The 230,686-nt window shown below is 54.4% G+C and carries 191 protein-coding genes, 1 riboswitch and 1 other annotated feature (2 of these 193 only partly in view); of the genes, 81 read left to right on the top strand and 110 right to left on the bottom strand.

Annotated features, from left to right (window positions below; genetic code table 11):
* From rcsF to proS, 3 genes are all read left to right on the top strand, one after another.
* Positions 1 to 364, top strand: the 3' portion of a protein-coding gene (gene rcsF, locus EL29_RS01495) for an envelope stress sensor lipoprotein RcsF (RefSeq protein WP_015700918.1). It extends 35 nt beyond the left edge of the window; only the last 364 of its 399 coding nucleotides appear in the window; its start codon lies beyond the left edge, outside the window; its stop codon occupies positions 362 to 364.
* Entirely contained in the window at positions 361 to 1,065 is a 705-nt protein-coding gene (tsaA, locus tag EL29_RS01490; protein ID WP_013024710.1) for a tRNA (N6-threonylcarbamoyladenosine(37)-N6)-methyltransferase TrmO, read from the top strand. The genes rcsF and tsaA overlap by 4 nt, the downstream gene beginning before the upstream one ends.
* A gap of 88 nt (positions 1,066 to 1,153) precedes the next feature.
* Complete coding sequence (gene proS, locus EL29_RS01485) at positions 1,154 to 2,872, top strand: proline--tRNA ligase (RefSeq protein ID WP_013024709.1); 1,719 nt, start codon at positions 1,154 to 1,156, stop codon at positions 2,870 to 2,872.
* 118 nt (positions 2,873 to 2,990) lie between these two features.
* Here the strand turns inward: proS and arfB are convergent, their stop codons facing one another.
* On the bottom strand, positions 2,991 to 3,401 hold the full coding sequence (arfB, locus tag EL29_RS01480; protein ID WP_013024708.1) for an alternative ribosome rescue aminoacyl-tRNA hydrolase ArfB: 411 nt from the start codon (positions 3,399 to 3,401) through the stop codon (positions 2,991 to 2,993).
* A 217-nt stretch (positions 3,402 to 3,618) separates the two neighbouring features.
* Between arfB and EL29_RS01475 the strand changes: the two genes are divergently transcribed.
* Both EL29_RS01475 and rof read left to right on the top strand, forming a co-directional pair.
* Complete coding sequence (locus EL29_RS01475) at positions 3,619 to 3,819, top strand: YaeP family protein (protein WP_014606545.1); 201 nt, start codon at positions 3,619 to 3,621, stop codon at positions 3,817 to 3,819.
* Complete coding sequence (gene rof, locus EL29_RS01470; RefSeq protein WP_013024706.1) at positions 3,806 to 4,066, top strand: Rho-binding antiterminator; 261 nt, start codon at positions 3,806 to 3,808, stop codon at positions 4,064 to 4,066. Before EL29_RS01475 ends, rof begins: the two co-directional genes overlap by 14 nt.
* 37 nt (positions 4,067 to 4,103) lie before the next feature.
* On the opposite strand, the gene EL29_RS01465 is transcribed toward rof, so the two are convergent.
* From EL29_RS01465 to rpsB, 21 genes are all read right to left on the bottom strand, one after another.
* Complete coding sequence (locus tag EL29_RS01465) at positions 4,104 to 4,412, bottom strand: c-type cytochrome (RefSeq protein WP_013024705.1); 309 nt, start codon at positions 4,410 to 4,412, stop codon at positions 4,104 to 4,106.
* Positions 4,412 to 5,719 (bottom strand): tRNA lysidine(34) synthetase TilS, encoded by a 1,308-nt coding sequence (gene tilS / locus EL29_RS01460; protein WP_028714834.1) that lies wholly within the window; start codon positions 5,717 to 5,719, stop codon positions 4,412 to 4,414. Before tilS ends, EL29_RS01465 begins: the two co-directional genes overlap by 1 nt.
* Before the next feature lie 47 nt (positions 5,720 to 5,766).
* On the bottom strand, positions 5,767 to 6,156 hold the full coding sequence (locus EL29_RS01455; RefSeq protein WP_013024703.1) for a VOC family protein: 390 nt from the start codon (positions 6,154 to 6,156) through the stop codon (positions 5,767 to 5,769).
* Positions 6,157 to 6,185: 29 nt separating this feature from the next.
* The gene (locus tag EL29_RS01450) at positions 6,186 to 8,333 is read right to left on the bottom strand and encodes a lysine decarboxylase LdcC (protein WP_019106450.1); all 2,148 of its coding nucleotides are present in this window, start codon (positions 8,331 to 8,333) and stop codon (positions 6,186 to 6,188) included.
* A 121-nt stretch (positions 8,334 to 8,454) separates the two neighbouring features.
* The gene (accA, locus tag EL29_RS01445) at positions 8,455 to 9,411 is read right to left on the bottom strand and encodes an acetyl-CoA carboxylase carboxyl transferase subunit alpha (RefSeq protein ID WP_013024701.1); all 957 of its coding nucleotides are present in this window, start codon (positions 9,409 to 9,411) and stop codon (positions 8,455 to 8,457) included.
* Positions 9,412 to 9,423: 12 nt separating this feature from the next.
* On the bottom strand, positions 9,424 to 12,906 hold the full coding sequence (gene dnaE / locus EL29_RS01440; protein WP_014592968.1) for a DNA polymerase III subunit alpha: 3,483 nt from the start codon (positions 12,904 to 12,906) through the stop codon (positions 9,424 to 9,426).
* Positions 12,907 to 12,934: 28 nt separating this feature from the next.
* A complete protein-coding gene (gene rnhB, locus EL29_RS01435) occupies positions 12,935 to 13,561 on the bottom strand; it encodes a ribonuclease HII (RefSeq protein WP_014606548.1) in 627 nt (208 codons plus the stop codon).
* Positions 13,554 to 14,702, bottom strand: a complete 1,149-nt coding sequence (lpxB, locus tag EL29_RS01430) for a lipid-A-disaccharide synthase (protein WP_013024698.1) — start codon at positions 14,700 to 14,702, stop codon at positions 13,554 to 13,556. The genes rnhB and lpxB overlap by 8 nt, the downstream gene beginning before the upstream one ends.
* A gap of 3 nt (positions 14,703 to 14,705) precedes the next feature.
* The gene (lpxA, locus tag EL29_RS01425; protein WP_013024697.1) at positions 14,706 to 15,494 is read right to left on the bottom strand and encodes an acyl-ACP--UDP-N-acetylglucosamine O-acyltransferase; all 789 of its coding nucleotides are present in this window, start codon (positions 15,492 to 15,494) and stop codon (positions 14,706 to 14,708) included.
* A 3-nt stretch (positions 15,495 to 15,497) separates the two neighbouring features.
* Entirely contained in the window at positions 15,498 to 15,953 is a 456-nt protein-coding gene (fabZ, locus tag EL29_RS01420) for a 3-hydroxyacyl-ACP dehydratase FabZ (protein WP_006117769.1), read from the bottom strand.
* 152 nt (positions 15,954 to 16,105) lie between these two features.
* Positions 16,106 to 17,131, bottom strand: a complete 1,026-nt coding sequence (lpxD, locus tag EL29_RS01415) for a UDP-3-O-(3-hydroxymyristoyl)glucosamine N-acyltransferase (protein WP_013024695.1) — start codon at positions 17,129 to 17,131, stop codon at positions 16,106 to 16,108.
* A gap of 3 nt (positions 17,132 to 17,134) precedes the next feature.
* Positions 17,135 to 17,635, bottom strand: a complete 501-nt coding sequence (locus tag EL29_RS01410) for an OmpH family outer membrane protein (RefSeq protein ID WP_014606549.1) — start codon at positions 17,633 to 17,635, stop codon at positions 17,135 to 17,137.
* A 96-nt stretch (positions 17,636 to 17,731) separates the two neighbouring features.
* On the bottom strand, positions 17,732 to 20,143 hold the full coding sequence (gene bamA / locus EL29_RS01405) for an outer membrane protein assembly factor BamA (RefSeq protein ID WP_014592965.1): 2,412 nt from the start codon (positions 20,141 to 20,143) through the stop codon (positions 17,732 to 17,734).
* A gap of 51 nt (positions 20,144 to 20,194) precedes the next feature.
* Positions 20,195 to 21,544, bottom strand: coding sequence for a sigma E protease regulator RseP (rseP, locus tag EL29_RS01400; RefSeq protein ID WP_022622239.1), 1,350 nt, complete (start codon positions 21,542 to 21,544; stop codon positions 20,195 to 20,197).
* 12 nt (positions 21,545 to 21,556) lie between these two features.
* Positions 21,557 to 22,414, bottom strand: coding sequence for a phosphatidate cytidylyltransferase (cdsA, locus tag EL29_RS01395; RefSeq protein ID WP_013024691.1), 858 nt, complete (start codon positions 22,412 to 22,414; stop codon positions 21,557 to 21,559).
* Between the two features lie 18 nt (positions 22,415 to 22,432).
* Positions 22,433 to 23,185: a (2E,6E)-farnesyl-diphosphate-specific ditrans,polycis-undecaprenyl-diphosphate synthase gene (ispU, locus tag EL29_RS01390; protein ID WP_013024690.1), complete on the bottom strand. Its 753-nt coding sequence runs from the start codon at positions 23,183 to 23,185 to the stop codon at positions 22,433 to 22,435.
* 177 nt (positions 23,186 to 23,362) lie between these two features.
* Positions 23,363 to 24,559: a 1-deoxy-D-xylulose-5-phosphate reductoisomerase gene (gene ispC, locus EL29_RS01385; RefSeq protein WP_024472048.1), complete on the bottom strand. Its 1,197-nt coding sequence runs from the start codon at positions 24,557 to 24,559 to the stop codon at positions 23,363 to 23,365.
* 110 nt (positions 24,560 to 24,669) lie between these two features.
* Positions 24,670 to 25,227, bottom strand: coding sequence for a ribosome recycling factor (frr, locus tag EL29_RS01380; RefSeq protein ID WP_013024688.1), 558 nt, complete (start codon positions 25,225 to 25,227; stop codon positions 24,670 to 24,672).
* A gap of 143 nt (positions 25,228 to 25,370) precedes the next feature.
* A complete protein-coding gene (gene pyrH, locus EL29_RS01375; protein WP_006117760.1) occupies positions 25,371 to 26,096 on the bottom strand; it encodes a UMP kinase in 726 nt (241 codons plus the stop codon).
* A gap of 154 nt (positions 26,097 to 26,250) precedes the next feature.
* Positions 26,251 to 27,102, bottom strand: a complete 852-nt coding sequence (gene tsf, locus EL29_RS01370; RefSeq protein ID WP_013024686.1) for a translation elongation factor Ts — start codon at positions 27,100 to 27,102, stop codon at positions 26,251 to 26,253.
* 183 nt (positions 27,103 to 27,285) lie between these two features.
* The gene (gene rpsB / locus EL29_RS01365; RefSeq protein WP_014592960.1) at positions 27,286 to 28,011 is read right to left on the bottom strand and encodes a 30S ribosomal protein S2; all 726 of its coding nucleotides are present in this window, start codon (positions 28,009 to 28,011) and stop codon (positions 27,286 to 27,288) included.
* 318 nt (positions 28,012 to 28,329) lie between these two features.
* Here rpsB and map point away from each other — a divergent pair, with 318 nt between their 5' ends.
* From map to EL29_RS01345, 4 genes are all read left to right on the top strand, one after another.
* On the top strand, positions 28,330 to 29,124 hold the full coding sequence (gene map, locus EL29_RS01360) for a type I methionyl aminopeptidase (protein ID WP_013024684.1): 795 nt from the start codon (positions 28,330 to 28,332) through the stop codon (positions 29,122 to 29,124).
* 64 nt (positions 29,125 to 29,188) lie between these two features.
* Positions 29,189 to 31,837 (top strand): bifunctional uridylyltransferase/uridylyl-removing protein GlnD, encoded by a 2,649-nt coding sequence (glnD, locus tag EL29_RS01355; RefSeq protein ID WP_028714833.1) that lies wholly within the window; start codon positions 29,189 to 29,191, stop codon positions 31,835 to 31,837.
* An 80-nt stretch (positions 31,838 to 31,917) separates the two neighbouring features.
* Positions 31,918 to 32,742 (top strand): 2,3,4,5-tetrahydropyridine-2,6-dicarboxylate N-succinyltransferase, encoded by an 825-nt coding sequence (gene dapD, locus EL29_RS01350; RefSeq protein ID WP_014592957.1) that lies wholly within the window; start codon positions 31,918 to 31,920, stop codon positions 32,740 to 32,742.
* A gap of 216 nt (positions 32,743 to 32,958) precedes the next feature.
* Positions 32,959 to 33,351 carry a DUF3461 family protein gene (locus EL29_RS01345; protein WP_006117754.1) on the top strand — a complete coding sequence of 131 codons (393 nt, stop codon included), beginning with the start codon at positions 32,959 to 32,961 and terminating at the stop codon, positions 33,349 to 33,351.
* Between the two features lie 83 nt (positions 33,352 to 33,434).
* Here EL29_RS01345 and EL29_RS01340 read toward each other — a convergent pair whose 3' ends face one another.
* The 4 genes from EL29_RS01340 to dgt form a co-directional block, all read right to left on the bottom strand.
* A complete protein-coding gene (locus tag EL29_RS01340; protein WP_014592956.1) occupies positions 33,435 to 34,646 on the bottom strand; it encodes an alginate lyase family protein in 1,212 nt (403 codons plus the stop codon).
* A gap of 32 nt (positions 34,647 to 34,678) precedes the next feature.
* On the bottom strand, positions 34,679 to 35,836 hold the full coding sequence (locus EL29_RS01335) for a CdaR family transcriptional regulator (protein WP_014606551.1): 1,158 nt from the start codon (positions 35,834 to 35,836) through the stop codon (positions 34,679 to 34,681).
* 176 nt (positions 35,837 to 36,012) lie between these two features.
* A complete protein-coding gene (degP, locus tag EL29_RS01330) occupies positions 36,013 to 37,467 on the bottom strand; it encodes a serine endoprotease DegP (RefSeq protein WP_028714832.1) in 1,455 nt (484 codons plus the stop codon).
* 133 nt (positions 37,468 to 37,600) lie between these two features.
* Complete coding sequence (gene dgt / locus EL29_RS01325) at positions 37,601 to 39,091, bottom strand: dGTPase (protein ID WP_028714831.1); 1,491 nt, start codon at positions 39,089 to 39,091, stop codon at positions 37,601 to 37,603.
* A 92-nt stretch (positions 39,092 to 39,183) separates the two neighbouring features.
* Here dgt and mtnN point away from each other — a divergent pair, with 92 nt between their 5' ends.
* From mtnN to EL29_RS01310, 3 genes are all read left to right on the top strand, one after another.
* Positions 39,184 to 39,882 (top strand): 5'-methylthioadenosine/S-adenosylhomocysteine nucleosidase, encoded by a 699-nt coding sequence (gene mtnN / locus EL29_RS01320; RefSeq protein WP_013024677.1) that lies wholly within the window; start codon positions 39,184 to 39,186, stop codon positions 39,880 to 39,882.
* Positions 39,875 to 40,669: a vitamin B12 ABC transporter substrate-binding protein BtuF gene (gene btuF / locus EL29_RS01315; RefSeq protein ID WP_028714830.1), complete on the top strand. Its 795-nt coding sequence runs from the start codon at positions 39,875 to 39,877 to the stop codon at positions 40,667 to 40,669. Before mtnN ends, btuF begins: the two co-directional genes overlap by 8 nt.
* A 141-nt stretch (positions 40,670 to 40,810) precedes the next feature.
* On the top strand, positions 40,811 to 41,062 hold the full coding sequence (locus tag EL29_RS01310) for a hypothetical protein (RefSeq protein WP_014606555.1): 252 nt from the start codon (positions 40,811 to 40,813) through the stop codon (positions 41,060 to 41,062).
* A gap of 30 nt (positions 41,063 to 41,092) precedes the next feature.
* On the opposite strand, the gene erpA is transcribed toward EL29_RS01310, so the two are convergent.
* Positions 41,093 to 41,440 carry an iron-sulfur cluster insertion protein ErpA gene (erpA, locus tag EL29_RS01305; protein WP_013024674.1) on the bottom strand — a complete coding sequence of 116 codons (348 nt, stop codon included), beginning with the start codon at positions 41,438 to 41,440 and terminating at the stop codon, positions 41,093 to 41,095.
* 189 nt (positions 41,441 to 41,629) lie between these two features.
* Here erpA and hemL point away from each other — a divergent pair, with 189 nt between their 5' ends.
* On the top strand, positions 41,630 to 42,910 hold the full coding sequence (gene hemL, locus EL29_RS01300) for a glutamate-1-semialdehyde 2,1-aminomutase (RefSeq protein WP_014592952.1): 1,281 nt from the start codon (positions 41,630 to 41,632) through the stop codon (positions 42,908 to 42,910).
* Positions 42,911 to 42,942: 32 nt separating this feature from the next.
* Here the strand turns inward: hemL and fhuB are convergent, their stop codons facing one another.
* From fhuB to hrpB, 6 genes are all read right to left on the bottom strand, one after another.
* Entirely contained in the window at positions 42,943 to 44,922 is a 1,980-nt protein-coding gene (gene fhuB / locus EL29_RS01295; protein WP_029571396.1) for a Fe(3+)-hydroxamate ABC transporter permease FhuB, read from the bottom strand.
* Positions 44,922 to 45,800, bottom strand: a complete 879-nt coding sequence (fhuD, locus tag EL29_RS01290; protein WP_028714829.1) for a Fe(3+)-hydroxamate ABC transporter substrate-binding protein FhuD — start codon at positions 45,798 to 45,800, stop codon at positions 44,922 to 44,924. Before fhuD ends, fhuB begins: the two co-directional genes overlap by 1 nt.
* 10 nt (positions 45,801 to 45,810) lie before the next feature.
* The gene (gene fhuC / locus EL29_RS01285; protein ID WP_014606558.1) at positions 45,811 to 46,605 is read right to left on the bottom strand and encodes a Fe3+-hydroxamate ABC transporter ATP-binding protein FhuC; all 795 of its coding nucleotides are present in this window, start codon (positions 46,603 to 46,605) and stop codon (positions 45,811 to 45,813) included.
* A gap of 39 nt (positions 46,606 to 46,644) precedes the next feature.
* Positions 46,645 to 48,846, bottom strand: coding sequence for a ferrichrome porin FhuA (gene fhuA / locus EL29_RS01280; RefSeq protein WP_028714828.1), 2,202 nt, complete (start codon positions 48,844 to 48,846; stop codon positions 46,645 to 46,647).
* 197 nt (positions 48,847 to 49,043) lie between these two features.
* Positions 49,044 to 51,572 (bottom strand): bifunctional glycosyl transferase/transpeptidase, encoded by a 2,529-nt coding sequence (gene mrcB / locus EL29_RS01275; protein WP_013024668.1) that lies wholly within the window; start codon positions 51,570 to 51,572, stop codon positions 49,044 to 49,046.
* Between the two features lie 83 nt (positions 51,573 to 51,655).
* Positions 51,656 to 54,151, bottom strand: coding sequence for an ATP-dependent helicase HrpB (hrpB, locus tag EL29_RS01270; RefSeq protein WP_028714827.1), 2,496 nt, complete (start codon positions 54,149 to 54,151; stop codon positions 51,656 to 51,658).
* A gap of 36 nt (positions 54,152 to 54,187) precedes the next feature.
* Here hrpB and thpR point away from each other — a divergent pair, with 36 nt between their 5' ends.
* The 9 genes from thpR to panD all read left to right on the top strand — a co-directional run bounded on the left by thpR (position 54,188) and on the right by panD (position 61,248).
* Positions 54,188 to 54,715, top strand: a complete 528-nt coding sequence (thpR, locus tag EL29_RS01265) for an RNA 2',3'-cyclic phosphodiesterase (protein ID WP_028714826.1) — start codon at positions 54,188 to 54,190, stop codon at positions 54,713 to 54,715.
* A gap of 11 nt (positions 54,716 to 54,726) precedes the next feature.
* Positions 54,727 to 55,431, top strand: a complete 705-nt coding sequence (gene sfsA, locus EL29_RS01260) for a DNA/RNA nuclease SfsA (RefSeq protein WP_014592945.1) — start codon at positions 54,727 to 54,729, stop codon at positions 55,429 to 55,431.
* A gap of 249 nt (positions 55,432 to 55,680) precedes the next feature.
* On the top strand, positions 55,681 to 56,136 hold the full coding sequence (gene dksA / locus EL29_RS01255; protein ID WP_006117731.1) for an RNA polymerase-binding protein DksA: 456 nt from the start codon (positions 55,681 to 55,683) through the stop codon (positions 56,134 to 56,136).
* 70 nt (positions 56,137 to 56,206) lie between these two features.
* Positions 56,207 to 57,088, top strand: coding sequence for a tRNA glutamyl-Q(34) synthetase GluQRS (gene gluQRS, locus EL29_RS01250; protein WP_022622248.1), 882 nt, complete (start codon positions 56,207 to 56,209; stop codon positions 57,086 to 57,088).
* A gap of 86 nt (positions 57,089 to 57,174) precedes the next feature.
* A complete protein-coding gene (gene pcnB, locus EL29_RS01245) occupies positions 57,175 to 58,593 on the top strand; it encodes a polynucleotide adenylyltransferase PcnB (protein ID WP_206099803.1) in 1,419 nt (472 codons plus the stop codon).
* On the top strand, positions 58,590 to 59,075 hold the full coding sequence (gene folK / locus EL29_RS01240; RefSeq protein ID WP_013024661.1) for a 2-amino-4-hydroxy-6-hydroxymethyldihydropteridine diphosphokinase: 486 nt from the start codon (positions 58,590 to 58,592) through the stop codon (positions 59,073 to 59,075). The genes pcnB and folK overlap by 4 nt, the downstream gene beginning before the upstream one ends.
* Before the next feature lie 83 nt (positions 59,076 to 59,158).
* Positions 59,159 to 59,953, top strand: a complete 795-nt coding sequence (gene panB / locus EL29_RS01235) for a 3-methyl-2-oxobutanoate hydroxymethyltransferase (protein ID WP_019106435.1) — start codon at positions 59,159 to 59,161, stop codon at positions 59,951 to 59,953.
* A gap of 15 nt (positions 59,954 to 59,968) precedes the next feature.
* The gene (panC, locus tag EL29_RS01230; RefSeq protein ID WP_013024659.1) at positions 59,969 to 60,823 is read left to right on the top strand and encodes a pantoate--beta-alanine ligase; all 855 of its coding nucleotides are present in this window, start codon (positions 59,969 to 59,971) and stop codon (positions 60,821 to 60,823) included.
* 44 nt (positions 60,824 to 60,867) lie between these two features.
* The gene (gene panD / locus EL29_RS01225; RefSeq protein WP_013024658.1) at positions 60,868 to 61,248 is read left to right on the top strand and encodes an aspartate 1-decarboxylase; all 381 of its coding nucleotides are present in this window, start codon (positions 60,868 to 60,870) and stop codon (positions 61,246 to 61,248) included.
* Between the two features lie 55 nt (positions 61,249 to 61,303).
* Here panD and EL29_RS01220 read toward each other — a convergent pair whose 3' ends face one another.
* A complete protein-coding gene (locus tag EL29_RS01220) occupies positions 61,304 to 62,074 on the bottom strand; it encodes an ABC transporter permease (RefSeq protein ID WP_013024657.1) in 771 nt (256 codons plus the stop codon).
* Positions 62,071 to 62,997, bottom strand: a complete 927-nt coding sequence (locus EL29_RS01215) for an ABC transporter ATP-binding protein (protein ID WP_028714825.1) — start codon at positions 62,995 to 62,997, stop codon at positions 62,071 to 62,073. The genes EL29_RS01220 and EL29_RS01215 overlap by 4 nt, the downstream gene beginning before the upstream one ends.
* A 106-nt stretch (positions 62,998 to 63,103) precedes the next feature.
* Between EL29_RS01215 and can the strand changes: the two genes are divergently transcribed.
* On the top strand, positions 63,104 to 63,769 hold the full coding sequence (gene can / locus EL29_RS01210; protein ID WP_014606563.1) for a carbonate dehydratase: 666 nt from the start codon (positions 63,104 to 63,106) through the stop codon (positions 63,767 to 63,769).
* Positions 63,770 to 63,838: 69 nt separating this feature from the next.
* On the opposite strand, the gene hpt is transcribed toward can, so the two are convergent.
* A complete protein-coding gene (gene hpt / locus EL29_RS01205; RefSeq protein ID WP_013024654.1) occupies positions 63,839 to 64,375 on the bottom strand; it encodes a hypoxanthine phosphoribosyltransferase in 537 nt (178 codons plus the stop codon).
* 234 nt (positions 64,376 to 64,609) lie between these two features.
* Between hpt and EL29_RS01200 the strand changes: the two genes are divergently transcribed.
* Positions 64,610 to 65,893 carry a cystathionine gamma-synthase family protein gene (locus tag EL29_RS01200; protein WP_028714824.1) on the top strand — a complete coding sequence of 428 codons (1,284 nt, stop codon included), beginning with the start codon at positions 64,610 to 64,612 and terminating at the stop codon, positions 65,891 to 65,893.
* Here the strand turns inward: EL29_RS01200 and cueO are convergent, their stop codons facing one another.
* Complete coding sequence (gene cueO / locus EL29_RS01195) at positions 65,894 to 67,495, bottom strand: multicopper oxidase CueO (RefSeq protein WP_028714823.1); 1,602 nt, start codon at positions 67,493 to 67,495, stop codon at positions 65,894 to 65,896.
* A 158-nt stretch (positions 67,496 to 67,653) separates the two neighbouring features.
* On the opposite strand from cueO, the gene EL29_RS01190 reads away from it, so the two are divergent.
* The 5 genes from EL29_RS01190 (at position 67,654) to EL29_RS01170 (ending at position 72,484) form a co-directional block, all read left to right on the top strand.
* Positions 67,654 to 68,001, top strand: a complete 348-nt coding sequence (locus EL29_RS01190; RefSeq protein ID WP_014606565.1) for a YacC family pilotin-like protein — start codon at positions 67,654 to 67,656, stop codon at positions 67,999 to 68,001.
* Positions 68,002 to 68,109: 108 nt separating this feature from the next.
* Complete coding sequence (gene speE, locus EL29_RS01185; RefSeq protein ID WP_014606566.1) at positions 68,110 to 68,973, top strand: polyamine aminopropyltransferase; 864 nt, start codon at positions 68,110 to 68,112, stop codon at positions 68,971 to 68,973.
* A 28-nt stretch (positions 68,974 to 69,001) separates the two neighbouring features.
* Complete coding sequence (speD, locus tag EL29_RS01180) at positions 69,002 to 69,811, top strand: adenosylmethionine decarboxylase (RefSeq protein ID WP_013024649.1); 810 nt, start codon at positions 69,002 to 69,004, stop codon at positions 69,809 to 69,811.
* A gap of 731 nt (positions 69,812 to 70,542) precedes the next feature.
* On the top strand, positions 70,543 to 71,310 hold the full coding sequence (locus EL29_RS01175; RefSeq protein ID WP_227008665.1) for an alpha/beta fold hydrolase: 768 nt from the start codon (positions 70,543 to 70,545) through the stop codon (positions 71,308 to 71,310).
* Between the two features lies 1 nt (position 71,311).
* Positions 71,312 to 72,484: a nucleotide disphospho-sugar-binding domain-containing protein gene (locus EL29_RS01170; protein ID WP_022622250.1), complete on the top strand. Its 1,173-nt coding sequence runs from the start codon at positions 71,312 to 71,314 to the stop codon at positions 72,482 to 72,484.
* 52 nt (positions 72,485 to 72,536) lie between these two features.
* On the opposite strand, the gene EL29_RS01165 is transcribed toward EL29_RS01170, so the two are convergent.
* The 6 genes from EL29_RS01165 to EL29_RS01140 all read right to left on the bottom strand — a co-directional run bounded on the left by EL29_RS01165 (position 72,537) and on the right by EL29_RS01140 (position 81,432).
* A complete protein-coding gene (locus EL29_RS01165; protein ID WP_014606568.1) occupies positions 72,537 to 74,084 on the bottom strand; it encodes a methyl-accepting chemotaxis protein in 1,548 nt (515 codons plus the stop codon).
* 609 nt (positions 74,085 to 74,693) lie between these two features.
* Entirely contained in the window at positions 74,694 to 75,962 is a 1,269-nt protein-coding gene (gene dtnK, locus EL29_RS01160; RefSeq protein ID WP_028714822.1) for a D-threonate kinase, read from the bottom strand.
* On the bottom strand, positions 75,962 to 76,918 hold the full coding sequence (locus EL29_RS01155) for a 2-keto-3-deoxygluconate permease (RefSeq protein WP_139366895.1): 957 nt from the start codon (positions 76,916 to 76,918) through the stop codon (positions 75,962 to 75,964). Before EL29_RS01155 ends, dtnK begins: the two co-directional genes overlap by 1 nt.
* Positions 76,919 to 77,069: 151 nt before the next feature.
* A complete protein-coding gene (gene yacL / locus EL29_RS01150; RefSeq protein WP_013024643.1) occupies positions 77,070 to 77,432 on the bottom strand; it encodes a protein YacL in 363 nt (120 codons plus the stop codon).
* Positions 77,433 to 77,590: 158 nt separating this feature from the next.
* Entirely contained in the window at positions 77,591 to 80,188 is a 2,598-nt protein-coding gene (gene acnB / locus EL29_RS01145; RefSeq protein ID WP_085980279.1) for a bifunctional aconitate hydratase 2/2-methylisocitrate dehydratase, read from the bottom strand.
* Between the two features lie 245 nt (positions 80,189 to 80,433).
* Complete coding sequence (locus EL29_RS01140; RefSeq protein WP_013024641.1) at positions 80,434 to 81,432, bottom strand: aldo/keto reductase; 999 nt, start codon at positions 81,430 to 81,432, stop codon at positions 80,434 to 80,436.
* 97 nt (positions 81,433 to 81,529) lie between these two features.
* Between EL29_RS01140 and EL29_RS01135 the strand changes: the two genes are divergently transcribed.
* The gene (locus EL29_RS01135) at positions 81,530 to 82,450 is read left to right on the top strand and encodes a LysR family transcriptional regulator (RefSeq protein WP_028714821.1); all 921 of its coding nucleotides are present in this window, start codon (positions 81,530 to 81,532) and stop codon (positions 82,448 to 82,450) included.
* 620 nt (positions 82,451 to 83,070) lie between these two features.
* Here EL29_RS01135 and lpdA read toward each other — a convergent pair.
* The 4 genes from lpdA to pdhR all read right to left on the bottom strand — a co-directional run bounded on the left by lpdA (position 83,071) and on the right by pdhR (position 90,231).
* A complete protein-coding gene (lpdA, locus tag EL29_RS01130) occupies positions 83,071 to 84,495 on the bottom strand; it encodes a dihydrolipoyl dehydrogenase (protein WP_028714820.1) in 1,425 nt (474 codons plus the stop codon).
* A gap of 283 nt (positions 84,496 to 84,778) precedes the next feature.
* Entirely contained in the window at positions 84,779 to 86,683 is a 1,905-nt protein-coding gene (gene aceF / locus EL29_RS01125) for a pyruvate dehydrogenase complex dihydrolipoyllysine-residue acetyltransferase (protein ID WP_014606576.1), read from the bottom strand.
* Positions 86,684 to 86,697: 14 nt separating this feature from the next.
* Complete coding sequence (gene aceE / locus EL29_RS01120; RefSeq protein WP_014592928.1) at positions 86,698 to 89,364, bottom strand: pyruvate dehydrogenase (acetyl-transferring), homodimeric type; 2,667 nt, start codon at positions 89,362 to 89,364, stop codon at positions 86,698 to 86,700.
* A 102-nt stretch (positions 89,365 to 89,466) separates the two neighbouring features.
* The gene (pdhR, locus tag EL29_RS01115) at positions 89,467 to 90,231 is read right to left on the bottom strand and encodes a pyruvate dehydrogenase complex transcriptional repressor PdhR (protein ID WP_013024636.1); all 765 of its coding nucleotides are present in this window, start codon (positions 90,229 to 90,231) and stop codon (positions 89,467 to 89,469) included.
* A 511-nt stretch (positions 90,232 to 90,742) separates the two neighbouring features.
* Between pdhR and aroP the strand changes: the two genes are divergently transcribed.
* The 3 genes from aroP to EL29_RS01100 all read left to right on the top strand — a co-directional run bounded on the left by aroP (position 90,743) and on the right by EL29_RS01100 (position 94,634).
* The gene (gene aroP / locus EL29_RS01110; RefSeq protein ID WP_014592927.1) at positions 90,743 to 92,098 is read left to right on the top strand and encodes an aromatic amino acid transporter AroP; all 1,356 of its coding nucleotides are present in this window, start codon (positions 90,743 to 90,745) and stop codon (positions 92,096 to 92,098) included.
* Between the two features lie 176 nt (positions 92,099 to 92,274).
* The gene (locus EL29_RS01105; protein WP_014592926.1) at positions 92,275 to 93,678 is read left to right on the top strand and encodes a glycoside-pentoside-hexuronide (GPH):cation symporter; all 1,404 of its coding nucleotides are present in this window, start codon (positions 92,275 to 92,277) and stop codon (positions 93,676 to 93,678) included.
* Positions 93,675 to 94,634: a glycoside hydrolase family 43 protein gene (locus EL29_RS01100; protein ID WP_022622252.1), complete on the top strand. Its 960-nt coding sequence runs from the start codon at positions 93,675 to 93,677 to the stop codon at positions 94,632 to 94,634. Before EL29_RS01105 ends, EL29_RS01100 begins: the two co-directional genes overlap by 4 nt.
* Here EL29_RS01100 and ampE read toward each other — a convergent pair.
* Positions 94,616 to 95,470, bottom strand: coding sequence for a beta-lactamase regulator AmpE (ampE, locus tag EL29_RS01095; RefSeq protein WP_013024632.1), 855 nt, complete (start codon positions 95,468 to 95,470; stop codon positions 94,616 to 94,618). The two genes, EL29_RS01100 and ampE, sit on opposite strands and share 19 nt — an antisense overlap.
* Before the next feature lie 16 nt (positions 95,471 to 95,486).
* A complete protein-coding gene (ampD, locus tag EL29_RS01090) occupies positions 95,487 to 96,038 on the bottom strand; it encodes a 1,6-anhydro-N-acetylmuramyl-L-alanine amidase AmpD (protein WP_014592923.1) in 552 nt (183 codons plus the stop codon).
* Between the two features lie 197 nt (positions 96,039 to 96,235).
* Between ampD and nadC the strand changes: the two genes are divergently transcribed.
* The 4 genes from nadC to hofC all read left to right on the top strand — a co-directional run bounded on the left by nadC (position 96,236) and on the right by hofC (position 100,328).
* Complete coding sequence (gene nadC, locus EL29_RS01085) at positions 96,236 to 97,132, top strand: carboxylating nicotinate-nucleotide diphosphorylase (protein ID WP_019106426.1); 897 nt, start codon at positions 96,236 to 96,238, stop codon at positions 97,130 to 97,132.
* A gap of 176 nt (positions 97,133 to 97,308) precedes the next feature.
* A complete protein-coding gene (gene ppdD / locus EL29_RS01080; RefSeq protein ID WP_014606580.1) occupies positions 97,309 to 97,764 on the top strand; it encodes a prepilin peptidase-dependent pilin in 456 nt (151 codons plus the stop codon).
* The gene (gene gspE / locus EL29_RS01075; protein ID WP_026021064.1) at positions 97,751 to 99,136 is read left to right on the top strand and encodes a type II secretion system protein GspE; all 1,386 of its coding nucleotides are present in this window, start codon (positions 97,751 to 97,753) and stop codon (positions 99,134 to 99,136) included. Before ppdD ends, gspE begins: the two co-directional genes overlap by 14 nt.
* Positions 99,129 to 100,328 (top strand): protein transport protein HofC, encoded by a 1,200-nt coding sequence (gene hofC / locus EL29_RS01070; protein WP_019106425.1) that lies wholly within the window; start codon positions 99,129 to 99,131, stop codon positions 100,326 to 100,328. The genes gspE and hofC overlap by 8 nt, the downstream gene beginning before the upstream one ends.
* A 40-nt stretch (positions 100,329 to 100,368) precedes the next feature.
* Here the strand turns inward: hofC and EL29_RS01065 are convergent, their stop codons facing one another.
* A complete protein-coding gene (locus tag EL29_RS01065) occupies positions 100,369 to 101,409 on the bottom strand; it encodes a GMP reductase (protein ID WP_013024626.1) in 1,041 nt (346 codons plus the stop codon).
* A gap of 225 nt (positions 101,410 to 101,634) precedes the next feature.
* Here EL29_RS01065 and coaE point away from each other — a divergent pair, with 225 nt between their 5' ends.
* Genes coaE through yacG form a run of 3 tightly spaced genes read left to right on the top strand, consistent with a single transcriptional unit; the run spans position 101,635 to position 103,205 of the window.
* Complete coding sequence (coaE, locus tag EL29_RS01060) at positions 101,635 to 102,252, top strand: dephospho-CoA kinase (RefSeq protein WP_014606583.1); 618 nt, start codon at positions 101,635 to 101,637, stop codon at positions 102,250 to 102,252.
* 3 nt (positions 102,253 to 102,255) lie between these two features.
* Positions 102,256 to 102,999: a cell division protein ZapD gene (gene zapD, locus EL29_RS01055; protein ID WP_013024624.1), complete on the top strand. Its 744-nt coding sequence runs from the start codon at positions 102,256 to 102,258 to the stop codon at positions 102,997 to 102,999.
* A gap of 8 nt (positions 103,000 to 103,007) precedes the next feature.
* Positions 103,008 to 103,205 carry a DNA gyrase inhibitor YacG gene (gene yacG, locus EL29_RS01050; protein ID WP_014606584.1) on the top strand — a complete coding sequence of 66 codons (198 nt, stop codon included), beginning with the start codon at positions 103,008 to 103,010 and terminating at the stop codon, positions 103,203 to 103,205.
* A 31-nt stretch (positions 103,206 to 103,236) separates the two neighbouring features.
* Here the strand turns inward: yacG and mutT are convergent, their stop codons facing one another.
* From mutT to ilvI, 22 genes are all read right to left on the bottom strand, one after another.
* A complete protein-coding gene (mutT, locus tag EL29_RS01045) occupies positions 103,237 to 103,632 on the bottom strand; it encodes an 8-oxo-dGTP diphosphatase MutT (protein ID WP_013024622.1) in 396 nt (131 codons plus the stop codon).
* 137 nt (positions 103,633 to 103,769) lie between these two features.
* A complete protein-coding gene (secA, locus tag EL29_RS01040; protein WP_028714819.1) occupies positions 103,770 to 106,475 on the bottom strand; it encodes a preprotein translocase subunit SecA in 2,706 nt (901 codons plus the stop codon).
* Positions 106,476 to 106,546: 71 nt separating this feature from the next.
* Positions 106,547 to 107,053 (bottom strand): secA translation cis-regulator SecM, encoded by a 507-nt coding sequence (gene secM / locus EL29_RS01035; protein WP_235193289.1) that lies wholly within the window; start codon positions 107,051 to 107,053, stop codon positions 106,547 to 106,549.
* 290 nt (positions 107,054 to 107,343) lie between these two features.
* Positions 107,344 to 108,261: a UDP-3-O-acyl-N-acetylglucosamine deacetylase gene (gene lpxC / locus EL29_RS01030; RefSeq protein ID WP_013024619.1), complete on the bottom strand. Its 918-nt coding sequence runs from the start codon at positions 108,259 to 108,261 to the stop codon at positions 107,344 to 107,346.
* 101 nt (positions 108,262 to 108,362) lie between these two features.
* Positions 108,363 to 109,517: a cell division protein FtsZ gene (ftsZ, locus tag EL29_RS01025; RefSeq protein WP_013024618.1), complete on the bottom strand. Its 1,155-nt coding sequence runs from the start codon at positions 109,515 to 109,517 to the stop codon at positions 108,363 to 108,365.
* A gap of 71 nt (positions 109,518 to 109,588) precedes the next feature.
* Positions 109,589 to 110,845, bottom strand: coding sequence for a cell division protein FtsA (gene ftsA, locus EL29_RS01020; protein WP_006117681.1), 1,257 nt, complete (start codon positions 110,843 to 110,845; stop codon positions 109,589 to 109,591).
* Entirely contained in the window at positions 110,842 to 111,681 is an 840-nt protein-coding gene (ftsQ, locus tag EL29_RS01015) for a cell division protein FtsQ (RefSeq protein ID WP_013024616.1), read from the bottom strand. Before ftsQ ends, ftsA begins: the two co-directional genes overlap by 4 nt.
* Before the next feature lies 1 nt (position 111,682).
* Positions 111,683 to 112,600 carry a D-alanine--D-alanine ligase gene (locus tag EL29_RS01010; protein ID WP_013024615.1) on the bottom strand — a complete coding sequence of 306 codons (918 nt, stop codon included), beginning with the start codon at positions 112,598 to 112,600 and terminating at the stop codon, positions 111,683 to 111,685.
* A complete protein-coding gene (gene murC / locus EL29_RS01005; RefSeq protein WP_013024614.1) occupies positions 112,593 to 114,068 on the bottom strand; it encodes a UDP-N-acetylmuramate--L-alanine ligase in 1,476 nt (491 codons plus the stop codon). Before murC ends, EL29_RS01010 begins: the two co-directional genes overlap by 8 nt.
* A 74-nt stretch (positions 114,069 to 114,142) precedes the next feature.
* Positions 114,143 to 115,201 (bottom strand): undecaprenyldiphospho-muramoylpentapeptide beta-N-acetylglucosaminyltransferase, encoded by a 1,059-nt coding sequence (gene murG, locus EL29_RS01000; RefSeq protein WP_013024613.1) that lies wholly within the window; start codon positions 115,199 to 115,201, stop codon positions 114,143 to 114,145.
* Positions 115,198 to 116,412 (bottom strand): cell division protein FtsW, encoded by a 1,215-nt coding sequence (gene ftsW, locus EL29_RS00995; RefSeq protein WP_013024612.1) that lies wholly within the window; start codon positions 116,410 to 116,412, stop codon positions 115,198 to 115,200. The genes murG and ftsW overlap by 4 nt, the downstream gene beginning before the upstream one ends.
* Positions 116,412 to 117,728 carry a UDP-N-acetylmuramoyl-L-alanine--D-glutamate ligase gene (murD, locus tag EL29_RS00990; protein WP_014592914.1) on the bottom strand — a complete coding sequence of 439 codons (1,317 nt, stop codon included), beginning with the start codon at positions 117,726 to 117,728 and terminating at the stop codon, positions 116,412 to 116,414. The genes ftsW and murD overlap by 1 nt, the downstream gene beginning before the upstream one ends.
* Before the next feature lie 2 nt (positions 117,729 to 117,730).
* Positions 117,731 to 118,813 carry a phospho-N-acetylmuramoyl-pentapeptide-transferase gene (gene mraY / locus EL29_RS00985; RefSeq protein WP_013024610.1) on the bottom strand — a complete coding sequence of 361 codons (1,083 nt, stop codon included), beginning with the start codon at positions 118,811 to 118,813 and terminating at the stop codon, positions 117,731 to 117,733.
* On the bottom strand, positions 118,807 to 120,165 hold the full coding sequence (murF, locus tag EL29_RS00980) for a UDP-N-acetylmuramoyl-tripeptide--D-alanyl-D-alanine ligase (RefSeq protein ID WP_014592913.1): 1,359 nt from the start codon (positions 120,163 to 120,165) through the stop codon (positions 118,807 to 118,809). Before murF ends, mraY begins: the two co-directional genes overlap by 7 nt.
* Positions 120,162 to 121,649 carry a UDP-N-acetylmuramoyl-L-alanyl-D-glutamate--2,6-diaminopimelate ligase gene (gene murE, locus EL29_RS00975; RefSeq protein WP_019106421.1) on the bottom strand — a complete coding sequence of 496 codons (1,488 nt, stop codon included), beginning with the start codon at positions 121,647 to 121,649 and terminating at the stop codon, positions 120,162 to 120,164. The genes murF and murE overlap by 4 nt, the downstream gene beginning before the upstream one ends.
* Entirely contained in the window at positions 121,636 to 123,402 is a 1,767-nt protein-coding gene (gene ftsI, locus EL29_RS00970; protein ID WP_013024607.1) for a peptidoglycan DD-transpeptidase PBP3, read from the bottom strand. The genes murE and ftsI overlap by 14 nt, the downstream gene beginning before the upstream one ends.
* A 16-nt stretch (positions 123,403 to 123,418) precedes the next feature.
* A complete protein-coding gene (gene ftsL / locus EL29_RS00965) occupies positions 123,419 to 123,739 on the bottom strand; it encodes a cell division protein FtsL (RefSeq protein ID WP_028714817.1) in 321 nt (106 codons plus the stop codon).
* Positions 123,736 to 124,677 carry a 16S rRNA (cytosine(1402)-N(4))-methyltransferase RsmH gene (gene rsmH / locus EL29_RS00960; protein WP_014606590.1) on the bottom strand — a complete coding sequence of 314 codons (942 nt, stop codon included), beginning with the start codon at positions 124,675 to 124,677 and terminating at the stop codon, positions 123,736 to 123,738. Before rsmH ends, ftsL begins: the two co-directional genes overlap by 4 nt.
* Positions 124,678 to 124,679: 2 nt before the next feature.
* Positions 124,680 to 125,138, bottom strand: a complete 459-nt coding sequence (gene mraZ, locus EL29_RS00955) for a division/cell wall cluster transcriptional repressor MraZ (protein WP_014592911.1) — start codon at positions 125,136 to 125,138, stop codon at positions 124,680 to 124,682.
* Positions 125,139 to 125,631: 493 nt separating this feature from the next.
* The gene (gene cra / locus EL29_RS00950; RefSeq protein WP_014606591.1) at positions 125,632 to 126,642 is read right to left on the bottom strand and encodes a catabolite repressor/activator; all 1,011 of its coding nucleotides are present in this window, start codon (positions 126,640 to 126,642) and stop codon (positions 125,632 to 125,634) included.
* Between the two features lie 196 nt (positions 126,643 to 126,838).
* Positions 126,839 to 127,330 (bottom strand): acetolactate synthase small subunit, encoded by a 492-nt coding sequence (ilvN, locus tag EL29_RS00945; RefSeq protein WP_014592909.1) that lies wholly within the window; start codon positions 127,328 to 127,330, stop codon positions 126,839 to 126,841.
* A 2-nt stretch (positions 127,331 to 127,332) separates the two neighbouring features.
* A complete protein-coding gene (gene ilvI, locus EL29_RS00940; protein WP_014606592.1) occupies positions 127,333 to 129,057 on the bottom strand; it encodes an acetolactate synthase 3 large subunit in 1,725 nt (574 codons plus the stop codon).
* Positions 129,058 to 129,791: 734 nt separating this feature from the next.
* Between ilvI and leuL the strand changes: the two genes are divergently transcribed.
* The 9 genes from leuL (at position 129,792) to aroD (ending at position 139,944) form a co-directional block, all read left to right on the top strand.
* Positions 129,792 to 129,875 (top strand): leu operon leader peptide, encoded by an 84-nt coding sequence (leuL, locus tag EL29_RS23395; RefSeq protein WP_109707008.1) that lies wholly within the window; start codon positions 129,792 to 129,794, stop codon positions 129,873 to 129,875.
* 88 nt (positions 129,876 to 129,963) lie between these two features.
* Positions 129,964 to 131,526: a 2-isopropylmalate synthase gene (leuA, locus tag EL29_RS00930; protein WP_014606593.1), complete on the top strand. Its 1,563-nt coding sequence runs from the start codon at positions 129,964 to 129,966 to the stop codon at positions 131,524 to 131,526.
* Positions 131,527 to 131,528: 2 nt separating this feature from the next.
* Positions 131,529 to 132,620 carry a 3-isopropylmalate dehydrogenase gene (leuB, locus tag EL29_RS00925; RefSeq protein WP_022622256.1) on the top strand — a complete coding sequence of 364 codons (1,092 nt, stop codon included), beginning with the start codon at positions 131,529 to 131,531 and terminating at the stop codon, positions 132,618 to 132,620.
* Between the two features lie 4 nt (positions 132,621 to 132,624).
* Positions 132,625 to 134,022 (top strand): 3-isopropylmalate dehydratase large subunit, encoded by a 1,398-nt coding sequence (gene leuC / locus EL29_RS00920; protein WP_014606594.1) that lies wholly within the window; start codon positions 132,625 to 132,627, stop codon positions 134,020 to 134,022.
* Between the two features lie 10 nt (positions 134,023 to 134,032).
* Complete coding sequence (gene leuD / locus EL29_RS00915; protein ID WP_013024597.1) at positions 134,033 to 134,638, top strand: 3-isopropylmalate dehydratase small subunit; 606 nt, start codon at positions 134,033 to 134,035, stop codon at positions 134,636 to 134,638.
* 395 nt (positions 134,639 to 135,033) lie between these two features.
* Positions 135,034 to 137,067, top strand: a complete 2,034-nt coding sequence (locus tag EL29_RS00910; protein ID WP_014606595.1) for an oxidoreductase — start codon at positions 135,034 to 135,036, stop codon at positions 137,065 to 137,067.
* Positions 137,068 to 137,077: 10 nt separating this feature from the next.
* Positions 137,078 to 137,941: a shikimate dehydrogenase gene (locus EL29_RS00905; RefSeq protein WP_014606596.1), complete on the top strand. Its 864-nt coding sequence runs from the start codon at positions 137,078 to 137,080 to the stop codon at positions 137,939 to 137,941.
* Positions 137,942 to 137,952: 11 nt separating this feature from the next.
* Complete coding sequence (locus tag EL29_RS00900; protein ID WP_022622257.1) at positions 137,953 to 139,167, top strand: MFS transporter; 1,215 nt, start codon at positions 137,953 to 137,955, stop codon at positions 139,165 to 139,167.
* A gap of 21 nt (positions 139,168 to 139,188) precedes the next feature.
* Positions 139,189 to 139,944 (top strand): type I 3-dehydroquinate dehydratase, encoded by a 756-nt coding sequence (aroD, locus tag EL29_RS00895; RefSeq protein WP_028714816.1) that lies wholly within the window; start codon positions 139,189 to 139,191, stop codon positions 139,942 to 139,944.
* On the opposite strand, the gene EL29_RS00890 is transcribed toward aroD, so the two are convergent.
* The gene (locus EL29_RS00890) at positions 139,907 to 140,875 is read right to left on the bottom strand and encodes a LysR family transcriptional regulator (protein ID WP_028714815.1); all 969 of its coding nucleotides are present in this window, start codon (positions 140,873 to 140,875) and stop codon (positions 139,907 to 139,909) included. The two genes, aroD and EL29_RS00890, sit on opposite strands and share 38 nt — an antisense overlap.
* 192 nt (positions 140,876 to 141,067) lie before the next feature.
* Between EL29_RS00890 and EL29_RS00885 the strand changes: the two genes are divergently transcribed.
* Positions 141,068 to 142,375 carry an MFS transporter gene (locus EL29_RS00885; RefSeq protein ID WP_033765526.1) on the top strand — a complete coding sequence of 436 codons (1,308 nt, stop codon included), beginning with the start codon at positions 141,068 to 141,070 and terminating at the stop codon, positions 142,373 to 142,375.
* A 43-nt stretch (positions 142,376 to 142,418) separates the two neighbouring features.
* Here EL29_RS00885 and EL29_RS00880 read toward each other — a convergent pair whose 3' ends face one another.
* Positions 142,419 to 143,597 (bottom strand): MFS transporter, encoded by a 1,179-nt coding sequence (locus tag EL29_RS00880; RefSeq protein ID WP_013024590.1) that lies wholly within the window; start codon positions 143,595 to 143,597, stop codon positions 142,419 to 142,421.
* A gap of 255 nt (positions 143,598 to 143,852) precedes the next feature.
* Between EL29_RS00880 and sgrR the strand changes: the two genes are divergently transcribed.
* From sgrR to thiQ, 4 genes are all read left to right on the top strand, one after another.
* Positions 143,853 to 145,514, top strand: coding sequence for an HTH-type transcriptional regulator SgrR (gene sgrR, locus EL29_RS00875; protein ID WP_028714813.1), 1,662 nt, complete (start codon positions 143,853 to 143,855; stop codon positions 145,512 to 145,514).
* A gap of 35 nt (positions 145,515 to 145,549) precedes the next feature.
* Positions 145,550 to 145,654, top strand: a riboswitch (TPP riboswitch).
* Positions 145,655 to 145,697: 43 nt separating this feature from the next.
* Positions 145,698 to 146,684: a thiamine ABC transporter substrate binding subunit gene (thiB, locus tag EL29_RS00870; RefSeq protein ID WP_013024588.1), complete on the top strand. Its 987-nt coding sequence runs from the start codon at positions 145,698 to 145,700 to the stop codon at positions 146,682 to 146,684.
* Positions 146,660 to 148,270, top strand: coding sequence for a thiamine/thiamine pyrophosphate ABC transporter permease ThiP (gene thiP, locus EL29_RS00865; protein WP_029571395.1), 1,611 nt, complete (start codon positions 146,660 to 146,662; stop codon positions 148,268 to 148,270). Before thiB ends, thiP begins: the two co-directional genes overlap by 25 nt.
* Positions 148,254 to 148,955 carry a thiamine ABC transporter ATP-binding protein ThiQ gene (gene thiQ, locus EL29_RS00860; protein WP_013024586.1) on the top strand — a complete coding sequence of 234 codons (702 nt, stop codon included), beginning with the start codon at positions 148,254 to 148,256 and terminating at the stop codon, positions 148,953 to 148,955. The genes thiP and thiQ overlap by 17 nt, the downstream gene beginning before the upstream one ends.
* Here the strand turns inward: thiQ and EL29_RS00855 are convergent.
* Positions 148,952 to 149,716: a DedA family protein gene (locus EL29_RS00855; RefSeq protein ID WP_013024585.1), complete on the bottom strand. Its 765-nt coding sequence runs from the start codon at positions 149,714 to 149,716 to the stop codon at positions 148,952 to 148,954. The two genes, thiQ and EL29_RS00855, sit on opposite strands and share 4 nt — an antisense overlap.
* 167 nt (positions 149,717 to 149,883) lie before the next feature.
* Here EL29_RS00855 and polB point away from each other — a divergent pair, with 167 nt between their 5' ends.
* The 3 genes from polB (at position 149,884) to rluA (ending at position 155,997) form a co-directional block, all read left to right on the top strand.
* The gene (polB, locus tag EL29_RS00850) at positions 149,884 to 152,244 is read left to right on the top strand and encodes a DNA polymerase II (protein ID WP_028714812.1); all 2,361 of its coding nucleotides are present in this window, start codon (positions 149,884 to 149,886) and stop codon (positions 152,242 to 152,244) included.
* A gap of 155 nt (positions 152,245 to 152,399) precedes the next feature.
* Complete coding sequence (gene rapA / locus EL29_RS00845) at positions 152,400 to 155,306, top strand: RNA polymerase-associated protein RapA (protein WP_028714811.1); 2,907 nt, start codon at positions 152,400 to 152,402, stop codon at positions 155,304 to 155,306.
* Positions 155,307 to 155,343: 37 nt separating this feature from the next.
* Positions 155,344 to 155,997 (top strand): bifunctional tRNA pseudouridine(32) synthase/23S rRNA pseudouridine(746) synthase RluA, encoded by a 654-nt coding sequence (gene rluA / locus EL29_RS00840; RefSeq protein ID WP_028714810.1) that lies wholly within the window; start codon positions 155,344 to 155,346, stop codon positions 155,995 to 155,997.
* A 57-nt stretch (positions 155,998 to 156,054) separates the two neighbouring features.
* Here rluA and djlA read toward each other — a convergent pair whose 3' ends face one another.
* Positions 156,055 to 156,870, bottom strand: coding sequence for a co-chaperone DjlA (gene djlA, locus EL29_RS00835; RefSeq protein WP_013024581.1), 816 nt, complete (start codon positions 156,868 to 156,870; stop codon positions 156,055 to 156,057).
* A gap of 182 nt (positions 156,871 to 157,052) precedes the next feature.
* Here djlA and lptD point away from each other — a divergent pair, with 182 nt between their 5' ends.
* The 6 genes from lptD to apaH are packed head-to-tail and all read left to right on the top strand — an operon-like array spanning position 157,053 to position 163,873.
* Entirely contained in the window at positions 157,053 to 159,434 is a 2,382-nt protein-coding gene (lptD, locus tag EL29_RS00830) for an LPS assembly protein LptD (protein ID WP_050442516.1), read from the top strand.
* 54 nt (positions 159,435 to 159,488) lie between these two features.
* Entirely contained in the window at positions 159,489 to 160,784 is a 1,296-nt protein-coding gene (surA, locus tag EL29_RS00825; protein WP_013024579.1) for a peptidylprolyl isomerase SurA, read from the top strand.
* Positions 160,774 to 161,766 (top strand): 4-hydroxythreonine-4-phosphate dehydrogenase PdxA, encoded by a 993-nt coding sequence (pdxA, locus tag EL29_RS00820; protein WP_013024578.1) that lies wholly within the window; start codon positions 160,774 to 160,776, stop codon positions 161,764 to 161,766. The genes surA and pdxA overlap by 11 nt, the downstream gene beginning before the upstream one ends.
* On the top strand, positions 161,759 to 162,580 hold the full coding sequence (gene rsmA / locus EL29_RS00815) for a 16S rRNA (adenine(1518)-N(6)/adenine(1519)-N(6))-dimethyltransferase RsmA (protein WP_013024577.1): 822 nt from the start codon (positions 161,759 to 161,761) through the stop codon (positions 162,578 to 162,580). Before pdxA ends, rsmA begins: the two co-directional genes overlap by 8 nt.
* Positions 162,581 to 162,583: 3 nt before the next feature.
* Positions 162,584 to 162,961 carry a Co2+/Mg2+ efflux facilitator ApaG/CorD gene (apaG, locus tag EL29_RS00810; protein ID WP_013024576.1) on the top strand — a complete coding sequence of 126 codons (378 nt, stop codon included), beginning with the start codon at positions 162,584 to 162,586 and terminating at the stop codon, positions 162,959 to 162,961.
* Positions 162,962 to 163,015: 54 nt separating this feature from the next.
* Positions 163,016 to 163,873 (top strand): bis(5'-nucleosyl)-tetraphosphatase (symmetrical) ApaH, encoded by an 858-nt coding sequence (gene apaH, locus EL29_RS00805; RefSeq protein WP_013024575.1) that lies wholly within the window; start codon positions 163,016 to 163,018, stop codon positions 163,871 to 163,873.
* Between the two features lie 56 nt (positions 163,874 to 163,929).
* Here the strand turns inward: apaH and folA are convergent, their stop codons facing one another.
* The 3 genes from folA to EL29_RS00790 all read right to left on the bottom strand — a co-directional run bounded on the left by folA (position 163,930) and on the right by EL29_RS00790 (position 166,934).
* A complete protein-coding gene (gene folA, locus EL29_RS00800) occupies positions 163,930 to 164,412 on the bottom strand; it encodes a type 3 dihydrofolate reductase (protein WP_024472273.1) in 483 nt (160 codons plus the stop codon).
* A gap of 232 nt (positions 164,413 to 164,644) precedes the next feature.
* Complete coding sequence (locus EL29_RS00795; protein WP_014592892.1) at positions 164,645 to 165,784, bottom strand: porin; 1,140 nt, start codon at positions 165,782 to 165,784, stop codon at positions 164,645 to 164,647.
* 262 nt (positions 165,785 to 166,046) lie between these two features.
* Complete coding sequence (locus tag EL29_RS00790; RefSeq protein WP_014606608.1) at positions 166,047 to 166,934, bottom strand: LysR family transcriptional regulator; 888 nt, start codon at positions 166,932 to 166,934, stop codon at positions 166,047 to 166,049.
* A 95-nt stretch (positions 166,935 to 167,029) separates the two neighbouring features.
* Here EL29_RS00790 and EL29_RS00785 point away from each other — a divergent pair, with 95 nt between their 5' ends.
* Complete coding sequence (locus tag EL29_RS00785; protein WP_028714808.1) at positions 167,030 to 168,088, top strand: SDR family oxidoreductase; 1,059 nt, start codon at positions 167,030 to 167,032, stop codon at positions 168,086 to 168,088.
* Positions 168,089 to 168,269: 181 nt separating this feature from the next.
* Here EL29_RS00785 and EL29_RS00780 read toward each other — a convergent pair whose 3' ends face one another.
* The 9 genes from EL29_RS00780 to ribF all read right to left on the bottom strand — a co-directional run bounded on the left by EL29_RS00780 (position 168,270) and on the right by ribF (position 181,419).
* Positions 168,270 to 169,169 carry a GNAT family protein gene (locus tag EL29_RS00780; protein WP_029570998.1) on the bottom strand — a complete coding sequence of 300 codons (900 nt, stop codon included), beginning with the start codon at positions 169,167 to 169,169 and terminating at the stop codon, positions 168,270 to 168,272.
* Between the two features lie 678 nt (positions 169,170 to 169,847).
* Positions 169,848 to 173,078 (bottom strand): carbamoyl-phosphate synthase large subunit, encoded by a 3,231-nt coding sequence (carB, locus tag EL29_RS00775; RefSeq protein ID WP_014592889.1) that lies wholly within the window; start codon positions 173,076 to 173,078, stop codon positions 169,848 to 169,850.
* A 13-nt stretch (positions 173,079 to 173,091) separates the two neighbouring features.
* Positions 173,092 to 174,240 carry a glutamine-hydrolyzing carbamoyl-phosphate synthase small subunit gene (gene carA, locus EL29_RS00770; RefSeq protein WP_014606611.1) on the bottom strand — a complete coding sequence of 383 codons (1,149 nt, stop codon included), beginning with the start codon at positions 174,238 to 174,240 and terminating at the stop codon, positions 173,092 to 173,094.
* 469 nt (positions 174,241 to 174,709) lie between these two features.
* Entirely contained in the window at positions 174,710 to 175,525 is an 816-nt protein-coding gene (dapB, locus tag EL29_RS00765; protein WP_014592887.1) for a 4-hydroxy-tetrahydrodipicolinate reductase, read from the bottom strand.
* 210 nt (positions 175,526 to 175,735) lie between these two features.
* Positions 175,736 to 176,686, bottom strand: coding sequence for a 4-hydroxy-3-methylbut-2-enyl diphosphate reductase (gene ispH / locus EL29_RS00760; RefSeq protein WP_014592886.1), 951 nt, complete (start codon positions 176,684 to 176,686; stop codon positions 175,736 to 175,738).
* Complete coding sequence (gene fkpB / locus EL29_RS00755; protein WP_014592885.1) at positions 176,667 to 177,137, bottom strand: FKBP-type peptidyl-prolyl cis-trans isomerase; 471 nt, start codon at positions 177,135 to 177,137, stop codon at positions 176,667 to 176,669. The genes ispH and fkpB overlap by 20 nt, the downstream gene beginning before the upstream one ends.
* 3 nt (positions 177,138 to 177,140) lie before the next feature.
* Entirely contained in the window at positions 177,141 to 177,644 is a 504-nt protein-coding gene (gene lspA / locus EL29_RS00750) for a signal peptidase II (RefSeq protein WP_013024564.1), read from the bottom strand.
* Positions 177,644 to 180,463 (bottom strand): isoleucine--tRNA ligase, encoded by a 2,820-nt coding sequence (gene ileS / locus EL29_RS00745; protein ID WP_013024563.1) that lies wholly within the window; start codon positions 180,461 to 180,463, stop codon positions 177,644 to 177,646. The genes lspA and ileS overlap by 1 nt, the downstream gene beginning before the upstream one ends.
* Positions 180,464 to 180,492: 29 nt before the next feature.
* On the bottom strand, positions 180,493 to 181,419 hold the full coding sequence (ribF, locus tag EL29_RS00740) for a bifunctional riboflavin kinase/FAD synthetase (protein WP_028714806.1): 927 nt from the start codon (positions 181,417 to 181,419) through the stop codon (positions 180,493 to 180,495).
* 317 nt (positions 181,420 to 181,736) lie between these two features.
* Here ribF and rpsT point away from each other — a divergent pair, with 317 nt between their 5' ends.
* Positions 181,737 to 182,000 (top strand): 30S ribosomal protein S20, encoded by a 264-nt coding sequence (gene rpsT / locus EL29_RS00735; RefSeq protein WP_006117633.1) that lies wholly within the window; start codon positions 181,737 to 181,739, stop codon positions 181,998 to 182,000.
* Positions 182,001 to 182,420: 420 nt separating this feature from the next.
* Here rpsT and nhaA read toward each other — a convergent pair whose 3' ends face one another.
* The 3 genes from nhaA to dnaK form a co-directional block, all read right to left on the bottom strand.
* A complete protein-coding gene (gene nhaA / locus EL29_RS00730; RefSeq protein WP_028714805.1) occupies positions 182,421 to 183,599 on the bottom strand; it encodes a Na+/H+ antiporter NhaA in 1,179 nt (392 codons plus the stop codon).
* A gap of 262 nt (positions 183,600 to 183,861) precedes the next feature.
* Complete coding sequence (gene dnaJ, locus EL29_RS00725) at positions 183,862 to 185,007, bottom strand: molecular chaperone DnaJ (protein WP_013024559.1); 1,146 nt, start codon at positions 185,005 to 185,007, stop codon at positions 183,862 to 183,864.
* Positions 185,008 to 185,109: 102 nt separating this feature from the next.
* The gene (gene dnaK, locus EL29_RS00720) at positions 185,110 to 187,020 is read right to left on the bottom strand and encodes a molecular chaperone DnaK (RefSeq protein ID WP_013024558.1); all 1,911 of its coding nucleotides are present in this window, start codon (positions 187,018 to 187,020) and stop codon (positions 185,110 to 185,112) included.
* A 297-nt stretch (positions 187,021 to 187,317) separates the two neighbouring features.
* Here dnaK and EL29_RS00715 point away from each other — a divergent pair, with 297 nt between their 5' ends.
* The gene (locus EL29_RS00715) at positions 187,318 to 187,878 is read left to right on the top strand and encodes an acetate uptake transporter (RefSeq protein ID WP_014592880.1); all 561 of its coding nucleotides are present in this window, start codon (positions 187,318 to 187,320) and stop codon (positions 187,876 to 187,878) included.
* A gap of 45 nt (positions 187,879 to 187,923) precedes the next feature.
* Here EL29_RS00715 and EL29_RS00710 read toward each other — a convergent pair whose 3' ends face one another.
* The 3 genes from EL29_RS00710 to tal all read right to left on the bottom strand — a co-directional run bounded on the left by EL29_RS00710 (position 187,924) and on the right by tal (position 190,994).
* On the bottom strand, positions 187,924 to 189,231 hold the full coding sequence (locus tag EL29_RS00710) for an MFS transporter (protein WP_028714804.1): 1,308 nt from the start codon (positions 189,229 to 189,231) through the stop codon (positions 187,924 to 187,926).
* A 104-nt stretch (positions 189,232 to 189,335) separates the two neighbouring features.
* A complete protein-coding gene (gene mog / locus EL29_RS00705) occupies positions 189,336 to 189,923 on the bottom strand; it encodes a molybdopterin adenylyltransferase (RefSeq protein WP_013024555.1) in 588 nt (195 codons plus the stop codon).
* A 117-nt stretch (positions 189,924 to 190,040) separates the two neighbouring features.
* Positions 190,041 to 190,994 (bottom strand): transaldolase, encoded by a 954-nt coding sequence (gene tal, locus EL29_RS00700; RefSeq protein ID WP_013024554.1) that lies wholly within the window; start codon positions 190,992 to 190,994, stop codon positions 190,041 to 190,043.
* A 207-nt stretch (positions 190,995 to 191,201) separates the two neighbouring features.
* On the opposite strand from tal, the gene yaaA reads away from it, so the two are divergent.
* Positions 191,202 to 191,975, top strand: a complete 774-nt coding sequence (gene yaaA, locus EL29_RS00695) for a peroxide stress protein YaaA (protein ID WP_014592877.1) — start codon at positions 191,202 to 191,204, stop codon at positions 191,973 to 191,975.
* A 71-nt stretch (positions 191,976 to 192,046) separates the two neighbouring features.
* On the opposite strand, the gene thrC is transcribed toward yaaA, so the two are convergent.
* From thrC to EL29_RS00670, 5 genes are all read right to left on the bottom strand, one after another.
* Entirely contained in the window at positions 192,047 to 193,330 is a 1,284-nt protein-coding gene (gene thrC / locus EL29_RS00690) for a threonine synthase (protein WP_013024552.1), read from the bottom strand.
* Positions 193,331 to 193,333: 3 nt separating this feature from the next.
* Positions 193,334 to 194,263, bottom strand: a complete 930-nt coding sequence (gene thrB / locus EL29_RS00685) for a homoserine kinase (RefSeq protein WP_024472265.1) — start codon at positions 194,261 to 194,263, stop codon at positions 193,334 to 193,336.
* Positions 194,264 to 194,265: 2 nt separating this feature from the next.
* Entirely contained in the window at positions 194,266 to 196,728 is a 2,463-nt protein-coding gene (thrA, locus tag EL29_RS00680) for a bifunctional aspartate kinase/homoserine dehydrogenase I (RefSeq protein WP_013024550.1), read from the bottom strand.
* A 25-nt stretch (positions 196,729 to 196,753) separates the two neighbouring features.
* Positions 196,754 to 196,878 (bottom strand) — a sequence feature (Thr leader region).
* On the bottom strand, positions 196,811 to 196,885 hold the full coding sequence (thrL, locus tag EL29_RS23390; RefSeq protein ID WP_109707012.1) for a thr operon leader peptide: 75 nt from the start codon (positions 196,883 to 196,885) through the stop codon (positions 196,811 to 196,813). It overlaps the preceding feature by 68 nt.
* Before the next feature lie 194 nt (positions 196,886 to 197,079).
* A complete protein-coding gene (locus EL29_RS00670; RefSeq protein WP_014606619.1) occupies positions 197,080 to 197,778 on the bottom strand; it encodes a tRNA/rRNA methyltransferase in 699 nt (232 codons plus the stop codon).
* A gap of 604 nt (positions 197,779 to 198,382) precedes the next feature.
* Between EL29_RS00670 and arcA the strand changes: the two genes are divergently transcribed.
* On the top strand, positions 198,383 to 199,099 hold the full coding sequence (gene arcA, locus EL29_RS00665) for a two-component system response regulator ArcA (RefSeq protein ID WP_013024548.1): 717 nt from the start codon (positions 198,383 to 198,385) through the stop codon (positions 199,097 to 199,099).
* A 43-nt stretch (positions 199,100 to 199,142) separates the two neighbouring features.
* On the opposite strand, the gene creA is transcribed toward arcA, so the two are convergent.
* A complete protein-coding gene (gene creA, locus EL29_RS00660; RefSeq protein WP_019106396.1) occupies positions 199,143 to 199,616 on the bottom strand; it encodes a protein CreA in 474 nt (157 codons plus the stop codon).
* A gap of 195 nt (positions 199,617 to 199,811) precedes the next feature.
* On the opposite strand from creA, the gene robA reads away from it, so the two are divergent.
* A complete protein-coding gene (gene robA, locus EL29_RS00655; protein WP_013024546.1) occupies positions 199,812 to 200,678 on the top strand; it encodes an MDR efflux pump AcrAB transcriptional activator RobA in 867 nt (288 codons plus the stop codon).
* A gap of 38 nt (positions 200,679 to 200,716) precedes the next feature.
* Here robA and gpmB read toward each other — a convergent pair whose 3' ends face one another.
* A complete protein-coding gene (gene gpmB, locus EL29_RS00650; protein WP_014606621.1) occupies positions 200,717 to 201,364 on the bottom strand; it encodes a 2,3-diphosphoglycerate-dependent phosphoglycerate mutase GpmB in 648 nt (215 codons plus the stop codon).
* A gap of 60 nt (positions 201,365 to 201,424) precedes the next feature.
* On the opposite strand from gpmB, the gene yjjX reads away from it, so the two are divergent.
* Positions 201,425 to 201,943, top strand: a complete 519-nt coding sequence (gene yjjX, locus EL29_RS00645; RefSeq protein WP_013024544.1) for an inosine/xanthosine triphosphatase — start codon at positions 201,425 to 201,427, stop codon at positions 201,941 to 201,943.
* Here the strand turns inward: yjjX and trpR are convergent, their stop codons facing one another.
* Positions 201,944 to 202,264 (bottom strand): trp operon repressor, encoded by a 321-nt coding sequence (gene trpR, locus EL29_RS00640; RefSeq protein ID WP_013024543.1) that lies wholly within the window; start codon positions 202,262 to 202,264, stop codon positions 201,944 to 201,946.
* Positions 202,265 to 202,308: 44 nt separating this feature from the next.
* Positions 202,309 to 204,228: a murein transglycosylase gene (gene sltY, locus EL29_RS00635; protein WP_028714803.1), complete on the bottom strand. Its 1,920-nt coding sequence runs from the start codon at positions 204,226 to 204,228 to the stop codon at positions 202,309 to 202,311.
* A 270-nt stretch (positions 204,229 to 204,498) separates the two neighbouring features.
* Between sltY and atzF the strand changes: the two genes are divergently transcribed.
* From atzF to EL29_RS00590, 9 genes are all read left to right on the top strand, one after another.
* Entirely contained in the window at positions 204,499 to 206,292 is a 1,794-nt protein-coding gene (gene atzF, locus EL29_RS00630; protein WP_028714802.1) for an allophanate hydrolase, read from the top strand.
* Positions 206,293 to 206,298: 6 nt separating this feature from the next.
* Positions 206,299 to 209,916: an urea carboxylase gene (uca, locus tag EL29_RS00625; protein ID WP_028714801.1), complete on the top strand. Its 3,618-nt coding sequence runs from the start codon at positions 206,299 to 206,301 to the stop codon at positions 209,914 to 209,916.
* Between the two features lie 9 nt (positions 209,917 to 209,925).
* Positions 209,926 to 210,627, top strand: coding sequence for a GntR family transcriptional regulator (locus EL29_RS00620; RefSeq protein WP_028714800.1), 702 nt, complete (start codon positions 209,926 to 209,928; stop codon positions 210,625 to 210,627).
* 30 nt (positions 210,628 to 210,657) lie between these two features.
* Positions 210,658 to 211,926, top strand: a complete 1,269-nt coding sequence (gene urtA / locus EL29_RS00615; protein WP_019106391.1) for an urea ABC transporter substrate-binding protein — start codon at positions 210,658 to 210,660, stop codon at positions 211,924 to 211,926.
* A gap of 77 nt (positions 211,927 to 212,003) precedes the next feature.
* Complete coding sequence (gene urtB, locus EL29_RS00610) at positions 212,004 to 213,569, top strand: urea ABC transporter permease subunit UrtB (protein WP_014595298.1); 1,566 nt, start codon at positions 212,004 to 212,006, stop codon at positions 213,567 to 213,569.
* Positions 213,569 to 214,645, top strand: a complete 1,077-nt coding sequence (gene urtC, locus EL29_RS00605; protein WP_013024537.1) for an urea ABC transporter permease subunit UrtC — start codon at positions 213,569 to 213,571, stop codon at positions 214,643 to 214,645. The genes urtB and urtC overlap by 1 nt, the downstream gene beginning before the upstream one ends.
* Complete coding sequence (gene urtD / locus EL29_RS00600) at positions 214,638 to 215,429, top strand: urea ABC transporter ATP-binding protein UrtD (protein ID WP_014595297.1); 792 nt, start codon at positions 214,638 to 214,640, stop codon at positions 215,427 to 215,429. Before urtC ends, urtD begins: the two co-directional genes overlap by 8 nt.
* On the top strand, positions 215,430 to 216,128 hold the full coding sequence (gene urtE / locus EL29_RS00595) for an urea ABC transporter ATP-binding subunit UrtE (RefSeq protein WP_013024535.1): 699 nt from the start codon (positions 215,430 to 215,432) through the stop codon (positions 216,126 to 216,128).
* 307 nt (positions 216,129 to 216,435) lie between these two features.
* Positions 216,436 to 218,553, top strand: coding sequence for a TonB-dependent siderophore receptor (locus EL29_RS00590; RefSeq protein ID WP_014606628.1), 2,118 nt, complete (start codon positions 216,436 to 216,438; stop codon positions 218,551 to 218,553).
* A 37-nt stretch (positions 218,554 to 218,590) separates the two neighbouring features.
* Here the strand turns inward: EL29_RS00590 and EL29_RS00585 are convergent, their stop codons facing one another.
* From EL29_RS00585 to rbsK, 7 genes are all read right to left on the bottom strand, one after another.
* On the bottom strand, positions 218,591 to 219,823 hold the full coding sequence (locus EL29_RS00585; RefSeq protein WP_028714799.1) for an MFS transporter: 1,233 nt from the start codon (positions 219,821 to 219,823) through the stop codon (positions 218,591 to 218,593).
* 80 nt (positions 219,824 to 219,903) lie between these two features.
* A complete protein-coding gene (locus tag EL29_RS00580; RefSeq protein ID WP_028714798.1) occupies positions 219,904 to 222,255 on the bottom strand; it encodes a GNAT family N-acetyltransferase in 2,352 nt (783 codons plus the stop codon).
* A gap of 1 nt (position 222,256) precedes the next feature.
* Positions 222,257 to 223,549: a lysine N(6)-hydroxylase/L-ornithine N(5)-oxygenase family protein gene (locus EL29_RS00575; protein WP_014606631.1), complete on the bottom strand. Its 1,293-nt coding sequence runs from the start codon at positions 223,547 to 223,549 to the stop codon at positions 222,257 to 222,259.
* 10 nt (positions 223,550 to 223,559) lie between these two features.
* Complete coding sequence (locus EL29_RS00570; protein ID WP_028714797.1) at positions 223,560 to 225,113, bottom strand: pyridoxal phosphate-dependent decarboxylase family protein; 1,554 nt, start codon at positions 225,111 to 225,113, stop codon at positions 223,560 to 223,562.
* 658 nt (positions 225,114 to 225,771) lie between these two features.
* Positions 225,772 to 226,785 (bottom strand): aldose 1-epimerase family protein, encoded by a 1,014-nt coding sequence (locus EL29_RS00565; protein WP_028714796.1) that lies wholly within the window; start codon positions 226,783 to 226,785, stop codon positions 225,772 to 225,774.
* A complete protein-coding gene (gene fucP, locus EL29_RS00560; RefSeq protein ID WP_013024528.1) occupies positions 226,782 to 228,107 on the bottom strand; it encodes an L-fucose:H+ symporter permease in 1,326 nt (441 codons plus the stop codon). The genes EL29_RS00565 and fucP overlap by 4 nt, the downstream gene beginning before the upstream one ends.
* A 9-nt stretch (positions 228,108 to 228,116) precedes the next feature.
* Complete coding sequence (gene rbsK / locus EL29_RS00555; RefSeq protein WP_028714795.1) at positions 228,117 to 229,034, bottom strand: ribokinase; 918 nt, start codon at positions 229,032 to 229,034, stop codon at positions 228,117 to 228,119.
* Between the two features lie 385 nt (positions 229,035 to 229,419).
* Here rbsK and deoR point away from each other — a divergent pair, with 385 nt between their 5' ends.
* Both deoR and ettA read left to right on the top strand, forming a co-directional pair.
* The gene (gene deoR, locus EL29_RS00550) at positions 229,420 to 230,184 is read left to right on the top strand and encodes a DNA-binding transcriptional repressor DeoR (protein ID WP_024472311.1); all 765 of its coding nucleotides are present in this window, start codon (positions 229,420 to 229,422) and stop codon (positions 230,182 to 230,184) included.
* A 238-nt stretch (positions 230,185 to 230,422) separates the two neighbouring features.
* Positions 230,423 to 230,686: the beginning of an energy-dependent translational throttle protein EttA gene (gene ettA, locus EL29_RS00545; protein ID WP_013024525.1), read on the top strand. The gene runs 1,404 nt beyond the window's last position; the window shows 264 of its 1,668 coding nt (coding positions 1-264); the start codon lies at positions 230,423 to 230,425; its stop codon lies beyond the right edge, outside the window.

Raw genomic sequence — 230,686 nt, 5'->3', positions numbered from 1 at the left:
GCTGACAGGGTGTGTTCGAGAGTACCACCCAATAAGCAGCGCACCTTCTCATCCGCAGCAATCCAGCGAACCGACACGTAAGCCAACGTATCGTCCCGCGCCTGTTAAGGTTTACACCGATGCGGCCGATCTGGTGAGCAAACCCTTCCGCGATTTAGGCGAAGTGTCCGCTGAAGATTGCCAGGTGAGCAATCAGAACTCCCCCCCAAATATTGCTACCGCACGTAAACGTATGCAGATTAAAGCGTCACAGATGAAAGCCAATGCTGTGCTGCTGCATAAATGTGAAATCGTCAGCAGCACACCGGGCTGTTACCGTCAGGCTGTTTGTCAGGGATCGGCGTTGAAAGTCACCAGTCAATGAGTGAATTCGCCTTTGCGCAAATCGGCGTGATCCGTTCACCCTGGAAAGAGAAGTTCGCCGTGCCGCGTCAGCCTGGGCTGGTACAGGACGGCGGCGGCGAACTGCATCTTTTGCCGCCTTATAACCAGGCGGATGCCGTGCGCGGCCTGGAAGACTTCAGCCACCTCTGGATTCTGTTTGTTTTTCATCAGACCATGGAAGGCGGCTGGCGCCCTACCGTACGGCCTCCACGGCTGGGCGGTAACGCGCGCATGGGCGTTTTTGCCACCCGCTCCACCTTTCGCCCCAATCCCGTCGGCATGTCGCTGGTTGAGCTCAAAGGCATTCGCTGCGAGAAGCAGCAGGTCATTCTGCAACTGGGCAGCCTGGATTTAGTGGACGGTACGCCGGTTGTCGATATTAAACCTTACCTGCCTTTTGCCGAGGCCCTGCCCGAAGCGCGCGCCGGTTTCGCGCAGGCCGCGCCGGAAAGCACTATGCCGGTCCGGTTTTCAGCGCTTGCCCAACAGCAGTTGCAACAGCACGCCCGCTATCCGCATCTGGCACGCTTTATCAGCGACGTTCTCGCTCAGGATCCGCGGCCCGCTTACCGTAAAGGTGAAATCCAGGACAGGGAATATGCCGCCTGGCTAATGGAGTTTAACGTGCGCTGGCGCATTGATGACGCAGGGACGGAAGTGGTGGCTATCGATCCGCGTTAAAACCCGCTTTTTAGCCAGTGATCTCACTGGTACACTAGCCGCCAGCAAATTTTGTCTGTGAATTTCCGATCAACTGGAATCGTAATCAATGCGTACTACTCAATATCTGCTCTCTACTCAGAAAGAGACACCTTCTGACGCGGAAGTGATCAGCCACCAGCTGATGCTGCGTGCCGGGATGATCCGTAAACTGGCTTCAGGCTTATATACCTGGCTGCCAACCGGACTGCGCGTATTAAAAAAGGTCGAAAACATCGTCCGTGAAGAAATGAACAATGCCGGTGCCATTGAGATTTCAATGCCTGTGGTGCAACCCGCCGATCTGTGGCAGGAGAGCGGTCGCTGGGAACAGTACGGTCCAGAGCTATTGCGTGTTGCCGATCGCCATGAGCGCCCGTTTGTGCTCGGTCCGACGCACGAAGAAGTGATCACCGATCTGATTCGTAATGAGCTGAGCTCCTACAAACAGCTGCCGCTGAATCTGTATCAAATCCAGACTAAATTCCGTGATGAAGTGCGCCCGCGCTTTGGCGTAATGCGTTCGCGTGAATTCATCATGAAGGATGCTTACTCCTTCCATACTTCTCAGGAATCGCTGCAGGAAACCTATGACGCGATGTATCGCGCCTACAGCCAGATTTTCAATCGTATGGGGCTGGATTTCCGTGCAGTGCAGGCTGATACCGGCTCAATTGGTGGTAGCGCATCTCACGAATTTCAGGTGCTGGCGCAGAGCGGTGAGGATGACGTGATTTTCTCAACGGCGTCTGACTTCGCCGCCAACATTGAATTTGCTGAAGCCGTCGCGCCCGCGGGCGATCGTCCTGCGCCTGCAGAAGAGATGCGTGAGGTGGATACGCCGAATACCAAAACCATCGCAGAACTGGTGAGCCAGTTCCAGCAGCCGATTGAGAAAACCGTGAAAACCCTGATGGTGAAGGGCGCAGAAGAAAGCGGTCACGCGTTGGTGGCGTTGCTGGTTCGCGGCGATCACGAACTGAACGAAATCAAGGCAGAGAAATCGCCTCTGGTTGCTTCTCCGCTGACCTTTGCCACCGAAGAAGAGATCCGCGCAGCGGTTGGTGCGGGTCCTGGTTCGCTCGGCCCAGTGGGGCTGAATATGCCAGTTATCGCAGACCGTACCGTGGCGAAGATGAGCGATTTTAGTGCCGGTGCCAACATTGAGGGTAAACACTATTTCGGCATCAACTGGGAACGCGATCTGCCAATGGCGCAGGTAGCCGATCTGCGTAACGTCGTGGAAGGTGACCTGAGCCCGGATGGCAAAGGTACGTTGCAGATTAAACGTGGTATCGAAGTCGGCCACATTTTCCAGCTGGGCACCAAATACTCTGAAGCGATGAAAGCCTCCGTACAGGGCGAAGACGGTCGTAACCAGATCATGACCATGGGCTGCTACGGCATCGGCATCACCCGCGTGGTTGCGGCGGCCATCGAGCAGAACCATGACGACCGCGGCATCATCTGGCCTGCTGCGCTGGCGCCGTTCGAAGTGGCGATTCTGCCGATGAACATGCAGAAATCGTTCCGCGTGAAAGAGTTAGCGGAAGAGCTGTACAACACGCTGCGCGCCAAAGGCGTAGAGGTGATTCTGGACGATCGTAAAGAGCGTCCGGGCGTGATGTTTGCGGATATGGAGCTGATTGGCGTACCGCACACCATCGTGATTGGCGATCGCAATCTTGATAATCAGGAGATTGAGTATAAAGCCCGTCGTGCCGGTGAGAAGCAGATGATCAAGCAGGATGAAATTGTCGAATTTCTGCTTAACGCGCTTAACAAGTAACCGCACTATAACGCCCCTTTAAGGGGCGTTTTTTTTTGCTGAATAACGTGCGACTATCAGGCTTGTTCCCGCATTCTGTTCCTGTCTGACTTGTCATAACGCCCCATGCACATGTCCCTTATTGCACCTTGCCGCGCAGCGCTTTGGTATTGCTGCGCCGTGACTTGCCCTCCAGCCTGCGCTCTTTCGAGGCGCGCGTAGGTCGTGTTGAGCGCCGGACTTTCTCTACCGTGGTAAGTTCGCGGATCAGGTTGACCAGCCGCTGCAGTGCCGCCTCCCTGTTCATCTCCTGACTCCGGTACTCCTGCGCCTTGATGATCACGGTTCCGTCACCGGTAATTAAGTGGTGGCTGGCATTTAGCAGTCGCTCTTTATAGAACGGTGGCAAGGACGAGGCGGCAATGTCGAAACGTAGATGAATGGCTGTGCTGGTTTTATTCACATGCTGACCGCCAGAACCCTGCGCCCGAATAGCCGTCAGTTCAATTTCACTGTCCGGCAGCTCAACGTTGCGTGACAGCATAATCATCTGTCACCTGCCTGCGTGCAGTACGCGTTTTTTTGTATCGGGCTATCCATTCACTGAACCTTTCGTGCTTTATCCTGAGTCGTCTTAGACGGCGTAGCCAGCTACTTTAGCAGTGATTTGCGCGCGGTTCCTGTTTTTGCCTGGCTGATTTTCTGGAAATGCCTGTGATATAGTCGCTAATCAACCAGAGTGTTTCTGCTCTGCTGAGGAGGTGCCTGTGCAAAAATATTGTGAGTTAGTTCGCCAAAAATATGCCGAAATCGGCAGCGGAGATCTGGGATATGTACCCGATGCCATTGGCTGCGCCTTAAAAGCGCTGGATGATATTGCCGCGAATGTTGCGCTAAACGCTTCTCTCAGGGAACAGGCGGCCTATGCCGCCGCAAACTTATTGGTGAGCGACTATGTTGATGAATGAAGCTTATAAACCCATCAATTGCGATGACTACGATAATCTGGAACTCGCCTGCCAAAAAAACTGGATGCTGTCGCTGGAGTTAAAAGACGGTGAACAGCTTAAGGCCAAAGCCAAAGATATTCTTTCACGTAAAAACGTTGAATATCTGGCGATTGACCTTTCCGGTGAAACGCGCGAGTTACGCCTCGATCACATTGCCAGCTTCAGCCATCCTGAACTCGGCACCGTTGTTGTCAGCGAAGAGTAATTCACTTCCCGTCGGGCGGGATGCACTCCCGCCCACCTCATTCAGGTTTCAACGAACTGTAATAGGCGGCTAAATTCGCCATATCCTCATCATTTAAGCCTGCCACAAATGCCTTCATGACTTCAGCCTGTCCCCCGCTTCGTTCCCCTTTCTTATAGGCCTGTAATGCCTGGTTAAGATAGGCCGCATTTTGGCCAGCCAGATTGGGATAGAGAGGCGTGGTTGCTTTACCCTGTGCCCCGTGGCAGGCCATACAGGCGGCCGCGCGTTGCTCACCCGCGTTCACATCGCCTGCGGCGTGGACCGGTAAAACAGTTATCAGCAGCAAGGCTGCTATGCGTTGCATTATTCCGGCTCTCCCGTCGTTTTCTGCCAGTTGACTTCCCAGCCAACGGCATCCTCGCTGGCACCTTCGCGGGTAACAAACAGCCCGGGCGCGCAAATCAACGTCTGATTAAAATAAATTAATGGAATGCGCGCGCGTTGCCAGGGCGGGATATTCAGCCTCTGCCAGATTTTTTTTATGTCTCGTCCGCCTGGGCGATTCACGATATGCACATAGCCTGTTGCGTGAAACCGCACGAATACCTGCTCCTGCGGTTGTGGGCAGCGAAGCGTACTCGTGCTTTTTTCGGCCGTCAGTACGCCCAGGTTTTGTGGCAAATGCAGAGGTTGTTCGACGTCATTCCAGGCGATTTCACAGTCAGCTAAAGAGGCGCTGAGCGGCAAGTGGTAAAGCTGCTGCCGGTAGCGACGGATCTCGTGGTTGCCCAGCTTCAGGCGCGGCTGCGCATCTTCACGGCACAACATGATCTCCTGACGGATTCGACGTAATGCTTCGCGCGACGGCATTTTCTCGCCCTGAGCGGCCAGCCAGCGGCGCAGCAGGGCGTTGCCTTTTACCTCACTCATGGTCAGCAAAGGTGTGAAGCACAGGCTACCGTCGGGTTGAATAAGCTCGCTAAGCGGCTCAGCCAGTAACTCATCCAGCAGTTGCTCCTGCTCGCCACACAAGGCGGCACTGCGCGCCGACGCCTCGGCAAAATGCGGCCAGCGGCGCAGAAGCGTCGGCAACAGCTGCTGACGCAGAAAGTTTCGGTCATAGCGCTGATCCTGATTGCTTTCATCTTCAACCCAGACCAGTTGATGCGCCTTGGCGTACTGCTCCAGGCTCAGGCGGGAATGGTTTAACAAGGGTCTGAGTAAGGCATGTCCGGCAAACGTCGTCGCCGCCGGCATGGCCGCCAGGCCCGCCGGGCCGCTGCCGCGCTTCAGCGCCAGGAGCAGCGTTTCACACTGATCGTCCAGATGCTGCGCGGTTAGCAGCTTTTCATCCGCGCACAGCGCCTGCCCCAGAGCCTGATAGCGCACCTGCCGCGCTGCCGCTTCAATGCCTTGTCCCTGATCCGTTACCTGCACACGCAGGACTTCACAAGGAATCTGCCACCGTTCGCACAGGCACAGGCAGTGCGCTGCCCAGCTATCGGCATTCGGGCTGAGGCCATGATGCACATGCAGCGCACGCAGCCGTGACTGCGGGCGCGCTTGCTGCCAGGCCCGCAGTTGATGAAGCAGAACGGTAGAATCCAGACCACCGCTGAACGCCACGACCAGCGCGTCATTTTCCTTTAACAGTGCGTCAAAATCAGACATGTTCTCAATCCATACCGCGGCCAGTGGAGTCGCCCAAAGCCGCCATTTTACGCCTGATAGAGTTCCAGCGGCAAACCATCCGGATCGGCAAAGAACGTGCAGGGCTTTCCGGTTAGCTCATCGATGCGGATCGCTTCACATATCACGCCCTGCGTTGCCAGATAGCGCATCGCCGCTTCAACGTCCGGCACGCTGAAGGCCAGATGACGCAGGCCACAGGCTTCCGGTTGACTGACGCGTGCGGGCGGTTTGGGAAACGAAAACAGCTCAATCGTATACTGACCGTTCAGTGCCAGATCCCCTTTCCACGAATCACGCGCTTCACGATAGTGTTCGCTTTGCAGTTCAAACCCCAGAATGTCGCAGTAAAACGCTTTGCTGCGCGAATAGTCTGATGCAATGATCGCGATATGATGGATGTGCGTTAGCTGTAGCATCGTTGCTTCCTGTTAAACATGACGTCCTGTTAGCCGGCCTGTTTCAGCACACGTACCCGATATTCCCCCTCTTCGGTGAGGATCGCGCCGTGAATATCCGTCTCAAAGCCAGGATAGTGGCGTCCAATGCTACACAGCATTAACAGGAAGTCGAGTACGGCGCGGCTTTGTTCTGTGATCATTTCACCAGGCATCACCAGAGGAACGCCCGGAGGATAAGGCAGGATCATGTTGGCAGAGATGCGGCCCACCAGCTCATTGATGTTCACGGTTTCAATATTGCCCTTCACCTGTTGCTGAAAAGCCTGATGCGGCGTCATTTTCATCTCGGGCAACACGTCAAACGCCTTCAACATGAGCCGCGGTAAATCATGTTGCTGGATAAGACGGTGGATCCCCTGCGCCAGCGCCTGAATACGCATGTTGCGATAAAAATCGGGATCCTCCGCATAGAGATCCGGCAACATATTTTTGACCCGGAGATTGAGATCGTAGGCGCGCTTAAATTCCGTTAACCCTCGCAGCACGCTCATCGCTTTGGTTTTATCAATGCCGATACTAAACAGGAATAACAGATTGTAAGGGCCGGTTTTTTCAACCACGATGCCGCGCTCATCCAGGAACTTCGCCACCAGCGCCGCCGGAATGCCCTCTTCCGCCATCACGCCCAGCTCGCTCATGCCGGGTGTCAGGATCGTTACCTTGATCGGATCAAGATACATGTGGTCGCGATCGGCCTGGGTGAATCCGTGCCAGTCCTCTTCCCCCGGCTGTATCGGCCAGCACTGGGCTTCATCAACGTGTTCAGGCTGCCAGATATCAAAAAACCAGCTGTCGCACTCTTCTCGCAACCGCTGTATCTCACGACGGAAATGCAGGGCGCGTTCCACTGACCGGTTAATGAGCCTTTTGCCCGGATTTCCCCGCAGCATCGCCGCCGCTGTCTCAATGGATGAGACGATGGCATAGTTCGGTGAGGTGGTGGTGTGCATCATGTAGGCTTCATTAAACGTCTGCTCGTCATAGTCGCCTTTAATATGAATCAGCGAAGCCTGGGAAAAAGCCGCCAGCAGTTTATGGGTGGACTGCGTTTCATAGAAGACTTTACCCGGCACCCGCTCACCGCTCATGCCGCTTTTCCCCTCATAGATGGGATGAAAGTTGGTATAGGGAACCCAGGCAGAATCAAAGTGGATCGACGGCACCTCAAGGGTTTGCTTGATGTACTGAGTGTTGTAGAGCAAACCGTCGTAGGTCGAATTGGTGATCACCGCATGTACCGGCCAACTGGCGCGCGGCGTGACCGCCACTTTTTGCTCGATGCTGGCACGGGTGAACTCTTTTTGCGGAATACCGCCCAAAATACCCAATGCGTTGCGTGTTGGCTTGAGCCAGATGGGGATCAAATCGCTCATCATCAACAGATGCGTGAGCGACTTATGGCAGTTGCGGTCCACCAGAATCGTGCTGCCTGCCGGGGCAGCATACATTCCGACGATTTTATTCGAGGTCGAGGTGCCGTTGGTCACCATGTAGCTCTGTTCCGCACCAAAAGTGCGGGCGATATACTCTTCGGCTTCCAGATGCGGCCCTGTGTGGTCCAGCAGCGATCCCAGTTCCGTTACCGAAATCGAGATATCCGACTTCAGCGTATTGGCACCAAAAAAGTCATAGAACAAGCAGCCGACCGGGCTTTTCTGGAAGGCCGTACCGGCCATATGGCCAGGGGTACAGAAGGTGTATTTCCCCTCTTTCACATAGGTAAACAACGCTTTGGTCAACGGCGGCGTGATGTTGTCGAGGTAGTCATCTGTGTACTGTCGGATGTGAAGAGCAATATCGTCGGCGGCATTCAGCGCATATTCAAAGAAATGCAGCGGCATACGCATTTCATTAATACTGATATCCATCTGGGAATGGGTATTGATAAAGGCATACAGCGGCAGGTATTCATTAAGCTGATTGATTTCACCACACAGCTCCGGGCTGTTGTGTTCATCCCAGTCAAAAATGACGCCGCTGATACGGGGATTGTGTTCAATGAGTTTTAGCAGATCGTCATTGTTTTTCGGCCGGATGAGTTGAAAACCTTGCTGACTCAGCGCGACTTCCAGTTCGCGCAAGGGTTCATCTTTGTAAAACACGCCATGCGCGCCCATGATCGCCAGAATATTCAATGCACATCTCCCTGATTGTTGAGGCATTAAGTAAGCATAGCGAATGATGCCACTCAACTGCAGTCAGATTAATGGCATAAAAAAAGCGGACCGAAGTCCGCTTTATCGTCATGAAGCACAATCAGGCGTAGCCGTAGCTCATCAGACGTTGATAACGGCGATCGAGCAGTTCTTCGGTGCTGAGCCCTTCCAGATCGGCCAGATCGGCCAGCAGTTGCTGTTTCAGCGACTGCGCCATTTCGACAGGATGACGATGCGCCCCGCCCAGTGGCTCAGGGATAACCGAGTCAATCAGCTTCAGCTCTTTCAGACGCGGCGCGGTAATACCCATCGCTTCGGCTGCCAGAGGCGCTTTATCGGCGCTTTTCCACAGAATAGAGGCACAGCCTTCCGGAGAGATAACAGAGTAAGTGCTGTACTGCAGCATGTTAACTTTATCACCCACACCAATGGCCAGCGCACCACCGGAACCGCCTTCACCGATGACCGTACAGATCACAGGCACCTTCAGACCGGACATTTCCCGCAGATTACGGGCAATAGCCTCAGACTGACCACGCTCTTCCGCACCAACGCCAGGATAAGCGCCAGGCGTGTCGATAAAGGTCAGGATTGGCATCTTGAAACGCTCAGCCATTTCCATCAGGCGCAGCGCTTTGCGATAGCCTTCTGGTGCTGGCATGCCAAAATTACGGCGAATCTTCTCTTTGGTTTCACGTCCTTTCTGGTGACCAATGATCATGACCGGGCGACCATCAAGGCGCGCAATCCCACCCACAATGGCTTTGTCATCCGCATAAGCACGGTCACCCGCCAGCTCATCGAAATCGTCAAAGGCATTGCGCACGTAATCAAAGGTATAAGGACGTAGCGGATGGCGTGCCAGTTGTGCAATTTGCCATGCGCCCAAATCGGCGAAGATTTTACGGGTCAGCTCAACGCTTTTCTCGCGCAGTCGCTTCACTTCTTCGTCGAGATTGACGTGTTTATCGTCCTGACGACCAATCGAGGTTAGCGAATCAATCTTCGCTTCCAGTTCTGCAATTGGCTGTTCAAAATCCAGGTAATTAAGACTCATAATGTTCCTGTTTTAGTCAAACTCCAGTTCCACCTGCTCCGATCCAATTAACGACCGCAAATCGTTGAGTAAACGATCGCTGGGCGAAATTCGCCACGCTGCACCAAAGCGTAGCTTCGCTCGCGCGTCGGCTCTCTGATAGTAGAGATGCACCGGAATTGTCCCTGAACGATGAGGTTCCAGGGACTGACGGAGTCGGTTTAATAGCTGGTCATCAATTTGCCTGTCCGTCAGCGAGATAGCAAGTCCACGGGCGTATTTTTCGCGCGCTTCGTCGATGTCCATGACTTCCCGGGCGGTCATTTTAAGCCCACCACTGAAGTCATCAAAGCTGACCTGTCCGCTGACGATCAGGATACGGTCTTTCTCCAGCAGTTGCTGGTATTTATCTAACGCATCGGTAAATAACATGACTTCGAGACGGCCGGAACGATCGTCAAGTGTACAAATACCAATTCGGTTGCCGCGTTTGGTCACCATTACACGCGCAGCAATCACCAGACCTGCCGCAACGGTAATCTTACCACGATCGGTAGGATGCATATCTTTCAAACGCATCCCGCCAACGTAACGCTCAATTTCTTTTAAATACTGATTAATAGGATGGCCGGTAAGATACAACCCAAGGGTTTCGCGTTCACCATCCAACTGCACCTGTTCCGGCCAGGGCGTCACGCTGGCATAGGACTGTTCTACCTGTTCAGGCTCGTCGGCCAGTACGCCAAACATGTCCGCCTGGCCGATCGCTTCGGCTTTCGCATGCTGATCCGCCGCCTTCAGCGCATCGTTAAGGGCGCTCATTAAGGCAGCGCGGTGTGGGCCGAGACGATCAAAGGCACCTGACATGATCAGTTTTTCCATGACCCGACGGTTGATCTTTTTGGTATCGGTGCGCGCGCAGAGATCGAACAGCTCCCGGAAATAACCGCCCTCGTTACGCGCATCGATGATCGCTTCGATCGGCCCTTCACCGACGCCTTTAATGGCGCCGATGCCGTAAACGATCTCGCCCTCATCATTGACGTGGAACTGATACAGGCCCGAGTTAATATCCGGCGGCAGGACCTTTAGCCCCATGCGCCAGCACTCATCCACCAGGCCAACCACTTTTTCCGTGTTATCCATATCCGCCGTCATGACCGCAGCCATAAATTCGGCCGGATAATGCGCTTTCAGCCACAGCGTTTGATAGGACACCAGCGCATAAGCCGCAGAGTGCGATTTGTTAAAACCGTATCCGGCAAATTTCTCTACCAGATCGAAGATTTTCATCGACAGTTCGCCGTCGATGCCCATGCTTTCAGCGCCGTCTTTAAAAACGGAGCGCTGCTTGGCCATCTCTTCGGGTTTCTTTTTACCCATGGCGCGACGCAGCATATCCGCCCCGCCGAGCGTATAGCCAGACAGGACCTGGGCGATCTGCATTACCTGTTCCTGATACAGGATAATGCCGTAGGTCGGCTCGAGAACCGGCTTCAGGCTTTCATGCTGCCACTGGATATCAGGATAGGAGATGGCTTCCCGACCGTGCTTACGGTCGATAAAGTTATCCACCATGCCCGACTGCAACGGGCCAGGGCGGAACAGCGCCACAAGGGCGATCATGTCTTCAAAGCAGTCAGGTTTCAGACGCTTGATCAGATCTTTCATGCCGCGCGATTCAAGCTGGAAAACCGCCGTGGTTTCCGCGCGCTGCAGCATATCAAAGCTTTTCTTGTCTTCAAGCGGAATGGTGGCGATATCGATCGGCGGCAACCCCTGCTTTTCACGGCGCGGGTTAATCATCTTCAGTGCCCAGTCGATAATGGTCAGCGTACGCAGCCCCAGGAAGTCAAACTTCACCAGGCCGGCATATTCCACATCATTTTTATCAAACTGCGTCACCGGATACTGGCCGTTTTCGTCACAGTACAGTGGCGCAAAATCGGTAATTTTGGTGGGCGCGATCACTACTCCACCCGCGTGCTTACCAGCGTTTCGCGTAACACCTTCCAGCTTGCGCGCCATATCGATTAGCGCTTTGACTTCCTCATCGGCCTCATAAATTTCCGGCAGTTGCGGTTCTGCAGCAAAGGCTTTTTCCAGCGTCATGCCCGGATCGGGCGGCACCAGCTTTGAAATACGATCGACAAAACCATAGGGATGGCCCAGAACGCGTCCCACGTCACGAATGACCGCCTTAGCCGCCATCGTACCGAAAGTAATAATCTGAGACACCGCTTCGCGGCCGTACATGTCGGCCACGTGTTCAATCACCTGGTCACGTTTCTCCATGCAGAAATCGACGTCGAAGTCGGGCATGGAAACACGTTCTGGGTTCAGGAAACGTTCGAACAGCAGGTCGAACTCGAGCGGATCAAGGTCAGTGATCTTGAGCGCATAGGCGACTAAGGATCCCGCACCAGAACCACGGCCCGGCCCAACCGGCACGCCGTTATCTTTCGACCACTGGATAAACTCCATCACGATCAGGAAGTAGCCAGGGAACCCCATCTGGTTAATAACGTTGAGTTCCACTTCCAGACGTTCATCGTATTCCGGCCGCTTTTCGGCCCGTACGGCTTCGTCCGGAAACAGCATCGCGAGGCGCTCTTCCAGCCCCTCGCGGGATTTCATCACCAAAAAGTCTTCGGTGGTCATATCCCCTGTCGGGAACTGGGGCAGAAAGTACTCACCCAGCCGGACCGTGACGTTACAACGCTTAGCAATCTCTACGCTGTTTTCCAGCGCTTCCGGGATGTCCGCGAACAGCTCGCACATCTCCTCTTCGCTGCGCATGTATTGCTGAGGACTGTAATGGCGAGGACGTTTCGGATCGTCGAGCGTGTAACCATCATGAATGGCAACGCGGATCTCGTGGGCGTCGAAATCTTCTTCATTGATGAAGCAGACTTCATTCGTGGCAACAACGGGGATCCCTTCTGCAATCGCCAGCTCAACCGCCGCATGCAGATAGCTCTCCTCATCAGGACGACCGGTACGGACCAGCTCCAGGAAGTAGCGATCGGCAAAATGCTGTTGATAGAAAGCCAGGCAGTCAGACACCAGCGCGCTGTTACCTCGTAGCAGGCTGCGGCCAACATCCCCTCGACGGCCCCCGGACAGCAGAATCAGTCCTTCCTGCAGTTCGGCCAGCCAGTCGCGATCGATAATCGGGCCAGCAATACCGTAACCCCGTTGGTAAGCACGGGAAATCAGCAGTGTCAGATTCTGATAGCCGGTATTATTTGCCGCCAGCACGGTAATCTGGGTCAGTTCATCGCCCATCAACTCGCTGGCAACGTTAAAATCTGCCCCGATAATCGGTTTAACCCCTGCCCCGTGCGCACCGCCGTAAAATTTCACCAGCCCGCAAAGGTTGGTGAAGTCGGTAATCGCGATGGCTGGCATACCCAGCGCAGCCGCTTTCTTGATCAACGGGCCGGTTTTCGCCAGGCCGTCGACCATGGAATAGTCGCTGTGTACGCGCAGATGTATAAAACGGGGTTCGGCCATATCAGTTTCCGGTTAAAACAGGTTCGGATTAGCGCAGCGTGGTCAGGCTGCTCGCCAGTACATCGGCATCAATCAGCGCATTACGCACCGGCGCAAAGCTGCGGCGGTGATGAGGGGTTGCACCGTACTGCGTCAATTTTTCCATGTGTAACGCCGTAGGATAACCTTTATGCTGCGCAAAACCATACTGCGGAAACAACAAATCCAGCTCTGCCATTTCACGATCGCGCGTGACCTTGGCGATGATGGAGGCGGCACTGATTTCGGCGACCAGGCTGTCGCCCTTCACCACCGCCAGAGAAGGCATCGGCAACGCCGGACAGCGATTGCCGTCAATCAGCACAAAGTCTGGCGTGATGGACAGGCCAGCGACCGCGCGCTGCATCGCCAGCATCGTGGCGTGCAGGATATTAAGATTGTCGATCTCGTCCGGTTCTGCGCGCCCCAGGCTCCAGGCGAGCGCTTTCTCTTTGATTTGATCAAACAGCGCGAGACGGCGTTTTTCTGACAGTTTTTTGGAGTCTGCCAGGCCGGGAACAGGATTCGCGGGATCGAGGATCACGGCGGCGGTCACAACGGCCCCGACTAATGGCCCGCGCCCGACTTCGTCCACCCCGGCAATACAACCGGCGGCAGGATAGATAAAATCAGCCATTGGCAAGCTCCAGCACCGCATCTGCGGCTTGTTCGTCAGCGTTCCAGCGGATCTGCTGGTGCAGTTCATAAAAGGTGTTCAGCAGCGTTTCACGTTCACGACTGGCATGCAGCAACGGATCCAGCGCCGCGGCCAGCGCCTCAGGCTGACATTCATCCTGCAACAGCTCTTTGACCAGTTCGCGCCCGGCCAGCAGATTCGGCAAAGAGACGTAATCCGTTTTGACCAGTCGTTTAGCCAGCCAGAAGGTAAACGGCTTCATGCGGTAGCCAACCACCATCGGGCATTTTGCCAGCATGCACTCCAGCGCCGCCGTTCCCGAAGCCAGTAGCGCAGCATCACTTGCCACCATGGCTTCCCTGCCCTGACCATCCAGCAGGTGCATCGGCAGCTCAGGCGCGACCTCCGCTTTAATTTTTTCAAACTGTTCGCGGCGCTTAGCGTTAACCAAGGGCACGACAATTTCCAGCGCCGGATAGTGCGTACGCAGACGCTGTGCGGTTTTAAGGAAATCCGCACTCAGCATTTCGACTTCGGCACCCCGGCTGCCGGGAAGCAGTGCCAGACAGAGCGCGTGCTCGTCTATGCCAAGATGGCGGCGAGCGGCGGCCTTATCGGGCTGTAACGGCATGGCATCCGCCATGGTATGACCAATAAAGCGACAGGGAACGTTGAAACGGTCGTAGAAGGCTTTTTCAAACGGCAGAAACGCCAATACCAGATCGGTATTGCGGCCGATTTTAAAGACGCGCTTTTGTCGCCAGGCCCAGACAGAGGGGCTGACGTAATGAATGGTGCGAATGCCTGCGCGTTTGAGATGGCCTTCCAGCGTGATGTTGAAATCCGGCGCATCAATACCGACAAAGACGTCAGGCTGAAGCGCGGTAAAGCGCTGCGTAAGATCGCGACGAATACTTAATAAACGCCGTAACCGCCCCAGCACCTCCACAATGCCCATCACCGCCAGCTCTTCCATCTCGTACCAGGCTTCGCAACCTTCGGCCTGCATTAGCGGACCCGCGACGCCAACAAAACGGGCATCAGGATGACGCGCTTTTAATGCCCGAATCAGGCCTGCACCAAGGATATCGCCAGAGGTTTCTCCGGCGACCAGGGCAATCGTAAGGGGACGCGCTGACATGAATTAGCGAATTAATCCACGAGTTGAACGAGCAAAGAAATCAAAGAAAGGCTGCACTTCGCTGTGCTGCTGAGCAATCGCCTCGATTTCCGGTTTGACTTCATCCAGCGTTCTGCCGCTGCGATAAAGTAACTTGTAGGCGTTGCGGATAGCGTGCAGTGCTTCTTTGCTGAAGCCACGGCGCTTCAGGCCTTCAATGTTGATACCGAATGGCGTGGCATGGTTGCCTTGCGCAATGACATAGGGCGGCACATCCTGAGCCACGCCTGAACAACCACCAACCATCACATGTGCGCCAATGGTGCACCACTGGTGCACGGCCGTCATGCCGCCAATAATGGCGAAATCGTCGACAGTGACATGGCCGCCTAGTGTCGCATTGTTGGCCATAATGCAGCGGTTGCCAATGACACAGTCATGCGCGATATGGACGTTAACCATCAACAGATTGTCACTGCCGACAACCGTGACATTTGTGCCCTGAGTCGTGCCACGATGAATGGTCACGCTTTCACGAATACGGTTACGATCGCCAATGTCAACACGGGTGGGTTCACCCGCGTATTTCAGATCCTGATTCACTTCACCGATAGAAGCAAACTGATAGATCTGGTTGTCTTTACCGATACGCGTATGGCCGTTTACCACCACGTGTGACTTAAGGACGGTTCCCTCACCAATCTCGACATTCGCCCCGACAAAACAGAAAGGACCAATATGAACGCCGGGGCCGATAACAGCCCCGTCTTCGATGACTGAACTGGGATGGATGTTGGCGGTTGGATCAATCACGAGTTATGCCTCCCGGCTACGGGCACACATCATGGTCGCTTCACAGACGATTTTACCGTCGACAGTCGCTACGCCATTGAAGCGAGTCAGACCACGGCGGGTTTTCTCGAAGGTCACTTCCATAATCATTTGATCGCCCGGTACGACCGGACGCTTGAAACGGGCATTATCAATGCCAGCAAAATAATAAAGCTCGCCTGGCTCCAGTTTACCCACGCTTTTAAATGCCAGAATGCCGGTGGCCTGTGCCATCGCTTCCAGAATCAGAACGCCGGGAAAAATCGGTTTACCAGGGAAATGCCCCTGGAAAAACGGCTCGTTAAAGGAGACATTCTTTACGGCGCGCAGATATTTGTTTTCTTCAAAATCCAGCACGCGATCTACCAGCAGAAACGGATAACGGTGCGGCAGCAGCTCTAAAATCTCTTCAATTTGCAGAGTATGAGTTTCAGTAGTCAAAATACTCTTCCTGTCCTAAAAATCTGATGACATCAATAACACGGCCTGCACCGATCATCATGATCGTTGGCAGGCCGCAAATAGGTTCCGTGGCGCCTGGCTTCCCTGCTTAACACTGTTATTATGAAAGCCGGTCTGTCATGGGATGGCGTCTAGTCGTCTTTGCCGACTTTCCGCTCGATTGCTTTTAAGCGTTTGCTTAGTTCATCGATATTCATCACCAACGCTGCAGTTTTGCGCCAGGTTTTGTTGGGCTGTAATGGAATGCCTGAGGAGTATACACCAGGTTCTGTTATCGGACGCATAACCATGCCCATGCCGGTTACGGTTACTTTGTCACAGATTTCCATATGGCCATTAATGACGCTGGCACCGCCAATCATACAATAACGACCAATTTTCAAACTACCCGCCATGATCACACCGCCAGCAACCGCAGTATTGTCGCCAATAACCACGTTGTGAGCAATCTGACATTGGTTATCTATGATAACACCATTGCCGATCAGAGTGTTATCCAGCGCACCACGATCGATGGTGGTACAGGCACCGATTTCGACCCGATCGCCAATGATGACCGAACCCAACTGCGGGATTTTCACCCAGTTGCCACGATCGTTAGCATAACCGAACCCATCTGAACCTATCACTGTGCCGGACTGAATCAGACAATCCTGACCAATCTGCACCTCATGGTAAACCGAGACGTTAGCCCATAAACGCGAGCCGTTGCCGATACGGGTTTTTTTGCCCACAAAACAGCCTGGGCCGATGACCACGTTGTCACCGAGTACCACGTCGGACTCAATAACGGCATTGGCGCCGATGGACACATTCTCACCCAGTCTGGCGCTGGAATCGATCACGGCGCTCGGCGCAATGTGCTGCGCAGGCTGCGGCGTCGTATCCAGTAACTGCGCCATTCGCGCATAGGTAAGATAGGGGTTTTTAACAACCAGCGCGGCGGTTTTACACCACTCCAGATCCGCTTCCGTCAGCACCACGGCTGAAGCCTGGATCAGGGCGAGCTGCTCGCGGTAACGGCTGTTGGCAAGAAACGTGATTTGACCAGTGGTGGCGGATTGCATAGAAGCAATGCCGGAGATGACGATATCGCCATCTCCGTGCAATTCTGCATCCAACTGCTGGGCTAAATCAGCCAGTCGAATTGATGACATCGATTATTTAACCTGCTTCGCAACTTCATCGGTGATGTCTTTAACATCAGAACCCGAATACAGCACAGCCTGAGAATTCAGCACCAGGTCATAGCCGCCGCTCTTGGCAACCGACTGAACAGCAGTCTGGATTTTTTCCAGCAGCTTGTTACGCTCCTGAACCTGGCGGGTCTGGTTGTCTTTCTCAAACGCGTCGGCTTTTGCCTGGAAAGCATTACGCTCAGAGTCAATCTGCTTCTCTTTCTTGCTGCGCTCGCTCGCCTTCATGGTTGGCGCATTACGCTGCAGATCCTGCATTTCCTGCTGGATTTTGTCGTGCTGAGAACGGAGTTCTGCCGCGCGTCCCTGGAATTCACTCTCGAGCTGCTTGGTGATAGTCGCGCGCTGAGGTGATTTCTGGAAAACCTGACTCAGATCCACAGTTGCGACTTTATCCGCCGCCTGTGCGCCAGCAGAAGCAGCCAATGCAACACCCAGAGTAACTGCACATAACAACTTTTTCACTATAAACTCCTTACCCTCAACATGTATGTTTGCAGCGTGGAGCATAGCAATGCCCCACGTGTGCAAGCTAATTTTTTAACATCCCTGTACAGAACATTACCAGGTTTTACCAATGTTAAACTGGAACTGCTCTGACTTATCTCCCTCAACTTTCTTAACCGGCTGGGCATAGGAGAAGACTAACGGCCCCAGCGGTGACATCCACTGTAAAGACACACCGGTCGAAACGCGAATGTTGTTCGGATCGCTGTAGTCAGGAATACCGGCCGCGCGCGTCTCCGCCGTGTTCTGCCATTTAGTATCCCAGACCGTACCCGCATCCACAAACAGCGAAGTGCGGACGGAATTCGAATATTTCTCACTCAGGAACGGTGTTGGCGTGATCAGCTCAAGGCTGGCAATCGCCATCGCGTTACCCCCGATTGCATCGCTCGACTTACAGATACCGTTCGGATCGCTCAGGTTACAGTATGACGAACCATTGTTCAGGTAAGCGGCTTTCGGACCGATGGTATTGGACTGGAACCCGCGCACGGTACTCGAACCGCCGGCGTAGAAGTTCTCATAGAACGGCATCTCTTTACCGCTAATGCCGTCACCGTAGCCCACACGACCGCGACCTAACACAACCCAGGTATGATCTTTATTGATCGGAACATACTGCTGGCTGTCCAGGGTCATTTTGTAGAACTGGTTATCTGAACCTGGAATCGTGACTTTGCCGTTCAGGTTAGTACGGTTACCTGAGGTGGCAAAGAAACCACGATCGAGCGTGTTATAGGTCCAGCCATAGTTAAAGGTGAAGTCGTCAGCAGAGAAGTCGCCGTTGCTGTTCAACTGCTGTGGCTTACCGACCGAGTCAAGATAACGCCACATCGCAACCTGTGGACGCATGTCAGACAGGTCGTTATGGACATAGCCCAGACCGACGCGCAGCGAGTTGTTCTCGTTGATTGGGAAGCCCAATGTACCGTCTGTACCGTAACTTCTGTTGGTATAGCCGGAGAGATCGGCGTTGCTGGCCTTAAAGTTGTTGTAGAACACCCGGCCGCCCAGACTCACACCGTCAACGGTAAAGTAGGGATCGGTCAGGGAGAATTCTGCATAGGTCTGGTAATCGTTTTTAGTGCCGCTAATCCCCACGGTATTACCGGTGCCGAGCCAGTTATCCTGGGTAACACCGACCTGGAAACTCACGCCACTTTCTGTACCGTAGCCGACGCCAAAGTTAAAGGTACCGGTATTGCGTTCTTTAACTTTATAGACCACGTCAACCTGGTCAGGTGAGCCGGGAACGCGCTGCGTATCCACGTCAACGGTTTCAAAATAGCCCGTACGATTCAGACGCTCTTTGCCCTGATCGACCAGGTCGCTGCCCAGCCAGGCGCCTTCCATCTGACGCATTTCACGACGCAGTACGGCATCTTTTGATGTATCGTTTCCTTCGAAGCGCACTTTACGCACGTAGTAGCGGTTACCCGCATCGACGTTGATGTGCAGCTTAACGGTTTTATCCGCATCGTTAATTTCAGGCTGTGTCACAACACGTGGATAGGCATAGCCGTAGCGACCCAGCAGTTTCTTAATGTCATCTTCCATCGACGTGACTTTCGTGCCGTTATACAGCTCGCCCGCCGGAATTTTGGTCAGATGTTCGATTTCGGCCGAATGACCCGCCATGCTGCCGTTAACGATTACGCCAGCAATCTTGTACTGATCGCCTTCGGTAATGTTCACGGTGATGTAGATGCCTTTCTTATCCGGCGTCAGGCTGACCTGGGTCGAATCAATGTTGAAACGCGCATAACCCCGATCCAGATAGAAGCTGCGCAGGGTTTCAAGGTCGCCCGCCAGTTTCTGCTTCTGGTATTTACGGTCGCCCACCACGTTCCACCACGGCACTTCGTCACGCAACTGGAAGCGGGAAATGAGCTCGTCGGAGCTAAAAGCTTTGTTACCGACGATATTGATCTGCTGAATTTTGGCAGAAACACCTTCGGTAAACACCAGTTTCAAATCGACGCGGTTACGCGGCAGCGGTGTGACTACGGCTTTAACGCTGGCGGTGTATTTGCCCACGCTGTAGTAGAAGTCTTCCAGGCCCTTCTCAATCGAAGAGATGGTGGTGCGGTCCAGCGCTTCGCCGACGCGCACGCCTGAGGCTTCGAGGTTTTGTTTGAGCTGATCGTCTTTAACCGCTTTGTTACCGCTGAAGGTAATGCTGGCGATGGTGGGACGTTCTTTGACCTGAACAATCAGCGTATTACCATCTCGCAGGACCTGAACATCCTCAAAGTTGCCAGTTGCGAACAGGGAGCGAATGGTATTTCTGACGTCATCGTCATTCACCGTATCGCCAACCCGAACTGGCATGCTCAGCAGAGCCGCGCCGACGGCGACTCGCTGCAGCCCTTCGAAATGAATGTCCTTCACCACGAAATCGTCTGCACCGTAAACGGTGGCGCTGCTAAACAGCAGCGACGCTATGAGCAACTTTTTCATCGCCATCGTTATTATGCGTTTTCCTAACACATCCCACGTAAGCTCGCGTTCCAGCGGTTACAAACGTGAGAAATCATTGAAAAGTGCAAGCCCCATTAACATCACCAGCAGTATTGAACCGATGCGGTAACTAAAGTCTTGAACTCGCTCGGACACCGGTCCCCCTTTGATCTTTTCAATCGCAAGGAAGAGCAAGTGCCCACCATCTAAAACCGGTAGCGGGAACAGGTTGATGATCCCTAAGTTGACGCTAATCAACGCCAGGAACATCAGGTAGTAAATCATTCCATACTCGGCTGACAAACCTGCACCTTGCGCAATCGAAATCGGGCCGCTCAGGTTGTTCAGCTTCACATCGCCGGTTATTAACTTGCCCAACATAGAGACGGTCAGCTTCATTAACTGCCAGGTTTTTACACTGGCTTCACCAATGGCTGAAAACGCACCATATTGTCTTACCGTTTTATACTCGTCTGGCAGCGGTACGACTCGGGGAATCACCCCCGCAAACCCTTGTGCTTTGTTCCCAGGTTTCGCTTCGGGCGTCAGGGTTAACTGCACCGCCTCACCGTTGCGATCGACCTCAAGAGCAATACTTTTTCCTGGGTTATCCCGAACCTGGGTAGCAAAAGGCTGCCACTGCGATAATAACTGACCATCGACTTTAACGATCCTGTCGCCAGCTTGCAAACCGGCTGCACTGGCAGGCGAATTCTTTTGCACTTCAGCCAGGGTCGTTTCAATCTGCGGGCCCCGGGGACGAATTCCCAGCGCGACGACAGGGTCCTGCTTATCAGGTTCGAACTGCCAGTTGCGCAAATCGACCTGTTTTTGCTGCGTCCCCTGTTCGCCAAAACGACCCACTGTTAACGTTGTGCTGGCATCACCGATTTTACCGATCAATGCCATGCGCACAGCTTCCCAGTCAGGCGTTTCGATACCGTCAACGGCCTTAAGTTCCGTCCCGGGTGTAATTTGCGCTTCTGCGGCGACCGAACCGTTCAGAATTTCACCAACTACCGGTTTAATACCCGGCACGCCGTGGATGAACACGACCCAGTAGGCAAAGATAGCAAACAGGAAATTGGCAATCGGGCCGGCAGCAATAATAGACGCGCGCTGCCAAATCGCTTTATTGTTAAACGCCTGGTGCCGAAGCTCGGCGGGAACGCTTTCTACCCGCTCGTCCAGCATTTTGACATAACCGCCAAGGGGAATGAGCGCAATCACAAATTCGGTGCCGTGACGATCGCGGCGTTGCCATAACGCCTTGCCAAAGCCGATAGAAAAGCGCTCTACTCTCACACCGCAACGCCGCGCCACCCAAAAATGGCCAAACTCATGCACGGTGATTAACACGCCCAGTGCAATGATAAATGCGGCAAAACTCCAGATTACGCTTAACATCGTCGCTTGCCCTTAAAGTGTCTGAAACACCAACAGCAATAAACAGGCAAATACCGGCACTGCTGCTGTCAGGCTGTCGATGCGGTCAAGAATACCGCCATGTCCGGGAATCAGGCTCCCGCTGTCTTTGATACCGGCCTCGCGTTTAAACATGCTTTCCGTCAGATCGCCCAGTACCGAAGCAAGGGTGGAAATCACGGCGCAGATCACCAGCGTGCCGGTGGGAACGGAAAGCGGCGCAAAACTGGCGAACAGGACGGCAATCAGCGCAGAAGAGATCAGTCCGCCCAGAAAACCTTCCCATGTTTTACCGGGCGACACTTTTGGCGCCAGCTTATGTTTGCCAAACAGTTTGCCGAACATGTAGGCACCGGAATCGGCACCCCATACCAGAAACATAACAAACAGCAGCCACCAGGCACCGGCAAAGTGATCGGCTTCGTAATGATACTGGCGGAGCGCCATCATGCCCCAGAAGAAAGGAATGACCGTTAACGCACCAAACAGCAGACGCAAGGGTCGGGAAGTCCGCCATAACGCAGCAGAGGCAGGATAGAACAGAACCAGTAACAGCGCAGCAATCCACCAGGCCAGTGAGGCCCACAGCCAGCCCGCCACCTGCGGCAGGTGCGCGTTATGTTCGTAGGGAGGAAGCGTAAACAGCATCAGCGTCAGAGCCAGACCGCATATCAGCGCGAGCCAGATCCGTTGCTGACGCGATGCCATACCAGACAGCTGCCCCCATTCCCAGGCGGCCAGCATGCAGATAATAATCGTAATAATTGCAAAGCCAACAGGCGGTAACCAGAACAATGCAGCGATCACCAGCGGGATGAGAATCAGCGCGGTGATCAGACGAGACTTCAGCAAAGGTTACCCCCAGATTGCTCAGGCGCCGCCTGGTGCAGCGCCGCCAAAGCGTCGCTCCCGCAGAGAGAATGCATTCAGTGCACCTTCAAAAACGTGTTCATCAAAATCCGGCCAGAGCACATCAGTAAAATAGAATTCCGCATAGGCAATTTGCCACAACAGGAAGTTGCTAATCCGATGCTCTCCCCCGGTCCTTATCACTAAATCCACTGGCGCCAACTGGTTCATGCACAGTTGCGACGTCAGGCTCTCTTCGGTTATCTGATCAGGGCGTAACAAGCCTTCCTGAACCTGTTCAGCCAACTTTTTAACGCCTTCGATAATATCCCATCGCCCGCCGTAGTTCGCAGCAATGTTTAGCGTGAGTCGATCGTTATTCTCCGTCAGCGCTTCTGCCCGACGGACACGTTCCTGAATGCGGGGGCTGAAGCGGCTGATATCGCCAATGATGCGTAAGCGAACATTATGCTTGTGCAGGCTTTTCACTTCACTGTCCAGCGCCCAGACAAACAGCTCCATCAAGGCAGTGACTTCCTGCGCAGGACGGCTCCAGTTTTCGCTACTAAAGGCGTAAAGCGTTAACGCTTCAAGATTATTACTGACGGCAAAGCTAACGGCGCGACGTACTGATTTCACGCCCGCTTTGTGACCGGAGATACGCAGTTTTCCCTGGTTCTTAGCCCAACGGCCATTGCCATCCATAATGATAGCAACGTGGCGTGGACCGGTTCCCTGTTGGTCATCGGTGTTGTTGTGATTTTCAGACGACATAACGCGTAATCAATTCCTTTCATCAGAAATGCTGTGGTTTCTGAATACATTGCGCCCGGTACAAATCCCGGCACTGTCTGCCAGGCCACACCGAATTTGGTGACAGACCGTTAAACGCGAGCCAGCGACTATAACATTTTCACCTGAAGCGAACAAATAGCCTCAACGCAATCGTTGTTATGCCGTGAAGCGTGGCAACATTTCGGTCGCAGCGGCGCGTGCCATACGATCGATTTCGATGACAGCGTCCACTGAATCCGGTTCCTGGCCGTGCTGCGATGACAGCACTGCGCTGTTTAACGCTGCGATATCGGTAAAACGAATTCGCTGATTCAGGAACGCCGCCACGGCGATCTCATTGGCAGCATTAAGCGTGGTGGTGGCCGCCTGCCCGGCCTCGCAGGCATCAATTGCCAGTTTAAGACAGGGGTAACGGCCAAAATCAGGTTCTGAGAACGTCAGCGCCGACATGCGGGTAAAGTCCAGCGGTGTGACCCCAGCGTGAATACGCGCTGGCCAGGCCATACTGTGGGCGATAGGGGTTCGCATGTCAGGTGAACCTAACTGTGCCAGCACGCTGCCATCGCAGTAACGCACCATGGAGTGGATCACCGATTGGGGGTGCAAAATCACTTCCATCTGCGCGGCACTGGCGTTGAACAGCCAACGAGCTTCAATGTATTCAAGACCTTTATTCATCATGGTGGCCGAATCAACCGAGATTTTACGCCCCATTGACCAGTTCGGATGTGCACAAGCCTGATCTGGCGACATATTGCGCAGATCCGCTAAATTTGTGTCACGAAAAGGGCCACCCGATCCCGTAAGAATAATCGACTCAATGCCGTTATTCTGCAGGTCAGCGTAACCTAACTGATGCTGGATGGTAGCGGGCAAACTCTGAAAAATCGCATTGTGCTCGCTGTCTACCGGCAACAGCTGCGCCTTATGCTGGCGCACCGCCTCCATAAATAAACGGCCGCACGTCACCAGGGATTCTTTATTCGCCAGCAGGACGGTTTTACCCGCGCGAATCGCTGCCAACGTGGGCAGTAAACCTGAGGCGCCCACAATCGCCGCCATCACCTGGTCAACCTCATCCAGCGCGGCCAGTTCACAGGCTGCCTGAACGCCGGAGAGCACTTCAGTCTTCACCTTCAATGCTCTCAGTCGCTCACGTAGCGCAACAGCGGCTTCTTCGTCTGCCATCGCCGCATAGCGGGGTTGGAACTGTACGCACTGCTCAGCCATCAGGGCCACGTTTTTACCGGCAACCAGCGCGGTGATCTGATAGCGCGTAGGATTGGCACTGACGACTGCCAGCGTGCTGGTGCCTATCGAACCGGTTGAACCGAGCAGAGTTAATCGCTTCATAATGCTGTCCATGTAGAGGTGAAAGCGTGGGGCACAATGTAAAACGCCGCCAGAGGTGACATTCTGTCAGAATGCCTCTCTGTACGGCGTTTTGGTCGGCGATGATGGAATCAGAAGTCCATCAACTCCGCTTCTTTTTCGGCCAGTGCCGCATCAACTTTCTTGATGTGCGCATCGGTCATTTTCTGGATTTCATCCTGCGAACGACGTTCGTCGTCTTCGCTGATTTCTTTATCTTTCAGCAACGCTTTGATTTTATCGTTGGCGTCGCGACGAACGTTACGTACAGACACACGTCCCTGCTCGGCTTCACCGCGTACGATTTTAATCAGATCTTTACGACGCTCTTCCGTCAGCGCAGGGAGCGGAACACGAATGTCCGAACCCGCTGAGTTTGGATTGAGGCCAAGATCGGACGCCATAATCGCTTTTTCAACGGCCGGGCCGAGAGAGCGATCAAACACGTTGATTTTCAGCGTGCGGGAGTCTTCAACGGTAACGGAAGCCAGCTGACGCAGTGGCGTCGGCGTACCGTAATATTCAACGATAATGCCGTCGAGCAGAGAAGGTGAAGCACGGCCTGTGCGTACCTTGCTGATAGTGGTTTTGAATGCCTCGACGCATTTGTCCATGCGCGTATCAGCATCTTTTTTAATGTCGTTAATCACGTTAAAACCCTTGGATTCGGTTTGACCTGGCCAGTTCCGGCATCACCGGAAGCGGGATCGATAATCATCGATAATCCTGACTGGTGCACGGCTAAACATTACCGCACTGACAGAATATACCTTATTTTATCTCGCCTCGGGTATTAATGCGTAATCAGGGTACCTTCTTTTTCACCCATCACTACGCGACGCAATGCGCCAGGTTTGTTCATATTGAAAACGCGGATTGGCAGTTTGTGATCGCGCGCCAGCGTAAACGCGGCGAGATCCATCACTTTAAGCTCTTGATCCAGCACTTCCGCATAAGTCAGTTTTTCATACAGCGTTGCATCAGGGTGCTTCACCGGGTCGGCCGAGTAAACACCGTCAACTTTCGTGGCTTTCAGCACCACATCCGCTTCGATTTCAATACCACGCAGACAGGCGGCTGAATCCGTCGTGAAGAAAGGATTGCCCGTACCCGCAGAAAAGATAACCACACGGTTATTACGTAACAGGCTGATGGCTTCTGCCCAGCTGTAGTTATCGCAAACGCCGTTGAGGGGAATCGCGGACATCAGACGGGCATTGACGTACGCGCGGTGCAGTGCATCACGCATCGCCAGGCCGTTCATTACCGTAGCAAGCATCCCCATGTGGTCACCCACAACGCGGTTCATGCCCGCCTGCGCCAGGCCGGCTCCGCGGAACAGGTTACCGCCGCCAATCACAACGCCCACCTGGATACCCAGCTCGACCAGTTCTTTGACTTCCTGAGCCATGCGGTCAAGCACGCTCGCGTCGATACCAAAACCCTCTGCACCTTGAAGTGCTTCGCCACTGAGTTTTAGCAGGATACGTTGATAAACAGGTTTTGCGTTGGTCGCCATGGTCAATTCGTCCTGGAAGATATGATGAATAAGAAGTAATTCCGATCAATCATCCGCTTAGAGCAAAAGAATTACTATTGGGATGAAACTGAAAACGTATCTTTTGCCTGTGGCAGACAAAAAAGAACCGCCATCTGGCGGTTCTTTCAGATCATTAAGACTGTTTGGACATTGCTGCAACTTCAGCAGCAAAATCAGTCTCAACTTTTTCGATGCCTTCGCCCACTTCAAAGCGGATGAAGTTGATCACGTCAGCGCCCTGCTCTTTCAGCGCCTGGCCAACGGTTTTGCTTGGATCGATAACGAATGCCTGACCGGTCAGAGAGACTTCACCGGTGAATTTCTTCATACGGCCTTCAACCATCTTCTCTGCGATCTCTTTTGGCTTACCAGACTGCATCGCGATGTCCAGCTGAACCTGGTATTCTTTATCAACCACTTCCGCAGAAACGTCTTCTGGCTTAACAAACTCAGGTTTGCTTGCCGCAACGTGCATTGCGATCTGTTTGATCAGATCTTCGTTAGCGCCTTTGGCAGAAACCAGAACGCCGATACGTGCGCCGTGCAGGTAGCTGCCCAGTTCTTCGCCTTCCAGAAGAGCAACGCGACGAATGTTGATGTTCTCGCCGATTTTAGCAACCAGGGCAACACGTTCTTCTTCGAACTGTGCTTTCAGCACTTCAACGTCGGTGATACGGTCAGCCGCAGCAGCGTCAAGAACTTTATCAGCAAACGCCTGGAAACCGCCGTCTTTTGCTACGAAGTCAGTCTGGCAGTTCACTTCCAGAATCACACCGTAGTTACCAACGATTTTGGTTTTGATTACGCCATCAGCAGCAACGTTACCCGCTTTTTTCGCTGCTTTAATTGCGCCAGACTTACGCATGTTTTCAATCGCCAGCTCGATGTCGCCGCTCGCTTCAGTCAGCGCTTTTTTGCAGTCCATCATGCCTGCGCCAGTACGCTCACGCAGTTCTTTTACCAATGCAGCGGTAATTTCAGCCATTCCAGAATCCTCGGTTCGTACCTGAGCACAAGTGCGTCAGAAGGTACTTATTTGCGGAAAATTTACTCTGTCCCGCCGTCCTGAACAGGGGCGTAACAGACTTGGATAAAATAAAGGGGCCATGTTTGGCCCCTTACAGATCACATCTGAATGCTAAGGGCTCTTATGCAGAGCAAACCTTAATTAAGCGTTTTCTAAAGACGCTTCTTCAGCCTGCTCAGCCAGATCCTGAGAGCGGCCTTCGCGAACGGTGGTCGCAACGGCAGTCAGGTACAGGTTGATAGCACGGATCGCATCGTCGTTACCTGGGATAACGTAATCAACGCCATCTGGATCAGAGTTAGTATCAACGATAGCAAATACTGGGATACCCAGGTTGTTTGCTTCTTTGATTGCGATGTGTTCGTGGTCAGCATCGACAACAAACAGTGCATCCGGCAAACCGCCCATGTCTTTGATACCGCCCAGGCTGTTTTCCAGCTTGGCGAGTTCACGAGCGCGCATCAGCGCTTCTTTCTTGGTCAGTTTGTCGAAAGTGCCGTCCTGAGACTGAGTCTCAAGCTCTTTCAGACGTTTGATAGACTGACGAACGGTTTTCCAGTTGGTCAGCATGCCACCCAACCAGCGGTGGTTTACGAAGAACTGGTCGCAGCTCAGTGCAGACTCTTTGATCGCTTCGGCAGCAGCGCGCTTAGTACCAACGAACAGAATCTTACCTTTACGGGAAGAGATTTTGGTCAACTCAGCCAGAGCGTCGTTGAACATTGGTACAGTTTTCTCAAGGTTGATGATGTGAACTTTGTTACGCGCACCGAAAATGAATGGCTTCATTTTTGGGCACCAGTAACGGGTCTGGTGACCGAAGTGAACACCAGCCTTGAGCATATCGCGCATGGAAACAGTTGCCATGATTACTACCTCTAGTTTAATTGGGGTTGGGCCTCCATGTATCCCATACAACCGACCTCTTTCAAGGCACCCCGGCGTATGTGTCGATACATGTGTGTTTTATTACACATAGTGAGATTATTGCGTTTCCCGCTGACCTTAACGGCCATACAGAGAATCGTCGGCGCGCTTTATACCACAATCACGCTTTGGACGCCAATAAATGTTCGCTTACGGCCTGTGGTGCGTTCTCTGTTTGGCAGCCCTTTTGGCTTGCTGTTAACATGAGAGCACAGCATTCATTATCGCTGAAAATTTCAGCAGCAGCGGAATAATTTAATGGCAATTTCAATTAAAACCCCCGAAGAAATCGAAAAAATGCGCGTCGCTGGCCGCCTCGCCGCCGAAGTGTTAGAAATGATCGAACCCCATGTGCAGCCTGGCGTGACCACGGGTGAACTGGATCGTCTCTGCCACGAACACATTACGCAGCATCAGCAGGCGATTTCTGCCTGCCTGGGTTACCACGGTTTTCCGAAATCCGTCTGCATCTCGGTAAATGAAGTGGTCTGTCACGGTATTCCGAGCGACGATCGTCCGTTGAAAGATGGCGACATCGTTAACATCGACGTGACCGTGATTAAAGACGAGTACCACGGCGATACCTCGAAAATGTTTATCGTCGGCAAGCCGACGATCCAAGGTGAGCGCCTGTGCCGCGTGACTCAGGAAAGCCTTTATTTATCACTGCGTCTGGTGAAGCCGGGTATTCGCCTGCGCGAGCTGGGCCGCGCTATCCAGAAATATGTTGAAGCGAATGACTTCTCAGTGGTGCGTGAATACTGCGGTCATGGCATCGGCAAGGGCTTTCATGAAGAGCCACAGGTTCTGCACTACGATGCAGACGACAGCGGTGTCGTCCTGCAGGCCGGCATGACCTTTACCGTGGAACCGATGGTGAACGCCGGTGATTATCGCATTCGTACCATGAAAGACGGCTGGACGGTGAAAACCAAAGATCGCAGCTTGTCGGCGCAGTACGAGCATACTATTGTGGTGACGGATAACGGCTGTGAGATTTTAACCCTGCGTAAAGACGACACCCTTCCCGCGGTGTTAGTTAACCAGGCGTAATTCCTCCCCTGATAAAAGGCCGGCGCTCTGCCGGTTTTTTTATGGTTACTGATGAGAACGCTGCATGAGCCTGTCGCAAGAAGTGAAAAACGGTCTGAATGATTCGCCTGGCGAGTGGCAGGACGATCAGCTATCACGTGAAATACTCAAGCAGCGCCTGGAGTGCTTTCAACAGCACCTGGCGGCGGCCTTTGATAGCGGTGAGGCGGCAGAGAATCTGATTCATGCCCGAACCCTGTTTATCGATCGCCTTCTGCGTCGCCTGTGGCGTTACTTTGGCTTCGACAGGATGAAATCCATCGCTCTGGTTGCTGTCGGGGGTTATGGTCGGGGTGAGCTTCACCCGCTTTCCGATATTGACATATTGATTCTCAGCCGCCAGCCGCTTAACGAAGAGGCCGCTCAAAGCGCCAGCACGCTGCTGACGCTGATGTGGGATCTCAAACTGGAAGTGGGCCACAGCGTGCGTAGCCTGGAAGAGTGCCTGCTGGAAGGCCTATCCGACCTGACGGTGGCGACCAACCTGATTGAAGCGCGGATGCTGGCCGGTGATGTCGCGCTATTCCTCGAACTGCAGAAAAATGTCTTTAGCGATGGCTTCTGGCCGTCGTCCCGCTTTTTTGCCGCCAAAATTGAAGAGCAACAAGAGCGTCATACGCGCTATCACGGTACCAGCTACAACCTGGAACCGGATATTAAAAGCAGCCCGGGCGGTTTACGTGATATTCATACGTTACAGTGGGTTGCGCGACGACACTTTGGCGCGACAACGCTCGACGAGATGGTGGGCTTTGGCTTTCTGACCGACGCCGAACGCGCCGAACTGAATGAATGCCAGGCCTTTCTCTGGCGGATTCGGTTTGCGCTGCATCTGTTGCTGCCGCGTTACGACAACCGGCTACTGTTCGATCGCCAGCTTAGCGTTGCCCAGCGCCTTCAGTATCAGGGCGAAGGCAACGAGCCGGTTGAACGCATGATGAAGGATTTTTATCGCGTCACGCGTCGTATCAGCGAACTGAACCAGATGCTGCTGCAGTTGTTCGATGAAGCCATTCTGGCCCTCTCTACCAATGAAAAACCCTGCGCTATTGATGATGACTTTCAGCTACGGGGTAACCTGATCGATCTGCGCGATGAAACACTGTTTGATCGGGAGCCTCAGGCGATAATGCGCATGTTTTACGTCATGGTGCGCAATGACAACATCAAAGGGATCTATTCGACCACGCTGCGCCGCCTGCGCCACACACGTCGCCATCTTAAGCAGCCGCTCTGTCAGTTGCCTGAAGCACGCCGTCTGTTTATGTCGATCCTGCGTCATCCCGGTGCGGTCAGTCGGGCATTAGTTCCGATGCATCGCCATAGCGTACTCTGGGCCTATACGCCGCTCTGGGGTCAGATCGTTGGGCAGATGCAGTTTGACCTGTTCCACGCCTATACCGTGGATGAGCACACCATTCGGGTTCTTCAGAAGCTGGAAAGTTTTGCCAACGAAGCGACGCGTCCACAACATCCTTTATGCGTTGAACTCTGGCCGCGCCTGCCTCAGCAAGAGTTACTGCTGATGGCGGCGCTGCTGCATGACATTGCGAAAGGACGTAACGGCGATCACTCCGTTCTTGGCGCGCAGGATGCGCTGGAGTTCGCCGAGATGCACGGCCTTAACTCGCGTGAAACGCAGCTTGTCGCATGGCTGGTACGGCATCATCTGTTAATGTCCGTGACCGCGCAGCGTCGTGATATTCAGGACCCCACGGTGATTCAGCAGTTTGCCGAGGTCATGCAGAACGAAAACCGACTGCGTTATCTGGTGTGCCTGACGGTGGCTGATATCTGTGCCACCAATGAGAGCCTGTGGAACAGCTGGAAGCAAAGTCTGCTGCGAGAGTTGTTCTTCGCCACCGAAAAACAGCTGCGTCGCGGCATGGAAAACAGTCCGGATCTGCGGGAACGCGTACGTCATCACCGCCTGCAGGCGCTGGCGCTGCTGCGTATGGACAACATCAATGAAGAGCGGTTACATCACATCTGGAATCGCTGTCGCGCCGACTATTTTCTGCGCCATACGCCCAACCAGATTGCCTGGCATGCCCGCCACTTGCTGGGGCACGATCTTAATCAACCGCTGGTGCTGGTCAGCCCGCAGGCAACGCGCGGCGGGACCGAAATTTTTATCTGGAGTCCCGATCGCCCGCACCTGTTCGCCGCCGTGGCAGGAGAGCTGGATCGTCGCAACCTCAGCGTGCATGATGCGCAAATTTTTACCAGCCGCGATGGCATGGCGATGGATACCTTTATTGTACTGGAGCCGGATGGCAGTCCCCTGTCGCCCGATCGTCATGCGATGATCATTCAGGCGCTGGAGCAGGCGATAACCCAGAGAGAGTGGGTGCCACCGCGCACCCGCCGTCAGGCCGCCAGGCTTAAGCACTTTAGCGTGGATACCGAAGTGAATTTCCTGCCAACTCACACCGATCGCCGCAGTTATCTGGAGCTGGTAGCCCTGGATCAGCCCGGTTTACTGGCGCGCGTGGGGGAAGTGTTTGCCGATCTCGGCGTCTCTCTGCATGGTGCGCGCATCAGCACCATTGGCGAGCGCGTGGAAGATTTGTTTATTTTAGCCAATAGCGAACGCAAGGCACTGGATGAGGAAATGCGTCAGACGTTGCAACAACGGTTGACAGAAGCCCTTAATCCAAACGATAAAGTGTGACCCGCTTCAATTTGTGAACATTAACTTTTTACCCGTGCCGGTCACTGGCTGGCACCACAAATGACAGATCAGGAAAAAATATGCAACAGTTACAGAGTGTTATTGAATCTGCCTTCGAACGTCGCGCCGACATCACCCCGACCAGTGTGGATACTGAAACCCGCGAGGCGATCAATCAGGTTATCGCCAAACTGGACAGTGGTGAACTGCGCGTTTCTGAAAAAATCGACGGCGAATGGGTAACGCATCAGTGGCTGAAAAAAGCCGTTCTGCTCTCTTTCCGCATTAATGACAATCAGGTGATGGAAGGGGCTGAAACCCGTTTTTACGACAAAGTGCCGATGAAGTTTGCCGACTGGGACGATGCGCGCTTCAAAGAAGCCGGCTTCCGCGTGGTGCCGCCCGCAGCCGTTCGCAAAGGGGCTTTTATTGCGCGCAACACGGTTCTGATGCCTTCCTACGTGAACATCGGCGCCTTTGTGGACGAAGGCACAATGGTTGATACCTGGGCAACCGTCGGTTCCTGTGCGCAGATTGGTAAAAACGTACATTTATCCGGTGGTGTAGGAATCGGTGGCGTACTTGAGCCGCTGCAGGCCAACCCCACCATCATTGAAGATAACTGCTTTATTGGCGCACGTTCTGAAATCGTTGAAGGCGTGATCGTTGAAGAAGGCTCCGTGATTTCAATGGGTGTTTATATCGGTCAGAGCACCAAAATTTATGACCGTGAAACCGGCGAAATCCACTACGGTCGCGTGCCTGCCGGCTCGGTCGTGGTATCCGGTAACCTGCCGTCTAAAGATGGCAGCTACAGCCTTTACTGCGCAGTGATTGTGAAAAAAGTTGATGCGAAAACGCTGGCGAAAACCGGCATCAATGAACTGCTGCGTACGATCGACTAATCTGTCGGACGGGCTGTACGGCAGCCCGTCATCTTTTGTTTACAGCTGTTACGGGTAATGTTGTTTTTCTACACGAACCAACAGGTGCGTTTACTTTTCATCCAGGTCATAATTCGCGCCAGTTAAATCCTGTTGCGCACTGATTCATGTTATTTATGTCTATAGTCATTAAGTCATGAACAATTCTGCGCGCCTATCATTTGGTGGAAAATAATTATGTATGACAATATTAAGAGCTTAGGCATTAGTAACCCTGACGATATCGATCGCTACAGCCTGCGTCAGGAAGCGAATAACGATATTTTGAAAATTTATTTCCGCAAAGATAAAGGTGAATTTTTCGCCAAAAGCGTGAAATTTAAATATCCTCGCCAGCGCAAGACCGTCGTTGCTGATAACGCGTCACAAGGCTATCGCGAAGTGCAGGAAATCAGCCCGAACCTGCGTTATGTGATCGATGAACTGGATCAGATCTGCCAGCGCGATCAGGTGGAAGTCGATCTGAAACGTAAAATCCTTGATGATCTGCGTCATCTTGAAGGCGTCGTTTCCCATAAAATCGCCGAAATTGAATCCGATCTGGAAAAACTGACCCGCAGCGGCCGTTAATTATTTCAGATTTACATCAGGCCAGCCGCATTAAGTGTGATTCACTTGACGCGTCTGGCCTTTTTTATTGGCAATCTGCGCGGCTATCGCCTGAGTAACACCACATCACGTAGCACCTCTGCTGAGCCGGTACGCCATTCAGGACGATCAATCCAGGATTGGTAACGTTCTGACTTAAGTGTGACGTCAGCCAACAGCAGTAAGGGGATTAACCGCTCGCTTTGGCGTTCGCGGGTTTTCCACGGCCAGCGGCGTGATGGATCGCTAAAGGGCGCCATATAATCCAGCGCCGCCAGTAGCGAGCCACCCTGCTTGTTTTGATAGTGCCAGAGATCGTCCAGCCCACGCTGAGAAGCTAACGCCGCGATAGCGGTTAGCGCCTGCAAATTAAAGACGCTGTAATGAAAGGAGCGGGTTCGCGCCAGCTCAAGTGGCTGAGTCCCCTCTTTCTGTATTTGCCCATCAATTTTTCGTTTGGCCAGCGCCGACATATCAGCGATCACCGTGTTTTTGCCCAGGTAAGCGGCAATACCGGCAACCTGTACGCTGTACCAGCTGCCATGATTATTTGGGGCATCCCGCTCCTGTTGCGCCAGCTGGCTGGTCTGCAGCCAGCTAAGATAGTCACTGAACCAGCGATGTAACGCCGCCTCGTCGCTGTCGCGCCAGCCGGGTGACTGGCGCAACAGCACCAGCGCATCAACAATGCGGGTCGCAAAATAGCGCCCATCCAGTACGCCATCATGACGGCCAGGCGTCCTGCCTGGAATCCCCTGGGCATAATTCAGGTTTGGATTCATACGGCTGGCAGGATCGATAAACCAGTGGCGGATCATCGATTGTGCTTTGCTGGCATAGCGTGCATCGCCAGAAAAGAACCAGGCCAGCGAGAGTGTCTGTACATCTGCGCTAAAGCGCGCCAGCCGCACGCCGTCGGTTTGGTTATTTTTCGTGTCGGGATTAATCTCACCATCCCGACGAATCCAGGGCAACCCCGTTTTCTGCTTTCCGTCCGGCCACCAGTAGGCGCTCAGGCTCAGATAGTCATGCCGCGATCCGCTGGGCGGCATCAGCCCCTTATCCATCACGCTGGGATCGGGCTGGCTGAGCGCCTTTTCTGCCTGATGTTGCAGCTGACGCCAGGCCTGTTCCGTCAGTGTGCTCGCCTGATGATTCTGCAAAGCCTGCCGGGTATTCATCAGGGCATCAGTAGAGAGAAAAATCAGGCTGTCAGGCCGTGCCTGGCAGGTAAACGTAACGATTAGCAGGCAAAGTATGGCGGGCAATATACGCATCGGGCGTCCTCATGGTTTCATAAGCAGCGTCATCAGCCCTGCTCATCCAGCTGTAACGCAATATACAGCAGTAATCGATCGTCAAAATGACCAAGGTTCAGTCCGGTTAACTCAGCGATCCGATTCAGTCGATACTCCAGCGTATTACGATGAATAAACAGCGCGCGTGATGTTGCGCCGGGCTGGACGTTATTGCTGAACCAGGCGCTTAAGGTCCGGCGCAGTAAACCGTTGCTGTCCATGCTTTTCAGTTTTTCCAGCGGACGTGCCAGCTCGTTCGCCTGCCAGCCACCGCGTAAACTGTCCAGTAATACCGGCAGCATCAGATCCTGATAAAAATAGCTGCGGACGTCTGGCATGCGCTGCTTTCCAACGGCCATGGTGGTGCGCGCAGTGCGGTAAGAGCGGGCGATGCTGCCCGGACCGGTAAAGAAGTTGCCCAGCGCAATACGCATGCGCAGATGACCGCTTTCGTTCATTCGCTGCATCAGTTGCTCAACCCGCTTGCGATGATCGTGACGGTCGTAACGTCCGTGTGTGTTTAATGCCGGTTTCAGTACGACCATTTCGGTTAGCGACACAATGGCTATCAGGTTATCCCGAACGGGGGTGGTGAGTAAGGTTTGCAGCTGCTGTAATTCAGACATGGCGCTGTCCACGCCTAACTGCCCGCTGTCGACTTCGATCACCGCCACCACGCGGGGCTGATTAAGATCGATCCCCAGGCGCTGTGCCCACTCTGTCAGCTGTGGCGTCAGCGCATCACTTCTTATCAGGTTGAGCACCAGCTCTTCACGCAGTCGGCTGTCCTGAGCCAGCATATGTAATAGTCGGGCCTGCTCCAGCATCATCTCTGCCGCCATACAGACTAATTCGCCATAGTGACGCAGTGCGCCCGGCTCGCCTGTCAGGCCAATGACGCCCACGATCGCCCCGTCAATACGTAGCGGAAGGTTGATGCCTGGCCGCACGCCGTGCAGATGTTTTGCCACAGCATCGTCGATATCCACGATGCGCCCCTGAGACAACACCAACAGCGCGCCCTCATGCAACTCCCCGATGCGCTCCCTGTCACCACTGCCAATGATTCGCCCACGCGCATCCATCACGTTGACATTGCCATCAATGATTTTCATGGTGCGCGCAACAATTTCCTGCGCCAGCCGCGCGTCGAGATGACAGGTAGCCATCCTTATCTCCTGAGTCATATGAGAGGAAGGACAGAATAGCCGTGTGACACGCGGAGAACATTATGCATTCGCCCATAGCCGCGCCGGCTTTGGCAGAAATGCGGCAGGCATCACATTTGTGATCTGTGCCATAAAAAAGGCGGACCGAAGTCCGCCTGATAAGCATCAAGCAGTGATTACTGCATCAGCAGGTAGAGCGATGTGTCGCCACGTTGCACATTCAGCGCCAGTACCGGTGGTTTGGTATCGAGGATCTTGCGTAGTTCCCCTAAGTTGGTTACTGGCTGCTGGTTGACGCCAAGAATCAGGTCGCCTTTTTTCAGACCCACTCTTGCCGCCGCACTGCCCGCTTTCACGCTATCGACCCGCACGCCTTTCTCTTTGCCTGCGTTATTACTCAGATCTGCACCTTCAATGCCGGTGTAAATCGTAGCGGACTGCACTTTGTCCTGGGTGCTCTGCTGCAGCTGCACGGAGACATCCAGCGGTTTGCCATCACGCAGCAGGCCAAGCTTCAGCGTCGTGCCTACCGGTAAAGAGCCGACTTCAGCGCGCAGCGAGGCAAAGCTGGTGAGCGGCTTGCCGTTCATAGAAACGATCACGTCACCCGCTTTAATACCGCCTTTCGCTGCTGCGGAATTGGGCACGACCTGACTAACAAAGGCGCCGCGCTGCGCATCGACCTTCATCGCTTTAGCCAGTTCAGAGTTGAGCTCTGTTCCCATGATACCCAGCTCACCGCGTTTCACCTGACCATACTCCACCATCTGTGCGGTCAGGTTTTTCACCATGTTGCTGGGGATGGCAAAACCAATACCAATGTTGCCGCCGTCTGGGGCCAGAATCGCGGTGTTAATACCAATCAGCTCACCGTTGAGGTTCACCAGCGCGCCACCCGAGTTACCGCGGTTAATCGCGGCATCGGTCTGGATAAAGTTTTCGTAGTTTTCAACGTTGAGGCCGCTGCGTCCCAACGCCGACACGATGCCCGAGGTTACGGTTTCGCCCAGACCATAGGGATTACCGATTGCTACGGTATAATCGCCAACGCGCAAATTATCGGAGTCAGCCATTTTAATGGCGGTCAGATTTTTCGCGCCTTCCAGCTGAATCAGCGCTATATCCGAGCTGGGATCTTTGCCGATGACTTTGGCGTCGTAGCTACGACCATCGCTCAGTTTGACCTGAATTTTCGTCGCATCGTTGACCACATGGTTGTTGGTTACCACATAGCCTTTTTCTGCGTTAATGATCACGCCAGAACCCAGCGCTCTGAATTTTTGCTGCTGCGTATCCGGGCCTGCAGGCGCACCGCCGCCGCTCCCGCCCGCGCCCTGGCACAGCGGCGAGCCCATGAACGGAGAACCGTCCTGACAGAAAGGCGAATTATCGCCAAAAAATTGCTGGAACTGCTGCGGCATACGCGGCGTTTTGACCGTTGTACTGCCTTCCACGCTGATGCTCACAACGGAAGGCATCACCTTCTCCAGCATGGGGGCAAGGCTTGGCAACGGCTGGCTTGGGGAAGATGAAACGGAAGAGGATGTCTCCGCAGCGAAAGCACTCATAGGGGTCAGTGCCATGCCAAGACTAAGCGCCAGAGCGCTTAACATTAACGAGGTTTTTTTCATTTTGGTATCTCACAATGATGGATATACTGACCATTGCTGTGGTCGAATGTTGAGATAAATGTTTTAGCGCGAAGTTCCTCGAAAAGTTTTAGGCAAAGGTAAAAATTTATTCGCGCTCTTTACAATTCTCTGCTTATTCCACCGCCATCAAACGACGGTACTCATCCCAGGCATAGAGATCGGTCATGCCGCTAATGTAATCCTGAATCAGACGAAAGCGATAATAACGTTCCCATAACAAACGCTCATATTTGTGTTCAACAACCAGCGTGCGCATTTTATACAGATAGGCTTTTCTGTGCTTTCCGGAAAGTTTATGGAAAAGACGTGTCTCAATCGGATGGTTGCGCAAAAAATCTTCATTTATCAGTGTAGTAAAGTCTTCATAATTCAACATCATTAACGGTTGGTATATTTCAAGCAACCCCTTTATGACGCGATAACCCTGCAGCTCCAGCTGTTCAACTTCGGAATGATTAAACACCTGCTGCCGTGCTACAGTTTTAAATATTTGTAATAAACGCCCCTCTTCGCCGCCGTCTTCTAATAATGCATGGTTGAAGTTTCCGTCAAAAATAGCGGGCAGATTGTCGATAAAACGTTTAACGGCATAGGTGACCAGAACATTCTGAACATTAACCCGGAGGGACATGAAAAATTGATCGCTTCGGCTGCGGCGTTTTTTACTTCCTGCTTCGCGCCAGGCCTCACCTACGGTACGGCTGAACGCATCATTGTTATTTATTGGCCCCCAGGCTTTGCTGAGGAATTCATACAAACTGTCGACATTGAAAATGGCTTTTTCGACGGCGTCATCCAAATCGGCAATACAATATGAAATGTCATCAGCCGCTTCCATGATATAGGTCAGCGGGAAGCGATGATGCTCCTTCAGATGCGTCGCGGCACGGAGATCGCTGATATATTCCCGCTCAGACAAATAAAAGCCCGGCTTTTTCATTAATACGCTAAATTCGGCCGGTTTCTCACCCTGCCACCATGCCGGCGCGGTATATTTAAGAATACAGGCCACCTGAGAGTAGCTCAGGTTGAGCTGCAGCAAGGTGTGCACCATACGGATCGCCTGGGCATTGCCTTCAAAATGGCATAAATCCTGACGAATCATAGCGTTCATTTGATCAAAGGACTGGCGCTGCTCTTCGCTTTCGACGCCAGCCACCAGCGGATCGACCAGTTCGGCAGCCAGATTATCTTCAAACCAGTCGTTAATGGCAGCTTCGCCAAAATGCCCGAACGGAGGATTCCCGACGTCATGCAACAGACACGCCATTTCGACCAGACTTTCAAAGGCCCCTTCCATGTCGTCCAGTCCATATTTTGCCAGCCCACCCTGCATTTTTAAGGTTTGCAGAATCTCTTTGCTGATATATCGACCGGTTTGCTGCACTTCAAGCGAATGCGTCAGGCGTGAACGGACGGCGGCGTTGCGCTCAAGCGGAAAGACCTGGGTTTTTTGTTGCAGTCGGCGAATGGCCGCCGAATTAATGATGCGTCCACGATCGCTTTCAAAATGGCGGGTAATAAAATATTCACCTTGCGGATCTTTACGGTTGCTATAAGGGCGAGTGAAGCTGATCTTCTTCCTGAAATTGATCGCCGCCATACCTGTCCCCTTATTTTTTCGTGAAATGATCCCGTCAGTGCCATGATAGACTATGCCCGATTTTTACATTCATTACATTAGCGAGACGCAAAATGAAAGCAGGCATCATTGGCGCAATGGAGCAGGAAGTGACCCTGCTGCGTGACAAAATTGAAAATCGTCAGACTCTGTCTCTGGCGGGCTGTGAAATTTACACTGGCACACTCAATGGTGTTGACGTTGCCTTGCTGAAATCAGGCATTGGTAAAACCTCGGCAGCCCTTGGCACCACGCTGTTGCTGCAGCTGTGTAAACCCGATCTCGTTATTAATACCGGTTCCGCAGGCGGTTTAGCCCCGACGTTAGCCGTAGGTGACATCGTGGTGTCAGAAGAAGTGCGCTATCACGATGCCGATGTGACCGCGTTTGGCTATGAGCCGGGCCAGATGGCAGGTTGTCCGGCTGCCTTTACGGCTGACAGCACCCTGATTGCCGAGGCGGAAGCCTGCATTAAGCAGCTCAACCTGAACGCGGTTCGCGGCCTGGTGGTGAGCGGCGATGCGTTTATCAACGGGGCTGAGCCCCTGGCGCGCATCCGGGCGACTTTCCCACAGGCTATTGCGGTTGAAATGGAAGCGACCGCCATCGGCCATGTCTGTCATCAGTTCCAGGTGCCTTTTGTGGTCGTCAGAGCGATTTCCGACGTGGCCGATAAGGAATCACACCTGAGTTTTGACGAGTTTCTGAGCGTCGCGGCCAGCCAGTCGTCACTGATGGTTGAAAATTTGCTGGCCCGTCTGGCTCGTGGCTAAATGGCTGTTGTTGTGCTGGCTGCTGCTGTTGAGCAGCAGCCTGTATGCTGCCCCACCCCGCGTCATCACCCTTGCTCCCCATCTGACTGAGCTCGCCTTTGCCGCAGGTATTACCCCGATTGCGGTCAGCGCCTGGTCCAGCTATCCGCCTGAAGCAAAAAACATTGAACAGGTCGCTAACTGGCAGGGCATCAATCTTGAACGTATTTTGCAGCTTAAACCCGATGTGGTGTTGGCGTGGCGCGGCGGCAATCCGCAGCGTCAGGTAGACCAGCTGCAGCAGTTGGGTATTAAGGTTGAATGGGTCAATGCCGCAACGCTGGATGGCATGATTGATGCACTGGCAGGATTAGCAAAGTGGAGTCCAGCTCCGCAACGTGCCGCACAAGCCGCCGGGGAGCTGCGCCAGCAGGAAGCGGCTTTGCGGGAGCGCTACCACACACAACATCCCGTTCCCGTCTTTCTGCAGTTTGGCTTTTCGCCCATGTTTACCGCGGCTAAGGCGACGCTGCAAAACGATATCATCAGGCTGTGTGGCGGGCAGAATATCTTTGCCGACAGTGCGGTGAGCTGGCCCCAGGTGAGCCGGGAACAGGTGCTGATGCGCCATCCCCAGGTCATCGTCACAACAGGTGATGCACAGCAGGCGAGTCACACGGCGCAGTTCTGGCGACCGCAGCTTAACGTCAGCGTGATTGCCATTAACGACGACTGGCTCAGCCGTCCGGGACCGCGCATCCTGTTAGCCGCCGACCAACTGTGTAAAGGCCTGCACCCGGTTAAATAATGCTGTCGGTTCTGCATGCGTTACACCGTCAACTAAAGAAATCACCCTGACTGCCGTTAATTTTAAGTATGAGACACGTGCCACGTATGCCCGATGTCCGTTTTAGCGCTTAGCGCATTCGACTACACCAGGAATTTAAATATGACCAAAGCACCGCTTCTGGCCATAGGGCTTCTGATCGCGCAGCAGGCCTACGCGGGATCGACGACCGGCTCTATTAACGTCAGACTCGTCATCTATTCACGTTGTGAAGTTAACCGTTCAATGGGTCAGTCTGTGCCGCAGGTTGAGTGCGGTCGTCAGATAAACGCACAGCCGCGCGTGACACAAACGGTGTTAAAGCGACAGGGAAGCAGCGGGACGAACGATCGTCTGGTGACGGTTGAATGGTAGCCGAGGCCGCCCGCTGAGGCGGCCCGATAATCAGATACTGAATGACGACCCGCAGCCACAGGTGGTTTTGGCGTTAGGGTTGGTGACGATAAAGCGCGATCCTTCCAGCCCTTCCGTGTAATCCACAGAACCGCCCACCAGATACTGCAGGCTCATGGGATCAACCACCAGCGAGACGCCCTGCTTTTCAATGGTCATGTCGCCGTCGTTCATTTGATCGTCGAATGTAAAACCATACTGAAAGCCGCTGCAACCACCACCAGTGATATACACACGCAGCTTCAGTGCCGGGTTCTCTTCGTCAGCAATCAGATTCTTAACTTTTTTGGCTGCTGCGTCGGTAAACTGCAACGGCAGTGCTACTACTTCATCACTCATGAGTTACTCCGTAAACGTCCGGGTCAGAAAACGACCTCAATATTGCTATTATCTGCCAGCGACCCGGCGCAATCAAGCTTTCAGCTTCGCACTCTGTGCCGGATTCACTTTGATGATTATAGCGGCCTTTCGTCAGCAGCCCCTCTTCCGTAGAATAGCCCGATATTTTATGAACTGCTGGAGCCGAAAATGAGTAAGTCTGAAGAACTGTTCGCCGAAGCACAACGCCTGATCCCCGGCGGTGTGAACTCGCCGGTACGGGCGTTTACCGGTGTGGGTGGCGTTCCGCTGTTCATTGAGCATGCTGACGGTGCATATCTTTATGACGCCGACGGTAAAAAGTACATCGACTATGTTGGGTCATGGGGCCCGATGGTGCTGGGACATAACAATGATGGCATTCGTCAGGCCGTGATTGAGGCTGCCCAGCGCGGCCTGAGCTTCGGGGCACCAACCGAGATGGAAGTCACCATGGCGCAGCTGGTTTGTAAACTGGTTCCCAGCATGGAAATGGTGCGCATGGTGAACTCCGGCACCGAAGCCACCATGAGCGCGATTCGTCTGGCGCGCGGTTTTACCGGTCGCGATAAAATCATCAAGTTTGAAGGGTGCTACCACGGTCATGCCGACCATCTGCTGGTGAAAGCCGGTTCCGGCGCGCTGACGCTGGGGCAGCCTAACTCACCGGGCGTGCCCGCCGATTTTGCCAAGCATACGCTGACCTGCACATATAACGATCTGGATTCGGTGCGCGCGGCGTTTGAACAGTATCCGCAGGCTATCGCCGCCATTATTGTCGAGCCCGTGGCCGGAAACATGAACTGTATTCCGCCCCAACCCGAATTCTTACCCGGCCTGCGCGCGCTCTGTGATGAGTTTGGCGCACTGCTGATTATCGATGAAGTGATGACGGGTTTCCGCGTTGCCCTGGGTGGTGCGCAAGAGTACTACAACGTCAAACCGGATCTCACCTGCCTCGGCAAAATCATCGGTGGCGGTATGCCGGTGGGTGCTTTTGGCGGCCGTCGTGAAGTCATGGAGGCACTGGCACCGACCGGACCGGTTTATCAGGCGGGTACGCTGTCCGGTAACCCTGTCGCTATGGCTGCCGGCTATGCCTGCTTAACCCAGATTGCCCAGCCGGGCATGCATGACAAACTCAATCGTCTGACCTCACAGTTAGCGCAGGGACTGCTCGACGCGGCAAAACAGGAAAATATTCCGGTGGTGGTGAATCAGGTTGGCGGCATGTTTGGCCTGTTCTTTACCGATGCCGACAGCGTCACCTGCTATAAAGATGTGACGCAGTGCGATGTTGAACGCTTCAAGCGCTTTTTCCACCTGATGCTTGAAGAAGGCGTTTACTTTGCGCCGTCCGCCTTTGAAGCCGGCTTTATGTCGCTGGCGCACAGCGCAGAGGACATTCAGCACACTGTCGATGCCGCCCGTCGCTGCTTCGCTAAGCTGTAAAAAAATGCAGACCGGCAAACGCCGGTCTTTTTTTAACGAGCGCGCCGCAATAACCAAATAAAATAGGGTGCCCCTAAAAATGTGGCCATCAATCCCGCCGGAATTTGGTTTGGGAACGCCACCATTCGCCCACACCAGTCAGCTATCATCATTAAACCTGCTCCAAGCACACCCGACAGTAACAGCTGCGGCAACGCGCGACGGAACCCCAGCATGCGCGCCATGTGTGGTGCCATCAGCCCCACGAAGCTCAATGGCCCAATCGTCAGCGTGGCACTGGCCGTTAAGGCCGCGGCCAGCAGCAGCAGCGCCAGCCGCGAGGCGTTGAGCGCCATGCCGGCCGAGCGCGCCGTGGCGCTTCCCAAAGGCAGCAGCGTGAGCCAGCGGCTGGCCAGCGGCGCTAACGACACCAGCACGACTGCACAGCCTGCACTTTGCAGCGCCTGGGTGGCGCTGACGTTATAGGTCGAGCCGGAGATCCAGGTCAGTAAACCCGACATCCGGGGATCGCCACTGGCCATCAACAACATCAGAATGGTGACAAAAGCGCTGTTTAACGCCATCCCGGCCAACAGCATGCGTTCGGGTGAAAACCCGCCACGGCTGGCAACCAGCATAATGATCGCCAGGGTTACCGCTGCGCCCAGCGCACCGGCAGGCAACAGAAACGCCAGCGCATTACCGGGTACCAGGAATAACATCACGACCACACCGCAGGCCGCGCCGGAACTGATGCCCAAGACTTCCGGGCTGGCCATCGGGTTACCCGTGAGTCGCTGGATCAGGCTACCGGCTACGCCCAGCATTAAGCCTACCGCCAGGGCCGCCAGCACACGCGGTGCGCGCCACGGAAGCAGCGCATTGAGCATGTCACCCTGGGTCCAGATCCAGCCTTGCGCGTCCCGTCCAAACGCCAGACAGAGCCAGGCCAGCATGCCTAGCACCACCAGACCGGTCAGGCTCCAGCGCAGAAAATGATGGCGTTCAACCGGCACGCTGTCGCCCTGATCCAGTGCGGGGGGAACGGACCCCGTCCGCAGGCGCGGGAGCAGCCAGAGCAGAATCGGCACGCCCAGTAACGCCGTCACCGTGCCGGTGGAAACCTCGCGCCAGTGCGTCGTAAGCCACAGGACGCAGGCATCCGCCAGCCACAGCAGCAATGCGCCAATCAGCGGAGCCAGCAGCATGCGGCTCAGCAAGCGGCGTCCACCGAGCAGCCTTGCCAGCAGCGGCGCAAACAGGCCGATAAAACCAATGATGCCGGCGACGCTCACCAGCTGTGCGCTCAGCAGTATTGCCAGCGCCAGAATCGCTAACCGGGTGACGGACAGGGCCAGCCCGAGGTTTTTTGCCACGCCATCGTCCAACCCCATGAGCGTCAGCGGCCGCAGAAGCGCCAGTGACAGTATCAGCGCCAGCACCAGGCGCGGCCAGAGCTGGGTAACGCTGTCCCAGCTCATCTGGTTCAATGCGCCCGTGCTCCACAAGAACATATTTTGCAACTGGTCGTGATTGAAGATGGCGAAGATCTGATTAACCGCCCCGCTGTAGAGACTCAGGACCAGCCCTGCCAGAATCAGGGTAACGGGCGATAAGCGTTTACTCCAGGCCACGCTAAAGACCAGCGCCCCCACCAGCAACGCACCACCTGAGGCGGCAAGCTGCTGGGTGAGTGCTCCGCCCGGCAGGTGCCACAATGTGGCGACGGTGATCCCCAACTGTGCGCCGGATGAAACCCCTAGCGTTCCCGGTTCCGCCAGCGGGTTTCGCAGTACCTGTTGAAACAGCAAGCCCGCTAATCCCAGACCGGCACCCACCAACAGCGCCAGCGCCCAGCGCGGCAGCAAACTGTAGTGAAACACCATCTGCTGGACATTAGCGGTATCCGGTGACCACAAGGCCTGAGTCCACTGCCCCGGAGGCAGGGCCTGCTGAAGGTTTATCGCGGTGAGCGCCAGCGCGAGCAGAAACAGGACGCTCAGCACGGTGACAGGAAAATAACGATGCCGCATCAGACCTTCTCCAGCGCATGTTCCAGCACGCGTATAAAATGCAGGGCCGACAATGTTGCCCCGTAGTACCAGACCGCCGGTACGCGTTGAAAATGACCGCTTTGGACAAAAGGCATTGCCTGCCACAGCGGGCTGCGCGACAGCTGCTGCATAACGGCCGCATTGTCGTGGTCGAAGCAGATGGCTTCGACATCGTGAAACGCCGCCAGCCTTTCCAGGCCAATCACTGAACTTCCCCAGAAATTGGTTTCTCCCTGCCAGGCATTCTTCAGGCCAAGCCGTTCCATGACTTCAAGGAATAAGCTGTTCTTACCGAAGGTGATGGCATGGCGGCTGTCAAGCAGTGACATCAGCAAGATAGCGCGTCCGGCATAGGGAGCCAGACGCTGACGGGCTGCGGCGATTTCCGCATCCACGTATTGCAGATGCGCTTCAGCCTGAGCTTCCCGCCCCAGCCTGGCCCCGAGCGCGCGCAGCGAGACACGCGCGCGCGACAAGGGTTTACCGTCGCCGCCGTGCAGGTCAAACCCCATAATGGGCGCAATACGCTGGAGTTTCTCTTTAGGCGGTCCATAGCCGTTTGAACAGAGAATCAGGGAGGGATGCATCTGGGTCATCAGTTCAAGGTTAGGCTCGGTACGCAGCCCAACATCCACCACGCCAGCAGGCAAGGCTGGCTGCCCGACCCAGATATTATAATTATGCACATCGGCGACCCCAAAGGGCTTAACGCCTAACGCCAACAGCAGCTCGGTGGGTAACCACTCCAGCGCGATGATGCGAGCGGGATCGGGCTGCGCCGCCTGGAGTGAAAGGGGGCTCATCAGTGGCGATAACGCCATCGCCATCATCAGGCGACGGCGGAATAAATCGGGCATTATCCTGTCCTTAACACACAAAGCTCACCGGCGCGCCGCCGCCAGGATGGGGAAAGATCCCCATTGGAATACCATAGATATCCTGCAAAACGTCCGCCTGCATGATGTGCTCCGGGCCGCCTTGCGCGATAAGCCCGCCGCCACGTAATGCCACCAGATGGTCGCAGTAACGGGCCGCCATGTTGATGTCATGCAATACGGTAATGACGGTTAAGCCATGCTCCCGGCTCAGCGTCTGAATCAGGGCCAGCACGTCCACCTGGTGGGCAATGTCCAGTGCGGAAGTGGGTTCATCCAGCAGCAGACAGCGGCTGTTTTGCGCCACCATCATCGCCAGCCAGGCCCGTTGCCGTTCCCCACCCGATAAGCTGTCTACCAGACGAGAGGCAAAAGGCGTTAATCCGACGAGCGAAATCGCCTGCTCAACGCGTGCCCGGTCCTCCTGACTGAAACGTCCCAGCGCCCCATGCCAGGGATAACGCCCGATGGCCACCAGCTCACGCACCGTCATGCCTTCGGCAGCCGGTAACTGCTGCGGTAAATAGGCGACCTCACGGGCAAACACTTTGCTTTTTAAGCTCTCTACAGGCCGACCGTTAAGGAGCACCCGGCCTTCGCTGGCCGCATGATGCCGCCCCAACATTTTTAACAGCGTGGATTTGCCTGAACCGTTATGACCTATCAGTGCGGTCACTTTGCCTGGTGTAAAAGAGAGAGACAGCGGCTGGAGAAGCGTGCGACCGGGTACACGAAAGCTGGCATTCTCCAGTTGGAAGGTCGTTTGTTGATGCTGCGGAAGCTGCATGGTAATCCCTGTAAACGGGCGCCGGAGCGCCCTCATCTATCAGAACCGGAACGTGGCGGTACCTGTAATCTGCCGTTCTGCGCCCCAGTAGCACGCATACTCACGGTAACAACTGGCAACGTAGTCGCGGTTAAACAGGTTGTTAACGTTAACGCCTACCGTTGAGCCAGGCAAACCAAAACGTCCTAAATCATATTTCAGTGCAGCATCGACAGTGGTATAACCCGCCACGCTAAAGTTCTGGTTGGCATCAGGACCTGTGCTATACAGCCCCTGACTTTCGCCCACGTAACGGACGCCCGCTCCGACCGTGACGCCTGACAGCGCGGTTTCGTGGAAGGTATAGTCACTCCACAGTGACGCCATGTGTTTGGGCACCTGTACCGGGGTTTTGCCCTGGAGCTGGGTATCTTCCGTATACTCGGCATCGGTATAGGTATAAGAGGCCGTCAGGTTTACGTTGGCGTTTAGCGCCGCTTTGGCTTCCAGTTCCAAACCGCGAGAACGGATTTCGCCGCTCTGGATGCTGAAATTAGGACTGTTAGGATCAGCTGTTAAGTTTTTGGTCTTTGTCAGCTCATAAATCGCGGCCGTGACAACGACAGGGCGATCTTTTGGCACAAACTTTACGCCCGTTTCATACTGCTTAGCGCGTGAAGGGTCGAAAGGTTGACCACTTTGAGTCGTTCCGGATGTCGGAATGAAGGATTCGCTATAACTGAAATACGGCGCGATACCATTATCGAACACATAGTTTAAGCCGCCACGCCAGGTAAACGCCTGGTCATGACTTTTAACTTCGGTACTGCTACTGCGATTAAAAGCAGAGGTCATTGCGTAATCATAGCGACTGCCCAATGTCAGTACCCAACGATCCCATTCCATCTGGTCTTGTGCATACAGGCCGGTTTGCTCCTGTTTGTTGAGATAGCGATACGGGAAAGCTGTGCCGTTTAGCGCGTCATTGCCGTATTGCGGATTAACCGCATTCAACGGGAATGCTGAGCCAAAAGCCGCATTAATATCATTTCGCATGCGCTGATAATCAACGCCAAGCAGTAACGTATGATCAAGCTGGCCGGTGGCAAATTTAGCCTGAGCCTGATTATCTACCGCAAACTGATTCAGTTTCTCGTCTGAAGCCGCAGACCCGCGGGTGATTTGCTGAGTGGTTGCATCAAAGCCGTTTCCATAGATACTGCGGTAATCCGTGGTTAACTCGGCATAGCGCAGATTCTGACGCACCGTCCAGGTATCATCAAAACGGTGCTCGAAGCTGTAGCCCAGCATTTTGGTGTTGCGTGAGATGCGGTTGCTCTTCTCGCCCTCATCAAAGTTGGTCGGCAGTTTGTACTGGCTGCCATCAGGCCGGGTGATCGGCACCACGGTCCCTTCACGCGGCAGCCAGCCGTAGTAGCCGGTGTCCGGCTCGTTCTGGAAATAGGTCAGCAGATCTAAACGGGTATTTTCATCCGGACGCCAGCTGAATGAAGGGGCGATAGTGTAACGCTTTTGTTTATTGTTCGCCTGTTGGGCATCCTGGCTGCTGGCCTGGCCTGTCAGGCGATAGCTGTATACGCCCGCATCGTCTATGGCACCGCCAAAGTCGAAACCGGTGGAGTAAAGATTATGGTTGCCCATCTGGAACTGGACTTCGCGCAGCGTTTCCTGAGTGGGACGCTTGCTGACTAAAGCGACAACCCCACCGGGATTGCTTTTACCGTACAGCACGGAAACCGGACCGCGCAGCAGTTCAGCCCGCTCCAGAAAATAGGGATCGATAGCGAATTCAGAGTAGTTGTCACCCTGCAGCTTCAGCCCATCAAGATACTGATTGGTGTTGGTTTCGCTAAAGCCGCGAATCGACAGCGCGTCAATGACCGAAGAGCTGCCGCGGTTGCCGGTGAGTACGCCTGGCGTATAGTTAAACGCCTGCTTGACGCTGCTGACGTTGCGCATCTCCATCTCTTCACGCGTGACCACGGAAACCGACTGCGGGTTCTTTTCAATCGGCGTATCCGTTTTGGTACCGGTAGCGCTGCGTTTCGCAGCAACGGTGGCCGCCGGTCCCCACGGATTTTCCTGCCCGACAGCGGCACCACCGTTGGCCGAAACCACCACCGTTTGTTCGGCGAAGGCCAGCGAACTTGCGCCGCAGGAAAGCAGCGCAATCATCAGTGCCAGATGGCGACGGGTAAATAACCTTTGTGGGAAACCAAAAGTGGTAGTGCGCGCAGTCATGAAGGTGTCTCTCAAATGGGGATGAATAAGCGAATCGAAACGATAATGATTATTATAACGTTTCGATAATATGCGAGATCCAACATTTTCTGCAAGCGGAATTCCCTTCAGTGGCGCTGTTTGTCGCTCGATTCCTTCATCATCAGCAGGCACAAAAAAAGGCACCGGAGTGCCTTTTTTTAACCGCTTTTAGCCGGTTATTTACCAAACATATCTTTTATCCAGCCCGCAACGCCATCACTGTCTTTCTGTTCCTGTTGTTGCTGCTGTTGCAATTGTTGCTGCTGTTGCTGTTGTTGTTGCTGCTGCATTTGCTGCTGCTGAACCTGCTGCTGCTGCTGTTGACACAGCGCGTTGGGATCCAGCGCCCAAACCGGTAGCGAACGCCAGGTGCTGCTGCCCGAGCCACAAACAAAGTTGCCTGCCGAATCTATATTCATCATCGTGACATCTTCAGGCGGCGTCAGCTGCAACGGCATGGGTGCCTGGTTATCAAGATAGCGACGATAGATCTGCATGGCGCCGCTGGCACCGTACAGTTTGGTGGGCTGGTTGTTATCACGCCCTACCCAGGTTATCGCTACTTCTTTACCGTCGATGCCCGCAAACCAGCTGTCGATCAGGTCGTTTGTGGTGCCTGTTTTACCTGCCAGATGCGCATTCGGGAAACGCGCGCCCAGGGCGCGCGCTGTACCGTGATCGGCAACCTGCTGCATCGTGTAGAGCGTTAAATAGGCCGCCTGCGCCGGTTCAACCCGCTGGGCCTGTGGGAAGCTCTGGTACAGTACGGTTCCGTCTTCCGCAATGACGGAGCGCACTGCAGACAGATCGGCACGATTCCCTCCGCTGGCAATCGACTGGAACGCCTGGGCAACTTCAACCGGCGTCAGGTTGAGTGCGCCCAGCAGCATAGCCGGCACCGGGTTGAGCTGATCTTTTGGCACGCCCAGTTTGGTCCAGGTATCCACCACTGCATTGAGCCCCAGCGTCATGCCCAGGTTCACCGTTGGCACGTTCATAGAGTTGGTTAACGCGTCCACCAGCATAACTTTGCCACTGAAGCGGCGGTCGTCATTCATGGGTTTCCAGACGCTGCCGTTGGGCTGTTTCAGCGCAATAGGTTCGTCGGCGATCCATGTATTCAGCCGGTACGTATTCGGCTGGCTCAGTGCGGTAAGATACGTCGCGGGTTTCGCCAGAGAACCAATTGAACGGCGAGCCTGTAACGCACGGTTATAGCCTGCAAACTGCGGATCGGCGCCGCCGACCATCGCGCGAACTTCACCCGTGAAGCGGTCAACGACCACCATTGCGGTTTCCAGATCTTTCAAACCGCGCTGCTTTTTCAGGGTGGGAATACCGTCGATCACCGCTTTTTCAGCGGCATCCTGTGAGACCGGATCTAACGTGGTGAAAATTTTCACACCCGACAGATCTTTGACCTTGTCGCCCAGCTTCGCCTGCAGCTCATTGCGTACCATTTGCATAAAGGCAGGCTGAGGCGTGATCACACCGCCTTTCGGTTGCACGCCTAACGGACGGGCTGACAGCATGTCATACAGTTCCTGGTCGATGACTTTCTGCTGCTGCAGTAAGCGCAGAACCAGATTGCGTCGTTCCAGCGCCAGCTTCGGGTTACGCCATGGATTATAGAGCGAAGCGCCTTTTACCATGCCAACCAGCATTGCCTGCTGATCGAGGCTCAGTTCATCTACCGGTCGGCCAAAGTAGTAAAGGCTGGCCAGGGGGAAACCACGAATCTGATCGTTACCTGCCTGGCCGAGGTACACCTCGTTAAGGTAAAGCTCCAGAATGCGATCTTTACTGTAACGGGCGTCCATGATCACGGCCATATAGGCTTCACGCGCTTTACGCCACAGTGAACGCTCGTTGGTCAGGAACAGGTTTTTTACCAGCTGCTGAGTCAGCGTGCTGCCGCCCTGCACCGCTTTACCTGCCGTAATATTCGCGACGAAGGCACGACCGATAGAATAGGGGCTGATACCGTCATGCTCGTAAAAATGGCGATCTTCGGTGGCAATCAGCGTATCAACCAGCAGATCCGGGAAACCCGCACGGGGCACAAACAGGCGTTGTTCACCGTTGGGTGACTGCAGCATGGTAATCAGACGTGGATCAAGACGGAAGAAACCAAAATCACGTCCGGTTTCAACGTTTTTAATCTCGCTGAGTTCATCTTTGCTAAAGGTCATACGGGCATGGATCTGCCCCTCTTTGCTGTCCGGAAAATCAAACGGACGGCGCAACAGTTCAATGGTGTTGCCCTTGACCGAGAACTCACCCGGGCGCGTAATACGTGAAACTTCACGGTATTGCGTGCCTTCAAGCAGCGCGATCATTTCACTTTTGTTGTAGGCCATGCCAGGTTCAAGGCTGACCATACGACCATATACGGCGGCGGGCAGCTGCCAGACTTTCCCGTCTATACGGCTGCGAATTTCCGAGTCGAGGTATACGCCCCACGCGGCCATTACCACCACAAATACCAGGAACAGCTTAATTAACCATCCCAGCCAACGGCGTTTGCCGCGCGGCGGTTTTCCACCTTTACCTTTACGTGGCACCGGCGCTTCCTCCTCGTAGTCATCATCAAAATCGTCCTGAGCATCGTCATCGATGTCTCTGCGCCGCCCACGGCGGGCGCTGCTGCGCGGTGGCAGCGGTTTTCCTTTGCGCCCAATAGGTTCGCGATCGTTCCCAGACATGCGTTTTATTCTCCAGGCATAGCTTACGGCTGCGCCGCTACTCTAACTGCTTTCTTCACTGTCGCATGGCAGAACCCTCTGAATTAACCTGAGGTTCCGCCCTGTGACGTATTCTTTTTTGTCCGCCTTGTCGGCAAGGCAGAGGCAGGATCGTCAGGCCAGGGATGTTTGGGATAACGCCCTTTCATCTCTTTTTGCACGTCCGCATAGGCACCCCGCCAGAAGGCCGCAAGATCGCGGGTGATCTGTAAAGGGCGCTGGGCGGGCGATAACAGCTCCAGTACCAGTGGAACCCGCCCTTCTGCCACGGTCGGATTGCTGGCTTCGCCAAACATTTCCTGGATGCGTACCGCCAGTGCAGGCGGTTTATCCGCATCATAGCGGATGGGCAGCCGACTTCCGGTGGGCACAGTGTAATGAGTTGGCAGCACAGTATCCAGCCGCTGACGTTGTGACCATGTGAGCAAATGTAAGAGCGCGCTGACAAGGTTCACGGACTGTAAACTCTTCAGGTCGCGCACTCCGCTCATCTCAGGCAGAAGCCAGTGTTCGAGCGACTCAAGCAGGCTGGCGTCATCAACCTGAGGCCATGGCTCCTCGGGTAACCATTGGGCCGCACACTGAATGCGCAGGCGCAACTGCCCGGACGCCGGCGTCCAGCCCAACACCGAGAGTCCTTTTTTACTGATCCACCGTAGCATGGCCGCCTGCAGTACTTCTGCATCGGGCCGGGCAAGCGGTTGGGTTTTCAGGACCAGTTCGCCAATCTGCTCACGCCGCAACGTGCGCAGTGTGCCTTTCTCCTCATCCCATTCCACCTCGGTACGCTGTTCAACGAGCAGCGGACACTGTTGCGTCAAGGTATCAATATCGACGGGCATGGCCAGCAGGATGCGCGCGTCCGGCGCGCTGCTGCCTTGTAACAATGTGGGCGCGATTAACCATTCGTAACGCGTCAGTGCCTGTTGTTCGTCCAGCATCGCGCCCAGTCCGTTAGCGAGCTGATACCGGCCGCTGTTATCACGACGTCGTGCCAGGCGGTCGCTGAATCCAGCAGTCAGCAGCGCGGCAAACCGGTCTTCGTCCACCCGGCCACCCAGGACGCCGATGCGTTTTTGCCAGTGCTGTGCGCGGCGTTGCCACTGAGGCGATGGACGATAAAGCGCGTCACGTAAATCGACGCTGGCGCTGCGAGGAGGATCTTCCAGAATGGCCACCAGCAAGGCCGCGCTGGCAACGGCATCAGCGTCGCCGCCTGCCGCACATAACATCGCGCTAAGACGGGCGTCGCTGCCCAACTGCGCCATTCGTCGTCCCTGGGCATTAAGATGGCCCTGATCGTCCAGCGCCCCCAGCCGCAACAGCTGCTGCCGGGCCGCACGCAAATGCTTTTCCGGCGGCAGATCGATCCACTGTAGCTGATCGATACGGGTACATCCCCACTGCAGCAGCTCCAGCCACAGCGAGGTGAGATCGCTGTGCAAAATTTCCGCTTCGCTCTGCGCAGGCGCGCGTGAGGCCTGTTCCTGCGCTACCAGATGCAGGCAAATACCGGGCATGACACGTCCGGCTCGTCCGGCGCGCTGCGTCATGGAGGCCTGACTGACGCGCTGGGTCTGCAGCCGCGTCACACCGCTGCGGGCATCAAACAGCGCGCTTCGTTCCTGCGCGCTGTCCACCACCAGGCGAATGCCTTCAATTGTCAGGCTGGTTTCGGCGATGTTGGTCGCCAGCACCACTTTGCGGCGTCCGCTGGCGGCAGGCAGGATGGCCCGTTGCTGGGCCGCAAGGGGAAGTGCGCCATACAGCGGAGTCAGATCCACATCAGCGTCAACGCGCGCTTCCAGCTCTCGCTTTACCCGCTCGATTTCCGCAACGCCAGGCAGAAACAACAGCAGTGAGCCCGTTTCCTCTCGCAGCAACTGCGCGACTTCGCGCGCCACCGCCTCTTCAAACCGCAGAGTCTGGCTCAGCGCCGTGTAGCGGCGTTCAACCGGGTAGCTCCGCCCTTCCGAGGTAATGAGAGGGGCATTCGGTAACAAGGCTGCCAGCCTGGCGTTATCGAGCGTCGCCGACATCAGCAGGATTTTCAAATCTTCACGCAACCCCTGCTGCACGTCCAGCAGCAGCGCCAGCGCCAGATCGGCCTGGAGGCTGCGCTCATGAAACTCATCCAGGATAACCAATGATACGCCGTCCAGCATGGGATCCTGCTGCAGCATTCGGGTCAGAATGCCTTCGGTCACCACTTCAAGCCGGGTCATCGGCCCTGCGCAGCTTTCGCCACGCATACGGTAGCCTACGGTCGCGCCGGGTTGTTCACCCAACTGTTCTGCCAGCCGTTGCGCCACATTACGTGCGGCAAGGCGACGCGGCTCCAGCATAATGATGCGTCCCGCTATCGCCTGATGCTGTAAAAGCTGAAGCGGCAACCAGGTGGATTTACCTGCGCCAGTGGGCGCGGCCAGCAGGATGTTTGAGGCGTCGTTAAGCGCGCTCAGAAGGTCAGGCAACACCGCGCTGACGGGTAGATCACTCACCGCAAACTCCACGAATGGCTGTGTTAAGATGGCGCGCATTGTAGCACTCATCCGTGAGGATTGCCGGAGACCGCCATGGCGTCACAACGCTTATTTTTTGCTATTACCCCGCCAGAGGCGCTGCAACAGCAACTGGTGCACTGGCGGGCACACACGTTTAGTGAGGATGCTGGCCGCCCGATTGCAGCCGCCAACCTCCACCTGACGCTGGCTTTTCTGGGGGATGTCTCCCCTGAAACCTCAACCCAGTTGCAGACGCTGGCGTCGCGTATCCGCCAGCCCGCGTTTGACGTCGCATTAGACGATGCGGGCCACTGGCCTCGTCCCGGCGTGGTGTGGCTGGGTTGCCAGCGTCCGTCGCGCGGCTTGTTACAGTTAGCAAGCCTGCTGCGCGCCCAGGCCGCGCGACACGGCTGCGGGCAACCGGCCCAGCCCTTTCATCCCCACGTGACGCTGCTGCGTGCGGCGACGCAGCCCGTCGCCCTGCCCCCTCGCGGCTTTCACTGGCAATTTTCAGCCAGCGAATTTTCCCTTTTCGCCTCCGAGTACGTGCAAGGCCGGACCCGCTACCGCACGCTGGCCAGTTGGCCCTTACTGCCTTAATCAGGAGCCTTATGCTTTTTTCCCCCGTTCTCAAATCTGCGCGACTGGTTACCCGCTATAAGCGTTTTCTGGCCGATGTCGTGACGCCTGAAGGCGAGACGCTGACAATACATTGCGCCAATACCGGCGCAATGACCGGCTGTGCAACCCCGGGCGACACCGTTTGGTATTCAACCTCTGACAGCCTGACGCGCAAATATCCGCATAGCTGGGAGATGACCGAGACGCAGCAGGGCCACTGGATCTGCGTGAATACCCTGCGCGCTAACCAACTGGTACGTGAGGCGCTAAGCAAAAACCAGATTTTACCACTGGCGGGCTACGAGGAATGTCAGGCCGAAGTCAAATATGGCACTGAAAAAAGCCGAATTGATTTCCTGCTCAAGGCACAGGATCGACCTGAGTGCTATATTGAGGTGAAATCCGTGACGCTTTTACAGGAAGGTAAAGGCTATTTTCCGGATGCGGTGACGATTCGAGGACAGAAACACCTGCGCGAGCTGAGTCAGGCTGTGGCAGAGGGTCATCGGGCCGTTTTGTTGTTTGCCGTTCTGCACTCGGGGATTGAGGACGTTTCCCCGGCGCGTCACATTGATGCCGCTTACGCAGAGCAACTGGTACAGGCGCAGCTGAGTGGCGTGGAGATTTTGGCTTATCGGGCAGAACTGTCATCCGCGGGGATGTTATTAACGACGCCGGTTGACGTAACATTGTAATATCACTGGCATCCTTCTGTGATATGACTACCTTCTGTCAGGGGTCAACTACGCTGTTCCTCACAGGCTTGTCAAGATGCGATCAGGAATAATTGCCAACCTTGACTGCTTCTGTTATTTATAGCGGCCTGTTTTTTCCCCGTTGGGGGATCGATGTACCCAGGAGAGGGTCATAAACACGGTCAGCGTGAATGCGCTTACCGATGGCTATCGAAGGGTATAGTGCGTGTTATCCAGGAGAGAAACAACATGCAAGAAGGGCAAAACCGTAAAACATCGTCCCTGAGTATTCTCGCCATCGCTGGGGTGGAGCCTTATCAGGAGAAGCCGGGCGAAGAGTATATGAATGACGCGCAACTGGACCATTTTCGCAAGATTCTGGAAGCCTGGCGCAATCAATTGCGGGACGAAGTCGATCGCACCGTTACACATATGCAGGATGAAGCTGCTAACTTCCCTGACCCGGTTGACCGTGCCGCTCAGGAAGAAGAGTTCAGCCTGGAACTGCGTAACCGCGACCGCGAGCGTAAGTTAATTAAAAAGATCGAGAAAACGCTGAAGAAAGTCGAAGATGATGACTTTGGCTATTGCGATTCCTGTGGCGTAGAGATCGGTATCCGCCGTCTTGAAGCGCGTCCTACCGCCGATCTGTGTATCGACTGTAAGACACTGGCAGAAATTCGTGAGAAGCAAATGGCGGGTTAATGTTGCCGTCTGACTGCAGCCACACGGCGGAAGAAGTCCCACTTTTTCCGCCGTGTGATTCATAACGCCTATGTCATACTCATCCTGCGTTGGGCGCTTCGCGCCATCTCCCTCTGGCGAACTCCATTTCGGCTCCCTGATTGCTGCGTTAGGCAGTTACCTGAGCGCACGTTCACAGCACGGCCGCTGGCTGGTTCGTATTGAAGATATCGATCCGCCGCGCGAAGTCGCCGGTGCCGCAACGCGTATTCTGCAACAGCTGGAGCATTACGGCCTGTTCTGGGATGGCGAGGTGATGTGGCAATCCCAGAGACACAACGCTTATCGCGATGCACTGCACTGGTTAAGAGCGCACCGTCAAAGTTATTTCTGCACCTGTACCCGAAGCCGCATTCAGCAAGCCGGTGGCTTTTATGATGGTCACTGTCGGGATCGTCAACGCGGTCCCGAAGGTGCGGCCCTGCGCCTGCGCCAGCATGCGCCTGTTTATGGTTTTCAGGATCGGCTCAGAGGCGAGATCATTGCCGATCGGCGGCTGGCTGAGGAAGATTTTATCATTCATCGTCGTGATGGGCTGTTTGCTTACAATCTGGCTGTCGTCGTGGACGATCATCATCAGGGCATCACGGAAATTGTGCGCGGTGCAGACTTAATTGAGCCTACGGTACGGCAGATTGCCCTTTACCAGCAATTTGGCTGGACGCTGCCGGACTATTTGCATTTGCCGCTGGCAACGACGGCCGATGGTCACAAACTTTCTAAGCAAAATCATGCGCCCGCGTTACCGGAAGGGGATACGCGGCCGAGCCTGGTGCAGGCTTTACGCTTTCTGGGGCAGCCTGTCGCCGAAGGCTGGATGGACAAAACGCAGGAGAAACTGCTGTCTGACGCCGTGAAGCAGTGGAATATCGCTTTGATACCTCACGATAACGCCCTGATAACGGATGCATAGACAACAGCATTCTCAAATGATTCACAACAGGCTATGATTAGCCGCTGATTTTACCTACACCCTAATTGTCACTGTCGAGGTGTCCCATTTTTACCCGAGTCGCTAATTTTTGCCGGAAAGTCCTGAAGCGTGATGACGAGGAAGCACCAGCAGAGGTTGAACCTGAGAGTCATATGACCATCATTCCTCGTGAAAGCCACACCATCTCACGTAAAGACATCAGCGAAAATGCCCTCAAGGTGCTGTATCGTCTGAATAAAGCCGGTTATGAAGCCTATCTTGTTGGCGGCGGCGTGCGCGATTTGCTGCTGGGACAGAAGCCTAAAGACTTCGACGTGACCACAAACGCCACGCCGGAGCAGATGCGTAAACTGTTCCGCAACTGCCGTCTGGTTGGCCGCCGCTTCCGTCTGGCGCACGTGATGTTTGGGCCGGAAGTGATCGAAGTGGCGACATTCCGCGGTCATCATCAGATTGAAGAGACCAGCGACGATCATAACAATTCTCAGCGTGCCCAGAGCGGTATGCTGCTGCGCGACAATATTTTCGGCAGCATCGAAGATGATGCTCAGCGTCGCGATCTGACGATCAACAGCCTCTATTACAGCGTGGCCGATTTTTCGGTGCGGGATTATGTCGGTGGTCTGAACGATCTGCAGCAAGGCATTATTCGCTTGATTGGCGATCCCGAAACCCGTTATCGCGAAGATCCTGTGCGCATGCTGCGCGTTGCGCGTTTCGCTGCCAAATTAAATATGCGTATTGCGCCTGAAACGGCTGAGCCGATTCCCCGTCTGGCGTCGTTACTTCGTGACGTGCCCGCCGCGCGTCTGTTTGAAGAGTCGCTAAAACTGCTGCAGGCCGGCTATGGTTACAGTACCTGGCTTAAGCTGTGTGAATACCAGTTATTTCAGCCGCTGTTCCCTACGCTGGCCCGTAACTTTACCGAGAACGGCGACAGCCACATGGAGCGCATGCTGGCCCAGGTGCTGAAGAACACGGATAACCGTATTCAAAATGATATGCGGGTTAATCCGGCCTTCCTGTTCGCCGCGATGTTCTGGTATCCACAGCTCGAAGCGGCTGAACGCATTGCGCAGGAAAGTGGCCTGACCTATTACGATGCCTTTGCCCTGGCCATGAACGATACGCTGGACGAAGCCTGCCGTGCGTTAGCCATTCCCAAGCGCATCACATCGTTGATTCGCGACATCTGGCAGCTGCAGCTACGCATGTCTCGTCGCCACGGTAAGCGGGCCTGGAAGCTGATGGAGCATCCTAAGTTCCGTGCTGCTTACGACCTGCTCTCGCTGCGAGCGGAGGTAGAAAACAATCCGGAACTGCTGCGCCTGAGTAAGTGGTGGGGAGAGTTCCAGGTTGCCGCGCCGCCACAGCAGAAAACGATGCTGAATACCCTGGGAGACGATCCGGCCCCGCGCAGCCGCACGCGCCGCCCTCGTCGCCGTTCAACGGCTCCGCGTCGTGATAACAACAACGCCTCATGACCCGGGTTTATCTGGCATTAGGCAGTAACCTTGCCGATCCGCTGCATCAGATTGATGCAGCGCTCTCAGCCCTGGACGCTCTCCCTGAGACTCAACGCGTAGCTACCTCCCCCTTTTACCGCACGCCGCCCTATGGCCCACCCGACCAGCCGGACTACCTTAATGCAGCGGTAGCGCTTGAAACCACGCTCACTGCCGAGGCGCTCCTGGATCAAACCCAGCGAATTGAACGGGAACATGGCCGCGTTCGCAAAGCCGAGCGCTGGGGCCCGCGCACGCTGGATATTGATATCATGCTGTTTGGTACAGCCAGCCTCAACAGCGATCGGCTGATCGTGCCGCATTACGACCTGCTTAATCGCGCATTTATGCTGGTACCGCTGCTGGCGATTGCGCCCAATCTGCACCTGCCTGATGGCCGCCCGCTTCAGCCGCTTCTGGCCAGACTTGACTGCTCCAGCATCCGTCCCTGGCACAGCTGATCATCTATTCACTCGTCACAGATTCCGCTCAGCAACGCGATACAGTAAAATGCGTCCATCTGAATTTCTGAGTTGAGAGCGCCATGAAACCCACCACCATTTCTCATTTGCGTCAGTGGAAAGAAAGCGGCAAAAAATTCGCGACCCTGACCGCCTACGAGTTTAGTTTCGCCCGGCTGTTTGCCGATGAGGGCATTCAGGTGCTACTGGTAGGCGACTCGCTGGGAATGACCGTACAGGGCCATGATTCGACGTTGCCTGTAACGGTAAGCGATATCGCCTACCATACCGCAGCGGTGCGTCGGGGTGCGCCTCAGTCGCTCTTACTGGCTGATCTGCCCTTCATGAGTTATGCCACGCCAGAGCAAACCTTTAATAACGCAGCGCAGCTCATGCGAGCCGGGGCCAATATGGTGAAGCTGGAAGGCGGCGCATGGCTGGCAGAGAGCGTACGCATGCTGACGGAGCGCGCCGTGCCGGTATGTGGCCATCTGGGATTAACGCCGCAGTCTGTGAATATTTTTGGCGGTTATAAAGTACAGGGGCGCGATGAAGCAGGCGCGGAGCAGCTTCTGGCTGATGCGCTGGCTATCGAAGCGGCGGGGGCTCAGCTGCTGGTGCTGGAATGTGTCCCTGTTGCGCTGGCGCAGCGCGTGACCCAGGCGCTGGCGATTCCGGTGATTGGTATCGGCGCAGGTAACGTTACCGACGGTCAGATACTGGTCATGCATGACGCCCTGGGGATCACCGGCGGGCACGTGCCCAAATTTGCGAAAAACTTTCTGGCTGAGACCGGCGACATCCGGGCGGCCATCCGCCGCTATATTGCTGAAGTTGAAGCAGGAAGCTATCCCGCTGTTGAACACAGTTTCCAGTAATTCAGGAGAATTGCCGTGCTGATCATCGACACTCTGCCTATGTTGCGACGTGACGTTCGTCGCTGGCGCGAGCAAGGTAAACGTATCGCGCTGGTGCCGACAATGGGCAACCTGCACGAAGGGCATTTAACGCTGGTCGACGAGGCGCGTGAACGGGGTGATATCGTTATCGTGTCCATTTTCGTCAACCCCATGCAGTTTGATCGTCCTGACGATTTGGCTCGCTATCCGCGTACGCTCCAGGAGGATTGCGAGAAGCTCAACCGTCACGGCGTCGATGTCGTGTTTGCTCCCTCACCTGCCGAGGTTTATCCCCAGGGGCTGGCCAATCAGACGTTCGTAGAGGTCCCGGTGTTGTCATCGCTGCTGGAAGGCGCGAGCCGTCCCGGCCATTTTCGCGGCGTCGCGACCATCGTCAGCAAGTTGTTTAATCTGGTTCAGCCCGATATTGCCTGCTTCGGCGAGAAAGATTTTCAGCAGTTAGCCATCATTCGTAAAATGGTGGCGGATATGGGGTTCGACATTGAGATTGTCGGTGTGCCCACCGTCCGTGCCAAAGATGGCCTGGCGCTCAGCTCACGCAACGGCTATCTCACTGACGATGAACGCAAGCTGGCCCCCGGTTTGAGTCAGGTAATGAATGAAATGGCCGCTCGACTGGCTAATGGCGAGCGGCAGATTGACGATATTATTGATGCCGCGAATCTGTCGCTGCAGGAAAAAGGATTGCGGCCGGATGGCCTGGCAATCTGCGATGCAGAAACGCTAGCCCCTCTGACGGTGGACAGTCAGCGTGCCGTGGTTTTAATGGCGGCCTGGCTGGGGAACGCACGGCTGATCGATAATCAACAGGTCGACCTCACGCAGTAAAGGCTGCAGGTCGTATTTTTGGCTGTATAACAAGGTTTCTGACTATGATTCGCACGGTTTTACAAGGCAAATTGCATCGCGTGAAGGTGACGCAGGCAGACCTCAACTATGAAGGCTCCTGCGCCATCGATCAGGATTTCCTTGATGCTTCTGGCATCCTGCAATACGAAGCCATCGATATTTACAACGTGACCAACGGTCAGCGTTTCTCTACCTATGCTATCGCCGCCGAACGAGGTTCAAAAATCATTTCGGTCAACGGCGCAGCGGCGCGCTGTGCCTGTGAAGGCGATATCCTGATTATCTGCTCCTATGTGCAGGTTGAAGATGCAGAAGCCCGTCAGTGGAAGCCCAACGTGGCCTACTTTGAAGGGGATAATCAGATGAAGCGCCTGGCGAAAGCCTTGCCGGTACAGTTGGCGTAAGCCCGGCCCACATAAAAAAGCAGCGATATCGCTGCTTTTTTTGTCCGTCATGGCATCAGGTACGCAATCCGCGCCCGCGCTGAATCAGGAAGTAGACCGCGATATAGAACACCACGATAAAGGCAATCAGTACCGATAAGGTCAGCGCCAGCGGAACATCGTGGATGCCGAGGAAACCAAAGCGGAAGCCGCTTATCATGTACACCACCGGGTTCAGCTTTGAAATGGCTTGCCACACGGGCGGTAACAGCGTCAGCGAATAAAACACGCCGCCCAGGTAAGTTAATGGCGTCAGTACAAAGGTCGGTATCAGGCTGATATCGTCAAAGGTACGGGCAAACACCGCGTTAATCAGGCCGGCCAGCGAAAACAGCACGGCAGTGAGCAGCAGCGTGACGGCAACCATCATCCATGAATGAACATGGAAAGGGACAAAAAACAGCGACACCGCCGTAACCAGCACACCGACACAAACGCCGCGTGCCACACCGCCACCGACATAGCCCGCAATGATGATGTGCGTCGGCACCGGTGCCACCAGCAGCTCTTCGATATTGCGCTGAAACTTGGCGCTAAAAAACGAGGAAGCCACGTTGGCATAGGCGTTGGTGATCACCGACATCATAATCAGGCCAGGCACAATAAACTGCATGTAGCTGAACCCATTCATATCGCCGATACGCGCACCAATAAGGTTGCCGAAGATAATAAAATACAGCGTCATGGTGATAACGGGTGGCACCAGCGTCTGAATCCAGATACGGGCGAAGCGGTTCACCTCCCTGGCCCAGATGCTCTTTAACGCCACCCAGTACAAATGTGTCATGCTTTAGCTCCTGTTTTTCCTTGCGTCAGGCCGACGAACAGCTCTTCCAGACGATTCGCTTTGTTGCGCATACTCAGTACCTGCACGCCCTGAGCGCTGAGCTGGCTAAATACACTGTTCAGCCCCTGCTCACGTAGGACTTCGACCTCCAGCGTCGATGTATCGACCAGGCGATACTGGAAACCTTCCAGCGACGGCAGCGGACTGCGCGCGGCCAGATCCAGGATAAAGGTTTCCGATTTCAGCTTTGACAGCAGAGATTTCATTGAGGTGTTTTCTACCAGCTCGCCATTTTGAATAATGCCGATGTTGCGGCACAGCATTTCTGCCTCTTCAAGATAGTGAGTGGTCAGAATGATAGTGGTGCCCTGCGCGTTCAGATCTTTCAAAAACACCCACATCGAGCGGCGCAGTTCAATATCGACCCCGGCGGTAGGTTCATCCAGAATCAGCAGCTTGGGCGCATGCATCAGGGCGCGGGCGATCATCAAACGACGTTTCATGCCACCGGACAACATCCGCGCGCGCTCGTTGCGTTTTTCCCACAGGTCGAGTTGCTTCAGGTGCTTTTCCGCACGTTGCAGGGCTTCACGACGCTCAACGCCATAGTAACCGGCCTGATTCACTACGATCTGCATGACCGTTTCAAACGGGTTAAAGTTAAACTCCTGTGGGACAAGGCCCAACTGGCGTTTGGCGTTCACTACGTCTTTTTCCAGATCGTAGCCAAAAACCCTGACGCTGCCCTCAGACTTATTCACCAGCGAACTGATAATGCCGATAGTGGTCGATTTACCAGCGCCGTTAGGCCCTAAAAGCGCATAAAAATCACCGGCTTCGACGTTCAGATCGATGCCCTTGAGCGCCTGTACGCCGCCGGGATAGGTCTTGGTCAGCCGGGAAAGTTCCAGTGCATAGGTCATTCTGAATACATACCCTGTTGTATGGCATTGTAATGCCGTTTGAATTTAGGAAGCCTTCGCCTATAGTACGCGCACGCAAATGCGCAGTAACAGGTTGCTTAACGCCATGACAGATATTGATACCCTGATCAGTAATAACCGCGAATGGTCCACATTACTGGTCAAAGAAGATCCCGGCTTTTTTGAGCGACTGGCTCAGGCGCAAAAACCGCGTTTCCTCTGGATTGGCTGTTCAGACAGCCGCGTGCCCGCCGAACGCCTTACCGGCCTTGAGCCCGGCGAACTGTTTGTTCATCGCAACGTCGCCAACCTGGTCATTCATACCGACCTCAACTGCCTTTCTGTGGTGCAGTACGCGGTAGAGGTGTTAGAAGTTGAACATATCATCGTGTGCGGCCACTATGGCTGCGGTGGTGTTCAGGCCGCTATGGATAACCCGGAGCTGGGTCTCATAGATAACTGGCTGCTGCACATTCGCGATCTCTGGTACAAGCATAGCGTGTTACTGGGGGAACTCCCGCCGGATAAACGCCTGGATAAACTTTGCGAAATCAACGTTGTTGAGCAGGTTTATAATCTTGGGCATTCCACGATTCTGCAATCCGCCTGGAAACGTGGACGCAAAGTGTCGCTCCATGGCTGGGTTTACGGTATCCAGGATGGCTGCCTGCGCAATCTTGATGTGACGGCAAGCAGCCGGGAGAACCTTGAACAACGCTATCGTCACGGCATGGCTAATCTGTTAGTTAAGGGCGATTTTCAGCGCCAGTAACGCTGTTGCGCGACAAGCCTACACGAAACGACGGGCTCAGGCCTTGGAAGAATGTGCGGTCAACGGCATTCAGTCTTCGAGCGGCACCACTTTGCCGATGTAAGGCAGGTGGCGATAATGTTGCGCATAATCAATACCAAAGCCCACCACAAACTCATCGGGAATAGAAAAGCCGACGTATTCAACGTTGACGTTGACTTCCCGACGTTCAGGCTTATCCAGCAGCGTACAAATCGCCAGGGATTTTGGCTCACGCAAGCGCAGGATTTCACGCACTTTCGAAAGCGTGTTACCGGAGTCGATAATGTCTTCGACAATTAAAACATCTTTGCCGCGAATATCTTCATCCAGGTCTTTCAGGATTTTCACATCCCGGGTCGTGGACATACCGCTGCCGTAACTGGATGCGGTCATAAAATCCACTTCGTGCGGAACGTCAATGACGCGGCATAAATCAGCCATAAACATAAATGAGCCACGAAGTAGCCCCACCAGCACCATATCACTGCCGCTGTCGCGGTAATGGTCGGTGATTTCTTTGCCCAGTTCAGCGATGCGCGCGGCGATTGCCTGTTCAGGGATCATTACGTCAACAGTATGTTTCATTGCCTTTTGCCCGGTAGCTCACAAAGCCACGCAGTCTATCATAGTAGAAAGGCGTACTGATGCCGCGCGGAAAAAGCAAACGTTTACGTGTAGTAAAAATCTTCACCTGTCGTCTGGCAGTTGCACAGTCAGCATTACCTTAGAACAACACAGCATTTAACAGCATTAATTGCTGCATGATAGGATTTTATCAACATATCGTTATGCAGTTAACGACCTTATTGGGAGATCTCAATGACTTCACCCTCAAGTAAGAAAACGCACGTTGGCGATCGTCAACTGCATCCTGAAACCCAGATGCTGAATTATGGCTACGATCCTCGCCTGTCGGAAGGTGCCGTGAAGCCGCCCGTGTTTCTTACCTCTACCTTTGTTTTCGACAGCGCAGAAGAAGGCCGCGACTTTTTCGACTATGTTTCAGGCCGTCGTCAGCCTCCGGAAGGCAAAAGCGGCGGACTGGTTTATTCCCGCTTTAATCATCCCAACAGCGAGATCGTAGAAGATCGCCTGGCCATTTACGAACAGGCGGAAAGCTGTGCCCTGTTTGCTTCCGGTATGGCGGCTATCTCGACAACGCTGTTAACCTTTGCACGACCGGGAGAAGTCATTCTGCATTCGCAGCCGCTGTATGGCGGCACGGAAACGTTGCTGAGTAAGACACTGCACAATCTGGACATTCAGGCGGTCGGCTTCAGCGACGGACACGATGAAGCAAAAGTGCGTGATGCGGCTCATCGTGCGATGGCGCAGGGGCGCGTCGCGATGATTCTGGTGGAAACCCCGGCGAATCCCACCAACAGCCTGGTGAATATTGCGCTGATGGGGCGCATCGCCGACGAGATCGATCGGCATCAGGGTTCGCGTCCGGTCATCGCCTGTGATAACACCTTGCTGGGCCCAATTTTTCAACAGCCGCTGACGCTGGGGGCGGACTTATCGCTGTATTCTCTGACGAAATATGTCGGCGGGCACTCTGACCTGATCGCTGGCGCGGTGATGGGTAAGAAAACGCTGATGACGCAAATTCGCGCCCTGCGCAGCGCTATCGGTACGCAACTGGATCCGCACTCAAGCTGGATGATTGGCCGTTCGCTGGAAACGCTGTCGCTGCGCATGGAAAAAGCCTTTCGCAATGCCGAAGCCGTTGCCGCCTTTCTGCAGCCGCATCCTAAGGTAGCAGCGTTGCACTGGTTGCCCTATCTGGATGCAGAAAGCCCCGCGGGCAAAACGTATCGCGAGCAGTGCAGCGGCGCCGGCTCAACCTTCTCTTTTGATATCATGGGCGGACAGCCTGCCGCATTTCGCTTTCTCAATGCGCTTGCGTTGTTTAAGCAGGCCGTTAGCCTGGGCGGCACCGAGTCACTTGCCAGCCATCCCGGCACAACCACGCATTCTGGCGTGCCGGATGCGGTCCGTGAGCGCATCGGTATCACCGACGCGACGATACGCTTATCGATCGGCATCGAGCATGCCGGAGATCTGGTAGAAGACATCCGGTTGGCCCTCGAACAAGCCTGATCAGGTCACGGTGAAGCCCAGCATCATCCCGGTATCTTCATGCTCCAGCAAATGGCAGTGGGCCATATAAGCATGATCGGCGGCGGCGGTGTGATTGAAACGCACCAGTACTTCACTGCGCCAGCCGTCGACATTCACCATGTCTTTCCATCCCTGACGATGGGCGGCGGGCGGTTTGCCGTTTTCTGAAAGAATACGGAACTGCGTACCGTGAATATGAAAAGGATGCAGCATGCTGTCGCCTTCGCCGGAAATGGTCCATTTTTCCACGGCGCCCTGCTTCACATTGAAGGCGGGACGCGTCATATCAAATGCCAGACCGTTAATTTTATTGCCGTTATGGAAATCATAGGCGGCAGCGGACATTGCGCCATGGTCCATATTTTGGTGATCCATCGTCTCTGCGCCGCTGTCATGTTTCATCTCGCTCGCGTCGTTGCCCATTGGCATAGCGTGCTGCCCTCCTTTGCCCATGGCTTTCTCACCGTAACGCGCCATTAACGCCTGCATACCTTGCTGATCCAACTGGGGATCCATACTGAGCTGCAGCCAGCGCGTTGTCAGGCCTTCTGTTTTTGGCACAGCTGGCAGCGTGGCGAGCTGGTCGGGTAAAGTTGCACTGGCCATGATCCGCAGCGGCAAGATATTCACCAGCGGCAGGGGGCGATCGAAAGGTGCCAGCGTCATGCCCATTTGCGTGACCGGCAGCGTAACGATATCAAAGGCGTTGCCGTCAGAGGTATCGACCATGATCTCAAAACGCTCACCAGGGAGCAGCGGAAGTGAATCCACTTTCACCGGCTCCGACAGCAGCCCACCGTCACTGGCGATAACATACAGGGGACGTTTGTCGCTGGCCGCGATATGCAGCGAACGGGCATTGCAGCCGTTAAGCAGGCGCAGACGTAGCCAGCCACGCGGCACGGCGTGCTGCGGATACTGCACGCCATTCGTCAGCATCATGTCGCCAAACCAGCCCACCGCCGCGCGCATCACGTCAAGTTGATAATCGATATGCTCGCCAGACTGACTCAGCTGCTTATCCTGAAAGATAAGCGGTACATCGTCGGTGCCCCACTGGCTGGGCAGCCGAAGCGTACCTGACGGCTGATCCTCCAGCAAAATTAACCCCGCCAGGCCCTGAGCGACCTGATGGCCGGTTTTGCCGTGTAGATGCGGATGGTACCAGCAGGTTGCCGCAGGCTGATCCGGGGTAAAGGTCACCTGACGCATCGCACCCGGCGCAATGACGCCCTGTGGGCCGCCGTCTACCTCACCGGGAATGTCCAGCCCGTGCCAGTGAAGCGTCGTCGCTTCTTTAAGCCGGTTATGAATGTTGATGGTGGCTGCCGTACCGCGCTTCAGGCGAATCGCCGGGCCCAGCAGGCTGCCATTGTAGCCCCAGGTGGGTACGGCTTTCCCCTGCCACTGCGTCGTGCCCTCCATCGCCGTCAGGCTGTACAGGCCATTCGCATCCGCCTCCAGCAACGCGGGGATAGGAAGCGGCGGTCGGGTAGCGGCCATGAGCGAGCGGCTCCAGAGCGGCAGCGCACCCGCCGCGCCCAGTGCCGCGCTGAGTTTCAAAAAGTGGCGACGTTGCATAATCAGCATCCTTGTAACGAAATTACCTGAAGCCTAAACCCTGCCCTTATGGCAAGGTCAAGCATAGCCGGACAGAATGCCCCGAAAAGCGTAAATTGATCGAAAATCTTTACATAACTGTGCTAACGTCTTAAGACAATTATCTGATGAGAATAACTATGAAGAAAAGCATCAAGATCCTGCTGCTGGCGGGACTCTTCGGCTTCTCCTCCACCAGCTTTGCCCTGAGCGAATCCGAAGCAGAAGATCTTGCCGATCTCACTGCCGTATTCGTTTATTTAAAAAATGATTGTGGCTACCAGGATTTGCCCGATGCGCAGATTCGTAAGGCGTTGGTGTTTTTTGCTCAGCAGAACCGCTGGGACTTAAGCAATTACAACAACTACAACATGAAAGCCCTCGGCGAAGCCAGCTATCGTGATTTAAGCGGCATCGCCATTGCTAATGACCAAAAATGTAAGTCGTTGGCCCGGGATTCTCTCAGCCTGCTTGCTTATGTAAAGTAGCGCGCCAGCCCGCTCTCCCACCAGACATTTGCCCGTGCAAGGACTATCATAGTTAGCTATGATGTCCCGCCGATTTTCGGGGTGATGTCACGAAAGGAGAGCTTCATCATGGCCCAAAATGAGATGTGGTATGAAACACTTCATGCCGGCTTTGGCCAGTATTTTACCGTCGATAAACAGCTTTATCGGGATAAAACGGCCCACCAGGATTTAATCATCTTTGAAAACGCGGCCATGGGTCGCGTCATGGCGCTGGATGGCGTGGTGCAAACAACCGAACGTGATGAGTTTATCTATCACGAGATGATGACGCACGTGCCGTTGCTGGCTCACGGCTCGGCAAAAAGCGTGCTGATCATCGGCGGCGGCGACGGTGCCATGTTGCGCGAAGTGTCCCGCCACGCTGATATCCAAAAAATCACAATGGTCGAGATTGATGCTGGCGTGGTCACCTTTTGCCGTCAGTATTTGCCCAATCACAGTGCCGGCGCTTACGACGATCCGCGTCTCAATCTGGTTATCGATGACGGCGTGAATTTCGTCAATCACACCACTGAAAAGTTTGACGTTATTATCTCAGACTGTACCGATCCCATCGGTCCGGGCGAAAGCCTGTTTACCTCTGAATTCTATGCAGGCTGTAAAAAAGCCCTGAATGAGAACGGTATTTTCGTTGCACAAAACGGCGTCTGCTTCCTGCAGCAGGATGAGGCAGTGAACAGCCATCGTAAACTCAGCCACTACTTCCAGGATGTCAGCTTTTATCAGGCGGCTATCCCGACCTACTATGGCGGGATCATGACGTTTGCCTGGGCCAGCGACAATCCTGCTTTGCGCCAGCCCGACGCGGCCCTGTTACAGGCGCGTTTCGAAGCCTCTGGCTTGCGCTGCCGTTACTATACACCGGCGATTCATACTGGCAGCTTTGCCCTGCCACAATATCTGTTGAATGCACTGGAAGACCCGCGCTGACTGGGCATTTATAAGGGGGTGAATAAAATTGCAAAAGCTAAAACTACATGGCTTCAATAACCTGACCAAAAGCCTGAGTTTTTGTATCTACGATATTTGCTATGCAAATACTGAAGCTGAACGTGATGGGTATATTGCTTATATCGATGAGCAATATAATGCCAATCGCCTGACAGAAATTCTGACCGAAACCTGTTCCATCATTGGCGCAAATGTCCTGAATATTGCCCGTCAGGATTATGAGCCACAGGGTGCCAGCGTGACCATTCTGGTCAGTGAGGAACCCATCGATCCCAAAGATATTGATACGTCAGAACATCCGGGTCCGCTGCCCAACTCCGTCGTTGCGCACCTTGATAAGAGTCATATCTGTGTACATACCTATCCAGAGAGCCACCCAGAAGGCGGCCTTTGCACCTTCCGTGCCGACATCGAAGTATCGACCTGTGGCGTGATCTCCCCTCTTAAGGCGCTTAATTATCTGATTCATCAGCTGGAGTCAGACATCGTCACGGTGGATTATCGTGTGCGCGGCTTCACGCGTGACGTGAACGGCGTGAAACATTTTATCGACCATGAAATCAATTCTATTCAGAACTTTATGTCTGAAGACATGAAGGGCATGTACGACATGGTGGATGTTAACGTTTACCAGGAAAACATCTTTCACACCAAGATGTTATTAAAAGAGTTCGATTTAAAACACTATCTTTTCAATACCCGCCCTGAAGATCTGACGCCTCAGGAGCATAAACGTATTACCGACCTGCTGTGGAAGGAAATGCGTGAGATTTACTACGGCAGAAATATTCCGTCAGTGGGATTAAAAACGTACTAGTCACCCTACCGCTGCCCTGCCCCCTGCGTTGGGGGCCATTTTCTCCTTCGTCATCATCCATGCCTCTTCCGGTTTCAACCAGAACAGGACTTATTATGCGCTGCAAACCAGGATGGCCGCCGTCCGGTTAATTTGCCTCTTCTGGTGGCTTTATCACCTGGTTGCCGCGAGCACTTTTCTTGTAATACGCGCAGAACCCCGCGTCTCACTTTCTCCTGCTCAGCGCTGTCATCGCTGCCCTCCTCCGGCCGTTCTTGTCTCTTTTCCGCTACAACACAGATATTAATTCAAATATTCAGTACTAAACACTAAAAAACCAATCCAGATCCGCCAAAATCATTAATTTAGTTAACATGAATTTCTGTAATGAAAATGATGTGACCTAACAAACTGCATCGCTTTACGCCACGCTAACCAATGCTTTTTCCATGAGGAAGATCACATTATATCGCAAGAAAACATAAGCTTAATTTTTGATTAAAAGTAAGCCATTTAAGGTTAGTCATCTAAAACCTCATTAAAAACCTTAAATATCATAGGCATAAAAATAATCCCATTAAAAAAACCAATAAAACATAAAAATAACTTAATGATCACATCACCCTGTGATATACATTAAAAAAATTTACTTTTCGCGGGTAATCGTTGGTAAGGAGAGTGATATGAGTCACGCATACTCTGTTATAAACATAAACAAACTTAACGTTTATGTGGAATTAGTGAAATGCAGCGTGCCCACACGTAACAGGACCATCCTGATAAATGGCGCGCTGGCGACCTCGTCTTCCTTTCGGAACTGGAAGCGGTTTCTGGCGGATAAATCAGATGTGATTACGTTCGATCTGCCTTTTTCCGGCAAATCGAAACCCTACAATGAGCAGGACTGTAATATCGTTACGCTGGATGATGAAGTGGCGATCATTCGGGAAATTATTTCAATCTATAAGCCTAACATTATTGCCTCTGCTTCGTGGGGCGGCGCATCGACGCTGAAGCTGTTAAATAACGGCGAAGATGGCCTGGAACACGCCATTATTGCGTCTTACTCTTTCGAATTTAACGATCGAATGCGCACCTACGTTAAACAGGCAAATCTGTACTCAAAAGAGAAAAAATTTGTCGATCTTGCGCATTTGATGAACGAAGAAGTCGGCGCCTATTTGCCGAACAAAATGAAATTCTGCAATTTCAGACACCTCACCACGCTGGATGAAATTGAGTACCGCCAGGGGCGCTTCCACCTTGAGCAAATCGCTAATATTCGCAATCATGACTACAAAAGTATTATCGATAATTCGGCATGTCAGTTTCACTTTATCAATGGCGATCTGGATATTCATACGCCGCAGAAAAACATTGAAGAGATTTGCGGCGAGTCGGACAAAACCTGCTTTTATCAGATCAGAGATGCGGGACACTTTTTAGATCTGGAAGGAAAAGTTAGCCGGGAGCGTACGGCTGCCGCCTTTAACACCATTTTTAACCAGATTGGTGTCTGAAATGAAAGTGATCATTGGCGCACTCGGCTCAGCTGGCGATGTCTTTCCCTGTATTGAAATTGGATCGCTTCTGAAAGAAAAAAATCATGATGTTTATTTGCTCGCTAACGATTACTTCAGGTCAGAAGCCGTTTCTCGCGGACTTTCCTTTGTTGCGGTGGGCGATAAAGAAACGTACGTCAACGCGGTACAGGACCGTTCGCTGTGGGAAAAAAAGCACTCTCTGAAACGTATCTCACACTATATGGCGGAACAGCAGGAAGCCATGTTCAATGCCATGAGCGCCCTTGTGGATGATGACTGCATTATCATTCATTCTTTATGGTGCTTCGCTGCAAAAGCGGTAAGTGACAAATACCAGATTAAGAAATATGCAATCAGCCTGACCAATTCAAATTTAAAATTGCAGCCCGGGCGCGTGATTAACGCGCTGGAAAAAGGCCTGCGAGTGAATCTGAACTGGAAACTGGCCTTATTTCAACGCGCACTGGTGTCACCCGCACTTCAGGATACGCTGGACAAATTACGCCGCGACAATCACCTGCCCGCCTGTCGAAATATTTATGCTGACTGGGTGAGCGGTGGACAGCGTTCGATCGTGTTATATGAACCCTGGTTCTATCAGAAAAAAGCGCATAACGGGTTTTACGCTGGTTTTATGCTTAATAAAAGCCGTGCATCAACGGATGACGAACAGATTACCGCCTTTATTGACTCCCGGACGGTGGTATTTTTTACCAGTTGGGCACTGGCTGAGAAAAAGTCCGTTAGCCAGATATTGCAGGACTTAAAAGCTGAGGGGTTAAAATGCGTACTTGTTACGCCAACAGCAACCGCCTTGTCGGTGAACGATGACGTGATGACCGTACCTCAACTGAATATTGCCCTTGTCGAAACGTGCTTATTTGCCATTCATCATGGCGGTATTGGCACCACCGCGCAGTTACTCAAGAATGGCGTTCCCCAACTGATCTATCCCCGCGCGTTCGATCAGTTTGAAAACGCCCGTGCACTTGAGCGGCTGGCCTGTGGGCTGAAAGGAAAAGGGATAAAGGAAATCCGGAAAATGGCGGCGCTTTCACGCCATAAGAAACATAATTGCGATTACTACGCGGCGCAATTTGATAAAGCGGGCAATAAAAGTCACGAACTGGAAAACTTTCTGACCCGTTAAGCCATCCGGCACAGCCAGCCAGGCATGATTTACCCTGGCTGGCCGATGGGCATCAGATCTGAAACGCGGCCGTTAATACTCTCAGGCTCCTTGCCTGTTCCGTTAACGACTGGGATGCAGAAGCGGACTGTTCGACCAACGCCGCGTTGCTCTGCGTTACGCTGTCCATTTGGGTCACAGCCACGCTGACCTGCGAAACGCCCTGCATTTGTTCTACCGATGCCAGAGCCAGCCCATCCATATATTGTGCCAGCGAGGCGACCTCGCTCGCGGCTTTAAGAATACTGTGTGCCGTATTATCTGCCGCTTTTACGCCTTTCTCGACGCCACTGACGGCTTCTTCAATCAGGGTGCCGATTTCTCGTGACGACGAGGCGCTGCGTTGAGCCAGCGTCCGAACTTCGCTCGCCACCACGGCAAAACCGCGACCATGTTCACCTGCTCTTGCTGCTTCAACGGCGGCATTCAGCGCCAGAATGTTCGTCTGAAACGCGATGCTCTGAATGACCGCCGTAATCTCTTTGACCTTGGCCGCACTCACCGAAATGCTGTGCATGGTCTGACTCATTTCATTGACGGCTTTTTCACTGGCGCGGGTCAGCGATTCCGTCTCGCGAGCCGAAGAGGCGGTGGATTCTGCGACGGAAGTGTTATTGCGCACGGTAGCGGTAATCTGCTCCATACTGGCTGCCGTCTGCTGCAACGCGGCAGCCTGCTCTTCCGTGCGGGAAGAGAGCTCTGTATTTCCCTGTGCAATTTCGCTGGCTGCCAGTTCAACCGACGCAGCGGAATCTTTGATCTGAGAAACCAGTGTCCGCAGATGATTTTGCATATTGGCCAGCGCCGCAAGCAGCTTGCCGGTCTCATCCTTTCGATCCACGGTAATGACGGAGGTCAGGTCGCCCCGGGCGATGGTATCAGCCGTATTCACCGCCAGCGTCAGAGGACGGGAAATGCTACGGGAAATAAGCAGTCCCAGCACCAATGAGATGGCTGTCGAAAGCACCAGCCCGCCTGTTAACGTCATTCTGGTCTTTGTACGCTCAGTGATTAACTCGTCTGCACGGGCCTGCAGCAACGATTTTTCAGTGGCAATCATTGACTCAATGACAGAGCGCATCGCATCCATTTGAACTTTCCCTTCACCCGAGGCAAAGAGCTCAAAAAAGCGCTGCTGATCCAGCGAGCCCTGATTCAGGCGTTCGCGCGCATCGATCACCTTTTGGGCATAGGTTTCCAGCCAGGCCTTTTGTCTGTTTTCCAAATCAACTAAACGTTTCTGCTGTTCCGGATTATCCTGAGTCAGCTGATGCGTACTCTCTATATATCGACTGAACGCCTGTTTTCCTTCATTAAACGGGACCAGCATCTGCGGTTTGCCGTTGAGCGCAAAACCACGCACCCCCGTCTCCATATTAAGCAGGTTTTCGGTGGCCTTGTTTAATCCTTCAACAACCTGATAAGTATGAATATTAAGCTGGCTGGCTTGTGTTACCCGGCCAAACCCGGCATAAAACAGGCCACAAACGACAATCATGACCAGCGTAATCGCGCCAAATGCAATATAGAGTCGTGTTCTGATAGATGTGTTGCTGAGCATAATTTCTCCGCGAGTGGAAAAAAATAAATAAATTCCATTAATTAACTGAGACTAATGGCAAAAACATTAACAATCAGGCATGTAAATTTAATGAAAAGCCTGTTAACGCACCCAAAAATGAGTGACGCCAATATAAACGCATTAATGTCCAGTTGATTATTAACGCAGTTGCTGAAATTTCCACTGCGTTACCTTTTTAATTTTAAGCCACTTCAAAAAATCGCAGAGATGCTTATCTATCACTATGCAGCTTCAGCGGAGCGTGAATTAACCCACCGAAATAAAAGAGATTAAAATCAAAGACTTTTAAAAGAGATGAGAATGAAAATGCTTACAACATTGCGTTGAAGGAATAAAGTGCAACGTTAATTTGACTTAGCGCCATCGCATTATTAACCAATTAAATGTTATCACTCATGTCAAAACCGCCTGTCATCTCCTCATCTTTTTGGTGAAAGGTTATATTTTAATAAAACAGAACATCGCGCGCGGCGTTAAATATTGCCCTGTACCCCGTGCTCTTAATACAAATCAGCCCTACCTTGTGCTCTCTGAAATCGATTTTAACCTGCACATCGACTGCAACGTCGCCGATGTACAGGCCCGGGCTTAGGGTTGGAGATACAACTCTTCTATGTAGTGCAGGGCTTCGCATAGCGTACTGTCTGTGCCAAATCCCCCCGCCTTGGTAATAACCGGCAGGTCATCAATTTCACTGTTCACGAAGGTGCCGCAGGGGATACAGGGAGCGACTTCGCTCTGAATACGATAACCTTCAGCGCCCAATGCGTTAGCCACCGCAATAGCGATGTCCCCACCGGTGAGAAACAGGCCGCCGGTACGAGCACGATCGAGAATCGCCAACGTGATTTCTCCCAGCCGCTGACTCAGCTTTTCACCTAAGGCTTCTCGACTCAGTTCGTAGTGCGCGGTCAGAGCATCAATCTGATTACGATCGTCAACGCTGCTGCTGGTCTGAAGAACACAGTGCCTGTTCTGCATCAGAATCTCGCACGCCTGGGCCACGATATGTTCGCACTCATCTTTAGGCCCCAGAAGGGTTTGTACCGCTATTCTGACAACGTCAACGCGTCCTGAGCGCTGCGCCTGCTCAACCTGACGTCGGGTCATTTCACTCATTGAGCCTGCCACCACCAATACGGGCAGAGTTTGATGCATAGTCATGTAACTTTCAGCCGGAAGTGCATTCGCCAGCCCCGCCGCACCGACCAATAAAGGGGGCTGGGTCATGGCCAGGGCGGCCTGGGCAATTAGCGTCAGATCGTTATCATTTTCGGCATCCATGACCACGATGCCCCCTCCCTGCCGGGCCAGACTTTCAAGCCGGGCACGTAGCTCACCGCCTCTTACCACGTCCAGCGACATTTCACTCACCGGCAGATGAGTCTGTAAGCCGATAAGCGTACTGATCCGCGACGAAATAATCGGGGTGCGAGGATCGCTGGCAAACTCTGTCTCCAGTAACGGACGCTGGTGCACCAGGCACTCACCCTGGCGCGTGGTGCGGCCTGCCGAAGGTATGGCCGCGGCAACGATCGCCAGCGTGGCACCACTTGCCGCCATAGCCGCGGCAATCTCCGCCCCGGGGTTCCCCCGCAAGGTCGAGTCGATTTTTTTATAAATCAGTACGTTATTTTGCGTCGTGCCCAGCCAGGCAGAAAGCGCCTGAGTAACGGCAATGCTCGCCTGCTCTGCGCTAAGCGCCCGGCTATCCGTGTTGATGACGAGTACATCAGTCCGCCGCGAGGGTTTCTGCTGTGGCGTCAGCATCACTTCGGTGCGTGCGCCCTTTTTGGCCAACTGGACACCGGTATCGTTTGCGCCCGTAAAATCGTCGGCGATGACAAGCATTTTCATCATAACTTCTCCGTGGATGACAGCGATCGCTGCTGATTACTCTTTGCCACCCATGAGGTCAGCATGGGCGTTAAAATTGCGGTAACAATGACGGACGTCGCGACCAGCGGCGTGGCCGACGCAACGACGTCCGCCAGGGCGGGATCGGCGTGAGCAATAGCAACAGGCGTGGCGACAGCATTGCCCGCCGTGCTGGATGCCGCCGCGCCGGCAATTCCGCTGCCACCTAACAAGCGATCGACTTTTATATTAAAGAAGCCGCCGACGAGCGTGGTTAAGCTCCCCAGAACAATGCCAGCCAGCCCGCCTTTGAGCAGCATGGCAAAATCAATGCTGGCGCCCAACGCAAAGGCAAAGAAGGGAATCAGTATCGGGCCGCCCTGAGACAAAAAATCGCGCATTTTTGGATCGAGATTACCGAGCAACATGCCCAGCAGCATGGGGACGATCACCACCACCACCGACATGACAGGAATATTTGCCATCCCTGCCGCGCCCAGGGCAATCATGGTGAGTACCGGACCATCGTTAAGGGAGATCACGGGGGTCGCGCCGACTTCATTGTCCTGGCCAAACTCCCCCGCGAGCGCAGCATAAAGGCCGCCATTCGTATTGCTCATGGCCGAAATGACGGCGACCGACGTCAGTCCCCACAGCCCCTCCGCGCCAAAAAAGGTATCCACAGCAAAGCCCACGGCCACAGCAACAAGAAACTTGCTTGCCGTGACGCCACCGCCTATCAACAAGGCTTTGGGTGCCGCTTTGATATATATCCCTGCGCCCATACAAAACAAAAATGCCCCAATCAGAGCAGGTGCACCTTCTTTAAAAAGCGCGGTGGTAAAGCCGCCCACCTGTAAGGCTTCGGGCGCGAGCGTATTCACGATGGCCCCTAAAACCAGCGGGACAACCATCATACCGCCCGGGATTTTTTCAACTGTTGCTTTAATATCCATATTATCACCATTATGATTAATTATAATCACCATGATGATATTAAATCATTAAGAGGAAAATTGCGGCATGAATCGCAGAATAGCGCGCGGTTAGTTGAGCATAATCAATCAATACGGAGGGGAACCACAGGGCCTGCAATACTCACCGGTATTATCTGTTTTGCATGAAGCGCCGCCAGGCAGCAATGACCGCCAGAAAATCCTCCATACCGCAGAAGCACAAGCTTTCTTCGTCGTAATAATTCATGCCCTCTTCCATTTCATCGCCTTCAAAATTCAGCGTATTCGCGCGGACAATCACCTCTTCGTCATCCATCCACAGCGTGTATTCCCGCCCGATACGTTGCCACTGACGTTCACTTCCTTTTAATTTATGGGCTTCCGCTTCTACCTCATCCAGCACGCTGGCATCGTGCTCGACCTCTTCATTAAACCAGTGGCCCAGTGCTTCATGTCCCATCGACATACGAACTTTCACTTTGCCCGTGATGTCACGTAGAAATTCATACTCCATGATCTTATCTCTTTATCAGTCACTCGCGCTGTTATACCGCTATTTTCATTACCATGCACCTGCTTAGCGCACACATCCGGCTTCCTTCAGGACACTTTTCAGGCATAAAAAAAGAGGAACGCCAGAGCGTCCCTCTTAAATGGACCAACGGTCAGCAATCAGACGGCGGTCTGGAAAATCACGCCATCCGCTTTTTCAGTGTACTGGCTCAACTGGTCAAAGTTGAGATAGCGATAGGTATCGCTAGCCGTTTTATCCACCTGCGCCATAAACTGCTGATACTCATCTGGCGTTGGCAGCTTACCTAACAGTGATGAGACCGCCGCCAGCTCCGCAGAAGCCAGGTAGACGTTAGCCCCTGTACCCAAACGGTTCGGGAAGTTACGGGTTGAGGTCGAAACGACCGTTGCGCCATCGGCGACACGTGCCTGGTTACCCATGCACAGTGAACAACCCGGGATCTCGATACGCGCACCGCTCTTACCGAACACGCTGTAGTAGCCTTCTTCCGTCAGCTGTGCCGCATCCATTTTGGTCGGTGGTGCGACCCACAAACGGGTTGGCAGCTGGCCTTTGTGGCTGTCCAGCAACTTACCTGCCGCGCGGAAGTGACCGATGTTGGTCATGCACGAACCGATAAAGACTTCATCAATCTTCTCGCCCTGCACATCTGACAGCAGACGCGCATCGTCGGGATCGTTTGGCGCGCACAGAATCGGCTCTTTGATCTCCGCCAGATCGATGTCAATCACCGCAGCATATTCTGCATCGGCGTCGGCTTCGAGCAGCTGTGGATCCGCCAGCCATTTCTCCATGCCTTCGATACGGCGCTCAAGCGTACGACGATCGCCGTAGCCTTCTGAGATCATCCATTTCAGCAGGACAATGTTAGATGTCAGATACTCTTTGATCGGCGCCTGATCCAGCTTGATGGTACAGCCTGCAGCAGAACGCTCAGCAGACGCATCGGTCAGTTCGAACGCCTGCTCCACTTTCAGATCGGGCAGACCTTCAATTTCAAGGATGCGACCGGAGAAGATGTTCTTCTTGCCTTTCTTCTCAACGGTTAACAGGCCCTGCTTAATCGCATACAGCGGAATGGCGTGAACCAGATCGCGCAGCGTAATGCCGGGCTGCATTTTACCTTTGAAACGTACCAGTACCGATTCCGGCATATCCAGTGGCATAACGCCGGTCGCTGCCGCAAAGGCAACCAGACCCGAACCTGCCGGGAAGGAAATACCGATTGGGAAGCGGGTGTGGGAATCGCCACCGGTGCCGACGGTATCCGGCAGCAGCATACGGTTCAGCCAGGAGTGAATCACGCCATCCCCCGGACGCAGGGAAACGCCGCCACGGTTCATGATGAAGTCTGGCAGCGTGTGGTGTGTGTTCACATCGACTGGCTTAGGATAAGCCGCCGTGTGACAGAACGACTGCATCACCAGATCGGCAGAGAAGCCCAGACATGCCAGGTCTTTCAGCTCGTCGCGGGTCATAGGACCGGTGGTATCCTGCGAGCCCACCGAGGTCATTTTCGGTTCGCAATAGGCACCCGGACGGACGCCGTCAACGCCACAGGCGCGGCCAACCATTTTCTGCGCCAGTGAGTAGCCGCGTGAGCTTTCCGCCACGTCTTTCGCGATACGGAACACGGTGCTGACAGGCAGCCCCAGGGATTCACGCGCTTTGCTGGTCAGGCCACGACCGATGATCAGTGGAATACGGCCACCGGCACGCACTTCATCAATCAGCACGTCGGTTTTCAGTTCAAAACTGGCCAGCAGATCGCCGGTTTCGTGATTGCGCACTTCGCCTTTAAACGGATAGATATCAATGACATCACCCATATTCAGGTCGTTCACATCCACTTCGATCGGCAGCGCGCCGGCATCTTCCATGGTGTTGAAGAAGATAGGCGCAATCTTGCCGCCCAGAACAACACCACCGCCTTTTTTATTCGGCACGTTAGGGATGTCATCGCCCATAAACCACAGCACCGAGTTGGTGGCCGATTTACGGGATGAACCTGTGCCCACAACGTCGCCCACATAGGCCAGCGGGAAACCTTTAGCCTGCAGTGCTTCGATCTGTTTGATCGGACCGATGTTGCCTGACTCATCCGGCTCAATGCCTTCACGGGCATTTTTCAGCATCGCCAGGGCATGCAGTGGGATATCAGGACGTGACCAGGCATCCGGTGCCGGAGACAGGTCATCGGTGTTGGTTTCACCCGTGACTTTGAAAACCGTAACGGTAATTTTTTCAGCCAGCTCAGGACGTGACAGATACCATTCGGCATCCGCCCACGACTGCATCACCTGCTTCGCGTGTGGATTGCCTGCTTTGGCTTTTTCTTCAACGTCGTAAAAGCTGTCAAACATCAGCAACGTGTGGGAAAGCGCTTTTGCCGCAATCGGTGCGAGTTTCGCATCATCTAATGCTTCAATCAGAGGATGGATGTTGTAGCCGCCCTGCATGGTACCGAGCAGTTCAACAGCTTTTTCAGGAGATACCAGAGGAGAGGTTGTTTCGCCTTTGGCGACAGCAGCCAGGAAACCTGCTTTAACATACGCCGCTTCATCGACGCCGGGTGGTACGCGGTTGACCAACAAATCGGTCAAAAATTCTTCTTCACCCGCAGGTGGATTTTTTAGCAGTTCAACCAGCGCGGCCATTTGGGAAGCATCTAATGGCTTAGGTACGATCCCTTGGGCAGCACGCTCGGCAACGTGCTTACGGTATTCTTCTAGCACGACGTTCTCCTCGCTCTCATTGTATGGGTTTCCGGTGCACCCTGATGACAACGCATTCCATGAGTAGGGTAAGGTGCCCGGTTCCGCGTGGGGCAGCATAGCAGGATTTAACCGCCTTGTTAATCTGTTTACAAAAAAGCAACATTAGGGTTTTCTGTAGCAGAATGCGCTAACTAATCCGGTGTAAACGGAAAAAAAGCAGGGCGTAAAGCCCCGCCTGCTAACACAGTCATACCCGATTACGTTTAGCGGTCGATCATACCGTATTCTGCATTGGCGTAGCGCTCACCGCGAATGTTTTCCGGGGCAAACACAGTATCCAGCATGTCGATGTCGACCTTTTTCAGCGCAACTGACGCGGCGGCACAGTTTTCTTCCAGATGGTGGACTTTGCTTGCTCCCGGAATAGGCACGATATCCTCACCCTTCGCTAAAACCCACGCCAGTGCCAGTTGAGCCGCAGAAATACCATAACCCCGCGCCATCTCCATCAGTTGATCCACTAACTTTTGGTTATGTTGCTGTGACTGCTGCTGGAAACGCGGCAAGCCACGGCGGAAATCATGCGGATCAAGGTCGGTCACCGCTGCCAGCTTACCGGTCAGAAAACCGCGGCCCAGAGGGCTGTATGGCACGAAACCGACGTTAAGTTCGCGGCAGGTAGCAAGAATGCCCTGCTCGGGGTCGCGAGTCCAAAGTGAGTACTCGCTTTGTAAGGCCGAAATCGGATGTACGGCACAGGCACGGCGCAGCGTGGCGGCAGACACTTCCGACAGGCCGAGGTAGCGCACTTTTCCCTCATTAATTAAATCTGCCATCGTGCCCACCACGTCTTCGATCGGCACCGCGGGATCGAAACGATGTTGATAAAGCAGGTCAATATGATCGGTGCCGAGACGCGTCAAAGATCCTTCTACTGCCTCGCGAATATGCTGTGGCTGACTGTTCACACCGGTCATGTTCTCCCAGCCCTGACCGGCACCGCTAATGCTAAAACCAAATTTCGTCGCAACGGTCACGCTATCACGGCGGCCTTTAAGGGCTTTTGCAATCAGCGCTTCGTTTGTGAAGGGCCCGTAGATCTCAGCGGTATCCAGAAAATTAATGCCCAGTTCAAATGCGCGGGAGAGCGTATTCAATGCCTGCGACTCATCCGTGTTGCCATAGGCGAAGGTCATGCCCATGCAGCCCAGCCCGAGTGCCGATACCTGTAAACCCTGATTACCTAATTGACGTTGTTGCATGACATCTTCCTCATTATTGCGATGTTATTGTTATAATCCTCATCAATCGCAACAACAATTGTGCTTAATTTTCTAATTCAGTGAGAAAAACTCATCAATGACGCTATACCGGGCAACGCTTCAGGAACTGGAAATGTTTTGTGCGATTGCGCACCATCGTAGCTTTCGCAAAGCCGCGCAGGCGCGTAACGTCACGCCCTCGGCACTCAGCCATGCAATGCGCCATTTCGAGCAGCGGCTCGGCGTGAGGCTGCTTAACCGCACCACTCGCAACGTTTCCCTGACCGAAGCGGGCGCGCATTTTCTCCAGCGTATTCAACCCGCGCTGGTCGAACTCTCTCAGGCCGTGGATGAACTTAATGACTGGCGGGCGCGTCCACACGGCAAGCTGAAACTCAATATGCCGCGTTCTGCTGAAACACTGTTCTTTGAAAGCTTGATTCTGCCGTTTATCCAGCGCTATCCGGAAATCACGCTGGAAATTGACAGTAATGATGCGCTGGTCGATATTCTGGAAGCGGGTTTTGATGCAGGCATTCGCTATGGCGATGTGCTGGCACAGGATATGATTGCCCTGCCCTTTGGCCCGGCAATGCGCACTCTGGTTGTCGCAAGCCCGGCCTTAATCGAACGTCATGGCGCACCACAAACGCCGGATGAACTGCTTGCATTTCCCTGCATCGAACGCCGCTTCCCCAGTGGCCGACGCTATCGCTGGGAATTCTGGCACGCGGGGCAAAGGCAGGAGGTTGCGGTCAGTGGCCCGCTGGTGCTGGATAACAACGAGCGGATTTTGCAGGCCGCCCTTTCAGGGGCAGGGATCGCCTTCTTACAGGAAGCCGTGGTCAGCGCCCATCTGCAGCGCGGCGCACTCGTTGAACTGCTCAGTGGCTTTACCCAACATGCAGATGGCTTCTGGCTGTATTATCCTGGCAGGCGTTATGTCTCTGCGCCGTTGCGGCATTTTATTGACTGGCTACGCCTTAATAATAACGAAGCAGGCAATCATAAAAATTGAATAACAACGCGATCTCGCGTTAAAAAAATTAAAAAGGCGCCAAAAAGTAAATATAAAACCTTTTTAATCAGGACGTATTAACCTCTGACGATCTTATTAATGGTTCACTAAATAATCCAATAAAATATAAAGAGACTCTGAAATAATACATGCGCAGACTGCGGTTGGGCTCATGAATCATTCTGCCTGACGTGAAAATCTGAGGTGGAAAGAGGCAGGAACCGCTCACAATAATTTTAACGCGTGCGAGCGGGGAAACCCTGATACCTCAACACTGCAAGCCCTAACCCCTCTCACGATAAAAATCAAGAGAGGTGCCACCATCAAGTCGAAATACGGTTCGCTTGTTATCAGCGGGTCAATGCTCTTAGGATTACGTTTATCAAATTGACGTTCATTATGTGAACTTCGCCTCAGAATAATGAGTACTGAACTTTCGGCTGTCTTGAATAACGAAACCAGACAGTAAAAAATGCGTTAATGGCGGGATTGACTACGCCATTTTTGCCCGTGTAAAGGTGTTAGCACAGGCGCCCTTTCTTTTATTCCTTTCATTATCCGATTGAATCTAAGCCATAAAAAAACGGCCCCATAAGGGGCCGCTATTTCAGTTCTGAAAATTATTTCTTTTTCGCTTTCGCGTTAGGCAGATCGGTGATGCTGCCTTCAAAGATTTCAGCGGCCAGGCCTACTGACTCATGCAGGGTCGGGTGCGCATGGATGGTCAATGCGATGTCTTCTGCATCACAGCCCATCTCGATGGCCAGACCAATTTCGCCCAGCAGCTCACCGCCGTTAGTACCGACGATGGCGCCACCGATAACGCGATGGGTTTCTTTGTCGAAAATCAGTTTGGTGATACCGTCTGCGCAGTCAGAAGCAATAGCACGGCCGGATGCTGCCCACGGGAATGTGGCAGTTTCATAGCTGATGCCTTTCTCTTTCGCTTCTTTCTCGGTCAGACCAACCCAGGCAACTTCTGGTTCAGTATAGGCAATGGACGGAATCACTTTCGGATCGAAGTAGTGCTTCAGACCTGAAATGACTTCTGCCGCAACGTGGCCTTCATGCACGCCTTTATGCGCCAGCATCGGCTGCCCGACGATATCGCCGATAGCGTAGATGTGCGGCACGTTGGTGCGCATTTGTTTGTCAACGCGGATAAAGCCACGGTCGTCAACCTCAACGCCGGCTTTATCTGCATCCATGCCCTTACCGTTTGGCACGCGACCAATTGCCACCAGAACCGCATCATAACGCTGGGCTTCGCCTGGCGCTTGTTTACCTTCCATTGAAACATAGATACCGTCGTCTTTTGCTTCAACGGCGGTCACCTTAGTTTCCAGCATCAGGTTGAATTTCTTGCTGATACGTTTGGTGAAGACTTTCACCACGTCTTTATCGGCAGCCGGGATAACCTGGTCGAACATTTCAACCACGTCGATCTCTGAACCCAGCGCATGGTAAACCGTCGCCATTTCCAGACCGATAATACCGCCGCCCATGACCAGCAGACGTTTAGGCACTTCTTTCAGTTCCAGCGCATCGGTTGAATCCCACACGCGAGGATCTTCATGAGGAATGAACGGCAGCTCGATTGGGCGTGAGCCCGCAGCGATAATGGCGTTGTCGAAGTTAATGGTGGTTGCACCACCTTCACCTTCAACCACCAGCGTATTCGCACCGGTAAATTTGCCCAGGCCGTTAACAACCTTGACTTTACGACCTTTTGCCATGCCTGACAGACCGCCAGTCAGCTGGTTAATCACCTTCTCTTTCCAGCTGCGGATTTTGTTGATATCCGTTTGCGGCTGACCAAACACAATGCCGTGTTCTTCCAGCGCTTTCGCTTCTTCAATCACTTTGGCAACGTGCAGTAGCGCTTTAGACGGGATACAGCCTACGTTAAGACAGACACCGCCGAGGGTGCTGTAGCGCTCAACCAGTACGGTTTCCAGACCTAAGTCAGCGCAACGAAAAGCTGCAGAGTAACCTGCAGGACCTGCCCCAAGTACCACGACCTGAGTTTTAATCTCTGTACTCATCATGACCTCTTATTGGATTTCCGGCGGGTCAGACGCTGAGCCTATCCCATTAGGCTAGTTAACTGGCCATATTGCGTATGTTGCTACCACCCTACCGTTGACGGGTTTGCGTGGCAGGTACGCAAGCTGACTGCGCCAATTATGCCTAATGGAATAGGCTCATGATGTCCTTATTCCACCGGGACATGTTCACCGCAAGAGTTTACAGAATTGTTAATAAACTGCCAACCGCGGTGCCCTGAATGTTACAAAAAGGCCGGCATTTGCCGGCCTTTTGCGCTTTTTACATAACCAGACGACGAATGTCTGACAGCATATTGCCAATAATGGTAATGAAACGTGCGCCATCTGCACCGTCGATAACGCGGTGATCGAAGGACAGAGAGATTGGCATCATCAGACGTGGTGCAAACTCTTTACCGTTCCACACTGGCTCCATCGCTGACTTTGACACACCAAGGATGGCCACTTCTGGCGCGTTAACAATCGGCGCAAAGTGGGTGGTGCCCAGGCCGCCAAGGCTGGAGATGGTGAAACAGCCGCCCTGCATGTCGCCTGCGGTTAGTTTGCCATCGCGCGCCTTTTTAGAGATCGCCATCAGTTCACGAGACAGTTCTGTGATGCCCTTCTTGTTCACGTCTTTAAAGACCGGAACCACCAGGCCGTTTGGCGTATCCACCGCCACACCGATGTTGATGTACTTTTTCAACGTCAGCTTCTGCGCATCTTCAGACAGTGAGCTGTTAAAGCGTGGCATCTGCTCAAGCGCCGCCGCCACCGCTTTCATGATGAAGACCACTGGCGTGTATTTCACGTCCAGCTTACGCTTCTCCGCTTCGGCGTTCTGCTGCTTACGGAAAGCTTCAAGCTCGGTAATATCGGTTTTGTCGAAGTGCGTAACGTGTGGGATCATGACCCAGTTACGGCTCAGGTTCGCACCCGAGATTTTCTGGATACGGCCCAGCTCCACTTCTTCAACTTCACCAAACTTACTGAAGTCAACTTTTGGCCATGGCAGCATGCCCGGCAGGCCGCCACCGCTGGCGGCGGCTGGCGCGGCTTCTGCGCGTTTCACGGCATCTTTAACGTAAGCCTGAACGTCTTCTTTCAGAATACGACCTTTACGGCCTGTGCCTTTAACTTTGGCCAGGTTAACGCCAAATTCACGCGCCAGACGACGAATGACCGGGGTAGCGTGAACGTAAGCGTCGTTCTCTGCGAACTCACCTTTGCTCTCTGTTTTAGCGGCGGCAGGTGCTGCTGCGGCTTTCGCTTCAGATTTGGCAGCAGGCGCCGGTGCGGCTTCCTGTTTCGCAGCCGCAGGGGCAGCCGGAGCAGCACCTTCAACTTCGAAGACCATAATCAGTGAGCCGGTGCTGACTTTATCGCCCGTCGCGACTTTCAGCTCTTTGACGATACCCGCAAACGGTGCTGGCACTTCCATAGAGGCTTTGTCGCCTTCAACAACGATCAGTGACTGCTCGGCTTCCACCTTGTCGCCAACCTTAACGAGGATCTCGGTGACTTCAACTTCGTCTCCCCCGATATCCGGAACGTTAACGTCTTTTGCGCCCGCAGCCGCGGCAGGTGCCGATGCCGCTTCTTCTTTCACTTCTGGCTTCGCATCAGAGGCCGGTGCTGCACCTTCTGCTTCAAAGACCATGATGGCTGAACCGGTGCTGACTTTGTCGCCGGTCGCAATGGTGATCTCTTTGACCACACCCGCGAACGGAGCCGGAACTTCCATTGACGCTTTGTCACCTTCGACGACAATAAGTGACTGCTCGGCTTCGACTTTATCGCCAACCTTAACCAGAATCTCAGTGACTTCAACTTCGTCACCGCCGATATCCGGCACAGCAACTTCTTTGCTGGCAGTGGCCGCAGCAGCGGCTGGCGCAGGCGCCGCGTCCGCTTTCTTCTCTTCGGCGGCGGCAGGGGCTGCTTCCGCAGCGCCTTCAGCATCAAACATCATGATCAGCGAACCGGTTTCCACTTTGTCACCGGTTGCGATTTTGATCTCTTTCACCACGCCAGCCTGCGGCGAGGGAACTTCCATAGAGGCTTTATCGCCTTCCACGGTGATCAGCGACTGCTCGGCTTCCACCTTGTCGCCAACCTTGACCAGAATTTCGGTGACTTCAACTTCGTCTGACCCGATATCTGGTACCTTGATTTCAATAGCCATTACTCTGTTACCTCTTAAGCCAGACGCGGGTTAACTTTATCGGCATCGATCTTGAACTTCACGATCGCATCCGCCACGACTTTCTTATCGATTTCGCCACGTTTAGCCAGTTCACCCAGCGCGGCAACCACAACGTAAGATGCATCCACTTCAAAGTGGTGACGCAGATTTTCACGACTGTCAGAGCGGCCAAAGCCATCCGTACCCAGCACGCGGTAATCGCTTGAAGGCACATAGCTGCGAACCTGCTCAGCGAACAGCTTCATGTAGTCGGTGGAGGCCACGGCTGGCGCTTCGTTCATCACCTGAGCGATGTAAGGCACGCGTGGGGCTTCCGTTGGATGCAGCATGTTCCAGCGCTCACAGTCCTGACCATCGCGGGCCAGCTCGGTGAACGAGGTGACGCTGTAAACGTCTGAACCAATGCCGTAATCGGTCGCCAGAATCTGGGCAGCTTCACGCACGTGACGCAGGATAGAGCCTGAACCCAAGAGCTGAACTTTACCTTTGCTACCCTCAACGGTTTCCAGCTTGTAGATACCTTTACGGATACCTTCCTCGGCACCTTTCGGCATCGCTGGCATGTGGTAGTTTTCGTTCAGCGTGGTGATGTAGTAATAAATATTTTCCTGCGCTTCGCCGTACATACGAACCAGACCGTCATGCATGATGACTGCCACTTCGTAGGCATACGACGGATCGTAGGAGATACAGTTAGGGATCGTCAGTGACTGAATATGGCTGTGGCCATCTTCATGCTGCAAACCTTCGCCGTTCAGGGTGGTACGGCCTGATGTACCGCCGACCAGGAAGCCCCGCGCCTGTTGGTCGCCCGCCAGCCACATCAGATCGCCAATACGCTGGAATCCGAACATCGAATAATAGATGTAGAACGGAATCATCGGCAGGTTGTTGGTGCTGTAAGAGGTTGCCGCCGCCAGCCAGGATGATCCTGCGCCCAGCTCGTTAATCCCTTCCTGCAGAATCTGACCTTTCTCGTCTTCTTTATAGTAAGCCACCTGCTCACGGTCCTGCGGTGTGTACTGCTGACCGTTCGGGCTGTAGATACCAATCTGACGGAACAGGCCTTCCATACCGAAAGTACGGGCTTCATCCGCAAGGATAGGCACCAGGCGATCTTTGATCGATTTGTTCTTCAGCATCACATTCAGTGCACGCACGAACGCGATGGTGGTCGAGATTTCTTTGTTCTGCTCTTCCAGCAGCGCACTGAACTCTTCCAGCGCTGGCATTTCCAGCTTTTCAGTGAACTTCGGCTGACGTGATGGCAGGTAACCGCCTAACTTCTCACGCTGGCCGTGCAGATAGTTGTACTCTTCAGAGCCTTTATCGAAGGTGATGTAAGGCAGAGATTCGATCTTGTCGTCTTCGACCGGCACGTTGAAGCGATCGCGGATGTAGCGAACGCCATCCATGTTCATCTTCTTCACCTGGTGCGCGATGTTCTTACCTTCGGCGGTGTCGCCCATACCATAACCTTTAATGGTATGGGCCAGGATCAGAACCGGCTTGCCTTTGGTATCCTGCGCTTTTTTCAGTGCCGCATAGATCTTCTTCGGATCGTGACCACCACGGTTCAGTGCCCAGATTTCATCATCTGACCAGTCTTTCACCAGGGCAGCGGTTTCCGGATATTTGCCGAAGAAGTGCTCACGCACATAGGCACCATCACGTGACTTAAACGTCTGGTAGTCGCCGTCAACGGTTTCGTTCATCAGCTGGATCAGTTTACCGCTGGTGTCATTACGCAGCAGTTCATCCCAACGACCGCCCCAGATAACCTTGATCACTTCCCAGCCAGCACCGGCAAAAATGCCTTCCAGCTCGTTGATGATCTTACCGTTACCGGTGACCGGTCCATCCAGACGCTGCAGGTTACAGTTGATGATGAAAACCAGATTATCCAGTTTTTCACGGGTGGCGATGGTGATCGCACCTTTGGATTCTGGCTCATCCATCTCGCCGTCGCCCAGGAAAGCGTAAACGGTCTGACCGGAGGTATCTTTCAGACCACGGTGTTCCAGATATTTCAGGAATTTAGCCTGGTAGATGGCATTGAGTGGGCCCAGACCCATGGAGACGGTCGGGAACTGCCAGAATTCCGGCATCAGTTTTGGATGCGGATAAGAGGACAGGCCTTTGCCATCCACTTCCTGACGGAAGTTATTCATCTGCTCTTCAGTCAGACGACCTTCCAGGAAAGCACGGGCATAGATACCCGGAGAAATGTGGCCCTGGAAGTACACCAGATCGCCGCCGTCTTTTTCACTGCGCGCGCGGAAGAAGTGGTTAAAACACACTTCATAGATGGTGGCAGAAGACTGGAAGGAGGACATGTGGCCGCCAAGTTCCAGATCTTTCTTCGATGCGCGCAGCACCGACATGATGGCGTTCCAGCGAATGGCGGAACGGATACGACGTTCAAGTGAGGTGTTGCCCGGATAATCCGGTTCATCTTCAACGGCAATAGAGTTGATGTAGTTACTGATTGCGGCAGCACCGCCAGCAACTTTCACACCGCCTTTGCGGGCTGCACTCAGCACCTGATCAATCAGATACTGTGCACGTTCAACACCTTCTTCACGGATGACCGATTCGATCGCCTGTAGCCAGTCACGAGTTTCAATCGGATCCACGTCATTGTGTAAACGTTCTGACATGGGGGTATTCCTTATCTGTGTCTAATACGTTGAAAAATCGGGAGCCTGTTAACGTCAGGGAGACAGGCTCGTCGCACATGTTCGCACGATCTTTGCCGCACGTTATTCCTTACGTTGCTGTAAACGACGCAGGGAGCGTTCTCGACGGCTCTGCTCCCGACTTCTGTCCAGCAAGATTTCCTCAATGAACGCCAGGTGACGGTGTGAAGCCTCGCGTGCTTGTTCCGGCTCACGAGCCACAATCGCCTCGAAAATTCTGGCGCGGTGACCGCTCACTTTCGCCAGCATTTCCCGGCGCGAGTAGAGCAATTCAAAATTCTGTCGAACGTTCTGTTCCAGCATAGGTCCCATTGATCGTAGCAAATGCAAAAGCACGACATTATGGGCTGCTTCTGTGACAGCGATCTGATACTTCATTACTGCGTCTGCTTCAGCGTCGAGATCGCCGCTGTCCTGCGCCTGCTGAATATGAAGATGGCAGTCGCGAATCCGCTGTAAATCCTCTTCTGTACCGCGCAGCGCGGCATAGTAAGCGGCGATGCCTTCTAACGCGTGGCGCGTTTCCAACAGGTCAAACTGCGATTCCGGATGCTCGGCAAGAAGCCCAACGAGAGGATCGCTCACGCTCTGCCAGAGATGTTTCTGTACAAATGTTCCGCCGCCCTGACGGCGTAGTAACAATCCTTTCGCTTCTAAACGCTGGATTGCCTCACGGAGAGACGGACGTGAAACATCGAATTGTTTGGCGAGTTCGCGCTCGGGGAGCAACTTCTCTCCCGGCTGCAGCGTCCCTTCCATAATCAGGGATTCAAGTTGCTGCTCAATGGCATCGGAGAGTTTGGGTTGACGAATCTTAATGTAAGCCATCTTCCCTTCTTAGTGTGCCTGTCTGATAAAGTAAATTGGTAATACCAATTCAAAAAAGGAGCCCGTAAAGTAACAAAGTATTCACCTTGTGTCTATACGGCATCGGTGACATTAAGGTGACGTAAGGCTGTGCTTTTGCATTAACTGTTGAGTTGAAAAGTGGAAAACAGGGTGTTAACTCAATGTTAAATTTTTTCGGGTTTACCTAAAATTACACAAAGCTCCCAGTTAAACCGATTTAGCTCGCTGCGCTTTCCTTTCGCTGCGTTCAGGTTCTTTTTTTACCCACCTCGTCAACATCCCCCTTTTCCGCTGCTTCTTTTTCAGCCAACTCGTAACAGGTAAAGCGAAAGCAGGTGCAAAGCCATGCGCTTATCACTATTCTGGTCGGCAGGTTACAGCTGGCGGCATTACGCAAGTCAGATTCCCTAAAAATATCAGTCTTAAGTGTATTTAATTCTTTACAGTCAGAGCATCCTGCGGCGAAGAATAACAACATCATGAGGTGTGTATGGAACAACAGCACGGCGAATCGCTGAAGCGCGGTTTAAAAAACCGCCATATTCAGTTGATTGCCCTGGGTGGTGCAGTGGGAACCGGCCTGTTTCTGGGCAGTGCGTCGGTTATCAAATCCGCTGGCCCGGCCGTTATTTTAGGCTATGCCATTGCCGGATTTATCGCTTTTTTAATCATGCGCCAACTCGGCGAAATGGTCGTAGAGGAGCCGGTCGCCGGCAGCTTCAGCCATTTCGCTTACAAATACTGGGGCAACTTCGCCGGTTTTGCCTCCGGCTGGAACTACTGGGTCCTGTATGTGCTGGTGGCGATGGCCGAGCTGAGCGCGGTGGGCAAGTATATCCAGTTCTGGTGGCCTGATTTTCCTACCTGGGCCTCAGCCGCCATCTTCTTTGTGCTGATCAACGCCGTTAACCTGACCAATGTAAAAGTGTTTGGTGAGATGGAGTTCTGGTTCGCCATTATTAAGGTGATTGCGGTTATTGCCATGATCCTGTTCGGCGGCTGGCTGCTGTTTAGCGGTACCGGCGGTCCACAGGCCACCGTGCGCAACCTGTGGGAGCAAGGCGGCTTTATGCCCAACGGCCTGGGCGGACTGGTGATGGTCATGGCCATTATTATGTTTTCGTTCGGCGGATTGGAGCTGGTAGGGATTACGGCTGCCGAAGCGGACAATCCTGAAACCACGATTCCTAAAGCCACTAATCAGGTGCTGTGGCGTATTCTGATCTTTTATATCGGTTCGCTGGCGGTACTGCTTTCTTTAATGCCGTGGACGCGCGTAACCGCAGAAACCAGCCCGTTTGTGTTTATTTTCCACGAGCTGGGCGATGCGATGGTGGCTAACGCGCTGAACGTCGTCATTCTGACTGCGGCGCTGTCGGTCTATAACAGCTGCGTTTACTGTAACAGCCGTATGCTGTTTGGTCTGGCGCAGCAGGGCAATGCACCTAAAGCGCTGCTGAACGTGGACCGTCGCGGTGTGCCCGTGATGAGTATTCTGGTGTCGGCCGTTGCCACGGCATTGTGTGTACTGCTCAACTTTCTTATGCCGGCTGAAGCGTTTGGCCTGTTGATGTCGCTGGTCGTTTCTGCCCTGGTCATCAACTGGGCGATGATTAGCCTGGCGCACCTGAAATTCCGTAAAAAGAAAAATCAGCAAGGCGTAACCACCCGATTCAAGGCCGTTCTCTACCCGCTGGGTAACTGGATTTGCCTGGTGTTCCTGGCCGGCATTCTGGTTCTGATGGCCATGACGCCGGGGATGGCCATCTCCGTCTGGTTGATTCCTGTCTGGCTGATCGTTCTTGCTATTGGCTATTTCGTCAAAAATAAGACGCAAAAAGCCTGATCCCCCTGCCCACCCGCCGCCATTTTTCAGCGGGTGGGCCGTCACCAGACCCGACGCGGTTCACACTTCTTCTCGCATGGCTGTTTTGTCCATCATCGCAACGATTTATTGCCGCTCATCCTGCTGATTAAACATTAATACTTCTTTTCTGTTTAATTGTTCTGCAGGAAACATTAATGACAGGTAAAACCCTCTCGTTCAGAGAAAAGCTGGGTTACGGCATGGGTGATGCCGGCTGCAACATGATTGGCGGTGCCGTCATGTTATTTCTCAGCTATTTCTATACCGACGTATTTGGCTTAGCCCCGGCGCTGGTCGGTGTGCTGTTACTCTCCGTCCGGATTCTGGATGCCATTACCGATCCGATAATGGGCGCGATTGCCGACAGAACCCAAAGCCGCTGGGGGCGCTTTCGCCCCTGGCTGCTGTGGGTATCGGTGCCCTACGTTATATTCAGTGTGCTGATGTTTACCACGCCTGACTGGAGCTATCACAGCAAAGTTATCTGGGCGTTTGTGACCTATTTTTTCATGTCCCTGACCTACACCGCGATCAATATCCCCTACTGCTCGCTGGGTGGCGTGATCACTAACGATCCTGGCGAGCGTGTATCCTGTCAGTCGTACCGTTTTGTGATGGTGGGGATTGCCACGCTGATTCTCTCGCTGTCTTTACTGCCCATGGCAGAGTGGTTTGGCGGCGACAATAAAGCGCGCGGCTACCAAATGGCGATGGGCGTACTGGCCCTGGTCGGCCTGGCGATGTTCCTGTTCTGTTTCGCAAACGTCCGTGAACGTATTCATCCTGCCGTGCCGACAAATGATGACCTGAAACACGATTTGCGCGATGTCTGGAAGAATGACCAATGGGTGCGCATTCTGCTGCTCACGCTCTGCAACGTGTGTCCGGGGTTTATTCGTATGGCGGCGACCATGTATTACGTGACCTGGGTAATGGGCCAAACGCCGCACTTTGCGACGCTGTTTATCAGCCTTGGCGTGGTGGGCATGATGCTGGGCAGTACGCTGGCCAAAGTGCTGACCGATCGCTGGTGCAAGCTGAAAGTCTTTTTCTGGACCAATATTGTCCTGGCCCTGTTCTCCTGCGGCTTCTACGGGCTTGATCCTCATGCCACCGTAGCAATCGTTATCGCTTACTTCCTGCTGAATATCCTGCATCAAATTCCTTCCCCCCTGCACTGGTCCCTGATGGCAGACGTGGATGACTACGGTGAATGGAAAACTGGCAAGCGCATCACGGGTATCAGCTTTTCAGGCAACCTGTTCTTTCTCAAGGTCGGGTTAGCGGTAGCAGGAGCGATGGTGGGGTTCCTGCTCTCCGCTTACGGTTACGATGCGGGAGCTAAGCAGCAATCCGCCCAGGCGATTAACGGCATCGTGCTGCTGTTTACCGTTATTCCTGGCATCGGCTATTTGATTACCGCGGGCGTAGTACGACTGATGAAAGTGGATCGTACCTTAATGCAAACCATCCAACGCGATCTTGCCCTGCGTCGCATCGCGGCACAGTCGGGCAGCAACCAGACGCTGAGCGAGATCCAGACAGGAGCACTGAAATGAGTGAACACTGGCCGAACCCCTTTATCGAACGGCGTGCCGATCCTTTTATCCTGCGCCACAGAGAGCACTACTACTTTATTGCCTCTGTGCCGGAATACGATCGTCTGGAAATCCGACGCGCCAGTACGCTAATGGACTTACGCCACGCGGAGCCGGTGGTGATCTGGCACAAGCCCGATATCGGTCCCTTCAGCGAGCTGATTTGGGCGCCGGAGCTGCATCACATTGACGGTCAATGGGTCATCTATTTTGCCGCAGCGCCCTCGCGTGACATCAAAGACGGGCTGTTTCAGCACCGCATGTATGCGCTGGTTTGCGAGGGTGAGGATCCGCTCAGCGGCAGCTGGCAGCCTGTACGCCAGGTTTTGAGTCATATCGACAGCTTCTCGCTGGATGCCACTCACTTCGTTCATCAGGGTAAAAACTGGTATTTATGGGCGCAGAAAGATCCCGGCATTCCGGGCAATTCCAACCTCTATCTTGCGGAGCTGCGCAACCCATGGACGCTTAAAGGTAAACCGGTCATGCTGAGCCGTCCGGAATATGAATGGGAGTGCGCAGGCTTTAGTGTTAATGAAGGGGCGGCGGCGATAGTGCATGGCGATCGGCTTTTTATTACCTATTCCGCCAGCGCAACGGATGAGAATTATTGTATGGGCCTGCTGTCGATTCCGCGTGATGCCGATCCGCTTAATGCCCTGGCCTGGCAGAAGTCAGCGCGGCCGGTATTCTCAACCAGTTGGGAGAACCGCCAGTACGGCCCTGGGCACAGCTGTTTTACCCAGGATGAAGCGGGGCGGGATCTGCTGGTCTACCATGCGCGCAACTATACGGAAATTGAAGGGGATCCACTGTGGGATGGCAACCGCCACACGCGCCTGAAATATTTTTACTGGCGTGAAGATGGCACACCGGATTTTGGCGTGCCACCTGCGGATTACACCAGCGTCCCGTAAATGGTCAAGAGCGCCACGACCACCACTAATACCAGTGAAATGCGTTTTGCCAGCGCCACCGCAACACGTGGCGTAGCAACCTTATCAGTATGAGGATCGCGGGCCAGCGAAAACTGTGCCAGCGTCGTCAGCACATGGTATTGAGAGCGATGCCTGTCGGTTAATGATGCAAACCAGGCAGGCAACGCTTTTTCACCATGCCCCAGCAGCGCATAGGCAACGCCCGCCAGGCGGACCGGGATCCAGTCAACCAGATGCAAAAGCGTGTCTACGCCTGATTGCGCGCGCGCCATTGGCGTACCGTGTTTTGCCAACCAGCTTTGCCAGGCCCGTAAAAAGGCGTAGCCGACCAGTAAAACTGGCCCCCATGCGCCGCCCACCACAAACCAGAACATTGGCGCCAGATAAAAACGAAAGTTAATCCAGATAAGGGCGTTTTGTAACTCGCGTAAAAATTCGCGTTCGCTGCATTCAACCGGCACGCCGTGGATCAAGGTCAGTTCTGCCGCCATCGCCTGATGCGCGGCCGCCTCATCCCGACTCGCCGCCTGCAGATAGGCATGATAATGCTGACGCACCACACCGGCACCGATGCACAGTAATCCCACCACAATCCAGAACACAAGCTGCGGGATCCCAAACAGAATCCCTTTCAGGCTCCACACCACCAGCGCAGTCAATGCCATCACGACCAACAACATCAACAGAGTACGCATGAGGGAAACCTGCCGACGGCGACGAAAAACAGGTTCAAGCCGATGATCCAGTTGCCAGTGCTCTCCCAGCTTAAACAGCCGCTCCCAACCTAAAACCAGTAACAAGGTAAATAACGTCATAGTTACTCCAGATGAATCACGATTTTTGTTGCGGTAACCGCTGCAGATAATATTGCCAGTTAAACGCCGGTCCGGGATCGGTTTTACGTCCCGGTGCAATGTCGCTGTGTCCGGTAATGCGAGCAGGCGTTATCGGATAGTGCTGTAACAAAATTTGCGTGACCTGATGCAGCGCGTGGTATTGCGCTTCGGTATAGGGCTCAACGTCCGTTCCTTCCAGCTCGATACCGATGGAAAAGTCGTTGCAGTTTTCCCGCCCTTCAAACTGCGATATGCCTGCATGCCAGGCGCGTTGATCAAAAGGAACATATTGCACAATCTCGCCATCACGACGAATTAAGCAGTGGGCTGCAACGCGCAAATGCGCGATATCAGCAAAGTAGGGATGCGCGTCTGAGGGCAGTGTGCCCGTGAACAGTTTATCGATCCACGGCCCGCCATATTCGCCAGGCGGCAGGCTGATATTATGAATGACCAGAAGAGAGGGCGCCTCGTTGTGCGGCCGTTCATTACAGTGGGGTGACGGTACCTGGCGCACACCGGTCAGCCATCCATGTTCTAATTTCATACTGATTTCTCATCGCGAAGTCGAATTGAGAATAGCATGAATTCTAAGGCATTATTGCGCCAAAATGCGCCGCGCCCTCCTCACTCTCGCCCGTTTGTTAAGTATACTAAACAAAAATCCCCTCGGGGCTGGCACCGCTTTGTTATCCAGGATATGGTAATCCCACTGTTATCTGTCTTTTGCTGGAGCTGAACGCTATGTCTGTGCGTCGCTATGATCCTGACAGTCGCCGGAGTGCGCTGCTTGAACGTATTGAAAATGATATTCCTGAAACGGTCGCACGCGCATTACAGGAAGATCTTGGCGGTGAGGTAGACAGCGAACGGGATATTACCGCCCAACTGTTGCCCGCCGAAAGTCGCGCCCACGCCCGGGTGATTACCCGCGAAGCCGGTGTTTTTTGTGGTAAACGCTGGGTAGAGGAAGTCTTCAACCAGTTGGGTGCCTATACCGCGCTGACATGGCACGTGGAAGATGGCCAAACGCTTACGCCGGATCAACTGCTGTTTGAAATCGAGGGCCCTGCCCGCCTGTTGCTCACCGCCGAACGCACCGCCCTGAACTTTGTGCAAACGCTTTCTGGCGTTGCCACCGAAGTCAGTCGCTATGTTGCGCTGCTGGAAGGCACACAGACTCAGCTTCTGGATACACGCAAAACCCTACCAGGGCTGCGCACAGCTTTGAAATATGCGGTGCTGTGCGGTGGCGGCAGCAATCACCGTCTGGGTCTGTCAGATGCCTTTTTGATTAAAGAAAATCATATCATTGCCAGTGGTTCGATTCGCGAGGCCGTGGAAAAAGCCTCCTGGCTCTATCCGGATGTACCGGTCGAAGTCGAAGTTGAGTCGTTAAAGGAGCTACAGGACGCGCTTACGGCGTCGGCCGACATCGTCATGCTGGACAACTTCACGCTGGATGAGATGCGCGAGGCGGTGAAGATAACCGAGGGCCGTGCGCTGCTGGAAGTCTCAGGCAACGTGACCGAAACGACGATCCAGGAGATTGCTCAGACCGGTGTGGACTATGTTTCCGTCGGCGCACTGACTAAACATGTCCATGCCCTGGATCTTTCTATGCGCTTTGACGCTAAATAATTGCTTGTGCCGTGCCGCTGGCACGGCCTGTTTTGTGCTATTTCTTCCAGCGTAACCGCTGTATTGCTGTAACCCGCTGTATTTACTGCCTGCCCTTTTCCACTCTTTCCTTTTGCTGCTGTTAACGCCATCACAGGCTTTTTAAACTGCGACCTTCTTATTCAGGAGGTAATGCAATGATCTCTCAACGTGGATTCACGCTGGTCGAGTTAATGATTGTGGTCGGCATCGTGGCAATACTCAGCGCTATTGGGTTGCCCGCCTACCAAAATTATCTGCAGCGCGCCGCGCTGACCGACATGCTGCAAACGATGGTGCCGTTTAAAACGGCGGTTGAGCTTTGCGCCATTGAACGCGGCGGCCCGGACGCCTGCCAGGCCGGGCAGCGAGGGATTCCGCAAGGCACAACATCACGGTATGTTTCAGCGGTCACCGTCGTGAACGGCACGATCACCCTGACCGGACAGGAAAGCCTTAACGGGCTAAGCGTTGAAATGCTGCCCGTGTGGGACAGCAATGAAGGCAGCATTCAGTGGCAGCGCACCTGTACCAGCGCTAATACCACGCTACGTGATAATTGTCAGGAGCAGTTCCGCTTTGCCGATCGGGGAGGTGCCTATGCCCACGTCTGATGATGCGATTGCGCTCATCTGCCAGCGCTTTCGGGCGATTGTCCTTGAGCACAGTGCGACACACTTGCGCCTTGCCGTTCCTGAAAGCGTCCCGGCGGGCCTGATGGAGGCATTACAGTTTGCCAGCCAGTGTCAGGCAGAGGTGGAGTGCTGGCCTCGTGCCCGGATAGAACAGTTTGAATCGATGCGTAAACCTTTGGTGGCCAATGAAAAAGCTCCCGGCGAATCGACCATTGATACGGCCAGTCAGCTTTTGCGCCAGGCAACTCTGCGTCGTGCATCGGATATTCATATCGAACCTTATCAGAGCACTCTGCGTATTCGCCTGCGGATTGACGGGGTCCTGCATCCTCTCCCCCTGCAGTTTGATACACAACCGGCTGCGCTGCTGGCACGACTGAAAATTCTGGCCGGTCTGGATATTGCCGAACGGCGCCTGCCTCAGGACGGACAGTTTAGTTGTGACATTGACGGAAAATCGGCCTCTTTTCGGCTCTCTACCCTGCCCGTTCAGGGCGGCGAAAAAGCCGTCGTTCGCCTGCTTCAGAGTGAGGGCGCGGCCTTGTCGCTGGACAAGCTGGGATTACCCACCGCGCAGTTACGCCTTCTGACCGCCGCGCTCAGGCAGCCACAAGGGCTGATTTTGGTAACGGGCCCTACCGGGAGTGGCAAAACCTTCACGCTTTACAGTGGCCTGAGCGCGATCAACCAGCCTGATAAGAATGTCTGCAGCGTGGAAGATCCTGTTGAAATCCCTCTCCCCGGTATCAACCAGACCCAGATTAATCCAAAGTATGGCCTTGATTTTAATCGCGTGTTACGCGCCCTGTTACGTCAGGATCCGGACGTGATGATGGTCGGTGAAATACGTGACGGCGAGACGGCGGAGATTGCCGTTAAGGCAGCTCAGACCGGTCATCTGGTTCTCTCTACCCTGCACACCAACTCGACAGCGGAAACCCTGACGCGCTTGCGTCAAATGGGCATTCCCGGTTATCTGCTGGGTTCCGCACTTCGTCTGATCGTTGCCCAGCGGCTGGTCAGGCGTTTGTGCCCTCACTGCCGTAAGCCAGCACAGGCTGTTGCCCACTTTCCCGCCTCACTTTGGCCCGGAACGTTACAAACCTGGCGGGCGCCGGGCTGCGATCACTGCTTCTCCGGTTATTTTGGTCGGCTGGCCTTGTTTGAATTACTGCCCATAACGGCTAAGTTACAAAACGCCATTGCCGCCGAAATGCCACTTGAGGGCTTGCTGAGTCTGGCAAAACAGCAGGGCATGCGCACCCTGCTGGCGTCGGGTCTTGAAGCCGTCAGCCGTGGGGATACCTCCCTGGAAGAAATGCAGCGCGTTGTCGGACTGGATAATGACTAGCCTTTATGTGTATCGCTGGCATGCGGTAGACGGCAGCGGAAGGTTGCAAACGGGCCACCATCTTGCGCCTGACGGCGAGACGTTGTTTTCTGACCTGGCACAGCGTCATTTACTGCCCGTCAGCTGGACGCGGGGAAAGGTGATGCGGCGAAGAGACTGGAAGTGGCAGCACAAAATTGACTTGATTCGCCAGCTCGCCACGCTGCTTAAGGCAGGCCTTCCTCTTTCACAAAGCCTGAGCCTGCTTGCCGAAGGACATTCGCAGACGCCCTGGCGAGCCTTGATGCTGGCTCTACAACATCAGATATTAGCGGGCGAACCTTTTTCCAGCGCCTTACGACAGTGGCCGCAAATATTTCCCCCGCTTTACCCGGCGCTCATGGAGGTGGGTGAGCTGACGGGCCAGCTGGATGTCTGCTGCGAGCAGCTGGCACTGCAGCAAACGCGCCAGCAACATTTGCGGAGCAAGGTGATCAAGGCGCTGCGCTATCCGCTGTTTATTCTGGCCGTCGCACTGACCGTTACCTGCGGCATGCTGCTGTTCGTCTTGCCGGAGTTTGTTTCCGTGTATGCTTCCTTCAATGCTCCCTTGCCTGCGTTCACTGCGGCCGTGATCGGGCTCTCTGAGCGATTACAGGCATGGGGATTCCCGCTAAGTGGATTGATTATTCTGCTGGTCGCAGGGTGGCAACAGTGGCGGCGGCGTTCTGAAAACTGGCAGCGGCGCGAACAGCGCGTTTTGATGCACATTCCGATCGTTGGCGGGCTATGGCAGGGCAATCAGCTGACACAAATCTACAGCGTTCTCCAGTTGACGCAGCAGGCTGGACTCACGCTGCTACAGGGACTGGAGGCAGCGAAAGTCACCCTGTCCTCGCGACTGTGGCAGGACGCCATCAGGCTGCTACAGAACCACATTGCGCAGGGTAATCCCCTGTATCTGGCGCTGAGCAATCATCCCTTATTTAGTCCGCTCTGCAGCCAGTTGATTCGCGTGGGGGAAGAGGCTGGCGCACTGGATGTGATGCTGGCGCGCCTGGCTGAATGGCATGAAGGGCAAACGCTGATGCGGGCTGATAACCTTGCCGCCTCGCTGGAGCCTGTCATGATGGTGGTGATTGGCGGCATCGTTGGCACGCTGGTGATTGCCATGTATTTGCCGGTGTTTGGGCTGGGAGAAGCGATGCAGTAAAGGCGCTGTATAGCCCTTACTGCATACGCAGCAGGCAACCTTAACGATTAAAGGTTCGGTTTTCCTGCTCGGCGACCCGAATAAAGGTGGTGCGCTTGGTTAACTCTTTCAGACGCTCAGCGCCAACATAGGTGCAGGCAGAACGAAGACCACCAAGGATATCGCGGAGGGTTTCCTCTACCGGCCCGCGTAACGGAAGCTTCACCGTTTTGCCTTCGGCCGCGCGGTATTCTGCGACGCTACCGGCATGACGCTTCATGGCCGATTCTGAACTCATGCCGTAGAACAGCATGAAACGCTCACCGTTTTCTTCTGTTATACGACCTTCGCACTCATCATGCGCCGCCAGCATGCCGCCCAACATGACGAAGTCTGCGCCACCACCAAAGGCTTTTGCGATATCGCCGGGTACGCTGCAGCCACCGTCGCTGACGATCTGACCGCTCAGACCGTGCGCTGCATCGGCACATTCAATAACCGCAGAAAGCTGGGGATAGCCGACACCAGTTTTGACTCGCGTGGTGCAAACTGAGCCAGGCCCAATGCCCACTTTGACAATATCCGCCCCAGACAGGATGAGCTCTTCCACCATCTCACCGGTTACCACGTTACCCGCGCAGATTGTCTTGCCGGGAAACGTTTCACGGGCACGCTTCAGGAAATCAACAAAGTGTTCAGAGTAGCCGTTGGCGACGTCGATGCAGATAAATTGTAGCGCATCGGAGATCGCCATGATCGCAATCAGTTTATTGAGATCGGCATCCGAGGTACCGGTTGAAACCATGACATAGTTCAGTACTGAACCCGGCACGCGCTGAACAAAGGCCCGCCACTCTTCCACGCTGTAATGCTTATGGACGGCCGTTAAAAGATGAAAACCTGCCAGCGCCTCAGCCATCATAAAGGTGCCAACGGTATCCATATTGGCGGCGATAACCGGGACGCCGCTCCAGCTCAGACCGGAATGCTTAAAGGTGAATCGGCGATCCAGCTCAACCTGTGAGCGACTTTTCAGCGTGGAGCGCTTGGGGCGAATCAGTACGTCTTTAAATCCCAGTTTCAAATCTTCTTCAATGCGCATACATCGTGTCCTGGTAAGAGGTTATACACTGCCGTACATGACGCCATCAGGGTTTTCCCTGTCTCATGATACGCGCCATTCCAGCCGCAACAAGACTGCGAATTTCACTTTATTTACGCTACAATCCATTACATTCAGATGCGGATTTTTAGTGTGATCCGGCACGCATTTTTTCCTGTAACGACGCGTTGACCTGCGTGATACTGACCGACTAAGAGAGTTCGAGTGAGAAATCCCCCCTACACCGTGGCGCTGACTGGCGGAATTGGCAGCGGTAAAAGTACGATTGCCGGGTATTTTGCTGCGTCCGGTGTCGATATCATTGATGCGGATGTCATTGCACGCGAAGTCGTTGAACCCGGCACGCCAGCGCTTCAGGCCATTATCGAACGCTATGGCGATGCGATATTGACCGAACAGGGAACCTTGCAACGTTCACGGCTTAGAGAAATCATCTTTGCGACGCCCGATGAGAAAAACTGGTTAAACGCGCTGCTTCACCCGCTTATTAATGCCCGGACGCAACAGCTTAAAGCTCAGGCGGCCTCACCTTATGTTTTGTGGGTCGTGCCCTTGCTGGTCGAAAACCGGCTGCAGCGCCAGGCCGATCGCGTGCTGGTGGTCGATACCGACGAAGAGACGCAGCTCAGACGAACGCTGCAGCGCGATAATGTTTCTCTTGAGCAGGCTAAACGTATTCTTGCAGCACAGGCCACTCGCCAACAGCGCCTTGACTGTGCTGACGATATTATTGATAACAGTGGCGCACCTGAAAAGGCGCTACCCCAGGTTGCCAAGCTTCATCAGCTTTATCTAAAGCTTGCGGCAACGAGACAGGATTAACTCATGAGTACAGTCGTTCTGTTTGAACATCCACTGAATGAAAAAATGCGTACCTGGCTGCGCGTGGAATTTTTGATCGACCAGCTGCATGACATTATGCCGCTGGAAAACACCGCCACGGCACTGACTTTTTTCCGCCTGGTTGGCGAATTACTGGATATCTTCGAGCGCGGCGACATGCGCACCGAGTTGCTGAAAGAACTTGAACGCCAGCAAACGAAACTGCGCGCCTGGGCGGATGTCCCCGGTGTCGATATGTCCGTGGTCGATGCATTGCGTGACAAACTCAAAGCGCAGTCTGTTTTGCTTAACAGCGCCCCACGAATGGGCCAGCAGCTGCGGGAAGATCGTCTGATTGCCCTGGTGCGCCAGCGACTCAGCATTCCCGGCGGATGCTGTAGCTTTGATTTACCCGGCCTGCACATCTGGCTGCACCTGCCCCAGGCGACGCGCGACGCGCAGGTGACGCGCTGGATGGAAACGCTTATCCCGCTGCACAGTACGCTGGCGATGTTGCTGGATTTGATTCGCCAGTCAGGCACCTACCGTTTACAAACCAGTTTGAATGGGTTTTACCAGGATAATGCTGAAGGCGCTGATTTACTGCGGCTGCAGCTGGAAATGGAGGATGCGCTGTATCCTCAGGTTTCAGGCCATAAAAGCCGTTTTGCGATTCGTTTTATGCCATTGGACAGTGAGCGCGGCGAAGTGCCTGCGCGCCTGAATTTCCAACTGGCCTGTTGTTAGAGGTGAACATGCAGGAAGAGATAATGACGGTGGAATGTCCACAGTGCGGTAAAACGGTGATCTGGGATGAACTCAGTCCGTGGCGGCCATTTTGCAGTAAACGCTGTCAGTTGATCGATCTGGGCGAATGGGCGGCGGAAGAGAAGCGCATTCCCAGCAGTGATGATTTAAACGACAGCGACAACTGGAGTGAGGAAGAGCGCTGAGTGAGACGTGGGGCTTTGTTGCCCCACTCTGTTAAAGTTCGCCCGCCACCAGACGTGCGATCAGCTCATGATTCGCCGCAGGAAACTCATCGGCGATCAGCGCCTGTTGATCGACCCAACGCTGTGGTTGCCCTTCTTTGCCCCAGGGTTCTCCTTTCCAGCCTTCCACCAGAAAAAAGTGCAGCGTCACGCGCAGGTCATCGTAAGTGTGATCTTTCGTGCCAATTGCCCGCGCCTGCGTCACTTCAATCCCGGTTTCTTCGGCCAGTTCGCGCACCAGCCCTTCCTCTGCGCTCTCACCGGCTTCAATTTTGCCGCCGGGAAATTCCCATTTATTGGCCATATAGGAAGAGGCCGCACGCTGGGCAAGGAAAATTTGTTTACTGGCATTACGAATGATGCCGACTGCAACCTGCAGGTGCTTCATGAAAATATCCCGAAGAGTGGGTGAATGAGGGCTGATTCTAAAACATGTTAAGCAGGTTGTTAACCGCTCAGGGGGCCGAATGGTCAGCGGAAAAGTAAAAAAAAAGGAGCCAGTGGCTCCTTTTCGTTAACCGCTTATCAGGCCAGACGACCGTGACACTGTTTGTATTTTTTACCTGAACCGCACGGACAAGGATCGTTACGCCCCACTTTGCGCTCACCACCCTGCTGCGCAAGAGATTCCGCCGCCAGAATTTCTTCGCTGGCGTGGCTCAGATGCTGCTGTTGCGCCAGACGCTCGGCCTCTTCACGACGCTGTTGCTCCATCGCTTCAACCTCTTCCGGCATGCGCACCTGGACTTTGCTCAGCGTGCTGATCACTTCGTACTTCAGCGTTTCCAGCATCGCGGCAAACATAGCAAAAGATTCACGCTTATATTCCTGCTTAGGATCTTTTTGCGCATAGCCACGCAGGTGGATGCCCTGACGCAGATAATCCATTGCGGCCAGGTGCTCTTTCCACAGCGAATCCAGCGTTTGCAGCATGACGCCTTTTTCAAAGTTGCGCATCATTTCTGCGCCGACAATCTCTTCTTTTGCCGCATAACTTTCGGCCGCGTGCGTCATGATACGTTCACGCAGTGTCTCTTCATGCAGATCCGGTTCTTTGTCCAGCCATTCGCTAATCGGCAGATCCAGATCGAAGTCGTTACGCAGGCGCTCTTCAAGGCCCGGTACATCCCACATTTCTTCCAGCGACTGAGGTGGAATGTAGCTGTCGATAATGGATTTATAGACGTCTTCGCGAATGCTGTTGATAGTGTCTGATACATCGGACACATCCAGCAGTTCATTACGCTGGCTGTAGATAGCACGACGCTGATCGTTGGCCACGTCGTCATATTCCAGCAGCTGCTTACGAATATCGAAGTTACGGCTTTCCACTTTACGCTGTGCGTTGGCAATGGCTTTGGTCACCCACGGATGCTCAATGGCCTCGCCCGGTTTCATGCCCAGCTTGCGCATCATGTTTGAAACACGATCCGAAGCAAAGATACGCATCAGCGCATCTTCCATTGACAGGTAGAAGCGTGAAGAACCGGCGTCACCCTGACGGCCTGCACGACCGCGCAGCTGGTTATCGATACGGCGAGATTCATGGCGCTCAGTACCCACGATATGCAGACCGCCAGAGGCCAGCACCGCATCATGACGAATCTGCCAGGCGGCTTTAATCTCGTTGATTTGCGCATCGGTTGGGTTTTCAAGCTCGGCAACGTCCGCATGCCAGCTACCGCCCAGCATGATATCGGTACCACGGCCCGCCATGTTTGTCGCGATGGTAACCGCGCCTGGTTGACCAGCCTGCGCCACGATATCCGCTTCGCGGGCGTGAAACTTAGCATTCAGTACGTTGTGTTTAATGCCTGCACGTGTCAGCTCGTTCGATACCACTTCTGATTTTTCGATGGAGATCGTACCCACCAGAACCGGCTGCCCGTTAGCCGTACGCTCACGAATATCTTCGATGATGGCGTCAATCTTCTCTTTCTCGGTCATATAAACCAGATCGGCAAGATCTTTACGCACCATCGGACGGTTGGTCGGGACAACAATCGTGTCGAGTTTGTAGATGGAACTGAACTCAAACGCTTCTGTATCAGCCGTACCGGTCATCCCTGCCAGCTTGTCGTAGAGGCGGAAGTAATTCTGGAAGGTGATTGACGCCAGCGTCTGGTTTTCGTTTTGAATTTCAACGCCTTCTTTGGCTTCAACGGCCTGATGCAGACCATCTGACCAACGACGGCCCTGCATCGTACGACCCGTGTGCTCATCAACAATGACAACTTCACCCTCTTTGACGATGTAATCAACGTCACGCGTGAACAGCGCATGGGCGCGAAGCGCAGCGGTAACGTGGTGCATCAGCATGATATTGGTCGGTGAATAAAGCGACTCACCTTCTACCATGATGCCCTGGCTCACCAGCAGTTCTTCAACTTTGACCAGGCCGCGCTCGCTCATATGTGCCTGGCGCGCTTTCTCATCAACCCAGTAGTCACCTTCGCCCTGGAAATTGTCTGAGTCTTCTTTTTCCTGACGAATCAGATGAGGAATGATTTTATTCACTTTGGTGTACAGGTCTGAACTGTCTTCTGCCGGACCCGAGATGATTAATGGCGTACGGGCTTCATCAATCAGGATGGAGTCAACCTCATCCACCAGTGCATAGTGCAGCTTACGCTGTACGCGCTCGTCAGGGCTGAACGCCATGTTGTCACGCAGGTAGTCGAAACCGTATTCGTTGTTGGTACCGTAAGTAATGTCTGCGGCATAAGCTTCACGTTTGGCGACGGAAGGCAGGCCTGACATGTTGATCCCGACGCTCAGGCCAAGGAACTCAAACAGGGGGCGGTTATTTTCCGCATCACGCTGGGCCAGATAATCGTTGACGGTAACGACGTGTACGCCTTTTCCGGTTAACGCGTTCAAATAGGCTGGCAGGGTTGCCGTCAGGGTTTTACCTTCACCGGTGCGCATCTCTGCAATACAGCGGTTATTCAGCACCATCCCGCCAATCAGCTGCACGTCGAAGTGGCGCATGCCAAACACACGCTTACTGGCTTCACGTACCGTCGCAAAAGCTTCAGGAATCAGGCTTTCGAGTGATTCCCCTTTTTTCAGGCGCTCACGGAACAGCTCAGTTTTGGCTTTCAGTTCTTCATCAGAGAGCGCTTCGAATTCCGGCTCCATCTTGTTGATGATATCAACGTTTTTGCGCATACGGCGCAAAGTACGATCGTTGCTGCTACCAAAAACTTTGGTCAACATTTTGATTAACATAATAAATATATTCTCAATTCAGCCGGGTCACCCGGACTGCGAAATCTAAAATGGGATTTAAAGCACAAAGATTAGCAGAACAATGGCGCGGGTCCGGCACGGATACCGTGCACTTTGCCGTGTCCGTCAGCCTGTGAGGATACCGGAGCAGCAGGAAGAGGTTGCGGGGACAAACCAACAGGGATGCCGGACTGTGCCGCCTGAGACGTTAATAACGCATGAAGGGAATCAATCAACGCCAGCTTTTGTGCGGCCAGCGGATGCACCTGCTCTTCCGCCTGCGCCTGTGGCGTTAACGTGAAAGAGAGATGGCGGATAACCGTGCGAATGGCATGCTGGTGCCAGTAGTCAACCGTAAAACTGGGGCGTCGCGAGGCTTCCTGAAGACGGATCAAATGATCAAAACGGACCGCATTGCCAATGAACAGGCTACTGGCTGAGGCTTCGGATGCCGTATTGAGCTCAGTGGTTTGCGCACACGCCGGCAAGCCAAGACTGGCCGCCACCATTCCCAGGAGGAAATGAGGCCATAAATAGCGTCTACCTATTTGTCGCCAGCGTAGAAAAATTCCGATCACAATTGTTCCATTGCGCATAACATTTTAATTATTCACTGCTGTTTTCAGCAGCATGCAGCCTGTAAAAGCGCCAGAGATAGTAACACTAATGTGGCGCGGCGACACCTGAGTTTAGTGCGACAGTGGGAGAAATCGCGCGCGATTGTGCAGCAATTCAGCAATTGGTCGTTCTGAGCGGAGAATGCTGTCGCAGCAAGCGGAAATGAATGGCGAGGCAATAAAAAACGGCTGGTGCAACTGACCGGAGAGAGTGTCAGCGCAACCAGCCGTTTTTACGTTCTGAGCCGATATCAGGCCAGAACCAGATTAGGTGCTTTAAACGCCAGTGGCAATTCAGCTTCGTCTTCGAAGGTCGCCCATTCCCAGGCTTCCTGCTTCGCCAAAACGGCCTGCAGCAGTTTGTTGTTCAGAGCATGACCCGATTTGTACGCGGTAAACGCGCCAATAACGTTATGGCCACACATAAACAGATCGCCGATGGCATCTAACATTTTGTGACGCACAAACTCGTCTTCAAAACGCAGGCCTTCTTCATTAAGCACGCGGAAATCATCAAGGCCAATCGCACAATCTAAACTACCGCCCAGGCACAGGCCTTTAGACTGCAGATATTCGATTTCACGCATGAAGCCAAAAGTACGTGCACGGCTGATCTGACGAACAAACGCTTCGGCAGAGAATTTCATCTGGTAACGCTGAGAGCTGGAATCGATAGCCGGGTGATTGAAATCAATGGTGAAATCAAGCGAGAAACCGTTGTAAGGTTTGATCTCAGCCCATTTGTCACCGTCTTCAACACGCACGGTCTGCTTAACACGCACAAATTTCTTTGCGCTGTTCAACTGCTCGATGCCTGCATCCATCAGCAGATAGATGAAAGGCGCTGCACTGCCGTCCATAATTGGGATTTCTGGCGCATCAACTTCGACAATAATGTTGTCAATGCCCAGACCTGCCAGTGCGGCATTTAAGTGTTCAACTGTCGAAATACGCACGCCTTCATCGTTCACCAGGCAGGTGCTCAGCATGGTGTCGCGCACGTATTTTGCATCAGCCGGAAAATCAACCGGTGGATTCAAGTCAGTGCGACGATAGATGACCCCGGTATTAGCCGGCGCAGGGCGCAGGGTCAGGCTGACTTTCTTGCCGGTATGTAAACCGACACCTGTCGCCTGAACAATACGTTTTAATGTCCTTTGTTTGATCATCGTTATTATCTCGCAATATCGCTTTCCGACCGCCAGTATACGTTACCAGCGGGCGAACACTTTAGCACAAAGAGCGGGAAATCCCAATTATAAGGTTATTCCTAGTCGGCCTGCTTGCGCAAAAACGCCGGAATATCAAGGTAATCGGGCTCTTTGTTTGACTGTGCACTCTGATCGTTTACCACTTTCGCAGCAGGTTTTTGCTCCTGCGGCAGCGGGGACATACCATGCTGCTGGTAACGATGATCCATGACAGGCTGGCTGGCAGGTTTGTTCGTTACCAGCGTGATCTCTGGACGCTTATCCATGCCGATACCGGTTGCCACCACGGTGACGCGCAGTTCGTCATTCATCTCTGGATCCAGAGAGGTACCAATTACAACGGTCGCGTTGTCTGAAGCGAAGGCGCGGATAGTGTTACCCACGGTTTCGAACTCATCCAGACGCAGGTCGAAGCCCGCAGTAATGTTGACCAGCACGCCGCGCGCACCAGAGAGGTCGATATCTTCCAGCAGTGGACTGGAGATCGCCATCTCAGCGGCTTCTTCTGCACGGTCTTCACCACAAGCCACGCCTGAACCCATCATCGCGTAACCCATTTCTGACATCACGGTACGTACGTCAGCAAAGTCCACGTTCATCAAGCCAGGACGGGTAATCAGCTCGGCGATCCCCTGTACGGCGCCTTTCAGCACGTCGTTAGCCGCACCAAACGCGTCGAGCAGGGAAATACCACGTCCGAGAACTTTTAACAGCTTGTCGTTTGGGATAGTGATCAGTGAATCCACGTGCTTGGACAGCTCAGCGATCCCCTGCTCAGCAAAGGCCATGCGCTTTTTGCCTTCAAAATTGAAGGGCTTGGTCACGACCGCAACGGTCAAAATACCTAGATCTTTGGCCACTTCAGCCACAACAGGCGCAGCGCCGGTACCGGTACCGCCACCCATACCTGCTGCGATGAACACCATGTCTGCCCCTTCCAGCGCAGAACGCAGTGCTTCGCGATCTTCCTCTGCAGAGTTACGGCCGACTTCCGGGTTCGCACCCGCTCCCAGTCCTTTGGTAATGTTATTACCAATCTGGATGGTCTGGCCGACTGCTGTTTTACGCAACGCCTGCGCGTCGGTATTCACAGCGAAGAATTCCACACCTTCGATACGCTCGCGTACCATGTGCTCTACGGCGTTGCCACCGCCACCGCCGACGCCGATGACTTTAATCACCGCGTCATTGGTTAATTCCATAGGTTCAAACATGATTTCTCTCCGTTATGTGCCTGTCGCCTGGAGATCACTAAAGAAAACAGCATGATCCCCTTTTACAAAAATTAAAACTCTTTTTTTAACCAACTATTAATACGTTTAAACCAGTTACCCACGGAAACGCGCTTTTCAGCCTCTGCGTCACCGTTCATATGTGACTCTTTACCGTAGTGCAACAGCCCGACCGCCGTGGAATAGTAAGACTCCTGGGCGTAGTCCGTCAGGCCAGTAATGTTCAGCGGCTGTCCAATGCGCACCTGCGTATGGAATACGCGCTGTGCGCAGGCTGCCAGACCTTCAATCTGCGCCGCGCCGCCGGTTAACACAATCCCGGCTGCCAGATGGTGCTTTACGCCCTGCTGGCGAAGCTGTTCCTGTAACTGCAAAATCTCGTCATTGACCAGATTTAAAAGCTCGGTATAACGTGGCTCAATCACCTCTGCCAGCGTCTGACGTTGCAGGCTTCGTGGCGGACGTCCGCCTACGCTCGGCACTTCAACGTTTTCATCTTTACCTACAATCGATCCTAGCGCACAGCCGTGACGCACTTTAATGGCTTCCGCATCGGTGGGCGGCGTACCAAATGCGTAGGCGATATCGCTGGTTACCACATTCCCCGCATAGGGGATCACCTTAGTATGACGCAATGCACCGCCAGTATAGACGGCGATATCCATTGTGCCGCCACCAATATCCACGACACAAACACCCAGCTCACGTTCGTCTTCGGTCAGGACCGCAAAGCTGGACGCCAGACCGGCAAAAATCAGTTGGTCAACTTTGAGGCCACAACGTTCAACGGCTTTAACAATATTTTTTGCCATGTCGTTGTGACAGGTGATCAAATGCACCTTTGCCTGCATGCGCACACCAGACAGGCCGACCGGATTTTTGATGCCTTCCTGGTAGTCGATAGCATATTCCTGCGGAATAACGTGCAGGATACGATGCTCATCACGAACGCGCACTGACTTCGCAGTATGCACCACGTTCTCGACATCATCCTGAGTCACTTCCTCTTCGGAAATCGGAACCATCCCGATTTCGTTCTGACAGCTGATATGTTTGCCCGATAATGCAAGGTAAACAGAGGAGATCTGGCAATCCGCCATCAACTCAGCCTGATCGATGGCGCGCTGAACGCATTTCACCACCGACTCAAGATCGTTTACGCCGCCTTTATCCATACCGCGGGACGGACAACTGCCGACCCCAATAATATTGACCATACCATCGGGCAGAATTTCCCCAACCAGGGCGGCGACCTTCGCAGTGCCGATTTCGAGTCCAACTACCAGTTTTCTGTCCGTTGCCTTGATCATTGTTGTTTAGCCTGTGCCTGGTTTTGTTGCTGATTACTGTCCTGTGGATCCATCACTATCGGTGTCCAGCCAACAGAAGCGCCAGAGTCATAGCGTAAATCAACCGAGTTGATGCGCTTGTGTTCATTCTGACCTTGCTGCAGCAGCACCGGATAGAGCTCAATAAAACGATTCAGACGCTTCATGGTATCGGTCCGCCCCAGCTCAATGCGGACATCATCGCTGGTCACTAACTGCCATGAACGTCGCGCCGTCATCGACGCCACCTTCAGGGTAAACTTCCTGGCCTTCAGCACGTCATCCATACTGTGATAACCCGCCAGCACCTCTTTTTCACTGCCTTCTGGACCGTATAACATCGGCAGCGTTTCTTTACCCATGTGGTTAGCCGGGACGCTGAATGACACACCGTCGCTGTCCACCATGTGTGAGTCATTCCAGCGCGCTACCGGTGTAAACTCCACCAAATGAATTTTCAGTTCGTCTGGCCACTGCTTACGCACACTAACCTGTTTAATCCATGGCAACCGTTCTATCTGCTGCTGGATCACGTTCACGTCCTGCGACATAAACGTGCCCGGTGAACCCAGTGACAAAATCGCCTGACGAATATCGTCATGGGTTGTGTAGTGCAGTTGCCCTGTGACCACCAGCTTCGACAGGGGTAAACGGGAGGCATCGTTCATCCACTTCAGAACGACCAGGCCACCCGCAATCATTACGCCCATCACCATCAGCAGAAACACGATGCCGAAGAGCCGGGCACCGTTACTGCGACCGGTGCGTGCCCGCTCCTGCGCTTCACGATTACGTACATTCATCGCCGCCTGTGACATATCAGTCGGCCAACTCCAGAATACGTACGACCAGTTGAGAAAATGTCAGCCCGGCCTGCTTTGCCGCCATCGGCACTAAGCTGTGGCTGGTCATGCCCGGTGAGGTGTTCGCTTCCAGCAGTTGGAAGTGTCCTTGATCGTCAGTCATGACATCAACGCGTCCCCAGCCGCTGCATCCGAGTGCACGCCAGGCTGACCACACCAGCTGTTGTAATTCCGCCTCGCGCTCGGCACTCAGCCCGGCTGGACAGAAGTACTGAGTATCGTCAGAAATGTATTTCGCTTCATAGTCATAGAACTCGCTGGCGGTCTTTATTTTTATCGCGGGCAGAATCTGGTCACCCAGAATGCCAACGGTATATTCCTCACCGCTCAGAAAAGCTTCGACCAGCACATTGTCGTCGTGGCGAAACGCCTCTTCCAGCGCAGCTGACAGATCGCTTAACTGGTTTACACGGCTGATGCCGACGCTGGATCCCTCGCTGCTCGGTTTCACGAACAGGGGTAATCCCAATGCGCTAATCGCCGCCTCGGTCGCCGCATCCAGACCGCTCTGCATCTGTTCACGCGTAATCCAGACAAATTTACCCGCCGGCAGTCCCCTGCCCTGCCACAGCAGTTTGGTGCGCAACTTGTCCATGGTGACGGCGGAAGCCATCACACCGCTGCCGGTGTAAGGCAACTGCAGGAATTCCAGCACCGCCTGAAGCGTGCCGTCCTCGCCGCCGCGACCATGCAGGGCGATAAACACTTTTTCAAAACCTTGCGCGGTTAACTCCAGCACTGAGACGTCGCGGGTATCAATACCCTGTGCATCAATACCGGCTTCACGCAGGCCCGCCAGCACGGCACCGCCGGACATCAGGGACACGTCGCGCTCGGCTGACGTGCCGCCCATTAAAACGGCAACTTTAGTCATGACGGCCCTCCACTTTGCGTGCTGGCTGCAGTTTGCATTCAGCCAGCTTCCGCGCCACTTTACCGACGTTTCCTGCCCCCTGAACCAGAATCAGATCGTTGCCTGACAGCAAAGGCGCCAGCATTTCAACGAGCGCATCATGTTCCGGCACCAGAATAGGATCGACCTTGCCGCGATGACGAATGGCGCGGCACAGTGCACGGCTGTCTGCGCCTGGGATGGGCGTTTCGCCTGCGGCGTAGACATCCAGCATCAGCAAAACGTCAACCTGAGACAGCACGTTGGCAAAATCATCAAACAGGTCACGCGTGCGGGTATAACGGTGCGGCTGAAACACCATCGCCAGTTTTTTATCCGGCCAGCCCGCTCGCGCGGCTTTAATGGTGGCGTCAACTTCCGTGGGATGATGACCATAATCGTCCACCAGCATGGCAGTGCCAGGCTGCCCATTAACCGGCTCCGTAGGAAACTCACCCAGCTGGTCGAAACGACGACCGGTACCCTGGAAGCTTTCCAGCGCAGCCAGAATCGCGCTGTCTTCAATCCCTTCTTCGCTGGCCACCGCCACGGCGGCGGCGGCGTTTAATGCATTGTGTCGACCCGGCGCATTCAGAGTGATCTGTAACGGCGCCTTGTCCTGACGAATCAGGCTGAAATGAACCTGCGCGCCGCGTTGTTCAAACGCCTCGATGCGAAAGTCGGCGTCGTCGCTGAAACCATAAGTAGTAATCTGGCGGCCGACACGCGGCAGCAGATCGCGGATCACGGCATCATCAACACACATCACCGCACGACCGTAAAACGGCAAATTGTGCAGGAAATTAATGAACGTCTGCTTCAGGTTTTCAAAATCGCCCTGATAGGTGTCCATATGATCCGCTTCGATATTGGTGACAACGGCGACCATTGGCTGCAAGTGCAGGAATGACGCATCGCTCTCGTCCGCTTCGGCGATCAGGTAGCGGCTACTGCCCAGACGTGCATGCGTGCCTGCGGCTTTTACCAGCCCCCCATTCACAAAGGTGGGGTCCAGACCGCCTTCCGCGTAAATGCTCGAGACCATCGCCGTCGTGGTGGTTTTGCCGTGCGTGCCGGCAATCGCAATACCGTGGCGAAAACGCATCAGCTCTGCCAGCATCTCTGCGCGGCGGATGACCGGGATTCGCTGTTCGCGTGCAGCCACCAGCTCAGGGTTGTCCTGCGCCACCGCACTGGAGACCACGACAACGCTGGCATCCGTTACGTTTTCCGGGCGATGGTTAAAGTAAATGGTCGCGCCCAGATTGATCAGATTCTGTGTCACCGGATTTGGCGCCAGATCAGAACCGCTGATATGGTAACCTTCATTCGCTAACACTTCGGCAATACCGCCCATGCCAGCACCACCGATGCCGACAAAGTGAATGTGCCGGACGCGACGCATCTCGGGCACGATAGAACGCAGTTTCGCCAGTTGTTGTGTATTCATTACGCTTTATTACCTACCTACTCATTCAGTTTGTGCTCAATATGAGCACGGGTCAGCCAGGCTGACCTGATGCGTTAATGTGCGGCGCGAGCCACTTCCTGCGCGACCCGTTCAGTCGCATCGGGTACCGCCACCTCGTGGGCTTTTTCAGCCATCGCGAGTAATGTTGGTCGATCCCAGTGACGCAACGTTTCCGCTACCGCCTCCGCTGTAAACTGCGGCTGCTCAAAAATTTTGGCTGCACCTGCGCCCTCAAGCGGCAAGGCATTCCAGTACTGCTGACGATCTTTATGCTGAAACGGCACGAAGATCGCCGGTAATCCTGCCGCGGCGATCTCACTCACCGTCAGTGCACCTGAGCGACAAATCACGACGTCTGCCCAGGCGTAGGCCGCTGCCATATCATCAATAAACTCGGTCACCTTGTGATGGTCCTGACCCACTTGCTGATAAGCATGTTGAACGTCCTGCAACGCGCCTTTTCCGGTCTGATGCCAGACGGTAATCTGCTCACCCAGTAGAGCCGCAATCTGGGGCACGGTCTGGTTAAGGATACGTGCGCCCTGGCTGCCACCCACCACCAGAATACGGATAGCGCCGCTGCGCCCGGCCAGACGCTGAGCCGGTGAGGGCAGTGCCAGCACGTCTGTACGTACCGGGTTTCCTACCACCTCTGCGTGAGGAAAGGCGCCGGGAAACGCCTGCATAACCTTGGTGGCGATTTTTGCCAGCCACTTGTTTGTCAGCCCGGCGATCCCGTTTTGCTCATGCAGCACCACAGGAACACCGCAGCTCCATGCAGCCAGGCCACCCGGCCCCGAAACATAGCCACCCATGCCCAGCACAACGTCAGGCTTCCAGGCTTTAATAATCTTGCGAGCCTGACGCCAGGCGTTGAAAATACGCACCGGTGCCAACAGCAGGGCTTTGATGCCCTTGCCGCGTAATCCGCTGATACGAATGAAGTCGATGTCGATACCGTGCTTCGGTACCAGATCGGCTTCCATACGATCTGCAGTGCCTAACCAGCGAACTTCCCAGCCCTGCGCTTTCAGATGATGGGCAACAGCCAGCCCCGGGAAAACGTGTCCACCGGTGCCACCTGCCATTACCATCAATCGTTTACCACTCATCGACCACCTCGGGTAAACGCCTGCGCTTTAGCCAGACGCGTTTCATAATCAATACGTAACAAAAATACGATGGCCGTCGACATAATGATCAAACTCGAGCCACCGTAACTAATCAGCGGCAACGTCAGACCTTTGGTCGGTAACATACCGGCCGCAGCGCCCACGTTGACCAGTGCCTGAAAGCTGAACCACACGCCAATTGAACAGGCTAAAAAGCCGGAAAAACGTTGATCAAGTTCAAGCGCGCGCCGGCCAATCGACATCGCACGAAAAGCCACGAAGAATACCATTAACAGCGCTAAAACCACACCGATGTAACCCAGTTCTTCTCCGATAATGGAGAAAATAAAGTCGGTATGGGCTTCGGGCAAATACTCCAGTTTCTGAACCGAATTCCCCAGCCCCTGCCCCCAGAATTCACCGCGGCCAAACGCCATCAGAGACTGCGTCAGCTGGTAGCCGCTGCCGAACGGATCTTCCCACGGATTCCAGAACGAGGTGACACGGCGCATACGGTATGGCTCGGCGATGATCAGCAGCACCACAGCAAAGATGCCGGAGCCGATAATGGCCAGGAACTGCCACAGTTTGGCCCCCGCCAGAAACAGCATCGCCAGCGTAGTGACAAACAGCACTACCACCGTCCCCAAATCGGGCTGGGCCAGCAGCAGTACGGCCAGCACCACCATCACGCCCATTGGCTTACAAAAGCCCCAGAAGTTATTTCGCACCTCTTCTACCTTGCGCACCAGGTAACTGGCGAGATAGCAGAAGAGCGTGAGTTTAGATAACTCAGCGGGCTGAATACGCAGCGGCCCCAAGGCAATCCAGCGTGACGCACCGTTTACCGAGCTGCCCACCACCAACACAATCAGCAGCATGGCGACGGAAACCATCAGCATTATGTTGCTGTAGCGCTGCCAGAAATCCATCGGAACGCGCAGCGTGACCAGCGCCATGCCGAATGCCAGCGCAATATAGAACGCATCACGCTTGGCAAAGTAGAACGGATCGTCATTCAGACGCTGACCTACTGGCATTGATGCCGACGTCACCATCACAAAACCAATCGCGGCTAATCCCAGGGTTAACCACAGCAGCGTACGATCGTAGAGCACCAGTGAGGTATCGTCGCTCTCACGCGACCCCATCACCCAGTTGCTCAGGCGACCTGACAGATAATTCACTATGCCTGCACCAGGAATCCGCATCAGCTTAACTCCCTGGCCAGCTGCGCGAAGACGTCACCGCGCTGTTCAAAATTGCGAAACTGATCGAGGCTGGCACAGGCGGGGGAAAGCAGTACCATATCGTCCGGCTGGACCTGTCTGGCGATCTGCTCCATGGCCTGCTGCAGCGTATCGGTACGCACCGCCACGTCAGGCCGCAGCGCGGCGAGCGCATCGCCATCGCGACCAAAGCAGTACAGCCGGATACGATCGCCTTGCAGATAAGTGGCCAGCGGCGAGAAATCAGCCGATTTCCCATCGCCCCCGAGCAGCAGCCAGAGCGTGCCGTTAACCTCTAAGCCTTTCAGTGCCGCTTCCGTGCTGCCAACGTTGGTCGCTTTTGAATCATTGATCCAGCGCACCCCGCGACTCTGATGAACCAGTTGAAAGCGGTGTGGCAGTCCAGAGTACGCTGCCAGCGCAGACAGGCTGGTTGAGCGGGGCAGCCCTACCGCATCTGCCAGCGCTAAAGCCGCCAGCGCATTGGTGTAATTGTGTTGGCCTACCAGCGTCATTTCGTCGGTATTCAGGACCTTCTCGCCTTTGGCGCGCAGCCAGATGCTGCCCTGCTGCTTATTAAGGTGATAATCGCCAATATCGATGCCAAAACTCACGCAGCGCGCGTCAGCGCCGCGTACCGGCATCGTCATGCCATCATCCGCGTTCACGACACAGACCTGCGCGTTTTCGTAAATCCGCAGTTTTGCTGCCCGATACTGCTGCATACCTAACGGATAGCGATCCATATGATCTTCAGTCACGTTAAGGATGGTGGCCGCTGCGGCTTTCAGGCTGTGAGTGGTCTCCAACTGAAAGCTGGACAGTTCAAGGACATAGAGCTGCGCAGGCGCTTTCAGCAGGCTGAGGGCGGGTAAGCCAATGTTGCCGCCGACACCGACCTGCCAGCCTGCGGCCTTCGCCATTTCGCCGACTAAGGTGGTGACCGTACTTTTTCCGTTCGAACCGGTAATTGCCACGATGGGTGCCTGTGCTTCACGGCAAAACAGCTCAATATCGCCCACGATTTCGATGCCCGCATCCGCGGCTTCGCACAGCGCCGGATGTGCCAGCGCAATACCGGGGCTGGCAACAATCAGGTCGGCAGCCAACAGCCAGTCGCTGTTGATCCCGCCCACATAGCGCTCCACCTGCTCAGGCAGCTTGTCCAGCCCGGGCGGTGACATACGGGTATCCATCACGCGTGGCGTTACGCCCTGCGCTACAAAGAAATCAACACAGGACAGCCCGGTCAGGCCCAGTCCGATGATGACAACTTTTCTCCCGCGATAGTCAGCCATGATTAACGTACCTTCAGCGTCGCCAGGCCAATCAGCACCAGCATGAGCGAAATAATCCAGAAGCGCACAATCACGCGCGGCTCCGGCCAGCCTTTAAGTTCATAGTGGTGGTGAATCGGCGCCATACGGAAAATGCGTTGCCCGCGGAGCTTGAACGATCCCACTTGCAGGATCACCGACAGGGTTTCAACAACAAACACGCCGCCCATGATCACGAGTAAAAATTCCTGACGCAGCAGCACGGCGATGGTGCCCAGTGCGCCGCCCAGCGCCAGCGATCCGACATCCCCCATAAACACCTGGGCCGGATAGGTGTTGAACCAGAGGAACCCTAAGCCCGCCCCCACGATAGCGGTACAGACGATCACCAGTTCGCCAGCGTGGCGCAGATAAGGAATATGCAGATATTCTGCGAATTTCACGTTACCCGTTGCCCAGGCAACCAGCGCAAAGCCCGCCGCAACAAAGACGGTCGGCATGATCGCCAGGCCGTCCAGACCATCGGTGAGGTTAACGGCATTGCCGGTGCCGACGATGACGAAGTAAGCCAGTACGATGTAAAACAAGCCCAGCTGTGGCATAACATCTTTAAAGAAAGGCACCACCAGCTCGGTCGCCGGGGTATCTTTTCCGGCCAGGTAAAGCGCAAAAGCGACGCCCAGAGAGATCACCGACATCCAGAAATATTTCCAGCGCGCAATCAGCCCTTTCGTGTCTTTACGGACCACTTTGCGGTAATCGTCGACAAAGCCGATCACGCCAAAGCCCACCAGCACCACCAGTACGCACCAGACGTACGGGTTGGAAGGGTAAGCCCACATCAATACTGACAGGGTTATCGACGTCAAAATCATGATGCCGCCCATGGTCGGCGTACCGCGCTTGCTAAAGTGCGACTCCGGACCATCGTTACGCACAACCTGGCCGATTTGCAGTTTTTGCAGCCACGCAATCAGCCGTGGGCCCATCCACAGTGAAATAAACAGTGCGGTCAGCAGGCTGACAATGGCGCGAAACGTCAGATACGAAAAGACGTTGAAGCCGGAATAAAATGCGACCAGATGCTCGGCCAGCCAAACTAACATGTTCCTTTCTCCTGTAAACTCTGTACTACCTGCTCCATGGCGGCACTACGCGAGCCCTTAATCAATACGGTCATTTCCTGGTGTTCGGACAGCAGCTGGCGTAAACGTTCAGTCAGCGCGGTTTTATCGCTGAAATGTTCGCCAACGCCACTGCTTTCACTCAGGAAGTGGCTGAACTGACCGGTGCTGAGCACCCGATCCAGCCCTGCAGCTTTAGCCGCCAGCCCGACTTCACGATGAAACTTTTCGCTTTCATCACCTAATTCAGCCATATCGCCCACGACCATCACACGGTAGCCCGGCATCTCAGACAGCACCTGTGCCGCCGCAACCATCGATCCGACGTTGGCGTTATAGCTGTCATCCAGAATGAGTTGATGCTCAGAGAGGCGAACAGGGAATAAGCGGCCGGGAACGGACTGAAGTCTTTTCAGGCCCGCCTGAACTGCGCTAAGCGGCGCATCGACCGACAGGGCGAGCGCAGCAGCGGCCAGCGCATTGGCGATATTGTGCCGCCCGGGCAACGGCAGAATGATGTCGGCTTCTCCACGGGGCGTGTGCATCACAAAATGGGTCCCATCCTGACGAATGCGGATATCATGCGCACCGAAGTCACAGTCTGCGGCCTGAGGCGAGAAACGCCAGACCGTTTTACCGTGCAGGTTCTCCTGCCAGCGCGGCCAGTCATTGCTGTCAGCATTTAAAATGGCCGTTCCCCTGGCAGGCAGGCCGTAAAAAATTTCACCCTTCGCTTTTGCTACACCTTCCAGCGACCCGAAGCCTTCGAGGTGCGCGGCGGCCAGATTATTGACCAGTGCCGCTTCCGGACGAACCAGGTCAGTGGTGTAAGCGATTTCGCCCTGATGATTGGCGCCAAGCTCAATGACGGCATACTGATGTTCTGGCGTGAGACGCAGCAAGGTCATGGGCACGCCAAAATCGTTATTCAGGTTACCGGCGGTATGCAGCGTTTCGCCGCACTGACGCAAAATGGACGCGGTCATCTCTTTCACTGACGTTTTGCCGGATGAGCCGGTCAGCGCGACAACGCGGGCAGTGGCCTGCTGGCGCACCCATGCTGCCAGCTTACCAAAGGCGATACGCGTATCTTTTACAACCACCTGAGGCACTGAGACAGGTAAATGCTTACTCACCAGCAAGGCTTTGACACCCTTGGCGATGGCATCTTCTGCAAAGTCGTGGGCATCAAAACGCTCGCCCACGATGGCCACAAACAGGCTGCCTGCGGTGACCTTACGGGTATCCGTCGTGACGTCATTTAAAACCAGGTCATCGCCGTGCAGGGTGCCGCTGGCGATCTCTGCCAATGTGCTCAATGAAACCGGAATCATGCTACGCCTCCTAGCAGTGTGGCGACCGTGGCACGATCGGAGTAATCCAGGCGTTGATTGCCAATAATTTGGTAGTCTTCGTGACCTTTTCCAGCCACCAGTACGATGTCATCGGGCTGGGCCTGCATAATGGTGCTGGTCACGGCCTGCGCCCGACCGGCGACCACGCGGGCACGGCCAGGGTCAAGCAGCCCACTCAGAATATCCTGTACGATGGCCTGCGGATCTTCGCTTCGTGGGTTATCATCTGTCACCACCACGATGTCGGCAAATTGCTCAGCGATCGCTCCCATTAGTGGGCGCTTACCTTTATCACGATCGCCGCCACATCCAAACAGGCACCATAGTTTGCCTTTGCAATGCAGCCGCGCCGCTTCGAGCGCTTTCTCTAATGCATCTGGCGTATGGGCATAATCCACTACCACGGTGGGTTTACCGGTGGCGCTAAAGACCTCCATGCGTCCGTTCACCGGCTGCAGTCTTGCCGCTGCGCGCAGCAGATCGTCCAGGGCGTAGCCCAGCGCCAGCAGCGTCGCCAGCGCCAGCAGTAAATTGCTGACGTTGAAGGCGCCCATCAGGCGACTGTTCATTTCGCCCTCGCCCCAGCTGGAGTCAAAACGAATGTGCGCACCATTGTCGTGATAATTCACGTCAGTCGCACGAAGCCAACGGCCATGACAGCCGGGCTGCAGATTATTTTCCATCGTGACGGCCACAGCGTCTGGCAGGTTTGCCAGCCAGCGGCGACCGACCTCATCGTCAGCATTGATAATGGCCACACCGACCTGATGTTCGGAAAACAGCAGCCATTTAGCGGACTCGTACTGCTGCATGTCACCGTGATAATCAAGATGGTCGCGACTGAGATTCGTAAAGACGGCAGCGGCAAACGGCAGCGCTGCGACCCGATGCTGTACCAGCCCGTGCGAGGAAATTTCCATTGCCGTCAGCGATGCGCCCTTCCTGACCAGTTCGTCCAGGTTATGTTGCACATCCACCGCTGAACCGGTGGTGTTTTCAGCCGGGACCAGTTGCCCGACCAGACCATTGCCGACTGTCCCCATCACCGCGCTGGTTTCACCCAGCAGGCTGGCCCACTGCGCCAGCAGCTGTGTGGTCGTGGTTTTGCCGTTCGTACCGGTCACGCCAATCAGTTTCTGCTTTTCGCCCGGCTGCTGGTAAAAACGGCCTGCCAGGGCAGAAAGACGCTGATGCAGTTGCGCCAGATAAATCACCGGTACGCCGTGCATCTCCCGAATTTCACCGTCGCTTGCTTCCCCTTCCGCTTCCGCGATAACGGCCGCCACGCCCTGCGCAATTGCCTGAGGAATAAACCGGCGTCCGTCAACCTGATGGCCTGCAATTGCAACAAACAGATCACCTGCAGCCGCTAAGCGACTGTCCAGAGTCATGTCACGCAACGGGCGCGCAGGTGCGTCAGGCACCCACGGTCCGAGTAAGTCGCGCAGGTTACGATCTGTCACTTGATTCCTCACTTCTGTTTGTCACCAACTCGTTTTTGTCATTGGTCGGCAGGGCATCCGGTTCGATGTTCATGGTGCGCAGCACGCCGCCCATGATGGCACCGAACACCGGTGCAGAAACCGCACCACCATAATATTTACCGGCCTGGGGATCGTTAATGACCACCACCAGCGCAAAACGAGGGCGACTGGCAGGCGCAACGCCTGCGGTATACGCAATGTATTTATTCACGTAACGACCATCCGGGCCGACCTTTTTCGCCGTACCGGTTTTGATCGCCACGCGATAGCCTTTAATGGCGGCTTTTACCCCGCCGCCGCCCGGTAGCGCCACGCTTTCCATCATGTGGACCACGGTTTTCACGAGGGCCTCAGGAAACACGCGCTCTCCGCCTACCGGCGGATCAACTTTCGTTATCGACAGCGGACGGGCAATGCCAAAGCTGCCAATGGTTGCATAGACTCGCGCTAACTGTAACGGGGTTACCATTAGCCCGTAGCCGAAAGAGAAGGTGGCCCTCTCTATGTCAGACCACCGTTGTTTTTTAGGGTATAAGCCACTACTTTCCCCGACCAGCCCCAAATTGGTCGGTTTGCCCAGCCCAAAGCGCGCGTAAGTTTCTACCAGTGCTGAGGAGGGCATCGCTAACGCCAGTCGTGAAACACCAACGTTACTCGATTTCTGTAAAACACCTGTCAAAGTCAGTTCGTTATAACGCGCGACATCTTTGATTTCATGGCCGTTGACGCGGTAGGGAACGGTATTCAGCACGCTGTTCTCTTTCACCACGCCACGTTGCAGCGCCGTCATCACTACCATCGGCTTCACCGTTGAACCGGGTTCAAAAATGTCGGTGATGGCGCGGTTACGCATCAGGTCTTTGGCCGTGTCGCTCAGATTATTCGGGTTGTATGCCGGACTGTTGGCCATCGCCAGCACTTCACCGGTGTTAACGTCCACCAGCACCGCCGTGCCTGATTCCGCTTTGTTAAACGCCACCGCGTTATTAAGTTCGCGGTAGACCAGCGCCTGCAGGCGTTCGTCGATGCTCAGCGTCAGGTTATGCGCGGCACGGCTGTCTACAGAGGAGATATCTTCGATAACACGGCCATAGCGATCTTTACGTACGGTTCGCTCGCCCGGCTCGCCGGTCAGCCATTTATCGAAGCTCTTTTCGATGCCTTCAATGCCTTCGCCATCAATATTGGTAAAGCCGATGAGGTGTGAGGTGACCTGCCCCGCCGGATAGTAGCGACGGGACTCTTCGCGTAGGTGAATGCCCGGCAGCTTGAGTTTTTTAACATATTCCCCAATGGCGGGATTAACCTGGCGCGCCAGATAAATAAAGCGCCCTTTGGGATTGGCATTTACGCGCGCGGCCAGCTGATCGATCGGGATGGAAAGCGCATCTGACAACGCTTTCCAGCGGCTGTCGAGCGTGACGCCACCGGCATCGTGCAGCTCTTTAGGATCGGCCCAGATCGCATTAACCGGCACGCTGACCGCCAGCGGACGGCCACCGCGATCGCTGATCATCCCGCGCGCGGTCGGCACCGCCTGAACGCGTAAGGAGCGTAAATCGCCCTCTTTAACCAGCTTGTCTGGATTGATCACCTGCAGCCACGCAACCCGGGACAGCAGCCCACCTAACGCCAGCAAAATGCAACCGCATAACAACGCAAAACGCCAGCTTACAAAGCTGGCTTTATCTTCTGGTTTTTTTAACTTCAGCGTTCTTTTTACGCCGTTCATTAGCAGTAACAGATCCTTATTTTTGCACCACGATGTTTTCCTGCGAAGGATCAACGTGCTGCATCTGCAGCTTTTCGGTGGCGATCCGCTCAACGCGGCTGTGATCGCCAAGGGCGTTCTCTTCCAGAATCAAATTGCGCCATTCAATGTCCAGCGCATCGCGCTCCAGCACCAGCTGCTCTCGCTGGGCAGTTAACAGGCGCGTTTTATGCGTAGTGGTGACCACCAACACGGCAGAAACCAGTACAGCAATCAGCAACAGCAGTGGAATTTTGCCTTTGCGCAAAATATCCCCGGCCATAACGCCGGGTAGGCTGTGCCTTTCGTTGCCGATCATGCGTCGGTTCTCTCCGCGATGCGTAAAACGGAACTACGCGCACGGGGGTTCTCTTTCACCTCGGCGTCACCCGGTACCATCTTGCCCAGTAACGTTAACTGACGACCGCCCAGCGCATTGAGCTGCTGTTCGGTCATTGGCAGTCCACGCGGCACCTGCGGACCCCGACTTTGATCGCGCATAAAGCGTTTTACTAAACGGTCTTCCAGCGAATGGAAGCTAATAACGGACAAACGCCCTTGTGGAGCCAGGACCTCGACCGCGCCTTTCAGGGCGGTATCGATCTCTTCCAGTTCGCTGTTAATCCAGATCCGAATCGCCTGGAAGCTGCGGGTGGCCGGATGTTTAAACTTGTCTTTAATCGGCGTGGCCGCGGCGATCACCTCTGCCAGCTCTTTCGTGCGCGTCATTGGCTGTTCACGGTTGCGCTCGACGATGGCGCGGGCGATGCGTTTTGCAAAACGCTCTTCCCCATACGTTTTCAGCACAAATGCGATATCGGCTTCTTCCGCCTGCATTAACCATTCGGCGGCAGAGTGGCCCCGCGTTGGATCCATTCGCATATCCAGCGGTCCGTCGCGCATAAAAGAAAAGCCACGTTCAGCATCATCCAGCTGCGGGGACGAAACCCCCAGATCCAGCAAGATGCCGTCGATGCGCCCAACCAGTTCACGCTCTGCCACGTAGTCCGCCAGGGCGGAAAAAGGGCCGTGAACAATGGAAAAGCGCGGATCCTTTATCTCAGCCGCCGCGGCGATAGCTTGCGGGTCACGGTCAATGGCGATGAGCTTTCCGCTGGCGCCAAGCTGCGCCAAAATTAAGCGTGAGTGACCGCCACGACCAAAAGTGCCGTCGATGTAGATTCCGTCTTCCTTGATGTTGAGGCCATTAACCGCCTCATCCAACAGCACGGTGGTGTGTTTGTAATTTTCCTGCATAGCTATAGCGATAAATCCTGCAACCGCTCAGATAAAGGCGCCTGAGCTGACTGTTCTGCGTCAATATCTTCCCTGACTTGTTGATACCAGGTCTGTTCATCCCACAGTTCAAACTTGTTGAACTGCCCAACCAGCATCACTTCTTTGCTTAAATTTGCATGCTGACGAAGCGTATTCGCCACCAGTAAGCGGCCCGCATTGTCCATCTGACATTCACTGGCATGCCCCAACAGCAAGCGCTGCACGCGGCGCTCCAGAGGATTCATGCTGGAAAGACTCGCCAGCTTCTTCTCAATGATTTCCCAGGCGGGCAAGGTGTAGAGCAACAGGCATGGCTGGTGGAGGTCGATGGTACACACCATCTGCCCCTGTGATTCCTCGTTCAGCAAATTGCGATAGCGGGTTGGTACCGCCAGGCGTCCTTTGCTGTCGAGATTGACTAACGTTGCTCCACGGAACATGCCAGTCTCACCCCTCAATTACCCAATAACACCACTTTATCCCACTTTTTACCACAAAACGAGTTTAAGGATCGTAGGAAATCATTGTCAAGCCGGAGCGGCAGGTGAATATGATTATTTACCGAGGCGGGAATTAACGCTGGGAAGGTTTCAAAACGCCAAAAGATGATTAATCAAAATTAAACTAATGAATAACTGAATAAAAAAACCTGCCCCGGAACAGCATGGCTAAAATTAGCGCGCTTATTCCGGCCGAACGGCGGCGCGTCGTTTTGAGACAGGGGACGCATTTTAGGGGATTTCTTAAAGGATGCACAGCGGCACGCGCGCGGACGGGGGTTTTAAACAGCGGCTAAGTTGTAAGTAAACAAGAATGGTCTGTTAAGTTAATTTGTTAGCATAGATGATTAGCGCTGACGCTTTTTTACTTTGTAAGGAAAGAGTTTAAAAACAGCAGGTAATAGTCAGGGGCAGACGCATTGCTGCCCTGATTTTATTTAGAAATTCTGCTTAATTGTCCCCGCCGTAATAAATTACGACGAATTCGGGTTAAACCGGGTTTGGGTTTTCTGGGTTCATCTAAAGAAGCCAACACTAATTCCAGCACCCGTTCGGCGACATCACGATGACGTTGACCCACAGACAGGACCGGACATTCAAGAAAGTCCAGCAGCTCATGATCGCCGAAGGTGGCAATCGCCAGGTCGGCCGGTAAGCGGCCGTTACGTTTCAGCGTGACATCCATAACGCCCTGCAGCAGGCCAAAAGAAGTGGTGAAAAGCGCATCTGGCATTGGATGATTTTCCAGATAGGTTTCGAACAGGGCTGCGGAGGCAGTGCGTTCAAAACTGTTACAGTAAAGGTAATCTATCGGGCGCTCATCCCCTTTCCAGGCATCTCTGAAGCCCAGCTCGCGCAGAAAACTGACCGACAATTCAGGTAACGCGCCCATAAACAGCACATTACTGATTTTAAGCTGACGCAATTCAGCAGCCAGCGCAAAGGCATCATCCTGATCGGCACCCACCACGCTGGTAAAGTGTTCGCGATCCAGCGCCCGGTCCAGCGCAATAATCGGCAGCGGGTGATTAATCCAGCGCTGATAAAAAGGATGTTCGGGCGGAAGCGACGTTGAAACGATAATCGCATCAACCTGGCGTTGCAGCAGATGTTCAATACAGCGCATCTCGTTATCGGGCTGATCTTCAGAACAGGCGATTAACAGCTGGTAGCCGCGCTGGCGCGCCTGGCGTTCAAGGTAGTTAGCAATACGCGTGTAACTGGTATTTTCCAGATCGGGGATGACCAGCCCAATCGAGCGCGTGCGACCGGCGCGCAGACCTGCCGCTACCGCATTGGGATGGTAATTGTGCTCGCGCACCACCGCCATGACTTTCTCAACGGTTTTGTCGCTGACACGATACTGCCGTGCTTTCCCATTAATAACGTAACTGGCCGTGGTGCGCGATACACCCGCCAGACGCGCAATTTCATCCAGTTTCACTGTAACCCCACCATTAAACAGGCTTAAGCTGATCGTTAATCCGCAGATAAGCTATGGACATCCTTTCTAGCACATCTAACAGCAGAAAAGTGCGCGTAGCAACCGCTTTTCCGATGGTTGGCTGTCTTACGCATTAAAAAGAAAAAACCCGGCATTTCGCCGGGTTGCAAATTTCGCTGAGGCTACCAGTGCGTCATTAACGCATAATGCGCTCACCACGAGACACGCCCACAATCCCCGAGCGGGCTACTTCAACAATTTCCGCCACTTCCCGGACGGTGTTCAAAAAGGCATCCAGCTTGTCGCTAGTCCCTGCCAGCTGAACCGTGTAAAGTGAAGGCGTAACGTCAATGATCTGTCCACGGAAAATTTCGGCGCTGCGCTTTACCTCTTCACGGCCATAGCCCGTTGCCTGAATTTTCACCAGCATAATTTCACGTTCAACGTAAGCGCCCTGCCCCAACTCCGTGACGCGCAGTACATCGACCAGCTTGTGCAGTTGCTTCTCGATCTGCTCCAGCACTTTCTGGTCGCCCACGGTCTGAATCGTCATGCGTGACAACGTAGGATCGTCTGTGGGCGCAACGGTGAGACTCTCAATGTTATAGCCGCGTTGTGAAAACAGGCCCACTACGCGAGACAATGCGCCGGATTCGTTTTCCAGCAAAACCGATAAAATGCGACGCATAATTATGTCCTCTCCGTTTTGCTCAACCACATTTCGTCCATACTGCCACCGCGAATCTGCATCGGGTAAACATGCTCGCTGCCGTCAACGTTGACGTCAACAAAGACCAGCCGTCCTGTCGCCAGGGTTTCCAGCGCCATGGCCAGCTTCTCTTCCAGCTCAGCGGGATGATTAATGGCAATACCCACGTGGCCATAGGCTTCTGCCAGACGAACAAAATCAGGCAGCGATTCCATATAGGATTGAGAGTGGCGGCCAGAATAGATCATATCCTGCCACTGCTTCACCATGCCCAGGAAACGGTTATTCAGGTTCAGCACCAACACCGGCAAATCGTACTGCAGTGCGGTAGAGAGCTCCTGGATGTTCATCTGAATACTGCCATCGCCCGTAACGCAGATGACGGTTTCGTCAGGCAGGGCCATTTTCACCCCCAGTGCGGCAGGCAGGCCAAAGCCCATGGTGCCGAGACCACCGGAGTTGATCCAGCGACGGGGTTTATCGAAGGTGTAATAGAGGGCGGCGAACATCTGATGCTGACCCACATCCGAGGTCACATAGGCCTCCCCGTTGGTGAGACGACAAATGGTTTCGATAACCGCCTGCGGTTTGATTTTGTCGCTGGTGCGATCGTATTCGAGGCATTGACGACCACGCCAGGTTTCAATCGACTGCCACCAGTCGCGCAGACTGTCCAGTTGCTGCTTCGCTTCGCTTTGGTCAAGCAGTTCGAGCATTTGCTGTAACGTCTGTTTGGCATCCCCAACGATCGGAATATCGGCCGCCACCGTTTTTGAAATGGAAGTAGGATCGATATCGATGTGCATCACGGTAGCGTTCGGGCAATACTTCGCCAGATTGTTCGTGGTGCGGTCATCAAAACGAACGCCCACTCCGAAAATCAAATCGGCATTGTGCATGGTCATATTTGCTTCGTAGGTGCCATGCATGCCAAGCATGCCTACGCACTGACGATGACTGCCGGGAAACGCGCCCAGCCCCATCAATGACGTGGTAACCGGAATATTCAGGCGCTCGGCCAGCTGCAGCAGTTCGGCTTCGCACGAAGAGGTAATCGCGCCGCCTCCGGCGTAGATCACCGGCTTATGCGCTGCCAGCAACGTGTTTAACGCACGCTTGATCTGGCCCTTATGCCCCTGAATCGTCGGATTATAGGAGCGCATGCTCACTTCCTGCGGATAATGATAAGGCAGCTTATTGGCAGGATTGAGAATATCTTTTGGCAGATCGATAACTACCGGTCCAGGACGCCCCGTGGATGCCAGCCAGAAGGCTTTTTTCAGTACCGTCGGGATCTCTTCGGTATTTTTCACCAGGAAACTGTGTTTCACCACCGGACGGGAAATACCGACCATGTCACATTCCTGGAAGGCGTCGTAGCCGATCAGGGATGAAGGCACCTGACCTGACAGAATAACCAACGGAATAGAATCCATATAGGCCGTCGCAATACCGGTGATCGCATTGGTTGCGCCCGGACCCGACGTTACCAGCACCACGCCCACTTCGCCGGTTGCGCGAGCCAGGCCATCGGCCATATGCACGGCGCCCTGCTCGTGACGAACCAGAACGTGATCAATACCGCCGACGGTCTGCAGCGCATCGTAAATGTCGAGCACTGCGCCACCCGGATAACCGAATACCTGCTTAACGCCCTGATCGATTAACGACCGGACGACCATTTCGGCTCCTGACAACATCTCCATTTTCTGCCTCCCGGCTTGAGGAACTGAATCTACTGACGACTGCTTTCCCGCTAGCCACATGCATCCTGCCCTGCTATTCGCCAATTAAGATCAAAACCTTATGTTTTTGCAAAGACAGCAGAATTCATTTCTGCTGTCCCGATACAGAGAATTCTGCTGGGTTATTTTTTCTAAGAGTAGGTCGATTACCATAACCGCAGAAAAACGGGCTGGCAAACGCCAAACGCCTTTTATTAAAGGGCGCAGGATACAAAGGCTCTGCTCGCCAACTTTGGCTTACGATTATTAAACTAAATACGTCTGTTAATAGCAGAGGAAAATGCTGGGATTGATATTTTTTCCAGCCGTATCTAAGAAATAAAAAAAACATATGATGCAGGCCTTCAGGCAGCCGTGTTTTGGTCGGGCACTTTTATGGCGTAAGTCTCTTATAAACGCGTCATGCACATTCGATTATGCTGCCTTTAAACAAAACCGCCTGGGTAAAATGATGCCACGACAGTAAATTATCATTATATTTCATTGCATTACTCCATCACCGTAGCCCTTCAGGCCCGGATCGTCGGCACTAAACGCCGCGCGTGCAAAGGGTCTCGTTTAATACTCTGCGCAGGCGTTAAATGTCAGAACATTTTTCTTTACTGTGACAAAAAAATAACCCTTCGCTTATGGTTGACATCGATTGGCGATTCCAGTACCAATAGAGGCAGCAAAAAATTCACGAGGTTTGAAACATGTCACGTTCTTTCCGTCTATCAGGTCTACTACTAAACGCAACTTATCTGCGCGGTAGACTTGTGGGCGAAATCAAACACTGATTCGAACCTTCTAAAAGTTAAAAACCCGCGCCTGTCGCGGGTTTTTTTATGCTCGTTGCAAGGCAAGAAACGCAAAAGGATGAACACGATGAGCCAGCAAGTTATTATTTTCGATACCACTCTGCGTGATGGTGAACAGGCATTACAAGCCAGCCTGAGTGTGAAAGAAAAACTGCAAATTGCGTTAGCGCTGGAACGTATGGGCGTTGATGTTATGGAAGTCGGTTTCCCTGTGTCCTCACCGGGTGATTTTGAATCCGTGCAAACCATTGCACGCACGATTAAAAACAGCCGGGTTTGCGGCCTGGCACGCTGTGTTGAACAAGATATTGATGCCGCCTACGAGTCTTTACGCGTCGCCGAGGCCTTCCGTATCCATACTTTTATTGCCACCTCACCCATGCACATTGCCACCAAGCTGCGCAGCACCCTGCCTGAAGTGATTGAACGTGCGGTGCGCATGGTGAAACGCGCCCGTAACTACACGGACGATGTGGAGTTTTCCTGCGAAGACGGTGGCCGTACACCGATTGACGACCTGTGCCGCATGGTCGAAGCCGCAATTAATGCCGGTGCCACCACCATTAACATTCCGGATACCGTTGGCTACACCTTGCCAAACGAGTACGCCAACATTATCAGCCAGTTAATTCACCGCGTGCCAAACATTGATAAAGCCATCCTGTCTGTTCATACCCATGATGATTTAGGTATGGCGACCGGCAACGCGATTGCTGCCGTGCAGGCTGGCGCGCGTCAGGTGGAGGGTACGCTGAACGGGTTAGGTGAGCGCGCCGGTAACTGCGCACTGGAAGAAGTGATCATGGCGATTAAAACCCGTCAGCAGATCATGAATGTTCACACCAACATTCACCATCAGGAAATTTATCGTACCAGCCAGATGATTAGTCAGATCTGCAATATGCCAATCCCGGCTAATAAAGCGGTGGTCGGTTCTAACGCCTTTGCCCACTCTTCGGGCATTCATCAGGACGGCGTCATTAAAAACCGTGAAAACTATGAAATCCTGACTCCAGAATCCATTGGCCTGCACAAAATTCAGCTTAATCTGACATCCCGTTCCGGCCGCGCAGCGGTAAAACATCGTATGGAAGAGATGGGCTACACAGAAAGCGAATACAATCTGGACTCCCTGTATGACGCTTTCCTGAAACTGGCGGACAAGAAAGGTCAGGTGTTTGATTACGACCTGGAAGCGCTGGCTTTCATTAATAAACAAAACGAAGAGCCTGAATTTTTCCAACTGAATGATTTCAATGTGCAGTCAGGCTCCAGTATCACGGCCACCGCGTCGGTGAATCTGGGCTGCGGCGAACAAACGAAATCAGAAGCGGCGACCGGTAACGGTCCGGTTGATGCGGTTTATCAGGCCATTAACCGAATTACCCAGTTCAACGCAGAGCTGGTTAATTACAAGCTGACGGCAAAAGGCCACGGCGAGAATGCGCTGGGTCAGGTTGATATCGTGGTGGGCTACAACAATCGTAAGTTCCACGGCGTCGGTCTGGCGACGGATATCGTCGAGTCTTCTGCCAAAGCGATGGTGAACGCATTAAACAACATCTGGCGAGCCAAACAGGTCGAGAAAGAGTTACAGCGCAAGTCTAAAGATCAGAAGGAAACGGTGTAATCATGTCAAACTCTTCACATATCGCAGTACTGGCGGGCGACGGAATCGGCCCGGAAGTGATGGCCCAGGCTATCAAAGTATTGGATGCGATTCGTCAGCGTTTTAACCTGCGTATTACCACCAGTGAGTACGACGTCGGTGGTATCGCCATTGACCGTCACGGCGAACCCTTGCCACCGGCTACCGTTGCAGGCTGCGAACAGGCCAACGCAATCCTGTTTGGATCGGTAGGTGGCCCTAAGTGGGAGCACCTGCCCCCGGCCTCTCAACCCGAGCGCGGGGCGCTGTTGCCGCTGCGTAAACACTTTAAGCTGTTCAGCAACCTGCGTCCTGCGGCGCTCTACAGCGGCCTGGAAGCTTTTTGTCCCTTGCGCAGCGATATCGCAGCACGCGGTTTCGATATCCTGTGCGTACGTGAACTGACCGGCGGCATTTATTTTGGTCAGCCGAAAGGACGCGAAGGCAGCGGCCCGCACGAGCGCGCTTTTGATACCGAAGTCTATCATCGTTTTGAAATCGAACGCATTGCGCGTCAGGCTTTCGAGTCCGCCCGCAAGCGCCGTAATAAAGTCACCTCTGTCGATAAAGCTAACGTGCTGCAAACATCCGTTATGTGGCGGGAAATCGTGAACGAGATCGCGAAAGATTATCCCGATGTTCAGCTGAGCCACATGTACATCGACAACGCCACCATGCAGTTGATCAAAGATCCTTCTCAGTTCGACGTGCTGCTGTGCTCTAACCTGTTTGGCGACATTTTGTCAGACGAGTGCGCGATGATCACCGGCTCAATGGGCATGTTGCCGTCCGCCAGCCTGAGCGAAGACGGTTTTGGCCTGTATGAACCGGCTGGCGGCTCGGCGCCGGATATCGCCGGGCAAAATATTGCTAATCCCATTGCCCAAATCCTGTCACTGTCGCTGCTGCTGCGCTACAGCCTGAATGCCGATGACGCCGCCGCCGCTATTGAGCGCGCCATCAGCCGGGCGTTAGCGGAAGGCTATCGCACCAAAGACCTGGCCGGTGACGGCTCTGCGATCAGCACAGATGAGATGGGCAGCATCATTGCCCGCTTTATCGCCGAGGAAAAATAATAAAATGAAAACCTTATACCAGAAGTTATTTGATGCACATGTCGTTCACGAAGCGCCGAATGAAACACCGTTGCTCTATATCGATCGTCATCTGATTCATGAGGTGACTTCGCCACAGGCCTTTGATGGCTTGCGTGCCCACGGTCGTAAAGTTCGTCAGCCTTCAAAGACGTTTGCCACCATGGATCACAACGTGTCCACCCAGACCAAAGATATTAATGCTTCGGGTGAAATGGCGCGTATTCAGATGCAGGAACTGATGAAAAACTGTGCCGAATTCGGCGTGCAGTTGTATGACCTGAATCACCCGTTCCAAGGCATCGTGCATGTGATTGGGCCAGAGCAAGGCATGACGCTGCCCGGCATGACCATTGTCTGCGGCGATTCCCACACGGCGACGCACGGTGCCTTTGGTTCACTGGCCTTTGGTATTGGTACGTCAGAGGTTGAGCATGTTTTTGCCACGCAAACCCTGAAACAGGGCCGTGCCAAAACCATGAAGATTGAAGTGACAGGTACGGTTGCGCCGGGCATTACGGCGAAAGATATCGTACTGGCGATTATTGGTAAAACCGGCAGCGCAGGCGGTACCGGCCACGTTGTTGAATTCTGTGGCTCGGCGATTGAAGCGCTGAGCATGGAAGGCCGCATGACGCTGTGCAACATGGCTATCGAGATGGGCGCAAAAGCCGGTCTGGTCGCCCCGGATGAGACCACCTTCGCTTACCTGAAAGGTCGCCAGTTTTCACCTCAAGGTGAAAAATGGGAGCAGGCCGTTGAGTACTGGGGCACGCTGAAGTCCGACCCAGGCGCTAAGTTTGACCGCGTGGTGACGCTGCATGCGGAAGAGATTGCACCGCAGGTGACCTGGGGAACCAACCCCGGCCAGGTGATCGCGGTGGATGCGCAGATTCCCGATCCGGCTTCGTTTGCCGATCCGGTCGAGCGCGCCTCTGCGGAGAAAGCGCTGGCTTACATGAATCTGCAACCCGGCATCAAACTGACCGATGTCAGCATTGATAAAGTCTTTATTGGCTCCTGCACAAACTCACGCATTGAAGATCTGCGTGCCGCCGCCGCGATTGCCAAAGGGCGTAAGGTCGCGCCTGGCGTTCAGGCACTGGTGGTGCCGGGTTCAGGCCCGGTTAAAGCACAGGCCGAAGCGGAAGGGCTGGATAAGATCTTTATTGAAGCAGGATTTGAGTGGCGCTTGCCCGGCTGCTCAATGTGTCTGGCCATGAACAACGACCGTCTGAACCCCGGCGAGCGCTGTGCCTCAACCAGTAACCGTAACTTCGAAGGCCGCCAGGGCCGTGGCGGACGGACGCATTTGGTTAGCCCGGCAATGGCCGCCGCTGCCGCCGTTAATGGCCATTTCGCCGACATTCGCAGCCTGACATAAGGACACCATCATGGCAGAAAAATTTACCCAACATACTGGTTTGGTGGTTCCACTGGACGCCGCTAACGTCGATACCGATGCCATCATTCCAAAGCAGTTTTTGCAGAAAGTCACCCGCGTAGGCTTTGGCGCCCACCTGTTCAATGACTGGCGTTTCCTGGACGATCACGGCCTGGAACCCAATCCGGACTTCGTTCTCAACTTTCCGGAGTATAAAGGTGCTTCTATCCTGCTGACGCGGGAAAACTTTGGTTGTGGTTCGTCACGTGAGCATGCGCCCTGGGCACTGACCGATTACGGCTTTAAAGTGGTGATTGCGCCCAGCTTTGCCGATATTTTCTATGGCAACAGCTTCAACAACCAGTTGCTGCCGGTTACGCTGAGCGATGAGCAGGTGGAGGAGCTGTTTACGCTGGTGAATGCGCATCCGGGTATCCGCTTCGAAGTGGATCTGGAAGCGCAGGTCGTGAAAGCGGGCAACAACACCTACAGCTTTAAGATTGATGACTTTCGTCGTCACTGCATGCTGAACGGGCTGGACAGTATCGGCCTGACGCTGCAGCACGAAAGCGCGATCTCGGCTTACGAAAGTAACCAGCCTGCCTTTATGCGTTAACGCGTAAATAATGTAACCAGCCCGTTCGGCTCTGCCGTTCGGGCTTTTTTTCATCTGGCAAAAACTGCGCTAAAACAATTAATCGCGATTTATTTTATTGCAGAACTCCTGTTATTTATTCAGCAACAACGTTGATATTTTGACTCGCATCATTTCCCTCTCAACTTTCCCTTCTCTTTTTTCACAAGACGTAAATGGCTTGCTGATTTAATTAATATCATTTTCATTTTTATGTTATTTGATCGTTAACTCCATAGAGCTCACCTATAGCTTGTAGAAAAAAAAGCATTATTTCCGCTCATTCCCCCTCGCTATCATCGCCACAGATAAAGATTAACGCAAAACACATCGAGGTCGTCTCAGCCTGGCTGTCGGATCTTTTGTGGAGACTCTGTATGCACGCTTATCCTCACCTGTTTACCCCGCTCACAATCAACGGAATGACATTAAAAAACCGTGTCATCATGCCGCCAATGGGCACCAACCTGGCCAGTCTGAATGGCGAAGTGTCTCAGGAACAGCTTGATTACTATTCGCTTCGCGCCAGGGGCGGCACTGGGCTCATTACGATTGAGAATATTTGTGTGGATTTTCCCTTCGCGTCGAACGGCACCACACAACTGCGCATTGATAATGATCAGTATATTCCTGGCTTATACAAACTTACCGAGACGTTGCATAAACATGGAACCTGTGTCGCCATCCAGTTAAACCACGCCGGTGCATCAGCCTATGCCTATCGCCTAAATGGGGAAATGCCCATTTCCGCCTCCGCGGTCCCGTCCAAAAAGAATGGTAATATTCCCCGTCCGATGACGCATGAGGAAATATATCGGGCGGTTGACAAATTTGGCGACGCAGCAGAACGCGTCAGACGCGCCAATTTTGACTGCGTAGAGATTCATGCCGGTCACTCTTATTTAATCAGTCAGTTTTTATCTCCACTGTTTAATCAGCGTACTGATGAATTTGGTGGCAATATCGAGAATCGGTCGCGCTTTTTAACCCTGATTGTCGACAAAGTTCGGGCCTGCGTGGGACCGATGTTTCCCATCAGCCTGCGTATCAGCGCGGATGATTTCTTACAAGGCGGAAACACGCTGGAAGATTCGCTACACATTCTTGAACGTTGTCAGGAAAAGGTCGACATCATCAATGTGTCAGCGGCGCAGAATGACAACCTGTATTTACAGATAGACCAAATGTCTCAAGAGGATGGCTGGAAACGCTATCTGTCACGTGCCGTTCGCACCAGATTTAATAAGCCCACCGTTGTCGCAGGCAATATCCGCACCCCGCAACTTGCTGAAGACATTCTTGCTCAGGGTGACGCGGACCTGATCGCCATTGGTCGTGGGTTGATTGCTGAACCGGATTGGGTACAAAAGGTACAGAGTGGGCATGAGGAGACGATGCGTAAGTGTATCTCATGCAATATTGGATGCGCCGACCATCGCATCGCCCGCTCTCTTCCCCTTCGCTGCTCAATTAACCCCGATATCATCCATGGCGACGCTTATAAGCAGCGCCAGGTCAAGCGACCGACGCGTGTCGTCGTGATCGGGGCTGGCACGGCAGGCATCGAAGCCGCCTGCACCGCCGCAGAGGTAGGGTGCAAGACCTGGCTGTTCGAAGCCAAAAACCATATCGGTGGGCTGGCTGTCGAGATCGCACGATTACCCGAAAAAAAACGTATTGCCGATTTTCCGCAATTCCTGCGCAACCGTATGGCCCGGCTGGAGAATTTACAACTGCATCTGGGACAACAGGTTCAGCCCGAGCAGCTTGAGGTTCTGCGTCCCGACTTAATTGTTAATGCCACGGGCTCTGTCCCCCTGCTGCCGCCCATTGCGGGATTACATGAGACGATCGACCGCCCCGGCAGCGTCGTGTTCACGATTACGGGCATGATTCAACACCTGGATACATTCAGCGCGCTGCAAGGCAAACGTATCGCCGTGGTCGGCGGCGGTGCCGTTGGACTCGATGTCATCGAGTATTTTGCCACCCGGGGCGCTGAAGCAGTACTGATTGAAATGCAGAATTCACCAGGACGCGACCTCGACATCATCACAAAGAGTGCCATGTTAGCGCTGCTTGAACAGCACCAGGTAGAACAACACATGGACACGCAGCTCATTGAGGTCAAACCCGATCGCTTCCGCGTTAAAAACGCCCACCACACCTTCGACATCGCTTTCGACTACGGCTTTATCTGTCTGGGGATGTGCCCCAACCGCAGCGGTTTCGAGGCCGTTGAGCGCTGGGCCACCGCCAGACATATCAAAATAATGAACATCGGCGACAGCCTGAAAGCCCGGCGAATTATTGATGGTGTACGCGAAGGACGCAACGTACTGGATGCCCTGGAAGAGACTGGCGCACTGGGCAGCCACGAAGCGACAAGCATTCCACTTTTAACTTACTGAGGACACTATCATGGCAGAACGTATTACCGGGCATACCGAGCTGATTGGACTGATCGCCACCCCCATTCGCCACAGCATGTCGCCAACCATGCACAACGAAGCCTTCGCGCACCTTGGGCTGGACTATGTTTATCTGGCTTTTGAGGTCGGCACTGCGGAACTGGAGAAGGTGGTGCAGGGTTTTCGTGCGCTGAAGCTGCGCGGATGCAATGTTTCCATGCCCAATAAGACGGAGGTTTGCCGCTATCTGGATACGTTGTCTCCCGCAGCACAGCTTGTGGGCGCGGTGAATACCGTCGTCAATGATAACGGCGTGCTGACCGGGCACATCACGGATGGGACAGGTTATATGCGCGCCCTCGCTGAAGAGGGCATCGATATTCTGGGCAAAAAGATGACGATTCTGGGCGCGGGCGGTGCGGCAACGGCCATTTGCGTTCAAGCCGCCCTGGATGGCGTTAAGGCGATCTCGGTCTTTAACCAACGCGATAAATTCTTTGCAAATGCCCAGGAAACCGTTGCGAAGATTCGCGCCCATACTGACTGTGAGATTCACCTTTTTGACCTCGACGACCACGATCGTTTGCGTGCTGAAATTAACGACAGCGTTATTCTGACCAATGCGACCGGCGTCGGCATGAAACCCTTTGAAGGACAGATGCTGCTTCCCGACGAGAGCTTCCTGCGTCCTGAGCTTATTGTCTCCGATGTGGTCTATATCCCACGTAAAACACATTTGCTTGAGACGGCCGAGAAAAAAGGCTGCCGTATTATTAACGGTCTCGGCATGATGCTGTGGCAAGGCGCAAGCGCGTTCGAAATCTGGACGGGAAAACCGATGCCGGTTGATCACATCAAAAACATCCTTTTTTGAGGATGGCTGAGATGAAAAACAAGTATATTCCCACCGCCGCCGGGCTGTATCTCAATTACCTCATTCATGGCATGGGGGTGCTGGTCATCACTCTCAACATGGCTAACCTGCAGGCGCAATGGAACACCGATGCGGCGGGCGTATCGATTGTGATTTCCTCACTGGGCATTGGCAAACTGATTACCATCGTTACCGGTTTTCTGTCGGATCGTTTTGGCCGAAAGCCTTTTGTCTATTTTGGCATCATCAGTTACGTGGCCTTTTTCATCGGTATCCTGTTTACCCGGGATATTTACACGGCCTATTTCTTTGGCGTGCTGGCAGGAATGGCTAACAGTTTCCTTGATTCTGCTACCTATCCGGCGCTGATGGAGGCCTTTCCGGACTCCGCCAGCCGCGCTAACGTGCTGATAAAAGCGTTTGTCTCCGCCGGACAATTTTTATTGCCGTTTATCATTAGCCTGCTTATCTGGGCGGATTTGTGGTTTGGTTGGTCATTCGTGCTGGCAGCAGCCTTAATGACGATGAGCGGAATCTACCTGATCAAAATGCCGTTTCCCGATCACCGGGTACAGAAAGTCTCGGAAACATCAGCCAGCGTGACCGCGCCACCACGTAGTCGTCTGTATCAGCTGGATATGGTTGTGTTCACCTTTTACGGCTATATCAGCATGGCGACGTTTTATCTGGTGAGCCAATGGCTGGCACAGTATGGGCAGTTTGTCGCGGGCATGCCCTACACCGCATCGGTGAAGTTACTCAGTATCTACACGGCAGGATCGCTGACCTGCGTATTCGTCACTGCGGTTATGGTGAAAAAAGTGTTGAGCTCAGCCATCGCGATGGTCATTTACACCTTCCTGTCGGCCCTCTCACTGCTGATCGTCTGCCTCTATCCAACGCCACTGATTGTTACCGGTTTTGCGTTCGTATTTGGTTTTGCGGCCGCGGGCGGCGTTATGCAACTAGGTGCAACGATTATGGCGATGAGTTTTCCACAAGCGAAAGGCTTTGCGACAGGCGTGTTTTATACCGCCGGCAGTCTGGCCAGCTTTACCATCCCTTTATTTACAGCGCATCTTTCACGAACCAGTATCGCCAGCATCATGTGGTTTGATCTGATTATTGCGGTGACAGGTTTTATCCTTGCGCTTTATATCGCTTCCCGCCAATTTCAACGTCATTGTGCGGAAACACGCCGTCAGTCCGCTACAGCGGCTAGTTGAACAGTTAAAACAGGAATGACTATGACTCAAACGGTTAGGGTTAAAAAAATCGTCTTTCAGGCAGGGCAAACGCGGCTTTGTGTGCCCTTGACAGGCCGCACTCGCGAGGAGCTTCAGGCCAGAGCACAGTTACTGACTTCCGCACAGGCAGACATTATCGAATGGCGCGTCGACCACTTCATCGAGGGTAAAGACGAGAAGCAAGTCTTGCTGGCGCTGGCCGACATTCGTCAGCAACTTGGGGAAACGCCGCTGCTCTTTACCTTCCGCAGTAAAAAAGAAGGTGGCGAAATGGACATCAGTGATGACCAATACTTCGCGCTCAACCGCGCGGCCGCCTTAAGCGGGCTGGCTGATGTGATTGATATTGAGTTGTTTAACGATGAGTCACGCATCCGTTCGCTGGTAAGCGAGGCGCATAACGCAGGTGTTAAGGTCATTATGAGTAATCATGACTTTCACCAAACGCCCGCGAAGGAAGAGATCATTTACCGGTTACGTCGCATGCAGGATTTAGGTGCAGACCTGCCCAAGATTGCCGTAATGCCTCAAACACCTCAGGATGTGCTGACGCTGCTGTCTGCGACCCTGTTAATGAAAGAGCACTACGCAACGCGGCCGCTTATCACGATGTCGATGGGAAAAATGGGCGGAGTCAGTCGGGTCACCGGACGCCTGTTCGGTTCCGCAATGACGTTTGGCACCCTGGGCCAGTCCTCGGCACCAGGGCAAATCGCCGTTACACAACTGCGGGAGATGATGGAGACGCTTTCCTAGCGGCGGACATGCCCAAAGCCGCGCTTTGGGCATGTTTCCTGGCGACATCACTGTGCGTAATAATAAAGTTTTTTAGCCTCAGCGCCGCCGGTGAAAGCATTTTTGTTTTAATTGTCGCCAGACAAATATAACGCGGTGGAAGCAAATTTTTGATCGTCAGGATATGGAGATTGTAGTGCGTGAGCGCCGCAATTCTTGGCATGATGGCAATACCATAGCCGATACTGACCAACCCAGCCATTGCTAAATCCTCTTCCACATAACAGGCAATATCCGGTGACAGCGTTTGCTGGTGAAAGATGTCGTCAATAAACGGACGTAGCCCACTACTTTCTGAAAAATAGACATAGGGATAATGGATGGTTTCCGCTAAATCAACGTCGCTTTCGTGAAGACGCGCTAACGGATGATCTTTCGCTGTCACTACCACTAATTCTTGTTCAATAACCGGGATAAATTCAATATCAGGATCGTCGCCAATCCGCGAACAGATGACCATATCAACCTTATCCGCTTTGAGTGACTGCAACAACGCAACTGACGTCCCCTGTTTAAAAGAGAATGTCACATCATTATGACGAAAGTGTTGGGAGTAATTGTTGATAATTTGCGGAATAACATATTCCCCCATTGTATAGATAAACCCAATTCGGATATTTTCCCGGCACAGAAGGTGATTGTTTTTTAGCCTCTCCCTGCCATTTTCCAGTGCCGACAGTGCTGTCTCAACATAGGGTAAAAAACATTTCCCACTTTCACTAATCCTTACATTTCTGCCCTGACGGAAAAAGAGTGAAACGCCTAACTCCTTTTCTAACTCAGCGATAGCATGGCTAAGCGAGGGCTGGGTGATAAAAAGACTGGATGCCGCTTCCGTGTAATGCTCCGTTTCTGACAGGCGTTTAAAATAATAAAGTTGCTTGAGGTTCATGGCATTTGCCTTTGAATGAAAAGTAAATCTGCTATCGCTACTTTATCACCGTTAAAAGGACTAATTATGTACTCAGGTCAAAATTAATGACGCTTAAAAAATGCTATAAAGAAACAAAAAAATTAGCAATATCAGACTATTTTTCAATGTAAAAAAAACATCAAAAAATAGTTTAAACTTCAGGGATACATCATGGAAAAGTTATACAATGAGGAACACGCTGGCAGGCGCACGCCGAAAAATAAACCCACGAAAGTCAGAATAATCATTCTGCTATTAATATCCGCTGGCACAATGATTAACTATCTTGATCGGACAATTTTAGGCATCGTTGCGCCAAAAATCACCCGCGAACTTGAAATCGATCCCGCTATGATGGGCGTGGCTTTTTCTGCCTTCGCCTGGACGTATACGCTGGCACAAATCCCCGGAGGGATGTTTTTAGATCGCTTTGGTAACAAACTGACCTACGCCCTTTCCGTGCTGTTGTGGTCGATTTTCACTCTACTGCAAACATTTACTCTTGGGCTCAAGTCTTTGATCTTACTGAGACTGGGGCTGGGATTGAGCGAAGCACCCTGTTTTCCGGTTAACAGTCGCGTAGTGGCAAAATGGTTCCCGCGTCATGAACGTGCCCGCGCCACCGCAACCTATACTGTCGGGGAATATATTGGTCTGGCGGCTTTCTCGCCCTTACTCTATCTCATTCTGGAGTATCACGGCTGGCGCAGCCTTTTTTTTATTACCGGCGGAGCCGGTATTCTGTTCACGTTTATTTGGTGGCGACTTTACCATGAGCCTGAAGCATCCCAAAAAGCCAATCAGGAAGAAATTGATTACATTATCAATAATGAACCCATTGAAACATTAAAAAACGCGCCCTTTAATTGGCCCGATGCCAAACGTTTACTCTGCTGCCGGCAAATTATTGGTGCCAGTCTCGGACAATTCGCTGGAAATACGACCCTGGTGTTTTTTCTGACATGGTTTCCCACCTATTTAGCGAAAGAACGGCAACTGGAATGGCTTCAGGTGGGCTTTTTCTCTGTATGGCCATTTATGGCTGCCGCTGTAGGCGTTATTTTTGGCGGGTGGCTCTCAGATAAACTGTTGAATGCAACAGGATCTATTAATGTGAGCCGAAAACTTCCGGTTATTAGCGGCCTGGTGCTTTCCGGCACGATTATTGCGGCTAACTGGATGAGTTCAGACAGCGCCGTTATCATCGTTATGTCCATTGCCTTTTTTGGACAAGGCATGGTCGGTCTGGGCTGGACAATAATCGCAGATATTGCCCCGGCTTCTATGGCAGGACTCACTGGTGGTATATTTAACTTTTGCGCCAATATGGCTTCGATTTTAGCGCCCCTGATTATCGGCATTATCATTTCAATGACAAGCAGCTTTTTTTATGCGCTCGTGTATATCGGTATCACTGCGGTGATTGGCTTAGTCGCCTATATCTTTATCATTGGCGATATTAAGCGGATTGTGCTCTAAAGCACCGTTCCCCCGGCACTGTTATGCCGGGGGAACGTGCTTATTAAACGTCTTTAACGTTGCGTATCATTCCCAGCGTCAGTAAAGCAATCGCGGCAATCACCCAGTAAACGCTGCCGTGACCAAAATGTTCAACCAGTATGCCCTGAAATAACCCCGCCAAAATAATGCCGGTCGAAATGCTGTTGGTAAACAGGGTTGTGGCTGCGCCCGCCCGCCCCGGCATCAGATCCTGAAACCACAACATTCCAATGCCCGCAACAACGCCGATAAACAGGGCGTTGAACACCTGCAGGACCAGCAGCGCCAGGTGGCTGTGAAACAGAATCAGGCCGCTGTAAAACACAACGGCGGAGGCCACCGCGCCCACCATCATCTTTCGCTTACCCCAACGTTTGGCATAGAAACCGGCCAGGATCATGACCGGGATTTCCAACCCGGCGGCCGTGCCCATTAAGAGACCGGCAAGCTTTTCGGGCAGGCCCAGATCGTTGCTGATCCACAGCGGCATATCGATAATGTACATGGTGTTACAGGTCCACATCAGCGTTGATGCGGCAAACAAAATGCGCACGTCACGAATCCGCCAGCCGCTCAGGGGGATCCCGCCCGACTGCATCAGGGAAGCCGCGCGCGGCACCGAGGGCACGGTAAACCAGATCAGCAGGAAACAGAGAAAAAACAAGCCGGCCGCCACGCTGAACAGCGTAACGAAACCAAAATTCAGCGCCAGCGCAAACGACAGCGGTGGCCCAATCACCCACGCCAGCGACACCTGAGCGCGCATAATGGAACTGAACATCACCACTTCGCGCGAGGAACTGTCGGCATATTCTCGCGCCAGCGCAAAGAGCTGCGGCATGGCGACGTTCGCCAGCGACGATAACAGCACGCCCAGCGTTATCAGCGTCAGGTAATGGCGGGTAAACGCGAACAGTATGGCGTTTGCCAGGGCAAGGATACAGCACACTAAGATGATATTCCGCCGATCGCCAACGCTGTCGGAGCGCTTTGCGATCATCATGCTGACCACAATGCCGGCGATGGCATTGATGGTAAAAAACAGCCCGACCCACAGCGGTGGCACCTGTACTTCTCGCGATAAAAACAGGCTCAGCGTCGGCGCCTGCAGCGCACCGGCCACGCCGAGGATAAAGGCTGTCACCATAAAAGCCAAAAAGACCGGATTGAAACGGCGCGAGAACGATAACAAAGATTTCATGCCTTATCCCTGACAGAACAACGGGAGAAACGGGAACAATGGAACCCCGACCCAAACCTACAACGTAAAAAAAACCAGCAGAATAACCCTGCTGGCGAAATCGTAACACACTACTCAGAAGGGACAGACATCGCTGCCAGTCCATGTCAGAGCGCCATTCATTACTGAATGCCTCCCGCTCTTCCAATACAGGAAAGATTGCCTCTAAAATGGGGTAAGAAAAACAGAGCACCTTTATCAGGGAGTTCCTCTTTTATGTCGTCATCACGTCTGAAGCAGCAGTTCATTCGTCTGTGGCAAAATTGCCAGGGACAACCACAGGAAACAACCCTGGGCGAACTGGCTGATTTGCTGCACTGTTCGCGTCGCCATATGCGAAACCTGCTCAACAGAATGCAAGCGGCTGGCTGGCTCACCTGGCAGGCCGAAGCCGGACGGGGCAAACGTTCCCTGATGACCTTCTGCTACACCGGGCTGGCGCTCCAGCAGCAGCGTGCCGAAGATCTTCTGGAGCAGGATCGTATCGATCAGTTAGTCCAGCTGGTGGGGGATAAAGATCAGGTCAGACAGATGATCAGCGCCCACCTGGGGCGGAGCTTCCGCCAGGGCAAACATATTTTGCGCGTCCTCTATTATCGCCCTCTGCTGAATCTGTTACCCGGTTCGCCCCTGCGCCGTTCGGAAACCCATATTGCCCGCCAGATCTTTAGCGGCCTGACGCGCATAAATGAGGAAAAGGGGGAAATCGAGGCCGATATCGCCCATCACTGGCAGCAAACATCCGATCTCCACTGGCGCTTTTATTTACGTCCTGCCATTCGTTTTCATCATGGCCGGGAGCTGGACATGGCCGATGTGATCGCAAGCCTGGAACGCCTGCGTCAGTATCCCCTGTTTTCTCATATCCAACGGCTCGACTCACCGGCCCCCTGGACCCTGGATATCTATCTGGATCAGCCCGACAGCTGGCTGCCCTGGCTGCTGGGCAGCGTCAGCGCCATGATTCTGCCACGGGAATGGCCTGAAATTCGCGATTTTGCCCGTCAACCTTTGGGAACAGGTCCTTATCGGGTCGTCCGTAATCAGCACAGCCAGTTGAAGATAGAAGCGTTTGACGACTACTTTGGCTATCGCGCGCTGATCGATGATGTGTCGGTGTGGGTACTGCCAGAGATCAGTGAAGAGCTGGTTTATGCAGGGGTTCGCCTGCAGGGCGAAAAAGCCGATGAGAAACAGGAAGAGAGCCGGCTTGAAGAAGGTTGCTACTATTTACTGTTCGATCAGCGTTCAGAAAAAATGGCCGATCGAGACATTCGACGCTGGCTCAGCGACCTGCTTAACCCGATTGCACTCCTCAATAATGCGGGCAGGGGTTATCAGCGCTACTGGTTCCCGGCTTACGGCCTGCTACCCCGCTGGCACCATCGCCGCGATCTGACCCCAGTGGACAAACCGGCGGGCCTCACGAGCCTGACGTTAACCTGGTATAACCAGCATATTGAGCATGTCAGTATTACGGATGCCTTACGTCCGTTGCTGGCAGAACAGGGCGTTACGTTGAACACCCGGGAAGTCAGTTACGAAAGCTGGCATCAGGGCGAAGGCGAGAGTGATATCTGGCTGGGTAGCGTCAATTTTACCCTGCCCCTCGAATATTCCCTGTTTGCCCTGTTATACGAAACGCCGTTGATGCAGCACTGTATGCCTGTTAACTGGCAGCAGGATGCCACGCGCTGGCGTGAAAAAACGCTCTCCCTCGCTGAATGGGGTAAATATCTGGTGGAAAATAGCTGGCTTCATCCGCTGTTTCATCACTGGCTGCTGCTGGAGGGCCAGCGCAGTATGCGCGGCGTGCGGATGAATACATTGGGCTGGTTTGATTTTAAATCCGCCTGGTTTGCCCCGCCTACGCTGTGAGCCTTTCCCCTTGCGCATTTAATGACTAGAATGTGGCGTTCTCAACGGGGTGCCCCTTTCCACAGTGTCAGGGCGCTGAGAAATACCCGTCGAACCTGAATCGGTTAATACCGACGTAGGGATTTGAGAGGTTGTTTTGCTCAGATCCTTTGCGACTCAACCCTGCCGCCCTAGGAGCGCAAAGTGTTAAAAAACGTCCTGCCCGTGCTGCTGTTACTCTCTGCCCCGGTCTTTGCGGCCAAACCTGTCCTGACGGTTTACACCTACGACGCCTTTTCCGCTGACTGGGGGCCGGGTCCGGCCGTCAAAAAAGCCTTTGAAGCCCAGTGCGGTTGCGAGCTGAAATTTGTCGCGCTGGAAGACGGTGTTTCGCTGCTGAACCGTGTACGTATGGAAGGCAAGAACACAAAGGCCGATGTGGTACTAGGCCTGGATAACAACCTTCTGCAGGCCGCGCAGCAAACCGGCCTGTTTGCCAAAAGCGACGTGGATACCCGTGAGCTGCAGGTGCCCGGCGGCTGGAAGGACACCACCTTTGTGCCGTTCGATTACGGTTATTTCGCATTCGTGTACAACAAAAACACGCTAAAAAATCCCCCCACAAGCCTGAAAGAACTGGTCGAAAGCCCAGAGAAATGGCGCGTGATTTATGAAGATCCTCGCACCAGCACGCCAGGCCTTGGCCTGCTGCTGTGGATGCAAAAGGTTTACGGGGACAACGCGCCTGAGGCCTGGCAAAAGCTGGCGAAGAAAACCGTCACGGTCACCAAAGGCTGGAGTGAAGCCTACGGCCTGTTTCTTAAAGGCGAGAGCGATCTGGTGCTGAGCTATACCACGTCACCGGCTTATCACATCATTGAAGAGAAAAAAGATAACTATGCTGCGGCATCCTTCGCCGAAGGCAACTATCTGCAGGTTGAGGTGGCCGCCCGACTGGCGAACAGCAAGCAGCCCAAACTGGCAGAACAGTTTATGCAATTCATGGTTACGCCAGCCTTTCAGAACACCATCCCTACCGGGAACTGGATGTATCCGGTGATCAAAACTGACCTCCCCGCCGGGTTTGCCTCGCTCAGCGTGCCGAAGACAACATTGCAGTTTTCACCGGAAGAGGTTGCCAGCCACCGTTCGCAATGGGTTAGCCAATGGCAACGCGCCGTCAGCCGTTAATCCCTTTCTGGCTGATTCCGGGTTCGCTCGCCACGCTGCTGCTCTGCAGCGTGGCGCTGCTGGCCTTCACAGCACTGTGGATGGCGGCGCCAGCGACCAACTGGCGGTCTGTCCTGCAGGATACGTATCTGCATCATGTTATTGGCTTTTCGTTTAAGCAGGCGCTGCTTTCCGCCCTGCTCTCCTTGCTGCCGGCCATTCCATTGTCCCGAGCCCTTTATCGGCGGCGCTTTCCCGGACGTCAGGTGTTGCTGCGCCTGTGCGCCATGACGCTGGTTCTGCCCGTGCTGGTGGCCGTATTCGGCCTGCTCACCGTCTATGGTCGGGTGGGCTGGCTGGCACAGCTTTGCGCCTGGCTTGGCGTGGACTATCACTTCTCGCCTTACGGGCTTCAGGGAATTTTACTGGCCCATGTGTTTTTCAACCTGCCGCTGGCCACGCGCCTGATGCTGCAGGCGCTGGAAAGCATTCCTGCCGAACAGCGTCAGCTTGCTGCCCAACTGAACATACGTGGCTGGCATCATTTCCGGCTGCTTGAATGGCCCTGGCTGCGCCGCCAGCTCCTGCCCACCGGGGCATTAATCTTTATGCTCTGTTTTGCCAGTTTTGCCACCGTGCTATCGCTGGGTGGCGGGCCGCAGGCGACCACCATCGAACTGGCCATCTTCCAGGCGCTAAGCTATGACTACGATCCGGGCCGCGCGGCGCTCCTGGCGCTGATTCAGCTCAGCTGCTGCCTGGTGCTGGTGCTCCTCAGCCAGCGCTTCAGCAACGCCATTCCGGCGGGTAGTCCGCAACTGAACGGCTGGCGCGATCCTCAGGATTCCACGCTGGCCCGCGTCAGCGACGCCGCCATCATCTTTTTCGCCCTGCTGCTGCTACTCCCACCGCTGCTGGCGGTGATCGTAAATGGTCTGGATGGCGGGCTTCGGGGCGCGTTACAGCAACCGGCGTTATGGCAGGCAACGTTGACCTCGTTACGTATCGCGCTCGGCGCCGGCGTGCTGTGTCTGGTCCTGACCACCATGCTGTTGTGGAGCAGCCGGGAGCTGCGCCTGCGGCAGCATACACTCGCCGCACAGATCATGGACACCAGCGGCATGCTGATTTTGGCAATGCCCGGTATCGTGCTGGCAACCGGCTTTTTCCTGCTACTGAACGCCACGACCGGCTTGCCGGACTCCGCGGATGGCGTGGTGATCTTTGCCAATGCGTTAATCGCGATTCCCTACGCGTTGAAAGTGCTGGAAAACCCGATGCGGGATATCGCTGAACGTTACGCCCACCTTTGCGGGGCACTGGGCATCAGCGGCTGGGACCGCCTGTGGCTGATTGAACTCCGGGCGTTGAAACGTCCGCTGGCGCAGGCGCTGGCGTTTGCCTGCGTGCTGTCGATTGGTGATTTTGGCGTCGTGGCGCTGTTTGGTAATGGCGATTTCCGCACGCTGCCGTTCTACCTTTATCAGCAGATAGGCGCCTATCGCGGTGCCGATGGTGCCGTTACTGCACTGTTATTGCTGCTACTCTGCCTGTCTCTGTTCACCTTGATGGAAAAATTACCGGGCCGCCATGCTGACACTGAATAATCTGACTTACCTGTATCAGCATTTGCCGATGCGTTTTTCCCTTCACGCCGGGCGCGGCGAACGACTGGCGATTCTCGGCCCAAGCGGGGCAGGTAAAAGTACGTTATTAAACCTGATTGCCGGTTTTCTGCCCGTCAGCCAGGGCAGCCTGACGATTAACGGTGTTGACCATACGAATAGCGTGCCCGCCCAGCGCCCGGTATCAATGCTGTTTCAGGAAAATAACCTGTTTCCGCACCTGAGCGTAGAACAGAACCTGGGGCTGGGCTTACATCCCGGTCTGAAGCTGACCTCAGATCAGCGCCAGCAGGTGACGACCATTGCGCAGCAGGTCGGACTCAGTGAGATGCTGTCACGCCTGCCGGGCCAGCTCTCGGGAGGACAACGCCAGCGCGTTGCCCTGGCACGCTGTTTACTGCGCGATCGCCCGGTGCTGCTGCTGGATGAACCTTTTTCGGCGCTCGATCCAGCCCTGCGCGGCGAGATGCTTAATCTGGTGCGCACCGTCTGCGAAACCCGTGCGATTACGTTGCTGATGGTGTCGCACAGTCTTGAAGACGCACAGCAGATAGCGCCACGTAGCGTGGTGGTGGTGGATGGACGCGTTTACTGGCAGGGATCGACGGACGCACTGTTGTCAGGGAACATACGGGAAGCCGATGTGCTCGGCATCCCGCGCCGTTAACCGATAAAGACCTGCCACAACAGGTGGCGGAAAATCGGCATCATCGGATGAAACTGGATGCCGACGAACGCCGCAACGGCCACCACAAAACTTAGCGGCGCCAGCCAGCGCAGACGTTCGGGTGGCAAATACGCCGTCGCCCAGTCGCGCGTTTTTCCACTGCGCCACCAGCGCCAGCACAGCCAGCATCCCAGCCATACCAGGATAGCAACGCCTAATAACAGCCAGATGAAATGGCCGCCCTGGGCTTCTTTCGGAACATCAATCGCGACGCCTGCCAGAATACCCGGCAATAAATAGAGCGGTGGCCATAAAATACAGCCGATCAGATTGGGGGGCAGAAATTTGCGTACCGGCAATTCCAGCATGCCCGCCACCAGCGGGATCAGCGGTCGGGTTGGCCCGACAAAGCGCCCGACCAGAATGGTAAACATGCTGTGCTGATACAGCGCGTGTTCGGTCTTATCCAGCAGCCCTTTGTACTTTTGCAGGTATTTCCAGCGATGGAGCGGCCCCTGAAACTTCCAGCCAATGCCATAGGAAACCCAGTCGCCCAGCAGGCAGCCAATGAAGCCCGCGGCCCAGGCGGGATATAAGCCGATCTGTCCACTGCCCACCAGCGCACCCAGGCTCGCCATCATGACGGTGCCAGGGAGTAACAGCCCCACGAACGCCAATGACTCCAGAAACGTCACCAGCGCGACGGCAAACAGCGCCCACTCCAGCGACTGTGTAATCAGGTGTTCAACCCAGGCTTCCATATCAATCCTCAGAAAAAGCAGAAGGCTGGATTGTCCAGAGCAGACATCACAGCGTCAAGGCAAGAATTGTAGGCCAATATTGACAAAACGCACCGGCAGACACTGTATAAATATCCATGTTATACTGGTCAATGAGATGTCCGACTCGCTATCTGCCTGGAGAATACGTGAATAAGCCCCGCGCAGGGTTTCTGCTCAGCCGTCACTGGCGCGACACGCCGCAAGGCACCGAAATTACGCTGTGGCTGGCCACCGACGAGGGTGCTCAGCGCGTTGTGCTGCCTTTACAGGAATCCGTGACGTTTATTCCCTGTGAATATCAGGCGCAGGTCGACACGCTGTTGCAGGGCGAGCGCCAGCTGCGGATGCAGCCTCTGCAATTAAAAGATTTTCGCCGCCGTCCAGTATTTGGCCTGTACTGCCGGCAGCATCGCCAGTTGCAGTGGGTTGAAAAGAAACTGCGCGAAAGCGGTATCCCCCTGTATGAATCCGACATTCGTCCACCCGAACGCTACCTAATGGAACGGTTTATTACCGCGCCCGTGTGGTTTGATGGTGACATTCAGGGCGACACATGGGTTAACGCCCGTCTGAAACCCCATCCCGATTACCGGCCCCCGCTGAAGTGGGTCTCGCTGGATATTGAAACGACCCAGCATGGCGAGCTTTACTGCATTGGTCTGGAAGGCTGCGGACAGCGCCAGGTTTTCATGCTGGGACCGCCTAACGGCGACGCCAGCGAACTGGATTTCGAACTTATCTATCTTGAGAGCCGCCCGCAGTTGCTGGAGGCGCTGAATCGCTGGTTTGCCGATAACGATCCGGATGTGATTATCGGCTGGAACGTGGTGCAGTTTGACCTGCGCGTGCTGCAGAAACACGCCGATCGCTACGGCATTCCGTTACGCCTTGGCCGCCAGCAGGCCGCGCTGGAGTGGCGCGAGCATGGGTTTAAACCCGGCGTGTTTTTTGCCCAGGCGACAGGTCGCCTGATTATTGACGGCATCGATGCCCTGAAATCCGCCTTCTGGGATTTTCCCTCTTTTAGTCTGGAATCTGTTTCGCAACAGCTGCTCGGTGAAGGCAAAGCCATTGATAACCCATGGCAGCGCATGGAAGAGATCAACTGGCGTTTTGCCAACGATAAACCGGCGCTGGCGCGCTACAACCTGAAGGACTGCGAGCTGGTCACGCGCATCTTTCATAAAACCGAGATCATGCCGTTTTTACTGGAGCGCGCTGCCGTTAACGGGCTGGCAGTCGATCGCCACGGCGGCTCCGTCGCGGCATTCGGTCATCTGTACATCCCCCGCATGCACCGGGCCGGTTTTGTCGCCCCGAATCTGGGCGATGTGGCGCCGGAAGCCAGCCCCGGCGGCTACGTGATGGATTCCCGGCCCGGCCTGTATGATTCCGTGTTAGTGCTGGATTATAAAAGCCTGTATCCCTCGATTATCCGCACCTTTCTGATCGATCCCGTCGGGCTCATCGAAGGTCTGGCGCACCCAACGGATGCGGACTCGGTGCCCGGTTTTCGCGAGGCGCGCTTCTCACGTGAGACGCATTGCCTGCCCGCCATCGTAGAGCAGATTTGGCAGGGGCGCGAAACCGCAAAAACACAGGGCAATAAACCCCTGTCGCAGGCCCTGAAAATCATCATGAATGCGTTTTACGGCGTGCTCGGCACCAGCGCCTGCCGCTTTTTTGACCCTCGCCTGGCCTCGTCTATCACGCTGCGCGGTCATGCCATCATGCAGCAAACCCGTGAACTCATTGAAGCCGAAGGGTACGATGTGATTTATGGCGACACCGATTCGACCTTTGTCTGGCTGAAATCCGCCCGGGATGAAGACGAGGCAGAGGCAATTGGCCGGGCACTGGCCGGGAAGGTCAACGGTTGGTGGCGTGAACATCTGCAGCAGCAATACGGCCTGACCAGCGCCCTGGAGCTGGAGTATGAAAATCACTTTTGCCGATTCCTGATGCCGACGATTCGCGGTGCTGAACAGGGCAGTAAAAAACGCTATGCGGGCTTAATTCGGGCAGGCGAAAGTGAGCGTATGGTGTTCAAAGGACTGGAATCGGTACGTACCGACTGGACGCCGCTGGCGCAGCAGTTTCAGCAGGAGCTTTACAGCCGCATATTTCATCGCCAGCCGTGGGAAGACTATGTTCGTAACACGGTAGCCCAGCTGTTGGCAGGTGAGCTGGACGACAGGCTGATTTATAAAAAGCGCCTGCGCCGCCCACTGAACGAGTATGAACGCAATGTGCCGCCCCATGTCCGCGCCGCCCGTCTGGCTGATGAGCAGAATCGTAAGCTGGGCCGGCCGTTGCAATATCAGACCGGGGGCCGCATTCGTTATGTGATTGCCACCGGCGGCCCCGAGCCGGTAGAGGCCCGAACCACGCCGCTGGACTACGATCACTACGTGACTAAACAGCTGCAGCCCGTAGCCGAAGGCATTCTGCCTTTTGTCGATGGCGACTTTGCTACACTCATTACCGGGCAGTTAGGCCTTTTTTGACAGGTGACGAATGCCCTGCCATCCAGTACCATAACGCCCTTCCTCAAAACTCACTGCTCTGACATGACGCACCAGGCCCTTTTGCCTGGATGAAATGCTATTGCCTGAGAATGGGGAACACCTTCAAAAACGTTAAAAATTCGAGCAAAAATTATATGGTTTTTACATTAGGTCAGCGTTGGATTAGTGATACAGAAAGTGAACTGGGATTAGGCACCGTGGTGGCGATTGATACGCGCATGATCACCCTGCTGTTCCCGGCCACAGGGGAAAATCGCCTCTACGCTCGCAGCGACTCGCCGGTCACCCGCGTGATTTTTAATCCGGGTGATACCGTTACCAGCCACGAAGGCTGGCAGATGCAGGTCGATGAAGTACGCAATGACAATGACCTGATAACCTATATCGGCACGCGCCTTGATACCGAAGAAACCCACGTCATGCTGCGTGAAGTGATGCTCGACAGCAAACTGGTGTTCAGCAAACCTCAGGACAGGCTGTTTGCAGGCCAGCTCGACCGTATGGATCGCTTCGCCCTGCGTTTTCGCGCACGTAAATATCAAAGTGAGCAGTATCGCCTGCCCGTCAGCGGCCTGCGCGGCATGCGTACCAATCTGATCCCCCACCAGCTGCATATCGCCCACGACGTAGGCCGCCGCCATGCGCCGCGCGTCCTGCTGGCGGATGAGGTCGGCCTGGGGAAAACCATCGAAGCCGGCATGATCATCCAGCAGCAGCTGTTGGCAGGCCGTGCTGAACGCGTACTTATCGTCGTGCCAGAAACCCTGCAACATCAGTGGCTGGTAGAAATGCTGCGCCGCTTCAACCTGCGCTTCGCCCTGTTTGACGACGATCGTTACGCTGAAGCGCAGCACGACAGCGACAATGCCTTTGACACCGAACAGTTGATTATCTGCTCGCTGGACTTTGTGCGTCGCAACAAACAGCGTCTGGATAAGCTGGCGGACGCAGACTGGGATTTAATGGTGGTGGATGAAGCGCACCATTTGGCCTGGTCCGAAGGCGAACCAAGCCGTGAGTATCAGGTGATCGAAAAACTGGCTGAAAAAACGCCGGGCGTCCTGTTACTGACCGCGACGCCAGAACAGCTGGGCATGGAGAGTCATTTTGCGCGCCTGCGCTTGCTTGACCCCGACCGTTTTCATGATTTTGCCGCCTTTGTTGAAGAGCAGCAGCACTTCCGCCCGATTGCCGATGCGGTGACATCGCTGCTGGCCGATCATGCCATCTCACAAAACGAGATGAATATGATCAATGAGCTGGTCGGCGAGCAGGATATTGAACCGCTGCTGCAGGTGGCAAACAGCGATCGTGAAGGCAAACAGGACGCGCGCAGCGAACTCATTTCCATGCTGATGGATCGCCACGGTACCAGCCGCGTGCTGTTCCGTAATACCCGCAACGGGGTGAAAGGCTTCCCGAAACGTGAGTTACACGCCATTCGTCTGCCCCTGCCGGCTCAGTATCAAACGGCCATTAAGGTGTCCGGTATTATGGGCACACGTAAAAGCGCAGAAGCGCGCGCGCGCGATCTGCTCTATCCGGAACAGATTTATCAGGAGTTCGAAGGCGATACCGGCACCTGGTGGAACTTCGATCCGCGCGTTGAATGGCTCATGGGTTACCTGACCAGCAACCGTAAAGAAAAAGTGCTGGTGATCTGTGCTCAGGCCGCTACAGCACTTCAACTGGAGCAGGTGCTGCGTGAACGTGAAGGGATTCGCGCCGCCGTGTTCCATGAAGGGCTGTCGATCATTGAACGCGATCGGGCTGCCGCCTGGTTCGCTTCTGAAGAGAACGGCGCACAAGTTCTGCTGTGTTCCGAAATTGGTTCCGAAGGCCGTAACTTTCAGTTCGCCAGCCGTCTGGTGATGTTCGATCTGCCGTTTAACCCGGATCTGCTGGAACAGCGTATTGGCCGACTGGATCGTATTGGCCAGGCGCACGATATTCAGATTCTGGTCCCCTGGCTGGAGAAAACGGCCCAGGCCGTGCTGCTGCGCTGGTATCACGAAGGGCTGGACGCGTTCGAGCACACCTGCCCGACCGGCAGAGCCATCTACGACAGCGTCAACGCAGAGCTGATTAACTACCTGGCCGCACCGGAAAACAGCGACGGGTTTGATGATTTCATTAGCGAATGCCGTAAGCAGCATGATGCGCTGAAATCCCAACTCGAACAGGGCCGCGACCGCCTGCTGGAGCTAAACTCTAACGGTGGTGAAGCCGCCCAGGCGCTGGCCAATACTATTGCCGAACAGGATAATGATACCGAACTGGTTAACTTTGCTCTTAACCTGTTTGATATCGTCGGCATTAATCAGGAAGACCGCAGTGATAACCTGATCGTGCTGACACCTTCAGATCATATGCTGGTTCCGGACTTTCCTGGCCTGCCGGAAGACGGCTGTACGATCACCTTCAATCGCGATCAGGCCCTGTCGCGTGAAGATACGCAGTTTATTACCTGGGAACATCCGTTAATCCGTAATGGCCTGGATCTGATTCTGTCAGGTGACACCGGCAGTTGTGCGCTGTCGCTGTTAAAGAACAAGGCATTGCCTGTGGGAACACTGCTGGTCGAGATGATCTACGTGGTGGAATCCCAGGCACCGAAACATCTGCAGCTAACCCGCTTCCTGCCCCCTACGCCGGTGCGCCTGCTGCTGGATCGCAACGGGACGAACCTGGCCGGTAAAGTGGAATTCGAAAGCTTCAACCGCCAGTTGAATGCCGTTAACCGCCACACCGGAAGTAAGCTGGTGAATGCCGTACAGCAGGACGTTCACGCGATCCTGACGCTGGCTGAAAAAGAAGTCGTCAGTGAAGCACGTGCCGTTATTGACGCGGCACGGCGCGAGGCGAGCGAAAAGCTGGGGGCCGAGTTATCACGTCTGGAAGCACTGAAAGCCGTTAACCCCAACATCCGTGACGATGAGGTCGATGCGCTGGAAACGAATCGCCAGCAGGTACTGGAGAGTCTGGATGAAGCGAACTGGCGACTGGATGCACTGCGTCTGATTGTGGTTACGCATCAATAAGTTCAGGGCCGCAAGGCCCTCTTTTTTGGAATAGAGTATGGAACCCTACAATCCGCCGCTTGAGCCCTGGCTGCACATTCTGTATCAGGATGCCCATATCATGGTGGTGAATAAGCCCAGCGGCCTGCTTTCGGTACCCGGTCGGCTTGACGAGCACAAAGACAGCGTGATGACGCGGATCCAACGCGATTATCCTGAGGCGGAATCTGTGCATCGGCTGGACATGGCGACCAGCGGCGTGATTGTGGTCGCCCTGACAAAGGCCGCAGAGCGCGAGCTTAAACGCCAGTTTCGTGAACGCGAGCCTGCAAAGACCTATGTGGCCCGGGTTTGGGGCCATCCGGCGCAGGAGAAGGGCATGGTGGATTTACCGCTGATTTGCGACTGGCCTAATCGCCCGAAGCAGAAAGTGTGTTTCGACACCGGCAAGTCGGCGCAAACCGACTATCAGGTTGTGGAATACGGTGAAGATAACAGCGCGCGCGTCGCGCTCAAACCGATTACCGGGCGCTCGCATCAGCTGCGCGTACATATGTTGGCGCTGGGCCATCCGATTCTGGGTGACGGTTTTTACGCACATCCGGAAGCAAAAGCCATGTCAGATCGTCTTCTGCTGCACGCCGAATCGCTGACCATCACGCACCCGGCGTTTGGTAATGCCATGACCTTCAGGCAGCCTGCCGATTTTTAATCTGCCATGATGCTAATGCTTCGCGCGCCCTCGCCATCAGCCGGGCGCGCATCTCACTTATTTAAAGCCTTTTTCTTTGCGAATCAGATCGTAAGCCGACTGAATGTCCTGCGCTTTCTGTTTCGCCATCTCCATCATTTCGGGCGGCAGACCTTTCGCCACCAGCTTATCCGGGTGATGTTCACTCATCAGTTTGCGATAGGCGCGTTTGATGGTGGTGGCATCGTCGGTGGTTTTCACACCCAAAACGTTACAGGCATCGGATAACGTCGGGCCTCGTTGCGCCTGCTGAAAACCGCCCTGCTGTGAATAGCTGCGACCGCCGCCGAACTGCTGTCCCCCCTCCATCATGCGCAGAAACTGGTCGAACTGACTCTGAGAAATCCCCAGTTCTTCACCAATCACATACAGCACCTGACGTTCATTGGGATGCAGCGACCCATCGGCAAACGCGGCCTGGATCTGAATTTCCAGAAACATCCTAATCAGATCAAAACGTCCGAAGCAGGCACTGCGCAATTCACGCAGTTTGGTACGGAGCGGATATTCCCCCTGCTTGCCTTCGCGAAAGGCGCGCTGTGCAGCCATTCGGGCATCGCCATGCAGCTGCATGCGATCCATAAACAGCGATGCAATCTGAATATCCGCTTCGGTTACGCGCCCTTTCGACTTGGTTAAGTGCCCCATGACCTGAAAAGTCGTGCTGAAAAAGAGTGACTGCCGGGTCTGATTATTTGAGAAGTAAGCTTTGCTCTGCGCGCCGCGAACCTTGTCAAATCCATGCCCAATGATCAGACCAATAACAATTCCCCAAAAGCCTGCGCCGGACAGCAATCCAAGCACTAAACCTATTACTTTTCCCCAGTAGCGCATAAACTCCTCAATTCGCCATGCTTACGGCTGAAAATTGCATTATCATACCTGTCATTTATCTCAGCGCCTAACGGCAGCGCGGACAGAAAAGGATTAACACTGGCGCAACGCCAGGCAGTGCGTTAGTCTCTGACCCGATTGTCGGCATGATGCCAGTTTTCATGGAATTCTCGATACCGCGTATGAAAAAACATATACCTACTCTGCTGGCCACCATGATCGGCGCAGCCATTAGCCAGCAAGCCTTCGCCGATGATTTAATGTCGCAGTGTATGTTAGGCGTGCCGAGCTACAATCGCCCCCTGGTTAACGGCGATCCTAATCAGCTGCCCGTTACTATTCACTCGGATTCCCTGAAAGGCAACTATCCTGACGATGCGGTCTTCACAGGCGATGTGGATGTGCAGCAGGGTAACAGCCGCATGCTGGCAGATGAAGTACAGCTTCACCAACGCCAGCCTGAAGGTCAGACCGTCCCCGTGCGTACCGTCGATGCGCTAGGTAATGTGCACTACGATGATAATCAGGTCATCCTGAAAGGTCCGAAAGCCTGGTCAAATCTGAATACCAAAGATACCAACGTCTGGAACGGCGATTATCAGATGGTAGGCCGTCAGGGCCGTGGAACGGGCGATCAAATGAAGCTGCGCGGTGAAAACCGTTACACCATCATGGAAAACGGCACCTTCACTTCCTGTCTGCCCGGCAGCAACAGCTGGAGCGTCGCAGGTTCTGAGATCATTCAGGATCGTCAGGAAGAAGTGGCTGAAATCTGGAATGCGCGCTTTAAACTGGGTTCCGTTCCGGTTTTTTACAGCCCCTATCTGCAATTGCCATTGGGCGATCGTCGCCGCTCCGGTTTTCTGATCCCCAATGCTAAATACGGCAGCAGCAACGGTTTTGAGTTCATTCTGCCCTACTACTGGAACATCGCGCCACAGGCCGATGCGACCATTACGCCGCATTACATGAGTAATCGCGGGCTGCAATTACAGAATGAGTTCCGTTATCTGACACAGGCTGGCGCAGGCCTCGTTGAGTTTGACTATCTGGCCTCAGATAAACAGTATGACAACGACAAAGCTGCACGCGGCATTGCCCAAAATGACAGTTCGGACCGTTGGTTATTTTACTGGCGTCACTCTGGTGTTTACGACCAACACTGGCGTTTTAACGCTGACTACACCAAAGTCAGCGACCCGTTTTATTTCAACGATCTGACCTCGCCTTACTACAGTTCGACAGATGGTTACGCCTCGCAAAAATTCAGCGTGGGCTATGCGGATACCAACTGGGACGCAACGCTGTCGACCAAAGATTTCCAGATTTTTGGCAACACGAGCAACAGCAACGTCTATCGCGCCTTCCCGCAACTGGATCTGAACTGGTACCAGAACGATGTGGGTCCGTTCGACACCCGCATCTATGCGCAGGCCGTCAAGTTTACCAACGTCAACAACGACTATCCTGAAACCACGCGTTTACACGTTGAGCCCACGATTAATCTGCCGTTGTCCAACGGTTGGGCCAGTCTGGATACCGAAGCGAAGTTTCTGGCGACGCACTATCAGCAGAAAGATGTTGATTACTACAATAACGTAGTACTTAATAATTCAAATAATCGCCCTGTAAGTGGCCAGCTTAAAGACTCCGTCAACCGCACCTTGCCCCAGTTCAAGGTCGACGGTCGTATGGTGTTTGACCGCGATATGGACTGGGCGCAGGGCTACACGCAGACGCTGGAACCCCGGGTTCAGTACCTGTATATCCCGTATCGTAACCAGAGTGATATCTACCCTTACGACTCCACCCTGCTGCAAACCGACTATACCGGCCTGTTCCGCGATCGTTCATACAGCGGCCTGGATCGCATCGCATCGGCCAACCAGGTTGCCACCGGTGTCACTACGCGAATTTATGATACCGATTTGGTTGAACGTTTTAACGTTTCTGTAGGTCAAATCTATTCGTTCACGCCTTCTCGTACGGGTGTTAACCAGGTCAATAAAGAAGACGATACCGGTAGTCTTCTGTGGGCGGGTGACAGCTACTGGAAGATAAGTGACCGTTGGGGCGTGCGCGGCGGGCTGCAGTACGATACCCGCCTGAATAACGTGGCACAGGGAAATACCGTGCTGGAATACCGCCGTGATGCTGACCGTATGGTGCAGTTGAGCTACCGTTACAGTAGCCCGGAGTATGTTGCTTCTGCGCTGAACGACAGTTCACTGGTGAATAACCCGATTTATAAAAACGGGATTTCACAGGTCGGTACGACGGCGAGCTGGCCGATTCATGATGCCTGGTCGGTGGTTGGCGCGTATTACTATGATACGCGTAATAATCGTCCTGCATCACAGTTGGTTGGCCTGCAGTACAGCTCTTGTTGCTACGCAATTCGTCTGGGATATGAGCGCAAAATCAACGGTTGGGAAAACAACGACAGTAAGTATGACAACCAAATCTCATTCAACATTGAGTTACGTGGCCTGAGCTCAAATTATGGCCTGGGAACCGGCCAGATGCTGAGTCAGGGTATCATCCCTTATCAGCGTGCATTCTGATGTTGTGATGTTTGACAGGCAATCCCGCAGTGCGGAACCAATAATGGATAAAGTATGAAGAACTGGAGAATGCTGATTCTTGGTGTGGCGCTCAGTGCCAACACCGCGTTCGCAGCACCACAAGTGGTTGATAAAGTTGCAGCTGTAGTGAATAACGGCGTGGTCCTCGAGAGTGACGTGGACAGCATGATGAGCACCGTTAAATCTCAGGCGAAGCAGGCAGGTCAACAGTTGCCTGATGATAAGACGTTGCGCCATCAGATCCTCGAACGTGAGATCATGGACGCGATCATCCTGCAGTTAGGTGATAAAGCCGGTTTACAGATTACCGATCAGCAACTGGATCAGGCTATTCAGAATATCGCCGCGCAAAACCGCATGAGCGTTGATCAGCTGAGAAGCCGCCTGGCTTACGACGGGATGAACTACAACACCTATCGTGCTCAGATCCGTAAAGAGATGCTGATCTCTGAAGTGCGTAATAATGAAGTCCGCCGTCGTGTCACTATCCTGCCGCAGGAAGTCGATACGCTGGCGCAGCAGGTTGGCGCTCAGAATACGCAGGGCACTGAAATGAATATCAGTCATATCCTGCTGCCTCTGCCGGAAAACCCTACGCAGCAGCAGGTTGACGATCAGGAGAAGCTGGCAAAACAGCTGATAACGGAACTGAAAGGTGGCGCAGACTTTGGCAAGCTGGCCGTGACCTACTCCGCCGATTCTCAGGCGCTGAAGGGCGGCAACATGGGCTGGGCAAAAATCGAAGAGCTGCCTACCCTGTTTGCTCAGGCGCTGACCACAGCGAAGAAGGGCGACATTGTTGGCCCTATCCGTTCAGGTGTGGGTTTCCATATCCTGAAGGTGAACGATCTGCGCGGCGAGAGCAAAAACGTCTCTGTTACCGAAGTGCATGCGCGCCACATTCTGCTGAAGCCGTCTCCGATCATGACTGACGATCAGGCTCGCGCTAAGCTGGAACAGATTGCTGCCGACATTCGCAGTGGTAAGACGACCTTTGCCGCGGCCGCCAAACAGTTCTCCGACGATCCGGGTTCGGCTAATCAGGGCGGCGATCTGGGCTGGACCTCACCAGAAGTGTTTGACCCGGCATTCCGCGATGCGCTGCTGCGTCTGAAAAAAGGCGAAACCAGTCAGCCGGTCCACTCCTCTTTTGGCTGGCATCTGATTCAGCTGCTGGATACGCGTCAGGTGGATAAAACCGATGCAGCCCAGAAAGAGCGCGCTTACCGTATGCTGTTTAATCGTAAGTTTGCGGAAGAAGCGCAAACCTGGATGCAGGAACAGCGCGCCGGCGCTTACGTGAAAATCCTGGATAACAATGCGCAGTGATTTTCGTGTGGTGATCACGCCCGGCGAACCCGCCGGGATTGGTCCCGATCTTGCCGTTCAACTGGCTCAGCGAGCCTGGCCTGTTGAACTGGTTGTGTGTGCTTCTCCCCAGCTGTTGCTGCAACGTGCCGCTCAGTTGGGTTTGCCGTTGACGCTGCGCGTTTACGACGCCGCAGGCGAACCCGAACCGCAACAGGCTGGCACGCTCACCGTTCTCCCCGTTGAAATACCGCAGCCGGTCACGCCCGGCACGCTATGCGTCGCCAACAGCCACTATGTGCTGGAAACCCTGGCACGCGCCTGCGACGGATGTTTATCCGGGGAGTTTTCTGCCTTAATTACTGGCCCCGTTCACAAGGGCGTGATTAACGACGCGGGCATTCCGTTTACCGGGCATACTGAATTTTTTGCCGAGCGCGCGGGCGCGCAGCGCGTGGTGATGATGCTGGCCACCGAGCAACTGCGTGTCGCGCTTGCCACTACGCATCTGCCGTTAAAAGATGTTGCTGGTGCCGTCACCCGCGATTGTCTGCATGAAGTCATCACCATTCTGCATCAGGATCTCAAGCATAAGTTTGCCATTGCTCAGCCGCATATTTTTGTCTGCGGACTGAATCCCCATGCCGGAGAAGGCGGTCACATGGGGCGGGAAGAGATAGACACGATCATCCCGGCACTCAATGCGCTGCGCGAGCAAGGCATTCAACTCACCGGTCCGCTGCCTGCGGATACACTGTTCCAGCCCAAATATCTGCAACATGCCGATGCGGTGCTGGCGATGTATCACGATCAGGGGTTACCGGTGCTTAAATTTCAGGGATTTGGTCGGGCGGTTAATATTACCCTCGGCCTGCCGTTTATCCGTACCTCAGTCGACCACGGCACCGCGCTTGAATTAGCCGGGTTGGGTCAGGCTGACGCGGGCAGCTTTATCACGGCGCTTAACCTCGCCATCACTATGATCAAGAGCAGTAATGAATAATCGCGTCCATCAGGGGCACTACGCCCGTAAACGTTTCGGGCAAAACTTCCTGAACGATCAATATATTATCGACAGCATCGTCTCCGCCATCCATCCACAGCGCGATCAGGCAATAGTGGAAATCGGTCCGGGTTTGGGTGCACTTACTGAACCCGTGGGCGAACGCCTGGACAGTTTAACCGTGGTGGAGTTAGATCGCGATCTGGCTGCACGCCTGCAAACTCATCCGTTTTTAGGGCCCAAGCTGACGATTTTCCAGCAGGACGCCATGACGTTTGACTTCGCTGCGCTGGCCAAAGAGAAAGGCCAGCCGCTGCGGGTCTTCGGTAACCTGCCATATAATATTTCGACCCCGCTGATGTTCCATCTGTTCAGCTATACTGGTTCGATTAAAGATATGCACTTCATGCTGCAGAAAGAGGTGGTTAATCGTCTGGTTGCGGGTCCCGGCAGCAAAGCCTATGGTCGTCTGAGCGTAATGGCTCAGTACTATTGTCAGGTGATTCCGGTGCTGGAAGTGCCGCCGCACTCCTTTACCCCGCCCCCGAAGGTGGACTCGGCGGTTGTGCGGTTAGTCCCTTACATGACACCGCCTCATCCGGTCAAAGACGTGCGTATTCTGAGCCGCATTACCACTGAAGCATTCGGTCAACGCCGCAAAACGCTGCGTAACAGCCTGAGCCATATGGTCGTTGCTGGCGCACTGGATGAGCTGGAAATCGACACCAGCCTGCGTGCCGAAAATGTTTCGGTCGCGCAGTATTGCCAGTTAGCAAACTGGCTGGCAGATCATCTGGATCAACCCCAGGAGTAACCCATGAGTGAACCGGCCCGCGTATCGCTGCACGTACAAAGTCTGTATGTCGCCTCACAGTCCTCACCGGAAGATGAGCGCTATGTCTTTGCTTATACCGTCACGATTCGCAACGTAGGCCGGTCCTCAGTGCAACTGCTCCGACGCTACTGGCTCATCACTAACGGCAATGGCCGTGAGACGGAAGTTCAGGGTGAAGGCGTCATAGGCGAACAGCCGCATATTGCACCGGGAAACGAATATCAGTACACCAGCGGTGCTGTTCTTGAAACCCCGATGGGCACCATGCAAGGTCACTATGTGATGGTCGATGAGCAAGGCGATGAATTCCACGTCGAGATCCCGGTATTCCGCCTCGCGATTCAAACCCACATCCATTGATACTGGCGCCCTTCGCCCGCCTGGCGGGCGACTGTCTGAGTTGGATAATCCTCTATGAATACTTACCTGATTGGCGACGTTCACGGTTGTTATGATGAATTACGTGCTCTGCTGAACCAGGTTAATTACGATCCCAGTCAGGATACCTTATGGCTGACGGGTGACCTGGTGGCGCGAGGGCCCGGCTCGCTGGAGGTTCTGCGCTACGTAAAGTCATTGGGTGACAGCGTCCGTCTGGTGCTGGGTAACCACGATCTGCATTTGCTGGCCGTTTATGCCGGAATCAGTCGTAATAAACCCAAAGATCGCCTGACACCGCTGCTGGAAGCGGAAGATGCCGATGACCTGATTAACTGGCTGCGTCGCCAGCCGTTGCTGCAGGTCGATGAAGAGAAAAAGCTGGTGATGGGCCATGCCGGCATTACGCCTCAGTGGGATCTGGATACAGCACAACAGTGCGCACGCGAAGTGGAAGCCGTGCTGTCTAGCGACAGTTACCCACTGTTTCTTGACGCGATGTACGGCGACATGCCGAATAACTGGAATGAATCCCTGACCGGCCTGGCCCGCCTGCGCTTCTCGACCAACGCACTAACCCGTATGCGTTTCTGCTTTCCTAACGGTCAGCTAGACATGATCTGTAAGGATGCGCCGGAATCCGCCCCGCCGCCGTTAAAACCCTGGTTCATGATTGAAGGCCCGGTCGCACGCGATCACACCATTGTTTTCGGTCACTGGGCGTCGCTGGAAGGGAAAGGCACGCCAGAGGGCATTATCGGTCTGGATACCGGCTGCTGCTGGGGCGGGAACCTGACGCTCCTGCACTGGGAAACCCAACGCTACTATGTTCAGCCATCGAACCGTCAGTTGTCCGTACCGGACGATCTTACTCCGCAATCGTCAACCCGCTAACGCGCAGCCATAAAAAAACGCCTTGTCACAACAAGGCGTTATTTACTGCGCGTAAATTAACGGCGGCGTTCGAGGATCTCAAAGCAGTAACTGTGCGAGTTCTGCTCATCGGCATCATGAAACTCACTGAACGTGGAGTGCCACTCATCCGGCTCGTAATCCGGGAACTGCGTATCGCCTTCCACTTCCGCATCAATGTGCGTCAGATAAAGACGGTCGGCGCGCGCCAGCATCTGCTCATAGATGCGGCCGCCGCCAATGACCATGATCTCTTCAGCCTCACCCGCCGCACTAATGGCGTCGTCCAGCGAAGTTACCCAGGTTACGCCTTCGGCACTGCCCGGCTTGCTGCTGACCACAATGTTGAGCCGGCCAGGCAATGGACGACCAATAGATTCAAAGGTCAGTCTGCCCATAATAACTGGCTTTTTCAGTGTGTTGCGCTTAAACCACGCCAGGTCTGCAGGCAGGTCCCACGGCATGGCGTTTTCCATTCCAATAATGCGATCTGCTGCTAATGCCGCGATAAGACTAATCATGTTAAAAGGCTCGCTGAAAAAAACAGGCGCCATGATACGTAAAGGTTAAACCTTCGTCGATAGCAGGAAGGTGCTTATTGCATAAAGCGGCATTGCCACCATGTTTCAGACGTTGTACAGGGTTTTACTCCATAAGAAGGGCAAGTCCACCGCAAAAGTCGCCAGATAATGGCGTCACCTCGCTATAAATCATGATAATAAAAACGGCTCCCTGGGGAGCCGTTGTGTGTCATCAGAAATCGTAGCGGAAACGAACCAGGTTCATATCGCCCTGATTGTCCGTACTGGAAGTGAAGACATGTTCGTAATCCACACGGAAACCGTAGTCCAGGAATAACGTTACGCCCAGGCCATTGTCAATGCGCTGGTAGTTGCGGCCATTCACGTATTCTAAACGGTCGCCCATCACATAAGGCTGAACGGCTTTGACACCATATTGCGCCACCGGGATTTTGTATCCGGCGTAATATTCGATGCCCCAGGCATCGTCCGCAAAATAGTTATTCACGTTGCGCTGTTTGGTCGTCAGGAAGTTTTGATACCAGCCACCGCCTGCTGACAGTGTCCAGTTACCCGGCGTCCAGCTCAGTGCCGTGCCAAAAATGTTTTGGTCGTAATCTTTATTGTTGCCCGTGACCGGATCACGCATGCTGGCGCGGGTGTAGTTCCAGGCCGTGCCCCATGCCAGCGTTGGCGTAATGTTGTAATTCACACCCAGCGAACCGCCGCCCTGACGCTTGTAGCGCAGTCCATTGCCCGGCAAATATTCGTTATCGCTAAACAGGTAAGAGGCATAAAGATCAACTGCACCATAACTGTTTTTGTATTTCAGTTGCTTACGAGAACGGTATGAACCGTCGTAATCACCGTTAATGCCGTTACCCGGTGCCTGGGCCAGCATGTCGTAATCCCAGATATCCGTCTTGGCACCCACAACGTCGTAATAAACGCTGTTCTGCTGACCGAAGGTCAACTGGCCCCAGGTTTTACTTTTCAGGCCGGTATAGAGCTGGCGGCGCGTGGTTTCATGCGCCCCTTCAGCGTAGTGATTATCCCAGTTGAATACGGCCGGAATGTTAACGCCCAGCTCGTAGTAGCTGGTCCAACTGATATCGTCGAACAGGTAGTAATCCGCGCTAAAGCGGAAACGTGAACCACCGTCAAAGCCATTACGCTTATAGGATTTATCATTCACGCCGGTTTGATGGTTAAACTGAGGACGAATACTGCCACCAAATTTAAAATCGAGACGGCTAAGGGGATCGCCTGCTTGTGGGTCTTGTTTGAGAAGAGTGATTTCAGCCTGGCTGGAAAAAGACGCCAGAGCCAGGAGTGCAGCCACTGCACTCAGTGAAAAAGAACGCGCTTTCATTGTTATAACTATCCTGTTTACGCTCTAATAATGAGCGAGCCGGATATTACAGCGGTCAATGTCAGCCTGGTAGTTTTTTGTATTATAGATTTGTGCGAATGAGCAGATTGGGCATGATTGGCTAAAAATTAAATCAAATTTATTTGAGATTGCTGCCGCTTATCCCAGTATGAACGGGTTGATACAGCGCCAGTGGGCCGCATCAGCAGCCTGACTGAGAATGCGTTACATCGCCGGTCTTCCCTTTGGCTGTGAGCCGTATTTAGTTTGCCCCTGGCAGATCGACCAGCACTTTTTCGATTAACGCGACGATGCCTCTTACCCTGGGAGGGATAAAGCGCGCATCCGGGAAAACCGCATACACAAAGCGATCGGGATAGCGATACGCTGGCAACACCCTGATAAGCGAGCCGGATTTCAACGCCTCAGTTGCAAGGGGTAATTGCATACCGCCTACACCGATTCCCGCCTGCAACGCCTGTAATAACCCTTCACTGCTATTGGCCCTGAAGGCTGTCTTTACGGCCAGTTCTACGGTTTCATCGCCCCTGACAAGCCGCAATGGCGCAGACTCGGCAATGCTGCTGAAACGCACGTGCGGTTGGCACATCAATGCATCCAGTGAATTGAGCGGCGGGAAATCCGGTGATGCGAAAAGCGGTGTTTCAATACGCGCGATTTTCCGTGCCGGATACACTTCCGGCGCATCCTGAGTAAGGCGGAACGCCACATCCACGCCTTCTCTGGCCAGGTCGGATATCCTGTCATCAAGCGAGAGCGTCAGATGCAAACCCGGATTCGCTTTTTGCAATCCGAGCAGATGAGGAAGAAACAAACGCCCTAATCCGCCCGGGAGTTGAACGTTTATCTTGCCCTGCCATTGCTGTGCGACAGGGGATAGCTGGTTCTCGACCGCCTGCATTGCCTCAAGTATGGGCTGCATCTTACGCCGGTAATATTCTCCTTGCGCTGTCAGTACCCTCACCCGCGTCGTCCTGTGCAGCAGCACTACGCCGAGTTCAGCCTCAAGCGCGGCGATCTGCTGGCTGACCGCAGACTGTTTGATATTCAACTGGCGTGCTGCCTCAGAAAAAGACCCCGCCTCAGCCACGCGTAAAAACGTTCGAATGGCATTGAGCTTGTTATTCATTTACGCATTTCTCTTATAAGTGACATCAGCGTTCGGGGATACCGACAAAAAACAATTTATAGCAGGCTGTCTGCAACCAAACTGGAGGACAAAAAATGTCACAGAAGCCTCAATCTAAAGTCGCACTGGTTGCGGGTGCAAGCGGTATTGTCGGCAGCAAACTGGTTAAAACGCTGTTGCAGAATGAATGGCAGGTTATTGGATTGTCTCGCGCAGGAGGCGCTCACCGGGGCACGGTGCCGTTTGTTAACGTCGATCTGCTCAATGAAAAAGACACTGCACGCGCCCTCAAGCCCCTTCGGCACGTTACCCACATTTTCTACAGCGCCTGGCTTAATGCCGCGAGCTGGCGGGAAATGGTTGAACCCAACGTCACCATGTTACGTAACCTGGTCACTCAGGTTGAGAACGTGGCTCCGCTGGAAACGGTGAGCCTGATGCAGGGCTACAAAATTTACGGCGCTCATCTTGGCCCGTTCAAAACCCCCGCCAGAGAAAGCGATGCCGCTATTCCCGGCGCCGAATTCAATACGGCGCAACAGGACTGGCTGTGCCGCTTTCAGCATCATAAAACCTGGCACTGGCATGCACTTCGTCCTGGCGTTGTCGGCAGCGCGTTAACCGGCAATACCATGAATCTTGCGCTGAGTATCGCGATATACGCTTCACTGTGCAAAGCGCAAAATCTGCCCCTGCGCTTTCCAGGGTCGCAGCGCACCTGGCACAGCATTATCGATCACACCGATGATAGCTTATTGTCTGCCGCCACCCTGTGGGCATCAACCGCATCCTCCGCCAGGAATCAGGCATTTAACATCAATAACGGTGATATCTGGCGATGGTGTGAGCTCTGGCCCCTCATTGCAGGCTGGTTTGAACTGGAGACGGCGCCCCCGGTTGCGTTGTCATTTCAGCAGCTTTTCGGCGATTACCGCAGGACATTGCATGCCCTGGCGGAAAAAAAACAGCTGGTTGAGGCTGACATCATGAGGCTGAGTGACGGTCAGTTCGCCGATTTTGTCTTTAGCTGGGATTACGATATGTTTGGTGATGGCAGCAAACTGAGGCGGGCAGGGTTTACCGAATTTTGCGCCACGGATGAGATGTTTATCCGCCTGTTTACTCAGTTCAGGATGGCGAACATTATTCCCTGAGGCATGCAGCGAGCCATTTTCCCCTGCCGCAGCGCTGGCAGGGGAGCATTGATCAATCGCGCTTCGCAGGCAAAAGCCGCCCACGGGAGCGGAAAAACAGGGCCATCAGGCACCTGGTCGAATCACGCTAAACTGGCTTCACGACGCAGAGGTATGTCAACGCGCCGACAGAACGGATCAATCAGATGATGACCCGGCCGTTATTAACCGAATGGCACCAGCGGTTTTTATAGTCTCCTGACATCGAACCGTAGGAGTAATGAAGAGGAAGCTGCTTTTCTGCTGCTTCCTGATACAAGGCTGTCAGGTTCTTCCACATCAGCATTGTCCCCACCGCGCCAGCATTGCTGTCTATCCGGTAGCCAATATTAATAAAATCAACGAACATCCCGGCACTGCTCGAGACAGAAAGCAGGAGCTGCAGTGCAACAGGTTCATTATGCAGGAACATCATATAGCCTTTGAAACAGGGCTGAAACTCCCGGAAAAACGCTTTATTAATGGCCCTCTCCGCGATGGCCTGATTGCGTCTCGCCTGATAGAGAATCTCAAACACCTCAAAAATATGTTCCCCGTCAAGCTGGCTGACATTGAGAAAACTCCCCCCGTCATTGAGAAACTTTCTGAGCTCTCTCTCCCGTGTCGAGACCGTTTTACGGGAAAAGTCAGCGACAGGGCTCTTGGTAAAAGCGGCATGGCTCTTACTAAACAGGCTATAGGAGGTATTGAGGAAGCGATGACGCTGCAAATGATGTAGCGACTTGCACCGGAAAGGTAAAAGCACCTTTTTCGACGCCTCGTTGCAAAACGGCACATAGACAGAGGTTGAGGGAGCAAGTAGCGCGGGAAGCGAACGCTGCCGATGTCTGCCATCGTTGGCAAGCCAGCCCTTTTCAACGCAGACGCTCCCCATCGTTTTCCCTTTCCTTTGATAAGAATAAAAGTCAAAGGACTGCCCACATCGCATTTTAAAGGCAATAAATTCCGGTGCGGACTCGCAGTTATAACCAAAATGATTACAGGCTCTTTGATAATCCTCAAAAGAGCACTGCCCCCATCTGAAAAACTTGGGAATAAACATGTCAGGCGCTAACTCTTAATCAAGCATGTAAACATCAGAGAAGCGAATGGATTCTCTGGGTATGTAAACCACGAAAAATACAGGGTATTTTAAAGATAAGCGCTGCGGCTGAACAGGTGATTATCGAGCACTGTAAGCAGTAATGCGGGTTTGTTTAAAATCGGTTGAGCAACGATCAAATAGCGAAAATACAGTAGAGCGTTAAGAAACAGATCGTAAATAATTAAAAACATTAATGCGCATTTAAACATCAAGGCATCAATATTTAAAAAACCTATTTAATTAACGTCTGTTTACTCAGAAACGTTCATGAGCCTGAAAAGAATATTAAAAAAATACCGGTTTATTCGAAATGTCGTGCTGACCTGAGAATCGCTGCCCAGAAACAGGGTTCATCCCGTTCCGTTGGGAACAGACTGCTTTCTGACCAACCCCAGACTCACCAACCATTCTAAAGGCGATGCCCTTTTTTACAGGCGGCGCTTGCCGCAGGCAGGTACAGCCTCCACGCTGCCTGCTAAGACAGAAACGCACTCAGCGGAGGGTGATCTTTACCCGTGCCTGTAGAACTGCTCAGTTCAGGCCCGATCTCTCAAAAAAAGCCCCTGCGAGGAGCGTTAAGCCAGCACATTGGCAAATCGTCCCACCGCAGGGGCTATTACCGCCACTCAGCCAGCGCTATTTGTGCGCAAGGATCTGCGCATGCATTTCCTGTACTGAAATCACTTTTTCAGTCGGGTCGGCGTTTAACGCCATGGCCGTTGCAAAACCCCCGTTTAGCGTAGTGTCGTAATGAACTTTGTATTGCAGCGCACTACGACGAATCAGCTTGGAGTCTTCAATAGCCTGGCGGCCTGCCGTGGTATTCACGATGTAGGCATATTCGCCGTTTTTCAGCCGGTCCTGAATATGTGGACGACCTTCGTGAACCTTGTTAACCAGGCGAGGATTAATGCCCGCTTCCCCCAACACCACAGCGGTGCCGTGAGTGGCATCCAGCTCAAAGCCAAACTTCTGCAACTTCGCGGCCAGGTCAACGATACGTTTCTTATCGCCCTCACGGACCGACAGCAGCGCGCGTCCGGTTTTCTTCATGTTGCTTTGCGCACCCAGCATCGCTTTGGCAAAGGCCTCTGCAAAGGTACGGCCCACGCCCATGACTTCACCGGTTGAGCGCATTTCTGGCCCCAGAATGGGGTCAACGCCCTGGAACTTGTTAAACGGCAGCACCACTTCCTTGACAGAGTAGTAAGGCGGAATCACCTCTTCGGTGACGCCCTGCTCTGCCAGCGTTTTGCCTGCCATCACGCGTGCGGCGACTTTCGCCAGCGGTACGCCCGTCGCTTTTGACACAAAAGGAACGGTACGCGCAGCACGTGGGTTAACTTCAATCAGGTAGACTTCATTGTCTTTCACCGCGAACTGCACGTTCATTAAGCCGCGAACGTTCAACTCAAACGCCAGCTTTTCAACCTGCTGACGCATTACGTTTTGAATATCCTGGCTCAGCGTGTAGGCCGGCAGAGAACAGGCCGAGTCACCTGAGTGAACGCCTGCCTGCTCAATGTGCTCCATGATGCCGCCGATCAGTACACGCTCACCATCACAGATGGCATCCACATCGACTTCTACAGCATCGTCAAGGAAGCGATCCAGCAAGACCGGCGCATCGTTAGAAACCGACACCGCCGTCTGGAAATAACGCTTCAGGTCTATTTCGTCGTAGACGATTTCCATCGCACGTCCGCCCAGCACGTACGAGGGACGGACCACCAGCGGATAACCAATCCCGGCAGCTTTTTCTACCGCCTGCTCCAGGGTGGCAACGGTGGCGTTGGCAGGCTGCTTCAGGTTCAGGCGGTCAACGGCCTGCTGGAAGCGTTCGCGGTCTTCTGCCCGATCAATCGCATCCGGGCTGGTCCCGATGACCGGTACGCCAGCGGCTTCCAGTGCGCGAGCCAGTTTCAGCGGCGTCTGACCACCGTACTGCACAATCACCCCTTTCGGTTTTTCGATGCGGACGATTTCCAGCACGTCTTCAAGCGTTACCGGCTCGAAGTAAAGGCGGTCAGAGGTGTCATAATCCGTGGAGACGGTTTCCGGGTTACAGTTCACCATGATGGTTTCGAAACCGTCTTCGCGCAGCGCCAGTGCCGCATGAACACAACAGTAGTCAAACTCAATGCCCTGGCCGATACGGTTTGGTCCACCACCCAGTACCATGATCTTGTCACGATCCTGGTTAGGATTCGCTTCGCACTCTTCCTCATAGGTAGAGTACATATAGGCTGTATCGGTCGAGAATTCTGCCGCGCAGGTATCCACCCGCTTGTAAACCGGATGCAGATTGTGATGCTGACGTAGCTTACGAATTTCACCTTCTGCCACGCCCACCAGTGAGGCCAGGCGCGCATCGGCAAAACCTTTGCGCTTCAGCGTGCGAAGGAAATCGGCGTTCAGACCGTTCACGCCTTCGCGCGCTACCTGCTCTTCAAGACGAACCAGCTCTTCAATCTGCACCAGGAACCAGCGGTCAATATTGGTGAGATTGAATACGCCGTCCACCGACATCCCCGCACGGAAGGCATCGGCGATGTACCAGATCCGATCGGAACCGGCATCTTTCAGCTCACGACGGATACGGGTTAAGGCTTCCGCATCGTCAAGGTGGACTTTCGGATCAAAACCATTCGCGCCAACCTCCAGGCCGCGCAGCGCTTTCTGCACCGACTCCTGGAAGGTGCGACCAATCGCCATGACTTCGCCCACTGACTTCATCTGCGTGGTCAGACGGTCATTCGCACCAGCAAACTTTTCAAAGTTGAAGCGAGGAATTTTTGTGACGACGTAATCGATTGAAGGCTCAAACGAGGCCGGCGTCCGTCCACCGGTAATGTCGTTCATCAGCTCATCGAGCGTAAAGCCAACCGCCAGTTTTGCCGCCACTTTCGCGATCGGGAAGCCGGTTGCTTTGGAGGCCAGCGCCGAGGAACGTGACACGCGCGGGTTCATCTCGATCACGATCAGACGACCATTTTTCGGGTTCACCGCAAACTGTACGTTGGAGCCGCCGGTTTCCACACCAATCTCACGCAGCACCGCCAGCGAGGCGTTACGCATAATCTGGTACTCTTTGTCGGTCAGCGTCTGCGCGGGCGCAACCGTGATGGAGTCGCCCGTGTGGATCCCCATGGCATCAAAGTTTTCAATTGAGCAGACAATGATGCAGTTGTCGTTTTTGTCACGCACCACTTCCATCTCATACTCTTTCCAGCCAATCAGCGATTCGTCAATTAACAGCTCGTTGGTTGGGGAAAGGTCGAGGCCGCGTTCACAGATCTCTTCAAACTCTTCGCGGTTATACGCGATACCGCCGCCGGTGCCGCCCATGGTAAAAGACGGACGGATAATGCAGGGAAAGCCCACATCGGCCGCCACTGCCAGCGCTTCATCCATGGTATGCGCGATACCGGAGCGCGCGGTATCCAGACCGATGCTTTTCATCGCCACGTCAAAACGACGACGGTCTTCTGCTTTATCAATAGCGTCTGCGGTTGCACCAATCATGGTGACGCCGAATTCTTCCAGCACGCCCTGACGCTCCAGCTCCAGCGCACAGTTCAACGCTGTCTGGCCGCCCATGGTGGGCAGCACCGCATCCGGGCGCTCTTTTTCAATGATTTTACGTACCACTTCCCAGTGAATCGGCTCAATGTAGGTTGCGTCGGCCATTTCCGGGTCGGTCATAATGGTGGCCGGGTTGGAGTTCACCAGAATGACGCGGTAACCCTCTTCACGCAGGGCTTTACACGCCTGTGCACCGGAATAGTCGAATTCGCAGGCCTGACCGATCACAATCGGACCGGCACCAAGAATCAGGATGGATTTTATGTCTGTACGTTTTGGCATGATTAGCTCCTGATTACTTTGCTTTCGAACGGAATGCGTCAATCAACTCAATAAAGTGGTCAAACAGCGGTGCAGCATCACCCGGTCCCGGGCTGGCTTCCGGATGGCCCTGGAAGCTAAACGCAGGCTTATCGGTGCGGTGGATGCCCTGCACCGTCTTATCGAACAGGGAGATATGCGTCACACGCAGGTTCGCAGGCAGATTCGCCTCATCCACCGCGAAGCCGTGGTTCTGCGCCGTGATCATGACGCGGTTGTTGTCCAAATCTTTAACCGGATGGTTGCCGCCGTGGTGGCCCAGCTTCATTTTGACGGTTTTCGCGCCGCTGGCCAGGGCCAGCAGTTGGTGGCCCAGGCAAATACCAAACACCGGGATATCGGTTTTCAGGAAGGCCTGAATCGCCTCAATGGCATAATCGCAGGGCTCAGGATCGCCAGGGCCGTTAGAGAGGAAGATACCGTCCGGATTCATCGCCAGGACCGTTTCTGCTGGCGTTTTGGCCGGCACCACTGTCAGGCGGCAGCCGCGGTCCACCAGCATACGCAGGATGTTGCGTTTCGCGCCGTAATCATAAGCGACGACGTGGTAAGGCAGTGCTTCTGCCTGTTTCTGTTCTGGCAAATCCCCTTCCAGTGTCCAGCTCCCCTGCTGCCAGGCATAGGTTTCAGCCGTCGTCACTTCCTTTGCCAGATCCATGCCTTTCAGGCCAGGGAAAGCCTGCGCTTTTTGTAAGGCCAGAGCCGCATCCAGATTATCGCCTGCAATAATGCAGCCGTTCTGCGCGCCCTTTTCCCGTAACAGTCGCGTCAGCTTGCGCGTATCAATATCGGCAATCGCCACGATGTTATTGCGCTGCAGATAAGCCGATAAGCTTTCTTCGCTACGGTAGTTGCTGGCAATCAGCGGCAGGTCACGAATGACCAGGCCCTGCGCATGGATTTGACTGGATTCTTCATCGGCGGCGTTAGCACCAACATTGCCGATATGGGGATAAGTGAGAGTAACAATCTGGCGGGAATAGGAGGGATCAGTGAGGATTTCTTGATAACCGGTCATTGACGTATTGAAAACGACTTCCCCCACTGCCGACCCTGTAGCCCCGATGGCCCGACCGTGGAATTGGGTTCCGTCTTCCAGAACCAAGAGCGCTGACTTAATCAAAACATCCTCCAGGGAATAAACAGTCACAATATCTGCATATTAATTCAAAATAGTGATCTGAATCAATGCAAAAACTGCCTGAGTGGTCAATTTTTGGCAAATTGCGCGCATTCTAATGATCGTCCTGATACTTGTCCACCCTGAAGCAACATTTTTAACATCTTTTCAGGCTCAGAGCGAAAATGAAGAGGATAAGCGTTAAAAACAGGGGTAAACACAGCCGAATAAACGTTTGCCGATCGCAGTCGATGTTTATTCCGGGAAAACCACCTGCTAATTTTGACCAAATGGTCAAAATTAGCAGGTTTACTGAGAAGCGAAAGGAACAAAAACCCGACTTTCATTCATCACAATGAAAAAACAGGTCAAAGTGACTATTTTCTAGATAAAATTAAGGGCAATTAAAAAATTGCCCTTCTCAATCAAGTTATTAGCGATTGAAATCACCACATCACACAGGTAAAACTCATTACAAACTTGATAAATCCAGCACGTCACGCATATCGTAAAGCCCGGTTTTATTCTCACTCACCCAAATGGCAGCCTTTACGGCGCCATTGGCAAAGGTCATGCGACTGGACGCCTTGTGCGTTATCTCTATGCGTTCCCCTTCGTCGGCAAATAACGCGGTATGCTCTCCGACAATGTCCCCTGCCCGCACAGTGGCAAAACCAATGGTATTCGCTTTGCGCTCACCGGTATGGCCCTCACGGCTGTAAACGGCATGTTCATCCAGTTTCCAGTCCATCGCCTCTGCAATCGCCTCGCCCATCGCCAGCGCCGTGCCGGAGGGCGCATCCACCTTGTGGCGATGATGCGCTTCAATAATTTCAATATCCGCATAATCGCCCATCACTTTGGCGGCTTTCTCCAGCAGCTTCAGGACCAGATTAACGCCTACGCTAAAGTTAGCGGCAAACACAATGCCAATATCCGCCGCCGCGTCGCGAATCGCTGCTTTACCGGCGGCGTCAAAGCCTGTCGTACCGATGATCATGGCTTTGCGGTGCTCACGACAGATGGCAAGGTATTCCAGCGTTCCTTCAGGGCGGGTGAAATCAATCACGACGTCAAAATCATCGACGACGGCGCGTAAGTCATCTCTCAGGGTAACGCCAGCGTGGCCGATACCGGCCAGTTCACCTGCGTCGCTGCCGATCAACGAGGATCCCGGTCGGGCTAACGCTGCGCCCAGCTCAACGCCTTCCAGCTGAGCAACCGCCTGAATCAGATTGCGCCCCATGCGCCCCGGCGCGCCCACGATGGCAATGCGGATATTCTTCATATTTATTCATTCCTAAAACAAATCTATGCATGCAAGCGCAATCAGGTTAACCATGAGATAACAACTGCGCCACTCTTTCTCGGGGATAATAAGAATTTTTATGCCAGGTGGGGCGGATTATCAGTAAAAGCAATTTCCGCCGCCGCCGCCCGGTCTGAAAAGCAAAAAGGCCGAACAGAGTCGGCCTTTTCATTGCTTAACGTGTGCGGATTACTGCACGTTGCGGACATCAACCCGCAACTCTTTGGGCACTTCAAACACAATGTTTTCTTCCCGCCCTTCCAGCACTCTCGCTTCACCACCGCCCAAGGCCTGCAGGCGACTAATCACGTTCTGAACCAGAATATCGGGAGCCGAAGCGCCCGCCGTTACGCCAACACAATCGACAGAAACCACCCACTCAGGCTGAATGTCCGCCGCATCATCAATCAGATACGCCGCTTTGCCCATGCGCTGGGCCAGTTCGGCCAGGCGATTGGAGTTAGAGGAGTTTTTCGATCCGACTACCAGTACCACATCGGCCTGCTCGGCCATCGCCCGTACGGCTTCCTGACGGTTGGTGGTGGCATAACAAATATCATCTTTACGTGGGCCCACGATTTTCGGGAAGCGAGCGCGCAGCGCATCAATCACTTCCGACGTGTCATCCACCGACAGCGTCGTCTGGGTCATAAAGGACAGGCGGTTGTCATCTTTAACGTCCAGCTTCCAGACGTCCTCCGGCGACTCCACCAGGTACATCCCACCTTTAGGGTTATTGTACTGCCCCATGGTGCCTTCCACTTCTGGATGGCCCGCGTGGCCAATCAGTACCGATTCTTCACCCCGACGGCTGGCGCGGGCCACTTCCATATGCACCTTGGTCACCAGCGGGCAGGTGGCATCAAAGACGGTGAGATCACGCCCTTTTGCTTCATTGCGTACCGCCTGCGAGACGCCGTGGGCAGAGAAAATCAGGATAGCGCCATCAGGCACTTCCGCGATCTGCTCAATAAAGATCGCGCCGCGCTGGCGCAGGCTGTCCACCACGTAGCGGTTATGAACCACTTCGTGCCGGACGTACACCGGCGCACCAAACAGCGTTAGTGCGTTTTCAACAATGCTGATGGCACGATCTACACCTGCACAAAAACCCCGTGGATTAGCCAGCAGAATTTGCATTGTTCGCCTCCAGTACCGGATCGATATCCAGCACTTCAATATCAAACTGAACGCGGTGGCCTGCCAGCGGATGGTTAAAATCCACGGTGATTGAATCACCGGAAATTTCCCGAATCACGCCCGGCATTTCACTACCGCCCATTCCGGTAAACAGCATGATGGCGCCAATCTCAGGCTCTCCCGTGTCAATAAAATCACGGCGGGAAAAGTACTGGATAAGATCGGGGCTGACGCTACCAAACGCGTCTTCTGGTGCCAGCGTGAATTGATGTTTTTCACCCGGCGTCAATCCCAACAGTGCCTGCTCCAGCGCGCCGGACAGGCTACCGTCGCCGAGACGAAACAGCGCAGGTTTACCGTTGGCACGAGTGGATTCCGCCACTGAGCCGTCTTCCAGCTTCATGACGAAATGCAACAATACCGCGCTGTCGCCCTGTACAGACTCAGTCATGGTTTACCCTTTTTTAACCTGCTTGCTGGAAGGATTGAAAAAGCCCTCCAGCACCACCAACGCGGCCCCGATACAGATGCCGCAGTCAGCGATATTAAATGTAGCAAAGTGCCAGTTACCGACGTAGAAATCGATAAAATCTACCACAAAGCCATGATATGAACGGTCAAACAGATTGCCCACTGCGCCGCCAATGATTAAGGCATAGGCGATATTGGCGATCTTCTGACTGGCGCTGTTGCGGTACATCATGACCAGTAACGACACCACGATCGCCAGGGCAATGCCGGCAAAGAACCAGCGCTGCCAGCCGCCTTTATCCGCGAGGAAGCTGAACGCCGCGCCATAGTTATGCGCATAGAACAGGTTAAGGAACGGCATCAGCGGCTGCGTTTCATGCAGCATCATGTTGTTCATGACCCACTGCTTGCTGACGAAATCAACAACGATAACAACCAGCACCAGCCACAGCCAGCGCAATCCGGTGGAGAAAACAGGTCTACTCATCAGGCAAACTTACGCTCTTCGCCGTTGCCGGCTACGTTGGTGTAACAGCGACCGCACACCGCAGCGTGCTCCGGATTCTGACCGACGTCAGTCGTGTAGTGCCAGCAGCGCGGGCATTTCTCGCCTTCTGCCTTATGCAGGCCGATTTTCAGCCCTTTTACCAGTTCGCTCTGCTGCGCTTCAGCCTCTGCCTCTGCGTAATCAGCGACCTGAGCACCGGAGGTCAACAGCACAAAACGCAGTTCGTTACCTAACGCCTGCAGTTTCGTCGCCAGGTCCGCGTCGGCATACAGAGTAACGGACGCTTCCAGCGCGCCACCGATACGTTTGTCGCTACGCGCCTGCTCGATCACCTTGTTCACTTCACCGCGTACTTTCAGCAGTTCTGCCCAGTACGCATCGTTCAGCGCTTCGTTTTCTGGCAGACCAAACAGGCCGGTATACCACTCTTCAGTGAAGACATACTTCGCCCGATCGCCTGGCAGATAGCCCCAGATTTCGTCGGCCGTGAAAGACATGATCGGTGCCATCCAGCGTACCAGCGCTTCAACAATGTGCCACAGCGCTGACTGGCAGCTACGGCGGGCCAGGCTGTCGCCTTTCGCGGTGTACTGACGATCTTTAATGATATCCAGGTAGAAGGAGCCCATCTCGATGGAGCAGAACTGCATCAGGCGCTGAATCACTTCGTGGAAATCGTAGTGCTCGTAAGAGGCGATGATATCCGCCTGCGCCGCCTGCGCACGTCCCACCGCCCAGCGATCGACCACCACCATCTCTTCCGGTTTAACCAGATCGGTGGCCGGGTTAAAGCCGCTCAGGTTGGCTAACAGGAAGCGCGCGGTGTTACGAATACGACGATAGGCATCCGCAGAGCGTTTCAGAATTTCATCGGATACCGCCATCTCACCCGAGTAATCGGTAGAAGCAACCCACAGGCGCAGAATGTCCGCACCCAGCTTGTCCATGACATCCTGGGGTGCAACGGTATTGCCGATGGATTTGGACATCTTGCGGCCCTGACCATCGACGGTAAAGCCGTGCGTCAGTACCTGGCGATAAGGCGCTTTGCCTTTCATCGCGGTCGAGATCATCAGCGACGACATAAACCAGCCACGATGCTGATCGGAACCTTCCAGATACATATCCGGTGTATTGCCACCAAATTCCGGGCGGGCATCCACGACCGAATAGCTGGTGGAACCTGAGTCAAACCAGACGTCCAGCGTGTCCGGCACCTTCACGTAGTGGTCAGCATCGTCGCCCATCAGATCGCGCGGATCGAGATCCCACCATGCCTGGATGCCATCCTGTTCAACGCGCTGCGCCACTTTTTCCATCAGCGCCAGGGTATCCGGATGCAGGGCTTCGGTTTCTTTGTGTACGAACAGCGCCATTGGCACGCCCCAGGTACGCTGGCGGGAAATACACCAGTCAGGCCGGTTGGCAACCATGGACTCAATGCGCGCCTGACCCCAGTCCGGGATCCACTGCACGCCTTTGATCTCCTGCAATGACTGAGCACGCAGGCCTTTCTGATCCATGCTGATAAACCACTGCGGCGTGGCACGGAAGATAATCGGGGTTTTATGGCGCCAGCAGTGTGGGTAGCTGTGCAGCAGTTTTTCAACGTGCAGCAATGCGCCTTTCTCTTTCAGCAGCTCAACGATCATATCATTGGCTTTAAAGACGTTAACGCCGTCGAGTCCCGGATACGTACCCGGCAGGTAGGCACCATCAGGGCCGACCGGGTTAGCCGTTTCCAGACCATATTTCTGACCAATCACGTAGTCATCCGGGCCGTGGCCTGGCGCGGTATGAACAGCCCCCGTACCGGCATCCAGCGTGACGTGCTCACCTAATACGACTTTGGACTGGATCTGCTCAAGCAGAGGATGCTGGAACAGCTGCAATTCCAGGGCCGCGCCCTGACATTCGCCCAGCACGGTCCAGTCGCTGACGCCCGCGCGTTTCATGACGCTCTCAACCAGATCTTTTGCCAGGATCAGGCTACGTCCTGCAATCTGCACCAGCTGATAGGTGAACTCGGGATGCAGTGAAATACCGCGGTTAGCCGGAATGGTCCACGGGGTGGTCGTCCAGATCACCAGCGAAACCGGGCCTTCTGAGGCGGTCACACCGAAGGCTGCGCGCGCCCTGTCCGCATCAACGGCATTGAACATCACATCGATGGAGGGGGAGGTTTTGTCGTAGTATTCCACTTCGGCTTCCGCCAGAGCAGAACGGCAATCCATGCACCAGTGCACCGGCTTGGCGCCTTTGTGCAAGTGGCCATTGCCGATGATTTTACCCAGCGCACGGATGATATTGGCTTCGGTGGTGAAGTCCATGGTGAGGTAAGGACGATCCCAGTCGCCCAGCACGCCCAGGCGAATAAAGTCGGCTTTCTGCCCTTCAACCTGTTCGGCGGCATACTGACGGCAGGCGGCGCGGAATTCGGCGGCGCTGACTTTTTCGCCCGGCTTGCCGATCATCTGCTCAACTTTATGCTCGATAGGCAAACCGTGACAGTCCCAGCCTGGCACATACGGCGAGTCGTAACCTGCCATGCCTTTAGACTTCACAATAATGTCTTTCAGAATCTTGTTAACAGAGTGACCAATATGAATGCTGCCGTTCGCATAAGGAGGGCCATCATGCAGGATAAAGGTTTTTTTCCCTTTCTTGGCTTCGCGGATGATGCCGTACAGGTTGTCATCATACCAACGTTGCAGCATTCCCGGTTCGCGCTTGGCCAGATCGCCACGCATGGGGAACCCCGTTTCCGGCAAATTCAGGGTTGATTTATAGTCACTCATCAGATTCTCGATTCCGTTTTTCGCTCAGGTTACAGACCAAAAAATTGTCGGGCCGTTACCGTATCTTTCGCAATTTGCTCTTTCAACGCATCCAGTGAAGCAAAGCGCTGCTCGTTTCGTATTTTCTGCTTCAACACCACATCAATGTGGCGACCATAGAGATCCATATTGATGTCCAACAGGTGAACTTCAAGCTGTTGGCGCAAACCTTTTACCGTCGGGCGGGTGCCGATATTGGCAACGCCAGGCAGGGGTTGTGGCCCCAGCCCATGGACTTCCACCGCATAAACGCCTTTAACCGGCGACACGCAGCGGCGTAAAGGAAGATTAGCCGTAGGGAACCCCAGCGTACGTCCGAGTGCATCACCGTGCACGACGCGCCCAGAGATACTGAAAGGATGGCCCAGCAGCGACTGCGCCAGCGCTAAGTTGTCCTCGGCCAGTGCCTGACGCACCGCCGTGCTGCTGATGCGCTTACCGCTGTCACAAAAGGTTTCTGTGCTGACCACATCAAAGCCATACTGGGCGCCGGCTTTCTGTAATAGCAGGAAATCCCCCTGGCGACCAGCGCCAAAGCGGAAATCATCCCCGACGGCAAGATAGTTCACGCCCAGCTTGTTCACCAGCAGTTCGCTGATAAAACTCTGCGCCGACAACGCGGCAAAGCGATGGTCAAAACGCACGCACAGCACGGAGTCCACGCCGATTTCTGCCAGATATTTTAGCTTCTCTCGCAAGCGAGTGAGCCTGGCGGGTGCGCTTTCGCCCGCAAACAGTTCAAGCGGCTGGGGTTCAAACACCATCACCATCACTGGCAGGTTACGTTTCCGTCCCTCTTCCAGCAACCGCCCCATCAGCGCCTGATGACCGCGGTGCACACCATCGAAATTACCAATGGTCAAAACGCAGCCGTGATGCTGCGCGTTAAGATTATGAATACCGCGGATAAACTTCATGGCTGACTCAAACCGGTGGAAATCGGCGGATTATACCCTCGAAAGCCGCCAAGGTTAACCCGTGAACACGCCTTTCATGCGTTACAGGCCGTATTTACTGCCTTGCAAAGCCGCTGAGAGAATTTTGTTGCGAAATACTGTATTCAGGGAGCGGAAGCTGGTAGAATCTTGCGCCATCAAATACGTAACCGAGTGTCATACAGGTTATCACTTGTAAACGACGCTTATTTGCACAAATCCATTGACAACAGAAGGTCCAAAAGGCATAGTCCTCGGCCTTTGATTTGTCTCTATCGAACATATTTGGGAGTTGGACCTTGGCTAATATCAAATCAGCTAAGAAACGTGCCGTAACATCTGAGAAACGTCGCAAGCATAACGCAAGCCGTCGCTCTATGATGCGTACCTTCGTTAAGAAAGTATACGCGGCGATCGCTTCAGGCGACAAAGCTGCTGCGCAGAACGCATTTAATGAAATGCAACCAATTGTGGACCGTCAGGCTGCTAAAGGTCTGATCCACAAAAACAAAGCTGCACGTTATAAAGCAAACCTGACTGCACAGATCAACAAACTGGCTTAATCGCCATTTGTTCATCGCTTTGTTGAAAGAACCGGCGCTAAGCCGGTTTTTTTATGCCTGCTGTTTAGCGCCGCCAGGCGACTGTCTCTTCCTGACTTTATCTTCCAGCCCTGCCCTGCCAGACAACCCACCGCCTCTGCACTGCTCTCAACCTGCCGAACAATGCTGCCCCAGGTTCAGGCTCGTAGCGCTCCGGACAGCCTCTCTCACGAGCCCTCCGTCGGGTTATCAGGTCCAGGGTGAACAGAGAAGGTCAATCACGGCGTCCTTGCGAGTTCAGACCGGCCGCAGAGAAACGCGATAACAGCCAGTCAACGCGCAATGTCATCGTGGGTCACAGGCCATATTGAGATGTTGAGATGTTGAGACAGGAAACAGCATTGCTGCAACACCGGATGAACGTGTTGCAGCAATGGATTTTTATCGCAGCTTGATTCGCAATAAGGTGTAACCCAGAACGGCGGAAAGCAACGAACCGCTGAGGATACCCAGCTTAGAGAACGTCACTAACTGCTCGTGGGCAGCGTCAAAGGCCAGCGAACTGATAAATATCGACATGGTAAAGCCAATACCGCACAGCACGCCAATCGCCATGATATCGCGAATAGTCGTGCCGCTCGGCAAGGCTGCCAGCCTCAGCTTCACCGCCAGCCAGCAAAACAGCGTAATCCCTAGCGGCTTACCGATTAACAGGCCCAGGATGATGCCCAGCGGCTCTGGCGACAGCACGTCGCCAAAGGTGATGCCCGTCAGCGAAATGCCAGCGTTAGCAAAGGCAAACAGCGGCAGAATCAGCCAGTTCACCCACGGCATTAATCCGTGTGCCAGATGTTCCGCAGGCGAATGGCCGTCTTTCTCTTCCAGCGGGACAAAGAAGCCCACGATCACGCCCGCCAGCGTAGCATGGACGCCCGATTTCAGCACGGCCGTCCACAGCACCATACCGACCAGCATATAGATGGCGATATTCCGCACGTTACAGCGGTTCAGCACCGCCAGCACCACGATAGCGCCTGCCGCCACGCTCAGAGACATCACAGACAGATCGCTGGTGTAAAACAGCGCGATGATCACGATGGCACCCAGGTCATCAATAATCGCCAGCGCCATCAGGAATACCTTCAGGGCGGTCGGCACACGGCTGCCAAGCAGGGCAAGGACTCCGAGCGCAAACGCGATATCCGTCGCGGTGGGGATCGCCCAGCCATTTCGGGCAATCTCATCACCGTGGTTAAACAGCAAAAACACCAGTGCCGGTGCCGCCATTCCCCCTAACGCGGCAATCACCGGAAAGATGGCCCGATCGCGGCTGGCGAGTTCGCCTGAGATCAGCTCGCGCTTCACTTCCAGACCAATCAGCAGGAAGAACAGTGCCATCAGGGCGTCGTTGATCCATAGAAGCAGATTTTTACTGATATCCAGTTCGCCGAAGCGAATCTGTACCGGTGTATCCAGCAAAGCCTGGTAGCCCTGGGCGGTGGAAGCGCCATTGGCGAGGATCATAGCGACGACCGCAGCCAGAATGAGCACCATGCCGTTGCTGGCATCGCTCTCAATAAAACTTTTCAGTAAATGCTTAATTCGACGAGGTTTTGACAAAATGCACTCCTCCTGAGCGTAATACAGAATGCTGAGCAGTGTAACGATTCAACGAACCTGATAAAAAGCTTATTTAGTCGCTTTTACATTACGTTAGACTTTTGGCTACAACAGCCCGCGAATGATAACCCGACGGGAGAACCGGATAGCCGTGAAAGGTGCAGAGCTGGTCTGTGCCAGAAACCGTTTCAGCAGTGCAGGACGCAAAAAAAAGCGGAGAGTTTCCTCTCCGCTTTCATCGGGTCTGACGTCAGTAACGCGATTAACGCGTCAGGTCGTCGAAGAATTTCTTCACGCCGTCGAAGAAGCTTTTGGAGCGCGGACTGTTATGCTCGCCGCTGGGCCCACCAAAGCTCTCTTCCAGCTCACGCAGCAACGCTTTCTGCTTGTCGTTCAGGCTGACTGGCGTTTCCACCACCACACGACACAGCAGATCGCCTACCGCACCGCCGCGCACCGACTTCACACCACGCCCGCGCATGCGGAACAGCTTGCCGGTCTGGGTTTCTGCCGGGACTTTCAGCTTCACGCGACCGTCCAGCGTCGGCACTTCAATCTCGCCACCCAGGGCGGCCATCGCGAAGTTAATCGGTACTTCGCAGTAGAGGTTGTTCTCTTCACGCTCGAAGATCGGGTGTTTTTTCACCGACACCTGCACGTACAGATCGCCCGCAGGTGCGCCCTGCTCACCGGCTTCACCTTCGCCGCTCAGACGAATACGGTCGCCCGTATCCACACCGGCAGGAATTTTTACCGACAGGGTTTTCGATTTCTCTACGCGACCGTGCCCGTGACAGGCATTGCACGGATCTTTAATCACCGAGCCGCGACCGTGACAGGTCGGACAAGCCTGCTGTACGGTGAAGAAGCCCTGACGCATCTGTACCTGGCCTGCACCATGACAGGTTGAACAGGTTTGCGGTTTGGTGCCCGCTTTGGCACCGCTGCCGTGGCAAACGTCACACTCTTCCAGCGTCGGTATACGGATCTCTTTGGTCACGCCGCGAACCGCTTCTTCCAGCGTCAGCTCCATGTTGTAGCGCAAATCTGCACCACGGGCTGCGCGCTGACGGCGGCCACCACCAAAGATGTCACCGAAAACGTCGCCAAAGATATCGCTGAAATCTGCACCGCCGCCGCCAAAGCCGCCGCCGCCGTATCCGCCACCGCCCATACCACCTTGTTCAAAGGCAGCATGGCCGTACTGATCGTAGGCCGCACGCTTCTGAGGGTCGGTCAGAATCTCGTAGGCTTCTTTCGCTTCTTTAAATTTGGTTTCAGATTCTTTATCACCGGGATTGCGGTCCGGATGATGTTTCATCGCCAGGCGTTTGTAAGCCTTTTTGATTTCACGCTCGTCTGCAGATTTGGCGACGCCTAAAATCTCGTAGTAATCACTCTTCGCCATTTATTTAGCCCTTAACATGATCGCACGGGCGTGGAGAAAACTCCTACGCCCGTGCTGGTTTCAACGGCTGTCAGGGCAACCGTCGCGCCCGGTCAGGGGCAATTATTTCTTATTGTCTTTCACTTCTTCGAATTCAGCATCAACCACGTCGTCATCTTTCTTCGCTGACGCATCGTGGGCATCCGCTGCACCTGCCTGAGACTGCTGTGCCGCTTCCATCAGCTTGCTGGATACTTCCATCAGCGCCTGCATTTTGGCATCGATCTCTGCTTTATCTTCGCCTTTCAGCGCAGTTTCCAGCGCGCTCAGTGCAGCTTCGATAGGCGCTTTATCATCAGCTGACAGCTTGTCGCCCGCTTCATCCAGCTGCTTACGTGTGCTGTGCGCGATCTGGTCGCCCTGGTTACGGGTCTGCACCAGCTCTTCGAACTTACGGTCAGATTCTGCGTTCGCTTCAGCATCACGAACCATCTTCGCAATCTCGTCCTCGTTCAGGCCGGAAGACGCCTTAATGGTGATCTTCTGCTCTTTACCGCTGTTTTTGTCCTTCGCCGACACGTGCAGGATACCGTCCGCATCGATGTCAAAGGTCACTTCAATCTGCGGCATACCGCGTGGCGCAGCCTGAATGCCGTCCAGGTTAAACTGGCCCAAAGACTTGTTGTCGTTGGCACGCTTGCGTTCACCCTGCAGCACGTGAATCGTTACGGCAGACTGGTTGTCTTCTGCCGTCGAGAACACCTGGCTGTGCTTGGTTGGGATGGTGGTGTTCTTGCTGATCAGCGATGTCATCACGCCACCCATGGTTTCGATACCCAGTGACAGCGGGGTCACGTCCAGCAGCAGAACGTCTTTAACATCACCACCTAACACACCGCCCTGTACCGCAGCACCTACGGCAACTGCTTCGTCCGGGTTCACATCTTTACGTGGCTCTTTACCAAAGAACTCGGTCACTTTCGCCTGAACCAGTGGCATACGAGTCTGACCACCGACCAGGATGACATCGTTGATGTCAGAAACTGACAGTCCGGCGTCCTGCAGTGCCACTTTCAGCGGCTCGATAGAGCGAGCAACCAGATCTTCAACCAGTGATTCCAGTTTAGAACGAGTCACTTTAATGTTCAGGTGCTTAGGACCGGTTGCGTCCGCCGTGATGTACGGCAGGTTAACGTCGGTCTGCTGCGCAGAAGACAGCTCGATCTTCGCTTTCTCTGCCGCTTCTTTCAGGCGCTGCATCGCCAGCGGATCGTTGTGCAGATCGATGCCCTGATCTTTCTTAAATTCCGCGACCAGATAGTTGATCAGACGGCTGTCGAAGTCCTCACCACCCAGGTGGGTATCACCGTTGGTTGCCAGCACTTCAAAGGTTTTCTCGCCATCAACTTCATCGATTTCGATGATAGAGATATCGAATGTACCGCCACCCAGGTCATAAACCGCTATCGTGCGGTTGCCCTGGCCTTTATCCAGACCGTAAGCCAGTGCCGCGGCGGTAGGTTCGTTAATGATACGTTTGACTTCCAGACCTGCGATACGGCCGGCATCTTTGGTCGCCTGACGCTGCGCATCGTTGAAGTAGGCTGGAACAGTGATAACCGCTTCAGTCACTGGCTCACCCAAGAAATCTTCAGCCGTTTTCTTCATCTTTTTCAGGACTTCCGCAGAAATCTGCGGCGGTGCCATTTTCTGGCCTTTCACTTCCAGCCATGCGTCGCCGTTATCAGCACCCACAATTTTGTATGGCATGATTTTGATATCACGCTGCACTTCTTCGTCCTGGAAGCGACGGCCGATCAGGCGCTTAATCGCAAACAGGGTATTCTGCGGGTTGGTGACGGCCTGACGTTTAGCCGGTTGTCCGACCAGAGTTTCCCCATCCTGGGTGTAAGCGATGATCGAAGGCGTGGTGCGATCGCCTTCCGCGTTTTCGAGTACGCGCGCTTTGGTGCCGTCCATGACCGCAACACAAGAGTTGGTTGTACCCAGGTCAATACCAATAATCTTACCCATCTAAACATCTCCCACTTAAATTCGTTGCCAGTTTGGGTTGTGAACCTTTTATGTGGGCAGGTTGTTTACATTCAACCCAACCTCACATGCTTTTTTTTACAACGTTCACAACGCTCGATGACAAGTAAATGGGGTCGCTTAGAAGCGCATCAAGGGTTAAATGAAAAAAAATTTTCAGTCCCTGTCAGACCAGGATCAAATACGGCTATGAATACGCTGACTATTATGCGGCTCGCCGCGCTTATTCTGCATTGAGGCGGGCAGCGCCTTTTACGCTAACAACACCGCTGAGGAACGATGACAACGACAACACTGGCCAATCCTGCCCCCCTGGGGTTGATGGGATTCGGCATGACAACGATTTTACTGAATTTGCACAATACGGGTCTGTTTGCCATGGATGTGACCATTCTGGCGATGGGCATGTTTTATGGTGGGATTGCGCAGGTGCTGGCCGGACTGCTGGCGTTTAAAAAGAATAATACGTTTGGACTGACGGCCTTTACCTCTTACGGCATGTTCTGGCTAAGCTTTGTGGCTATTCAGTTACTGCCTGAAATGGGGCTGGCGAAACCGGCCAATGAGACCTTTTTAGGCGCCTGGCTAGGACTGTGGGGCCTGTTTACCCTGTTTATGTTCTTTGGCACGCTGCGGAGCGCAACGATGCTGCAGTTTGTTTTCGGCTCGCTGGCGTTATTGTTCCTGTTACTGGCGACGGGTCACCTGGCGCATCTTCCCGCGCTGATCCCCTGCGCAGGCTGGGTCGGGTTGGTGTGCGGTGCCAGCGCCTGTTACCTGGCCATAGGTGAAGTGCTAAACGAAACCTTCGGACGGATCGTTCTGCCCATCGGCGCGTAAGCAAATGGTCGAGGCAGCACGCGGAGCCCGGCTCCGCGTGCGTGTTTATGCCTGTTTTATCCCGTCACACAGATTCGGCTCATGGCTGATATCCTGTCTGAGCCAGAGACCGATCAGCAACCCGACCAGCGCAAGCGTCATGACATACCAGCCGGGTGCCATGGTGGAAACGTTCATCAGCAGCGTCACGCAAATCGGCGTCAGGCCACCAAATACCGCATAAGAAAGATTATAAGAGAACGACAAGCCGGTGAAACGCACCTCAGCAGGGAACGCACGTACCATCACAAAGGGCACAATCCCCACGACGCCCACGCTAAAACCCACCAGCCCATAGAGCTGAAACAGGTAATCAGGATACTGAGGCGCGAGGGAATAGAACATCCCGCTACACAATGCCAGCAGCACGCTACCGAGGCTCAACGTCCGACTGGCGCCAAAACGGTCCACCAACAGCCCGGCAACGATGCACCCGATACATAACATGATAATCGCGATGCTGTTGGCCTTTAAGGTGAGCGCCGGGGCCATACCATACTGTTTCTGCAGCCAGACCGGCGCCATTAAAATCACCACCACGATGCAGGCAGACAGCATCCAGGTCAGCAGAATCGAAATCACGACCGATTTTTGGTGTTTAAGGATTACGGTTTTCAGCGGCAGCTCCTGCGCCAGCGTTTTACGCTGCTGCATTTCAATGAAAACCGGCGTTTCATGTAGCCAGCGGCGAAGATACATCGCCCCCAGGCCAAACAATCCGCCCAGGAAAAAAGGAATGCGCCAGCCGCCATCATGAATGGCCTGCTGGGTCATGGTGGTATTAATTAAGGTTGCCACGACCGACCCTAACAGGATGCCGATAGTGAGTCCGGCGGTCAGCGTGCCGCAGGCGATACCAATACGTTTGTAGGGCACGTGCTCCGCCACAAAAACCCATGCGCCCGGGACTTCCCCACCAATCGCCGCGCCCTGTAGCATGCGCATCAGCAGCATTAACAGGGGGGCCGCCAGGCCAATCGCGTCCCAGCCAGGCAGTGCGCCCATAGCCAACGTGGGCAGCGCCATCAACAAAATACTCAGGCTGAACATTTTTTTGCGACCCACTTTATCGCCAAAGTGGGCCATGATGATGCCGCCCAGCGGACGCGCCAGGTAGCCCGCTGCAAAAATGGCGAACGTCTGGAGCTGGCGGAGCCATTCAGGAATATCGCTGGGGAAGAAAATCTCGCCGATCACGGCAGCGAAAAAAACGAAAATAATGAAGTCGTAAAATTCCAGCGCGCCACCCAGCGCCGCGAGTGCCAGCGTTTTGTAATCCTGGGGTTTCAGGCGCGGTGTCTTAAATGTGGTCATAAGCGTCCAGAGAAAGTGAAAACAGTTGTAAAGATTCGCTTACTATACCGTCAATTTATCACCACACCAGCGAGCCTGTAGCTTATTCCTGAAAAGCAAAATATTTAGTTATTTATCTCACGTATCGCGCTTTTGGGGCGAAAAGCTGCTACCACATCCGCGTGCGTCTCCACGTAAGGGCCTTCCAGAAGCTGTAAACAATAAGGTACAGCCGCGAAGATGCCCGGAACGTTTATCTTGCCCTGGTCGTCTTTAAGGCCTTCCAGGGTTTCCCTGATGGACTTCGGCTGGCCGGGCAGATTGAGAATGAGCGACTGTTTACGGATCACCCCTACCTGACGCGACAGAATGGCCGTCGGCACAAACTGCAGGCTGATTTGCCGCATTTGCTCACCAAACCCCGGCATCTCGCGATCGGCAACGGCCAGCGTGGCATCGGGCGTAACATCACGCCGGGCTGGGCCTGTCCCTCCGGTGGTCAATACCAGGTGGCAAAAACGCTCATCGACCAGCTCGCAAATCGTCTGTTCTATCATGGGCTGTTCATCGGGCACCAGGCGCGTTTCCACTTCAAAGGGCGTGCTGATCGCGCTGTTCAGCCAGGCTTCCAGGGCAGGGATCCCCTGATCCTGATAAATCCCGTTCGCGGCGCGATCGGAAACCGAGATCAATCCGATACGTAATGTGTTCATGATGATATTCGCTGTGATTTACCGCAGTGCGGTGCATGGGGAAGGAGGTACTAAGAAGAATAACAAACGGTGGCGGAAAGGGAAAACCGTGGCGACAGCGCCGCCACGGTAAAACGATTACAGCATTTCTGCCAGCATCTTCTCAAGCTTGCCCTGGTCGATGGCAAAATTACGAATGCCTTCGGCCAGCTTGGTCACAGCCATAGGATCCTGATTGTGCTGCCACAGGAACTCGGATTCTGTCATCTTAGCCGGACGCGCTTTAACTTCACCCTTGTAGCTCAGCTTACGCTCCAGTGTGCCTTCACTCTCCGCCAGCTCTTTCAGCAGCGCAGGCGAAATGGTCAGACGGTCACAACCGGCCAGTTCGATGATCTCACCGACGTTACGGAAGCTGGCGCCCATCACAACGGTTTCGTAACCGTGCTGCTTGTAGTAATCGTAGATTTCAGACACGGACACCACGCCAGGATCTTCGTGTGGCGCGTACTCTTTCTTATCCGTGTTGGCTTTGTACCAGTCGAGGATACGGCCAACAAACGGCGAAATCAGGTAAACACCCGCTTCAGCACAGGCACGCGCCTGAGCGAAGGAGAACAGCAGGGTCAGGTTACAGTTGATACCTTCTTTTTCCAGCTGCTCTGCTGCACGAATGCCCTGCCAGGTGGAGGCCAGTTTGATCAGGATACGATCGTTGCTGATACCGGCATCGTTGTACAATTTAATCAGGCTGCGAGCTTTGGCAATGCTGGCTTCGGTGTCATAAGAAAGGCGAGCATCCACTTCGGTGGAGATACGGCCCGGCACCAGCTTAAGAATTTCCAGACCGATGTTAACGGCCAGCTTGTCGGATACCAGCTGCAGCTGTTGTTCTTTATCGCTGCTCTGCTGACGCGCCCAGGCGATCGCTTCATCAATCAGTTTGCGGTATTCAGGGATTTGAGCAGCATTGAGAATCAGAGAAGGGTTGGTCGTTGCGTCCTGAGGCTGATACAGCTTCATCGCTGCGATATCACCAGTGTCGGCCACTACGGTGGTCAGTTGACGCAGGGAGGTCAGTTTGTCCGTCATGTTTTTTCTCTTAGTTAACTGTCAGGGTGATAAAAGGCTGTTGGGATAATATCACGCGGTAACGGTGGTGCAAGGTCAGGGAATGCCGTTTACGATAGCGCGAACAAATAGGAGTGATTTGCCGATCCTTGCGGCTTTTTTGCTACACTCGCAGGCAACAATTACAGGCTAACCCCTTAAAAAAAGGGACTCATTGAGGAAGCGACGATGTTGATGGTGATTTCTCCTGCCAAGACGCTGGATTATGAAAGCCCCCTGACGACGCAGCGTTTTACCCAGCCCGCGCTGTTAGAAAAGTCACAACAGCTGATTGAAATTGCGCGTAAGCTCTCGCCGGCGCAGGTCGCTTCACTGATGAGCATTAGCGACAAGCTGGCACACTTAAACGCTGACCGCTTTAACAGCTGGCAGCCGGATTTCAATCTGAAGAATGCCCGTCAGGCTATTCTGGCGTTTAAAGGTGATGTCTATACCGGTTTACAGGCCGAGACGTTTAGCGAGCAAGATTTCGACTTTGCCCAGCAGCATCTGCGTATGCTGTCCGGACTTTACGGCCTGCTGCGTCCGCTGGATTTAATGCAGCCCTATCGGCTGGAGATGGGCATCAAACTGGCTAACCCGGCCGGTCAGGATCTCTACAGCTTCTGGGGCGATCTGTTAACGGAAAAACTGAACGACGCGTTGGCCAGTCAGGGCGATGACGTGCTGATTAATCTGGCTTCCGATGAGTACTTCAAAGCCATCAAACCCAAGAAACTGCAGGCGCGCCTGATTAAACCGGTCTTTCTGGATGAGAAAAATGGCAAATTCAAAGTGATCAGTTTCTATGCGAAAAAAGCGCGGGGACTGATGAGCCGTTACATCATTCAGAATCGCCTGACGAAGCCAGAGCAGCTTACGCGGTTCGACGTGGATGGCTATGCTTTTGCGGCTGAGGAAAGCCGTGAGAATGAGATGGTGTTTAAACGCGCCGAACAGTAACAACAGCCCGACGCATGAGCCCTGCAAAAGCGATGAGGTGGTCAGCCCACCTCATCCTGACTGACAGAGCATTACTTGAGCAGAAACGCCCGTAGTTGGGCAAAATCTGCGCCCATCTGATGCGACAGCAGGGGCAGATCCGCGCGCTCAGCCAGCTCGGCAGGCAATGCGAGTTTCTGATCCAGAATGCTTTCCACGCTCTCCAGGAACTTAGCCGGATGGGCCGTTCCGAGGAATAAACCAAACTCCCCTTCCTGCAGTTGGTCACGCAACAGACGCCAGGCAATTGCCGCATGCGGCTCAGAGACGTAACCCAGCTTCGCCAGTTCGCGCATCGCTTCACGCGTAACATCGTCCGTTACCGCACCGTAAGCCAGATCGCTCAGACGCCAGGTTTTACGGCGGAACAGCTCTTCCACACGCGGCCAGTTGTTTGGCTGGCTAACGTCCATAGCATTCGACAGCGTCGCCACGGTGGCGTTAGGCTGCCATTCACCCTTGCCCAGGAAACGTGGCACCGTGTCGTTGGCGTTGGTCGCGGCGATAAAGCGTTTAATCGGCAGGCCCAGTGATTTCGCCAGCAGGCCGGCCGTTAAATCACCAAAGTTTCCGCTCGGCACGGAGACCACCAGCTGATTACGCTTCTCCTGCGGCAGTTGGGCAACCGCTTCAAAGTAGTAGCAAATCTGCGCCAGCAGGCGGCTGATGTTAATCGAGTTAGCGGAGTTCAGGCCGATCGCCTTTTTCAGCGCCTGATCGTCAAACGCCTGCTTAACCAGCGACTGGCAGGCGTCAAAATCGCCGTCAATCGCAATGGTTTCGATGTTGCCGCCCAGCGTGCAGAACAACTTCTCCTGTAACGGGCTGATTTTCCCCTGCGGATAGAGGATGACAACACGCACATTCTCCATACCGTAAAAGGCGTGAGCCACGGCAGCACCGGTATCGCCGGACGTCGCCGTCAGAATGGTAATTTGCTCATCGGACCCGCTGACGTATGACAGCATCTGCGCCATGAAGCGGCCGCCAAAATCTTTGAACGCCAGCGTCGGGCCGTGGAACAACTCCAGGCAGGCAATGTCGTCGCTGACGGCCTTAACCGGCGCCGGGAAGGTGAACGCGGTTTTCAGGCGTTCAGTCAGGTGCGCTGCCGGGATTTCATCCCCGATATAGGCTGAAAGGATTTTACTGCTGCGGGTAACAAAATCCATTTCCAGCATGGCATCAATGTCGGTCAGTTCAAATTCCGGCAGTTCGAGCGGAAAAAACAGCCCTTGCTGTGAACCCAGACCTTGTTTCACCGCCTGGGCGAAGCTGACCTGCTCGTTATGATCCTTAAGGTTGTAGAGTTTCATGCGTTATCCCAGTTTACGTGCGCCAGCCGTATCAAGACGGCAGATATGGACGAAGCCTTCATCGTTCTGCAGATAGTGCTGGCTCAGCCAGTCGGCCATCTGCTGCGCCGTTTCCATCTGGTTGCAAACGGCAAATAGCGTGGGGCCGGAGCCCGATATTCCACAGGCCAGCGCGCCAATATCCTGCGCGGCCTGGCGAGCCTCGGCAAAGCCCGGTAGCAGCTGAGTACGATAAGGCTCAGCAATGACATCCTGCATAAGTTTAGCCGCCAGCGCGGGTTGGCGCGTATGACAGGCGTGAACAAAGCCTGCCAGCAGACGACCGTGTTTGATGCAGTCCTGCTTTGCATACTGCGCAGGTAAAATCGCCCGCGCTTCCGCCGTCGAGACTTTAATACCCGGATAGGCCATGACCCACAGCCAGTCGTCAAATCCGGGTACGGCCTGACTGATAATGCCGTTTTCTTCCAGCATCAGCTGAATACCGCCAAGGAAGCAGGGCGCGACATTATCGTAATGTACGCTACCGGAGATGCGCCCTTCCAGTTCTCCCATCAGGGTCAGGAGCTGAGTTTCATCAAGCGGGTTACCACAAAATTCATTCATCGCCATCAGGCCAGCCACCACGGAGCAGGCGCTGGAGCCGAGGCCGGAGCCGATCGGCATATTTTTTTCCAGCGTCATCGCTACAGGTACGGTTTTGCCAATCGCTTCACAGAAACGCTGCCAGCACTGATAGACGATGTTCTCTTTGGGATCGCTGGGCAGCTTACTGACAAAACGTCCCGCATTGCTCAGGCTAAAGCTGTCGGCCGCCTCGACCGACACGCAGTCACCCAGCAATGTACCATCCACTGGCGATACCGCCGCGCCCAGCACGTCAAAACCCACGCTGACGTTACCGATTGAGGCCGGCGCATAAATTTTTACCATCATTACACTCCCAACTTCCATGACAGTGTGCGCAGCAGATCGGCAAACACGCCCGCAGCTGTCACATCGTTTCCTGCACCGTATCCGCGCAATACTAACGGAATCGGCTGATAATAGCGGCTGTAAAAGGCCAGCGCGTTTTCGCCATTTTTGACTTTGAAAAGCGGATCGTTACCGTCAACCGCATCGATCTTCACTTTACATGCCCCGCCCTCTTCGATCACGCCAACCAGACGCAGCACTTTGCCTTCAGCACGTGCCTGTTCCACCCTGGCTGCAATCGCCGCATCGGCTTCGGGTAACTGCGCCATAAACTGGTCGACATCGGCGATGGCATTCAGATGCGCGGGCAGCAGGGGTTCGATTTCAATGTCGCTCATTTCGAGCGAATGCCCCGCTTCACGCGCCAGAATCAGCAGCTTGCGCGCGACATCCGTACCTGAGAGATCGTCGCGAGGATCGGGCTCGGTAAAGCCCATCTCGCGTGCCATCCTGGTCGCTTCTGACAGCGATACACCTTCATCCAGCTTGCCAAAAATATAGGATAGCGATCCTGATAAAATTCCAGAGAACCTGATCAACTCATCGCCTGCATTGAGCAGATTTTGCAGGTTCTCAATGACGGGTAAACCCGCGCCGACGTTAGTGTCATACAGGAACTTACGACGCGATCCCGCCGCCGCCACACGCATCTTCTGATAGTATTCCCACGACGAGGTGTTGGCCTTTTTATTCGGCGTGACCACGTGAAAACCTTCCGCCAGAAAATCTGCGTACTGGTCGGCAACCGCCTGGCTCGAGGTACAGTCCACAATCACCGGATTCAGTAAATGATACTCTTTAACCAGGCGAATTAAGCGCCCCAGGTTAAACGGCTCTTTGGCCTGCGCCATTTCGCCTTTCCAGTCGCTGAGATCGATACCGTGCACGTTGGTTAACAGCGCCCGGGAATTCGCAATGCCGCAAACGCGGAGATCGATGTGCTTTTGTTTAAGCCACGTCTGCTGGCGATGCAGCTGATCCAGCAGGGCGCCGCCGACTCCGCCGACGCCCACCACAAAAACCTCAATCACCTGGTCGGTGGCAAACAGCATCTGATGCACGACGCGCACGCCCGTGGTGACGTCATCATTATTGACCACGACCGAAATAGAGCGTTCAGACGATCCCTGAGCGATAGCGATAATGTTGATATTGGCGCGCGCCAGGGCAGAGAAGAATTTCGCTGAAATCCCGCGCAGGGTGCGCATGCCATCCCCTACAACCGAGATCACCGCCAGATTTTCGATAACGTCCAGCGCATCCAGCAATCCATCTTTCAGTTCAAGATAGAATTCGTCTTCCAGCACACGGCGCGCTCGCGCCTGCTCGCTCTGAGGAACACAGAAGCTGATGCTGTATTCGGAAGAAGACTGGGTGATTAACACCACTGAAATCCCGGTGCGTGACATGGTCGCGAACACGCGGGCGGCCATGCCCACCATGCCTTTCATCCCCGGGCCAGACACGTTAAACATCGCCATATTATTCAGGTTGGTGATGCCCTTAACCGGGAATTCATCCTGTTCACCATTGGCGCTGATCAGCGTACCTGGGGCCTGCGGATTGGCCGTGTTTTTGATCAGGCAAGGGATCTGGAACTGGGCGATAGGCGCGATAGTCCGTGGATGCAGGACTTTCGCCCCGAAATAGGAGAGCTCCATCGCCTCCTGGTATGACATGGATTTGAGCAGGCGGGCATCCGGCACCTGACGGGGATCGCAGGTATAAACCCCGTCTACGTCGGTCCAGATTTCGCAGCAATCGGCACGCAGACAAGCCGCCAACACGGCAGCAGAGTAGTCGGAACCGTTTCGGCCCAGCACCACCAGCTCGCCCCGCTCATTACCGGCGGTAAAACCGGCCATCAGGATCATATTTTCAGCCGGAATTTTACTGGCTTCGATGCGGCGGGTTGATTCTGCGATATCCACGGTAGACTCGAGATAGTGGCCGATGGCTAACAGCTTCTCGACCGGATCGATAACGCTGACGCCATAACCTCGTGCCTCAAGCAGCTTTTCCATAATCGCAATCGAGAGCTTCTCACCACGACAGATCATCGCGGCGTTGACGCTGTCAGGGCACTGTCCCAACAGGCTGATCCCGTGCAGCACCTGTTTAAGCTGAGCAAACTCGCTGTCTACGCGGCTTTTAAGCCCGTCATAGTCGAAACCGGGTTGCGCCTCGGCCAGCCCCTGCAGCAGCTCCGCAAAGATGCGCGTCGCGTCACTGATATTCGGCAGCGCATCCTGACCGCTAATGGTTTTTTCGATCATCGCGACCAGATGGTTGGTAATCTTAGCGGGCGCAGAAAGCACGGTGGCAACCTGTCCCTGTTGCGCATTACTTTCCAGAATATCGGCCACGCGCAGAAAACGCTCTGCATTAGCAACCGAGGTCCCACCGAATTTCAGCACTCGCATGATGTCAACTCTCCTGATTTTGAGTCAAAAAAAAACCCGCACTCGTGAGGTGCGGGCTTCTTTTCTGTTTTTCCTGGATGCGTCAGCCCGCCCCTTTACCGATCGTAATGGTAATGGTGGTGGTAATAATTGTGGTGTTCAGGCTGTGATTACGCATTCAGATTTATTATTTCTGTCTGTCATTGATTGTCCGTCTGCGTCAAGAAGTAAAGCAAAGCGCACATTAAGTCAACGGTTTTATCCGTTGCGCAAATACAGACCACAATGTTTAGCATGCTGTTAAACAAAAAAAGCCTGGTGAATCGTTTGTTATACCGCGTTTCGTTAACATCTGTGACTGTATAGTCACACTTAACCCGAGGATTTATCTGCCAGCTTTTTTTCCACGTCATGCAACAAACGGTGCAACATCGCACTGTCGCGCTGCTCTAACAGGCCAATACGCTGATTAATCCAGTCGGCCATTTTATTGTCGTCACTCACCTCTAACCGGCTCAGTAACTGTTCAAACCGCTGGCGCAGGGCTTGGAGCTGCTGACCATCGGCCGCTGGGGCGACAGGCGCAGCCACCTGATTGAGCGCCGACAGCTGGTAACAGTAAACCATAACGGCCTGCCCCAGGTTCAGTGAAGGATAATCGTTTGCCATTGGAATGCCGGTGAGCAGGTCAACCTGCTCCAGCTCTTCATTGGTCAGCCCGCTGTCTTCACGGCCAAATACCAATGCCATGCTGTTTACCCACTGACGTTTTTCCCGCAGTTGCGCTTCCACCTGCTGCGGCGTTGCATAATAGCGGAACCTGGCCCGACTTCGCGCGGTCGTGGCGACGGAAAAGTCGATGTCTGCCAGCGCTTCGGCCAGCGTATCAAAGGTTTTTATCCTGTCCAGAATATCACCTGCGCCATGAGCTACGCGGCGGGCGGCCGGATCCTGCCATGCATCACTGGCAACAATACGCATTTCATTAAAGCCCATGGTTTTCATGGCACGCGCCGCCGCGCCAATATTTTCTGCCCGGGCAGGTGAGACGAGGATAAGAGGAAAAAGCATGATCATTCCATCAGTAAATGTGCACGCTGCTAGTGTAACACGCACCTGCTTTATTGAGGGATATAGGTGGTCATGTTAAGACTCTGACATACATGTTAAAACACGTTAAAAAAGGCCGGAGCGCGCCTTTTTATCATAAAGTGCACATTATCAAAACCTTCAAAATAAAAGCCTTTCATTTCAGTCCACTGTAATAGTAAGTTTCTAACATCATATTTAGTGATAAGCCGGGCTGGCGGGGACAAAAATGAGACGTAATGTCAGCCAGCACGCTATTTTTTGAGATGTTTTTCACAGAAATGTTAACGTGCTACAATTGCATTTGATATAAGTCAACGAAGCGTTGTTTTTATGCTTACCAGTTGTTGTTATTGCTGTTAGGTTGCTGTTAATACAGTTAGTATGTGTTTCAAATTATTATTCCGCAGGGCATGGAATTTTTACCCCGGCAGGCTGGCGAATACGGTTGTTGACCTTGATAAAAGCTTATCAAAATTTACTTTTGTACAACGGTTCAGCAAAGCTTGCCGTTCTCCGCACTGGAGAGCACCTAACCGCTGTACGCCCTGTTTTCAATTTAGTTGGCAAAATTAGGTAGCTAAACATGCAGACCCCGCACATTCTCATCGTTGAAGACGAACTGGTCACGCGCAATACCCTCAAAAGCATTTTTGAGGCGGAAGGTTATGTCGTGTACGAAGCGACCGATGGTGCAGAGATGCACCAGGTGTTGACCGACAATGATGTCAATCTGGTTATTATGGACATCAATCTGCCGGGTAAAAACGGCCTGTTACTGGCACGTGAACTGCGTGAACAAGCCAATGTCGCATTGATGTTCCTGACCGGACGCGATAACGAAGTCGATAAAATTCTTGGGCTGGAAATTGGTGCAGACGACTACATTACTAAGCCGTTTAACCCACGCGAATTAACTATTCGTGCACGTAACCTGCTGTTGCGCACCATGAATTTGCCTTTACCCAATGAAGAGCGTCGCCAGGTTGAAAGCTATAAGTTCAACGGCTGGGAGCTGGACATCAACAGCCGCTCACTCATCAATCCCAACGGTGAGCAGTACAAACTGCCGCGCAGTGAGTTCCGTGCCATGCTGCACTTCTGCGAAAACCCCGGCAAGATTCAGACGCGTGCTGATTTGCTGAAGAAAATGACCGGACGCGATCTCAAGCCACACGACCGTACTGTTGACGTGACAATCCGTCGTATCCGTAAACATTTTGAATCCACGCCAGATACCCCTGAAATCATCGCCACCATTCACGGCGAAGGTTATCGTTTCTGTGGTGACCTGCAGGATTAAGCTGGCAATCATTTAACGCCCTTACGGGCGTTTAATGATTGCCTTAGTGCCACGGCATAATCGGTACGGCGCTTAGCGCATTTTTAGGTGAACCATCCACCACTTTATCTGAGTAAGCCAGATAAATTAATGCGTTACGCTTGCTGTCAAAGAAACGCACGACCTGCAGTTTCTTGAAGATCAGCGATGTGCGCTGACGAAACACTACGTCACCCTGTGCTTTGCCTTTGGCAATTTTCTCGCTCAGTTCTACCGGCCCGATTTGCTGACACGAAATGGCCGCGTCTGATGTATCTTCCGCTAATCCCAGCCCGCCCTTGATACCGCCTGTTTTCGCCCGGCTGATGTAGCAGGTGACATTTTTTACGTCGGGATCGTCGAATGCCTCAACCACAATTTTGTGGTCGGGTCCAAACATCTTAAACACAGTGTCGACGGAGCCAATCTCTTCAGCCAGAAGCGGACTGGAAAACAGCAAACCCGCGAAGGTGACGAGCAGGAGACGAGGTATTGTCATTGAGTTACCATTGCAAATGTAATAGATGAGCATGTAATGTACTGTCAATCGATACAATAACCAACGTAAAAAGGGTATAAATTCCCGCGTAGATAGCACAACCATCCCAGTCAAAACCAAACATGTCTTTAAAGCAATAAGTGCTATTATTCGTCGACTTCATTTAGCTGCGCCACCAGAGTATGAGGATGTTTTATGGACCAAGCCGGTATCATTCGCGATTTGCTTGCCTGGCTGGAGAGCCATTTGGATCAACCACTTTCACTGGATAACGTTTCCACTAAAGCCGGTTATTCTAAATGGCATCTACAACGGATGTTTAAAGACGTTACCGGACACGCCATCGGCGCCTATATCCGGGCACGACGTCTTTCCAAAGCCGCGGTGGCACTTCGCCTGACCAGCCGCCCGATTCTCGATATTGCTTTGCAGTATCGGTTTGATTCACAGCAGACCTTTACACGAGCCTTTAAAAAGCAGTTTAATCAAACACCTGCATGGTATCGCCGCTCGTCTGACTGGAATTCATTTGGTATTCGCCCACCCATTCGGTTAGGAAACGATCAGCAGCCGGAATCGCAGTTCGTCACCCTGCCGGAGACCGTTCTGGTGGGACAGACACAGAGCTACACCTGTACCCTGGAACAAATTTCCAGCTACCGCGATGAAATGCGTGTCCATTTCTGGAAACAGTTTCTGTTGGAAACGGATACGGTTCCGCCCGTGCTCTACGGTCTGCACCAGGTCCGTGCCAGTCATGAAAAAGACGATGAGCAGGAGATTCTGTACACCACAGCCGTGCCAACCGACAGCGCGACCAATATGCATTCGGGCCAGAAGGTCATTCTTGAAGCCGGGGATTACGTTCAGTTCAACTACAGCGGTCCGCGCGTTGAACTTCAGGAGTTTATTCTGTTGTTATACGGTACCTGCATGCCGACGCTGGGCCTGACGCGCCGCATGGGGCAGGACATCGAGCGCTTTATTACCCACGGCGGTAAAAAGCGCAGCGAACCGCCTACAGAGATTCGTTGTGAATATCTGATCCCGATTCGCCGTTAATACCTGGTGTGATGCCGCCGTAATGACGGCATCACCGATTAACGCTGAAGCTCGTCCATCGCGGGTTCGTCGAGGTGGGCAATATCACCCGCCGTTTCCACGACCCAACCCTGTGCCAGCCATGCGCTCTGCTGATGATCAACGCGGGAAATCGAACAGTTTCGCAGGCGCAGGCGACGTTCGGCATAGGCCGGTAGTCCCAGAATGGTGCTGACCAGCACGCCCAGCGCCATGCCGTGGCTGACCAGTAGCGGGCGGCTCCCTGCCGGCAGCGCCAGGCAGGCATTAAGTGCCTCCTGCATACGCTGCGCCAGTTCCGTCATGGATTCGCCCTGAGGAATGCGGCCGCCCTCGCTGCCGTTTACCAGCGAAGCACGCCAGCCCTCTTCTTCCGGGCTCAGTTCATCAAGCAATCGTTTTTCCAGTATGCCCATGTTCAGCTCCCGCAGTCGCGGGTCGAAAGTGATATCACAACCACAGGCATCGGCAATGATTTCAGCGGTGCGCCGGGTGCGCCCTAAATCGCTGGAAATAATATGCGTGATACCGGCGCTTTTGATGCGTTCACCGACCTGACGGGCTTGTTGCTCACCTTTTTCCGTCAGCGGACTGTCGGAGTGCCCTTGAATGCGACGTTCTGCATTCCATACCGTTTCACCGTGACGAACAAGATAGACCTGTAGCATGCTTAGTTTCCGTTATACTGCGACCAAAATCGCCTTAATTACCTGAGGGTTCAATTAATTATGTACCATGTTGTCGCAGCTACCATCAATCCAGCGAAGATTCGTGCGATTGCTCAGGCATTCAACGACGTTTTCGGCGAGGGATCCTGCCATATCGAAGGGGTCGAGGTCGAGAGCGGCGTTGCGGCACAGCCTTTAACCAACCTCGAAACGCGAACTGGCGCACGCCAGCGCGTGATGAATGCCCGTCAGGTTCGTCCGGAAGCCGACTTCTGGGTGGCGATTGAAGCCGGAATTGAAGAAGAGTGCGCTTTTGCCTGGATGGTGGTGGAAAACCAGAAACAGCGGGGAGAGTCACGTTCGGCCAGTTTTACCCTGCCGCCGGTGGTGATGGCCGGTTTACGTGAAGGACGCGAACTGGGTGAGGAGATGGCGCGCCTCACCGGCATCGACAATATTAAGCACAAAGGCGGCGCAATCGGCACCCTGACCCAGGGCCTGCTCAGCCGCTCCAGCGTTTACCACCAGGCTCTGATACTGGCGCTCTGCCCGCTAACCCATCCGTTCTATCAGCAGTAATCAGCGACGCGTCAGGTGTGCTTCCAGCCACTGCTTCAGTGCCGGAGGCGCCTCTTTCAGGCTGTTTGATCCGCGGGTAATCGTGGCAATTCCCACGCCCAGTTCGTTTTTCAGTTCACGCTGGCTGATGTCGCCATTCAGCAGCGATTCAATGATACGCAAGCGTGTACCAAAGGACTCTCGTTCATCTGGCGTCGTCATCAGCTGTAACAGCGGCAGCGCCTGGTTATCCGCAAAAGCCTGTTGCATCAGCTCAACAAAACGCAGCCAGTGCGCGTCCGTAGCCGGGTCAGTCGTGGATGGCACAGAGGGTTGATTCATGAGAGGCTTCCGTACTCGCTAAAGAGTACGGAAGCTTAACACAGCTAGTAGCGGCGATTCCACTCAGCATCGGACAGGATCTTGTCCGGCTGACCCAGGAAGTAGCGGTAGTACGCATCATAGGCCAGCACATTCTTCACGTAACCCCGGGTTTCCGAAAACGGAATGGTTTCGATAAAGGCGACGGCGTTGAGATTGCCTGCTGTACTGCCTTGCCAGGTCCGTACGCGTCCCGGGCCGGCATTGTAAGCCGCTGAGGCGAATATCCGGTTCTTATCAAACTGCTGATAAACATACTCCAGATATTGCGTCCCGATCTGAATGTTGGTCTGCGGATCGAACAGCTGAGACGCGTTCACATAGCCCGGGATGCTAAACATCTTCACGGTGTGTGTCGCGGTCGCCGGCATAATCTGCATCAGTCCGCTGGCACCCACCGGGGAACGGGCTTTCGGGTTCCATGCACTTTCCTGACGGGAAATCGCCATCGCATAACTCTGCGGAATGGATTTACCCTGGGTGTTCTGCTTATACAGATCCTGCCATGCCAGCGGGAAACGCTCCTTCAGGCTGTCCCACATTTTCGCGGTGATCGTGGCCTGTACGCTCAGATCCCACCAGTCCTGTTCGCTTGCGTAGCGCGCCAGCATCTGCTGCTGGACATGGGTTTTGCTGCCGATCAGGTTGGCCCACTCGCTGCGTGCCAGATTGTCCATGCCCCAGTACATCAACTCACGCACGCGTGCGAGTTCTGGCCCCTGGGTGGTTGCCGCGTCAGGTTTGGGTGCCGCATCGACCTGAAGAGGATAGTCCACCCCTAAACGTTGTGCGGCAACCATAGGATAAAAACCGCGCTCTTTCATCAGCTTACGCAGAATGTCATCGGCTTCTTCTTTGCGATCTTTTGAATAAAGCAAATCGGCCTGCCAGTACTGCCACTCGTCTTTCTCTTTCGCTTCAACCGGCAGACGCGCAATCCAGGTGTTCAGGCCACGACGATCGTTTTCACTCAGCGCCAGGCGCACCCGCCGTTCTACTAACGCAGTCGATTCGCTGTTCATCACCACCGCATCGCGCCAGCGCGCCTGCTCGGAGGTCAGATCGCTGCCCATCATCCGCCAGACGACAATCTCTTTCAGCGCCTGCTCATCTTCTGGCCCCATTTTTTGCGCGCGCACCAGCTCAGGGATCAGGCTACGGGCTGTTTCCATATCGGCACGGGCGACGCGGGTAAAGGCAAAAATCGTGGCCTGGCGCGTGAAGTCGGTTGCGCCCACGCTGTTGGCAAAGGTCGTGACGGACTGAGGATCTTTCTGCAACGCCAGTAATGCATCCGACATCGTCTTGTAATCGGCAGGCAGCGTTTTGGCCAGATAGCTGACCAGGCTGTCATTGCCCGCTTTCATTGCCAGGCGGATACGTTCAAGAATAGTGATGGGAGAAAGCTGACCGCTGGCCTGCCACACGGAGAAGAGCTTGTCGCAGTCATTCGGCAGGGCCGTGCCGCGCAGCCAAATGGCTTTGGCACCGTCAAATGCCGCCTGCTGCTTTCCGGTTGACCATTTGGCATAGTACCAGTTACAACGTGCCTGCACCGGCGTGGGCTCGTCGGGGCTGAAGTTAAGCACGCCTTGCCAGTCCTGACGATGCGCCAGTACGTTAACAAAACGCGTTTTCAGCGAGCGCGCTGGCGGTAAAGTCGGATACTTTTGAATAAAATTTTGTACTGCCAGGCTGGTTTCCTGGTCCAGGTCCTGCGCCAGCAGACGGTATTCTAAATAAGGATAAAGCGGATAATCCTGTAGCGTCGGTAACAGCTGTTCAACTGTTGCCATCTGATTACTGTCCCAGGCCTGCTTAATTTGTTGATATCGTTGCCGTTGTTGATCAAGCGAATCAGCCCATGCGCTGCCGGCCGTGCTGACCAGGCAGATCCCTATCATCCAGTTACGCCACTTCTCCACGTAAATCTCCTCTGTTGCTGGGCGCTGGCTCTGTGCCAGACGTTATTCATGCTAACCAGGGGAAGCCACTCTTGCCATGTTCTTCACAAAATTTACCTTCGCACCGCTTTAACGCACCCTGATGTCACAATGCCTGCGCGACAACTGTGCGTTTTATCATCACATCTTCTTATGACTGTTCGAATTATCTCATTGATTCATGGCATTAAAATTCTGGCACGCCCTTTGCTTCGTTGAATCCCATCTTGTATACCTGTTGGAATTCACTGCATGGCTTCGACATTCGGTTTGACCCTTAATGACTGGCAGCAACGCGTTCGGCAACACCCGGAGCAGGTTCACACGCTGCTGGCTGAACACCTTTCTGAGCTGGATCCAGACGATAATGCGTGGATCTGTCTTGCCACTCCCGCCCAGTTAATGGCGCAAACTGAGCCGCTCCTGGCGCGTTACCAGCAGGATCCGGATGCCCTTCCACTGTTCGGTGTTCCCTTTGCCGTGAAAGATAACATTGACGTGGCTGGCTGGCCGACAACGGCAGCCTGCCCTGCATTCCGTTACATCGCCGCCGAGGATGCCTTTGTGGTGGCACAGCTTAAAGCGGCGGGCGCGGTGGTGATGGGGAAAACTAACCTCGACCAGTTTGCTACCGGACTGGTCGGTACACGTTCACCTTACGGCGCGGTATGTAACACCTTTGACCCGGACTTTGTAAGCGGCGGCTCCAGTTCGGGATCGGCCTCGGTACTGGCTCGAGGGCTGGTGGCGTTCTCTTTGGGTACCGATACCGCCGGTTCTGGCCGGGTGCCCGCCGGTTTCAACAATATTGTCGGTCTGAAACCGACCAAGGGCTGGCTGTCTGCGCGCGGTGTCGTTCCTGCCTGCCGCCTGAACGACACAATTTCTGTCTTTGCGCTGACGGTGGACGATGCTTTTCGCGTCGCCAGCCTGGCGGGAGGATACGATGCTCAGGATGCCTACTCGCGCGTTCATCCTCGTACGGCGCCCGCGGGCATGAAATCCCATCCTGATTTCGCAATTCCTGCCGCCCCCGTGTTTTTTGATGATGCAGCTGCCGAAGCGGCCTGGGACGCCGCGCTGACCGCACTGCAGGACAACGGCGCCACGCTGCATCCGATTGATTTCACCCCCTTCACGCAGCTCGCCGAACAGCTCTACTACGGCCCGTGGGTGGCGGAGCGTACCGCTGCCGTAGGCGAGATGCTCAACCACCCGGAGAAGATGGATCCGGTGGTGCACAGCATTATCTCGACGGGGCTGAAATACAGTGCCGTCGAGGCCTTTGAGGCCGAATACCTGCGTGCCCGGCTGGCGCGCCAGATTCAGCAGATTCTGGCGCCGTTTGATGCGCTGGTCGTGCCCACGTCCCCCACGATCTATACCCTGGATGAGATGCAGCAGGAGCCGGTGATTTACAACTCACATTTTGGTACTTACACCAACTTTACCAATCTGGCCGATCTTGCCGCACTGGCGCTGCCCGCCCCTTTCAGAAACGACGATCTGCCCGCGGGCATTACGCTCATCGCCCCCGCCTGGCATGACCACGCGCTGGCGCAGTTTGGCCTGCGCTGGCAGCAGGCTATGGCCCTGCCGCGCGGCGCCACTGGCAAGGCCCAACCCGCTGAGCCTGCGCCGCTTCCCCCTTCGGACGACCATGTTCGTCTTGCGGTCGTGGGCGCGCACCTGACCGGCATGCCACTTAACTTTCAGCTCACGCAACGCCAGGCCGTCCGGGTAGAAGAGACCCAGACGGCCAGCCAGTATCGCCTGTTTGCCCTGCTGGATGGCCCGGTCAAAAAGCCGGGACTGATGCGGGCGGAACAGGGCGCCGCCATCGCCGTCGAGCTCTGGGATATCCCCCTGGCGCGCTTTGGCGAATTCGTGGCCGAGATCCCACAACCCCTGGGCATTGGCAGCCTCACGCTTGCCGATGGTCGCGTGGTGAAAGGCTTTATTTGTGAAGGTTCCGCGCTGACGCACGCGCTGGAGATTACCGAATTCGGCGGCTGGCGTAACTGGCTCGCTTCTCTGGAGAGTTAATCAATCATGTTCAGCACCGTTCTGATTGCCAATCGTGGCGAAATTGCCTGCCGCGCTATCCGTACCCTGAAACGTTTGGGCATTACCAGCGTCGCGGTCTTTTCCAATGCCGACCGTAACGCGCAACATGTCAAAGATGCCGATATCGCTATTTGTCTGGGCGGTGACAAAGCCAGCGACAGCTATCTGCGCATTGATAAAATTCTGGCGGCCGCGCAGGAAAGCGGCGCCCAGGCTGTCTGGCCGGGCTACGGTTTTCTCTCTGAAAGCCTGCCGTTTGCCGCCGCCTGTGAGGAGGCCGGCATCGTATTTGTTGGACCGACAGCGCAGCAAATTGGTGAGTTCGGTTTAAAGCACCGTGCCCGTGAACTGGCAGCGCACGCCGGTGTTCCCATGACGCCAGGCACGCCGCTGCTCGACTCGCTGGATGACGCCCTGGCCGCCGCGAGCCATATTGGTTATCCGGTGATGTTAAAAAGCACGGCCGGGGGCGGCGGCATCGGCCTGACGCGCTGCGCGGATGCCGAGGCGCTCCGGCATGCCTGGGAGAGCGTGCGCCGGCTTGGCGAACAGTTCTTCAGCGACGCAGGCGTATTTCTTGAACGCTGCATCGATCATGCCCGCCATGTTGAGGTACAGATCTTTGGCGACGGCAAAGGCACCGTGGTCGCTCTGGGCGAGCGCGACTGCTCTCTGCAACGCCGCAACCAGAAAGTGGTAGAAGAAACGCCCGCTCCCTGTTTGCCCGCTGCAACCCGCGATGCGCTGCTCGCCTCGGCAGTCCGGTTGGGCGAGGTGGTCAATTACCGCAGCGCGGGCACCGTCGAATACATTTACGATGCGCAGCAGGACGCCTTCTATTTCCTGGAGGTCAATACCCGCCTGCAGGTTGAACATCCGGTCACCGAATGCGTCACGGGTCTTGACCTGGTCGAGTGCATGTTGCGCGTGGCTGCCGATGAAGCGATCGACTGGCCGCGCCTGCAGCAGGCACCTCAGGGCGCCTCGATCGAAGTCCGGCTCTACGCTGAAGATCCGCTTAAACACTTTCAGCCTTGTCCCGGTGTCTTAACCCATGTGCACTTTCCCGAGGATGTGCGCGTCGATAGTGGAATCAGCACCGGTAGCGACGTATCGAGCTACTACGATCCCATGATCGCCAAACTGATCGTTCATGCTGAAACCCGGGACGCCGCGCTGGCCAAACTGCAACGCGCGCTTAATGCCACTCAACTGCACGGCATCGCCACCAATCTTGATTACCTGCGGCAGGTCATCGCCACCGACGCCTTCCAGAACGGCAACGTCTGGACTGGTTTTCTGGATGATTTCACGCCATCGGCCCCGGTGGTGGAAGTTCTGCAGCCCGGCACCTTTAGCTCCGTGCAGGACGTTCCGGGCCGCCTTGGCTACTGGGATATCGGCGTACCGCCCTCCGGCCCCATGGACGACTATGCTTTCCGGCTGGCTAACCGTATCGTCGGCAATCATGAGGCCGCAGCAGGACTGGAATTTACCTTACAGGGCCCGACGCTGCGTTTTCATTGTGCGACGACAATTGCCCTGACCGGCGCTGACTGCGCCGCCATGCTGGATGGTGAACCCGTTGCAAACTGGCAGCCTGTCACGGTCAATGCGGGACAAACGCTCACGCTGGGCCGCGCGCTGCAAGGCTGTCGCTGTTACCTGGCCATCCGTAATGGTTTTGACGTACCGGAATACCTCGGCAGCCGCTCCACTTTCTCGCTTGGTCAGTTTGGCGGGCACGCGGGGCGGACGCTGCGGGTTGCCGATATGCTGCCGGTTTCCCAGCCGCTGCTGGCCGCCTGCACCACACCGGCCCCGATCAGCGCCCCCCAGGCGCTCAGCCCGGCGCTGATACCGACCTACACGAACGAATGGCACATTGGCGTGCTGTACGGGCCGCACGGCGCACCTGACTTCTTCACCCAGGCCGCCATCGACGACTTTTTTGCCAGCGACTGGCAGGTACACTACAACTCAAACCGCCTTGGCGTACGCCTGGTCGGGCCAAAACCGAGCTGGGCTCGCGCTAACGGCGGTGAGGCCGGTCTGCATCCCTCCAACGTACATGACTGCGAGTATGCTATCGGCGCAGTCAACTTTACCGGTGATTTCCCGGTGATCCTCACCCACGACGGCCCCAGCCTTGGCGGCTTTGTCTGCCCGGTAACGATAGCCAAAGCCGAGCTGTGGAAAGTCGGTCAGGTTAAACCTGGTGACAGCATCAGTTTTCACCCCATCAGCGTAGAGGAAGCGACCGCGCGGGAACAGGCTCAGAAGCAGGTGATTGCCACGCTGCGGCCGCACTCTGCGCCCGCGTTTGCCGTCCCCTCGCTGGCTGAAAACCGCTTTGGTTCCGGCACCCTGCTCGCCGCTGTCGCCGCCACGGAAACCTCCCCCAAGGCGGTCTATCGCCAGGCCGGTGATAAATACATCCTCATCGAATATGGCGACAACGTCCTCGATCTGGCATTGCGTCTGCGTGTGCATTTGTTAATGGAGGCGCTGCGTGCTCAGCCTGTTACCGGGATCGAAGAGCTCTCTCCTGGCGTGCGCTCGCTGCAAATTCGCTACGACAGCCTGGTCCTGAGTCAGTCGCAGTTAATGAACGTGCTGCTGGAACGGGAAGCGATGCTCGGCAATGTCAGTCACCTGAAAGTTCCGTCACGCATCGTCTGGCTGCCGATGGCCTTTGAAGACAGCGCGACGCTCGGTGCGGTGGAACGCTATAAAGAAACCGTGCGTGCCAGCGCGCCCTGGCTGCCAAATAATGTCGATTTTATTCAGCGCATTAACGGATTAACCAGCCGCGACCAGGTCCGCGACACGATCTTTGAGGCCAGCTATCTGATTTTAGGGCTGGGGGATGTGTACCTTGGCGCGCCCTGCGCCGTGCCTGTCGATCCCCGTCACCGCCTGCTGAGTTCCAAATACAGCCCGGCCCGTACCTTTACGGCAGAAGGCACCGTCGGCATCGGCGGGATGTATATGTGCATTTACGGCATGGACTCGCCCGGCGGCTATCAGCTGGTGGGCCGTACCTTACCTATCTGGAACAAGTTCCTCAAAAATGCGCAGTTTACTGCAGGCGAACCCTGGCTGCTGCGCTTCTTCGATCAGGTGCGCTTTTATCCCGTAACGGAAGAGGCGCTGACGCAGTTACGTGACGATTTCCGCGAAGGTCGCGCCACGCTGCGTATTGACGAAACTGAATTTGACTTTGCCGCTCACCAACAATTCCTGGCGGATAACGCTCAGGACATCACGGCGTTTCGCCAGCGTCAGGCAGCGGCTTTCGAGCAGGAAGTCACGCGCTGGTCGCAGGAGGAACAGGAGATCGCCTCTCCTCCAGATAAAGCGCCTCATACCGCCGCTGAAGATGACAGCGCGCACGCGGTGCAGGCAGATATGAACGGCAATATCTGGAAAGTGCTGGTACAGCCCGGGGATGACGTCAGCGCGGGTCAGACGCTGGTGATTGTTGAAGCAATGAAAATGGAGCTGGCGATTGCAGCCCCCTGCGCCGGTCGGGTGAAACGCATCGCCTGTCAGGCAGGGCGTGCCGTCAGCCCTGGCGATACGCTGCTGTGGCTGGAATAAGGAGAGCCGATGACAACCCGTTCACCCCGTAATAAAGCGCGTCCGGAAGCCCTGGCGGAACGTGTTTACCAGACGCTGAAAAACGACATTTTTGAGTTTCGCCTGATGCCCGGTGACCGCTTCAGCGAGAGTGAAATTGCTGAACGTATGGCGGTCAGCCGCACGCCAGTCCGGCAGGCACTGTTCTGGCTGGAGCGTGAAGGCTATGTCGATGTGTGGTTTCGCAGCGGATGGCAGGTCAAAACCTTCGATTTTGCCTATTTCGAAGAGCTGTACGATCTGCGCACGGTACTGGAGTGCGAAGCCGTGAAGCGTCTGTGCGAACTGCCCTCGGCGCAGTGCGCCGCCCGGCTGCGCGAGCTTTATCAGTTCTGGTGTGAGGCCGCCCGGCTGGATGACGGCAAGAAAGTGTCGCAGCACGATGAGGCCTTTCATATGACGCTGGTCGCCGCCGCAGGCAACAGTGAGATCGCGCGTATTCACGCTGAACTGACCGAGAAGATCCGCATTATTCGTCGTCTCGATTTTACCCGCGAAGACAGGATCGCGGCGACGTATCGCGAGCACGCGCAAATTTTACAGGCCATTTTTTTGCAGCAGACCGGCAAAGCCCAGCAGATGCTGAGCGAACACATTGCCGCCAGTAAGGCTGAGGTCAGGAAGATCACGATCCATATGTTACAGCAGGCCAGGCTCCAACCCATCGAATAACGCATCCATCTAACCAGGGGTTTAACATTGATGAAAAGACGTTCATTGCTCAAGGCTTTTGCACTCTCCGCTACCGTTGCAGGTATGGGATTCTCATGGAACGCCCAGGCGGCTGACACCATCAAAGTGGGTATTATGCACTCGCTTTCCGGCACTATGGCGATTTCCGAAACGCCACTGAAAGATGTCGCCCTGATGACCATTGATGAAATCAATGCGAAAGGTGGCGTGCTGGGTAAAAAGCTCGAACCGGTGGTGGTGGATCCCGCCTCAAACTGGCCGCTCTTTGCCGAAAAGGCGCGCCAGCTGCTGACCCAGGACAAAACTGCGGTGGTGTTTGGCTGCTGGACCTCGGTATCACGAAAATCCGTGCTGCCGGTCTTCGAAGAGCTGAACGGCCTGCTCTTCTACCCGGTACAGTATGAAGGTGAAGAGATGTCACCGAACGTCTTCTACACCGGGGCAGCCCCTAACCAGCAGGCTATTCCGGCAGTGGAATACCTGATGAGCCAGGATGGCGGCGGCGCGAAACGCTTCTTCCTGTTGGGAACAGATTATGTGTATCCCCGCACGACCAACAAAATTTTGCGGGCTTTCCTGCACACCAAAGGCGTACAGGATAAAGACATCGAAGAAGTTTATACCCCGTTCGGCTACAGCGATTACCAGACCATCGTGTCCAATATCAAGAAGTTCGCCGCAGGCGGGAAAACCGCGGTGGTCTCCACCATCAACGGAGATTCCAACGTGCCGTTTTACAAAGAGCTGGCGAATCAGGGCATCAAAGCCACCGACATACCGGTGGTGGCGTTCTCAGTGGGCGAAGAAGAGCTCCGTGGAATTGATACCAAACCGCTGGTCGGCCAGCTCGCCGCCTGGAACTACTTCGAATCGCTGGATAACCCGACCAACGCCAAATTTGTCGCCGATTACCGTGCTTATGCCAAAGCCCATAACCTGCCGAATGCCAGCAGCGTTGTGACGAACGATCCGATGGAGGCGACCTACGTAGGGATCCATATGTGGGCGCAGGCCGTCGAAAAAGCGGGCACCACCGACGTGGATAAGGTGCGCGCCGCCATGGCCGGGCAGACCTTTAAAGCGCCGGATGGCTTTACCCTGACGATGGATCAGACTAACCACCATCTGCATAAACCCGTGATGATTGGCGAAGTTGAAGAAAACGGTCAGTTCAACGTGGTCTGGCAAACCGACAAACCGGTACGCGCCCAGCCCTGGAGCCCGTATATCCCCGGTAATGACAAAAAACCCGATCACCCGGTGAAAACGTCTCAGTAAGACAGGTGCCGCCCCTGATCTCTCTGTGGGGCGGCAGTAAGGACTTCCTATGATCGCCTATTTGATGAGGCTCTCCCATGACGCTTCGCCTGTGTTTCTTTAGTTTTTTGCTGCTCCTGCCGCTGTTTGCCAGCGCCGGACCGGCGGCCGACTTCGCCGCGGCGAGCCGCGCTCAGCAGGCGGAATTGCTGCAACAGTGGGCCGCTGCGCCAGATGTCAGCCGGTTGCCGCTGCTTCAGGCGCTGAAAGCCGAAACCGTGGTCACGGATCAGGATCGTCATCCTTTTAGCCAAACCGGTAATGGGCTCCAGCCGCTGGATACGTCATCACAGCCGAAGGGCGCGCTAAAAAAACTGTTTATGAATAACCGGTTGCGCGTGCTGGTCGCCAGTGCGCTCGCCGCACATCAACTGGTGAGCAGCGACGCCAGCGTACGCCTGAGTGCGGCACAGCAGTTACAAAATGACGCCGCCGCCGATCTTCTCCCGCTGATTACGCAACGCCTGAGCCTCGAAAAGGATGCGCGCGTGCATGCCGCGCTGGCGATGGCGGCGGCCAGCCTGCAACTGTCCAGCCCTCAGCCCATGGTTCGGCTGCGGGCGGTGAAACTGCTGGGCGAGTCCGGCGATCCTAACACCCAGGCAAGCCTGCAACGGCTGACCCAGCCCACAGTGGAGCCCGATGAAACCGTACGCGAGGCGGCAACAGAAAGCCTGCAACAGATTAAAAGCCGCCTGATGTGGGGCGATCTGTTGGGCCAGGCGTTTAGCGGCCTGTCGCTGGGTTCGATACTGCTGCTTGCCGCCCTGGGCCTGGCGATTACCTACGGCCTGCTGGGCGTGATCAATATGGCGCACGGGGAAATGTTGATGCTGGGTGCCTACGCGACCTGGATGGTGCAAAACCTGTTTCAGCAGTTCGCGCCGCATTACATCGGCTGGTATCCGCTGCTGGCGCTCCCGGTCGCCTTTGGGTTAACGGCGGTTATCGGTATGGCGCTGGAGCGCACCATTATCCGTCACCTGTATGGCCGTCCACTGGAAACCCTGTTAGCCACCTGGGGCATCAGCCTGATGCTGATTCAGCTGGTGCGGATGCTGTTTGGCGCGCAGAACCTTGAGGTTGCGAACCCCGCCTGGCTGTCCGGCGGATTGCAGGTGCTGCCGAATCTGGTTCTGCCCTGGAACCGTATTGCGGTCATTCTGTTCGTGGTGTTTGTGCTGATCCTGACCTGGCTGCTGCTGAACCGCACGCGGCTGGGGATGAACGTGCGGGCGGTAACGCAAAACCGGGCCATGGCCGACTGCTGCGGCGTGCCAACAGGCCGAGTCGATATGCTGGCTTTTGGCCTGGGCTCCGGCATCGCCGGGCTGGGCGGCGTGGCCCTGTCCCAGTTGGGAAATGTCGGACCGGAACTGGGCCAGGGCTACATTATTGACTCTTTCCTGGTGGTGGTGCTCGGCGGTGTGGGGCAACTGGCCGGCACCGTCGTGGCTGCGCTGGGGCTGGGCATTCTCAATAAAGTGCTGGAGCCGCAAATCGGCGCGGTGCTGGGGAAAATCCTGATTCTGGTCATGATCGTGCTGTTTATTCAAAAACGTCCGCAAGGGTTATTTGCGGTGAAAGGAAGGGTGACTGACTAATGACGCAACCCATCTCCTTACGTCTGGCTCGTCAGGCCCCGCGCCTGACGCTGGGTATTGGCGCACTGGTTACGCTGATGCTGCTGATCATGCCATTTCTGGCGCTGCTGCCGGCCACCCATCCGCTGGCGATATCGACCTATACCTTAACCCTGGTGGGTAAAATTCTGTGCTATGCGGTGGTCGCGGTGGCGCTGGATCTGGTCTGGGGTTATGCCGGTTTACTCTCTCTGGGACACGGCCTGTTTTTTGCGCTGGGCGGCTATGCGATGGGCATGTACCTGATGCGCCAGGCGGCGGGCGACGGCGTACCGGCCTTTATGGCCTTTCTCTCCTGGGATCGGCTGCCGTGGTTTTGGGCGGGCACCCAGCATTTTGCCTGGGCGCTGTGCCTGATTGTGCTGGTTCCCGGCCTGCTGGCGCTGGTCTTTGGTTTTTTCGCCTTCCGCTCGAAAATCAAAGGGGTTTATTTCTCCATCATGACCCAGGCATTGACCTATGCCGGCATGCTGCTGTTTTTCCGCAATGAAACCGGTTTTGGTGGCAACAACGGCTTTACCGGCTTCACCACCCTGCTTGGTTTTAATGTTACCGCCACGGGCACGCGCATCGGCCTGTTTGTCGCGACGGTGATATTGCTGTTAGTCAGTTTAGGCCTGGGTTTTGTCCTGGCACGCAGTAAATTCGGCCGGGTGCTGACGGCGGTCCGCGACGCGGAAAACCGTCTGATGTTCTGCGGTTACGATCCCCGTGGCTTTAAGCTGTTCGTCTGGACGCTGTCCGCCGTGTTATGCGGCATGGCGGGCGCACTTTATGTGCCGCAGGTCGGCATTATTAATCCTGGTGAAATGTCCCCCACCAACTCCATCGAAGCCGCTATCTGGGTCGCACTGGGTGGACGCGGCACCTTAATTGGCCCACTGCTGGGCGCCGCGATTGTTAACGGCGCGAAGAGCCTGTTTACCGTTGCCTTCCCAGAGTACTGGCTGTTCTTTCTGGGGATGATGTTTATTCTGGTCACGCTGTTTCTGCCGCGTGGCGTGATTGGCTTACTGCGCCGGAGAAAAGATGACTGAGCACCCGTATACCCAATCATTTCCCGCCGATCGTCATCGTGTTCAGCGCGATCCGGTGCTGCAACTGGAAGCCGTCACCGTCTCTTTTGATGGCTTTCGCGCCCTGTCCGATCTGTCCTTACAGATCGGCGTGGGCGAACTGCGCTGTGTGATCGGCCCTAACGGCGCAGGAAAAACCACGCTAATGGATGTGATTACCGGCAAAACACGACCGGATAAGGGCCGGGTCATTTACGATCAGGATAATGACCTGACCAGCCACTCCCCCGTTGAGATTGCCCGTCGCGGTATCGGACGCAAATTTCAGAAACCCACGGTGTTTGAAGCGCTGACGGTGTTTGAAAATCTGGAAATTGCCCTGAAAACCACTAAAACCGTTTGGGCCAGCCTGCGCGCACGGCTTAACAGCGAGCAGCGGGATCGGATTGACGAGGTCCTCGTCCTGTTGCGGCTCACGGGTTCGCGTCACCGCCAGGCGGGCCTGTTGTCGCATGGGCAGAAACAGTTTCTTGAGATCGGCATGCTGCTGGTGCAGGAGCCGCACCTGCTTCTGCTGGATGAACCTGCGGCCGGCATGACCGATGCGGAAACCGACTATACCGCCGAGCTGTTCCGTAGCCTGGCAGGGAAACACTCACTCATGGTGGTTGAACACGACATGGGCTTTGTGGAAACCATTGCCGACTACGTCACGGTTTTGCATCAAGGCAAGGTGCTGGCGGAAGGTTCGCTGCGCGAGGTTCAGGCCAACGAGCAGGTCATCGACGTTTATTTGGGGCGCTAAATGTTACAGGTATCTGAACTGCATCAGTATTACGGTGGCAGCCATATTCTACGCGGCCTGTCTTTTGAGGTAAAAACAGGCGAAATCACCTGCCTGCTGGGCCGTAACGGCGTGGGCAAAACCACGCTGCTGAAATGCCTGATGGGATTGATTCCGGCCAAATCGGGTGAGGTACGCTGGCAGGACAAGCCGATCGGGACGCGCAAGCCGCATCAGCGCGTGCAGTCCGGCATCGCTTACGTGCCACAGGGCCGCGAAATTTTCCCCCGTCTCACGGTTGAGGAGAATCTGCTAATGGGCCTGTCCCGCTTCTCCGCCTCACAGGCCAAACAGGTGCCTGATGAGATCTATCAGCTGTTTCCCGTGCTGTTCGACATGAAGTCGCGGCGCGGAGGCGACCTGTCCGGGGGACAACAGCAGCAGTTAGCGATTGGTCGCGCGTTGGCAAGTCGTCCGCAGTTGCTGATCCTCGACGAGCCGACGGAAGGGATCCAGCCGTCGGTGATCAAAGAGATTGGCATGGTGATCCGTCAGTTGGCGCAGCGCGGCGATATGGCGATTCTGCTGGTTGAGCAATTCTATGATTTCGCCGCTGAGTTGGCCGACAGCTATCTGGTGATGTCGCGCGGCGAGATTATCCAGCGCGGTCGTGGCAGTGACATGGAGGCGGAGAACGTGCGCGGTCTGGTCGCCATCTGACACTCCTCCCCGGCAGGCCAGATCGCCTGGCCTGCCTTCACGTCGTACGTGAAGCGTGTTGAATGTTTCTCCCCCGCCCCGCCCGATACAACCTGCCCGAAAAGGCTTCCCTGACGCACGTTCCACGCGTGTTTACCCCGTTAGCCTGCAATTTCTTTAACAATAACGCTGAAGACATCTTGTAATGATTAACAGTAAAGGCAATAATTCTCATTTGCATTCAATGTAAATAACCTGTTCTTAACACCAATTTTCGCTCCTTTCCTCTGTCGGGAGCGGCGTATCTACCATTTGTAAGGGATAAACAATGAGAATGCCTTTCTGCCGGAAACGGTTAGCGTTGCTGTGTTCCATCGCCATTGCCACACCTGCAGTGACCTTTGCCGCCAACACGCTGGTGGTCACAGCAAAGCCCGAAGAAACGTCGACAACCCCGACAGAAGGCTATACGGCGACCGTCAGTAAAGGCGCAACCAAGACCGATCGTCCGCTGATCACCACCGGGCAGTCAGTCTCGGTGATCACGCGCCAGCAAATGGACGATCAGGGTGCGATGGATGTGAATCAGGCGCTGAATTACACTGCGGGCGCCTTTACGAACTTCGCCGGTGCGGCCACCCGCTACGATACGGTATCGTTGCGCGGTTTCCACGGCGGCGACGTTGATAATATTTTTCTGGACGGCCTGCGGCTGATGAGCGATCCGGGCAGCTACAACGTGCTGCAGGTTGATCCCTGGTTCCTCGAACGCATTGACGTGATCAAAGGCCCCTCTTCTGCCCTGTATGGCCAAACCGTTCCCGGTGGATTAGTGATGGAGACCTCTAAGCGTCCTCAATATGCGCCTGAAGGACATTTCCGTCTGTCCACCGGCACCCATAACACCAACAGCGCCGCATTTGATTACACCAACGCGATCAACGATCAGTGGGCTTTTCGTCTGACCGGCATCACGCGCAACAGCGATACGCAGTACGATCATACCCGCGAAGAAAAATATGCGATTTCGCCCTCGCTGCTGTGGCAACCGGATGAAGATACGTCACTGCTGTTACGCGCCTATCTGCAGAAGGATCCTTCCGGTGGCTATCACAGCGCCGTGCCGGGTGATGGCAGCATAACCGAGCATAACGGACGTAAGCTCAGCACCGGTTTTTATGACGGCGACAGTACACTGGATCAGTTCAAACGTCGCGAGCAAATTTACAGCGCGGAGTTCGCTCACCGCTTTAATGAAACCTGGGCCTTCCGCTCCAATGCCAGCTATTCCCACTCCAATGTCGATTTGGATCAGGTTTATCAGGCTGGCTGGGATTCTCCGCAGTCTGAACTGCTTAATCGCTACTATTCCGGTTCACGTTCTTCACTGAATGCGTACGCGATCGATAATCAACTGGAAGCCGATTTTGCCACGGGTCCGGTAGATCATAAGGTCGTACTGGGCGCGGAATATCATAAGTACACCAATGATTTGCGTGATGCCAGTGGCTTAGCCAGTCAGCTTAACGCGCTGACAGGCCAGGCCGTGGGGACGAATCCGGCTTACGTATTCCAGAACTCACAGCGCCGTTACTACCAAACCGGTATGTATCTGCAGGATGAGATGAAATGGGACAAGTGGCATCTGGATCTCTCCGGCCGCTACGATCGGATCGTGTCTGAAAACAGACAGTACAGCACCGATACGCAATATCGTCGTCAAGACGATCACGTCAGCGGTCGCGCGGCGCTGCTCTATGCATTTGATAACGGTATCTCTCCGTATGCCAGCTACAGTCAGGCCATTACGCCGCAATCGCTTTCCGGACAGGACGGCAACCTGCTGAAGCCGACTACATCTGAGCAGTACGAGGCCGGGATTAAATACCAGCCCGTGGGCACGTCCGATCTCTACTCAGCAGCCGTGTACGACCTGACGCAAAATGATGTGGGTAACCGCGTGGTGGTAGGCTCTTATTACGAACCGGCCGGGAAAGTGCACTCTCAGGGCCTCGAACTGGAAGCCCATAATCAGCTCACTCCGCGCCTGAGCACGCTGGCGAGCTTTACGCTCAACCACGTGCGCTTCAAAGATTCTATCGACGGTAACAACGGTCATACGCCTTACGTGACGCCCAACTCGATGGCTTCTGCGTGGGCGAAATACCAGTTTGATGCCGGGATCAGCGTAGGTGCAGGCGTCCGTTACATTGGTCGGCAGTGGGCAGACAATGAAAACACCACTCGTCTGCCTTCCGCCACGCTGTTTGATGCCTCGGTACGTGCCGATTTAGGCGTCTGGAACAGCAGCCTGAAAGGCGCTTTTGTGCAGGTTAACGCGAATAACCTGACCGATCGCGACTATGTCTCCGCCTGCTATGGCACCGGCTTCTGCTACTGGGGAGCTGAACGCACCATCGTTGCCACCGTCGGCTACGATTTCTGATCCTTCCCACAGGCGGCACCGGGCCGCCTGTCTCACCTCAGGCCGTTACGGTGCTGTGTCGCCGCTGTTTTTCGCGCAGAAACGACCGCACCAGTGCCAGCCATAACAGCCCGCACAGCAGATTAATCAGGCTGAACCAGGCCGTTCCGCCACCGAAGTACGCCGCTTTCACCGCCTCAATGCCCAGCGCAAACACCACCATACTGACCATCCCTAACATCGCCGCGACGCTGCCCTTGCCCGCCCGGCTGGAGAACAATGTCAGTCGGTACAGCCCGGCATTCACCATTCCGGTGCCAAATCCGTAAAGGCTCAGGCCCGCCGTCAGCCATGCCGCGTTGCCTGCATTGATAAAGGTGCCAATAGCGGCCACCGTCAAACCCGCCATAATCGGCCAGGCCCCCAGCCGCAGCGGCTGTTCAACCGGCAGACGGCTGGCAAGCCGCCCCAGCAGCAGATTTCCGGCGATCATCGCCAGAAAGACCGGTAACTGGAGCAGCGCATAATCCATGCGGCTCAGTCCCAGATCGTGAATCAGGATAACGGGAGAAAGCGCTACCCATGCCAGACAGGGAATCGTCACCAGGCCGATGGCCAGTGAACCGCACATCACCTGGCGGTCTTTTAACAAGGCGTAATAGCCGGCAGCCAGGGACTTCAGCGACACGGAGGTGTTTCTGTCGCCCGCCGTTTCCGGCATCGAGAGCCACAGGCCCGTCAATGCCAGAGCAGACAGGGCGGCAAAAAACAGGAACAGCGTGCGCCAGTCCGCAACAGCCAGAAACGCCGTGCCCGCCAGCGGCCCGGCCAACGGTGCCAGCAGCGCTACGTTAGCCATCAGCGCCATCATCTTTACGCTGAGCGCTTCGTCAAATGCCTCCTGAATGGCGGCATAACCGACTGCACCGATGAAACACAGGCTGATGCCCTGAAGAAAGCGCAGCAGGATAAACTGCCCAATGCTCTGCACCCAGTGGGTTGCGAGGCAGGTCAGCATGAAAAAGGCAACGCCTGCCAGCAGCACCGGACGTCGTCCCAGCTTGTCGGATAGCGGGCCCAACAGCCACTGCAACAGCATGCCGCCCATCAGGTAAGCGGTCAGTGACGTGGAGACCCACTCCGGACCCACGTGAAATGCCTGCGTGACCAGCAGCATGCCTGGCTGAATCATGTCGTGCGCCAGATAGGTGGCAAACTCAAATAACACCAGCGATAAGGGGAACAGGAAATGTCGACGCGTGAGGCGCGAGACCGGTTGAAAAAGAGCCATCGTGTAGAATGTCCAGAAAAACGATAAAAAACGCGGTCGCCTGAGCGACCGCGCTGATGTGAAAGGAGGTCATTATCCCGTTACCGCCATTTGGCGATGGGATTCTCCAGCGTACCGGCAAACTTGAGGTTTTCTGCAGGATCGGACAGGTTAATCATCTGCTGATTGTTCGCCAGCTGCAGGCGATTCAGGCAAGAGCGGGTGAATTCGGGCGCAAACATATCGTAGCGGGCGAACTTACTGGCAAGCTGCGGATGGGCCTGCTGATAGTCCTTGACGCACTGCGCCACCCGCTGCCAGAACTGGGTTTCCGACAAGGTATCAGACTGATGCAAAATCGCGCTGATAAAGCGGAAAATGCAGTCGAAGACGTCGGTAAAAATCGACAGCAGCTTCAGATGTTCAGGCACGTCCACCGCCAGCCGCTGCACCTTTTCAGGCAGAACCGCATCCGGATTCATCACCGCAATCTCCTCGCCGATGTCCTTCATGTAGGCGCTGACCGGCACATTGTTTTCCAGCAGCAGAATAAGGTTCTCACCGTGAGGCATAAACACCAGATCGTGTTGATAAAAGCAATGCAGCAGCGGGCTGAGATAACAGTTCAGGTAACGGTCAATCCACTGTTCCGCTGGCAGCCCCGAATCGGCGATCAGCGCCGGTAATAACGGCTGCTGCTGATGATCGACATGCAGAAACGCCGCCATGGTCATTAAACGCTGGCCAGGCTGCAGGTCAGTGACCGGATTATCACGCCACAGGGCCGCAAACATTTTCTTGTAGGCAGAGTCGCCTTTGATCGCGCGTTCGTAATGTCGGTTGTGATAGCCCACTGCGGCCACTTCACGCAGGATGCGGAAATCACAGCGCTGGAGCCAGCTATCGTTTGCCACCAGCGTTTCCAGCCATTCGTTAATCGCGGGCGTGGTCGCCATATAGTAAGGCGAAAGACCGCGCATAAAGCCCATGTTCAGCACCGACAGCGCCGTTTTCACATAGCGTTTCTGCGGCTGGCTGCGGTTAAAGAAGGTGCGAATCGACTGTTGAGCCTGATAGTGGTCCTCACCGATTCCGAGATAAATAATGTCCTGGTTAGCAATATCCGCAGCAAACACCGTCAGCAGTTTATTCTGCCACTGCCAGGGATGGACCGGCATCAGGATATAGTCTTCGGCGACGACGTCTTTGCTCGCCAGTTGAGCGGCGAACTGGTCGAGGGCAGCCTGTCCTAACTCCTCCTGCAACAGCCGCGCATAGCTCAGTTCACTGATGCTGGAGAAGTGAGCATTACGTCGATGCACGGCGACCCAGATCAATCTCACCGGCGTCGCCGCCTCAGGCGCATAAGCGAGATAATCGCGAGCATCAAAACCAATACGGCCGTTATTGGCGACAAAGCAGGGATGCCCTTCCGTCATCGACGACTCCAGGGTCTGGAAGTCCGCCTTCACCAGCGCCTGGCTGTCTGGATTGTTCTTCTGCAGTTTAAACACGCTACTGCACAACGTGCTGCTAATCTCTTCCATATAGGTCGCCAACAGCGCCTGAGGGATGCCGATTTGGGCATTGAACTCTTCAATAAACTGCAGCGCATCCAGCGGTAAACGCTGGCCGTTTTCCTGTTTTTGCAGGGAAGCCACATCGATTTCCCAGTGGTCCAGCGCCAGCCGTTGTGCGGAAAAAACATATTCTGATTCGCCATTCGGCACGGCCAGCTGGTAACGGCCACTGCCGACATCAACAGGGGTGATCAGCTTCTCGTGCGCGAATTCGGCAATGGCTTTGCGAATCAGTAAACGGTTGGCCTGCAGCCAGTCATGTCCGGTGAGGTGTGAACCGTTCAACAGCGGTGTGGTGTTATTCATATGTGATTCCTGCAGTAGGGCCTGCTGATAATCATCGCGCTGGCAGAAAGCCAACCAGGCCGTTTTATGTCCCATATCAATGGTGTGCTGATAGCGAAAACCCGCACGTTTATTCAGGCGATGGATTTTGTCATTGCGCACGTCCGGCTCGACCACCACGCGGTTAACCTCGGGGCGGCTGAACATGTAGTCCATGACCGTGCTGAACACCTGCCAGCTAAACTGGCTGACCGGTGTCACCGCGGGCGCGATCAGAATATGCATGCCGTAGTCGTCTGGCTGGGCGGGATAATGCCTGCCGACCTCATCCTCACTGGCACGATAACATTCGATAAGAAACGCCGGTTCGCCATCGCAGCAGCCGATTAACGCCGCATGGGGATCTTTTGCCGTCAGCTGTTGATAGAATTCGGCGACCTGCTCTGGCGCGTGATCCTGCATTCCCCAGAAGCGGGCGTAGTCGCGCGTGACCCAGCGGTGAATAAGCCTCACATCAGCGGGCAGCAGGGGACGAAGGGTAAACTGCCCCGCTGGACGGGCCGCAGTGAAAAGTGTGGACTGTGACATATTAGTGTTCCGTTTGGGCCGGGAAAGTCTGGAAGGCGATTTGACGCTCAACGGGATAAACTTCCCGCCCGGTGAGTTCACGCAGGAGCACCGAGTTGCGATAGCAGGCCATGCCAAGATCCGGCGTCACAAAACCATGCGTATGCAGCTCCGCGTTCTGGACGAAGACCTGGTTGTGCAGGTCGATACTGTAATTGCGCTGGACGTCGTAACGGCCCTTCTCATCCCAGCGCAGACGCTGGCTGATGCCTTCGATAAACATCGGCGGGCGATACTGATAACCCGTTGCCATGACCAGGCCCTGAGTACGACGCGTGTAAGCACAATCCTGTTCCTGATGATGCAGCGCGAGTTCACATTCACCGCCTGGCAACCAGCGCATACCGGTAAGTTCAGAATGGGTGAACAGGTTAACGTCCAGCGCGCCATCCAGTTGCTTGACGTACATCAGGTCGTAGATGTCGTTGATTAAGGTGCTGTTAATACCTTTGTAGAGATTTTTGTGGCGCGCGTTCAGCGCATCGCGCTTCTCCCCCGGCAGCGCGTGGAAGTAGTCGACCCATTCTGGCGAGGTCATCTCCAGGGTCAGTTTGGTGTATTCCAGCGGATAAAAACGCGGCGCGCGGGTGATCCAGTTCAGCTGATAGCCAAACCGATCGATGTCCGTCAGCAGATCGTAATAGATCTCTGCAGCGCTCTGCCCGCTTCCCAGCACGGTGAGGGTGCTTTTTTTCTGCAATTCCGCTTTGTCTGCCAGATACTGGCTGGAATGGGTGAAACGCGACTGGTGCGGTCGGCTGCACGCCGGCAGCCAGGCGGTGGGTCCGGTGCCCAACACCAGCTTACGGGCCAGCCACTCTTGCTGCTGACCCGTGAGCGTATCCACCGAGCGAACGCAGTAGCACTGTCGGGCATCGTCGTAGCTTACATAGTCTACGCGCGTGTTCCAGCGTAAATTACTCAGCTGTGAACAGGCCCACTGACAGTACTGGTTGTACTCTTTTCGCATCAGGAAGAAGTCTTCGCGAATGTAAAACGAATAAATTTTCCCTTTCTGTTTCATATAATTGAGCAGGCTATAGGGATTGGTGGGATCGGCCAGCGTCACCAGGTCAGCCATAAAGGGCGTTTGCAGATGCGCACTCTCCAGCATCATGCCGGTGTGCCAGTCGAATCCCGAATTTTGATCCAGAAAAATCCCCTTCAGCCCCTCAACCGGTTCGCTCAGGCAGGCCAGGCTGAGATTAAAAGGACCGATACCAATACCGATAAAGTCATACATCTGGTTGTTCATTGCACCGTTCTCACTGGTTAGCCACGGGTAATGTCACGTCACGCGCCTGTTCTCGACCGTAATGGGCGATCAGGGCGATCACATCTTCAATGTCAGCCACCGAGGTGGTGGGATTCAGCAGGGTAAATTTCAGGTACTGCCGCCCCTCCACTTTGGTCCCGGCAATCACCGCATTACCGGATCGGAACAGCGCCTTGCGGATACCGGCGTTGATGGCATCCAGCTGTGCGGGATTCATGCCAGGGCGTGGCACGAAGCGGAAGATTTGGGTGGTCAGTTCAGGCGCATGCAGAACCTCAATCGCCGGATGGGCGTTCAGCCGCTGATGGGTTGCCTGAGTCAGCGTCAGAATGGTATCGAATGCCTCACCCAGTGCAGACGGCCCCATAATGCGTAAGGTCAGCCACATTTTCAGCGCGTCAAACCGACGCGTGGTCTGAATACTTTTATTGACCAGGTTTGGCGTCCCTTCCTGCTGGGCGCTAAGCGGATTAAGGTAATCAGCATGGTGCGTTACATGGCTAAGGTGCTGTTTCTCGCGCACAAAGAACGCGCCACAGCTTACGGTCTGGAAGAATGACTTGTGGTAATCCACCGTCACCGAGTCGGCTTTTTCAATGCCGTTGAGGCGCTGGCGATGCTGTTCGGAAACCAGGAGGCCGCAGCCGTACGCCGCGTCGACGTGCATCCAGATGCCGTGCTGCTGACAAAGTTTCGCGATGCTTTCCAGCGGATCGATACTGCCGAAATCGGTGGTGCCGCTGGTGGCAACGACGGCGATAGGGATCAGGCCCTGCTCATGACAGCGCTGAATCTCCTGCTCAAGCTGCACGCTGTCCATGCGGTAATGGTCGTCATACGCTACCGGGATGACCGCATCGTAGCCCAGGCCGAGAATGGCCATCGATTTCTGGATGCTGAAGTGGCTCAGTCTGGAGGTCAACACGCGCCATTTTGCCGCATCGGCAGGCAGGCCCTGATGTTTGATCAGGTGGCCCGGATGATGTGCGGCGCACCAGCTGTCGCGCGCCAGCAGCATCGCCATCAGATTCGACTGCGTCCCGCCGCTGGTAAAGATGCCGTCTGCGCTCGCAGGCAGACCGATGCGGCCCAGCGTCCAGTCAATCACCTTCTGTTCTATCAGCGTTCCGCCCGCACTCTGGTCCCACGTATCCACGGAGCTGTTGACTGCCGCCATGATCTGCTCGGCCAGCAGAGACGGCAGTACAACCGGGCAGTTAAGGTGCGCCACGTATTTGGGATGGTGGAACCAGATGGCATCGCGCAGATAAAGCGTCCGCAGCTCTTCCAGCGCGGCCTCGTTATTTCCCAGCGGCTGGTCAAGATCGACAGCGCTGAAAGCCGGAGCCAGCTCGTGGGGCAGAATACCGCTGAAGGGCTTTTCAACGCGCTGAATGGTGCTGGAGATCAGCGCCAGCGCCTCTTGCGTTTGCTGATGCCACGCAGGGATTTGCGCGTCGTTAAAGATAAAGTCCTGAGCAGTCAGGACCTCATCAGGCAGATGTCGGCGAGGCACCGACAGATTTTGCTTACGTAACACCATATCCTGTTCCTTTGTTAAAGACGTAGGCCGCCCGGCCACCGTGAAAACAGGGCAGCAGCATGCGCCAGACCGCGCGAGTCAGTTCAGATTCAGTAACCTTTAGCCGAGCTGGCTAACCCATGAGATCAAGAAAATTAAGAATTTATGTTTAAAAAAATCATTAAAAACTACATTTTATGTGGTTAATTTGCATTAAATATGCGCTTTTTAACGATAATAACAACATTAATAATAATCATTATCATTCAACTTTTAAAAGGGTAAGCATTCTCATAAAGCTGGCTAATGTCTTTTTATGTGATCAAGATCACATAAAACAGCTTATGTTCGGCGCGGGAAGAGGAAGAGATGGCGAAAATCACCTCCATCGGTGCGAAAACAAAAGAAGAAGGGTTCTCAGCCGGGCAAAAAACAGGAGGCGTGACGACGGGGTTCTGACATAACGCGGCATACCGGTGTGTTTATCCGGTCTGAAGAGGCCGGCTTCAGTAAGAAGCCAGCGCGAACGAAGATACCGACAGGCTATCCAGCGCGTTTCGCCACCGGGATTATCCGGGGCGTATGACGCTCCCGGAATCCCAGGGGAAAAAGACGATGCGATAACAACAGCCTGTTTCACCGGGTAAGGTTACGACCCTGAAGCGTCGCCGTACGGGTTTTACAGCAGACCGGTTTCGACCTGAAAATGGCGCTGCTCGCCGGGCATCAGCGCGATTAACGTTCCGGCGCGCGTTGCCGCAGCAAAGCCTTCAGGACGGCAGGTGGCGGGCAGCACATAGGCAGCAACCTGTTGATCCGCATTATGCAGTATCCAGCGCGTGGCATGCGGGAACTGCGCAGTAGAAAAGCGGGTCATCAGGGCGTAACCGTCCGGAGAATGGAGTTCAAACTGAACGTTCTCACCGTACTGCGCCAGACGATCGGCAAAGAAGACAATCTCTGGATCGTACATCTCGGGTTGATCCAGCCGGCGTAAAGCGGCGGGATCGCCGGCAAGGGAAGCGGTAAAAGCGGTCCATTGCGACGTGGGCCGCACATGTGCCGGTAGGGAGCGGCGCAGCTGAAATGCCTCATCCGGTATCGTCTGCCTGAACTGCCCCTGCGCCACCCACGCGCTGTTGATGTGGCACATGTACTGCAACGGCATCGGCGCGCCAGCCAGGTTGGTGACGCTCATCTCCAGCACCAGTCGTGCCTGACTGGCCCCTAATCTTACCGCCGGAGCCGCCCGATAGTGGTGACCAAACCCCTTGATGTATTCGGTTTCGCCCTCCACCGAAAGTCTGTCGCCCTCCAGCACAATCCATGCTGTATCCATGCGTGCGCAGGCCATTTCGCCGTGCAGCGCGTGCGTGTCTTCCGCAGCAGGGCAGCCATTCGCCAGCAGGCCAGAGTGAAAGGCAAAGCAGCCATAGGTATCGATAATCGAATCACCCGGCAGCGGCTGTTTAAAGCGATGTCCCATGGTTAATGCGCGGCCGTCAAAATTCACGTCCCACACCATCTGGCCCAGAAACGGCAACACAATTATCGTGCCCCGTCGGTTGTGAATGCGAATGGCTTCAATGCCCGCAGGATAACGAAACAGCTCGACGCTGAAGTCCTCGCTCTCCAGCAGCAGGCCAGGCGTGTAGGTGAACTGTTCGCGACAAAGCGGTAAACGGGTTTTCATCGCCCCTCCTCCGCCAGGTTTCCGCTAAGGCGAGGCTGCTTTTTGTGGCGCAGCTCGCCCCAAAAATAGAACCCAACCCATGCGAAACACAGCAGCGATACGCCGAATGCCAGCTGCATCGATCCCAGGTGATCGGAAACAAAGCCCTGCAGCGCGGGCACAAAGGCCGCACCCACAATGGACATCACAATAAATGCTCCCGCGACTTCGGTGTATTTACTGTCAACGGTCGCGAGCGTCCCGGCATAGATCGTCGCCCAGCACGGGCCAAACAGCACGCTGACAAACACCGCGGCGTAGACTGCTGTGAAATTGGGCACCAGCATCACGTAGCCCAGCGTTGCGATGCCAAGGAGTGAAAAGGCGATAAGCACTTTCTCTGGCCGGAAACGCGTCATTAAAATGTTGGCGACAAACTTGCCAATAAAGAAACAGATAAAGCTGTAAATCATAAAGCTGGATGCCTCGCGCTCATTGGCCGCTCCCAACGTAAGCGCCAGACGGATGGTAAAGGACCACACCGCCACCTGCATACCGACGTATAAAAACTGTGCCAGAATACCGCGTTTAAAATGGCGATTTTTAGCCAGATAGCGAAAGGTTTCCCCCAGCGTTGGCAGCGATTTTTCGTTGCTTTGCGGCTTGCAGCGTGGATAGCGGGTGAACATAAACAGCAGCATGACAACCACCAGCACCATCACCAGATATTTATAGGGTTCCAGGGTATGTTCCAGCATGGACAGGCGGAAGGCATGCGCCTGCGCCGCCGTCATGTTTGCCATTTGCGTTTCCAGGCTTTCTCCATCCTGAAACACCAGATATTTTCCCAGCACAATGCCCATCAGCGCCCCCACCGGATAAAACGTCTGACTGATGTTAAGACGCAGCGTGGCATGCTGACGCTGTCCGATCATTGAGCTATAGGTGTTCGCCGCCGTCTCCAGAAAGCTTAACCCAATGGCAATGGCAAAAATCGCCGCCAGAAACATGGTGTAGGTTGCCATATGCGAGGCGGGATAAAACAGCAGGCAGCCCAGGATGTACAACGCCAGACCGGCTAATATAGCCAGCTTGTAACTGGTTTTACGGATCACCAGCGAGGCAGGAATCGCAATCAGAAAATAGCCGCCGTAAAAGGCGCTCTGCACCAGGGCGCTGGCAAAATCGCTCAGGGCGAAAACGCTTTTAAACTGCGTAATCAGAATGTCATTCAGGCTTGCCGCACAGCCCCACAAAGGGAACAGGCAGGAAAGCAGAATGAACTGGAACAGCGGAGTCTTATTTAGATAACCGTCATTTTGCTGAACAATGTTCTGGTGCATGGCTGTACCTCACTGAAGGTCAAGAAAGCACTGAAATTCCGCTGTATCAGGATAAGAACGTTGTGTGCCGCGCGCCGTCACGCTAAAGGCCGCGTAGGCGGAGGCTTTGGCCATCGCCGCAGGAATATCGCCCGTTTTCACCAGTTCATGAGCGAAGCAGCCGATAAACGCATCACCCGCACCGCTGGTATCCACTGCCTTAACCGGCACAGGCGCAACCTGGTGCTGTGTCTCTCCGGTCATCCACAACGATCCGCGACTGCCCAGCGTAACGATCAGGTTTTTCAGGCCACGTTTCAGCAAGGATGCACCGGCCAGCCTGACGTCATCATCCGTCCCCACCGGCATCCCGGTAAGAATTTCCAGCTCCGTCTCATTGGGCATAAAAAAGTCGCACTGGCAGGCATAGCGGATATCCAGGTCTGCCACGGCGGGCGCAGGGTTGAGGATGACGCGAATATCATGCTGACGGGCAAAATCGATAGCGTAGTACACCGTTTCCAGCGGAATTTCGAGCTGAAGAATGATCAACCGACAGCGTTTCAACGCATCACCCGCAGCATCAATATCCGCCGGCCTGAGGTGCTGATTCGCGCCTTTGATAATTAAAATGCGGTTTTGCGACTGATCATCAACAAAAATGGGGGCCACGCCGCTGGAAACCCCTTTTTCGGTTGTGACATAACGCGTATCCACGCCCTGCTGTTGCAAATTAGCCAGCGTGGTGGGCGCAAACAGGTCATCGCCGACTTTACTGACCAGCATCACCTCGCCACCCAGTTTTGCTGCCGCCACAGCCTGATTGGCCCCTTTTCCCCCACAGCCAATCGCAAAATCGGGTGCCTCAAGCGTCTCTCCAGCTTTAGGAAAGCTGTTGGTATAGGTGATTAAATCCACCATGTTTGAACCAATAACGGCGATATCCATTTTTCCCCCGGTAATGAACAGCTAAAATGTTATAAAAATAACACTACCAATTCACCGGCGTTTAATATGTGATAAATTTCACATTTAACGTGACATTATTCCGCAATTTATCGGATTTTCTGCCCTCCAGATGTTACTATTATAACAAAATCAGCTATCTGAACGGTGCGTTATTCTTAGCTTTAGTGCAGGTTTGCGGGGTAATAACATTGCGGGTAAGATGAAAAATCTTACCCGGTGAGCACGCAACACCTTATATTTTTTGAAATTTGTCACAGCCTCAATAAAACCACGTCGATTTCAGGTAAATTTAATTGCGCGATAACAATGTGACAGGCACTGACGTATGACGTCTTCTTCAAGGAATACAGGTTCAGAAATGACAATGGAAACCCGCCGCGACGAACGCATTCGCAAACTGGCTCTGGCACTTAAGCGCACCGATAAATTACATCTGAAAGATGCCGCACAGCTGCTGGACGTCTCCGAAATGACCGTGCGTCGGGACTTAAGTGAACCGACATCGAGCGTGGTATTGTTGGGCGGTTATATTGTGAGCGATCCCCGAAACCACGCCGGACACTATTTCATCTCCGATCAACATGGCCAAAATGCGGCCCGCAAGCAGCGGCTCGCTCAGGCAGCAGCCAGCCTGATTAGTGAAAACGACACGGTGTTTTTCGACTGCGGCACCACCCTGCCCTATGTCGTGGATGCGATTCCGGATGAGCTGCCCTTTACCGCCATCTGCTGTGCCATGAATACCTTTCTCGCGCTGAAAGAAAAACCCGCCTGCAACGTGATCCTGAGCGGCGGGGAATTTCATGCAGACAATGCCTTATTCACGCCCGTCGGCGGCCATTCCATTCTGGATGACCTGTGTCCCAGCCTGGCGTTTATCTCTGCGGCTGGCGTAGATCGGGATCAGGGAGCGACCTGCTACAACCTCAACGAGCTGCCGATGAAACACCATGCCATGCTGCGCGCCCGCCAACGTATTTTGGTTGCCGACAGCAGCAAATATGGCAAAGTGCTGCCCGCGCGCATTGGCGAGCTCGCCCGCTTTGATTTACTGGTCAGCGACAGCGCGCCCGAACCCGCCCTGCGTGAGTGGTTAACCCAACAGCACATTCCCGTCCGCCTTCCTTGACGCTTTTCTGTCACGCGGCGGCAACAGGCTATTGCTAAATTCTCGTCGCGGACAGCAGACGCGCTGCGCTAAGGCGGCCGTTTGCTGCTCCATCTGACAGCGGACACAAATCAAACAGTTACGCCTGACTGCACGACTGCGCGGAATTATCCCGGCGCATCGGCTGTGAATAGGCGGCGAAAAAGGCTAAACTTCGACATCATCCAAACGACAAACAGACCCAGAGGCTCAATACAACGTGGCTCAATTCGTCTATAGCATGCATCGCGTCGGCAAAGTAGTTCCGCCCAAGCGACATATTCTCAAGAACATCTCCCTTAGCTTTTTCCCCGGCGCGAAAATTGGTGTACTCGGCCTGAACGGTGCGGGTAAATCTACGCTGCTGCGCATCATGGCCGGTATTGATAAAGATATCGAAGGTGAAGCTCGCCCACAGCCCGGTATTAAAATCGGCTACCTGCCACAGGAACCGCAGCTTAACCTTGAGCACACCGTGCGCGAG

The sequence above is a fragment of the Pantoea ananatis LMG 2665 genome (genome assembly GCF_000710035.2).
In the GTDB taxonomy this organism is placed as follows: domain Bacteria; phylum Pseudomonadota; class Gammaproteobacteria; order Enterobacterales; family Enterobacteriaceae; genus Pantoea; species Pantoea ananatis.
This window is presented reverse-complemented; position numbering and strand designations above follow the sequence as displayed.

Excerpts from the sequence above, each read along its gene's own strand:
- tsaA (WP_013024710.1), top strand. The coding sequence starts at position 361 with ATGAGTGAATTCGCCTTTGCGCAAATCGGCGTGATCCGTTCACCCTGG.
- proS (WP_013024709.1), top strand. The coding sequence starts at position 1,154 with ATGCGTACTACTCAATATCTGCTCTCTACTCAGAAAGAGACACCTTCT.
- arfB (WP_013024708.1), bottom strand. The coding sequence starts at position 3,401 with ATGATTATGCTGTCACGCAACGTTGAGCTGCCGGACAGTGAAATTGAA.
- rof (WP_013024706.1), top strand. The coding sequence starts at position 3,806 with ATGTTGATGAATGAAGCTTATAAACCCATCAATTGCGATGACTACGAT.
- EL29_RS01465 (WP_013024705.1), bottom strand. The coding sequence starts at position 4,412 with ATGCAACGCATAGCAGCCTTGCTGCTGATAACTGTTTTACCGGTCCAC.
- tilS (WP_028714834.1), bottom strand. The coding sequence starts at position 5,719 with ATGTCTGATTTTGACGCACTGTTAAAGGAAAATGACGCGCTGGTCGTG.
- EL29_RS01455 (WP_013024703.1), bottom strand. The coding sequence starts at position 6,156 with ATGCTACAGCTAACGCACATCCATCATATCGCGATCATTGCATCAGAC.
- accA (WP_013024701.1), bottom strand. The coding sequence starts at position 9,411 with ATGAGTCTTAATTACCTGGATTTTGAACAGCCAATTGCAGAACTGGAA.
- dnaE (WP_014592968.1), bottom strand. The coding sequence starts at position 12,906 with ATGGCCGAACCCCGTTTTATACATCTGCGCGTACACAGCGACTATTCC.
- rnhB (WP_014606548.1), bottom strand. The coding sequence starts at position 13,561 with ATGGCTGATTTTATCTATCCTGCCGCCGGTTGTATTGCCGGGGTGGAC.
- lpxB (WP_013024698.1), bottom strand. The coding sequence starts at position 14,702 with ATGTCAGCGCGTCCCCTTACGATTGCCCTGGTCGCCGGAGAAACCTCT.
- lpxD (WP_013024695.1), bottom strand. The coding sequence starts at position 17,131 with ATGTCATCAATTCGACTGGCTGATTTAGCCCAGCAGTTGGATGCAGAA.
- bamA (WP_014592965.1), bottom strand. The coding sequence starts at position 20,143 with ATGGCGATGAAAAAGTTGCTCATAGCGTCGCTGCTGTTTAGCAGCGCC.
- rseP (WP_022622239.1), bottom strand. The coding sequence starts at position 21,544 with ATGTTAAGCGTAATCTGGAGTTTTGCCGCATTTATCATTGCACTGGGC.
- ispU (WP_013024690.1), bottom strand. The coding sequence starts at position 23,185 with ATGTCGTCTGAAAATCACAACAACACCGATGACCAACAGGGAACCGGT.
- ispC (WP_024472048.1), bottom strand. The coding sequence starts at position 24,559 with ATGAAGCGATTAACTCTGCTCGGTTCAACCGGTTCGATAGGCACCAGC.
- pyrH (WP_006117760.1), bottom strand. The coding sequence starts at position 26,096 with ATGGCGACCAACGCAAAACCTGTTTATCAACGTATCCTGCTAAAACTC.
- tsf (WP_013024686.1), bottom strand. The coding sequence starts at position 27,102 with ATGGCTGAAATTACCGCTGCATTGGTAAAAGAACTGCGTGAGCGTACT.
- rpsB (WP_014592960.1), bottom strand. The coding sequence starts at position 28,011 with ATGGCAACTGTTTCCATGCGCGATATGCTCAAGGCTGGTGTTCACTTC.
- map (WP_013024684.1), top strand. The coding sequence starts at position 28,330 with ATGGCAATTTCAATTAAAACCCCCGAAGAAATCGAAAAAATGCGCGTC.
- glnD (WP_028714833.1), top strand. The coding sequence starts at position 29,189 with ATGAGCCTGTCGCAAGAAGTGAAAAACGGTCTGAATGATTCGCCTGGC.
- dapD (WP_014592957.1), top strand. The coding sequence starts at position 31,918 with ATGCAACAGTTACAGAGTGTTATTGAATCTGCCTTCGAACGTCGCGCC.
- EL29_RS01345 (WP_006117754.1), top strand. The coding sequence starts at position 32,959 with ATGTATGACAATATTAAGAGCTTAGGCATTAGTAACCCTGACGATATC.
- EL29_RS01340 (WP_014592956.1), bottom strand. The coding sequence starts at position 34,646 with ATGCGTATATTGCCCGCCATACTTTGCCTGCTAATCGTTACGTTTACC.
- EL29_RS01335 (WP_014606551.1), bottom strand. The coding sequence starts at position 35,836 with ATGGCTACCTGTCATCTCGACGCGCGGCTGGCGCAGGAAATTGTTGCG.
- degP (WP_028714832.1), bottom strand. The coding sequence starts at position 37,467 with ATGAAAAAAACCTCGTTAATGTTAAGCGCTCTGGCGCTTAGTCTTGGC.
- dgt (WP_028714831.1), bottom strand. The coding sequence starts at position 39,091 with ATGGCGGCGATCAATTTCAGGAAGAAGATCAGCTTCACTCGCCCTTAT.
- mtnN (WP_013024677.1), top strand. The coding sequence starts at position 39,184 with ATGAAAGCAGGCATCATTGGCGCAATGGAGCAGGAAGTGACCCTGCTG.
- EL29_RS01310 (WP_014606555.1), top strand. The coding sequence starts at position 40,811 with ATGACCAAAGCACCGCTTCTGGCCATAGGGCTTCTGATCGCGCAGCAG.
- erpA (WP_013024674.1), bottom strand. The coding sequence starts at position 41,440 with ATGAGTGATGAAGTAGTAGCACTGCCGTTGCAGTTTACCGACGCAGCA.
- hemL (WP_014592952.1), top strand. The coding sequence starts at position 41,630 with ATGAGTAAGTCTGAAGAACTGTTCGCCGAAGCACAACGCCTGATCCCC.
- fhuB (WP_029571396.1), bottom strand. The coding sequence starts at position 44,922 with ATGCGGCATCGTTATTTTCCTGTCACCGTGCTGAGCGTCCTGTTTCTG.
- fhuD (WP_028714829.1), bottom strand. The coding sequence starts at position 45,800 with ATGCCCGATTTATTCCGCCGTCGCCTGATGATGGCGATGGCGTTATCG.
- fhuC (WP_014606558.1), bottom strand. The coding sequence starts at position 46,605 with ATGCAGCTTCCGCAGCATCAACAAACGACCTTCCAACTGGAGAATGCC.
- fhuA (WP_028714828.1), bottom strand. The coding sequence starts at position 48,846 with ATGACTGCGCGCACTACCACTTTTGGTTTCCCACAAAGGTTATTTACC.
- mrcB (WP_013024668.1), bottom strand. The coding sequence starts at position 51,572 with ATGTCTGGGAACGATCGCGAACCTATTGGGCGCAAAGGAAAACCGCTG.
- hrpB (WP_028714827.1), bottom strand. The coding sequence starts at position 54,151 with ATGCGCGCCATCTTAACACAGCCATTCGTGGAGTTTGCGGTGAGTGAT.
- thpR (WP_028714826.1), top strand. The coding sequence starts at position 54,188 with ATGGCGTCACAACGCTTATTTTTTGCTATTACCCCGCCAGAGGCGCTG.
- sfsA (WP_014592945.1), top strand. The coding sequence starts at position 54,727 with ATGCTTTTTTCCCCCGTTCTCAAATCTGCGCGACTGGTTACCCGCTAT.
- dksA (WP_006117731.1), top strand. The coding sequence starts at position 55,681 with ATGCAAGAAGGGCAAAACCGTAAAACATCGTCCCTGAGTATTCTCGCC.
- gluQRS (WP_022622248.1), top strand. The coding sequence starts at position 56,207 with ATGTCATACTCATCCTGCGTTGGGCGCTTCGCGCCATCTCCCTCTGGC.
- folK (WP_013024661.1), top strand. The coding sequence starts at position 58,590 with ATGACCCGGGTTTATCTGGCATTAGGCAGTAACCTTGCCGATCCGCTG.
- panB (WP_019106435.1), top strand. The coding sequence starts at position 59,159 with ATGAAACCCACCACCATTTCTCATTTGCGTCAGTGGAAAGAAAGCGGC.
- panD (WP_013024658.1), top strand. The coding sequence starts at position 60,868 with ATGATTCGCACGGTTTTACAAGGCAAATTGCATCGCGTGAAGGTGACG.
- EL29_RS01220 (WP_013024657.1), bottom strand. The coding sequence starts at position 62,074 with ATGACACATTTGTACTGGGTGGCGTTAAAGAGCATCTGGGCCAGGGAG.
- EL29_RS01215 (WP_028714825.1), bottom strand. The coding sequence starts at position 62,997 with ATGACCTATGCACTGGAACTTTCCCGGCTGACCAAGACCTATCCCGGC.
- can (WP_014606563.1), top strand. The coding sequence starts at position 63,104 with ATGACAGATATTGATACCCTGATCAGTAATAACCGCGAATGGTCCACA.
- hpt (WP_013024654.1), bottom strand. The coding sequence starts at position 64,375 with ATGAAACATACTGTTGACGTAATGATCCCTGAACAGGCAATCGCCGCG.
- EL29_RS01200 (WP_028714824.1), top strand. The coding sequence starts at position 64,610 with ATGACTTCACCCTCAAGTAAGAAAACGCACGTTGGCGATCGTCAACTG.
- cueO (WP_028714823.1), bottom strand. The coding sequence starts at position 67,495 with ATGCAACGTCGCCACTTTTTGAAACTCAGCGCGGCACTGGGCGCGGCG.
- EL29_RS01190 (WP_014606565.1), top strand. The coding sequence starts at position 67,654 with ATGAAGAAAAGCATCAAGATCCTGCTGCTGGCGGGACTCTTCGGCTTC.
- speE (WP_014606566.1), top strand. The coding sequence starts at position 68,110 with ATGGCCCAAAATGAGATGTGGTATGAAACACTTCATGCCGGCTTTGGC.
- EL29_RS01170 (WP_022622250.1), top strand. The coding sequence starts at position 71,312 with ATGAAAGTGATCATTGGCGCACTCGGCTCAGCTGGCGATGTCTTTCCC.
- EL29_RS01165 (WP_014606568.1), bottom strand. The coding sequence starts at position 74,084 with ATGCTCAGCAACACATCTATCAGAACACGACTCTATATTGCATTTGGC.
- dtnK (WP_028714822.1), bottom strand. The coding sequence starts at position 75,962 with ATGAAAATGCTTGTCATCGCCGACGATTTTACGGGCGCAAACGATACC.
- EL29_RS01155 (WP_139366895.1), bottom strand. The coding sequence starts at position 76,918 with ATGGATATTAAAGCAACAGTTGAAAAAATCCCGGGCGGTATGATGGTT.
- yacL (WP_013024643.1), bottom strand. The coding sequence starts at position 77,432 with ATGGAGTATGAATTTCTACGTGACATCACGGGCAAAGTGAAAGTTCGT.
- EL29_RS01140 (WP_013024641.1), bottom strand. The coding sequence starts at position 81,432 with ATGCAACAACGTCAATTAGGTAATCAGGGTTTACAGGTATCGGCACTC.
- EL29_RS01135 (WP_028714821.1), top strand. The coding sequence starts at position 81,530 with ATGACGCTATACCGGGCAACGCTTCAGGAACTGGAAATGTTTTGTGCG.
- lpdA (WP_028714820.1), bottom strand. The coding sequence starts at position 84,495 with ATGAGTACAGAGATTAAAACTCAGGTCGTGGTACTTGGGGCAGGTCCT.
- aceF (WP_014606576.1), bottom strand. The coding sequence starts at position 86,683 with ATGGCTATTGAAATCAAGGTACCAGATATCGGGTCAGACGAAGTTGAA.
- aceE (WP_014592928.1), bottom strand. The coding sequence starts at position 89,364 with ATGTCAGAACGTTTACACAATGACGTGGATCCGATTGAAACTCGTGAC.
- pdhR (WP_013024636.1), bottom strand. The coding sequence starts at position 90,231 with ATGGCTTACATTAAGATTCGTCAACCCAAACTCTCCGATGCCATTGAG.
- aroP (WP_014592927.1), top strand. The coding sequence starts at position 90,743 with ATGGAACAACAGCACGGCGAATCGCTGAAGCGCGGTTTAAAAAACCGC.
- EL29_RS01105 (WP_014592926.1), top strand. The coding sequence starts at position 92,275 with ATGACAGGTAAAACCCTCTCGTTCAGAGAAAAGCTGGGTTACGGCATG.
- EL29_RS01100 (WP_022622252.1), top strand. The coding sequence starts at position 93,675 with ATGAGTGAACACTGGCCGAACCCCTTTATCGAACGGCGTGCCGATCCT.
- ampE (WP_013024632.1), bottom strand. The coding sequence starts at position 95,470 with ATGACGTTATTTACCTTGTTACTGGTTTTAGGTTGGGAGCGGCTGTTT.
- ampD (WP_014592923.1), bottom strand. The coding sequence starts at position 96,038 with ATGAAATTAGAACATGGATGGCTGACCGGTGTGCGCCAGGTACCGTCA.
- nadC (WP_019106426.1), top strand. The coding sequence starts at position 96,236 with ATGTCTGTGCGTCGCTATGATCCTGACAGTCGCCGGAGTGCGCTGCTT.
- ppdD (WP_014606580.1), top strand. The coding sequence starts at position 97,309 with ATGATCTCTCAACGTGGATTCACGCTGGTCGAGTTAATGATTGTGGTC.
- gspE (WP_026021064.1), top strand. The coding sequence starts at position 97,751 with ATGCCCACGTCTGATGATGCGATTGCGCTCATCTGCCAGCGCTTTCGG.
- hofC (WP_019106425.1), top strand. The coding sequence starts at position 99,129 with ATGACTAGCCTTTATGTGTATCGCTGGCATGCGGTAGACGGCAGCGGA.
- EL29_RS01065 (WP_013024626.1), bottom strand. The coding sequence starts at position 101,409 with ATGCGCATTGAAGAAGATTTGAAACTGGGATTTAAAGACGTACTGATT.
- zapD (WP_013024624.1), top strand. The coding sequence starts at position 102,256 with ATGAGTACAGTCGTTCTGTTTGAACATCCACTGAATGAAAAAATGCGT.
- yacG (WP_014606584.1), top strand. The coding sequence starts at position 103,008 with ATGCAGGAAGAGATAATGACGGTGGAATGTCCACAGTGCGGTAAAACG.
- mutT (WP_013024622.1), bottom strand. The coding sequence starts at position 103,632 with ATGAAGCACCTGCAGGTTGCAGTCGGCATCATTCGTAATGCCAGTAAA.
- secA (WP_028714819.1), bottom strand. The coding sequence starts at position 106,475 with ATGTTAATCAAAATGTTGACCAAAGTTTTTGGTAGCAGCAACGATCGT.
- lpxC (WP_013024619.1), bottom strand. The coding sequence starts at position 108,261 with ATGATCAAACAAAGGACATTAAAACGTATTGTTCAGGCGACAGGTGTC.
- ftsZ (WP_013024618.1), bottom strand. The coding sequence starts at position 109,517 with ATGTTTGAACCTATGGAATTAACCAATGACGCGGTGATTAAAGTCATC.
- ftsA (WP_006117681.1), bottom strand. The coding sequence starts at position 110,845 with ATGATCAAGGCAACGGACAGAAAACTGGTAGTTGGACTCGAAATCGGC.
- ftsQ (WP_013024616.1), bottom strand. The coding sequence starts at position 111,681 with ATGTCACAGGCGGCGATGAATGTACGTAATCGTGAAGCGCAGGAGCGG.
- EL29_RS01010 (WP_013024615.1), bottom strand. The coding sequence starts at position 112,600 with ATGACTAAAGTTGCCGTTTTAATGGGCGGCACGTCAGCCGAGCGCGAC.
- murC (WP_013024614.1), bottom strand. The coding sequence starts at position 114,068 with ATGAATACACAACAACTGGCGAAACTGCGTTCTATCGTGCCCGAGATG.
- murG (WP_013024613.1), bottom strand. The coding sequence starts at position 115,201 with ATGAGTGGTAAACGATTGATGGTAATGGCAGGTGGCACCGGTGGACAC.
- ftsW (WP_013024612.1), bottom strand. The coding sequence starts at position 116,412 with ATGCGGATTCCTGGTGCAGGCATAGTGAATTATCTGTCAGGTCGCCTG.
- murD (WP_014592914.1), bottom strand. The coding sequence starts at position 117,728 with ATGGCTGACTATCGCGGGAGAAAAGTTGTCATCATCGGACTGGGCCTG.
- mraY (WP_013024610.1), bottom strand. The coding sequence starts at position 118,813 with ATGTTAGTTTGGCTGGCCGAGCATCTGGTCGCATTTTATTCCGGCTTC.
- murF (WP_014592913.1), bottom strand. The coding sequence starts at position 120,165 with ATGATTCCGGTTTCATTGAGCACATTGGCAGAGATCGCCAGCGGCACC.
- ftsI (WP_013024607.1), bottom strand. The coding sequence starts at position 123,402 with ATGAACGGCGTAAAAAGAACGCTGAAGTTAAAAAAACCAGAAGATAAA.
- ftsL (WP_028714817.1), bottom strand. The coding sequence starts at position 123,739 with ATGATCGGCAACGAAAGGCACAGCCTACCCGGCGTTATGGCCGGGGAT.
- rsmH (WP_014606590.1), bottom strand. The coding sequence starts at position 124,677 with ATGCAGGAAAATTACAAACACACCACCGTGCTGTTGGATGAGGCGGTT.
- mraZ (WP_014592911.1), bottom strand. The coding sequence starts at position 125,138 with ATGTTCCGTGGAGCAACGTTAGTCAATCTCGACAGCAAAGGACGCCTG.
- ilvN (WP_014592909.1), bottom strand. The coding sequence starts at position 127,330 with ATGCGTCGCATTTTATCGGTTTTGCTGGAAAACGAATCCGGCGCATTG.
- ilvI (WP_014606592.1), bottom strand. The coding sequence starts at position 129,057 with ATGGAGATGTTGTCAGGAGCCGAAATGGTCGTCCGGTCGTTAATCGAT.
- leuL (WP_109707008.1), top strand. The coding sequence starts at position 129,792 with ATGTCACGTTCTTTCCGTCTATCAGGTCTACTACTAAACGCAACTTAT.
- leuA (WP_014606593.1), top strand. The coding sequence starts at position 129,964 with ATGAGCCAGCAAGTTATTATTTTCGATACCACTCTGCGTGATGGTGAA.
- leuB (WP_022622256.1), top strand. The coding sequence starts at position 131,529 with ATGTCAAACTCTTCACATATCGCAGTACTGGCGGGCGACGGAATCGGC.
- leuC (WP_014606594.1), top strand. The coding sequence starts at position 132,625 with ATGAAAACCTTATACCAGAAGTTATTTGATGCACATGTCGTTCACGAA.
- leuD (WP_013024597.1), top strand. The coding sequence starts at position 134,033 with ATGGCAGAAAAATTTACCCAACATACTGGTTTGGTGGTTCCACTGGAC.
- EL29_RS00910 (WP_014606595.1), top strand. The coding sequence starts at position 135,034 with ATGCACGCTTATCCTCACCTGTTTACCCCGCTCACAATCAACGGAATG.
- EL29_RS00905 (WP_014606596.1), top strand. The coding sequence starts at position 137,078 with ATGGCAGAACGTATTACCGGGCATACCGAGCTGATTGGACTGATCGCC.
- EL29_RS00900 (WP_022622257.1), top strand. The coding sequence starts at position 137,953 with ATGAAAAACAAGTATATTCCCACCGCCGCCGGGCTGTATCTCAATTAC.
- aroD (WP_028714816.1), top strand. The coding sequence starts at position 139,189 with ATGACTCAAACGGTTAGGGTTAAAAAAATCGTCTTTCAGGCAGGGCAA.
- EL29_RS00890 (WP_028714815.1), bottom strand. The coding sequence starts at position 140,875 with ATGAACCTCAAGCAACTTTATTATTTTAAACGCCTGTCAGAAACGGAG.
- EL29_RS00885 (WP_033765526.1), top strand. The coding sequence starts at position 141,068 with ATGGAAAAGTTATACAATGAGGAACACGCTGGCAGGCGCACGCCGAAA.
- EL29_RS00880 (WP_013024590.1), bottom strand. The coding sequence starts at position 143,597 with ATGAAATCTTTGTTATCGTTCTCGCGCCGTTTCAATCCGGTCTTTTTG.
- sgrR (WP_028714813.1), top strand. The coding sequence starts at position 143,853 with ATGTCGTCATCACGTCTGAAGCAGCAGTTCATTCGTCTGTGGCAAAAT.
- thiP (WP_029571395.1), top strand. The coding sequence starts at position 146,660 with ATGGCAACGCGCCGTCAGCCGTTAATCCCTTTCTGGCTGATTCCGGGT.
- thiQ (WP_013024586.1), top strand. The coding sequence starts at position 148,254 with ATGCTGACACTGAATAATCTGACTTACCTGTATCAGCATTTGCCGATG.
- EL29_RS00855 (WP_013024585.1), bottom strand. The coding sequence starts at position 149,716 with ATGGAAGCCTGGGTTGAACACCTGATTACACAGTCGCTGGAGTGGGCG.
- rapA (WP_028714811.1), top strand. The coding sequence starts at position 152,400 with ATGGTTTTTACATTAGGTCAGCGTTGGATTAGTGATACAGAAAGTGAA.
- rluA (WP_028714810.1), top strand. The coding sequence starts at position 155,344 with ATGGAACCCTACAATCCGCCGCTTGAGCCCTGGCTGCACATTCTGTAT.
- djlA (WP_013024581.1), bottom strand. The coding sequence starts at position 156,870 with ATGCGCTACTGGGGAAAAGTAATAGGTTTAGTGCTTGGATTGCTGTCC.
- lptD (WP_050442516.1), top strand. The coding sequence starts at position 157,053 with ATGAAAAAACATATACCTACTCTGCTGGCCACCATGATCGGCGCAGCC.
- surA (WP_013024579.1), top strand. The coding sequence starts at position 159,489 with ATGAAGAACTGGAGAATGCTGATTCTTGGTGTGGCGCTCAGTGCCAAC.
- pdxA (WP_013024578.1), top strand. The coding sequence starts at position 160,774 with ATGCGCAGTGATTTTCGTGTGGTGATCACGCCCGGCGAACCCGCCGGG.
- rsmA (WP_013024577.1), top strand. The coding sequence starts at position 161,759 with ATGAATAATCGCGTCCATCAGGGGCACTACGCCCGTAAACGTTTCGGG.
- apaG (WP_013024576.1), top strand. The coding sequence starts at position 162,584 with ATGAGTGAACCGGCCCGCGTATCGCTGCACGTACAAAGTCTGTATGTC.
- apaH (WP_013024575.1), top strand. The coding sequence starts at position 163,016 with ATGAATACTTACCTGATTGGCGACGTTCACGGTTGTTATGATGAATTA.
- folA (WP_024472273.1), bottom strand. The coding sequence starts at position 164,412 with ATGATTAGTCTTATCGCGGCATTAGCAGCAGATCGCATTATTGGAATG.
- EL29_RS00795 (WP_014592892.1), bottom strand. The coding sequence starts at position 165,784 with ATGAAAGCGCGTTCTTTTTCACTGAGTGCAGTGGCTGCACTCCTGGCT.
- EL29_RS00790 (WP_014606608.1), bottom strand. The coding sequence starts at position 166,934 with ATGAATAACAAGCTCAATGCCATTCGAACGTTTTTACGCGTGGCTGAG.
- EL29_RS00785 (WP_028714808.1), top strand. The coding sequence starts at position 167,030 with ATGTCACAGAAGCCTCAATCTAAAGTCGCACTGGTTGCGGGTGCAAGC.
- EL29_RS00780 (WP_029570998.1), bottom strand. The coding sequence starts at position 169,169 with ATGTTTATTCCCAAGTTTTTCAGATGGGGGCAGTGCTCTTTTGAGGAT.
- carB (WP_014592889.1), bottom strand. The coding sequence starts at position 173,078 with ATGCCAAAACGTACAGACATAAAATCCATCCTGATTCTTGGTGCCGGT.
- dapB (WP_014592887.1), bottom strand. The coding sequence starts at position 175,525 with ATGAAGAATATCCGCATTGCCATCGTGGGCGCGCCGGGGCGCATGGGG.
- ispH (WP_014592886.1), bottom strand. The coding sequence starts at position 176,686 with ATGCAAATTCTGCTGGCTAATCCACGGGGTTTTTGTGCAGGTGTAGAT.
- fkpB (WP_014592885.1), bottom strand. The coding sequence starts at position 177,137 with ATGACTGAGTCTGTACAGGGCGACAGCGCGGTATTGTTGCATTTCGTC.
- lspA (WP_013024564.1), bottom strand. The coding sequence starts at position 177,644 with ATGAGTAGACCTGTTTTCTCCACCGGATTGCGCTGGCTGTGGCTGGTG.
- ileS (WP_013024563.1), bottom strand. The coding sequence starts at position 180,463 with ATGAGTGACTATAAATCAACCCTGAATTTGCCGGAAACGGGGTTCCCC.
- ribF (WP_028714806.1), bottom strand. The coding sequence starts at position 181,419 with ATGAAGTTTATCCGCGGTATTCATAATCTTAACGCGCAGCATCACGGC.
- dnaJ (WP_013024559.1), bottom strand. The coding sequence starts at position 185,007 with ATGGCGAAGAGTGATTACTACGAGATTTTAGGCGTCGCCAAATCTGCA.
- dnaK (WP_013024558.1), bottom strand. The coding sequence starts at position 187,020 with ATGGGTAAGATTATTGGTATTGACCTGGGTACAACCAACTCTTGTGTT.
- EL29_RS00715 (WP_014592880.1), top strand. The coding sequence starts at position 187,318 with ATGACAACGACAACACTGGCCAATCCTGCCCCCCTGGGGTTGATGGGA.
- EL29_RS00710 (WP_028714804.1), bottom strand. The coding sequence starts at position 189,231 with ATGACCACATTTAAGACACCGCGCCTGAAACCCCAGGATTACAAAACG.
- mog (WP_013024555.1), bottom strand. The coding sequence starts at position 189,923 with ATGAACACATTACGTATCGGATTGATCTCGGTTTCCGATCGCGCCGCG.
- tal (WP_013024554.1), bottom strand. The coding sequence starts at position 190,994 with ATGACGGACAAACTGACCTCCCTGCGTCAACTGACCACCGTAGTGGCC.
- yaaA (WP_014592877.1), top strand. The coding sequence starts at position 191,202 with ATGTTGATGGTGATTTCTCCTGCCAAGACGCTGGATTATGAAAGCCCC.
- thrC (WP_013024552.1), bottom strand. The coding sequence starts at position 193,330 with ATGAAACTCTACAACCTTAAGGATCATAACGAGCAGGTCAGCTTCGCC.
- thrB (WP_024472265.1), bottom strand. The coding sequence starts at position 194,263 with ATGGTAAAAATTTATGCGCCGGCCTCAATCGGTAACGTCAGCGTGGGT.
- thrA (WP_013024550.1), bottom strand. The coding sequence starts at position 196,728 with ATGCGAGTGCTGAAATTCGGTGGGACCTCGGTTGCTAATGCAGAGCGT.
- EL29_RS00670 (WP_014606619.1), bottom strand. The coding sequence starts at position 197,778 with ATGCTTTTTCCTCTTATCCTCGTCTCACCTGCCCGGGCAGAAAATATT.
- arcA (WP_013024548.1), top strand. The coding sequence starts at position 198,383 with ATGCAGACCCCGCACATTCTCATCGTTGAAGACGAACTGGTCACGCGC.
- creA (WP_019106396.1), bottom strand. The coding sequence starts at position 199,616 with ATGACAATACCTCGTCTCCTGCTCGTCACCTTCGCGGGTTTGCTGTTT.
- robA (WP_013024546.1), top strand. The coding sequence starts at position 199,812 with ATGGACCAAGCCGGTATCATTCGCGATTTGCTTGCCTGGCTGGAGAGC.
- gpmB (WP_014606621.1), bottom strand. The coding sequence starts at position 201,364 with ATGCTACAGGTCTATCTTGTTCGTCACGGTGAAACGGTATGGAATGCA.
- yjjX (WP_013024544.1), top strand. The coding sequence starts at position 201,425 with ATGTACCATGTTGTCGCAGCTACCATCAATCCAGCGAAGATTCGTGCG.
- trpR (WP_013024543.1), bottom strand. The coding sequence starts at position 202,264 with ATGAATCAACCCTCTGTGCCATCCACGACTGACCCGGCTACGGACGCG.
- atzF (WP_028714802.1), top strand. The coding sequence starts at position 204,499 with ATGGCTTCGACATTCGGTTTGACCCTTAATGACTGGCAGCAACGCGTT.
- uca (WP_028714801.1), top strand. The coding sequence starts at position 206,299 with ATGTTCAGCACCGTTCTGATTGCCAATCGTGGCGAAATTGCCTGCCGC.
- EL29_RS00620 (WP_028714800.1), top strand. The coding sequence starts at position 209,926 with ATGACAACCCGTTCACCCCGTAATAAAGCGCGTCCGGAAGCCCTGGCG.
- urtA (WP_019106391.1), top strand. The coding sequence starts at position 210,658 with ATGAAAAGACGTTCATTGCTCAAGGCTTTTGCACTCTCCGCTACCGTT.
- urtB (WP_014595298.1), top strand. The coding sequence starts at position 212,004 with ATGACGCTTCGCCTGTGTTTCTTTAGTTTTTTGCTGCTCCTGCCGCTG.
- urtC (WP_013024537.1), top strand. The coding sequence starts at position 213,569 with ATGACGCAACCCATCTCCTTACGTCTGGCTCGTCAGGCCCCGCGCCTG.
- urtD (WP_014595297.1), top strand. The coding sequence starts at position 214,638 with ATGACTGAGCACCCGTATACCCAATCATTTCCCGCCGATCGTCATCGT.
- urtE (WP_013024535.1), top strand. The coding sequence starts at position 215,430 with ATGTTACAGGTATCTGAACTGCATCAGTATTACGGTGGCAGCCATATT.
- EL29_RS00590 (WP_014606628.1), top strand. The coding sequence starts at position 216,436 with ATGAGAATGCCTTTCTGCCGGAAACGGTTAGCGTTGCTGTGTTCCATC.
- EL29_RS00585 (WP_028714799.1), bottom strand. The coding sequence starts at position 219,823 with ATGGCTCTTTTTCAACCGGTCTCGCGCCTCACGCGTCGACATTTCCTG.
- EL29_RS00580 (WP_028714798.1), bottom strand. The coding sequence starts at position 222,255 with ATGTCACAGTCCACACTTTTCACTGCGGCCCGTCCAGCGGGGCAGTTT.
- EL29_RS00575 (WP_014606631.1), bottom strand. The coding sequence starts at position 223,549 with ATGAACAACCAGATGTATGACTTTATCGGTATTGGTATCGGTCCTTTT.
- EL29_RS00570 (WP_028714797.1), bottom strand. The coding sequence starts at position 225,113 with ATGGTGTTACGTAAGCAAAATCTGTCGGTGCCTCGCCGACATCTGCCT.
- EL29_RS00565 (WP_028714796.1), bottom strand. The coding sequence starts at position 226,785 with ATGAAAACCCGTTTACCGCTTTGTCGCGAACAGTTCACCTACACGCCT.
- fucP (WP_013024528.1), bottom strand. The coding sequence starts at position 228,107 with ATGCACCAGAACATTGTTCAGCAAAATGACGGTTATCTAAATAAGACT.
- rbsK (WP_028714795.1), bottom strand. The coding sequence starts at position 229,034 with ATGGATATCGCCGTTATTGGTTCAAACATGGTGGATTTAATCACCTAT.
- deoR (WP_024472311.1), top strand. The coding sequence starts at position 229,420 with ATGGAAACCCGCCGCGACGAACGCATTCGCAAACTGGCTCTGGCACTT.